Source organism: Flavobacterium gyeonganense (assembly GCF_029625295.1).
GTDB classification, from domain to species: Bacteria; Bacteroidota; Bacteroidia; order Flavobacteriales; family Flavobacteriaceae; genus Flavobacterium; species Flavobacterium gyeonganense.
In genome coordinates this window covers 807,400-1,038,085 of sequence record NZ_CP121112.1, presented here as the reverse complement: position 1 = coordinate 1,038,085, position 230,686 = coordinate 807,400, and the positions used below count along the sequence as shown (strand labels likewise).

The window sequence follows — 230,686 nt, the reverse complement described above, 5'->3', positions numbered from 1 at the left end:
GAAGCTCGATGTATGATATTTATTCGAATTTGAACGGAAAACCATCAGCTGCGATTGTATTGAAACAATCTTTTGGGAGTAATGCCAATCAGGTTATTGAAGAAGTAAAAGCCAAGCTGGAAAAAATCAAGCAAAGATTTCCAAAAGGAATGGATTATGAAATTTCATATGACGTTTCTAAATTCCTTGACGCTTCTATCGAAAAAGTAATTCACACGTTGGTTGAAGCGTTTATTCTGGTAGGATTAGTTGTTTTTCTTTTCTTAGGAGACTGGCGTTCAACGGTTATTCCGGCCATTGCGGTTCCGGTATCGCTGGTAGGTACCTTTGTGTTCATGACATTTTTCGATATTTCGCTGAACTTAATTACTTTATTTGCTTTGGTATTAGCAATCGGGGTCGTCGTCGATGATGCGATTGTGGTTATCGAAGCCGTTCACGCCAAGATGGAAGAAGAACATCTGTCGCCATTTAAGGCTACTAAAAAAGCAATGCACGAAATTGCGGGGGCAATCATTGCAATTACTTTTCTTATGGCGGCAGTATTTATTCCGGTAGCGTTTATGTCGGGGCCTGTTGGAGTATTCTACAGACAATTTTCAGTTACCATGGCCACAGCAATTATTCTTTCGGGTATTGTGGCATTGACCCTGACTCCGGCTTTGTGTGCGATGATGTTAAAAAACAATCATGGTAAACCTAAGAAAAAAACTCTTGCTGACCGGTTTATCGATGGTTTCAACAACAAGTTTAATCTGGCGCAGGGCAAGTACCAAAATTTATTAGGTAAAATTGTCAACAGAAGGGTGGTTACCATAGTGGCGCTTTTAGGATTTTGTGCCGGAACATGGTTAATAAGCAGTAACGTGCCTTCCGGATTTATTCCAAATGAGGACCAGGGAATGTTTTATGCGGTTATCCAGACACCACCAGGATCTTCATTAGAAAGAACCAACAATATTGCAGAGAGAGTTCAAAAAATTGCAGAACATATTGATGGAGTAAAATCGGTTTCTTCATTAGCAGGTTATGAAATCCTCTCAGAAGGTACAGGAGCAAACTCAGGTACTTGTTTGGTGAATCTAAAAGACTGGAGTGAAAGAAAAGAATCTGTTCTGGAGATTATGCATGAAATGGAGGAAGAATGCAAAGATATCGCAGGAGCTAATATCGAGTTTTTCCAACCGCCAGCTGTACCTGGTTATGGAGCTGCCGGAGGATTTGAGCTTCGTTTGTTAGATAAAACAGGCTCTGGGGATTATAAGAGAATGGAGCAGGTAAACAACGATTTTGTGGCTGAATTAAACAAACAGCCTGAATTATCCAATGTGTTTAGTTTTTACAGTGCCAGTTTCCCTCAATTTATGATGAAAGTAGACAATGACCTAGCACAGCAGAAAGGGGTTTCAATCGAAAACGCCATGAATTCCCTGTCGACTCTTGTGGGTAGTAATTATGAAATCAGTTTTATCAAATTTGGAATTAACTATAAAGTAATCGTTCAGGCTTCACCGGAATATCGTGCCCAGCCAGATGATATTTTGAAGTTGTATGTGAAAAACAATCGTGATGAGATGGTGCCGTATTCTGCTTTTATGAAACTGGAAAAAGTATATGGACTTTCAGAGATTACACGTCATAATATGTACACTTCTACACAGATCAGTGGTTCTCCGGCTGCAGGTTACAGTTCCGGTACTGCGATTAAGGTGATTCAGGAAGTAGCTGCGAAAAAATTACCAAGAGGATATGATATTGACTGGGCGGGAATCTCTGCCGATGAGGTAGCACAAGGTAATCAGGCAATCTGGGTATTCTTAATTTGTTTAGGATTCGTATACCTGGTTCTTGCAGCTCAGTACGAAAGTTTTATTCTGCCATTATCAGTAATTCTTTCTCTTCCTGCCGGTATTTTTGGTGCTTTCCTTTTACTGCAGATTGCAGGATTAGAAAACAACATTTATGCGCAGGTAGCGATGGTTATGCTTATTGGATTATTAGGTAAAAATGCCGTATTGATTGTAGAGTTTGCAATCCAGAGACATGCTGCAGGCAAAACGGTTTTAGAAGCTGCGATGGAAGGTGCAAAGGCAAGGTTCCGTCCTATTTTGATGACTTCATTCGCATTTATTGCCGGACTAATACCGCTTGTTTTTGCCACTGGTCCGGGAAAAATTGGTAACCGAACTATTGGTACTGCAGCAGCAGGAGGTATGTTAATCGGGACGATTTGCGGAGTATTCGTAATTCCGGGCTTGTATTACATCTTTGCTAAAATTGCCGAGAAGCATAAACTGGTAAAACATGAAGAAGAAAATCCATTAACTGAAGAAATTGACAACAATCATGTATAAATTCAAAGCATATCAATATAGTATTGCATTAGGTCTTTGTCTTGCTGTAGTGGGCTGTAAAGCCCCTGTAGCCGAGACTGCAACGGCAAGTTCTCCTGTTCCGGAATCTTTTGGAGCAGTCAAAAATCTGGATACAGTCAATACGGGGTCCATGAAGTGGAGAACATTTTTTAAGGATCAAAATCTGATTGACTTAATTGATACAGCCTTAAAAAACAATCAGGAACTAAACATTACTTTGCAGGAAATCGAAATTGCAAAAAATGATATTCGTGTTAAAAAAGGACTTTTACTGCCATCTGTAGGTGTACGCGCAGGAGCAGGAGTAGAAAAAGTAGGGCGCTACACCAGTCAGGGTGCGGGTGATGCCACTACAGAAATTAAACCAGGTGTAGAAATGCCAGATCCTTTAGGAGATTTTACCATTGCTGCTTATGCTAATTGGGAAGTAGATATCTGGAAAAAATTGCGCAATTCTAAAAAAGCGGCACTAAACCGCTATCTGGCAACTGTAGAAGGCAAAAACTTTGTGATCACCAATCTGATTGCTGAGGTAGCCGATTCGTATTACGAATTATTAGCTTTAGACAGTCAGCTTGATATTGTAAAACAGACTATCGAATTGCAGACAAATGCTTTAGAAATTGTAAAAATTCAAAAGCAGGCTGCCAGAGCTACAGAACTTGGCGTGCAGAAATTTCAGGCTGAGGTTTTGACTTCTAAAAGTTTAGAGTTTGATATTCTTCAGAAAATTAAAGAAAATGAGAATAAAATAAATTTCTTATTAGGAAGATATCCACAGGAAGTGAAGAGAACGAACACTAACTTTTTAACTTTATTGCCTGCAGAAGTAAAATCCGGAATTCCATCTCAGTTATTGATGAACCGTCCCGATGTGAAACAAGCCGAATTAGAATTGGTAGCGGCCAAATTAGATGTAAAAGTAGCCCGTGCCGAGTTTTATCCTTCATTGGATATTTCGGCAGCATTTGGTGTACAGGCTTTTAAACCGTCTTATTTGTTTACGTTTCCGGAATCTATCTTGTACTCGCTGGCAGGAGATCTTGCAGCACCGCTGATCAACAGAAATGCTATCAAAGCAGAGTTTTCAAGTGCCAATGCCAGACAGCTTCAGGCGTTGTACAACTACGACCGTACGATCTTGAATGCCTATCTGGAAGTTTCGAATCAGCTTTCTAAAATTGATAATTTACAAAAAAGCTACGACTTAAAATCACAGCAGGTTGATGCCTTAAATAAATCGATTGAGGTTTCGAATGATTTGTTTAAATCGGCAAGAGTAGATTATTTCGAAGTTTTGATGACACAGCGTGATGCTTTAGAATCAAAATTAGAATTGATAGACACCAAAAAAGAACAGCTCAACGCAGCAGTCTATGTCTACAAAGACTTAGGCGGTGGCTGGAAATAATATCATTTTTTTTATTAATAGTTGTAGGATTGAACCTCCCGGAAAAGTTATAATTTTCGGGAGGTTTTTTTTTGAAAGATTTTGGACAGAATTTGCGGCACGAATCTTGTAGTATAAATATTACTATAATATTTTAACAATAATAGTTGCCTTAGTAGCTATACTATTGTATTCTGAGATTTAGAAGACATTTTAGATCTGTTATAAGCAATTATAAATAACCAAAATTAAAATAAATCATGAGAAAACTTATATTTTTAATAACGCTATTAGGTTTATTGACATCTTGTTGTAATGAGCCAATGTATTCTGGTCCTGATGATAATTATGCAACAGCATTAGACACTTTAAAAAATTATAATGATTATATTCTGGGAAAATTTGATGGAAAATTTTTAGTAAGTACAAATGTATTTAGTAAAGGTTATTCTGCAAGTATAGTTTCAAATCCAAATGACTCGAGTTATATACAATATCAAATTGCCTATAAACTGAAAGAAAATAATGTTGAAAAGAGTGCATTCGTTTCTTTTAGATTGTTAGAGTCAAAAGCTAAATTAAATTCAGGAAATAATTATAGATATAAAAGTTTTGCTGATTTTGTTCATTTTTTTGATAGAAATACTTTTGTCTATTATCAAGAAAATAAGCCAATTGAAAAAGTGCATAATGTTTGGGTTAAATATCAAAATTTATATAATATTGACAACGATATTTACGAGTATGATTCATATAAATTTGAAAATAAAATTTCACCTAAAAATTTTAGTTTTATTATTGACAGTATAAATGTTATCGAAAATCCAATTAAAAAAGTTGAAGTTTATTACTCATTTAAATGCATTGGTGTTAATTCTCATAAAAATAAAATATCAATTGAGAGTGGGAAAGGTAAATCAACATTTCAATATAATGAGTATTGATTATTTAATATAAAATATCCAATTAGAGTTAAGGTTACAGAGTAATTAATCAAACACTAAAAAATATTTTTATGTTGTCAGATAAACAGTATATGAATGAGCACCCTTTAATCAACCCATTATATTTTAAAAATGATAGTTTATTCATTGCTAATCCAACAGATTAATGGAGTTTTTAAAAATAACAGATAACAATAAAATTCATTATAAATGGCACTTAACACAACAATAAGTATAAAACCTTTTCTTACTGTAAATAATGGTAAAAAAGCTCTTGATTTTTATGTTTCTGCTTTTGATGCAACGGTAAAAGCAAAGTTTGAATTGCCAAACGGAAAATTAAGTGCTGAATTAGTCCTTGAAAATGCTTCCTTTTTTATTGGAGATGAAGAGCCGGAGTTTGGAAACATAAGTCCTAATGTAGAGTTTAATAGTCCTGTCAGATTGATCCTTACAACCCAAAATGCAGATGAGTTGTTTGACCAGGCTTTAAAATTTGGTGCTACAGCAATATGCCCCATGACTACAGAAGAAGACTGGCGAATAGGGAAACTAAAAGATCCTTTTGGACACATTTGGGAAATTGGTTATGTCATATAAGTGGATACGAGAGCTCAAAAAAAACTATGAATCCAAAATTTGGAGCATGAATTAACAGAAAACTCTTCTCAATTAAAACCTTCTGAAAGTTATTTTAGAAGGTTTTTTGTTTAATTCGTAGTATAATTAGTTTTAATGTATTTTTTTATCACTAAAACATCAATTATGTAAATTATTTTGAAAATTATGAAACAGATTTGAATCGCATCGAATGTAAATTCGTAAAATAAAATCAAATTATAATTTTTAAAAACAAAAAACATGAAAACTAGAAATTTTTTATACGTATTAGCCTTAAGTTTTGGATTATTCGCAACAACATCTTGCAGCAATGATGACAATGACGGAGAAACAATTGTACCAATTCAGGGTAAGTATGAGTTAAGCCAGGTTGGTACAGCAGATTCTAATGGAAATGAAACGTTAGTTGATGCACCGCAAAATCAAAGTGGGTGTTCCAAAGATTATTTAGAATTAAAGTTGAGCAATGTTGCAGTTATAGGAGACTATAGCGGTTCAGAGTGTAACAAAACTGAAACAACTGGAACTTACGTAAGATCTCATAATGATTTAACTATTACTATGGGTGCTATTAGCACTGTTAGCGATATCATGAACCTTACTAATAAAGAGTTGAAATTAAAAGACAAAACGACTGGTATCATTACAGTTTATAAAAGATAATCTTTGATCAAAAACATTTATTTGAATTAGTATTAAAAACGGAAATAACATATATCAGTTATTTCCGTTTTTTTTTGTTTATAAAACGGAATTAAAATTAAGTAGTTTAGATAAGATTTTTGTTTTTAAATAAAGTAATATATAATTGATTTTGATTATATTAGTTTAGATTTTGACTAACTCAAAACAATAAATATGGAAGATCAAAAAAGTAATGCAGATAATTTAATACCAAAGGTTACAGGAATTGGCGGGATTTTTTTCTTTTCTGATGATCCGCAGAAAACCAAAGACTGGTATGCCAAAAATTTAGGTTTTGAAATCAGTGACTGGGGTACTTCCAGTTTTGAATCCAGGGATCTCAACAAACCAGAAGAAATAAACTCGCTTCAATGGAGTCCTTTCAAAAAAGGAGATGACTATTTTTCTCCGTCGAAAAAAGATTTTATGATTAATTATCGCGTTCAGAACATTGAAGGATTAATAGCTCAGCTTACAGAAAATGGGGTAACTATACTGGATGATATTGCAACTTACGATTACGGGAAATTTGTGCATATTATGGATGCTGAAGGAAATAAAATTGAACTTTGGGAACCAGCTTAGTATTCTATTAGCTATAAACCTCTCAGATATATTCTGGGAGGTTCTTGTTTTTAATCTTCCCAACCGCAAAGTGTGAGCCCATAACCCTGTGCCTGTTTCAGCGAGGTTTTTATAATTTCATGCCTGCAGGCAGTAAGTCCGCGGCAATTTTCAGAATAGTGATATTTTTTAGCACCTCTTGGCCCGCATATAAAAACACTGCTCTCGACAGGTTGAAAAGAAGAAAGTAAAACAACCATGAGAATTAATAATAAGTTATATTTCATGTGAAGTGTTTGTTTATTTGACCATTAAATAATATTCGTTTCTTTTTTTATCATAACCTTTTAGCTTTCCGTAAGAAATCCACTCTGTATTAATTTCGATATCTCTAATGCTGTCGTTTATTAAAATTCCAGCACCGTATTTTCCTTCGACATTAATATTCCCAAAAACCGAATCGCCTTTACTATTAACTCCTTTTACATCATAATTATACTCATAATGTCCTGAATATCCGGTTCTGTATTCGTATTGATACGTTTTGTCAACATGAAACGTTTTGGCTTCTTCGGGTGTTATTGTTTTGCGGTCATCTGCCGAGATTACTTTTTTGTAAAAAGAATTGATTTGCGGAGATGGAGGAGCATCAGCTTTTTTGCAGGAAAATATTAATAATACCAAGGACAGGATGGAGTAGTTTTTCAGCATGGGCGACGTGGTTTTACACTTCGTCAATGGAATAAATTTAAATATAATTTGGTATTTTAAAATGAGTATTTATACTTGATTTATTCCTTTTGTTTTCAATGAGTTAACCTTTCCGACATTTCTTCTTTTTCAACTATAATCTGAGAGGGAAGAATTATTTGGATTTTACCATTTACTGGATCTTTAAAAACCTGACAACCAGCTCTGCAATTTTGGAATCGGAATCGGAATGCTTTTAAACCGCTTATAAAACCTTCTTTTTGAGTGGTTTCAAAAACATAATTTGAGCAGGATTTTTTGAAAATGCATTTTTTTCTTTTAGAAGCAGGTATTACTTTCCAGTATATTTGAATTACGAACAGTATTAGATATTTCATTTTTTCTGAAAAACAACCATTTGATTATTTGTTGTGAAACCAGGCTGAGCTCCAATTCCAAAACACCCTGATTCTGGATGTACAAATGTTGATACACTTTCTAAACGTACATATTCCCAACCCTGATTGGTGAAATTTTTTATTAAACTTTCTAATTGTTCGGCTACATGATTTGTGGTTCCTCTTTTGGGATCAATTGAGGCGACAAACGGTACTACTTTATATTCCATTTTTGATTTATTAAATTAAAAATTTGATTTAAATTCACTTTTTAAATGATATTCACATCTGAGCCTGACCATCATAAATTTCCACAGTATCCAGTAATTCTTTTTCAAAATGGTAAATATCTTCGATGGCTAAAATGGCAGTTTTTGACTCTGTTTTGTTATCATTAAAAAGACTGATGTATTTTTTTCCTCCGTTAAGATGCAGTCTGCACAGTGGCTTACGGTTATTATCGTCTAAAAGGATTCCGAAATACGATTGAGTGTCCCGATGTACAATTCTCTTAATTGGAATTTTTTCTTCTCAAAATCGCCACAACAATTCTGTACGCTTCCAGTTCTTCTTCAGTGGTTACAATTTTGCCTTCTTCTTCAGGAATTACGATTTCTTCATCCTGCTGCTTGATTGTTTCTTTCGTAAGTGCAGCATTCAGTCGGTCATTAATCCGGTCGTTTATGTATTGACTCAATGATTTCTGAACCAAATCTTTAAACTCATCCACTACTTTTTCAGTTAATCTTCCGGTGTATACTTTATTAGCAAAAAGCTTAGTGAAATCATTGGATGGATTTTCAAGCTCTGCGTTGATCTGCTTTTTGATTTCCTTGATATATTTTAAAGAGCTCGCATTGCTGACAATATTATCGACATTAAAATTAGACTTGTGAAATTTGGTGATTTCATTAATCGTATTTTCTTTAAGACTCGTGATGTCAAATTCCAGAAATGGTTTTTCATCCATTTTATTCGGAGCATCCAGGTCGGTAAAGAACTGATAATTGATTCCATTTGTCAAAAGAGCGAATCTGGTTTTGGTAACATGGAAATAGCGGAATAGTTGTGAATTATGAATGGTCAGTTTTTCTTTCCAGCTTTTGCATTCTACAATTATAATGGGTTCGCCGTTCTGAAAAATAGCATAATCTACTTTTTCTCCTTTTTTTAAGCCAAGATCAGCAGTAAACTCAGGCACAACTTCAAGCGGATTAAAAGCATCGTATCCGAGAACGTGTATAAAGGGCAAAACAAAAGCGTGTTTGGTAGATTCTTCTGTGTCAATTTTGTTTTTTAGCTGATTGATTTTATCGGCTAATGATTTTAGTTGAATATTGATTTCCATTAGTTGGTTGTTTAAATTAATTATTCAAATGTAGAGGCAATTAAAATCAGTATTTTATGGAAATCCGTAAAGGCTGATTATAAAATTTTAATTAAAATAAAATTCAGGTTTTTTTTCTAAAATGAAATCTTTGATGATTTTTTCCGTGTTTGAAGGCAGATCAGCATTTTTGATTTCAAAATGTTTAATCTTCATTTCGGTAAACCATTTTGTCCAATAGGCTTTTATTACTTTTTCTTCGTACGGATTATTCTGATTCGGATTAATTCCTAAAACCAAGACTTCCAGATTAGATAAATCATCACTTGTCTTAATAAAACCAAAATCCTTATTCTTAAAATCCTTTTCCCAGTCTTTGGTATTTAAACCATTTTTTCTAATCCATTCGGGAGTAATGTAGGATGTCCGGTTTTCTTCTTTCATTATAGTATTGTCATAAAACATATAGCCATCTGTTAGTATAACCAGAATATTTCGGTCATCGCTTTCTATGCATTGGTCTTTTACTTTAGTATCAAAAAAACTCCAGATATCAGAGCCGATAAAGTTGTTATCTTTTATAGCAGATTCGTATATTTTTGAAGTCTGTGAAGCGTAATTTGCATTGATAGAATTCAGCAAATCCTTGGAAGCATTATTTTTATCAATAACAATTTTTAACTTCTGTGAAATTGAATTGATCTCTGGATCTTTGGGTTCGGGATTAAAAAATAACTGCATTTTATCATCAATCTGCCTGATCCTTTTCGATTTTAAATGTGCTGTAAAAGCTTCTGAGACCGATTTTATATAGCCTAAATCTCTTTGGTAGTATTCCATCGTTGGGTTAGAATTTTTCCGGATACTAATTCTGTCTGATAAATCGAGAAGTATACTAATATTATAATTTTCGGATTTAGTGTTTTTAGAGCTAACTTCTTCTTTGTCTTTTTCAGGTTCCTGTTTGCATGAAAATGTCAAAACGAATAACGATGTTATAGTTAATATTTTTAGAATATTGTTCATAGGATTAGTTTTTAGAATATACCAAATGCTGAAAGTCAGGATCGACAAGATTTAATTTGCTCAGATGTTCTTCAGAGTGAAGTTCACAGCTTTCCAGAAGTTCTGTTTTTTCTTTATGGGCCAAAGCAATTTCTGTATTTATGGCCTGAAACCATCCTTCTTTATATTGATGATGATAGTGCAGGTATTCTTTTACCGGAAATACAAATCCGTCAATTTTAGACTGAAGTTCCGAAATTCTTCCGTTTGCCGTTACAATCTGCTGTTTGAAATCATTTATCTTATTGGTATATTCTGTTTTCAGTTTTTCCAGATCTAACAGATTTTCTTTTTTGCCTCTAATAAACGCTCTGATTTTGTCAATGTTTTCAAACTCTTTCATTACAAAATCAAAAACGAGTCCCCAAATAATATAGACAACAAAACCGGCAAAAATAATCATCCAGAATTCGGCCTCGCCCAAAGCGATATTTAAGTTATAAGGAGCAGAATCTGTGGTTTTATTAAATTCATAAATTTTTTTTCGATTTGATAAGCTAATAAAGCATCAAATAAAAAGGTAGTGAGAAAAAGGGCAATCATTCTGAAAATATTTTTGATACCTTTTCCTTTTTGTACCATATGAATTACATAACCTAATCCCATGAATACAAACGGAATGGTTACGACTAAAACACCTTCTAGCCAGCTCGCTTTAAAGGAATTTGTCAAGGCATCGGCATCAAAAATGGCTGCCGTTAAACTATTATTTGAGAATTCTTTGAAAAAAGCAGAATAAGAAGCCGAGATGTAAAACACTAAAACATAAAGTGTAATAGGGAGCAGCAAAAACAAGCCAATATAAAACTGTGCCTTTAAACCTTTACCGTCTTCAATTCCGAATTTGTCAGGGTTGCGTTTTACTTCGATGATTTCATTTTTTATCAGATCAGCAGACTCGTTGATATCCTGCTCCTTCTTTTCGTAAATTCCAATTGCAGCTTCGCACTTTTTGAGCTCTGTGCGATTCTTTTCCTGTTCTTCGCGATAGGGCTGTTTTAATCTGTCCTGCTCTAATTTTTGTTTTCGGCACTGATCTTCAAAACTCATGTATAAGTTTTGTAGACAGGCTTTCAGGACAATTGGTTTGCCTGTTGCTTTTATTGAAGCAGCGAAACCGCTCTGATAATAGGTAATTCTGATTTGTTCTCTGTCTTCTTCATTTTCTTCGAAAAGGTTAGAAGAAGAATCTGTGGATTTTTTTAAGCTAAATAATTGTGAAAGTGTTTTCATAACTTAAGCGTTTAGTTGACTAATAATTTCTTCTTTACCAATGTTTTTCTGGACGCAATCGATCAGATATTCAGACAAATCATTGATGTTTTCTTCAACGAAATCGAATTTTCTGCAATATTTTCTAAGCATATTCAATTCGTCATCCGTTACTTTTCCATCAGCCCAGATAATTCTTGCCAGATCATACAGATATTCAATTTTTGTAGTTAGGGCTTCCGGAACTACAAAATCTGTATTGACAGGATTTAAAAAAAGTTTATCAAGTTCTTCTTTTGGAATGCCTCTTTCATCTGCAAAATGATATAGCATTTGAAGTTCCAAAACATCAAACTGATCATCTGATAATGCCATTTGATATAATCGTAAAAAATGGCTTTTAAGTTCTAGTGTTATCATAGTTTTGTAGTTATTATTTTAAAGATTCACAGGCTTTTCCGTTGCCATCCCCATCCAGGTTTTTGTAGCATTTCGGATTACTATTATAAGCTGCCTGGGCTTGTGCCTGTGTCGCAAAATCTTTACAGGTTTTAGTGGGACAATTTGAATTTGAATTTGAACCCGAACTTGAGTTGTTTCCAGATTCTGAATTTGTAATATTTCCTGATGATTCAGATGATTCAGAGCAGGCCATGACTGAACTAAGTGCAATAAATAGAAAAATCAGAATTGTACATCCATTTTTGTTTTTACCTGAAAAAGATTTGGATCTGTTATTTGCAAAATGTCCATGAACATAAGTTCCGTCTTTTCTGTAATATCCTTTTCGATATCCCATAATTATTAGAGTTAAAGTGTATAAATTAAAAATGTAAGAAGTCCAGTGAAGACAAGCAGAACAAAGCATCCGCTATTTTTGTATCGGACTCCGGGTATGCCTGTTTTTGCAGAATAGCCGTATTTGCTAAATGTGCCCATTTTAGTTCTTAAACTTGGAGAAATTCCGGATTTGCTAATATTTAATCCCAATCCGCCTCCAAGCTTAATTCTTTTTTGAAATCGAAAGCCCATGACAGATTAGCTGGTATGGCAAACAGGACAACAAGTTTTGCATCCGTTTGATTTTGAATAGGTTTTCTTAGCCTCGGCAACAGCAGGTTTACAATCTGAAAATTCACCTAAATATTTTCTGTTTGATGAGGTTGGCAAATAAATACAATCTTCGGTGTGAACTTCATGGTCACAATTTGGCTGAGCGTTTTGATTTACGTAATACTTTTTCATTATTTAAAAAGTTTTAATTAGTTATTGATTTTGATAATTCAAACTTAAACCTATTTTAAATCAGTGTTTTACGGAAAACCATAATCCATCATTTTAAATATTAGCAATAAAAAAAGCCCCCGAAGGAGCTTGAAAGTAAAATGATGAGAATTTAAATTATCCCCATATCTTTTGTAATCGAAACCAGATGGACGGTATTGTTCGCTTTAAAAAAGTCTTTGAGTTTTGAAAGTCTTTTTTCGACAGCACTTTTGCTGTTGGGCTTAATGTCTGAATTTTTAAAAATCTCTATGATTTCATCCTGCGAAGTACCCGCAGACAGGTATTTTAGAATCTGAATATCAACATCATCTATTTCGTAGTTGTTTTTTTCCTGAAGGGCAGATGCTACTTCTGGAGAGATGAACTTTTGGTCTGAAGTCGAAATAATGTTGATTGCTTTCTTAAGTTCTTCGATACTGTTTCGTCCTTTTAATACAAAGGCATCAATTTCAGCATTTTCAAAAAGTGATTTGATGCGAATTCCTTTGTCTTCTATTGAGTAGACGATGATTTTAATATTGGGCTGTATCTCACGAACTTTCTGAATTAGTTCATCTCCGCTAATTATTTTTACTTCACGGTGATCTTTTTTAAATGAAAGATCACTAATTAATAAATCGTAAGGTTCATTATCCTGAATAGCTTTTCTTATTTTTAGAAAAGCATCATCACAATATTTTGCATGTTGAAAATTGATAATGTTGAAATCAGTTAAAGTTTGTTTGACTGCTAAATTGAATTCTTCAAAATCTTCTGCTATTATTACTTTTTTAAACATAGGCTTTTATTTAGGTATTGTTATTTGTGCTTTGAAACCTTTATCGGGTTCTGTATCAAAAGTAATTGTTCCTTTTATGGCCAGAATACGGTTTTCCATATTTTGTAAACCATTTTTTATAATTTTTGATTTTTCACAGCCTTTTCCGTTGTCCGAATAATCTATAAATAAATTATGCGGGTTGCTTTCAAATTTTACAACGACAATAGAAGCATTACTGTGTTTTTTCATGTTGACCATTAATTCATGCAATACGCGTTGAATTGCAATCTTCTTTAAATCTTCAATCAAATCCCAGTTTACTTTTTCAATGTTTGTAATAATAACATTGGTACTGCTGCTATTATAGGTAGAAAACATTTCTTTTAAATTAGCAGAATAATTTGGTCCCGTATCAATATCATTATTCTCTCTGGAAATTCCGCGAACCCGTGAATAAATATGGTCGAGGTTCTGTAATAAGGTTTCTTTATTGTTCCGGGAAGTTAAAGACTGGGTTTGTGCGTAAGTAATAGCGTGAAAAACATCATTGGCCAGTTCGTCATGGATATCTTTGGCAATTCTGGTTTCAGTATCGTAAGCTGTTTTTATTTTTTCAATTCGATTTCGGTTTTCATAACGTTTTTTCAGATAAGCCAGTAGAAAGAATAGTGAAATAATGCCAATTATAAAAAAGATTCTTTGATATTTTGCTTTCTGAAGTGCAAGTGAGTTTTCAGCTTTTTCTAATCGAAGTTTCTGGTTTTCATCTTTTTCTTTTTTAGAATCGTATTTGATTTTGGCAAACTTGTTTTTATAATTGTTTCTAATCTTGATTATGCTGTCGTTTAGTGTAATGTATTTTCGGGCATATGTACTTCCCGAACCATTAGCTATTAAGATTGCTAAAGATTTTAAACGCTCATCAACACTGTTAGATTTAGTAGCAATTTGATACGCATTTTTAGCGTAATCATTTGATTTTTCAGAATCAGTTTTTGTATAATATTCTGCCAGATGCAAATTACTTTCAATAGCTCCGTAAGTGTCATCAATCTGATTTCTTAGTCTAAAACTTTCGGTCATCAAAACAAGACCTTTTTCCGGGATTCCCTTTTTAAAATAAGCATAGCCCAAATTGTCCAAAACCCTTGCTTTGTTGTTTGTAAGAGAATGCTTGTCCAGTGTTTCAGAATTGATAATAGTTTTTAATATGTGTATTGCCTTGTCGTATTTTTTTTGCTGAATGTATACGACTGCAATATTATTTAGCGGTCCCTGTTTTGAAACAGAATCTGTACATTCTTTTATTGCTTCTTTGTAATAATGAATAGCATCATCATAAATAGAAAGTTCCTTGTCTGCAATTCCAAAAAAATTATTGACAGAAGCACTGTAAACATCTTTTTTTCTAATGTAAGGTAACGCCTCAGTCAGGGTTTCTTTACTTCCATAATAGTCACCGTTAATTTGTTGTATGGAAGCCATCTGTATAAGATTGTAAACAATATTATTGCTGTCTTTTATTTTCTCAAAAATTATTTTCGATTTGTTGAAGTTGTAGAAAGCGGTATTAAAGTTTTTTTCTCCATGCTTGAAATTCCTTTATTTCTAAAATCAACAGCTTCTTTTTTAATAGCTTTCTGATTAAGGACAATAGTTGTTTTTTTCGTGCACGAAAGGAGTAAAAGAAAAATGATGAAACAAAAAAACGGGGATCGTAACATAGAATTTACTTTCCCCGAAATTAATAATTAAATATAAATTACAGATTTTTAATTGATTAATTATTTAGTTGGCGGTGGTGGTACAATGATAGGCTGATCACCAGGACCATCAGCATAAGTGGGTGTAACCTCTTTTTTAGCCTCAGTTTCATATTCATCTGCTGTGCAGGAAAATAATGTAGTTGTCAATAACGCAAACGCTCCCATTAAAAATAAAGTTTTCATGTTTTTTGATTTAAAAATTAGACATGGGTATTGCTGTCCGGATTCTGTCCAGATCTTGTTTGGCAATACCAAATTTTGGTTGGGAAGTGAAGTGCGCAGAACAGTAAAATTTTATTTATACTTCCCGGATAAAGTCCGTCTTACGGTTTTCCGCACTTTTAATTGAACTAGTTTTGTACATTTGTTTTAACCTGCAGATCAAAACGTTAACTTGATTCTGAGGCAAAGTAACAACCATAGCAAACCTGAATTGATACGGAATTCCGGGACGCCCTGAAAAGTCGATTTAAATCCTATAAAGGTTTGAGATGTCCGGAAAAATCCGATTATGTCCGGAAAAAAATAGTATAAAAAGTGATGCCTATGTATAACAATACTTTAAATGAAGATGATTATAAAGAAGCAGTTAGAAGTAAATTTGAAAAAGAAAAAGATGGGATTTATTCTAATTATTTGAATAATCCGTCTCAAGCTAACTTGAGGGATTTGTGTTGGAAGATTTTTAAATCAAATGAAAACACAGATGATTTAAATGCATACAGTGATTTTTTTAAATTTAAATTTGATTCAAATAATGAAGATACTTCAACTACTTATACCGATAAGTTTAAAAAAGTTGGAAGATTTTTTAAAGGAGAAACGAAACCAGCAAAAATTGATACTATAAATTTTGCTGCAGTTTTAGTTGATTTTGAATTTAGACCTTTTGCAAAGTTTAAAAAACATTATATCAATGGTCAGAAAAATACGGAAGAAGAAAAGAATTTGATAGATGAAACAGAAACAGTTCAAGAGTTTGAAATTGAAAGCGAAGTTAAAAATGAAGATTCGATTCAAAGAGAAAAATTAAATGAAGAGAGAAATTCATCGGAAGAAGAAAATTTAAACAAAACAGCATTGCTTAAGGAAGAAGAATGCGTAATCTTAGATCATGAAATTCCAAAAGAAGAAAATATTTTAAAAGAAGTTAAAACAACACAAGTTCTTGAGCCAGTAGAATTATTTTTGGGCATTGAAAGTGAGCCAGTCCAAGAAAAGAATGATTGGATAAAACGGAATAAATGGGTCGGAATAGGAATACTTTTTTTTCTAGGTCTTTTAGTTTATTATTACTTTGCACAAAAAAGCGAATGCATGCAATGGTCAGGTGATCATTATGAAGAGGTAAGCTGTGATTTAGAAATACAGGGAATAGGAACTTACAATGTTGTCGAACCTTTTGATGAAAGAATCATTAACCTTAGAAAAATTCAGGTGTGTGATACCACTACTTTTTTTAAAAACGGAGAAGCAATTATCTGGTATACGAAAGTAAACGATAGTGTAGAATTTTTTAATACACACGGAAGGCATCCAGAAAATAAAAAGCCATTAAGACCCGTCACCAAATATATTATAGATAAGTACGTGAAAGACAAGTCTTGTAAACTAACAGATAAAAAAATAAATGATTTATAAAGAATTTCAACCAGATGTAGCTTTAAGTGATTTTGTTAAGAACTATTGGTGGTTCGATAATTCATCAGATCAGAAACTTGATTTTACTATTCTGCCGGACGGCTGTTTTGATTTGATTGTATCATTTAATAACCATCAGCAGGAAGAAATTTCATTAACCGGATTGTGGACCAAACAAGTAGAAATATCCATTGATCCCAATGTTCAGCTTTTCGGAATTCGTTTTAAGTTATTGGCGGCTGACTATATTGTACAGCAAAGTGTTGCATCATTTTGTGATAGTGAAGAAATAAAAGAAAGCAATTTTTGGGAATTAGATACAACTTTATTTGAAGATTTGGAAAGTGTAACATATAAATTGGATAAAAGAATGCTTTCGATTTTAAATGGTCAGAAAAGAATTGATAGTAGAAAGCAAAAGCTTTTCTCTCTATTATATCAAACAAATGGTGAACAGACAGTTGAAGATTATTCAAAACAGGTTTTTTGGACGAGCCGGCAAATTAATCGCTATTTTAAAAGCAGATTTGGTGTTTCTCTAAAGTCCTATTGTAAAATTTTAAAATGTTATGCTTCTTACAAACATATCAAGAAGGGAAAGCTTTACCCTGAACGTAATTATTTTGATCAGTCACATTTTATAAAAGACCTGAAAAAAGTAACAGGGAATAACCCAACTGAATTGTTTGAGAATAAAAACGACCGATTTTTACAATTGACAACGATAAGTGAAAAGTAGTTTTGCATTTATAAATAAATAAAATAAGCAAAATGAAATTTAGCAATATTAGACTTTTAGTAAATGACTTTGACAATTGTTTTACTTTTTACAATGATATTCTTGGCTTAGAATGTACGTGGGGAAAACCAGGTGATAATTTTGCCAGTTTTAATATCGGTATCCCCTCAGGTCTTGCTTTGTTTAAGGCAGAACTAATGAGTCTTGCCATCAATGAAAAAGCGGAAAAAAATGAAACTTTGCAGGACAAAATGGCTGTCATTATAGAAGTGGATAGTGTTGACGCAACTTATATTTTATTACAAAGTAAAGGAGTGAAGTTTTTAACCGAACCTAAAGATATGCCAACTTGGGGAATTAGAGTAGTACATTTTAGAGATCCTGAACATAATTTAATCGAATTATATTCTGAACTGCCAAAAGAAAAATGGGACCATCATTAATAGAAGAGGAAAAGACTTTTCTTAAAAACAAATAATATAAAAATCAAAAGCCTCCTGAATTGTCGGGAGGCTTTTGATTTTTTAATAATTGGATTTAATTCTTTTCTGGCTATTTTGTAAATGAAAAATAATTTAATTATCCCCGTAATTTGGGCATCCGAAACATTTTCGTGACAAATCAAACTGATAGGTTAAGGAAAGCTCATAAACGCCTCCGGTTCTTCCTATTTTGGTAGTATTAAGGTCATATGAAAGTCCTAATCGTAAATGTTCGTATTGCAATCCTGTGAAAAAATTGACTGAGGTTAGTAATTCATTGTTCATTCCGTTTTTAGCAGGATTGGTAACGAATGTTGTTCCAAAAAACATTTTTTCGAATAAGATTGAAGCACCTAAATCAAATCGGTTATAGCGTCCTTGCTGCATGTAGTTTGAAGTAAAAAACATTTTAGTTTCATACGGAAAAAACAATACATCAATATAATCTGCTACCAGAAATTCATATCCGCTGCTTAGCGAGAAAAAAGTATTTAATGGTAGGTTTCCATTTGCACTCAGGGCAATATTTGGTCTGTTGAGGTGTTTCATCGAAAGACCAATCCAAAGATCATCTGTATTGAAAACCATTCCAGCAGATACATCAAAAAAAGTAATCCTGTCATTAGCTAGCAGTGGATCAATAGAAGTTGCATTGTTTGAACCGCCTATATTAATCTGATCTTCCAGTAATAAATTTCCAAAGGCAAATGATTTTAAACCAAAACCAGCTTCTATACCCGGTCTGAATGTCCAGGTATCATTTATTCTTACCCTGTAGGCATAATTGGCATTGATTTGTGTAAAATTATATTTGGAAGCGTTTTCTCTTTGATTTAAAACATTTAAGCCAATTCCACTGTTAAGTTTGTCACTCCAGGTATTTACAAATGCATAATCAGTATCAACGCTTAGGTCTAATTCAGGCCATTGCTCACGATGAATAATTCCTGCGTAGGTAGTTTCCATAAAACCTGTGAAACCAGCATTTAGGGTTTCGGGAACTAAAAAATATTGTGTAAAAATAGGATCCTGTGCTCTTGTTTTGGTGTAAAAGCAACATGTTATCAGTATAACAAATAATAATCTTAATCTCATTTTAATCTGTTGCTTTTATTTAATTAATGTTAATGATCCTTTTTCTGTTACGGTGTGGTTGTAGAACGTTTTGGCCGTTATCCTGTAATAGTAATTGCCGTTTTCAGCATCCAGATCTTTAATTTTTCCACGCCATCCATGAATGTTTACTCCGCTTTCTGTATAAATAATACCTCCCCAAGTATCATAAATATCCAGAGTAACGTTGTTCAGTCCCTGAAATACAGGTGCAAAAGAATCGTTGATTCCGTCATTGTTAGGCGTAAAGGCATTTGGCATAACGAGCTTGTATCCTTTTTCTACAAGAATACTGGTTTCATAAGAATACTGGCATCCAAAAGGATAGTTCACAACTTGTTTGATGGTGTAGGTCCCTTCTCTGGTATAAATGTGCTCCGGACTTGTTTCTGTTGAGAAATTACCGTCTCCAAAATCCCATGATGTACTTGTGAAATCTCCTGTGGCCTGATTTGTAAATTTAACCGGATCATAAATAGAATAAAGATCAAACATCTCTTTTCCGTAAGAGCTTGTAGAGAAATTTGCGACACCTAAAACAGGTTTAACCACATTATGATTTGCATTCATAGTACAGCCAAAACTATCGGTCACGGTAAAAATGATTAATCCTTTATTATCGGTTTTCATTATTTCGCCATTAACACCGGAAACAACTCCGTCTGACCATTTTAAAGTATAAGGCGGAATTCCACCTTTTACATGTCCTACGAATGTCTGATCTACAAATCGGGTATCACAATTAAAATCAGTTAAAACTTCAATTGTAGGGGTAAGCTGTTCAAATCGGATAATTTTAAAGGTGTCTGACTTTTTACAGCCTCTTGAGTCTGTTACTGTAACAGTGTAGTTGTCAGGAGTAAGCTGGCTTAAATCTTCAGTTGTTGCGCCATTAGACCAGGCATATGTATAAGGGGCTGTACCTCCTGTAACAATAAGGTCTATAACGCCGGTATTTGCTTTAACGCAGTCAAGCGGGTTTGAAACATCTCCTCTTATTTTTAATTCAAGCGGATCAACAACGATATATTCTGCCTCGATTACACATAATTTAGCATCGGTAATTTTTACTTTATAGCTTCCCGGACCAAGGTTGTTTCTTTCAATTCCGGCTGTAGAACCATCACTCCATTCTAGTTTAAGGGGTGCCTGCCCGCCAACAAGATTAAGTCGGATATGTGCATCATTTGCTCCGTGACACGAAATATTTTGAAAGTCCGGATTGATCATAAATACCGGTGCATTATTAACCGTTATAGGAAAATCTTTTGGACATCCCAAGGCATCAGTAATGGTAATTAAATAGTTTCCTGCAGACAAATTAGATTGCTCCATGCCGGTTCCTAAATTACTCCATTTTATAATATACGGATCGCCAGTCGCAAAAGGTACTCCTCCTGTGATAGAATTAATTTTTATAACTCCATCCCTAACGCTGTAACAAGTTAAATGAGTAACAGAGTAGTTTAATTTAATTTCAGGATTTTGAAGTATTTCTACTTTCAGAGGAACAGTACAACCTGAATTATCTGTAACCGTTAAATTATATGTACCGGCATACAGGTTCTTTAAATTTTGAAGATTACTTCTAAATCCGTTTGGTCCTGTCCAGCTGTAACGATGAGGAAGTCTTCCTCCTGATGAACTTACATTAATTTCACCAGTATTATATCCGTAGCATAAAACATCAACCTGGCTTTCCCATTTTACTTCCAGTAATGGTGGCTCGATAATGGTAAAACTTTGTCCTGTAAGCCCACCACAATTATTGGCTTCCGTTATTTTTACCTGATAAACTCCTTTTTCCAGATTATTCAGGTTTCCGGAATTACCGGGATAAGGACTTCCATCTTTTGTCCAGACAAAATTGTAAGGAGGTGTACCGCCGGTTACAGAAGTATTGATAGTTCCGTTTTTTAATCCAAAACAGGTGATGTCATTTTTACTTTCGCCTGTAATTCTAAATTCTCCCGGCTCTGAGACATAATATGAAGTAGTAAAAGGACAGCCTCCATTATCTCTGATTGATAAATAATAGGTACCCGCTTTTAAATTAGAGATATCCTGATCTGAACTCGTAAATCCGTTAGGACTTGTCCAGGATATTATGTAGGGGGTTCCTGTTGCATAAGGTGTTCCTCCACTTACAGCTATGCTGATACTCCCGTCATTTGACCCATAACATTTGCCATTTTTTATAGTCTGAACTACTTTTATTGTTGGTTCTACCGTAACGGTAACTGTAAAATCAGGCCCAGGGCATGAAGTCGATATTGGCGACACAGTATACGTTACTGTTGCCGGACTAGCTGTATTGTTTATTAATGTCTGACTAATACTTGTTCTAGGACTCGATTGCGCACTCGCACCACTTATTGCACCCGGAGGAGAAACTATTGGATTAGACCATACATAAGTAGTTCCTGAGGGGACATTATCGGTTGTGCCGTTGCTTACAGGTGTAACTTGAAAAGAATTACCACTGCATATTTTTGCTGTTTTAGGAGTTATAACAGGAGAAAGAACCATATCTACAGAGAATCTTGTACTCTTTGTTTCTGTACCACAACTATTTGTAACCTTAAAAATGGCTTCATAATTACCTGTTTTGGTATAATTGATAGGGCCAGGATTAAGTAACGTAGAACTTGAAGGTGTACCTCCAGGGAAACTCCATTCGTATGTTATTTCTGAAGCAGGAGAACAGGTTTCTTCTACTTTTCCTTCAGGGTAAATCGTTGCCGTTTTACAAAAATCTGAAATTGGTTTTATGGAAATAACAGGTTTCTTTTTTACCTCTATTATTTTTTCTTTGGTTTGGGGATAGATACTACATGAGTTCCAGGTTGATAGTCTTAAATAATAAGTACCTGGTGTCGCAAAAATGAAAACCGGATTTTTTGATGATGAGTTATAGCCGGGAGCATAATCCCATTGTCCTCTTTGCGATCCCGGGAATGTCTCTTTACCACAGAATCCAGGAACATAATTATAAACCTCCCAGGAATAATTTTCTGCGCCACAAATTAAACTTGTGTCAGTTGTATTGGTCACTTGAATAGTATTGTTAGCACAGGCATTACCAAAAGTAAAATCAGGCTGCAATACAGGTTCAACACATATTTCTTGAGGAGGAGGAGTGATACCTGCCCCACATGGTGTAGTTGCACTCAGGGTAACTTTATATTTTCCCGGTTTTGTATATACGTGATACGGATTAACCTCTCTGGATACTGGTGTTCCATCTCCAAAATCCCAAGTATAAACATTGACAGTACTACAGCCATTAGTATAACCTGCATAGGTCGAATTGCTGAAAGATACACCTTTGTTAACACAAGCGACCTTAGGTACCGTATAGCTTATTACCGGAACATCTAATATTTTTATAGTTCCGGCACTAAGTTCAGTTTGCCCACAACTTGTTCTTATAATCAGGGTTACAGTACTACCACCTCTGTCACAGTTAGCTTTTGTGAATTTGTGAGGAATAGGAAAATTTTGTGAAGCTATTGGATTTGCAGCATTATAGTAAACAGAAGCTTCCAATTGAGCCTGAGTATATGGCTCAGTTTGGCTACCATCACCATAATCAATATAATATTTAGTGTCAGAAGGATTAAGTGCCCATGATCCAATGGCAAAATTCATTGGTTCAACAGGTATACATAAGTTAGTTGTGTTTCCCGGAGCGATAAGTGCACCAATTGGGTTATTGGAATTTTTAACTACATACGTTACAGAGTTATTACAGCTATTATTTCCAACGCCTGTAATCACCATATTAAAAGAACCCAGTTTTTGGTATTCGTGGCTTTTTGGAAAAGTTACATTTGTCTCCGTACTTCCATCTCCCCAGTTAACATTGTAAGATGTCACACAGGAAGCAGAAGCTGAACTGTTTACAACAGTAATAGTGTATTTTGGATTTGAGTTATTATCCCCGCATCTTTCAAAAGGCTTATTAGACCCATTCAGGTCTGTAAATTTTAAATCAGGTTTTTCTTTTACAAAAACGTCTTTCGTTATCGAATTTACCTGACCAGTAGCATCTGTGACTGTTAGTTTTACAGTAAATTTTTGAGTTCCGCAGCCAACTGCTGTAAAGTTATGACTTGGATTCATTTCTGTTGAAGTGGTTCCGTCTCCAAAATCCCATTTGTAAGAAAAGGGTGCGCTTCCGGTTACTATTGGGGTAAATGTAACAGGAGTTCCCGAGCAGGCACCATCATTGGTAAAATTAAAATCGACGCCCGGTGCTATAAAATTGCTGCAATTCCTATTAGTAAAATTATTTCTATCGTTACAATTATAACTGTAGGCAGCAGTAGAAATGATTAAAATAAAAAGTAATGTTAAGAAGTAAAGTTTCCTCATGTAGTATAATTCGGTTATTTTCGGCGGTAAAAGTATGTGTTTTTTTTAATCAAAGAAAGATTACTAATAATGATTTTGTATAATTTGTAGGTTTTATAGCAAAATTGATAAAACCTAAAATTTTCTCTTATTGGGATAAATCACTAATCATTTAATGTAATATCGTTTTAATTCTTTCACAATAAGTCAAAAGAATCAAATAATAATCAGAACGTTGTAAATAATAATTGTTATTATAATACTAAGAAACATATTATACATTTGTCAGACAACAACCAAAAACAAGAAAAGTGAATCTAAAATTACATCTTATAATTTTCTTTTTCGTCTTTCATATCTGCGGAATATTCCATGCGCAAAATGCTCAGCTGGATAGTTTAAAAAGAATTGTTGAGCATACTAAAATGGATACTGTAAAAGCTGATAGGTACAATAAAATAGCCGATTTATATAAAGAAATCGACCCTGATTTGACTTTTTCCTACGCTCAAAAAGCAATTATTATCAGTTTAAAAAAAGAATACCATTTTGGACTTGCAACAGCTTATGTAAACAAAGGAAATGCTTCTATTATTCTGGGAAATTATGAGGGGGCACTGAAATTTTTTAAAAAGGCACAAGTAGAATTTGAAACCGCATTACAAAAAGAAACGAATAAAAAAGAGGATAAAAAGCGGTCTGGCACGTGCTTTTACAAGTTCAGGAGTGGTCTATTCAGAACAAGGCGATTATACCTCATCTTTAAAAAATTATGAAACAGGGCTAAAATTATATCAACAGATTGACGAAAAGGAAGGCATTTCTAAAACCCTGAATAATATTGGAATTCTTTACAAATCCCAGCAAAAATACCCTAAAGCATTGCAATATCTTAAAGAGGCATACAAGATACAAACTCTTTTAAGTGAAAAAAATGCTCCCATGACATTGACTAACATTGGTGTTATTTATTTTGAAACTGGGGAATATCAAAATGCAATTCAGTTTTACCGAAAAGCTCAAAAAGGATTTGAGAAAAATGAAAACAAACGCGGTTCTGCATTACTCAATAATTATTTAGGAGATTATTACAAAGCACAGAAGAATTTTATTCTGGCGAATGAATATTATCAGAAATCATTGGCTCTTTATGAGGAAATTCAGAATAAATTCGGAGCTTCCCTGGCTTTGTATAACATTGGATTGTTATTGCAGGAGCAGAAAAAATATAAAGAGGCTGTACATTTTGCTGCGAAATCATTAGCCTATGCTGAGGAAATTGGTGTTCTGGATCAAACGTATCACTCGGAAGAATTGTTAAGTGAATTGTATGAATCCTTAAAAGAACCTGAAGCAGCACTGGCTCATTATAAAAATTCAATTATTGCCCGTGACAGTATCAGTAATCAGGAAACCAGCAAAAAGTTTGCAATGGCTGAAATGAATTATGAGTATAAGAAAAAAGAGGCCTTACTTTCTGAAAAGCACAAAAGAGAATTTCAGTTGATTGTGTTCTCTGTTTTGGGAGGGATTTTACTCATTGTTTTAGGCTGGGTCATTTATAATCGAATGCAGGTAAAACGCCAGCTCACAATTAAAAAAGAATTAGCGGAATATGAACAAAAGGCTCTGCATCTGCAAATGAACCCTCATTTTGTATTCAACTGTCTGAGTTCAATATCAAGTTTTATTGTACAAAACGGAACCGATTCGGCGCTAAAATATTTGTCGAAATTTTCGAAACTGATGCGTCTGACACTTGAATATTCTAAAGGTTCTCTTATCCCGATTGATAAGGAAATTGAAAGTCTTCAAAATTATCTGGAATTGGAACAGCTTCGTTTTGAGAATAAGTTTGAATTCGAAATCAATTCAAGCGAAAATGTCGAATTTAATGTGGGACTACCTCCTTTGCTAATTCAGCCTTTTGTTGAAAATGCGATTCTTCATGGTCTTGTTCCAAAAGAAGGAAAGGGAAAAATAAATGTTGATTTTGATGTTCAAAACAATCAGTTGATCTGCACCATTACCGATGACGGTATTGGACTATCAGAGTCTAAAATTTTAAAAGAAAATTCGGTTACGGCACATCAGTCGATGGCGTTGGATATTACAAAAAAACGCCTTAAGATTATGGAATCTATTACATCCAAATCAGCAAAAATTGAAATTCTGGAATTAAATTCAAACAAACAAACAGGTACAAAAGCAATATTGTATTTGCCTGTTCAATACATATCATAATACAAAGCCCATGATAACAGCATTACTAATTGACGATGATAAACATTTACGAACCGGTTTAAAAGCACTTTTAGAACGTTACACCAATGATATTTTTATTGTGGGTGAAGCCGAAAGTGTCAAAACAGGGATAGCTGCTATTGAAAAATTGCGCCCTCAGGTTATTTTTCTTGATATTCATCTCACTGATGGGACCGGTTTTGATATTTTGGAAAACCTTTCAAAAGTAAACGGAAAAGTAAAAGCACATGTTGTTTTCATTACAGCACATGAGCAATATGCTTTGAAAGCTTTTAAGTTCAGTGCTTTAGATTTTATTCTGAAACCCGTAGATCCTGAAGAATTACAGGATACAATAGTAAAAATAAAAGAAGCAGCTGGTAAAAAGAACTCTTTTGAAAACATTGATTTGCTGCTCGAAAACATTCGGAAAAAAGTAGATAATTTCAAACGAATCGCTTTATCAACAAGTGACGGAATTCATTTGTTTGAAGTTGCAGATATTATTCGTTGCGAAGCGAAAGCCAATTATACCGAGTTTTTTATAAAGAACCATAAACCGGTTTTAATCTCGAAAACATTAAAAGAATATGAAGAAATGCTCACTGAACATGGTTTTGAGCGTATTCATCAATCGCATTTAATTAACCTTTCCTATTTGAAATCGTATATAAAATCAGATGGCGGTTATGTAATTATGGCGGATAACAGCAACATTCCAATAGCTCAAAGTAAAAAGGAAAAACTACAGGAACTGATCAAATCCTTATAAGAGATATCTCCAAACTATAAATTAATCCTAAATAATTATTATGCAAAGAAAAATACTTTTGTTTGTGCTATTACTGACCACGATAGTAAAGGCACAAAATGTTGCTATCCCCGATGCAAATTTCAAAGTCAAATTGCTGGAAGCTGATGTTACAAATTCCATAGCACTAAATGCTGCCGGAATCTCAATTAAAATCGACGCCAACAACAACGGCGAAATTGATGTAAATGAAGCTTTGGAAGTATTTCAGCTGAAAGTTTCGAATTCAGGAATTCTTAATTTAACCGGGATTGCCAGTTTTGCCAATCTTAAAAATTTAGATTGTTCCAGTAACATTCTTTTAAACCTTGATGTTACAGCTTTAACCAATCTGACGAACTTAAATTGTTCCGTCAATTATCTGACTACATTCAATGTTAGTACATTAACCAATCTTGTCAACCTTTTTCTGGACCAAAACCAACTAACAAGTCTGAATATTAGTGGTTTGAATAATCTTAAAATTTTATTCTGCAGTAACAATAAACTGAAAAACCTTAATGTTAATGGCTCAGCTAATCTTAAAACTTTATTTTGCAGCAACAATCAACTGACAAGCCTTGATCTTACCGGGTTAACCAATCTGGATATACTGCTCTGCGAAACTAATAAACTCACCAATCTTAATGTAAGCGGATTAACCAATCTTAAATCATTGATGTGTAGTTATAATAATTTGGCTAATCTGAACTTAAATGGTGTAACAAATCTTGATAAACTGGAGTGTAATTATAACATGCTTACCAGTCTGGATGTTAGTACTCTGACTAAACTTACTTATCTTTCTTGCTTTTACAATCAAATTACAAGTTTAGATTTAAGCAGTACAACTCTTTTAACAGATTTAAGCTGCGGCGAAAATCATATTACAATTCTAAATCTAAATGGATTAAGCAATCTTAAAACCTTGGCATGTTCCTATTTGCCTGATAATTTAGTTATTAATGGATCCGACTTAACAGCTTTAAAAACATTTCAATACACAGGTTCTAATTCAGTTTTAACCTTAAATGGTTTTCCGAATATTGAAAACCTCAATTTGAATTTAAGTCCGGCAAGTATCACATTAAATGTATCAGGCTTTAACAATCTTGCTAATATTTATATGTTTAATAATCAGACTACCAGTTTGACTGTAAACGGTTCGGGAACGACCAATATCAAATCTATCAACTGTTCTAATGGTTTATTGACAAGTTTAAATTTAAATGGCTTAAACAACCTTGCTTCGTTAAATTGTAATAATAACAAACTGACAAGTCTGAATTTAACTAATTTGACGAATCTGACTTCATTGAATTTTGGTATAAATAAAATAAGCAATATCGACTTAAGCAGCGTTCCTAATTTAAAGCATTTGGACTGTAATAATAACGTACTGGGAAGTTTAGATGTAAGCGGATTATCAAATCTGGAATATTTAGATTGTTCGAATCATATTTCGATAAACGCAATTGGCAACCAAATTACTTCTTTAGCTGTTGGGGGATTAACAAAACTAAAATATTTAGATTGTTCCAATTATGGTTATGATGGCGTATTAGGAGCATTAGGAAACGTAATTACTTCTTTGAATGTAAATAATTTAACGCTGCTGGAACAATTAAAATGTTCCAAAAACCGTCTTCCCTCGTTAATTGTAAACGGGTTGACAAATCTGACTACTTTAGATTGTTCTTATAATTTATTGATGAGTTTAGATTTGATAGGATTGACACAATTGTCAAATTTGAATTACGCTCATAATCAATTGTCAAATCTGAATATGGTTGGATTGGTAAATATTAAAGACTTAGACTGTTCCTATAATACTATAAGTACTTTGAATGTTTCCACTATGCCGAATATAACAACATTGAATTGTAGTTATAACACACTTACAACATTAGATTTAAGCGGACTAACCCAGCTTACTAAACTGCATTGTGGCAATAATTTACTAACCAATTTGGATGTAAATACGTTTACAAACCTGACTAGCTTAAGCTGCAACAACAACAAACTGACTACGCTGGATGTAAATAATTTAACCAACCTTGACTATTTGCAATGCGGTGCTAATAAACTTTCCGGACTGAATGTAAATAACCTGACCAAACTCACAAGCTTATATTGCAGCGGTAATGAGCTGACAAATCTTGATATCAGCAGTTTAACGTCATTATTATATTTAGGATGCAGTGTTAATCAGCTTACGTCTATTGATCTTACAGCTTTGACCAATCTTTTGGATATAGAATGCAGAAACAATCAATTAACGAATATTGATATCAGTACTTTATCAAATTTGAGGTCTATTGATTGCAGATTTAATCAAATTACAAATCTTGATGTAAGTAATTGCCCTGAACTTCATACTGTATCTTGTACTAACAATCAAATTACAACCCTTGATGTGAGTTCATTAAAAAATCTTTCAGGTTTACATTGTGCCAATAATTTGCTCACGAATTTATTCATGAAAAACGGGCGCAACGAAAGCAATCTCGATTTTTCCGGAAATCCGGGCTTAGCTTACATTTGTGCCGATGATGCTCAAATGGGGTATGTGCAATCACAATTAAACAGCATGGGAATGACAACAACAGTAGCTAATTCTTACTGCAGCTTCACTCCGGGAGGACAACACAATACAGTAGTAGGAACCACAATATTTGACGGAAATAATAACGGCTGTAATCTTAACGATCCATTGCATCCGAACATCAGAATTGATATAAACGATGGAACTACTATCGGATCAGCTTTTACAAATACTGACGGAACTTCTACATTCTATACCCAGGCAGGAACTTATAGTATCTTTCCAAACATAGAAAACGCAGCAGCATTCAATATCTCACCTGCATCAGCAACAATTAACTTTACAGATAATAATTACAATACGAATTACCAAAGTTTTTGTTTGTCAGCCAATGGTGTACATCCAGATGTAGAAATAGTAATCAGTCCAATCACGCCTGCAAGACCGGGCTTTGATTCAGCATACAGAATTGTTTATAAAAATAAAGGGAATCAGGTGCTTTCAGGTACTATTACATTAGCTTTTGATGATTCAAAAATGGATTTGCTGTCGGCTACACCAGTAGTTGATACCGAAACAACGAATAATTTAGAATGGGCTTATAATGGTCTGCTGCCTTTTGAAAGTCGTACAATTGATCTCGAATTCAATGTAAATAGTCCGGTAGAAACTCCAGCGGTGAATAATGGTGATATATTCCATTTTACAGTTGCCATAACGCCGGTTTCGGGAGATGAATCGCCTGCTGATAATAGTTTTACGTATCATCAAACCGTTGTAGGTTCATTTGATCCTAATGATATTACCTGTCTGGAAGGCGAGAGCGTTTCTCCAGGCACAATTGGCGAATATTTGCATTACATTGTCAATTTTGAAAATACCGGAACGTATGAAGCTGAGAATATAGTTGTGAAAATCGCTGTTGATGAAAGTAAATATGATATCAGTTCTTTACAGCTATTAAATTCATCACATTCTTCTAAGACGGTTATTCACGGAAATATTGTTGAATTTGTTTTTGAAAAAATCCATTTGGCTGCTTCTTCTACTTCTAAACAGAAAAACCCTGTAGGAGGGCACGGAAATATTTTATTCAAAATTAAAACAAACGATGATCTTCTTAATGGTGATTACGTAGACAAAACGGCTAATATCTTTTTTGATTACAATGCACCAATTGAAACCAATAAAGCTGAAACTGTTTTTGAATCATTAGGAAATAAGGATTTTGAAGTTGATAAAAGTATTTCATTATATCCAAATCCTACTAAAGGTAATGTAAATATCAGCAGTGATACTATTATAAAATACATTGAACTGTTTGATGTTCAGGGAAGACTGCTTCAAACTGCAATTGAAAATGATACTACATCTAAGTTTGATATTTCGAATAAACCAAACGGACTTTACTTTGTCAGAATCACTACTGAGAAAGGAATCAAAGTAGAAAAATTAATTAAGGAATAAATTTAGGTACATTATTTATTCCTGCTTAAAAGCCTTTCAAAGTCGTTGATTTTGAAAGGCTTTTTAAGTATTAGAAGTTTTGATGGGATCTAATCTTTTACAGGATTTGAAGATTTTAAGTGTCGTAATTATCTTTTTTCATTTTTCTTTAACATAAGTTTTTCATATGCTTCCTGTCCGTCAAAGCAATTTACCCCTCGTTTAGTTACAAATTTTTCTTCAAGCCAATTTTTCAGTTGAGTTGTTATTTTTTCAAACTGACTGGACTTATCTTCTACATTTCCTTTGTCAAGATACTGATTACAAAAATTTATGTAGTACAAAAGTCCATAGCCCATAATTACATAGGGAGCTGTTAGTTGTATTATTTCATCTCTTCGCCAAATACCTTCTTTTAAATATATTCCATTATCGTCAATGAACTTTATATATTTCGAGGTTTCTAATTCCTTTTCCGAAAAATAGAAGTTTAAGTATTTGTGATTGACTGTGATAATTTGTATTGCTTTTTCAAATGATACTTTTTCAAATCTCCTTTTATTTTCTGGATGTTGAGAAAACCAACAATAAACATTAAGATTTAAGCCGTAGAAAATGAACTGCAAAAGGTCTTTTAAATTGTCCCCTGACCAATAACTTGTCAATTCCTGAAACTTATATTTAATCTTTGGCTTCGGACAAAAGGTAATGGGATTTCCAATTAATTCTTTAGTTGGAGAATAATCAATGTCTATTGAAATTGGTTTAGAAATTTTATTACAAAGGACGCAAGTTGTTACAATTCGTACTTCCCTGAAATCATCCGTTCCAGCTCTTGGTATATAATTAAATGCAACATTAAACCATTCGCTTTTGCAACTGCATTTTTTCTTTTTTGGATACTCGTGTTGTATTAAGTCATACCAGAATTCTATACTGTCAAGAATAAGGTAGTTTTCTTCATTTTTAGTTGTCAAAAGTCCAACTCCATCATTTTTAAGCAAACGAACTTGAAATTCATTTGCTCCGTTTTCGGTAGATATATTTTTTATTACTTCTTGTTTCAAGATTTCTATATTTAATTTAATATGCAAATTAATATTTGATATATGATACCCAAGTTATTATCAATTATCTTATATAAATTTTCTGCTTTATCAAAGATTTAAACTAAGCAAGTTCTCAAAGGATTTAAATAATCCAATTCTTTTTTCTCGAATAATTCTTCTAATGCCTCACAGCCATATTCTATTTTGTAATCCCGTTCTTTTTCTGTAATTGGGATAAGCCAATAACAATGAATTACCTTTTCATCAAATTGAAAAATTTCCAGATTTTCTCCGTCAAGATAAGGTAATGAAATAAAGGCATGGTCGCAGACAGAATTTTCAAGCCAGGGTCTTCCGATATTTGAGGTATGATGAATATTAAAAGGGGTTAATCTGTGATGGGATGCATGAACAGTCAATAATTCGGCCAAAGAATTATCTTGTCTCGGAGAATAAATGACTAATTCAATTAAGTTATCATCTATTAAATCAGCTGACATTCCAACAGTACAATACGTCCACATATTGTGAATTTTATTTGGATCAAATTCTAAAATAAAGAACTCGGGATGAGTTTTCCATGTTGGGCCTATTTCCCATTTTATTTTTTTTTCCAGAAATTCCAAAATAGGAATTGTAATGATCTGTCAATTTCGTAGAATAATTCTTTTGCATTTTATTGTAAAAATAAATAGAGTCTCAATTTAATTGTCAAAACAATTTTGAAAGTTATTATTTGACAAAGTGAACTTAACAACTCTATTATTAATATGCAAATAAAAATAAGTCCGGAATTTTAGACCCCTTTGACGGAGATTGAACCCAATCTTTCCATAAACACTAATGCTGCTAAAAATCATAAATTTCGAATCATAAAAAAAAGCCCAAGAATCTACATTCTCAAGCTTTCAAAATTTATAGTGACCATGGGGGGATTTGAATTTACGAATACCATCCTCTGCTGCATTATACTGCCTAAATCAAATTTTTAGCAACAAAATCCCAGCTTGTTTTAACAGATTCCATTGGATTTGGAGAGTAATTCGTTTCCTGTTCCACAAAAAAGTGCTGCATTCCGGATAGTTTAGCCTGTGCGAATATGTCTTTAAAGTTGATGCTTCCTTCGCCAACTTCGGTATTCCATTCTGCTTTGGATTTATCCATGTCTTTTACGTGCCACATCGTAAATCGGCCCGGATTCGCTTTGAACATTTGCAAAGGATCATTTCCTGAACGGACTACCCAGTATAAATCCAGTTCAAAATCAACTAACTTTTTATCCGTTTCCTGTAGTAAAATATCATATCCTGTTTGATTTCCATACTTTTTAAATTCAAAATCATGGTTATGATACGCTAATTTTAATCCTGATTGTTTACATAAAACCGCTGCTTCATTTATTTTCTGCGCAATTCTTTTGTAACTGTCTAAGTCACCTCTTAATTGTTCATCCAGCCAGGGAACAGTTATATACTCACTTCCTAATTGATTGGCACCTTCAATACAAGCTTTTAGAAAATCAGCATTGTTATCTTTTATAAAAGAATTAAAATCATAATGTCCGCTTGGTGCTTTAAGTCCATTATCAACCAATATTTTTTTGAAATCTTTTGCAGAAGTGCCAAAAAAACCTTTGTCAGCTGAGAATCCATACGTTTCAACTTCTTTGTAGCCTGATTTGGCCACATGTTCTAAAACTCCTTTGACATTTTTAGAAAAATCTTCTCTCAAAGTATATAACTGAAGTCCAATATTTTTTGGCTTAGCCGAAAACGCAAGGGAAGGAGCGATTGCCAATGCACCTAAAGCCAGACCACTATTAATTATAAAATCTCTTCTCTTTATCATTGTTTTACTTTATTAAATTAGATATCACAAATTGCAATTGCCTTTTTCAAAGAGGCTATTTTATCTTTTTGTTTTGGAATAAATTCTTGTCCCACAAAACCTGTAAAACCAGTATTTGCAATAGCTTTCATTATTGCACTATAATTGAGTTCCTGCGTTTCATCGATTTCATTTCGACCCGGAACACCGCCCGTATGGTAGTGAACAATGTATTTGTGGTTTTCCTGAATGGTTCTGATAACATCGCCTTCGTCAATTTGCATATGGTAAATGTCATAGAGCAGTTTAAAATTTTCAGAGTTGATCCGTTTTGCTAATTCTACTCCCCAGGATGTTTTACTGCATTGATAATCTTTATGGTTGATCTTGCTGTTTAATAGTTCCATAACCAGGATTACGTTATGTTTCTCTGCTAATGGAATCAATTTCTGCAATCCAAGTACACAATTATTCCAGCCTTCTTCATCTGTTTTCCCTCTTGTGTTTCCACTAAAGCAAATCAGGTTTTTATAGCCGGCCTGAGCTACAAGCGGAATCATTTCGGTATAATTTTTAATCAGCTGTTCATGAAACTTTTGGTCGTTGAAACCATCGACAAGATTTAACTCTGCACCATTGCACATAGTAGAAACAAGATTGTGTTTCTTTAATATCGGCCAGTCTTTTGGGCCAACCAGATCAATACCGGTAATTCCAATTTTTTTAGCTTCTGAACAAAGTGTTTCAATATCAAAATCATTAAAGCACCAACGAGCTACGGAATGGTTAATTCTTCCTTTCAGCATCGAATCTAATTTAAGTTCTTCGTCAGGTTTAGCCAAAGCAAATAAATCTGTCGGAATGCCTAAAGTCACAGTTCCGGCAAGAATTCCTTTTATAGCAGTTCTTCTATCAAAAGTTACACTCATTTTTTTTGTTTTAAAAATACCTAAATTTCATTTGCTAATTTATTTTTATCCTGAAATAATAGAGCAAAAATTAAAAATACGGCAAAAGCGATTCCGGCAGGAATAATCCATACCATTAACCAGTTTATTGTTCCTTCAACAGTTTTATAATTATCGGTAATCCAGCCTGCAACAGCAAATCCAATCAACATTCCGATACCGTAAGTAGCCAATGTAATCAAGCCCTGAGCGGCACTTTTGTATTTTTCGCCTGCTTTTGAATTGGTATAAATTTGTCCCGATACAAAGAAAAAGTCGTAACAAATTCCATGTAAAGCAATTCCTGTGATCAGCATAAAACTCAAATCACCGCCATTCCCATAAGCAAATAAAACGTAGCGCACTGCCCAGGCTAACATTCCCACCAGAATTGTTTTCTTAAAACCAAAACGGGCAAAAAATACCGGAATAAATAACAAAAACAAGGCTTCAGATATTTGGCCTATAGCCATTTTTCCTGTTGGATTTTCAACTCCGGCAGACGTAAGGAAAGGGTGTGCATTTTGATAATAAAAAGCCAATGGAATGCAAATCAGAATCGATGAAATAAAAAAGATGAAGAAATTTTTATCCTTTAAAAGCCTTAAAGCATCCAGACCAATAATATCACCAATTTTAATTTTTCCTTCACTGATTTTTGGAGGGGTTTTAGGCAGAGTAAAACTCAATAAGCCCAAAACCAAAGCCGAAATTCCGGCCAAAAGAAATGTATTTTTAAGCAATCCGTTAGAAACAGCTTCTGCAGAATCCCAATGAAAGAAGAAGCTAATAGACAATCCAGCCAAAATCCATCCAATTGTACCCCAAACCCTGATATTTGCAAATTCCTTCTCCGCATCTTTCATCTGATTAAATGCAACCGAATTTACTAAAGCCAGTGTTGGCATATACAAAACCATATAACTCAATACATATATATAAAACATTCCAACATCTGTCGACTGATACATTTGATACATTAAAAAGGCACCTGCTAAATGTAAAAGACCTAAGATTTTCTCCGCATTAAAATAACGATCTGCAATCAAACCAATAATGAAAGGTGCAATGATAGCTCCCCAGGATTGGGTAGAAAAAACGGCTGCTGTCTCTGCACCGGAAGCTTTTAGGTTGCTTCCTAAAAAAGTGCCAAGAGTAACAAACCATGCTCCCCAGATAAAAAATTCCAGGAACATCATTACAGATAATTTAATGCGGATAGTTGTATTCATATATTGTGGTTATTTTGGTTAGATAGGTTTTGAAGTAATATTATTTACAGCCTGTTGTAGTTTCCATAGTATTCCATTCTTTAATGGAAATATTGCGGTACCATACGTTATCGCCGTGGTCCTGCAAAGCAATTTTTCCTTTTTTGAATGTTCCGAAAGCTGGCCATTCCTTGAATTTACTTCCTGCAACCAGAGCTTTAAAATTATCATCCCAAAGTACCGTTTCTACAATAATAACTCCATTTAAGACAAAAGTCAGTTTTCCGTTTTTACAAACCACTTCTGCCGTATTCCATTCTCCGACTGGCTTAACCGGTTCCGATTTGCTTTGGATTAAATCATATAAATCTCCGGCACGGTGTTTCGTTATTTTTCCGTCGGGATGGCCATTATTGTCTAAAACCTGCATTTCTAAACCGGTTTCATACGTGTTTTTATATTTTTGCGGGTTTTCATTCACATAAAAAATAATTCCGCTATTCGCTTTTGGAGCGACTTTCCATTCTAATTTTAAATGGAAATTTTCATATTCGGCATCCGTTACTAAATCTCCTCCCTGACCATTTTTGGCGGCTTCAGGGTCTAAATGCAATACGCCGTCTTCAACCTTCCATCCGGCGCTTGCTGTTGTTTTTCCGTAAGTGTGCCAGCCTGTAGTTGTTTTTCCGTCAAAGATAGGTTTGAATCCTTTTTGAGCGTGTAAGGTTTGAAATAAAGTGAATGCTAATATAGCTGTGATAATCTTTTTCATGATTTTTACTTTTTAATTCTCTAGTGTTTTTTAGAAGCTCAGGTTTTTCCAGCCTTCTCTGTAATCGCGTTTTACAAATTGATTTACATCATCTACATTGGTTACTTTCTTGGCATCATTATCCCAGAGTAATTTAACGGAACGTCCCGGATAAACATCTTCGCCAAGTACTTCTTTGTATAAATCATAACCTCTTACGGCAAGATTAGCCATTAATAAAGCTTCTGTTAAAGGGCCTGCGATTTCAAATGGTGAACTCAGTTCTTTTTTGCCATAACCTGCAATACATCCTTCAATCCATTGTTTTTGATGTCCACTGGCACCATCTTTTACCCTTGGGTATTTCTCTTTTATTTTTAGATTTTCATTCCGGCTTAAAGGCAACAATCGTGGGTTTTCACTATAAGTATCACATAGCATTTTTCCTTTTGTTCCAATGAATAAAGTACCGTTTCCACCATCACCAAAGATTTCATTAGCCCCTAATTCTTCCGGACGTTCAGGCTGAATACCACCATCCATCCAGTGCAGTTTGATATCGCCTTTTGTTTTATTGGTTTTTGGAAATGTCAATGTCACATGACTTGAAGGTGGACAGCTCTCCGGGAAATAGCCTCTTTTGAATTCATCAATATAAACCGAGCCAACGCTGCACTGCACATCTTTGGCATATTTTAGATTCAATACTGAGAATGGCGCTTCCATCAAATGGCATCCCATGTCACCTAATGCGCCAGTTCCATAATCCCACCAGCCACGCCAGTTGAACGGTACTAATTTGTCAACATAATTTTTGTAAGGAGCAGTGCCCAGCCACAAATCCCAATCTAATTCTTTTGGGATTTCGGTTTTTGCGGTTGACCACGGAATTCCCTGCGGCCATACGGGTCTGTCTGTCCAGGCGTAAACCGTATGTACATCACCAATTAAATCAGCATCGTACCATTCTTTTAAAATCCGGGTGCCATCATTTGATGATCCCTGATTTCCCATTTGGGTGACTACTTTGTAACGTTTAGCAGCCTCTGTCATCATATGGGCTTCGTAAATATCATGAGCCAGTGGTTTCTGCACATAGACATGTTTACCTAACTGCATGGCTGAAAAAGCCTGAATGGCATGATTATGATCAGGAGTAGAAACAGATACTGCGTCGAAATGTTTATGCTCTTTGTCTAACATTTCACGCCAGTCTTTGTAGAATTTTGCTTTAGGATAAGCTTTTACACTATCAGCGGCTCTTCTGGTATCAACATCACACAAGTAAGCGATATTTGCGATGCCACTACTTTCAAAAGATGCTATATCAGATTTTCCTTTTCCGCCAACACCAATACTGGCAATTGATAATTTGTCACTTGGAGCGACAAAGCCTCTGCCCATTACGTGTCTTGGAATGATCATAAATGCGGCAGTCGCCAACACTCCTTTTTTTAGAAAATCCCTGCGTATAGTCGATTCTGGTTCTTTACTTTTATTGAAGTCCTGATCCATAGGTTTATTTATTTGTTCAATGATAAAATGTATATTGCAATTTTCTTTGCATCTTCTTTTTTTAATGCTGTATGAGCCGACATAGGTATTGCGCCCCAGACTCCTGAACCTCCTTTTGTGATTTTCTCTGTCAGATACTTTACGTTTTTATCGTTCATTGGATATTTTTTGGCAATATCTAAATAGGAGGGACCTACAACTTTTTTGTCTATTTTGTGACAGGTAGCACAATCTTCTTTTTTTATTAAAGTTTCTCCTTCATATGGTTTAGTTTGCTTTATAACACTATATTCTGCAGGAATTGAATCATAATTCGAAAAAGAGCATAAAGTGCCCAAAACTATCATTGCAACTAAAATTTTAATTTTCATATTCTATTAATTAAACAAATTTATAATCCTAAATTTTTCCTGTTAAGCTCTGTGTTACTTTTTACCGCAGCAAAATCATCAAAAGCTTTATCAGTCACTTTGATAATGTGTTTTTTTATGAATTCGGCTCCTTCACGGGCACCGTCTTCCTGATTTTTTAAACAGCATTCCCATTCCATTACAGCCCAGCCTTTGTAATTGTATTGAGCCAGTTTGCTAAAAATCGTTTTAAAATCAATCTGGCCATCACCGGGTGAGCGATAACGGCCTGCACGATTCAGCCAGCTTTGATAACCTCCAAAAGTTCCTTGTTTTCCTGTTGGATTAAATTCGGCATCTTTAACATGGAAAGCTTTGATACGTTCATGATAAAAATCGATGTACTGAATATAATCTAACTGCTGTAGCACAAAATGTGAAGGGTCATAAAGAATGCAGGCACGCTCATGATTGTTTACTGCTTTGAGGAACATTTCGTAAGTTTCACCATCAAATAAGTCTTCGCCCGGATGAATTTCGTAGCAGACATCCACACCATTTTTATCGAATTCATTCAATATTGGCAGCCAGCGATTTGCCAGTTCTTTAAATCCATCTTCAATTAAACCGGGTGGGCGCTGTGGCCAGGGATGAAAATATTGCCACAATAAGGAACCGCTAAAAGTCGCATGCGCATCAAGGCCTAAATTTTGAGAAGCTTTTGCTGCGTAATGCAATTGCTGGACCGCCCATTCCTGTCTTGCTTTTGAATTACCACGTAATGCCTGCGGAGCAAATCCATCAAAGAAATCATCATAAGCCGGATGAACAGCAACCAGCTGACCTTGTAAATGAGTGGAAAGTTCAGATATTTTTAATCCGTACGAACCAACAATTCCTGTAAGTTCATCAGCATAGGTTTTGCTTTCAGCCGCTTTTTGCAAATCAATAAAACGCGAATCCAGAGTTGGTATTTGTATTCCTTTAAAATCCAGATTGGCTGCCCATTGGCATATGCCTTCCAAAGAATTAAAAGGAGCTTCATCAGATATAAATTGTGCTAAAAAAACCGCAGGTCCTTGCATTGTGGTCATTTTTTGTGATTTAAATTTTAAATTCAGTCCATTTTTGAGTTGATTTTCCTGAAGCGATTACATTTTCTATAAAAGCCATTCCACGTACACCATCTGCTACTGTTGGAAAATCAAGCATGTTTGCCGTTGGTTCTTTATCTTCTAATTTTGATTGTAAAGTCAGGGCAAAATTCTTGTATAAATTCCCAAAAGCTTCCAGATATCCTTCCGGGTGTCCGCTTGGAATTCGGGTGCTAAATGCGGCAATTGGTGATAAATATCCGTTTCCGGTGCGATACAATTGAGCAGGAGCGTCCAGCCATTTTACAATTAAAGTGTTCGGTTCCATTTGGTGCCATTCCAGGCCGCCTTTTTCTCCATAGACTTTAATTTTTAAGCTGTTTTCTTCACCGGCAGCAATCTGACTGGCTACCAAAATTCCATTGGCGCCATTGTCAAATTTGAGTAATACATTTCCGTCGTCATCCAGTCTTCTGTTGTTCACAACGGTATTAATATCGGCACAAATCTGAGTAATTTTCAATCCTGAAATATATTCTGCTAAGTGTGCCGCATGGGTTCCAATGTCTCCCATACAGCCGCTGATTCCGCTTTTAGACGGATCTGTTCTCCAGGCTGCCTGTTTGTTGCCGGCGTTTTCAAAGTCAGTACTCAGCCATCCCTGTGGATATTCCACCATTATTTTCCGAATCGTTCCAAAATCATTTTCAGCTACCATTTTACGGGCCTGTTTTACCATCGGATAACCGGCATACGTATGTGTTAAGCACAGATAAAGTCCTGTTTCTTTTACTTTTTGTTCTAATAATTTGGCTTCCGCTAAAGTCAGTGTCATCGGTTTATCCAAAACAACATGGAAACCATTTTCTAATGCGAGCATAGCAGGAGCAAAGTGAGCATGATTTGGAGTCACTATCGAAACAAAATCCATTCTTTCTTCAGGAGATAATTTTGCTTCGGTTTCAATCATTTGGGTGTAGGATTCATAACATTTATCCTGAGTCAAACCTAATTCTTTACCGGATTCAAGGGATAATTCCGGATTAGAACTAAAAGCACCACAATGTAATTCAATTAATCCGTCCATGTTAGCTGCAATTCGGTGTACTGCTCCAATAAAAGCATTTTTGCCACCGCCAATCATTCCCATTTTTAATTTTCTCATATTTGAATAATCGTAATCTAGATGTTTTTTTCTTTAATTCTTTTACAGCATAATCACAAGCTCTGGCAGTTAATGCCATATAGGTCAAGGAAGGATTTTGACAGGCACTTGAAGGCATGCAGGAACCATCAGTAACAAATACATTACTTACTTCGTGCATTTGGTTCCATTTATTTAACACGGATTCTTTTGGGTCGTTCCCCATTCGGGCTGTACCCATTTCGTGAATGGTCATTCCCGGATAGCAACCGTTATCATAAGCTTTTACTTTTTTTGCACCGGCAGCTTCAAGCATTTCAGCAGCATCATACATCATGTCTTCGCGCATTTTGGCTTCATTCTCTTTGTATTCACAGTCGATTGCTAATACAGGCTGTCCCCATTTGTCTTTTTTAGAATGGTCGATGTACACTTTATTTTCGTAATAAGGCAGCATTTCTCCGAAACCGCCTAATCCCATTGTCCATGATTCTGCTGGTCTTGATAATATTTCTTTGAAATCACCGCCAAAGTCTAATTCGGCCACTTCTTTTGTGCCAATGGCCTCTGCTTGCTGCACCCTGATATCCGAAACCACGTAAATAATCTCTTTTGTCATCCTTGAAATTTTGGTATCTTGGAATGTAAATACCGTTGGCTCTTCTTCCATAGGTATATTTATCCTCAAAACCTTCAACAGTTCCTTCTGCACCACATCTAAAATGGTGGTCCATTAAGTTATGTCCAAGCTGTCCGCTGCCATTACCCAAGCCATTCGGATGAGCTTCAGAAGTAGAATTCAGTAAAATAAAAGTGGAACCTAAAGTTGATCCATTAACGAAAACAATTTTGGCATAAAATTCCATACTTTCATTAGTCTGACTATCGATGACCATTACCCCTTTCGCTTTTTTGGTCTCTTTGTCATAAATAATATGACTGACAATCGAATAGGGGCGAACAGTTAGTTTTTTTGTTGCCATTGCTGCCGGTAAGGTAGAGGACTGCGTACTGAAATAAGCTCCAAAAGGACAACCTCTGCTGCATAAATTTCTATACTGGCAGCTGCCTCTGCCCAGATGGGGTACCGTTAAGTTTGCTGTACGGCCAATAGTTAAAATTCGGGATTTGTTATAATGTTTTTCAATACGTTCTTTTACGGATTTTTCAACACAGTTCATTTCCATAGGAGGTAAAAACTGACCATCAGGCAATAAAGGCCAACCTTCATTTTGACCACTTATACCGGCAAATTTTTCTACGTAATCGTACCATGGAGCAATATCTTTGTATCGGATTGGCCAGTCATTTCCGTGGCCATCTTTTTTATTGTCTTCGAAATTGATATCACTTAAACGATAACTTTGACGCCCCCACATTAGTGACTTTCCACCAACATGAAAACCTCTGTACCAATCAAAACGTTTGTCTTCTGTGTAGGGACATTCCAAATCATTCACCCACCAGCTTTCATTAGCTTGTTGGTATGGGTAGTCCCTGGTTTGTACCGGATGTGTTCTCTTTTGTTCTTCGGTTAATTGTCCGCAATAGGCTATTTCCCACGGCGCTTTCATTGCAGAATCATAGTCTTTAATGTGTTCTATGTTTTTACCGCGCTCTAACATCAGGACTTTTAAGCCTTTTTGTGTTAATTCTTTAGCAGCCCAGCCTCCACTTATTCCTGAACCTACAACAATGGCGTCATAAGTATTTTGTTTTTTTAAATCAGTATTGATGTTCACGATGTCTTTTTTAATAAATTAGTAAAATGAGTCGGAAGCGATTAGCTTTATATCGCCCAGGCTTTCTGTCCGGGGATGTAGTCTGCATTTCCATCGTATTTCCCAGGTATAGGCAAATATTCTCTTGCGATTGTACAGCCAATTTCTGAAGTGAAGTAACCTAAAAGCGTTAAATCTCTGGCTATTAAAAAGAATGACGGTTCTCTGTTGTTGTCGATAGTCTCTTGTTTTAGTTCATCCATGAGCTGGTTTTTCTCCCAGCTAGTGAGACTCAGGAATTCTTTATTGAATTTAGTTCTGCATTTTGCCAGCATATCATCAAAGCTTTTTTTAAAGATTTTTTGAAGATTTGGAGGATAACAATCTTTTATAATCAATGGAATTAAAGTTCCAACGCCAGCCGCTTTTGCTCCTGGAGAATTAGTAGTTGTTGGTAAAATAATTTCGGCAAATTCTGCAAAAATTTCTTCATCCGTGGCTAAAAATGAATAGGTAGTTCTTTGTTCAGGATTATAAACGGTAAAACTTTCAAATAAAACACTCATTGTTGTAGCAGAAATGGCTCCACCCATTAAACAAGCCATCTTTTTTAGCGCCTCTCTTCTTTCCATTGCTAAAATATTAAAAATAAAGTATAAATATTAAAAATAACTTAATTATCAATGTATTACAATAATATGAAAAAAACAGATGTATTTTTATTTTTATGCTGAATTAATTGAATAAATTTTGTATTTTACAAAATAATTACAAACTTTAGGGTTTGTTTTGTAAAATAAAACCTGTCAATTATTAAAAAGTGAGATAAATGTAAAATATTAAGAAAATGTAATAGAAGTGTAAATAGGGTTGTAAGAAAGAAATAGTATAATTGGATAATAAAAAAAGCGCAACCTTTGTTATTGGTAGATATGCGCTTTGAAATTGTGATCTGCTTAAATAGGATATTAAATAATTTTCTTTACTCCCGGAATCAATAAAACAAGTGAACCAAATATGAAACTGATTATTATTATTAAGGGAGTCATGACTAAAATTTTTGCTGCAGGTTCAATATCCCAATTTCTCACACATAATGTAAAAACTACTATAATTAACGGATGAAAAATGTAAACTGCAAAACTGCTGCGTGATGCTTTGGTTAGCAGTTTTGACGTTTTATTCCAGTTTCTTTTTCCCTTAATTAAAAGCGTTGTCAGAATCGAAATACCAATCATTTGTTCCCATACTGCATATAACAATGCCTGCCAATGAAAACCTCCCGAAAACCAGGAAGAAGGCGTATTGAGTTTAAATTTTATAATAAAAAATACCGGAAAAAATAATAGACAATACCATACTACTTTTTTGAGTTGCTTAGCTGTTTCTCCTGAAAGCTGATCAAACCAATTGTTTTTTGAAGCTAGTAAACCGACACTAAACAGTGCAATATATTGTGGGAAATGTCCTGGCTGAAATCCTATTGGTTTAAGAATCCATCCAACAGGAAATATAATTCTAACCAAAAAACTAATAATACCCAGAGCTATTGAGAATAATAGTATAGAACGGGAATTAGGTACAGCTATAAGTTTGTCGAAAGTAATTTTGAAGATCTTTTTTGCTGTTGCATAAAGTAACGTGAATAGCAATAAAGCAGCTATGAACCATGTCACACCTAAGTCAATCCAGTTGTTGTAGCCACTTAAATATTCGAAAAAAGTAATATGATGCTCCCTCCCAAAATAGTAAACCAAGTAACATATAAATGGGGTAAGAATGAAACAGTAGAATAATATTGGGGTTCCAAGTCGAATTAGCCTTTCTTTAATGAATTTAGAGATTCCTTTTTTAGAATAGGAAGAGCTGGTAAAATAGGCTGCCAATAGAAAGAAATAGCCCATAAAGAAAGATTGATTGATACTAATGCATGCTGTTGTAAAAATACGCATTCCTAAAAAACTAGTTTCTTCATTATAGTACCAGCCTTCAGAAGAACTATAAGCAATAAAAGTGTGATGAAGTACCACTAATATGGTAAGAAGAACCTTGATGTTGTCAATATAAAGAAGTTTTTTCGAAGACCCAGAATCATCATTCATGGATGCTGTTGCAGTTGTCATAATAATTTTTGTTTGTGTTATTGATGGCAAACATACAGTAAGAAAATATAGTAACGTGAGGCTTGTTACTGATAACTAGGTTTTGTGATGAATAACAAACTTAAGTAATGCATTGGCTTCGAAGCTCCTGATAGTATGTGTTGAAACTCTCAACCTGCTTTCTTGAAACTGGAATCTTAACATCGGTTTCATTGAATGAAAGAAGATATCCTTGTGAGTTTCCGGACACTTTTTTAATCTTAAACATATTTATCAAATAGGTTCTGTGGCATCTAAAAAAGTGTGGATAATCTGTTATTTGACTTTCAAATTGAGTTAAAGAAATTCTTTTTACTTCTGTGGTTGTTTGGCTGCCAATTGATTTTGTCAACTCAATATAGTTTCCATCAGCTTTTACAAAAAGCAACTGATCTATATTCAGGTTAAAATCATCTTGTTTTACCTGAGTGCTAATAAAAATATTTGATAGTAAAGCTACTTTTTTGGCTTCAACTTCAAGTGGAATAAATTGAAGTATGAATGGTGAACCTTTTTTGGACTCCAAATAATAATTAGATAATCTTAGAAAAAAATAAAAAAAAACACCAGCAACAAGACAATTTCTAATTTCTTCAAAAAGATAATCCCATGACCAATTGTTGGGATTGTTGTAAAGTAAATCCCGCATTAAAAAGCTGGATATTCCAATGAAAACTAATAAAATTCCAATATAAAGATATTCTTTGAGTAAATTCCATTGCATTTTATTTTTCACTTGCCTGAAATAATTCAGTGCTCCAAAATAAACAAAAAGAATAAGCGACGGAGCCAAAGCATGTAAAAAACAAATAAAGAAATAATGCATTCTTAGTTCTGGATTATAAACACCAAATGGTCTGAACGCTAAAAGAAATAGTAGAATGACAAGAAAAACAAAAACTGAACTTTTTACAAGATTTTGAGATTGATATCGTTTGGGATATTCAATTTTATTTCGCAAATGTTCTGTATTGATGTAAAAAGGCATTTTAAGATTTGTTTGGGAATAAAAATACAAAAAATAACAAGCTCATTGCTTTTGAATCATTTTGATTGTATATAAAAAAAGGTAAAATACTTTAAAAAGTATTTTACCTTTTTTGTGACCATGGAGGGATTTGAACCCTCACGCCCTTGCGAGCACCACCCCCTCAAGATGGCGAGTCTACCGTTTCTCCACATGGCCGGAAAAGAAAAAAGGTCAAGTAAATAAATACTCGACCTTTTGTGACCCGACTGGGGCTCGAACCCAGGACCCCATCATTAAAAGTGATGTGCTCTACCGACTGAGCTATCGAGTCATTGCTTCAAGAAACTTAATTTGTTAATCACAAAATTTGTGACCCGACTGGGGCTCGAACCCAGGACCCCATCATTAAAAGTGATGTGCTCTACCGACTGAGCTATCGAGTCATTATGTTTCTTGAACGCGGGTGCAAATATAAGGAGTTTATTTTATTATTTCCAAGCAAAATTATTATAAATTTGTCTTTTTTTAACCAAATCTCACAATGCCTTAGTTTATAAGGTTTTATTAAAATGAAAAAAATCATATTATTAGGTTATATGGGTTGCGGAAAGTCTACAATTGCCCAAAATTTATCAAAAACTACTAATATTCCGTTTCTGGATTTAGATAATTGCATCGAAAAAAAAGCAAATTTGTCTATAAAAGAGATTTTCGAGCAGTATGGAGAAATCTATTTTAGAAAATTAGAGCATGAAATGTTTGTGGAATTACTTCAATCTTCAGAAAATAGTATAATTGGTTTGGGTGGCGGAACACCATGTTACGCTAATAATCATGAGTTATTAAAGAGAGATGATGTTATTTCAGTTTATTTAAAAGCTTCAATAGATACTTTATATAATAGATTAGTATATAATAAAAGCAAGCGTCCGCTAATTGCGAATATGGATGAGGAGGAAATGAGAGAGTTTATCGCGAAACATTTATTCGACAGAAGCTTTTATTACAACCATGCAAAACATAAAGTTTCTGTCGATGATAAAACCGTTGAGGAAACAGTTCAGGATATTTTAGAGATATTAGCTTAAAGAAGCATAATTGCCTCCGTTTTCGTCAAAAACAACTTTTACGTGTTCTAATAAAGATGTAGAGAGCGAAATTCCTTTGAAATCGGCTTTTACAGGATATTTTTTGTGATTTCTGTCAACAAGTACTGCTGTTTTAAATTTTTTCAATGGAACGTCGAGAAAATGACGAACAGCGTAGATTAATGTGGTTCCTGAATTTAGAACATCATCAACCAATACAAGGCCTTTGTTTTTATATTCTGATATATCCAACGAAGTTTGAATGGGTAATTGTGGATTCTGTTTGTCAATGATAACTTCACACAAAGAAATTTTAAGGGTAGATATATTGCTTAAAGCTAAAGCAATTTTTTCTGCAAAAATACATCCGTTGGTCGCAATTCCGGCTATCACAACTTCATCTTCATCAACAAAAGTCTCATAAATCTGATAGGCGATACGTTTTATTTTATGTTCAATTTCCTGATTGGTTAAGATGATGTTTTGGCTCATGATTTATTTTTTTTGCTAATATAACTAATTTAAGATCCAATATAAAAAATCCAAATTCCAATTTTATAAAGGAAATTTTAAATCTTCAAATTCCAAATTCCAATGTAAGGAAGGGGATTTTATAGTTGTATTTTGTAATTTAATTTTCCTCTTCATCATCAAAAATTTCATTTCCATACTCATCAATATCCCTTCGGTCTTTTTTTGTTGGTCGTCCGGTACCGCTTTTACGATAATGTTCTTTGGATAGTTTTAATAATTCTAAATGGGCATAAGCTTCCGACGGTGTCTCGTTTTTACGATATATGTCAACGAGTTTTGCTCCGACACGACTTTCGGGGATATCCAGTACAGTTATAATTTGTGTGATCTGATCTTTTCTAAATGTGATTCTGTCTGTAGGAAAAACTTCTTTAGAGGGTTTTGCTACCTGACCATTTACGGTGATATGGTTCTTTTTACAGGCTTCAGTAACCATGTTTCGTGTCTTGTAATATCTCACGCACCAGAGGTATTTGTCTATTCTCATAATTTTTCTAAAATCGGAGTTAAATTCTTTACAAAAATAAATCAATATTGTATCTTGCGCACCTAAAAAATTAACAATAATGAATAAATTTAAATATTTTTTTATTTTACTGATAGCGCTCTCTGCTTTGGTTTCTTGTAATAAAAATGATGATGATGATCAAGTAGAAACTGTTCCTCTGAGAGATTATCAAGAGCAATACCTTAAAGATAATGATTCAATTGTAAAATATTTAAAAACCAATTATATTGAAGAAGTTACTGCGGATTTTGATATAAAAATTAGTAAGATTCCAGTAGGAGGGACTCAAACTTCTATTTGGGATCAGACTATTTATCCTTTGCAGTCTAGAGATGTTTATAATGATAATATTACTTATAAAGTGTATTATTTGGTTTTAAATGAGGGCGTTGGAGATGCGCCATGCAATTATGATGATATCACTGCATCATATGTGGGGAATTTGTTGGATGGAACTGTTTTTGATACATCTGAAAATTTAGCAAGGTTTTTTAGTTTGGATGGTACAGGGGCTAACGGTGTTTTTGTAGATGGCTGGAAGGAGATTTTTCCTAAATTTAAAGCAGGAAAAGCCAATCCTGCAAATGCGGATGGAACAATAACTTATAGTAATTTTGGAGCCGGAATGATGTTCTTGCCTTCCGGATTAGCGTATTATGCGAGTGGGTCAGGTGCAATTAAGGCTTATACTCCTATAGCTTTTAGTTTTAAATTGTTTGATGTACAAAGAGTTGATCATGATCGAGACGGTATTTTTGATATTGATGAAGATATTAATGGAGATGGATATGTTTATGATTTTCGTGATAAAACATTATATTCAAATCCACCTGCTGAATTAATTGATGATACAGATGGAGATGGTGTTGCAGATTTTATTGATATTGATGATGATGGAGATGGATACACGACTCTTTTAGAAATTACAAAGCCTACTGGCGAGGTTGGGGGGGCTTTTGGTCCAAGTAAATATTTTCCATTTGAGGCTTTTGCAGTAGAAGATGATCCGACAACACCTAATATAAATGAAGCATGGAATAGTGAGCCAAGAGGGATTCCTTCGTTTTTGAAAACTATAACAGAAAATGGTGTAACAAGGAACGAATATGATTATACTACGTCAGGCAGAAAAAAGATTCATCTTGATAAAGATCATAATACGACTAAAGTTACTACGATAACAGCAAAAAAATAAAAAGATTAACATATTCAAATAAAAAACCTCGAGATGTGCATTTCGAGGTTTTTTATTTGAATATATAAGTAAAAGTTTAATTTTTTTTATTTATATGCTTTAAAATATTAAGAAAAATATTATATATTTGTTTTGTTAATTACCATTTCATGTAGCAATGAAGATCAGGTTGAGTCCAATAGTTCTCCCGCTTCAAATTTGTCTTCTTCGGTATTAGATGGGAGAATGTTATCTTTCAAAGATGAAGAATCTTTTATTAAAGAATATTCTGGAGTATCAGAAATGAAATCATCAAAAGAAGTTCAAAATTGGATTTCAAAGAAGGGGCTTGAATCATTGTTGAATAATTCTGATGATTCGAATGAAATGGAAGAAGAAGTTTTGTCAGATACAAGAATCATATATTCAGATGCATTAAAGGCGATTTTAAATGATGAGTCAAAAGTTAAAATCGGAGGCAAAACAATATGGCTTAATGAACGTAATTTTTATGTCCTTTCAGAAAAAGAACAGAATAAGAATTCAAAAGAACTGGGTCTAATTAAAGATGAACTTGAAATTTATGGAAAGCTATTGAGTTACATGGGGTCTGAAAAAACATTGACTAGCAGAGATGTAATTCCTAATGAAAATAGAGCCAAAACTTTTATCAATGGCGAAGGTGAATTTAATGTCCCAGGGGTTAGATTACGCCATGTTTTAGATCTATTTAATGAGACAATAGTTGTTAATAATCAAATTCAGTCTAGCAAGATGTATTTGAGATTTACAATGCAATATAGATCTTGTTCTACTTGGAGATGTACATGGAAAACTGAGAATTCCACTTTGAGGGATTACTCTTCTGGATATGTAGTAGCGAATAACATAACATGGAATACTCAACATCCTTATGTATATGGAGGATTTACAGGTAGTCAGACGTATTTATTTTCTACTTGGATTGGATCTTATATTCTTGCTAATCCATATCAAAATTTTAGTGTTTCAGGAAAAATCCAATTTCAAATGGCAGATGGTTGGCATGAAATAGAAATTTCTTGGTATTAAAAGAAACTTTAAAAAAAACAAAAGCAAAAACCTCGAAATGTGAATTTCGAGGTTTTTTTATGAATATGAAAATCTAAAAATTATTTTCTTTTAATCACTCTTTCTACAGCTTCAACAATCGCCTGATTATTTAGTTTGTATTTCTCCATTAACTGCTCAGGAGTTCCAGATTCACCAAAACTGTCTTTAACAGCAACAAATTCCTGAGGGGTAGGGTTGTTTAAAGCTAATACGCCTGAAATGCTTTCTCCAAGACCACCAAGGTAGTTGTGTTCTTCAGCAGTCACAATACATTTGGTTTTAGCTACAGATTTTAAAATAGCTTCTTCGTCAAGAGGTTTGATAGTGTGGATGTTGATTACTTCAGCAGAAATTCCTTTTGCTTCTAAAGCTTCGGCAGCAATAAGAGCTTCCCAAACTAAGTGTCCTGTTGCTACGATTGTAACATCAGTTCCTTCGTTTAATAAAATTGCTTTTCCAATTACGAATGGTTCGTCAGCAGGAGTGAAGTTAGGTACAACCGGACGTCCGAAACGTAAATACGCCGGACCGTGGTGATCTGCTAATGCTAAAGTTGCAGCTTTTGTCTGGTTGTAGTCGCAAGTATTGATTACAGTCATTCCAGGCAGCATTTTCATTAAACCGATATCTTCTAATATTTGGTGGGTAGCACCGTCTTCTCCTAAAGTTAAACCAGCGTGAGAAGCACAGATTTTTACATTTTTATCAGAATAAGCAACAGACTGGCGAATTTGGTCGTAAACTCTTCCTGTAGAGAAGTTGGCAAAAGTTCCTGTAAACGGAATTTTTCCTCCAATTGTTAAACCTGCAGCTATTCCAATCATGTTAGCTTCTGCAATTCCGATTTGGAAAAAACGCTCCGGGTGATTTTTCTTGAATTCATCAAATTTCAATGATCCAATCAAGTCAGCACATAATGCTACGACTTTTTCGTTTTTCTGACCTAGTTCAGTCATTCCCGCTCCAAAGCCAGAACGGGTATCTTTGCTTCCTGTATTTGTGTATTTTTTCATTTTTGTTTTTTTGCTGTACGCATTAGGCATTAGGCGGTAAATCAAGTTTAGCGCTTAAAGCATAAAGCTTTGTTTTAATAATCTGAATTGCCTCCAGTGTTATAGTTTTGTTCTAAAGCAGTCACAAGCTGAGCATCATTTGGTGCTTTGCCGTGCCATGCATGACTGTACATCATGTAATCTACACCATTACCCATTTCAGTATGAAGTAATACGCAAACCGGTTTTCCTTTTCCTGTTCTTGCTTTTGCTTCATTCATTCCGCCAATGATAGCTTCGATGTCGTTTCCTTTAGTGATTTCAATAACCTCCCAGTCGAAAGCTTCAAATTTAGCACGCAGGCTTCCCATGGCTAAAACTTCGTCAGTTGTTCCGTCGATTTGTTTTCCGTTAAGGTCAACTGTTGCGATAAGGTTGTCTACTTTTTTTGCAGAAGCATACATGATAGCTTCCCAGTTTTGACCTTCCTGTAATTCACCATCTCCGTGTAAAGTATAAACCAAATGATTATCACCATTTAATTTTTTAGCCTGTGCAGCACCAAGAGCGACAGACAAACCTTGTCCTAATGATCCGGAAGCCATACGAACTCCAGGTAGCCCTTCGTGAGTTGTAGGGTGTCCTTGTAAACGAGAGTTTAATAATCTGAAAGTAGCAAGTTCTGAGATAGGGAAATAACCGCTTCTTGCTAAAACGCTATAAAATACAGGTGAAATATGGCCATTTGAAAGGAAGAAAAGGTCTTCTCCTATTCCATCCATATCAAAACCTTCTTTACGTTCCATAATGTTTTGGTATAATGCTACCAAAAATTCGGTGCAACCTAATGAACCACCTGGGTGACCTGAGTTGACAGCATGTACCATTCTAAGAATATCTCTTCTTACCTGGATCGTTAAATCGCTTAATTGTTGTGTGTTAGGCTTCATTTTATATGTAAAAGTTAAACTGGTGCAAAAGTAATTTTTATTTTGCGGGCTGACAAATGATTTTCTGCTTTAGTTTGCTGCAATTGTGAAATTCCGGTGCTTTTTTTATTAATCTTAAAAAAATTCCGGAAATGATTTGAATTTTCGAAAAGAGATGTTTCTGTTTTGATGTTTCTTGATGATAATTAAAACTAAAAAAAGCCCCAAATGGGACTTTAATTTTAAATTGAGTTTCAGGTTTTATTCGGTATCACCTTCGCTGTAAAAGTTGTTTTCTTCGTCTTCAGAGCCAATTTCTTCCTGTTGATCATCAAGCTCAGAACCGGGTATGTCTAAGTCGTTGCCGAGTTTGTCACTATTTTGTTTCCATTCGTGATCTTCCTGGTTTATGATGATTTTTTCGCCTGAGATTCCTTCCGGATCAATGTCTTCGAGGTTTTCCTGCTGATTGTAGATGTCTTCTGTTTCCGGATAATCTAAGTTTTCCAGATTTCTTTCAATGTTTTTTTCGATTTGAGCATCCTTTATTTGATCTAGTTTGTCTTCTGAATTTATCATGATTTCTAATTTTTGTTGCTAATTATTTCTTTATCTGATTTATAAAATTATAAAAACATGCTGTTGATATAGTTATACTTTGATGTTATGATTGTTGCAAGTTTTTCATTTGGTTTCATTGTTAGATAATAATATAATTTTGCGTTAAGGATAATAGTGGTATCTCCCGATTTAGAAAAACAGGGTTTTTTAGCCGTAGTTTTTGTTAATTTGGAATATAGTGGATAGCCCGCCTTTTAGGGAACGCCAAAAAAATCCAAATTCCAAATTTCAGGTTTGTTAATCATTATCTAATTTTCTAATTGTCAAATTATCTAATTCTCGAAATTAACCTATCTTTGCGCTCTGAAAAAAGAAACAGATGAAGTTTGATTTATTACAAAAAGATCCGCAATCAAAAGCGAGAGCAGGAAGTATAACTACCGATCATGGTGTAATTGAAACGCCTATTTTTATGCCTGTTGGAACGGTGGCTTCGGTAAAAGGGGTGCATCAGCGTGAATTGAAAGACGATATTAATCCGGATATTATCCTTGGAAATACCTATCATTTATACTTGCGTCCACAGACCGAGATTCTTGAAAAGGCAGGCGGATTGCATAAATTCATGAATTGGGATCGTAATATTTTGACAGATTCTGGAGGATATCAGGTATATTCTCTTTCTTCAAACAGAAAAATCAAGGAAGAAGGGGTGAAGTTCAAGTCACATATTGACGGTTCGTATCACTTTTTTACACCTGAAAATGTGATGGAAATTCAGCGTACGATTGGTGCCGATATTATTATGGCTTTTGATGAATGTACGCCTTATCCTTGCGATTACAGATATGCGCAGCGTTCGATGCATATGACACACAGATGGTTGGATCGTTGTATTAATCATCTGGAAAAAGTGCCTTATAAATATGGTTATGAGCAAACGTTTTTTCCAATTGTTCAGGGAAGTACTTACAAAGATTTGAGACGTCAGTCGGCTGAATATATTGCGAATTCAGGGCAGCAGGGAAATGCAATTGGAGGATTATCAGTAGGGGAGCCTGCTGAGGAAATGTATGCCATGACTGAAGTGGTCTGCGAAATTCTTCCTGAAGATAAGCCTCGTTACTTAATGGGAGTAGGAACTCCTATAAATATATTAGAGAATATTGCATTAGGAATTGATATGTTTGATTGTGTCATGCCAACGCGTAACGCCAGAAACGGAATGTTGTTTACGGCGAACGGTACTATTAATATAAAAAACAAAAAGTGGGAAGCTGATTTTTCGCCAATTGATGAAATGGGACATACTTTTGTAGATACAGAATATTCAAAAGCTTATTTGCGCCACCTGTTTGCTGCTAATGAATATTTAGGAAAGCAAATTGCTACGATCCATAATCTTGGCTTTTATATGTGGCTGGTTCGTGAAGCCAGAAAACATATCCTTGCAGGTGATTTCAGATCATGGAAAGAAATGATGGTTAAAAATATGAGTCAAAGACTATAAAAAAGTTTTTTTGTTTCAGGTTTCATATTCTCTACGGCAACTTGAAAAGTGAAAAACCTGAAACTTTAAAAAAAAACAAAAACATATGCTGACAATAATAGATAAGTATATTTTAAAAAGATATTTAGCCACTTTTTCGGTGATGATTCTTTTGTTTATTCCCATTGGAATTGTAATTGATGTTTCTGAAAAGGTGAATAAAATGCTGGAAAACAAAATTCCTTTTACGCAAATTGCCATTTACTATTATAACTTTACTGTTTATTTTGCGAATTCGCTGTTTCCTATATTTTTATTTTTATCGGTAATCTGGTTTACTTCAAAGCTTGCAAATAATACCGAGATTATTGCTATTTTAAGTTCAGGGATTTCATTTACGCGATTTTTGAGGCCTTACATTATTGGTGCTTCTATCGTTTCGGTTTTTGTACTTTTAATGGGGTTTTTTATAGTCCCTGCTGCCAGTGAAGGGTTTAATAATTTTAGGTATACTTACTTAAAAGGAAATGGCAAACAGTTGATGCGTGGTGAAAATACCAATGTCTACAGGCAGATTAATGATAACGATTTTATTTTTGTAAATAGTTTTAATGAAGAAACTAAAACAGCTTTTAATTTTTCATTGGAGCATTTTGAAAAAGATAAACTTACTTATAAAATTACTGCCAGCCGAATTACCTGGGATCCTAAAAAGAAGACTTATGTTTTGTATGATTATACCAAAAGAACGGTCGGAGAACTCAACGATGTAATCGAGAAAAACCCTGAAAAACCGGTAAAGTTCAAGTTTGAGCTGGCTGATTTAACACCGGTTGTCTATATAGCAGAAACGCTTTCTCTAGGCGATTTAATTGATTTTATTAATAAGGAACGCAAAAGAGGTTCAGCAAATATAAATACTTATTTGGTCGTATTATATAAGAAATACAGTGTGCCGGTTTCTGCTTTTATTTTAACTATTATTGCAGTGGCGGTTTCGTCTATGAAGCGTCGTGGCGGAATGGGAATTAATCTGGCCATAGGAATTGCAATTGCTTTTTCATTCGTATTTTTTGATAAAATATTTGGTACTCTTGCCGAAAAATCAACTTTCTCACCTTTTTTAGCTGTGTGGTTTCCGAATATTGTTTTCGGGGCTCTGGCAATTTACTTACTACGCAATGCGAAACGATAATTTAAAAAGCTATTTAAATCTTCATTTAATAGTTTTTATATGGGGATTTACGGCTATTCTTGGGGCTTTGATTACTATTGATGCCGATAATCTGGTTTGGTACAGAATGTTGTTGGCTTTAATTTTTTTAGGTGCTTTTATTATTTATAAAAAACAATCTTTTCACGTTCCGGTAAAGGAACTTTTTAAGTTGGTTTTTGTAGGCTTGTTAATTGCTCTGCATTGGATATTCTTTTTTAAAGCTATTCACGTTTCAAACGTTTCGATTACGCTTTCCATATTTTCATTAGGGGCTTTTTTTGCTTCATTGTTAGAGCCGCTTTTCTACGGAAGAAAAATATTGTGGTACGAAGTTTTTTTTGGACTAATCATTATAGCTGGATTAGCTTTGATACTACAGGTAGAAATAAAATATCTTACAGGAGTGTATTATGCATTGGCATCTATCATATTAGGAGTTGTATTTACTTTACTAAATGGTAAATTAATCTCAGATCATGAGCCTTCGCTTATAACATTTTATGAATTTGGTGCTGGCGTTTTCTTTATCTCTCTTTATTTTTTAATACAGGGAAAATTTAGCGTGGATTTTTTTACTATCTCATTAAATAATTGGGCTTTATTGCTCATTTTAGCTTCGGTTTGTACGGCATATGCGTTTACAGCTTCTGTAAAAGTAATGCAGCGCTTAACGCCTTATACCGTTATGTTAACTACTAATTTAGAGCCTGTTTATGGAATTGTACTGGCTTATTTTATACTTGGCGGAAAAGAAAAGATGAGTGCTGAATTTTATATAGGAGCGCTGATCATTGTAATTACGGTTATTTTAAATGGTGTTTTCAAACATTCTCAAAACAAGAAAAAAAGTAATCTTTTACTTATTTATAAATTACGTATTAATACTTTAGTGTGAATTATTTACACCAATGATATAATATTTTTATATTTGCGGTTCGATTTAAAAACAAAATTCAAAAATCCATGGAATATTTAGATTTTGAGCTTCCAATCAAAGAACTTGAAGAACAGCTGGAAAAGTGTGTTATAATTGGAAAAGAATCTGATGTTGATGTAACACCTACCTGTCAAGAAATCAACAAAAAATTAGAACAAACTAAAAAAGAAATATATAAAAATCTTACCGCCTGGCAGCGTGTACAATTGTCAAGGCATCCAAACAGACCTTATACTCTGGATTATATCAGAGCAATATGTGGAGATACGTTCTTAGAACTTCACGGAGATCGTGGATTTAAAGATGATAAAGCAATGGTTGGCGGATTAGGAAAAATAAACGGTCAGTCGTTTATGATTGTGGGCCAGCAAAAAGGTTTTAATACTAAAACACGCCAGTACCGTAATTTTGGTATGGCAAATCCCGAAGGATACCGCAAAGCTTTACGTTTGATGAAAATGGCAGAGAAATTTGGAATTCCGGTTTTAACTTTGGTTGACACCCCGGGTGCATATCCTGGACTTGAAGCAGAAGAAAGAGGACAGGGAGAAGCTATTGCCAGAAATATTTTTGAAATGGTTCGTTTGAAAGTGCCAATTATTACTATTATTGTTGGAGAAGGTGCGTCCGGAGGAGCTTTAGGAATAGGTGTAGGAGACAGGGTTTATATGTTAGAGAATACCTGGTATTCTGTTATTTCTCCTGAATCATGTTCTTCTATTTTATGGAAAAGCTGGGAGTATAAAGAGCGTGCGGCAGAAGCTTTAAAGTTAACTTCATCTGATATGAAAAAACAAAAATTAGTGGATGATGTTATTCCGGAACCACTTGGTGGGGCACATTACGACAGGGAAACTACTTTTAAAACTGTAGCAGAATATATTACCAAAGGATATAATGAACTGAAAGATTTATCAACAGCCGATTTAATTGCCCAGAGAATGGACAAATACAGTAATATGGGCGAGTATAAAGAATAAATTCATATAAATGATATTAAATCCGAAGCCTTACAGTTTCGGATTTTTTTTGGTTATGAACAAAAAAGACTTACTTATAAACAAATATTACTTATAACTAGATAGTAATGTTTTTTTTAATTTCGCTAATTTCGCTAAATGGAAAATTTCAAAAATATAAACCCTGTAAAGGTAGATAAAACCACCATAATTAATTTAGAAAAAGGGAAACTACCACCACAAGCACTTGATTTAGAGGAGGCTGTTCTTGGCGCGATGATGATTGATAAAAAAGGGGTAGATGATGTAATTGACATTTTGCAGCCTGATGCATTTTATAAAGACGCACATAAATATATTTTTGAAGCTATTATTCAGCTTTTCACAGAAACGCAGCCTATTGACTTGCTTACCGTTTCCAGCCAGTTAAAAAAGAATGGAAAATTAGAGTTAGCTGGAGGCGACTTTTATTTGATTCAGTTGACACAAAAAATTGCTTCTTCTGCACATATCGAATTTCACTCCCGTATCATTCTTCAGAAGTTTATTCAACGAAGTTTAATTAGAATTTCATCTGAAATTATCGAGGCATCGTATGATGAAACTACAGATGTTTTTGATTTATTAGACCAGGCCGAATCAAAACTATATGAAGTAACTCAGGGAAATATCAAACGTAGTTCTGAAACTGCACAGAGCTTAGTTTTACAAGCTAAAAAGAAAATTGAAGAGATTTCTAAAAAAGAGGGATTAAGTGGTGTTGAAACTGGTTTTACGAATTTAGATAAGCTAACTTCAGGATGGCAGCCTAGTGATTTAATTATCATTGCGGCCAGACCAGCAATGGGAAAAACAGCATTTGTACTTTCTATGGCCAGAAATATTGCTATTCAATTTGGACACGGAGTAGCTTTGTTTTCTCTGGAGATGGCTTCTGTTCAATTGATTACAAGGTTGATTTCGTCAGAAACAGGATTGTCATCAGAGAAATTACGTACGGGTAAACTGGAACCTCATGAATGGACCATGTTGAGTACCAAAGTAAAAGACTTAGAGAAAGCACCTTTGTTTATTGATGATACCCCATCACTTTCTATTTTCGATTTAAGAGCAAAATGCCGTCGTTTAGCTTCACAACACAATATTAAAATCATCATCATTGATTATTTACAGTTGATGACTGCTGGAGGAAATAATAAAGGGGGAGGAAATCGTGAGCAGGAAATTTCTACAATTTCCAGAAACTTAAAAGCTTTAGCAAAGGAACTTAATGTGCCTGTAATTGCACTTTCTCAGCTATCTCGTGCAGTAGAAACCCGCGGATCAAGTAAGCGACCTTTGTTATCGGATCTTCGTGAATCTGGAGCTATTGAGCAGGATGCCGATATCGTTTCGTTTTTATATCGTCCAGAATATTACAAAATTGACGAATGGGATGATGATGAAGCTTCGCCAACAGCTGGTCAGGCAGAAATTATGATCGCTAAACACCGTAATGGAGGTATTGAAAACATTCGATTAAAATTTTTAGGGCACCTCGGTAAATTTGATAACCTGGATGATTTTTCAGGAAGTTACGATGATCTGCCATCAAAAATGAATCATGATGATAATCAGTATATCACTAAAAATCTACCGTCTGCAAATGAAGCTTTCGGAAGTAATCTGAATGAAGATGATGATGATAGCGATGTGCCGTTTTAAAAGTTAAATTCAGATTTAATATAAAGAGAAAGGGAAAAGTCATATGATTTTTCCCTTTCTGATTTAAAAGAATTTATAAAACCTTTTGAATTATTTTTTCAGAATCAATTTGTGAGTAATTAATTTACTCCCTTTCTTTTCTGTTATGAAATAAACCCCGTCAGCCTGACTTTCAAGATTAATTGTGTTAACTATATCAGAGGTAACTCTTGCTGTTTTAATAGTTTGTCCCAATTGATTTATAATATTCAAATCAGCATCATGATCAGTTTGTATATTTACAATACCATTGTTTGGATTTGGATATATTACAAATTTAGATTTTTCTTCTACATCAGGATTAGCTAAAGATGTTACAGGTATGCATGATGATAAAGTACTACATGTCCCAATTGTTATAACAACCGCATATGAACCAATAGCTGTTGGAGTGTACGATTGCCCGTTTTCTCCAACTAATATAGTAGCAGGACATTGAATCCATTGGTATGAAGCGCCAGTTTGTGTTGCTGTAATGACACCTGATGTCAGAGTAGCTCCATTGTCTAATTCACATACATTATTAATAGTAATTGTAAACTGTTTTTCAAAACTTAAACCACCCTGATCTGTTGTTCTTATTCTAATAGAATAAGAAGATTTGGTTTCAAAATCCGGGCTTGCATTGATCTGCAGGTTTGCACCACTGATGGTGAAAGCGCTGTTGTCTGTACTTCCTGCACCCGCTACCAAAGTATAGGTAAAGGTATTTGCAGCATCCACATCAACAGAAGATAAAACGCCGACTGTTGTTCCGGCAGCTACATTTTCGTTGATTGCCGTAGCAGAAAGGGCCAGATCAGTTGGAACTTCGTTCAGGTTGTTTACATTGATAGTAAATGTTTTTTCAAAAGAAAGTCCACCCTGATCGGCAGTTCTTAGTCTGATGGAATAAGAAGATTTGGTTTCAAAATCCGGGCTTGCATTGATCTGCAGGTTTGCCCCGCTGATGGTGAAAGCGCTGTTGTCTGTACTTCCTGCACCCGCTACCAAAGTATAGGTAAAGGTATTTGCAGCATCCACATCAACAGAAGATAAAACGCCGACTGTTGTTCCGGCAGCTACATTTTCGTTGATTGCCGTAGCAGAAAGGGCCAGATCAGTTGGAACTTCGTTCAGGTTGTTTACATTGATAGTAAATGTTTTTTCAAAAGAAAGTCCACCCTGATCGGCAGTTCTTAGTCTGATGGAATAAGAAGATTTGGTTTCAAAATCCGGGCTTGCATTGATCTGCAGGTTTGCCCCGCTGATGGTGAAAGCGCTGTTGTCTGTACTTCCTGCACCCGCTACCAAAGTATAGGTAAAGGTATTTGCAGCATCCACATCAACAGAAGATAAAACGCCGACTGTTGTTCCGGCAGCTACATTTTCGTTGATTGCCGTAGCAGAAAGGGCCAGATCAGTTGGAACTTCGTTCAGGTTGTTTACATTGATAGTAAATGTTTTTTCAAAAGAAAGTCCACCCTGATCGGCAGTTCTTAGTCTGATGGAATAAGAAGATTTGGTTTCAAAATCCGGGCTTGCATTGATCTGCAGGTTTGCCCCGCTGATGGTGAAAGCGCTGTTGTCTGTACTTCCTGCACCCGCTACCAAAGTATAGGTAAAGGTATTTGCAGCATCCACATCAACAGAAGATAAAACGCCGACTGTTGTTCCGGCAGCTACATTTTCGTTGATTGCCGTAGCAGAAAGGGCCAGATCAGTTGGAACTTCGTTCAGGTTGTTTACATTGATAGTAAATGTTTTTTCAAAAGAAAGTCCACCCTGATCGGCAGTTCTTAGTCTGATGGAATAAGAAGATTTGGTTTCAAAATCCGGGCTTGCATTGATCTGCAGGTTTGCCCCGCTGATGGTGAAAGCGCTGTTGTCTGTACTTCCTGCACCCGCTACCAAAGTATAGGTAAAGGTATTTGCAGCATCCACATCAACAGAAGATAAAACGCCGACTGTTGTTCCGGCAGCTACATTTTCGTTGATTGCCGTAGCAGAAAGGGCCAGATCAGTTGGAACTTCGTTCAGGTTGTTTACATTGATAGTAAATGTTTTTTCAAAAGAAAGTCCACCCTGATCGGCAGTTCTTAGTCTGATGGAATAAGAAGATTTGGTTTCAAAATCCGGGCTTGCATTGATCTGCAGGTTTGCCCCGCTGATGGTGAAAGCGCTGTTGTCTGTACTTCCTGCACCCGCTACCAAAGTATAGGTAAAGGTATTTGCAGCATCTACATCAACAGAAGATAAAACGCCGACTGTTGTTCCGGCAGCTACATTTTCGTTGATTGCCGTAGCAGAAAGGGCCAGATCAGTTGGAACTTCGTTCAGGTTGTTTACATTGATAGTAAATGTTTTTTCAAAAGAAAGTCCACCCTGATCGGCAGTTCTTAGTCTGATGGAATAAGAAGATTTGGTTTCAAAATCCGGGCTTGCATTGATCTGCAGGTTGGCCCCGCTGATGGTGAAAGCGCTGTTGTCTGTACTTCCTGCACCCGCTACCAAAGTATAGGTAAAGGTATTTGCAGCATCCACATCAACAGAAGATAAAACGCCGACTGTTGTTCCGGCAGCTACATTTTCGTTGATTGCCGTAGCAGAAAGGGCCAGATCAGTTGGAACTTCGTTCAGGTTGTTTACATTGATAGTAAATGTTTTTTCAAAAGAAAGTCCACCCTGATCGGCAGTTCTTAGTCTGATGGAATAAGAAGATTTGGTTTCAAAATCCGGGCTTGCATTGATCTGCAGGTTGGCCCCGCTGATGGTGAAAGCGCTGTTGTCTGTACTTCCTGCACCCGCTACCAAAGTATAGGTAAAGGTATTTGCAGCATCTACATCAACAGAAGATAAAACGCCGACTGTTGTTCCGGCAGCTACATTTTCGTTGATTGCCGTAGCAGAAAGGGCCAGATCAGTTGGAACTTCGTTCAGGTTGTTTACATTGATAGTAAATGTTTTTTCAAAAGAAAGTCCACCCTGATCGGCAGTTCTTAGTCTGATGGAATAAGAAGATTTAGTTTCAAAATCCGGGCTTGCATTGATCTGCAGGTTGGCCCCGCTGATGGTGAAAGCGCTGTTGTCCGTACTTCCTGCACCTGCAACTAAAGAGTAAGTGAAAGTATTTCCTAAATCTACATCAACAGAAGATAAAACGCCGACTGTTGATCCAGCAGCTACATTTTCGTTGATTGCCGTAGCAGAAAGGGCCAGATCAGTTGGAACTTCGTTCAGGTTGTTTACATTGATAGTAAATGTTTTTTCAAAAGAAAGTCCACCCTGATCGGCAGTTCTTAGTCTGATGGAATAAGAAGATTTAGTTTCAAAATCCGGGCTTGCATTGATCTGCAGGTTGGCCCCGCTGATGGTGAAAGCGCTGTTGTCTGTACTTCCTGCACCCGCTACCAAAGTATAGGTAAAGGTATTTGCAGCATCTACATCAACAGAAGATAAAACGCCGACTGTTGATCCAGCAGCTACATTTTCGTTGATTGCCGTAGCAGAAAGGGCCAGATCAGTTGGAACTTCGTTCAGGTTGTTTACATTGATAGTAAATGTTTTTTCAAAAGAAAGTCCACCCTGATCGGAAGTTCTTAGTCTGATGGAATAAGAAGATTTGGTTTCAAAATCCGGGCTTGCATTGATCTGCAGGTTGGCCCCGCTGATGGTGAAAGCGCTGTTGTCTGTACTTCCTGCACCCGCTACCAAAGTATAGGTAAAGGTATTTGCAGCATCTACATCAACAGAAGATAAAACGCCGACTGTTGTTCCGGCAGCTACATTTTCGTTGATTGCCGTAGCAGAAAGGGCCAGATCAGTTGGAACTTCGTTCAGGTTGTTTACATTGATAGTAAATGTTTTTTCAAAAGAAAGTCCACCCTGATCGGAAGTTCTTAGTCTGATGGAATAAGAAGATTTAGTTTCAAAATCCGGGCTTGCATTGATCTGCAGGTTTGCCCCGCTGATGGTGAAAGCGCTGTTGTCTGTACTTCCTGCACCCGCTACCAAAGTATAGGTAAAGGTATTTGCAGCATCTACATCAACAGAAGATAAAACGCCGACTGTTGTTCCGGCAGCTACATTTTCGTTGATTGCCGTAGCAGAAAGGGCCAGATCAGTTGGAACTTCGTTCAGGTTGTTTACATTGATAGTAAATGTTTTTTCAAAAGAAAGTCCACCCTGATCGGAAGTTCTTAGTCTGATGGAATAAGAAGATTTAGTTTCAAAATCCGGGCTTGCATTGATCTGCAGGTTGGCCCCGCTGATGGTGAAAGCGCTGTTGTCCGTACTTCCTGCACCTGCAACTAAAGAGTAAGTGAAAGTATTTCCTAAATCTATATCAACAGAAGATAAAACGCCCACTGTTGATCCAGCAGCTACATTTTCGTTGATAGATGTTGCTGAAAGATCTAAGTCTGTTGGGTTGGCATTAGGAAGTATAAAAATCGGGTTTATACCAGGAAATGAACTTCCTATTGCACCAGGAGTTATGTTAAAAGTTACGGTTTCGCTTCTGGTCCACTTTGATACATTACCAATTTCGCTAAGTATTTGTGATTTAGTACCAATGAAAATTCCTGTATAAACATTATTATCTCCATGATATCCTCCATTAGATGGGTCTCTGTTAAGTGCAATAGCCGTTGATCCAAGAGTAAGAGATGGAGGTAAATATGAATTATTATTGTTAGGAGTTCCTGATCCAGATACATTAAATTGCCCTGCAGGTTGATTTATAGCATTAAAAGTTGCGCTAAAGGTATTTGTCCATGCAAAGATGAAATTATTTATAGATGTTGGAGAATTTCCTTGAAAAATAAACCAGTTATCTCCTCCTGCGGGTACCGGACAATTTGTGGCAGTTGCATTTGACCATCCCGTTACAGTAACAGTACCCGGTAAGCCAGTAACAACAGGAGTAGCTCCTCCAGAGATTGTTAATTTAGTCACTGTTCCAGCAGCCAATGCTGTAGTTGTCCAGGTAATTGAACCTTCTGAAGTGTTACTCACAGAAGTAGTACCGAAAGTACCTGTCGTTTCATCATATCCGTAATCTGTTATTCGAATAACAGTATTTGCTTGTATAGGAGCAAGATTTACGATAGTCATTTCGTAGGGTACCACATCGTAATTAGTTCCTATAATCGCAATATCGCCAGGACTTAATGTTTGCGCATTCAAAGATGTTATCATGCCTAGAAAACATGCGAGTACGAGTAATTTTTTATACATAACATTATTTTTTAAAATATTACAAAAAAGGACCGTTACAAAAACAGTCCTTGTAAATTAAAGATTTATGGTCTGGAAGGATATATACCCTGAACGCAAATAATATATTGCATTGCCACAAAAGGTGGTACAGTTGGTAATGGTTGAGGACCATTTCCCCATGGTGACAAAGTCAATCCTGTCGGGTCAAAATTTAAGTTATTAGTGACTGTTGAAGTACCTCCTGCTAAGGGTATAGTTGGTGTACCATTAGTATAAAGATTGGGTTGACCACTTCCTCCAACATCACCTGTAGTACCTAAAGCATTATTTGTTGCAGAAGGTGATGGAGATGCTCCGTCTGCTGTACTTGCTTGTAAAACAGTACTTACTGTTACAGCACCGGTCAGGTTTGTTCCTGCTCCTTTTACAATTGTGTGCGTATGAGGAGGCATATTATTGGATGTAATTGTGTAGGATTGATTTCCACCAACTTGTCCTAAAGCATATGTTCCTCCAGGGTGTACTCCTCCGATGTTTGAACATTGTGTCGGAAATGCTCCGCGTAAGTCAGGAAGTTTAAAAGTATTCATTCCGTCTCCACCATAAGTTGTGCCTAATATAGAAAATAAAGCTGTGTTTTGGCTTATTGATAAAGTTTGTCCTTCACAAGTTAAGAAGCCTACAGGAGCAAAATTTCCTGCAAAAAGTTTGATGGTTCCCATTATTTCGTCCATAATTGTTTCTTTTAAGATTAATTAATTATTTATTGTTAGTAAATTGTATTCTCAAAAATATTCAACTGTAAAAAAAAGGCTCAAAAAAATGACATGAGAGCATCAACTAATGTCATAAGATCAAAAAACACGTGTATAATTCTATATCATAATAATTTAAAATTTTAAAGAATGAAAAACCCTATTGTAATTGCTTTTTTGATTTGTCTTTTGTATAAGTGAATTTGTAAATGAAAAATCAGAATTGAGTTACTTAATAAGATTTAGTTATTCAGGATTTAAAATAACGGTAAGTTTTATTTTATAATAAAAAAATATGAATATTTAACTAACTCTTTTTTTATGAGGCTGTTAACAAAATTAAATCATAATAAAAATATAATTACACGTATTTATACCTGTTTTTAGTCAAGTATCTATATATCAGTATTTTTAAAAATGGTTTTAAATATTATTTTTTGTTTTAAATGTTAACTTTTTAAAATAATTCCTTAGTTTAGCTTATATTAAGCATAATTAATTTAACCAAAACTAGTAGATTATGGCAGAAGAAAAATTTGCAGGACCAATTCAGATTCCATTAGCAGTTGCAAAAGAATGGGAAAAGAGATACGAGAATGATACTACACTTGAAGATAGTAACAGCAAGATAAAATCTTATTTGATACCGAGGGAAAGTTTAGAAATTGTATTGCAGCTTAATACTGATGCTGTTCGTGCTTATATAGGTATTAATGATCAAAATGAAAAAACATTACTTTTTGTTGGGGCAAATTTGAACAAAGAAACCGGTAAATATATAGATGTTTATGGACCTCCTGAAAACCAGGGTAGTGCTAAATCAGTTGAAGAGGTTGTTTATGATGGAACACGCCCTTCGCCTCCTTTTTAAAAATACAGAATTCAATATTAATGATAGATTTTTTAATATATTCAGGTTATTTATTATTATTAATTAATCTGATTTTATATACTTACAGCTTTTTCCGTAAGGAAAAAGTTAATATTTTTTTTATGTGTTATTTGCTTTTTTCTTTTATAATGCAGTTTACAATGGAATTTATGTACCATTTTAGATTTGATAATTTGTTCGTAATCAATATATTTGTTGTCGGGCAGATGATTTTGTTAAGTTTATTTTATGCATCCATTGTAAAATTAGAATCTCAAAAACGAATAGTAAAGCGTAGTTTATATTGTGCTTTATTCATTTTGAGCATTCAGTTTTTTATTGATTACAGGCAATTCTTAAAATTTAACTTGTTTGCAATAACCATTGCTTCTTTGTTAATAGTAGCATTTGCGTTACTGCATTTTTATAATATGCTCACTGAAAATAAATCATACTATTACATTACTATAGCTGTAATTTTTTTTATGTTAGGCTCTACGATTTTGTATTTAGTAGGAAATCTGACTTTAAGTTTGAGTGATGATTTAAAATATCTGTCATGGAAATTAAATGCTTTTTTATTTTTGGTTTACCAATTATTTATTTTATATGAATGGAAAGTAAGCTTTTCCCAAAAAACTTTTATTCAGGTTGAATAGTGTTATTTAATTAAATAAGTTTTTAGTTATGAAAAAAATAAAAAAAATCGGCTTTTATGTATTGATTGTTTTTGTGTTTTCATGTCAAAAAGAAAATAATCAGGAAGATGTCGCTCCGGCATTAGTTGTACAAAATGAGAATTGGTTATCTGCTAAGCTGGATGCTAAATTTGCAAGTTCGCAAAAAGAGGTGGCTGCTTATTTATTTCCAATCAGTGAAATGAAGTTATTGATGGAAAGACCAAATATAACTCAGGTGCATTTCAAATTAGGATTTGTTGATAATATAATACAAATGCAAGTAGCTAGTGTTGATGAATCTGATCATGAGTTAGGAATAGTTAAATCATCAATATTAAAAGAATCCATTTTTAGAAGTGAATTAGCGAATCTTAAAGCATTATCTGTAAGCGCAACTAAAAAGAGAACAGAGTTATTAAATTCACATTTATTGTCACCACGTGACGCATCCCTCTGGATTAGTGAATGGCAAAAAAAACTCAGCAATATTTCTGAACTGGACGAAGTAACTTCATATGAGGGTAACCGTTTTCGTTATTTTAATTTAGAAGCAGAAGTTGTCAAAGTCATGCTATATAACGGCAATGTAAATTTAGGTGCTTTTTTTGGGATTAATCCTAAAGGAAAAGCCACTATTATTTTAATTGGGCTTGATAAAAATAATCAAGTAAAAAAGACGTCAGTCACATCTGAAGAAACAGAAGATATATACGATGGTACGCGCCCATGTCCACCTTGTATTGAAGAAGAAAATCCAATAAAATAGTATTTAAATATGAAAAAGTATAAAAAGTCTCTGTCAATTTTTTGACGGAGATTTTATTGTTTACAACTAAAGTATGACACTTCATTGATAAAATAAATCAATATATTTGAATACGATTATATTCGATAATAAAAAATACAACGATTTATATGAATGTAAATTCCATTCCTGAAAAAGAAGTTGTCGCAATTATTTTGTACATCTCACTTTTTTTTATGATTGTAGCAGTTGCTTTGATTGTCTTTTTTTATTTTTCCAGAAAAAAGATTATTCAAAAAGAATTAGAAAAAAAGATTTAGTATTAGCACATCAAAAAGAGCAGTTGCATGCTGTTATCATCACACAGGAGGAAGAAAGGAAAAGAATAGCTCAGGATTTGCACGATGACATTAGCTCAAAATTAAATGTAGTTTCATTGAATAGTTATTTACTAACTTCAGCAAATTTAACAGAAACTGAAACAAAAGAAATTACTGCAAATATTATTAATATAACAGCAAAGGCATTAGATAATTCAAGAAAAATTGCCCATAATTTATTGCCGCCTGTTTTTGATAAATTCGGACTCCATGCCGGAATTGAAGAACTATGTGAAGAATTTGAGAGTAGTAAATCTGTTAAAGTGTCATATCAAAACAAAATTGAGTTTGATGAAAGTGAAAAAAATAGACATTTACACGTTTTTAGGATTTTACAAGAGTTGATGAATAATTCTTTGCGACATGGAAAGGCTTCAGAAATCTCTATAAATTTAGATAAAGTTAATGGTAGCAATAGCTGTTTTTATAAAGACAACGGGATAGGTTTTGATTCTAAAAATTCTGAAAATCAGAAAGGATTAGGGATGAAGAATATAGATAGCAGGATATCTTTCTTAAATGGAAGCATTGATATAAAATCTGAAATCAATAAGGGGATTGAAGTTTTTTTTACATTTTAACTTGATTAGTTATTTTGCTTAAATTACTATTAATATTACTCATTGGTTTTTTATATGATATAATTTGTAATTTCGAATTCTAAGAAGATTTAAACTCAGGAAAATGAATAATTTTACTATCAAAATAGTTTTAGTTGATGATGAAATCTTATTTCGTAAAGGGATATCTTTTTTACTTCAAAGAGAAGAAAATATTGAAGTTCTTTTTGAAGCATCAAATGGAGAAGAATTGATTTCAAATTTGAATAATAGTGAGATTAAGCCAGACATTATTATTATGGATCTGAAAATGCCTGTTCTAAATGGTGTTGAGGCTACTAAAGTTATTAGAAAATTTTTTCCAGATATTAAAATTATTGCATTGACTAGTTATGATACTAGATCATTCGTGATAAATATGATTCAGGTAGGGGCAGTCGCTTATTTGGTAAAAAATACAACTCCAGCAGATTTAATAAATACAATAAATGAAGTTGCAAAAAAAGGATTTTTTTATAATGAAAAGATTTTAAAAACCATACAAGATACCATGCTGCCTTCAAAAAATTCTAGAATCAATTTAGAATCTGGTTTTTTATCACCAAGGGAAATCGAAGTACTTCAGCTTATTTGCAATCAAAAAACCACGGCTGAAATTGCCGAAGAACTCTTCTTGAGCCCCAGAACGGTAGAAGGACACAGAAATAATTTATTACTTAAAACTGAGTCTAGAAATATCGCTGGATTGGTTGTATATGCGATTCAAAATGAAATTGCAGTTTTAACTCCTTAAATTAACTGGTTAAAAATTGAATAGACAGAACATAATAGGATATAACAGTTATTGCTAATATACAAAGTGCTATTTTTTGTAGTATATTTAATTGTTTTGATTCCTTATCAGTTTCATTAATTTTCATTTATCTTAATTTTTATTATTTATTGAATGTTCAAATTTAACCAGAATATCTTTTTTGATTGTAAGTATTTATACCTGTTTTCACTTAATTGATCCAAAAAAAGTGATGATTAATATCAATAAATAACTATTCCAATATAGTTTTTAATACTTCCTTTATACCTTTACAGAAAATAGTTTACCGAAATGAAACAAAGCTTAAAATATATAGTAGTGTTCATAATGTCTATATCGGCAAAAGCATCTTTTATACTTCTCCCTATGGATGAAACTACACAACAAAATCACCTGAAGGCTTATGGGATAACCTATTGGTGTCTGAATAAGGATTATAAAGCCAGCTGGCTTTTAAATTATAGAGGTGGATCATTTTTATTGCCTGATGCTGATGAAATTCGTAAAGAATGTAAAATTCGTGGAGTAAGTTTTGAAATACTTTCTGATAGCGAACAAGTTTCAATTTTGGATGAAATTTCAAGTCCTTCACAAAACATGGAATCAGTCATTTTAGAAAAGGCTCCTAAAATTGCTGTTTATACACCAAAAGGAAAACAACCCTGGGATGATGCTGTAACTCTGGTTTTGACATATGCCGAAATTCCTTTTACACCAATTTATGATGAAGAGGTTTTAAGTGATCAGTTGTTGCTTTATGACTGGCTTCATTTACATCATGAGGATTTTACCGGACAATATGGTAAATTTTATGCAGCTTACAAAAATACACCCTGGTATATTGAACAAAAAAAAGATGCTGAAGCCTTAGCAGTAAAATTAGGTTATGCAAAAGTTTCACAGGAAAAAGGCGCTGTTGCAAAAAAGATAAGGGACTTTGTTATTGGAGGAGGTTTTATGTTTGCTATGTGTTCTGCAACGGATAGCTTTGATATTTCTTTGACAGCAGATGGAATTGATATCTGTGAAGCAATGTTTGATGGAGATGCGAGTGAACCAAATTATCAGTCAAAACTGAACTATGGAAATTCTTTTGCCTTTAAAGATTTTATTCTTGAAAGAAGACCTGAACAATACGAGTTCTCAGATATTGATATGACTACAAAACGTAGAATAACACCTGATAAAGATTATTTTACTTTAATGGAGTACTCTGCAAAATGGGACCCAATACCAAGTATGCTTTGTCAAAACCATACACAATTGGTAAAAGGATTTATGGGGCAGACTACTTCATTTGATTCAGCATTGATCAAATCTAATGTTTTAATTATGGGAGCATGTGAACTTAATGGAGAAGCACGCTATATTCATGGAGAAAAAGGAAAAGGAATGTTTACTTTTTTTGGAGGACACGATCCCGAAGATTATCAGCATCAGGTAGGTGATCCGCCAACAGTTTTGGATTTACATCCAAATTCTCCTGGCTATCGATTGATTTTAAATAACGTTTTGTTTCCGGCTGCAAAAAAGAAAAAATTAAAAACGTAATCATGCTCTGAATATGTAGTTAAGAAAATATAAAGGCTTTTTCATAAACTTGAAAAAGCCTTTTTTGTTGGTTTAATTAAGAATTAAACTGCTCTTAATCCCGTTGCAATTGCGAATCTGTTCCATGAGTTTATCGTGATAATGGTAAGGATAATTTCAGCCAGATATTTTTCATCAAATAGACGGGCAGCATTTTGATAAACTTCATCAGAAACATGATTGCTGATTAATGTCACTTGTTCAGTTAAAGCTAAAATAGCTTTTTCTTCTTCCGTAAATACATCAGCTTCTCGCCATGCGCTGGTAAGATAAATTCGCTGTTCAGTTTCGCCTAATTTTCGGGCATCCGCTGTATGCATATTGATGCAAAAAGCACATCCGTTTACTTGTGAAGCACGAATTTTAATTAGCTCTTTATGAGTTGAAGTTAGTGAAGTTGTAGAAATGTATTTTTCTAAATTCATTAAGGCTTGGTAGGCTTCTGGAGCAACTTGTGGAATAACTATTCTTGAATTCATTTTTATATGTTTTAAAGTTCATTACAAAGGTCAGTGATGTATACTTTAAAAAACTTGAACTGCTTCAAGAAATTCAGGTCAGATTTTGCCGGATCTTATTTTACTCATGAATTCTGCAGAAAAATCTAAATAGGAGGCAAGCATATATTGGGGAACCCGCTGTACAAAATCTGGTTGCTGGTTTTTGAAATGGTTATATCTTTCTTCTGCCGACATCGTAAATAAAAATTTAATGCGCATTTGAGCAGCTCCAAAAGATTTTTGTGAAACGATTCTAAAGTATCTTTCAAGTTTGGGAATTTGAATTATAAGGGATTCTAATATATTTTTTTCTAATGCTATAATTTCGCAGTTCTCAACAGTTTGTATATAAAAATGTGAAGGACTATTATTATGATAACTTAAATAATCAGTTATCCACCAGTTTTCAATTGCAAATTGCAGGGTTTGTTCAGTTCCTTTCGTATTAATTATATATTGTCTGGCACAGCCTTTTGTGACGAAATACATAGTACTACAGATTTGGCCTTCTTGTAATAAGTGTTCTTTCTTTTTTACTTTTGAAAGGATGAGGCTCGATTCCAGAATATCAATTTCCTCAGAATTTAATATTATGAATTTCTGTATGTGGTTTAAAAGAGCTGTAAACATATTTGTTGCTTCTGAGTAGTTGGTTTAAAGATAAATCAGATTTATTATAAAAGCAAAAACCCAATCATTTGATTGGGTTTTTTATGATAAGTAAGTAATCTTAAATTGAGTTGATAAACGTTTATTTTACTTTATTAAGAATAGCTTTGAAAGCTTCTGGGTGGTTCATAGCTAAATCTGCAAGAACTTTACGGTTCAATTCGATTCCGTTAGCTTTAACTTTCCCCATGAATTGAGAATAAGACATTCCTTCTAATCTAGCTCCAGCGTTAATACGTTGAATCCATAAAGCACGGAAATTTCTTTTGTTTTGTTTTCTATCGCGGTAAGCGTAGCACATTGCTTTCTCTACTGCATTCTTAGCAACCGTCCAAACGTTTTTACGTCTGCCAAAGAAACCTTTGGCTTGCTTCATTATTTTTTTCTTCTTGCTCTTTTAGCAACTGAATTTACCGATCTTGGCATAATTTTAATGTGTTTTTTGTAGCAGGCGTCCTGAATTAAATCAAAGGAACTTCAAAGCCATACTCCAAGGTTATATAAATAATTTTTTAACCTAAAGAAAATCTTTAGTCTAAATGTCTTAAAGTCAAATGTCTAAAGTCAGCAACTGACTTTTAAATTTATGACTTTCTAACTTTTGACTTATATTAGATAATTCTTAATTGTTGTTTGATGCTTTTCATATCTGTTGAATGAACTAGCGCTGAGTGTGTCAAAGCTAATTTACGTTTTTTAGATTTTTTAGTCAGGATGTGACTTTTAAAAGCATGCTTTCTTTTAATCTTTCCAGAACCAGTAACTTTAAAACGTTTCTTGGCGCTAGATTTTGTTTTCATTTTAGGCATTTTTCCTAGTGTTTTAATTTATTCTTACTTACTTATGCTTTTGTTTCAAGTTTTATATTTCATGTTCAAAGTTGAATACTGAAACTGTAAACCGAGACTATTTCTTTTTCTTAGGAGCAATGAACATAATCATTCTCTTTCCTTCTAAAACAGGCATAGCTTCCACTTTACCATGCTCTTCTAAGTCAGTTGCCAAACGTAATAATAAAATTTGACCTTGATCTTTATAGATGATGGAACGTCCTTTGAAGAATACAAAAGCTTTTAATTTTGCACCTTCTTTAAGGAACTTTTCAGCATTCTTTCTTTTAAATTCGTAATCATGCTCATCAGTCTGAGGACCAAATCTAATTTCTTTTACGACAACCTGAGACGACTTAGCTTTTAAAACTTTATCACGTTTCTTTTGCTCGTAAACAAATTTCTTGTAATCCATGATTTTACAAACCGGCGGTTCTGCGTTTGGCGAAATCTCAACTAAATCCAATTCAAATTGATCTGCTAAACGTAAAGCCTCTGCTAGTTTAAAAACACCAGGCTCGATGTTTTCACCCACTAGTCTCACTTCTTGCACCCCACGAATGTTGTTATTTATTCTGTGTGCATCTTTTTTTTCTACTCGAGGTTGAAAACCTCTGTTACTTCTTATTGCTATGACTTTATAATTTAAGTTAAACTGTAAAAACTTTTAATGTTTTATTTATTTCTTCGTTTACAATTCTGATAAATTCCTCGATTGTAACTGTAATATTTCCTTTTCCTTCTTGTCCATGACGACGAATAGAAATCGTTCCGTTTTTCTCTTCTTCTTCACCAACAATCAGCATAAATGGTATTTTCTGCATTTCTGCATCTCTAATTTTCTTACCAATAGTCTCGCTTCGGTTATCAATTAGGGCGCGAATTTCGTGATTTTCTAGCAAATCTAAAACTTTTTTAGCATAATTTTCGTATTTCTCGCTCAAAGACAAGATAATAGCTTGTTCTGGCATTAGCCAAAGTGGGAAATTTCCTGCTGTGTGCTCAAGTAAAATTGCTATAAAACGTTCCATAGATCCAAAAGGAGCTCTGTGAATCATAACAGGGCGATGTAATTCATTATCAGCACCTTTGTAAGTTAATTCAAAACGTTCTGGTAAGTTGTAATCTACCTGAATTGTTCCTAATTGCCATTGTCTTCCCAAAGCATCTTTTACCATGAAATCTAGTTTCGGACCATAGAATGCTGCTTCACCATATTCTACAACAGTATTCAAACCTTTGTCTTTTGCTGCGTTGATGATTGCGTTTTCTGCCTTCTCCCAGTTTTCATCAGTTCCAATGTATTTTTCTCTGTCTTCCTGATCTCTCAACGAGATTTGAGCCGTAAAATTTTCAAAACCTAACGAACCAAATACATATAATACAAGGTCAATTACTTTTTTGAACTCTTCGTCCAATTGCTCAGGAGTACAAAAAATATGCGCATCATCCTGAGTAAACCCTCTAACGCGAGTTAAACCATGTAATTCTCCAGATTGCTCATATCTATAAACAGTTCCAAATTCAGCATAACGCTTAGGTAAATCTTTATATGACCAAGGTCTTACATTGTAAATCTCACAGTGGTGAGGACAGTTCATTGGTTTCAATAAAAATTCTTCACCTTCTGCTGGTGTATGAATAGGCTGGAAACTATCTGCTCCATATTTTGCATAGTGCCCAGAAGTAACGTAAAGTTCTTTTTGGCCAATATGAGGGCTTACAACTTGCTCGTATCCTGCTTTCTTCTGAGCTTTCTTTAAAAACTGCTCTAAACGATCTCTAAGCGCAGCGCCTTTTGGCAGCCATAAAGGCAAACCCTGACCCACTTTTTGTGAGAAAGCAAACAATTCAAGTTCTTTTCCTAATTTACGGTGATCACGACGTTTTGCTTCTTCAAGAAGTTCAAGATGTTCAGTTAAATCTTTTTGTTTAGGGAAAGAAGTTCCATAAACACGAGTCAGCTGTTTGTTTTTCTCGTCACCTCTCCAATAAGCACCCGCAACGCTCATTATTTTTACAGCTTTGATAATTCCTGTATTCGGAATATGTCCACCACGGCATAAATCAGTAAAAGTAGCGTGATCGCAGAATGTGATAGTTCCATCTTCAAGATTCGAAATCAGCTCAGTTTTGTAAACGTTGTCTTTGTATATTTCTAAAGCTTCAGCTTTAGATACAGGACGCATTTTGAAATCGTATTTCCCTCTTGAGATTTCAAGAATACGATCTTCGATCTTTTTAAAATCAGCCTCAGAAATTTTCTGATCTTCAAAATCCACGTCATAATAGAATCCATTAGCAATTGCAGGTCCCAGAGTTAATTTGATTCCAGGATAAAGCTCTTCAAGTGCTTGAGCCATTACGTGCGAAGTCGAGTGCCAGAAAGCCTTTTTGCCTTCGGCATCATTCCAAGTATATAATATAAGATTACCGTCGGTCGTTAATGGAGTCTCGGTTTCAATAGTTGTACCATTAAAAGATGCAGAAATCACATTTCTTGCAAAACCTTCGCTAATGTTTTTAGCGACCTCCATTGGAGTTACGCCCGAAGCGAACTCTCTAATTGACCCATCGGGTAAAGTAATCTTGATCATTGTTTATAATTTTGTGAATGCAAATATACATGATTACAAAAATACATACAATATATATGTATAAGTTTACTTTATTATGTGTAAGTATAGTTTTTGCTGTAGTATATATAATTGTATTATGTGTTCTTAACTAAAAACTGTTGGGTTTTACTTTTGTATACCTATTATAATATATAAGTAGAGTTTGTTGGGCTGAGAGGATTCGAAACCTTTGAATCTCTAATATGATATTATGTAGCTATTTCCCGCTATGCGCTTCAATCTTTTGTTCCGAACGCCGTCGCAAAAGGATTTTCGCTTCTATCGGGGCTATTAAATTAGTTTTCAAAACATAATTATAGTTCAGAAAAGAGATTCAAAAGCTAAAAAATGTATAAGAATGACAATTGAAAACGTGTTTAAATTATCAAAACGGCACACGATAAGGGAAAATTCTTACATTTTGTAAAAAAGTTTAAATTGTAACCAAGCTGTTATGAGTTAGTTAAGAAAAAGTTTTAAAAAAGATGGAAAAAATATAAAAAAAAGGGTTGTAAATGTAAATAAAGGTGGTACTTTTGCACCCGCAACAACGAAGTCGTTCACTGAAATACTGACAGGTAATAAGAATTAAAAGAGAAGAAATTTTCAAAAAAAAAGATTCAAAAAAGCTTGTGAGATTTGAAAATGCTTTTTACATTTGCACCCCGCAAAACAGGAAAAGTTCATTGAGAGATTGGGAGAAAAAAATGGAAAACGGAGACGAAAAAAAAGTTTCAATTTTTTTTAAATTTTTCTTGCAGGAAACAAAAAGAAGTTTTAGTTTTGCACCCGCTTTGAGAGACAAGCGGAAAGACAAAGAAATTACGTTCGTAGACATATTGAATTGACAGCCGTTTTAACAGAGATGTTAGAACAAAAGAATAAGAGTAATGGAATCGAGAGATTCGAAAAAGAACCGATAGATATTCGTCGCAATATAATATTTACAATATACGATGAAGAGTTTGATCCTGGCTCAGGATGAACGCTAGCGGCAGGCTTAACACATGCAAGTCGAGGGGTATCCCGCTTTCGGGCGGGAGAGACCGGCGCACGGGTGCGTAACGCGTATGCAATCTACCTTTTACAGGGGGATAGCCCAGAGAAATTTGGATTAATACCCCATAGTATAGTGAGTTGGCATCAACACACTATTAAAGTCACAACGGTAAAAGATGAGCATGCGTCCCATTAGCTAGATGGTAAGGTAACGGCTTACCATGGCTACGATGGGTAGGGGTCCTGAGAGGGAGATCCCCCACACTGGTACTGAGACACGGACCAGACTCCTACGGGAGGCAGCAGTGAGGAATATTGGACAATGGGCGCAAGCCTGATCCAGCCATGCCGCGTGCAGGATGACGGTCCTATGGATTGTAAACTGCTTTTATACGAGAAGAAACACTGATTCGTGAATCAGCTTGACGGTATCGTAAGAATAAGGATCGGCTAACTCCGTGCCAGCAGCCGCGGTAATACGGAGGATCCAAGCGTTATCCGGAATCATTGGGTTTAAAGGGTCCGTAGGCGGTTTAGTAAGTCAGTGGTGAAAGCCCATCGCTCAACGGTGGAACGGCCATTGATACTGCTGAACTTGAATTATTAGGAAGTAACTAGAATATGTAGTGTAGCGGTGAAATGCTTAGAGATTACATGGAATACCAATTGCGAAGGCAGGTTACTACTAATGGATTGACGCTGATGGACGAAAGCGTGGGTAGCGAACAGGATTAGATACCCTGGTAGTCCACGCCGTAAACGATGGATACTAGCTGTTGGGGGCAACTTCAGTGGCTAAGCGAAAGTGATAAGTATCCCACCTGGGGAGTACGAACGCAAGTTTGAAACTCAAAGGAATTGACGGGGGCCCGCACAAGCGGTGGAGCATGTGGTTTAATTCGATGATACGCGAGGAACCTTACCAAGGCTTAAATGCAGACTGACCGATTTGGAAACAGATCTTTCGCAAGACAGTTTACAAGGTGCTGCATGGTTGTCGTCAGCTCGTGCCGTGAGGTGTCAGGTTAAGTCCTATAACGAGCGCAACCCCTGTTGTTAGTTGCCAGCGAGTAGTGTCGGGAACTCTAACAAGACTGCCAGTGCAAACTGTGAGGAAGGTGGGGATGACGTCAAATCATCACGGCCCTTACGCCTTGGGCTACACACGTGCTACAATGGCCGGTACAGAGAGCAGCCACTGGGCGACCAGGAGCGAATCTATAAAGCCGGTCACAGTTCGGATCGGAGTCTGCAACTCGACTCCGTGAAGCTGGAATCGCTAGTAATCGGATATCAGCCATGATCCGGTGAATACGTTCCCGGGCCTTGTACACACCGCCCGTCAAGCCATGGAAGCTGGGGGTGCCTGAAGTCGGTGACCGCAAGGAGCTGCCTAGGGTAAAACTGGTAACTAGGGCTAAGTCGTAACAAGGTAGCCGTACCGGAAGGTGCGGCTGGAACACCTCCTTTCTAGAGCCTCATATGTTAGTGGAGACACACGTTGGGGATAAAAGATGATTATTTTGAAAGTTCTGAATCGTAAGGTTCAATTACTCTTGCTGTTAATTTAAAAAATAATGAAAATTAAGTAAAAACAGAGTCTCGTAGCTCAGCTGGTTAGAGTACTACACTGATAATGTAGGGGTCGGCAGTTCGAGTCTGCCCGGGACTACTATTTTAACTTAAAAAAGGAAATTTTAGAGGTTGAGTAACCGTTTTAAGTACTGTTAACTAAAAACTGTTAACTGACAACTAAAAAATGGGGGATTAGCTCAGCTGGCTAGAGCGCCTGCCTTGCACGCAGGAGGTCAACGGTTCGACTCCGTTATTCTCCACGAAATAATTGACAATTATCAATTGATAATTATTAATTGTTAAAGTTCATTGACATATTGAGATAAGAAAAATTTAAAAAGTAGAAAGCGTTTTTTGTTTTCTGTAGTAATACAAAAAAACAAAAGACAAAAAAAACGGTCATTCTTAAGTGAATGATTGGTACAATAAGCAAAATAAGGGCGTATGGGGGATGCCTAGGCTCTCAGAGGCGATGAAGGGCGTGATAAGCTGCGAAAAGCTGCGGGTATGGGCACACACCATTTGATCCGCAGATACCCGAATGGGGCAACCCACTATGTTGAAGACATAGTACACCGATAGGTGGGCAAACCCGCTGAACTGAAACATCTAAGTAGGCGGAGGAGAAGAAAACAAAAGTGATTCCGTAAGTAGTGGCGAGCGAACGCGGATTAGCCCAAACCAATTTTGTTACGGCATGATTGGGGTTGTAGGACCACGATATTTTATGTACACGGAACCGGAAGTTACTGGAAAGTGACGCCATAGAGGGTGATAGCCCCGTATGGGTAACAAGTATAATAGATAGTGGTATCCTGAGTAGGGCGGGGCACGTGAAACCCTGTCTGAATTTGGCGGGACCATCCGCTAAGGCTAAATACTCCTGAGAGACCGATAGTGAACCAGTACCGTGAGGGAAAGGTGAAAAGAACCGTGAATAACGGAGTGAAATAGATCCTGAAACCATACGCTTACAAGCGGTCGGAGCCCTTTTGTGGGGTGACGGCGTGCCTTTTGCATAATGAGCCTACGAGTTAACGTTGCTGGCAAGGTTAAGTGGTTAAGCCACGGATCCGTAGCGAAAGCGAGTCTGAATAGGGCGCTTTAGTCAGTAGTGTTAGACGCGAAACCGTGTGATCTACCCATGGGCAGGTTGAAGCTGTGGTAACACACAGTGGAGGACCGAACCGGTTGACGTTGAAAAGTCTTCGGATGACCTGTGGGTAGGGGTGAAAGGCCAATCAAACTCGGAAATAGCTCGTACTCCCCGAAATGCATTTAGGTGCAGCGCTGATAATAGTTATATAGAGGTAGAGCTACTGATTGGATGCGGGGGCTTCACCGCCTACCAATTCCTGACAAACTCCGAATGCTATATAATGTTTTACAGCAGTGAGGGCTTGGGTGCTAAGGTCCAAGTCCGAGAGGGAAAGAACCCAGACCATCAGCTAAGGTCCCCAAATATATGCTAAGTTGAAAGAACGAGGTTTGTCTGCCCAGACAGCTAGGATGTTGGCTTGGAAGCAGCCATTCATTTAAAGAGTGCGTAACAGCTCACTAGTCGAGCGGACGAGCATGGATAATAATCGGGCATAAGCATATTACCGAAGCTATGGATTTGCAGTTTACTGCAAGTGGTAGGGGAGCATTCCAGCAGGGTTGAAGGTGTATCGTAAGGTATGCTGGACTGGCTGGAAAAGAAAATGTAGGCATAAGTAACGATAATGCGGGCGAGAAACCCGCACACCGAAAAACTAAGGTTTCCACAGCTATGCTAATCAGCTGTGGGTTAGTCTGGTCCTAAGGCGAACCCGAAAGGGACAGTCGATGGCCAACGGGTTAATATTCCCGTACTACTAATTACTGTGATGGGGTGACGGAGTGATGAAAGCGCCGCGAACTGACGGAATAGTTCGTTAAAGTACCTAGCTATATTTCCTATAGGCAAATCCGTAGGGAATGGTGAAATACAATAGTACTCGGAGTCTTCGGACAAAGAGATAGTGCGCCTAAGGGCTTCCAAGAAAAACCTCTAAACTTCAGGTAATTAGTACCAGTACCGTAAACCGACACAGGTAGTTGAGGAGAGAATCCTAAGGTGCTCGAGAGATTCATGGCTAAGGAATTAGGCAAAATAGACCCGTAACTTCGGGAGAAGGGTCGCCAGCAGCAATGCTGGCCGCAGTGAAGAGGTCCAGGCGACTGTTTATCAAAAACACAGGGCTCTGCAAAATCGTAAGATGAAGTATAGGGCCTGACACCTGCCCGGTGCTGGAAGGTTAAGAGGAGATGTTATCTTCGGAGAAGCATTGAATTGAAGCCCCAGTAAACGGCGGCCGTAACTATAACGGTCCTAAGGTAGCGAAATTCCTTGTCGGGTAAGTTCCGACCTGCACGAATGGTGTAACGATCTGGACACTGTCTCAGCCATGAGCTCGGTGAAATTGTAGTAACGGTGAAGATGCCGTTTACCCGCAGTGGGACGAAAAGACCCTGTGCACCTTTACTATAGCTTAGTATTGACCTTGGATAAATGATGTGTAGGATAGGTTGGAGACTATGAAGTGGCGTCGCCAGGCGTTGTGGAGTCATTGTTGAAATACAACCCTTTGTTTATCTGAGGCCTAACCCCGTATTGCGGGGGACAGTGCTTGGTGGGTAGTTTGACTGGGGTGGTCGCCTCCAAAAGAGTAACGGAGGCTTCTAAAGGTTCCCTCAGTACGCTTGGTAACCGTGCGTAGAGTGCAATGGCATAAGGGAGCTTGACTGAGAGACATACAGGTCGATCAGGTACGAAAGTAGAGCATAGTGATCCGGTGGTTCCGCATGGAAGGGCCATCGCTCAAAGGATAAAAGGTACGCCGGGGATAACAGGCTGATCTCCCCCAAGAGCTCATATCGACGGGGGGGTTTGGCACCTCGATGTCGGCTCGTCACATCCTGGGGCTGGAGAAGGTCCCAAGGGTTGGGCTGTTCGCCCATTAAAGTGGCACGCGAGCTGGGTTCAGAACGTCGTGAGACAGTTCGGTCTCTATCTACTGTGGGCGTTAGAAATTTGAGTGGATCTGATTCTAGTACGAGAGGACCGAATTGGACTAACCTCTAGTGTATCTGTTGTCCCGCCAGGGGCACCGCAGAGTAGCTACGTTGGGAAGGGATAAGCGCTGAAAGCATATAAGCGCGAAACCCACCACAAGATGAGATTTCTTTTAAGGATCGTGGAAGATGACCACGTTGATAGGCTATAGATGTAAAGGCAGTAATGTCATAGTCGAGTAGTACTAATAATCCGTAAGCTTATGTACACCCTTTTCCCGAGCCGCAAGGCTCGGGAGAAACTTTCTAATACAAAAATACTTTTCTTTATCTCAGTATGTTAAGATATTGTTTTTAATTATCAGTTGTTAATTATCAATTGTCAATTAAAAAAGTTGCCAAAGCAACAAACGACCTTAAGGTGGTTATTGCGGCGGGGCTCACCTCTTCCCATTCCGAACAGAGAAGTTAAGCCCGCCTGCGCAGATGGTACTGCAGTTTTGTGGGAGAGTATGTCGTCGCCTTTCTTTTGAAAACCCTATTCTGAATAAGAATAGGGTTTTTTGTTTAAAATGAGGTACCTTAGCTCAGATGGTAGAGCAATGGACTGAAAATCCATGTGTCCCTGGTTCGATCCCTGGAGGTACCACAAAATGCTCGGATGGTGAAATTGGTAGACACGCTGGACTTAAAATCCAGTGGACAGCAATGTCCGTGCGGGTTCAAGTCCCGCTCTGAGTACAAAACCAAAAAAGCGCAATTACTATAATTAAGTAATTGCGCTTTTTTATTGGAGGAGATAACTGTTTTAAATATCAAAGTCTCTTGGTTATCCAGATCACGCGTTAGGGATGAAAGCGGCATTCTTTTGCTTTTTCAATTTAAAAGCAAAAGGTAAAACGTGCAGCACGTAGGGAAAAGTCATAATTCTTTTTACACTTCTGTTAAATTAAGGTCTACTTTGATTTTAAATATGAGTTTGGTCACCCTTTTTACTCTCGAATCTGTATTTTTGTTTTTTAATTTATTAGTTATGAAAAAAAGTTTTGTATTGTTAATGCTGTTGGTTATTTCAAACCTGACATCTCAACAACGTCCCAAGCTAGTTGTAGGAATTGTGATTGATCAAATGAAAATGGAATACTTATATCGATTTTCAGAAGATTTTTCTCCAAACGGATTTAAAAGATTGATGAATAATGGATATGTTTTTCAAAATATGCATTATAATTATGTACCGACTTATACAGCTCCTGGACATGCATCAATTTATACAGGAACTACGCCTGCAACGCATGGAATTGTAGGAAATGAGTGGTTTAGCAGAAGCTTAGGAAAGCAAATGTATTGTACGGATGACATTTCGGTAAAAACAGTTGGTGACGGAACTGCGGATGAAGGAGAAATGTCTCCAAAAAACCTACAAAGTACTACCATTACAGATGAAGTTAGAATGGCGACAAATTTTGAAGGAAAAGTGATTGGAATTAGCCTTAAAGACCGTGGCGCAATTTTGCCAGCAGGGCATTTTGCTAATTGGGCTTTTTGGTATAGTAAAACAGGATCTTTTATTTCAAGCACTTTTTATGGAAATAAGCTACCGGATTGGGTTTCAGAATTTAATAATGAAAAAAACTACCTGAAATACATTAATAAAGGTTGGGATTTGTATAAGCCAGTTTCAACGTATAATGAAAGTCTTTCTGACGATAATCCTTATGAAGGAAAATTATATGGCAGTTCAGCACCCATTTTTCCATATGATTTAAAAACTATGTATGAAAAAAATGATGCAGGGATATTAAGATCTACTCCTTTTGGAAATGATTTTTTAGCTGATTTTGCTAAAAAAGCCATTGAAAAGGAAGAGTTAGGAAAAGATAATATTACTGATTTTTTAACGCTGAGTTTTTCATCTACTGATTATGTTGGGCATCTGTTAGGACCACGTTCCATGGAGCTTCAGGATACTTATTTGAGATTAGACCAGACAATAGCCGATTTTTTAACTTATCTGGATAAAACAGTAGGAAAAAATAATTATCTGCTCTTTTTGACAGCTGACCATGCTGGTGCAGAAAATGTTATTTATTTGAAAGACCGGAAGTATGATGTCGATAATTATCCATCAAAAGATTTCAGAAAGAATTTACAGGATTTCTCAGTAAAAACATTTGGAGTAGATTTGCTTTTGAACTATTCTAATTTTAATATCTTTTTTAATAAATCGATTATTAAAGACAAGGGATTAGATTTAGTAAAGGTAAAACAAGCTTTTAAAGACTTTTTAATTTCGCTGCCACAGGTTAAAAAAGTGTATACAGAAGAAGAGATTTTGGCTAATTCAGGGAATGATTATTACTTAAATTTTGTAGCAAAAGGATATGACGTAGCACAGAATGGTGATATCGTTTTGATTGGTAAACCTGGAGTTATTGAATACTTGCCAACTGGTACATCACACGGAACGGCTTATACTTACGATACACATGTGCCGGCAATTTTTTATGGATGGCATATCAAAAAAGGAGAGTCTTATGATAAAAAGGCGATTACTGAGATTGCTCCAACGATTGCTCAAAAAATAAAAGTTACTTTTCCTAACGGTACAGAAGCAAAAGTAATGCAGGAGATACTGAATGAGAAGTAAATTTCTGAATTATATTTTAAACATGGTCTTTTGAGGTAGGGATTTTATACAAAAAAATGCTTTTCATTTTTGAAAAGCATTTTTTTAGTTTATTAGTAAGCACTATATAATAATAGCTATGCATTTGCTAGCTCCAATTCTTCATTGTAAGGAAGATTCCATGCTTCAGCAACTCCTTTATAAAGAATTTTTCCGTTAGCAATGTTTAATCCTTTTTTTAATTCTTCGTTTTCATTACAAGCTTTTTGCCATCCTTTGTTGGCTAATTGTACTGCATAAGGCAAAGTAGCATTAGTTAATGCTAAAGTGGATGTGTAAGGAACTGCACCAGGCATATTTGCTACACAATAGTGAACTATATCATCAATAATAAAAGTTGGATTTTCGTGAGTAGTAGGTGTGCAGGTTTCAATACAGCCTCCCTGATCTACAGCAACGTCAACTACAACAGTTCCCGGACGCATTAATTTAAGCATGTCTCTTGTAATTAAGTGTGGTGCTTTTGCTCCCGGAATTAAAACTGCTCCAACAATTAAATCGGCATCTTTAATTGCTTTTGTAATATTGTAATGATTTGACATTTCTGTATATACATTCGCAGGCATGATGTCATCAAGTTGACGCAAACGTGGTAAGCTTAAATCCATAATAGTTACCTGGGCGCCTAAGCCTGCAGCCATTTTTGCAGCCTGAGTTCCAACGATTCCGCCTCCTAAAACTAATACTTTTGCAGGTGGCACACCCGGAACACCTCCTAAAAGAATTCCTCTTCCTTTTAGTGGTTTTTCAAGGTATTTGGCACCTTGCTGAATCGCCATACGACCCGCAACTTCTGACATTGGTACTAATAAAGGCAAACTTCTGTCTGCTTTTTCAACGGTTTCATAAGCTAAACATACAGCTCCTTTTTCGAGCATGGCGTGAGTTAATTCTTCTGAAGATGCAAAATGGAAATAAGTAAAAAGCAATTGATCTTTTTTAATTAAGGGATATTCAGAAGCAATTGGTTCTTTAACTTTTATAATCATTTCCGCAATAGCATAAACGCCTTCGATTGTTGGTAAAACAACTGCGCCCGCATTTACATATTCTTCATCGCTGAAACCACTTCCTAAACCTGCAGTGGACTGAACATAAACTGTGTGTCCGTGTTTTTTCATTTCAGAAACACCGGCAGGAGTTAAAGCTACACGGTTTTCATTATTTTTAATTTCTTTTGGAACACCTATTATCATTTTTGTTATATTTTATGTTTTCTATTGAGTTTATGTTACAAATTTATCAATAGAGAATATATTATTGGTAGTTAGGTTTTAAATAAGAAAATATTATTTTATTTCATATTTTTACAGTAAAATATTCTGTTTAAATTCTTTTTTGTTTCTTCAAAAAGAAAAAATGACTGATTTTAATTAAATAGACTAAACCTTTTTATTATGGCTCTGGATGAAATTGATAAGAAAATCTTACGTCTTTTACAGGAAAATGCTCATTATACGTTAAAAGACATTGCAAATAAAATAAATTTGTCATTAACACCTGTTCATGATAGAGTTAAACGTCTTGAAAAAGAAGGTGTTATAGAGAAATATGTTTCGATTTTAAATAAAAAAAAACTAGGTAATAATCTAACTGTTTATTGTCAGGTAACCTTAACAAAACAGACATATGATACCTCTGAAGGTTTTAACCAGTCAATTTTAAATATGCCTGAAGTTGTAGAATGCAATTATGTTTCAGGAAATTTTGATTATATGCTTAAGATTATCATTCCAGATATGGAAAGCTACCATCATTTTCATCAAAAGAAATTATCAGTTTTACCGGAGGTTTCCTTGATTAATACTGTATTTGTAATTTCAGAAGTAAAAAGCACAACGGTTTTGCCTATTTAGGTGCAAAAAAAGCCACCTTGAATTTAAGATGGCTTTAAAGTATTTAATTTTGAGTTTGAAAACTTTAAAATGAAATTTTTTAAATGATAATTCTAAAGATTTCTCCGTTTTTATTGATCATTTCAATTCGGACACTTTGACCTTCATCTTTTTTATTTAAAAGCTTAGAAACTGTTTCAACATTGGTTGCCTTAATATTATCAATACTTAAAATAATATTGCCTTGCAATTCGTTTTGATACTGCATCAAATTTTCATTTGTAATGTTTTTGATTTTTACACCATAATCAATTTTGAATTTCTTTTTGTCGACAGTGTCAATGTTTTCCAACTCTATACCTTTAAATTCTGTGCTGAAAAATTCATTTTTACTTAGTGTTACTGAGGCTGTTTTGGATTTTCCTTCTCTTATATAAGTTACCTGTACAACATCGTTAGGTCTTTTGGTATTAATGTATCCTGAAAGATCTGCAAATGTCGAAATATTCTGATTGTCTAATTTAACAATAATGTCACCTTTTGTAAGACCAGCCTTTTGAGCTCCTGATTTAGGGGTAACTTTATTGATGTAGAAACCCTGTGTTTCAGAAATACCTAATTCTTTTGAAGCATTACTGTTTAATTCGCCACCTTCAACTCCTAAAATTCCTCTTTGTACATTTCCGAATTCCATTATATCTTCTACAATTTTTCGTGCATTGTTTGATGGAACTGCAAAAGAATATCCAACGTAAGATCCTGTCATTGAAGTAATCATAGTATTAATTCCGATTAATTCTCCACGCGTATTTACCAATGCTCCACCACTGTTACCGGGGTTTACGGCGGCATCGGTCTGAATAAAGGACTGGATTCCGCTGTTGTCTAAATTTCTGGCTTTCGCCGAAACAATTCCGGCTGTAACAGTAGAAGTCAAGTTATAAGGATTACCAACGGCCAAAACCCACTCCCCAACTTTTACGCTATCAGAATTAGCAAAAGCAGTATATGGTAATTTTTCCCCGGCATCAATTTTCAATAAAGCAATATCCATCTTAGAATCTGTTCCAATTAATTTTGCTTTATATGACTTTTTATTGTTTAATGTAATTTCAATTTCGGTTGCATCCTTAATAACGTGATTATTGGTTACGATATAACCATCCTCAGAAATAATAACTCCTGAACCAGTTCCAACCTGTTCTTGTTGTTGCTGTCCTCCATAACCGTAGAAAAATTCCAGCATAGGATTACTAACAGTTCTTCGGGAAACATTTTTAACGTGAACAACCGTGTGAATTGTTTTGTCAGCAGCTTCAGTAAAATCTACTGTCTCAGCAGCAAGACCAACATTTCTGCCAAAAGAATTCGGGGCAAGAGTAACAATAGGATTTTCTCTTCCCAATAAAGAATTGCTGCCGTCAAATAATAATTTGTAAGCACCAAGAGTAGTGGCACCACTTAATAAAGACACTAAAAATAAGCTTGAAAATCTTTTCATAATTAGGATTTATGTTTAAGTTACTACTGTAAAATTAAAGCAAAAAAATATTTTGGAAAACGGTTTAACGCTCTTTAACATTGATTAACATTTCATTAATTAATAGTTCGTACTTTTGTACTTCTAACAACTAAAAAATGCAAATAGAATTTTATAAATATCAGGGTACAGGAAATGATTTTGTAATGATTGATAACCGTTCAGATTTTTTTCCGAAAGAGGATGTAAAACTTGTTGAACGCTTATGTGACAGACGTTTCGGAATTGGAGCTGACGGACTTATTTTACTCGAAAATGACGTTGAAACCGATTTCAAAATGGTGTATTATAATTCAGATGGAAACGAAAGTTCAATGTGTGGAAACGGAGGTCGTTGTCTTGTAGCATTTGCCAATCAATTAGGTGTTATTCAGGATAAAACTACTTTTATCGCTACAGATGGATTACACCATGCAACTGTTAATAAAGAATCAATTGTTTCCTTACAGATGATTGATGTTGATGAAGTTCAAAAGAAAGATTCGTATATTTTTTTAAACACAGGTTCGCCTCATCATGTACAAATTGTAGATGATTTAGAGCGTTATAATGTAAAAGAAAATGGTGCAGCAATTCGTTATGGAGAGTTGTACGGGCAAAAAGGAAGCAACATCAATTTTGTCAAAAAAATAAATGATTCTGAGTTTTCACTTCGTACTTATGAAAGAGGTGTGGAGGATGAAACTTTAGCCTGCGGAACAGGTGCAACAGCTGTTGCAATTGCCATGAATGCAACCGGACAAACTGATAAAACTTCAATTGATATAAATGTTGAAGGAGGAAAATTAGCCGTTTCCTTTGATAAATTAGGAGAACATTTTACGAATGTTTTTTTAATAGGTCCAGCAAAGTTTGTTTTTAAAGGAACAATTGAAATTTAATTTTCAAAAAATATAAAATCGTAATGATAACTCTCAAAGGGAAAAATATTTACCTGCGTGCTTTAGAACCTAATGATTTAGAATTCGTGTATGCCATGGAAAATGATCAGAGCATTTGGGAGGTTAGTAATACGCAAACTCCATATAGCCGTTTTCTTGTGCGTCAATATCTCGAAAATGCACACCAGGATATTTATGAAGCCAAACAATTGCGTCTTGCGATTTGCCAGGATGAAGATTTTCCGGCGATTGGTTTGATTGATTTATTTGAATTTGATCCTAAAAATAACAGGGCAGGAGTTGGTATTGTAATTCAAAATAAGGAAAATAGAAATCAAAACATTGGTTCTGAGGCTTTAGAGTTATTAATAAAATATTCTTTTTACAATTTAAATTTACATCAATTGTATGCAAATATTAGTGTAAGAAATGTAGCAAGTATAGCTCTTTTTACTAAATTTGGCTTTGAGCAAACAGGAATTAAAAAAGATTGGATCTTGCTAAATGGACAATATCAGGACGAGGCAATTTTTCAGTTAATTAACAAACAAATTTAAATTTTTTAGACTTTGAAATTAAAAAAGATTATCACGATAGTTGCCGTAGCCGTTATTTCGGTTTTGATGATTTACGGATTCATTTTAATTAGCAGAATTTTTAGTGCCAATACTAAATTTGAAGAAAAAGAACTTTACGTATATGTTCCTACGGATGCTACTTATGCAGATGTAAAAAAAATATTAGAACCTTATATTAAGAATTTCGATAATTTTGAAATGGTTGCCAATAAGCGCAGCTATCCTGAAAATGTAAAGTCAGGTCGTTTTTTACTTAAAAAAGACATGAACAATATTGATTTGGTTCGTGCAATGCGTTCCAATGTTCCGGTTAAACTGGCTTTTAATAATCAGGAACGTTTAGAGAATTTTGCAGGAAGAATAGGTTCTCAAATAGAAGCAGATAGTTTATCATTACTAAAAGCAATTAAAGATTCTACTTTCTTAAAAGAAAATGGTTTTAATGAAGAGAATGTTTTTGCTATGTTTATTCCAAATACTTATGAAGTGTACTGGAATACCTCTGCAGTGAAATTCCGTGATAAAATGATCAAGGAATATCACAATTTCTGGACTCCAGAAAGAATTGAAAAAGCTAAAAAACAAGGATTAACACCAGTTCAGGCTACTATTTTGGCTTCTATTGTACACAAAGAATCAGTAAAAAAAGATGAAAGACCTCGTATTGCGGGAGTTTATTTAAATCGTTTACGTCTAGAAATGCCTTTACAAGCAGATCCTACTGTGATTTATGCGCTAAAACTTCGTGATAATAATTTTGATCAGGTTATTAAAAGAGTTTTTTATAATGACTTGATTATGAGATCTCCTTATAATACTTATGTAAATATCGGATTGCCTCCGGGACCAATTGCGATGCCTGACATTACTGCTGTTGAAGCTGTTTTAAATCCTGAAAAACACGATTATATTTATTTTTGCGCCAGTACAGAACGTTTTGGTTATCATGAATTCGCTTCAAGCTATGAACAGCACACCATTAATGCAAAAAAATACTCAGACTGGATTGCTAGTCAGGGCGTAACAAGATAGTTTTGAATTTTAGAGTTTATTTATTTTTATCGATTTTATTCGTTTTGTGTATTCAGTATGCTGAAGCTCAGGATAAAATCGATAATTTTTTTAAGCCTTCTGATACTTTAAATGTAAAAAGGCAAAATAGAGTTATCATAACTGAAGCTGCTTTGGCTTCTGCAACATTAATTGGTTTGAATCAGATGTGGTATGCCGATTATCCCAAATCCGATTTTCATTTTATAAATGATAATGATGAATGGCTCCAAATGGATAAAGTTGGGCACTTTTATTCGGCTTATCATTTAGGAAGATTTGGTGCTGAAGCCCTGAATTGGAGTGGTACCAGTTCTAAAAATCAATTAATTTACGGCGCTGGTATTGGTTTCGCTTTTCTTACTGCTGTTGAAGTTTTAGACGGATATTCTGCCGAGTGGGGTGCATCTTCAGGTGATATAATCGCTAATGCAGCCGGAACGGCATTGTATGTTTCTCAGGAATTACTTTGGAAAGAACAGCGAATTACACCTAAATTCTCTTTTCATACTACCCAATATGCAAATCAAAATCCTGAAAAACTCGGTAGTTCACTTAATGAACAGATTTTAAAAGATTATAATGGACAAACTTATTGGCTTTCTGTAAATCTGCATTCTTTTGCTAAAGAATCAAAAATTCCGAAGTGGTTAAATGTTGCTTTTGGATATGGAGCCGATGGAATGTTATCCGGGAACAATAAAAATGAAAATTTCGTTTCAGCCAAAAATCCGCAAAAAATTCGTCAGATTTATCTTTCTTTTGACGTCGATTTAGCTAAAATTAACACAAAATCGCACTTTTTGAAAACTGTTTTTTCTGTTTTTAACACAATTAAAATTCCGGCCCCAACGCTTGAATATACCGCCAATAAAGGGCTTAAAGCACATCTGATTTATTTTTAAAAACCGTAAGTTATTGATTTACAGAGTTTTTTTTGTTTTGTTATCTTTGCGCCGTAGAAATTTCAAAAAGGTGACAGCGTTTTGAAGAAAAACAATTTATGATAAAGAAATGGTATTATTACACTAGTTTAATCGTTATTATTACATTTTTAACTTTGGGTTTCAAACCCTTTAGTCTGGAAACCAAACCTTGGTTTTATACAGAAAAAACAGATGGATCGGAATACTTATTTCCATCTCTTGACAAAGATGATTATCCATCACAAACAAAATTAAATGCACCATTCACCGGAAATCGGCTAATTGGTTTTAAAGAAGCAATTGCTTTTAAAGAATCACAGGGAAAATACCGAAAAGTAAATTCAATTGGCTATATGGGAAAATACCAATTTGGTTCTAAAACTCTAAGAACTGTAGGTGTTCACAGTGACAAAGATTTTTTAAAAAATCCAGCCTTACAGGAAAAAGCGTTTATTGCTTTGTTATCTAAAAACAAATGGATTTTACGCAGGGAGATTGAAAAGTATGAAGGAAAAATCATTAACGGAATTGAAATTACCGAGTCAGGAATTTTAGCAGCAGCCCATTTAGGAGGTGCTGGTTCTGTAAAGAACTTTTTCAAAAACAAAGGGAACAGGCATTTTAGAGATGCTTATGGAACCTCTTTGAGAAGTTACATGAAAGCCTTTGGCGGTTATGATCTCTCTTATATTGAAGCAGATAGTAACGCAACAATTAACGATTAAAAATTAAATGCATAAAAAGATCCCGATATATTCGGGATTTTTTTATGCATTTAATTTTCTTTTAATCAATTAGTATTTCTAAGATTTTGATTGCCGCTTCACTAATTTTTGTACCGGGTCCAAAAACGGCAATTGCTCCGGCATCAAATAAAAACTGATAATCTTGTGCTGGAATTACACCTCCAACAATAACCATAATGTCTTCACGACCATGTGTTTTTAGTTCTTCAATGACTTGTGGAACTAATGTTTTGTGACCCGCGGCTAATGAAGAAATACCTAAAATATGCACATCATTTTCAACAGCTTGTTTGGCGGCTTCAACCGGAGTTTGAAACAGTGGGCCGATATCAACATCAAAACCTACATCAGCATAACCTGTTGCTACTACTTTTGCACCACGGTCATGTCCGTCCTGACCCATTTTGGCAATCATGATTCTCGGACGTCTTCCTTCTTGTTTTGCAAAAGTGTCAGCAAGTTGCTTAGCTTTTTCAAAATTTTCGTCGTTTTTAATTGCTGCACTGTACACACCACTAATAGATTTTATTTGTGCTTTGAACCTGCCAAAAATACTTTCGAGAGCATCACTGATTTCGCCTAAAGTTGCTCTGTTTCTGGCAGCTTCAATAGCCATTTCCAGTAAATTTCCGTGTCCGGTTTTAGCACAATGAATTAATTTTTCAAGGGATTGGTTTACTTTTTCCGTATTTCGGGTTGATTTTATTTTTTCAAGCCTTTCAATTTGTTGTCTTCGTACAGTTTGATTGTCAATATCTAAAATATGTAAAGAATCTTCTTTTTCTAATCTGAATTTATTTACACCTACAATAATATCCTGTCCACTGTCTATTCTTGCTTGTTTTCTTGCAGCTGCCTCTTCAATTCTAAGTTTAGGAATTCCGGTTTCAATGGCTTTTGTCATACCGCCTAATTCTTCTACTTCTTCGATAAGCTTCCATGTTTTTTCAACTATTTCATTGGTCAGGCTTTCCACATAATAACTTCCTGCCCAGGGATCGACTGTTTTGGTAATTTTAGTCTCTTCCTGTAAAAAAATCTGAGTGTTTCGTGCAATTCTGGCAGAAAAGTCCGTTGGTAAAGCAATTGCTTCATCCAAAGCATTTGTATGTAATGATTGGGTTCCTCCAAAAGCAGCAGCCGAGGCTTCAATGCAAGTTCGGGTTACATTGTTAAAAGGATCCTGTTCCGTTAAACTCCATCCGCTTGTCTGGCAATGTGTTCTTAAAATTAATGATTTATCACTTTTGGGATTAAATTGTTTAACCAGTTTTGCCCAAATCATTCTTCCGGCTCTCATTTTGGCAATTTCCATAAAATGATTCATGCCAATAGCCCAGAAAAATGACAGTCTTGGAGCAAATTCATCAATGTTCATACCTGTAGATAGTCCGGTTCGGATGTATTCTAAACCATCTGCCAGCGTATAAGCCAGTTCGATATGAGCCGTTGCACCCGCTTCCTGCATGTGGTATCCCGAAATTGAAATAGAATTGAATCTTGGCATTTTTTTGCTTGTGAATTCAAAAATATCGGCAATGATTTTCATAGAAGGCATTGGTGGATAGATGTAGGTATTGCGAACCATAAACTCTTTTAAAATGTCATTTTGTATGGTGCCTGAAAGTTTTTCAGTCGTAACTCCCTGTTCTTCTGCAGCTACAATATAAAAAGCCATGATAGGTAAAACAGCACCATTCATAGTCATGGATACAGACATTTCATCTAATGGAATCTGGTCAAAAAGCACTTTCATGTCTTCAACAGAATCAATAGCAACACCTGCTTTTCCAACATCTCCCACAACTCTTTCATGATCAGAGTCGTAGCCCCGATGTGTTGGTAAATCAAATGCGATAGACAGACCTTTTTGACCGGCTGCTAAATTTCTTCTGTAAAAAGCATTGCTTTCTTCTGCAGTTGAAAATCCTGCATATTGTCTAATAGTCCATGGTTTTTGTACATACATGGTTGCATAAGGACCACGCAGATTTGGTGCAAAACCTGCCCCAAAATCTAAAAAGTCTAATTCCTCAATATCTTTTTCAGAATAACTTTTTTTGATTTCGATTTCTTCTGCTGTAGTAAAGTGATCAATTGTTAATTCTGAATCATGGGATTTTTCATCAGATTCTTCACTTTTGAATTGTAACTTTATATGTTTAAGATCTTTTCTTATCATTGAAATACTCTTTTTAGCAATTTATAATTACTTTGAAAAAGATTACTCTTGTTCTAAACGTTCCTGTTCCAGTTTTTCTGCTAATCTTTTTTCAATTATCGGTGTAATCAATGTTTTTCTGGGTTTTATTTTTACAAAAGGAAACAGTTCTAAATCATGTTTCATTTTGTCTTCAGGGTTTGGATATTTATTCGTGCCTAATAGAACTTCTTTTTGAGCATCGAATAATTCCTGCTCTTTATGGGCACTTTCCTGAATTTTCTTTTTAATGGTTCCATCGTTCAAGAGTTTCAAAAATCCTCCGCTGGTTTCAATATCCTTAAATAGAGCGAGACTTTTTTCGGCGAGGTGAATGGTTAAACTTTCGATATAATAACTGCCATCAGCAGGATTATCCACTTTATCAAAATAGCTTTCGTGTTTTAAAATCAATAATTGATTTCTTGCCAGTCGGTCGCCAAATTCATTGTCTTTATGGTACAAAGAATCGTAAGGCAAATTGGCAACAGCATCAGCACCTCCTAATATTGCCGACATGCATTCTGTCGTGGTGCGAAGCATGTTGACATTATAATCGTATATGGTTTTATTCCGTTTCGTTGGAGTAACCAATAAATGACAATCTAAATCAGGATTGTATTCGGCGGCAATTAAGTTGAAGAGCATTCGCAGGGCACGGAGTTTTGCTATTTCAAAGAAATAATTTGTTCCTACAGCTGTCTGAAAGACAATTGGTTTTGTCCAATCTGGAAAACGATTCAGATATTCGTTTGCATGTGCAAGACTATATGCGATTTGCTGTGTTATATTGGCACCTGCATTTTGATATAAACTTAAATCGATGCTAAATAAACAAAGATTTTTCGTTGCTTTCGAAATTTTTTCAAGAGTTTCAAAATTATTTTTGTCAGAAGTTACAAACCAATTTCCTTCCCTGGCTAAATACCCAATTGGATCTAAATTGCAATAAAAAAAGCTTTTTTTTGAATGGAAATAGTATCCAGTATTTTTACGAAATCGATTGAAATGAAATTTAAATTAAAGTAAACGATTCGGTTTTCTAAAGGAAGGTTTTCTAATAATTTTTGAATATCGATTTTTTCATTTTGAATGGTAAAACGTAAGCTTTCAGCCCCTCTGTCAAGAGAGTTTAAAGCTCTTTGAATAGATTTTTCAACATCGTAAACAAATATATTTTGGCAGATTTTAAAATTGGAAGCCTGCGTTTTTACTTCAGCAGTTTTATAATCTTCGTCGTAATGATAAAATGGTTTTACCTGAATGTCTTCCGGAGAATTCCAGATTACTGTTTTGTTGTAATCGGCACCGTCCAGTTCAAACTGAATTTTTTGTTTCCATTGTTTGGATGAAATCGGACTAAAATCGTCGAATAGGGTAGTAGCCATTGGGTGTTTTTCTAATTATTCTTTTTCCTGAATTGTATCGCCTTCAAATTTGATAATGTATATGTCTTCGCTGTCTTTTTTCATGAAGTACTTTTCGCGGGCGTATTTCTCTATCTGTTCAGGATTTTTGAGCTGTTTAATCTGTTCCTGGTCTTTTTTAATTTCTTCCTGATAATAGGTTTTATTGTCTTTAAGCTCATTAATCTGATCGTTTAAAAAGCGATGGTCGAAATAAGAGTAATTATCTAAAAACAGCATCCATACTATAAAAAACAGCAAGACCCAAACATATTTATTGCTTAGGAATCTGAACCAGGATTTATCTTTGTACGGATTTTTCATTTTCTTTTTATTTTTTAGCCCCGATGGAGCCGGTATCCTTTTTATGGCTTTTTCTGCCATAAAAAGATAAAGGCGAGAGCGGGAAACAGCTCCTTATTTTTATGGAATAAATTTACAATAAAAATTATGAAATTCGCTGATTAATTACGGCACGAACTACATCAATTGCGACAGTGTTGTATTTGTCATTTGGAATTATAATGTCGGCAAATGCTTTTGATGGCTCGATAAATTGCTCATGCATAGGTTTTAAGGTGTTTTGGTAACGGTTTAAAACTTCATCAATATCACGTCCTCGTTCTGAAATATCTCTTTTTAAACGACGAATTAATCTTTCATCAGAATCGGCATGAACGAAGATTTTAATATCGAACATATCCCGTAATTCAGGATTTGTCAAAATTAAAATTCCTTCAACAATCATTACTTTTCTGGGGTGAGTAGAAACTGTATCGTCAGTTCTGTTATGCTGAATGAAAGAATAGACAGGCTGATCTATGGTTTCGCCTGCTTTTAATGCTTTAAGGTGTTTTACCAGCAATTCAAAATCAATAGCGCGTGGATGATCAAAATTGATTAAGGCTCTTTCATCAAAAGACAAATTATGGGTTTCTTTATAGTATGAATCCTGAGAAATTACACCTACTTCAGTGTCTGGTAATTCATTCATGATTTGATGTACTACAGTTGTTTTTCCGCTTCCTGTTCCTCCTGCAATTCCAATAATGAGCATAAATTTTGATGTTATAATTTGTTTCGCAAAAATAATAATTTAACTGAATCGCTAAACATTTAAAATAATTTAACCATATAAGTAACATTAGTAAATTTAAGCTGTAAAATGTTTAAATAAAATGTTACTTAACCGAAATTATATTGCTTATATGATTAAAAATATAAAAAAATCCCGAAAGTAAAAACCTTCGGGATTTCGTGCAATCAGTATAGTTTTTATAAAATATTCTGAATTTAGTAAGCACTTGTAATTATTTATTCTTTTTTGCTTTTATCATCATTTCAAGCTGATCCCAAAGTTCTTCAGGAATTGCTTCTAATAAGTTGAATTGTCCTGCACCTTTTAGCCATTCGCCCCCATCAATTGTAATAACATCTCCGTTTATATAAGCTGAAAAATCAGATACCAGATAGGCTGCCAGATTTGCCAGTTCCTGATGTTCGCCAACACGTTTTAAAGGTACTTTTTTGGCCATATCAAATTTCTCTGCCAAATCTCCAGGTAATAATCTGTCCCATGCACCTTTAGTCGGGAAAGGTCCCGGAGCAATCGCATTAGAGCGGATTCCGTATTTTGCCCATTCTACGGCCAGACTTCTGGTCATGGCTAAAACTCCTGCTTTTGCCGTAGCACTTGGTACCACGTAAGCTGATCCTGTCCAGGCATAAGTTGTTACAATATTTAAAATCGTTGCTGATGTTTGTTTGCTGTCGATCCAGTGTTTTCCAAAAGCAAGTGTACAGTTTTTTGTACCCTTTAGTACGATATCGATAACAGTGTCAAATGCATTAGCAGACAAACGTTCTGTTGGGGAAATGAAATTTCCGGCTGCGTTATTTAAAAGAACATCTACTTTTCCAAAAGCTTTTAAAACTTCCTGAAGCATATTTTCGACTTCTTCATAATGTCGAACATCACATTGAAGCGGTAAACATTTTCCACCTGTTTCAGTTTCCAGTTCAGCTGCAGTTGTTTTAAGCTTTTCTAAATCTCTTGAAGTAATGGCTACCTGAGCTCCTAATTCTAAAAAATATTTGGTCATCGCTTTTCCTAAGCCGCTTCCGCCTCCTGTAACTACAATGACTTTACCTTTTAAAGCATCGTCTCTTAACATTTTATCTGTATAGCTCATACTTCTTATTTTTACAAAATTAATTAATTTAAATAGGATGCATGCATAATATTGTTATATTTTTTTAAAAAACTTTATATTAGGCATATTTTTTTTGCTGCTGATTCGAGGGTGAAGTTATCTTTAGCGAAACAAAAACGTATTAATTTATGGTCTTTATGATCTGAATAGAAAGTTGAAATTGGAATTGCGGCAACACCATGATCTGTGATGAGTTTTTTGCAAAATGTAACATCATCGTCGTTGGAAATTGAAGCATAGGAAGCAACCTGAAAATAAGTTCCTTCACAGGGTTTTAACTCAAATCGGCTGTTTTGAAGCAGTTGTTGAAAATAATCCCGTTTTTCCTGATAGAATTTTCCAAGTAAATTGACGTCCACTATATCTAAATATTCACTTATGGCAGCTTGTGAAATACTATTAACGCTAAAAACCAAAAACTGATGAACTTTTTTGATTTCTTTCATCAGATATTCAGGAGCAATGGTGTAACCAATTTTCCAACCTGTAATATGAAATGATTTTCCGAAAGAAGAAACCATTATGCATCGGTCTAAAAGGAAATTTTTAGTATGTGCTGAAATATGTTTCTCTTCGAAGGTGATGTATTCGTAAACTTCATCTGATAAAACAATAATATCGGGATATTTTTCAAGAAGATTTTTTAGCTGTACAAAATCTGGTTCGGTCAGGATTTTCCCCGTTGGATTATGTGGATTGTTGATAATCATCATGCTGCTTTTTGCAGAACAGGCTTTTTCTATCGTTTCCCAATTTGGCGTATAATCGTCATTTAGCGCTACGCGGACTGGCTTAGCTTTGCAAAGTAAAACAGGAGATTCATAAGAGTCGTAGCTTGGATCCAGAATAATGACTTCATCGTTTTCTTTTACTAAAGCCAGAATGGTTGTGAAAATTCCCTGGGTTGCTCCAGTGGTAACCAGAAGTTCTGTATCAGGATTTATGATTCTGTTATAAGAATTCAGAACTAACTTTGCAATCTTATTCATTAATGGAGGATAACCTGCCATTGGTGTGTATTGGTGAACGTTTTCTTTCGCTAATCTAGTAACAATATCAGTTAGTCTTTCATCAACAGGAAAATTTGGAAATCCCTGCGAAAGATTTATCGCATTATATTCAGTAGCCATTTTAGACATTAATGTGAAAATGCTTGTGGTTACGTTTGGGAGTTTGCTCATGATAAAGTTTGGTTAGGGAAAAGAGATGATTAAATTTAATCGACGGCTATAGGAATAGCCTTTAAAACTCTAACAACCTTGTTATTTTGTTTTCCTGGACTCCATTTGGGAGATAATTTTAATACTCTAATTGCTTCTGCACCTGTTCCATATCCAATATCTCTTAAGATTTTTATATCACTTAAAGATCCATCTTTTTCAATAATAAAAGTAGCATATACTCTTCCTTTTAGATCTTTTTGTGGATTTTTATAGTTATCTTTTAAAAAACGTTCTAGTGCTTCTTGGCCACCTGGAAATTCAGGCATCACTTCTAAGCCAGCAGTATTATATACTTGATTTTCTTCGTCTTCTCTAACTACTTCAGCTATTGGATTGTTATTATTACGGTTATAAAATTCTAAGGATTCAGCTGAGTCAATACCTTTTACGGTAATAGGAAATGAATAGTTCCATCTCACATATTTGTTATTTCTTTTTGCGGGAGTCCATCTAGGAGATAATTTTAATACTCTAATTGCTTCTTCACCTGTTCCATATCCAATGTCTCTTAAAATTTTTATATCACTTAAAGTTCCATTTGTTTCAACCATAAAGGATACATACACTTTTCCTTTTAAGTTTTTCACAATCGGCATTCTATAATTATTTTTTATAAAATCGTTATATAAAGCTTCCGGTCCACCAGGGAATTCAGGTTGTGAATCTACACGTGAATTATTTTTACTGCTGTTTACTACTGCATCAGGGTCTGATTTAATAGTTGGTTCTTTGTGTTGAGAAAAAGTATTTTGTACAAAACAAATCAAAATTAACGGAAGAAATTTTTTCATGATGATGGTTTAATTTAGTTTACATTTTATGAATAATAAAAATCGCAGGACGTTTATCTAAATCAACTTTTAACTTCTTCCAATCAGCAACTTTCAATGTTTTGATGAATTCTGTTGGCAAAGTGATATCTGCCGCGATACAAAGATGAGTTGCAGGACTTAAAATCTGTAAAAGATCTTCAATCAGTTTATTATTTCTATAAGGTGTTTCAATGAATAATTGTGATTGATTTTTATCATAAGATAATTTCTCAAAATGACGAATTGCCGATTTTTTTTCATCTTTGTCAATTGGCAGATAACCATTGAATGTAAAACTCTGACCATTCATTCCGGAAGCCATCATTGCCAATAGGATAGAAGAAGGACCAACCAAAGGAACTACCTGAATTCCTTTTTCATGTGCCAGTTTTACAATCACAGCGCCTGGATCAGCAACTCCGGGACAGCCGGCTTCGCTCATTAGGCCCATGTTTTTTCCTTCTAATAAAGGTTTTATGAAGTCTAAATGTTCGCTCGCTTCAGTTCGTTTGTTAAGTGTGAAAAGAACCAATTCTGATTGCTTTTTCTCTGGTAAAACTGCTTTTATGGATTTTCTGGCTGTTTTATCATTTTCAACAATATAATAATCTATCAATTCAATACTTCTTTTTACGGTTTGTGGTAAAACATCCATAGGGTCGCTTTCGCCCATGGTTGTTGGAATTAAATATAATTTTCCAGGAAGTTTCATATGTTGGTATAGAATATAAAATGAAATACTTTTTCAATTAATGTAGTGGTTATAATTGAAAAAGTAAATTAAGAGTGTTTTTTGATAAGTTTTTGGGCAATTATTTCAGCAACTTCATCTAGCATCTGATAGACATTGTCAAAACCATTAACGACTCCATAATAAGGATCTGGAACGTCGACATTTTCATCCGGAAATAATTCATTTAGAATCAGATTAACTTTGCTTTTGTGTTCCGGAGTTTTAGCAAGGTGCATGATATCTCTATAATTTGAATTATCCATTACGTAGATGTAATCAAATTCATCAAAATCAGCAGTTTTGAATTGTCTTCCTTTTTGCTGATCAATGCATAAACCATTTTTTTGGGCAACAGCAATAGATCTTTTATCAGGGGAATGCCCCACATGCCAGGAGCCGGTTCCTGCTGAATCAACTATAAAATTTTCTTTTGGTAATTTGGATGCTAAAATGCCTTCGGCTAAAGGCGATCTGCAGATATTTCCCAAACAAACCATTAAAATTTTTACTGGCATGATGCGCGTTTATAGCGTTAATTTTTTGTTGATGTCTTCGACAAATTTTTTGAATTGTTTGTCTGTAGAAACTAAATTATCGACTGTTTTACAAGCATGTAAGACGGTAGCATGATCGCGATCTCCAATTTGAGAGCCAATATTTGCTAAAGAAGCTTTTGTGAATTTCTTTTGCAAAAAACATCGCCAATTGTCTCGCTTGAACCACGTGTCTTTTTCTGGTTTTAGACTGAAGGGTTTCAATATCCAGCTGAAAATAATCAGACACGATTTTTTGAATATAATCAATAGAGATTTCTCTCTTTACATTTTTAACAAATTTCTCTACAACGCTCTTAGCTAACTCAATTGTTACTTCTTTTTTGTTGAAAGAAGACTGGGCGATTAACGAAATAATAGCTCCTTCAAGTTCTCTCACATTGGTTTTGATATTGCGGGCAACATATTCAAGGATGTCTTCCGGCATTTCAACACCGTCACGGTAAAGGATATTTTTTAAGATCGAAATACGGGTTTCATAATCTGGCTGATGCAATTCGGCAGATAATCCCCATTTAAAACGGGATAACAATCGCTGTTCAATATCCTGCATATCAACAGGTGCTTTGTCCGAAGTTAAAATTACCTGTTTTCCGTTCTGGTGCAGATAATTGAAAATGTGGAAAAATACATCCTGAGTTCCTGATTTTCCTGATAAAAACTGAACGTCATCAATAATTAAAACGTCAATTAACTGGTAAAAATGAATGAAATCATTACGATTGTTCTTTTTTACGGAATCAATATATTGTTGAGTAAAAATCTCTGCAGAAATATATAAAACGGTCTTTTCCGGATATTTATCTTTTACTTCAACACCAATAGCATGCGCTAAGTGTGTTTTGCCTAAACCAACCCCGCCGAAAATCAATAAAGGATTAAAAGATGTTCCTCCTGGTTTATTGGCAACAGCCATACCTGCAGAACGGGCCAGACGGTTTGAGTCTCCTTCAAGAAAATTGTCAAAACTGTAATTCGAGTTTAATTGCGATTCAATTTTTAAATTTCTAATTCCAGGAATTACAAACGGATTTTTAAGTTCCGGATTAAGGTTTTTAAACGGAGCATCCACTTCTTGTGGTTTCATTGGTACTCTGTTGGAACTTGGCAGCTGCTCGGTAAACGGCTGTTTGTTTCCATAAGTGTTTTCCATTTTAATTTTATAGAGTAACTTTGCGTTTTTTCCCAGTTCTTTGGTAAGCGCAACTTTCAATAATTTTACATAATGCTCTTCGAGCCATTCGTAGAAAAATTTACTTGGAACCTGAATATATAACGCGTTGTCGGTTAGCTCAACTGATTTGATTGGTTCAAACCAGGTTTTGTATGCCTGATCTTGAATATTGTCTTTTATAAAGGACAAACAGTTTTCCCATACTGATTGAGCAGTTTTAGTCATAAATTCAGATAAATTTTTTTTATTATTGATAAAGATTCTCCTAATAAAAGGGAGCAATTTAATTCCGTATTTCGGGATAACAAATATGTGAACAAATTTCTGTAAAAAAAAATATTTTGCTCTCTAATTTTATAAAATAATATTGTAAGAGGCTTGTAAAAATTAAATTTTTTTAATATATTAAATAATGAAAAATCATCAAACTCAGATACGTGTCCGCTACTCAGAAACCGATCAAATGGGAATCGTATATCATGGAAATTACGTTCCTTATTTTGAGATAGGACGCGTGGAATGGCTTAGAAACAAAGGGATTTCGTATAAAAGTATGGAAGAAAGCGGAATCGGACTGCCTATTGTTTCGATGCAGATAAATTACAAAAAATCGGCGCGTTATGATGAGCTTTTAACAATTCATACCACATTCAAAAGTCAGTCTTCAGTCAAGATTGAATTTGACTGTGCAATTTATAATGAAGCGAATGAGTTATTAACAACGGCAGTGTTTATTTTGGTATTTATTTCGTTAAAAACAGGTCGGCCAACTGCCCCTCCGGATTATATTTTAGAATTATTTAAAACACTTAAATAATTGCTAAAACGAGGTGCGTTTTTATATCGATTTACATAATTTTTATATCGATTTCAAACATTAAATCAAAAGTGCTGAATATAGATTCAGCATTTTTTTTTCGGGTCTTTGTTATTATTTTACCAATTGGCAGTCCTGAATTTTCATCAATTTCCATTTCCTGAGAAGTTATTTCGAGCTTTTTCTCCTTGATTACCCGCATTACCTTGTTCATGTTTTTATAATCAAAAGAGATTAAAAAATGGACATCAATTGTTTTTTCGACAATTTTACAAATCTCAAGTGTCATTTGTGCAGTAGTTTTGTAAGCAGCTATTAATCCGCCAACCCCCAATTTTATTCCGCCAAAAAATCGAACCACAACTACAAGCACATTGGTTAAACCAAAAGACTGGATTTGTCCATAAATTGGCGCTCCGGCTGTATTGCCTGGTTCTCCGTCATCATTTGCCCGATATGAAATTTTTGGTGCAGTACCAATTTGATAAGCATAACAATAATGTACAGCGTGGGGATGCTGCTTTTTTAACCTTTCAATAATAGGTTTTACTTCGTCCTCAGTTTCTATTGGAAAAGCATAGCCAAAGAATTTGCTACCTTTTTCTTTAAATAACACTTCTTCAGATTCAGAAGCAATAGTTTGATAGGTGTCGTTATATTCCAAAAGTACGGTTCTAAAGTATTTGTTTTTCAAATAAATCCACAACATCTTCCTTGCTAACTTGTAAATTCCAGACATGAAGTCCTAAAGCTGCAGCAGCATCAGTGTTTTCTTTTTTATCGTCAACAAACAAAGTTCGTTTTGGAGATAATTCGTGTTTGTTGATGATATATTGATAGGCTTCTGGATTTGGCTTTCGTATTCCAATTTCAAATGAAAAATACACTTTTTCAAAACATTGGTAAAAATCTCTGTAAAAAGAGACTCCGCTTTTATTTTCGAAAGTTGCAATATGGATAGAATCGGTATTACTTAATAAAAACAGACGGTATTTTTTAGAAAGCATCTGGAGAAATTCTAATCGGTATAACGGAAAATCTGCGAGTACAGCATTCCATGCTTCCAGAATTTCTTCGATTGAGGCATTAGGAAGCTGTGCCTGAAAACCTGCCAAAAAATCATCATGCGAAATATCGCCGGTCTCAAATAACAGATTCAATCGGTCAAATTCAGAATTCCATTCGGTCATGCCTAATTTCTTTAGTCCCGAAATAGTGGCTTCTTTATCTAAATTGATGAAAATGTCTCCAAAATCAAAAATTATTGTATCAATCATAATTTCTAATATGTGTTAATTCGTCGTTCTGAATATAAGTTTTGTTTGCGTTTTTCTTTTCAATAAGCGGAGCTTTTATTCCTTTATTAAAAGTAATTTTTCCTGTAAAAATGCGGGCTTCATCCCAAATATTCTGGTCAATGAAAGCCTGTAAAGTTTGTGAGCCGCCTTCGATAATAATGGACTGAATCTGATTTTGATGCAAAACAGCCAAAATTTGCGGTATTATATTTTGATTAAAATTAATTACTTCAAAAATTGTGTTTTCTTTTGAAAGGGCAGTTTCAGATTTGGTAAAAACAATCGTTTTAACACTGTTATCAAAAATAAAACTGTATTTTGGAATTCTGTTGCTTTGATCTAAAACGATTCTTACAGGATTGTTCCCCGACCAGTCCCTGATATTTAATTTCGGATTATCCTCAATTGCAGTTTGAGTGCCAACAAGGATTGCCTGTTCTTCGCTTCTCCATTTATGAACCAATTGCCTGGAATAAGGATTGGTTATCCAAACAGGCTGGCGCTTCTGGCCAGGTTGTTTTTCAGGTGCTAGAAAACCATCGTGACTTTCAGCCCATTTTAAGATAATATAAGGCCGCTTCTTGTTGTGAAAGGTAAAAAAGCGCTTGTTGAGTTCATAGCATTCATTTTCTAAAACACCAACAATTACATTAGAACCTGATTCTATTATTTTTTTTATTCCCTTTCCGGCAACTTTTTCGTTTGGATCAACAGTGCCCACAACCACATTTGGAATTTTATGTTCGATAATCAAATCGCAGCATGGTGGTGTTTTTCCAAAGTGGCTGCAGGGTTCTAAGCTTACATAAATAGTGGCTTTTTTGAGTAAGGATTTGTCTTTGACAGATCGAATCGCATTGACTTCGGCGTGTGGTTCACCGGCTTTTTTGTGCCAGCCTTCGCCGATAATTTTATCTTCGTAAACAATTACACTTCCTACAATTGGATTTGGATATGTTGTTCCAAAACCATTTTTGGCCAGTTCGATGCAGCGTTTTATGTATTTTTCATGTATGTTCACATTGCAAAAGTAGTCATTTTTGAGTTTTAGTTTAATGTTAACAACGGAGTTGTTAAACAATATTAAAAGTATGTTTATTTTTGTGGAAGGCAGAATAAATTTTAAAATGGAAAATTGGATTATCAGAGAAATTAAAAAAGAAGACAATCAGGCAGTTGCCCAATTAATAAGATGGGTTTTTGATGAAATGGAAATCCCGAAAACCGGAACAGCTTATGAAGATCCGTATTTGGATTTAATGTTTGAACAATACAGTAAGGCACAATCGGTTTATTTTGTGGTTGAGAACGAAGGTGAAATTGTAGGATGTTGCGGAATCGCCCCTTTGGAAAATGGCGACCCGAAGATTTGCGAATTACAAAAAATGTATTTTTTACCCAAAACCCGCGGATTAGGAATAGGGAGCAAAATGATCGAAAAATGTTTAGAGCATGCTAAAAACTTTGGTTTCGAAAAATGTTATTTAGAAACAATGCCTTTTATGCATGCTGCCCAAAAATTATATAAGAAGTCAGGGTTTGTATATTTAGAGGCTCCGTTAGGATCTACAGGTCACAATTCCTGCCCGGTCTGGATGTTGAAAGAATTGTAAAATAACACTGTAACAAAATGTATTTCTCAATACTTATAGAAAGCAATTTAATTTAGCTAAAAAGCTTAAAATCCCCAATGAAAATCAAACAATACAGAACACAATTTATTAAGGAACTCTCTTCGTTATATGATGCTTACGAAGCTGAGAGTTTTTTTTATCTGATATTAGAAAACAAATATAATCTTAGACAAATAGATTTGGCTTTGAATCATGAATTAGCTTTTTCAGATGCTGATTTAGAGGTTTTGAAATCTTTTTTAAATGAACTGAAAAAAGAAGTTCCGATTCAGTATTTACTGGGGAAAACAAATTTTTATGGATTGGATTTTGAAGTGAATGAAAATGTTTTGATTCCAAGACCCGAAACAGAAGAACTGGTTGACTGGATTATTAATGAAAACAAGATTATCGACAAAACTAAAAAACTTAAAATACTTGACATAGGAACGGGAAGTGGCTGTATTGCAATTTCACTGGCAAAGAATCTGCCAAATGCAGAAGTTTATGCTATGGATGTTTCGAAGAAGGCTATTGAAACGGCAAAAAAAAATGCAAGGAATAATAATACCAAGATAATATTTATACTCAAGAGTGTTTTAGAATTAGAAATCCTGAAATCTAATTTTGATATTATCGTTTCAAATCCGCCCTATGTCCGCCATTTAGAAAAGCAGGAAATTAAAAAGAATGTTTTGGATTACGAACCGCATCTGGCACTTTTTGTGGATGACAATGATGCGTTGGTTTTTTACAGGAAAATTGCTGAATTAGCTCAAAAAAACCTTTTAGAAAAAGGGCAATTGTATTTTGAAATCAATCAGTATTTAGGAAAGGAAATGACTGAATTACTGGAAAAAATGGATTTTAAAAATATTGAATTGCGAAAGGACATTTATGATAATGATCGTATGATTTCCTGCAAGGTTTCCAAGACCTTGTAGGGATGTATTCTAAATACATTATAAGCATAACAAGGTTTTACAAACCTTACAGAAGAAATGAAAAGTTCTTGAAAAAATGATGGGTATAATTTAGCCCCGATAGCAGTGAAAATCCTTTTATGCCGGGGTTCGGCATAAAAGATTGAAACGTATAGCGGGACAACTGGTATTTAAAACGAGTAAATTCTGCTTCAAATAAAAATTATTCGTAACGTAAAGCCTCAATAGGGTCTAATTGAGAAGCTTTGATTGCAGGGTACAATCCGGAAACAATGGCAACCATAAAACTTGTACCAAAAGCTGCAAAAATTGCCATCCACGGAATAACGAATGCAAAGCTCATTGCGGCTGCAAATGCGAAACCGATTAAGATTCCTAAAACAATTCCGACTAAACCGCCAATTTGTCCAATTAATAAAGTTTCGATAAAAAACTGAACGGAAATAGTAATTTTTGTTGCACCCAAAGCTTTACGAACACCAATTTCGCGGGTACGTTCTGTAACCGAAACGATCATAATGTTCATTAAGGCAATTGATGATCCAAGAATGGTAATGATACTGATAATCCAGGAAGCCCATCCTAGATATTTAGTGATTCCGAGAATTCTGTTGATTAAATCGTCACTGCGGCCAATTCCGAAATTATTATCACGAACCGGACTAAGTTTTCGAACTCTTCTCATCGTACTGGTTGCGTTATCAACAGCCTGGTCTAAAAGTTCTTTTTTAGAGACCATTACGCTTATGGTATAGTTGATGTTTGGAGCTGTGAATAACGAGCGTGCTACCTGAATCGGGATTAAAACTCTTAAGTCCTGACTGTTTCCGAAAGTAGAACCTTTTTCTTTTAAAACTCCAATAACTTTAAAACGCGCACCTCGGATTGAAATAATTTTATCGATTGGATTGACATCTTTTAATAAACCCTTCTCGAAATCGGAACCTACCACACAGGAATAGGTATTATTATCGATATCAAACTGATTGAATGGGCGTCCTGAATTGATTTCTAACCCGGAGTTGCCTATAAAATGTTCGTCGACACCAACAATTGTGATTTCCGGATCTGTTTTTTGATCTAGATATTTGACTTCGGCTTTTGAAGTTGCTGTAAATGAAAGAGAAGTTTCCGTAAACGGGTATTTGTATTTGTTTTTAAAAGCGACAGCTTCAGGGTATGAAATAATCGGGTTGATGATCTCGCGTTCATTTCCGCCACGGTTTTTAACGGTATTTTCGTATTGATTAATGTTGAAAGTGTTCGCTCCCATAGATGCAAAATTAGTCGAAACCGTATTTTCAAGTGCAGTTACAACAGTCAAAATCCCAACCAAAGCTGTAATTCCGATAGCGATAATCAATACCGTAAGAATAGTTCGCAGCAATTGCGTTTTGATAGAACCAAAAGCAATCCGGATATTTTCTTTAAATAATTTTAGCATCATGAACAATTTGTCACGAAAATACGGTTTTTGTTACAAGTTTGTTTTCGAAGTGTTATTATTTATTCTAAAAAGTAAGATATTTGCAGGCGATTTTAAATTAAGTTGAAAGTTGGAAAGTCCTAAAGTCTTAAAGGCGAAATGTCAAAATCAACAATCAAAAAAATCTAGAAATAAATTAATTTTAAAGGTTTTGTATTTTAGTTTCAAAGAAATCTAAAATCTAAAATCAGAAATCTAAAATAAAAAAAGATGGCTTCAAAACCAAGTATACCACAAGGGACAAGAGATTTTTCACCTGCAGAGGTGTCAAAGCGTCAATATATTATTCAAACGATAAAAACTAATTTTGAGAAATTTGGGTTTCAGCCAATTGAAACGCCTTCGTTTGAAAATTCAGATACCCTCATGGGAAAATATGGAGAAGAAGGTGATCGTTTGATTTTTAAGATATTGAATTCGGGAAATTTTTTCTTCAATAAAAATAAAATCGAATTGCCGCAATCTTTAGAAGTGCTTCAGACTAATTCGGCAGAAACAATTAATGTTGATCAAAGAATTGAGTTGAATAAGTTTACAAGCAGAATTTCAGAAAAAGCATTGCGTTATGATTTGACTGTTCCGTTTGCAAGATATGTTGTACAGCATCAAAACGAAATCGAATTTCCTTTTAAAAGATATCAAATTCAGCCGGTTTGGAGAGCAGATCGTCCGCAAAAAGGCCGTTTTAGAGAGTTTTTTCAATGTGATGCCGACGTTGTAGGTTCAAAGTCACTTTGGCAGGAAGTAGAATTAGTTCAGTTATATGATACGGTTTTTACATCTTTAGGTTTAGAAGGTGTAACGATTAAAATCAATAACAGAAAAATATTATCTGGAATCGCTGAAGTTATCGGTGCTTCAGATAAATTAATTGATTTTACAGTTGCTCTTGATAAATTAGATAAAATTGGAGAAGATGGCGTAAAGAAAGAAATGATCGAAAAAGGTATTTCTGAAACAGCGTTGGTAAAACTACAGCCGCTTTTTAGCTTTAGTGGAACTTTTGCAGATAAAATCAAGCAGCTTTCAGAGTTACTAGCTTCATCAGAAGAAGGAATGAAAGGTGTTGAAGAACTGAAGTTTATATGTGACAATGTTGCTGAATTAGGACTTTCAACTGCGATTTTAGATTTAGATGTAACTTTGGCCCGAGGTTTAAATTACTACACCGGTGCTATTTTTGAAGTAGCAGCTCCAAAAACAGTTTCGATAGGTTCAATAGGCGGGGGTGGAAGATACGACGATTTGACCGGTATTTTTGGTTTGAAAAATATGAGCGGTGTTGGAATTTCTTTTGGACTAGACCGAATTTATCTGGTTTTGGAAGAATTGCAATTATTCCCCGAAACGGTTGCTGCAACATCAAAAGCGTTGTTTGTCAATTATGGAGATAAAGAAGCGTTGTATGCTTCGCAGGCAATTCAGAAATTAAGACAGGAAAATATAAAAGTAGAATTGTATCCGGATAACGTAAAAGTTGGGAAGCAATTTCAATATGCAGACAAACGTTTGATTCCTTTTGCAGTAATTGCAGGCGATCAGGAAATTGCTTCAAATTCTTATTCGCTTAAAAATTTAGTAACAGGTGAGCAGGTTTCGGTTGATTTTGAAGGATTGAAAAATGCTTTACTTGCATAAGTTGATAGTAAAGTGTTCTGTCACAGATTAAAGCAGATCTGATTGACTTTTGATTGAAATAAATCGGCACTCATCAGCTTAAATATTTTTAAAATCTACGTCAATTAATTTGCGGAACAGGAAAAAAACAGTTTATTTTGCGGCCTCAAGTTACGGGCGTAGTTCAAGGGTAGAATAGCGGTCTCCAAAACCGTTGATGGGGGTTCGAATCCCTCCGCCCGTGCAAATACAAATAGTAAAGTAATTAAAATAAAAAAAAGCTTCGTCAATTTGGCGAAGCTTTTTTTAATATAAGGTAAACTTGAATTAATAATTTATATAAGCCGAGGCTAACCCTTAAATTCAAACTTTGATAGGTTTTAACAATGATTTGGTTTCGGTCTCAAATATATAACAAACGAAAACGTAATAGTCTTAAAATTATATTAAATTTTTCTTTAAGAAATAGTAGCTTATAGTGGAATCTAATTTTAAGAGTGACAATTTGACATTTTAGAAGATTTGGCAGTACTTTTGCAATCCAACAGAAAGAAATAAAATGAAGTTTAAAAATATTTTTAAAAATAAAAGTAATATGACTACGGAAAATACAGAATTCGATCAGGAATTAGATGAATCAACTATAGAGAATAACGCTAATGGAGAGCAATTAATTGTTGAAGAATTAAGTGTTGAGGAGCAGTTAGCCCAGGACTTAGCTAAAGAAAAAGATAAGTTTTTGAGATTATTTGCTGAATTTGAAAATTACAAAAAAAGAACTTCAAAAGAACGTATTGACTTGTTTAAAACTGCTAATCAGGAAGTTTTACTTGCAATGTTGCCTGTTTTGGATGATTTTGACAGAGCTGCTGTGGAAATCAACAAATCTGAAGATGAAAACTTAAAAAAAGGCGTAGAGCTGATTCATGAAAAACTAAAAAGCACTTTAATTGGAAAAGGCTTAGAACAGGTTGAAATTCAGGCTGGCGATGCTTTTAATGCAGATGTAGCTGAGGCAATTACACAAATTCCGGCTCCGTCTGATAAATTGAAAGGGAAAATTGTTGATGTTATTGAAAAAGGATACAAATTAGGAGACAAAATTATTCGTTTTCCTAAAGTTGTTGTTGGAAACTAAAAAATGCAAATAGGAATTTCAGCTCATTTTTGGAATTTGGAATTTTAAAATTTGGGCACAAGCGCTAGCGAACTGGCGAAGCAATTTAAACCTAATTATGAAAAAAGATTTTTACGAAATACTGGGCATTTCAAAAAATGCAGATGCTGCCGAAATTAAAAAAGCATATCGAAAAAGTGCTTTAAAGTATCATCCTGATAAAAATCCAGGTGACAAAGAGGCAGAAGAAAACTTTAAACTTGCGGCAGAGGCTTATGAAGTTTTGAGTGATCCGCAGAAAAAAGCAAAGTATGATCAGTACGGTCATCAGGCATTTGATGGTTCCGGCGGATTTGGAGGTCATGGTGGTATGAATATGGATGACATTTTCAGCCAGTTTGGTGATATCTTTGGAGGCGGATTTGGCGGTTTCGGAGGCGGAGGCGGAGGTCCTCGTCGTGCTAAAGGAAGTAATCTTCGAATTAAGGTAAAACTTACTTTAGAAGAAATAGCAAATGGAGTTGAGAAAAAAGTAAAAGTAAAACGTAAAGTTCAGGCTAAAGGCGTTACTTACAAAACCTGTTCGACTTGTAACGGGCAAGGTCAGGTAATGCGTGTCACAAACACGATTTTAGGAAGAATGCAGTCTGCATCTACTTGTCCTACATGTGGTGGTTCTGGACAAATTCTTGATAAAAGACCTTCTGAAGCGGATGCTCAGGGAATGGTTCAGGAGGACGAGACAGTGTCAATCAAAATTCCTGCAGGGGTTACTGATGGAATGCAGTTGAAAGTGTCTAATAAAGGAAATGATGCTCCCGGAAACAGCATCCCTGGAGATTTAATCGTTGCTATCGAAGAGGTTGAGCACGAATTCTTAAAACGTGAAGGTGAAAATGTTCATTACGACTTGTATATCAGTTTCCCTGAAGCAGTTTTAGGAGTTTCTAAAGATATAGAAGCAATAAATGGAAAAGTGCGTATTAAACTCGAAGAAGGAATCCAATCCGGAAAAATCTTAAGATTAAAAGGAAAAGGTATTCCAAGCTTAAACGGATACGGAAACGGGGATTTATTAGTTCACGTAAACGTATGGACGCCAAAAACGTTGAACAAAGAGCAAAAGCAATTTTTTGAAAATGCTTTAAATAATGAACATTTTGTTCCTAATCCTGAAAAATCAGAAAAATCATTTTTTGAAAAAGTAAAAGATATGTTTTCATAAACTATATTTTATAAACAATAAGTACTTATAAAACCCATTCTACTGTAAATTTAGAATGGGTTTTTTCTTTATTCTGACAAAGATTCAATACGAATTATTTACTTTTACAGGCGCAAAGCCACAATAGTCAAATTGACGCAGAAAATCTAAAAAATCGCATGAGCAACTTACTAGAAGTCCATAAAGTAGTAAAACGATATGGTGACTATGTCGCACTTAATGAAGTTTCATTAAATGTCCCAAAAGGCAGTATTTACGGATTATTAGGTCCAAATGGTGCCGGAAAAACGTCCCTCATCCGAATTATCAATCAAATTACCCTGCCGGATAGCGGTGAAGTTATTCTGGATGGAGAAAAACTACAGCCAAAACATGTGCAGACAATAGGATATCTTCCGGAAGAAAGAGGTTTATACAGTTCGATGAAAGTAGGCGAACAATGTTTGTATCTCGCACAAATGAAAGGGCTTTCTAAAACTGAAGCGAAACAACAGCTTGATTTTTGGTTTGACCGCTTGGGGATTCAGGGTTGGTGGAACAAGAAAATTCAGGAGCTTTCTAAAGGAATGGCACAAAAAATTCAGTTTGTGGTTTGTGTTTTGCATAAACCAAAATTGTTGATTTTTGATGAGCCTTTTTCGGGTTTTGATCCGGTAAACGCTAACGTTATTAAAGACGAGATTCTGGCATTGAAAGAACAGGGTTCTACCATTATTTTTTCGACACACCGAATGGAAAGTGTTGAGGAGCTTTGTGATCATATTGCCTTAATTCATAAATCGAATAAGTTAATAGAGGGAAAGGTTAGTGATGTAAAACGTGAATTTCGAACGAATAGTTTTGAAGTTGGAATACTGACCAATAATGTGGAAGGTTTGATGTATGATATTACTCAGAAGTTTACCGTTTCACCGGCTAATTTTAAATCTTTAAATGAAGATTTGAAATTAAATATTCAGATTGGGAACGCAGCGCCGAACGAATTATTAAATATATTGACTCAACGCGGACAAGTAACACATTTCGTTGAGAAAATCCCCGCTATAAACGATATTTTTATTCAAACTGTAACTGAAAATAAAAATTAAACTCCAAAATTAAATTCCAAATTCCAATTCTAAATGTATTCAATTAAAATCGGGGATTTAAAATTTGAAAATAAATATATATGAGTATAATTTCATTAATTATAAAAAGAGAATTTATTGCCAAAGTCCGTAATAAGTCTTTTGTTGTTATGACTTTTTTGAGTCCGGTATTATTTATAGCAATTGCCGGATTTATTGGTTATCTGAGTTCTATGAAAGCTGAAACCAAAAGAATTGCGATTCATGATGAAACCGGACTTTTTGCTGCTGATTTTTTAAAAGAAAATAAAAAAGGAGCAGAATTTAGATACCTCAATTTATCTGAAATGGATGTAAAAGCTTTAAAAGACAGTATTACAAAAGAAAATTTCAGTGGATTAATTGTTATTCCTAAAACAAAAAATAACAAAGATTTAGAAACTAAAATTGAGTTTATTTCGAATAACAGTCCAAGTATTTCTTTTATAGAAGGCACGCAGAAAATCATCGGAACAAAAATTACCAAACTAAATCTCGAAAGCGCCAAACTAGATACACTGGCAATTCAAAAAGCACAATCAGAAGTTAATATTCATTTAGTTAAAGCTTCGGGAGAAGAAAGTTTGAAAGGCCTGAATGAAATTAAAATCGGAATTGGAGGTGCTTTTGGATATCTGATTATGATGTTTATTATCATTTATGGTAATATGGTAATGCGAAGCGTAATCGAAGAAAAAACAAACCGAATTATCGAAATCATTATTTCATCTGTAAAACCATTTCAGTTAATGATTGGTAAAATTGTAGGGACTTCGCTTGCGGGCTTGTTACAATTTATAATATGGGCTATAATTGGCTTAGGATTGATGTTTGTCGCATCGGCATTTTTTGGAGTCAATGTTGGACCAACTGCAAGAGTTTCTCCTGAATTAATGCAAGCAGCCCAACATGAACTTTCAGGTTCTGCACAAATGTATATCGCTGAATTATGGAATTTACCTATTGCCAGCATTTTAACCGGCTTTATAGTTTATTTTATTGGAGGTTATTTTCTATATAGTTCATTTTACGCAGCCATTGGAGCAGCGGTAGACAATCAGACTGATTCGCAGCAATTTTTGTTGCCCATCATAATGCCATTAATCCTAAGTGTTTATATTGGATTTTTTACAGTTGTAAATGACCCGCAAGGAAGTGTTGCAGTAATTTTTTCAATGATTCCGCTTACGTCGCCAATTGTAATGTTAATGAGGCTTCCTTTTGGAGTGCCCTGGTGGCAAATCGTAATTTCGGTATCATTATTGTTCGCTACATTTTTCCTTGTTGTGTGGTTTGCTGCCAAAATTTACCGCATAGGTATTTTAATGTACGGCAAAAAGCCAACATGGAAAGAATTGTATAAATGGCTTAAGTATTAAAATTCCAAATTACGAAGTATGAGTAGGATACTAATTATAGAAGACGAAGCAGCAATCAGAAGAGTTTTGGTAAAAATTTTATCAGAAGAAAATGATTCGTATCAGGTTGATGAAGCTGAAGATGGTGTTGCGGGACTTGAAAAAATAAAAAACAACGACTACGATTTGGTTTTGTGTGATATCAAAATGCCAAAAATGGATGGTGTTGAGGTTTTGGAAGAAGTAAAAAAAGTAAAACCAGAAATTCCGATGGTCATGATTTCGGGGCATGGCGATATGGAAACTGCGATTCAAACGATGCGTTTAGGAGCTTTTGATTATATTTCAAAACCGCCGGATTTGAACCGCTTACTTAACACCGTTCGTAATGCTTTAGATAAAAAACAATTAGTAGTTGAAAATAAAATTCTGAAGAAAAAAGTCAGCAAAAACTACGAAATGATTGGGGACAGTGATTCTATTAATCATATTAAAGTAATGATTGATAAAGTGGCTCCAACAGAAGCAAGAGTTTTAATTACCGGACCAAACGGAACAGGTAAAGAATTAGTAGCGCATCAGTTACACGAAAAAAGCGAACGTTCTGCTTTTCCTTTAATTGAAGTAAACTGTGCTGCTATTCCGAGTGAATTGATCGAAAGTGAGTTGTTTGGACATGTAAAAGGAGCATTTACATCGGCAGTGAAAGATCGTGCGGGAAAATTTGAAGCGGCTGATAAAGGAACCATTTTTCTGGATGAAATTGGAGATATGAGTCTTTCTGCACAAGCTAAAGTTTTGCGTGCATTACAAGAAAGTATGATTACAAGGGTTGGTGCTGATAAAGACATCAAAGTGGATGTTCGTGTCGTTGCCGCAACCAATAAAGATTTGAAAACAGAAATTGCAGAAGGTCGTTTCCGTGAAGATTTATACCATCGTCTGGCAGTAATTTTAATTAAAGTTCCGCCATTGAATGAAAGACGTGATGATATTCCGGCTTTGATTTCGCATTTTGCAGAAAAAATTGCTTCGGAACAAGGAAACGCAGTGAAAGTATTTTCGGCCTCAGCTATAAAATTATTGCAGGAATACGACTGGACAGGTAATATTCGTGAACTTCGAAATGTGGTTGAAAGACTGATTATTCTGGGAGGAAGCGAAATTTCTGAAACTGACGTGAAAATGTTTGCGAGCAAATAGTGATTTAATTTTTCAATCTGAAATCTAAAATCATAAATCTAAAATTTAGAAATGAAACTAAAAAAAATAAACGAGAAATTACAAGATGCCTTAATTGAGAATGGTTTAACAGAAGCAAACATATTGCAAATGGAAACTTTTTCGACAATTAAAAGCGGTGCAGACTGTATGATAATTTCTCCTGCGGGAACTGGTAAATCGACAACCATTGTATTGAATGTAATTCAGCAGTTAGCAGGTAAAAATGAAGAGTCTCCGCGGGCTTTAATCGTTGTTGAAGACAAAGAAAAAGTTCTGGCAATGGAAGCACTTTTTGAGAAATATGGTAAATATACCAACCTTGAAGTTTATGGAGTTCATGACAAAGGTGATATGGATTATGATAAAAACTACATTTCGACCGGAATTGATGTTTTAATAGGGACCCCAACAAAGTTGAATGATATGTTTAGTACCGCCGGTTACAATGTTAATCGTCTTAAAATGTTTATTCTAGATGATGCTGATCCGATTTTGAAGCTACGTCATGAGCCAAAAATAATGCGGATTTCGAACAGTATCGCTAAAACACAGCGTCTTATTTTTGCAGAGACACTTACGGAACGCATTGAAATTTTAGCTGATAAAATGCTATTGGAACCTTATTTCTTTGATATGGATGAAGAGGGTGAAGAAGAGTTGGACGAAGAAGAGGATCAAATAGAAGAGTAGTAGAGCTTTTACGATATCCATGGAAATGATAAAAACACTTAAATTTTTAATGATTGTACTTTTAGCGTTCTTCGTTGTAATTTATTTGATTATTGTTTCTTATGTGTATTTCAATCAGATAGGAATGATTTTTCAAAATACTGCTCTTCCTAAAGAATATCAATTTGAATATCAGAGTAAATTTGAAGAGTTAAATATTAAGTCATTTGATGGTGTAAATCTTCATGGACTTTTATTTAAAGCAGAACATTCCAAAGGTTTGGTTTTTTATCTTCACGGAAACGCCGGGACACTTGAAACCTGGGGCAGTATTTCTAAAATTTATACTTCATTAGGATATGATATTTTTATTTTGGATTATCGAAGTTTTGGGAAGAGCGAAGGCAAAATAGAAAATGAAGATCAATTAAATAAGGATGTTGCAGCGGTTTATAAAGTAATGAAGCAAAGATATTCAGAAGATAAAATTATCATTACAGGTTATTCTATCGGTTCAGGTCTGGCTACAATTTTGGCTTCAGAAAACAAGCCAAAAGACTTAATTCTGCAATCTCCTTACTTTAGTTTTACAGAATTATCAAGCAGCAGAGTTCCATTTTTTCCTGACTTTATGAAAAAATTTCATTTAGAAACTTTTAGATATTTGCCAAAAGTAAAAGCGCCTGTTTATATTTTTCACGGAACTGACGATCAATTAATTCCTTTTGATAATTCTGTCCGGCTAAAGAACCTTTTAAAATCGAAAGCCAATTTTTATCCTTTGAAGAATCAGGGCCATGTGGGGGTAAATGAGAATGATGATTTTCAAAATCAGCTAAAAATAATTTTATAATAAAGAAAAAAATAATAATAAAATACAATGTCATGGGATTAATGAAAGCATTTTCAGGAAGCGAAGTATTAGCACTTGCTTTGCAGGAAAGATTAGAAGCAGCTGGTGTAGAGACTGTAAAAAAAGATAATATCCAATCAGCAAGATTAGCTGGTTTTGGGCAAACCGATTTAGCTGTTGAAATTTTTATTCAGGAAACCGATTTTGCAAAGGCAAATCCAGTTATTGAAGAATTTAGAATGAGTATCTAAAATTTTTTTTAAGTCTTAGTAATTTATTCAACTTTAAAACTAGGACTAAGGACTAACAACTAAAAAACAATGCAATATAAAATGTTAGTGCTCGACATGGATGATACCTTGTTGACAGATGATCATAAAATTTCAGATTTAAATAAAAAAGTACTTCTGGAAGCTCAGGCAAAAGGTGTTTATGTGGTTTTAGCTTCTGGCCGTCCAACATCTGCTATGACGGCTTTTGCTAAAGAATTAGAACTAGATTTAAACGACTCATATATTATTTCGTTTAACGGAGCTGTAATCAGTACGGTAAAAGATGATGTTATCTTATTTGAACAATGTCTGACGCCGGAACAAATTCATGATTTATACGATTACAGTGTAAAAATGAAAACGCATATTATCACGTATCTGGATGGTGAAATTATAAGTGAAACGGATTCTGAATATATCCAAATAGAAAAAGAAATTACTGGATTGCCGCATAATAAAGTTTCTAATTTTAAAGCAGCCGTTACAAAACCCGCGGTAAAATGCATTTTACTGGAAGAACCTTCTTATTTAAAAGAAGTTGAGAAAGACTTAAAAACAGCAATGCCACATTTGAGTGTTGCTATGTCAAAACCTTTTTTCCTTGAGGCAGCCCAATTCGGAATTGATAAAGCAGCAAGTATAAAAATATTGGCAGAGAAATTGAATATTCATCAAAGCGAAATTATTGCTGTTGGAAATGCAGGAAATGATCTAACCATGATAGAATATGCTGGTTTGGGGGTTTGGGTCGATAATGTAACACCTGAATTGCGAGACAGGGCAAATGTAATTGTAGCGTCAAATAATGATGATGGTGTTGCTGAGGTTGTACAGCGCTATATATTGGTATAAAATACAGTAATCTTAAGCAAAAAAAATCCGAAATTTAGTTTTAAATTTCGGATTTGTATTTTATAAATTCTTGGGAATTATTTTTTAGCTACAGAAACAAAATATTTATTTCCGTCACCCATAGTTAATTTTACACGTTCATCGCAAAGGTCGATTGCGAAACTGTCGCTTTCATAACAGCTGCAGGTGGTGTTTTTGTCTTTAGACATTTCGGTTTTACAGTTGTTATTTTTAAATGTTGCCAATTGCGGAGTATATAAACTTACTAAATCAGTAGAGGCAGTAACAAGCGAAATAATACTAGCAGAATTGGTATTTGTAATTCTGTAAACGATTCTGTCAGTATAATTAACTTCATTAACAACTACTTTTCTGATGTAGGTATAAGCAGTAGATCCTTCTCCAGGCTCTTTAACTTCAAATTTAAATCCTACAGCACGTATGGCTATGTCAAATTTTTGTTGAGAGTTAAAACTGGCCCATGTTGTAAGTGTGCTGATTGTTGGAAACGGATTTGAACTTGCAGCAGGGGCGTTTGTTTGTGCCTGTACACTAAAAAAAGTTAAGAACATTAAGCAGATTGTGGGCAAAAATGCTTTCATATGGTTTTATAAGTTTAAAAATTTGCCTACTCTAAAATGGTTTTCGGCTTTCCCATTGTTTTTTTGAAAATTTTAAAACGTCGTAAATCGAATAATCTTATGTTCAGATTTAATTTTTTTTATCAAATTTCGCTTTGTGAATTTAGGTTTAATATTTATCTCAGCAAAGGAAAATGTAAGAAAAAATTAAATTTATAACTAATTTTATGCATTTAGTCGGATTTATTTGCTTTTTGTCGATTTTTTCTTTCAAATTTGACTTTCCAGCTTTAAACTTTTCTTCCAAAAAATAACATCAATTTGAAGTCTTAAAAAAATAACCTATCCCTTATTTATACAAAATGAATCTCTGTTTCGTTCAATCCGTTGATTTATAATCTATTATTGATTTTATTATAAAGAAATTTGTGTGTAAATTTGCAAGCTCTTCGATTGAAGATGTAAATATAATAATCTTACTACTTAAAACGTAGTGTATTCCTATGGAAAATAGAAAAAAAGTTGCTTTTTATACGCTTGGGTGCAAACTGAATTTTTCAGAGACATCTACAATTGCCAGAAATTTTAATGATGAAGGTTTTGACAGGGTAGATTTTGAAGAAGTTGCGGACATATATGTTATTAATACGTGCTCTGTAACAGAAAATGCTGATAAACAATTTAAACAGGTCGTAAAAAAAGCAATGAAACTTAATGATAAGGCTTTTGTTGCCGCTGTAGGTTGCTATGCGCAATTGAAACCTGAAGAATTAGCAGCTGTAGATGGCGTTGATTTGGTTTTGGGAGCTACTGAAAAATTTAAAATTACCGATTATATTCACGATTTAAGTAAAAACGACATGGGTGAGGTTCATTCATGCGAGATTGCTGAAGCCGATTTTTACGTTGGAAGTTATTCTATTGGAGATCGTACCCGTGCTTTTTTGAAGGTTCAGGATGGCTGTGACTATAAATGTACTTATTGTACGATTCCATTAGCACGAGGAATTTCAAGAAGTGACGCTTTAGAAAATGTATTACAGAATGCAAAAGAAATTTCTGCTCAGGATATTAAAGAAATCGTCCTGACAGGAGTGAATATTGGCGATTACGGAAAAGGAGAATTTGGAAATAAAAAACACGAGCATACTTTCTTAGATTTAGTACAGGCTTTGGATAAAGTGGAAGGAATCGAGCGTTTGCGAATTTCATCAATCGAGCCTAATTTACTAAAAAACGAAACAATTGAGTTCGTATCTAAAAGCCGTACTTTTGTACCGCACTTTCATATTCCGCTGCAATCCGGTAGCAATGATATCTTGAAATTAATGAAGCGCCGCTATTTGCGCGAAGTCTATACAGAACGAGTTAATAAGATTCGTGAAGTAATGCCTCATGCGTGTATTGGCGTTGACGTAATTGTTGGTTTTCCGGGTGAAACAGATGAGCATTTCTTAGAAACATATCATTTTCTTAATGAAATGGATATATCCTATTTACACGTATTTACTTATTCTGAAAGAGATAATACTGAAGCAGCTGACATGCCGGGTGTTGTTCCTGCTAATGTAAGGGCAAAACGAAGTAAAATGCTCCGTGGATTGTCGGTTAAAAAACGCCGCGCTTTTTACGAAAGCCAATTAGGATCTAAAAGAACTGTTTTATTCGAAAGCGAAAACAAAGAAGGCTATATTCATGGCTTTACCGAAAATTATGTAAAAGTAAAAACACCGTGGAATCCTGAATTGGTTAATACTTTACAGGAAATTAATCTCACTAAAATTGATGACGACGGAAGCGTTCGTCTGGAGTTTTTAAACAAATTGGCAGAAGCCTAATTCATAAATGGGTATTTCTCTTTTCCGTTAGAAATGTAAACACAAAAAAGTCCTTGATTAAGGACTTTTTTGTGTTTATAAACTCTTATTTCTCGTTTTCTTCCGAAACCAATTTCAAAGAATTGATATAATCTGAATCAAATTCGATCACTCTTATTTTTTCAGGGTTAAAACTGAGTTCACCTCCAAAAGAGCCTCTGATATCAAGAAAATCAATAGTCAGTATTTCTTCGTTCACTTCAATAAGTTTACCTAAATAAACCGATTTTGGCGATTTTTTTACAATCTGAAAAATACCATATTTAGTACTAATATAATTTAAGATTGTACTCAAATCCTTAATCGGAATAATATCTTCGGCATTTGTTTTTAAACCTTTCAGGCGAATTACTTTTTCATTAAAAACCAGTTCTTCGTCTCTTTCGATTGCCTCGATATTTTTGTTTTTTAAAATCACAAAACCATCAAGTGTAAAATCGATCGGATTGTTTTTAAGTAAAATCCAGTCATCTGAATAATCAATCAGAAACCCGGTAAAGATTTCTTTTTTATCTGTAAATGCAATTGAAATCAATTGTCTTAAATATTGTTCCATCTTATTTTTTTAATTTTCAATTCTTTAAAATTCCAAATTCCAATTCAGAAACTTTATAAACTTAATCTAATTTTGAGTTTGGAATTTGGGGTTTAAAATTTGAAGTTTACGCTGTGCGTGTTAAGGATTAGTAGACCAGATACTGCTGTTTTTTATAAACACCCTGCGATTTAGTTTGAGTTGTGCAATAATTAATTCTGCAATATCCTCAGACTGCATTACTTTTTCAGGATTGCCATCTGTAAGGTTTAAATCTTTTGCCATATCAGTTGCAACAGTACTTGGCGTTAAGGCAGTAACACGAATGTTGTGTTTTCTGAGTTCCTGCATCAAAGAATCGGTTAAGCCCAGAACGGCAAATTTAGATGCACTGTAAGCACTTGTCAGTGCATTTCCGTTTAATCCCGCAGTTGATGAAATATTAATGATATCACCTGTTTGTCTTTCAATCATATTAGGCAAAACAGCACGTGTCGTATAATAAGTTCCCATTAGGTTTACCTGAATAATTTTTTCCCATTCGGCAGGTTCTAACTCCAGAAATTTTCCAAAAGAAGCGATTCCTGCATTGTTGATTAAAATGTCTATGGTTTTAAATTCAGCCAAAGCTTTTTTTACTGCTGTGTTTACAGAATTTATGTCAGCTACGTCTGCTGTTAATGCTAATGACTTAACCCCAAAATTTTCAATTTTTACGGCTAATTGTTCAACATCTAATTGGGTTCTGGAGACTAAAATTACGTTTACACCTTCTTTTGCAAGGGCAATTGCAATCGCTTTTCCAATTCCTTTACCGGCTCCTGTAATGAGCGCATTTTTATTTTTTAAGTTTGTCATGAGTTTTATTTTTTAGAAAATGCAGAAAGCATCTGTTCAGTACTACAAAAATACAGTTTTTGCGTAGCGAAAAGATGCTTTTTCTGTTTTCTTAATCTAAGTTTAACAGCTTTTGTTATTCTTTCAAAACCATGTCAATACACATTACAGCTGCCAGAATTAATTGTCTAAGTGGCGAATCAGCGGCTACTGTTTCTTCAATTTGCAATACATAATTATCGGCACTGGTAAAAAACTCTTTGCCTAATCCTGCCCATTTTTTACTTACCTGAGCCAGCTGTTTGTTTTCGTGTGAGAATTTAAAATCCCAGCCTGTCCATTTTCCCTGAAGGGTTGCAACAGGTTTTTCATTTTTGTCTAATATTTCGAATTTACCTCCAATAGAAAAGAATTTCTGTTTAAAAGTTCCAACTAATCTGTCTTTCTCATCAAATATTTCAACAGTAGAACGAAAAAATGCAATACCACGTTTTACTGAAATCAATTTTTCACCATCAGCGGTAGTAATTTCAACATTAAAAGGTGTCATTCTTTTGTAATCCGTGAAACGTAATATTTTAGTAAAAATGCCTAAACTGTTTTCTCTGCAATGCATGATGATCTGATTATTCGCAGGATCATAAATGTCATAATTGTTTGAGGCTTTAAACATTCCGATATGTTCTTTTACAAGAAATAAATTTTGATTTAAGATTGGGTTCATGAAATTTTGTTTGAAATATAGTTTATATGTTTATTTAATTATTCTAATAAAAATTTAGCCTGAACTGAACTTGAAATCTTTATTTTTTCAAATTCAATATTACTCTCATAATTTACAATCCTATTCCCATATATTTTTGAAGAGTAACCTCTTACTACGACTTCATTTAATTGTCCGGTAAATTGATTTGGCATATTTTCAAAGTTACTTATTTCAATGGCATTTCCAACTTTTTGATTTAAAGGTTTTGAAAAACTTTCAGCAGTCTGTTTTGCATTTAATATCGCCTTCCCGTTTATTAGGAGCTTAATCTTTTCTTCGTCTGTATTTTCTACCTTTTCAATTCGAACGTTTGAAATTCCGATTTCTTCCAGGCTTATAAAAACCTTTGCAGTTATATTAGCATCAGTAACTAAAATAGAATATGATTTTGATTTGAAAATATCAGTTTGTTTCAGAATATAATTATTAAAATTACTGGACATATAATTAAGACTAACGTTTTTTTCTGTATTGATGCCAATTGATTCTAATTTCAGAATCATTTCTTTTTCCATGTCTTCGACAGACTTTTTGCCTTTAAAATCTTTTTCCATTAAAAGCACGTTTATCCATATTTTATTTGGGATGACTAATGTGTCTGCTTTACCTGAAACTTCAATAAAAGGTTTCTCGATTGAAGTTTTGGTTTGAGAAAATGAATTGATTGAAAGAAGTATGGAAAGTGTTAGAAGTACTTTCATAAGACGATATTTAAATGATTAATATTTTGTTATAACTGATTTGAAGTTTATTACTAATCTTCTTTAGTGATAATAACAACAACCCCGTTAATAGCCTGATTTCCGTAAGTTGAAATCGCATCATTACCTTTTAGTACTTTTATTTCTTCAATGTCACTCGGGTTTAGTTTAGAAAATTGTTTGGCGTTTATAATGTCACCATCTAAAATATACAAAGGCTCTTTCAAAAGAGATCGGGAAGGAACGCAGATTCTAATTTGATTAGGCGAAACTGTTGGCTTAACAAAATTTGAAGAAACTTTTATGTCAGAAATAGTGTCTTTAGATTTAATGAAAGTTTTTGGTGCAATTTTCGTTTTTACAAAATTATTTTCATGTTTCCTGGTAACAGTTTTTCCCTGCGCTTTTAATACAAAAGATATAAGCATAGATAGGGCTAATGAAATAAGTTTTACGTTTTTCATGCAGGTAAATTTTAATTTTTAATTTTTTTTAGCTATTTATTCAGAGCAGGTTTCCCAGTTTTAGTTGTGATGATAACAACTCCTTTTCTTCCTTTTTCGCCATATTTTGAAGTAGCTTCAAGATCCTGAAGGATGGTAATGGATTTGATTTCCTGTTTGTTTAAAGGAGCGTAAGGGCTTGTGGGATTTTTTCCGAATAAATCATTTTCCGAATAATAAATCCCGTCAATAATATACAAAGGTTCATCGAGTACAACCAGCGATTCCATGTTTTCCGGACTTAAATTAGGAAGTTCGTCCTGCATCATTTTATCTCTTTTTGAATCATCACTGTGTGCCATAGCATTGCCGTTAAGTACAATCAATGGTGCTGCTTTTTTAGCTTTCTCCTCTTGTTTGTCGGCGAAGGCAGTTTTTGCAGATTCTCTTTGTATTGTTTTTGAATAACCCAAACTTTGATCAGCTTTGTCAGTTTCTGTAAAATCTTCTTCTTTTGAGTCTTCTGTTTCTGCAACTATGGGAGATGGTATAAAAACTGCATTGGGCGTAGTTACAATAACTTCGTTCAAACCTTTTGTTTCCTTATTTACGATATCCTGCTGTTTCTTAATCTGATTTTCTAAAATACGTTTGCCTTCTTCTCCTGAAATTATTTTTGGATCATTTTCAACAGCAAAATTGTCTTTTATTTGGTTGTGAATGGTCTCTTTTTCAGTTTTATTTACAACTGCTTTTGGTGTTTGAATTACAGCATTTTTATCTGCCTTAAAAAATTGAAATCCAAGTGAAAGTAATAGCAGAAAGGAAGCTGCGACTGCAATTTTCTTCCATAAAGCAATGGTTTTTTTGTCTTCTTTTTTATCCAGTTTATCTTCAACGCGTGACCAGATTTTTTCCATTCCCGGAAAATCTTTCTGTTCCGAGTTGTATGCGGCTTCTTTGAATTTATCGAATATTTTATCGTGATTGTCCATGACTATTTTGCTTTTTGATAATACAATTTATTTACTAATTCCCTCAGCTTTGTTTTGGCGGCATTTAATTGCGATTTTGAAGTGCCTTCCGAGATTTTCAGCATTTCGGCTATTTCCTTGTGTCCAAAACCTTCTATGACAAAAAGGTTGAAAACAGTTTTGCAGCCGTCCGGAATGTGGTTTAATAAATTGAGTAAATCTTCTTCTTCTAATGTGCTAATCTCATCTGTAAATGGCTGCGAAAGCACTTTTACATCATCAAGATACATATTGAAATTGGTGCTCTTTTTAATAGTTGCCAAACAGTGATTAACGGTAATTTTTCTGGCCCAGGCTTCAAAAGCTTTTTCTTCTTTGAGCTGGTCTAATTTTGTAAAGATGGTGTAGAAAGCATCGGCAAGAGCTTCTTCAATTTCCTCTTCTTTCTTTAAGTATCGTTTGCAAACGCGATATAATTTTGGAGCCATGTGCTCATAAACCTGACGCTGGGCATCACGGTTCATTTTTTTGCAGTTAGAAATTAGCGTTTCGTTTATCACAATTTTGGTCTTTAATTATAAAGAGAGCGAAAAAGGGAAAAAGGTTGGGACGAGGTAAAAAAAATAAATGGTTATTTGTAGAGATGCACAGCCGTGCGTCTAAAATGCAATTGTTTCTTGTGTTTTTTTGTGAAATTTTTCGTGAATCTTTGTGTTCTAATTTTACCGCAAAGATTCGCAAAGAAATTCGCAAAGGTGCGCAAAATAAATTTTGAAAGTTTTGTGTTTCTCTGTGAAATCTTTTGTGAATCTTTGCGGAAAAGCACTTTCGCAAAGATTCACAAAAGTTACATGAAGATTCGCAAAGTTTTACTTAACTGGTAATGTCAATTTAAAAATCTTCGTTTCTAATAAATCAGTATCATTATCCTCACAAAGCAGAAACTCGATTTTATTATTTTCTTTTTTGTAAAGTGTCAAGCCTTCAAATTTATGGGTTGAAGTGATTTTTTGAGTAAAATCGATTTTCATGGTTTTGAGATCGATTCGGCCAATGAAGCTTCCTAGAACTTCGCCGTCATCGTAAGTTGATTTGGTGTCCTCGGCGGTAGAAAGGAAATAGATTTTGCCTTCGACCAGAATGGCATCGGTAAAACTGGAACGAACACCTTTTATTTTTGGTAATTTGTAATTGACAGAAATCAGCGCAAATTCTTCCCCAAGATTTTTGGCGTGAATCGTAAAAATCGTGTTTTTATTTGAAACTCCGTTGCCACGATTGAATAAGTACCAGTTTTCGCCATCAAAAATAGCACCTTCCAGATTGAAGTCTTCCGGTTTTATATCACCGAAATTTTGCATGAGCGCGTATAAATCAACGAGATTGTTTTTTTGTAAAACGGTTTTCGATTTCAGATCGAATGCAATCATTTTATTTCGGTTTTCGGTAGAACCGGAACCAAAAATATAAAGTGTATCGTTATGATGCGCGATCGATTCAAAATCGGGTTTTATATTTTTCGGAATATTTTGTGTTGGATTGTCAATTAGGGCATGCTGACTTAATTGCTGATTCTGCATGTTGTATTCGTATAAAAATCCGCTGTTGTCGCCAATAACGTAAAGTGAATCATTATTGAAAAATAATCCTGATGCTGAGCCGATTCCGATAATTTGAAATAATATTTCTAATGTGAATTTTTCCATAAAATGATGTTTTGAAAACCAATGCCTAGCCCTGATAGCAATGAAAATACTTTGAAAAGAAAATGCATTTTTTCCTGACAGAACAAAGCGACCAGCGGAAGCTTTGTTATGGCTTTGGAAAAAAGCGGTTTATTGATAAGTATTGTAATGAATAGCAGGAATATGCTTCGTAAAAATAGTATATTTATGTATAAAAAAATTAAAAATGAAAGCAATAGATCCAAAAGATTTTAAAGTTACAGATAAAATAAAATTATCCAGGATTCCAACCTTGCTTGGCATTGAAGCCAGTGATGATGAAAAAGAAGAGAAACTGGATAAGGTACAGGCAAAACTGAGCGATTTGCAGGATGTGATGTATTCGCACAACAGATATGGTGTTTTGATCTGCCTGCAGGGAATGGATACGTCAGGAAAAGACAGTCTGATTCGGGAAGTATTCAAGGAATTTAATCCGCGTGGAGTGGTCGTGCATAGTTTTAAAACCCCTAATTCGAGTGAATTAGAACATGACTATCTGTGGAGACATTATATTGCTTTGCCGGAAAAAGGGAAGTTTGCCATTTTTAACCGTACACATTATGAGAACGTTTTAGTAACGCGTGTGCATCCTGAATATGTTCTGGCAGAGAACTTGCCGGGAATTAATTCGGTAGACGACATTACGCCTAAATTCTGGAAAAAAAGAATTAATCAAATCAATAATTTTGAAAAACACATTACGGAAAACGGAACTATTGTTATGAAGTTTTTTTTGCATTTAAGCAAAGAGGAGCAGAGAGAGCGTTTATTGCGCCGTTTGGAAGAAGAAAAACATCATTGGAAATTTTCACCGGGAGATTTAAAAGAAAGGGAACACTGGAAGGAATACCAAAAATATTATCAAGAGGCAATTAATAAAACTTCGACTGATTACGCGCCATGGTACATAATTCCTGCAGATGACAAGGATATGGCCCGTTATATTGTAGCGAAAATTATCTGGGAAGAAATGCAAAAATATACCGACATTAAAGAACCGGAACTTGATGATAAAGTTAAAGCTAATATTGAAATGTATAAAAAACAATTAGAAGAAAAATAATCAATATTATTACATTTCATTATGAGTAAAAAAACTAAACCCGACAGATTGAGAAAGTCTGTCGGGTTTCACCAAAAAAAAATAAAAATAACTTGAATTTAGTTTTTACAATTCAAAACCATAAGCTATGCGAAGCCCAATTTGATTGGTTTTGAATTTGTTGTAATCTTCATATCTTAAACTCACATCAATATGTTTTCCTGCATATCCAATACTTGGAGCCCATAAAATAGAAGTCTCATTATATCCGTTTGTTACAGCAAAACCAGCACCTATTTCTCCCATCGCATAGAACTGATCTTCCCAGAAGAAAGCTTTGAAACCAGCTTTTGCAGGAATAAATCCTAAATCCGGAGCATCATTACCAACAAATAAATTTGTAAAACCAGTTGTTAATGTTAATGAAGTTCTTTTAGATAAATCGTATTGAAGTCTCACATCACCTCCAAGAGCCCAGTCGTAATCATCACCATCTGTCGGAATTCCAGCGCTCACACCAAATCCTAATTTGAATTTTTGATCGTAGTTTTCAATTTCTGTTGATTGCGCAGATGCTGTTGTTACAGATAACATTGCAATGGCTGCAACAAATAAAATTCGGATGTTTTGTAAATTTTTCATGCTTGTATTTTTTTAATTACTATGATGTAAAATTACTTTTGAGATACTGCTGAGTAGTTATATAATTTTGAAAAATCGTTATATAATGTGGATATGTTAAAATTTTAATATGGCTTTTACTTATGTTAACCCTTTATTTTATTGGGATTTCAGGTTTTTGCATCAAAAATATTTCATAAAGTATATCCTTAGTTTTTGATTAAAATGTTAAAATTATGTAGGTATTTTTTTGCTTATCAAACGAAATTGATTAAAACTGAATATTTGAAGAGAATCAAAAGCATCTGTTTATCTTTGCAGGCTAAAAAATAATGTAAAGTGAATTTAAAGCAATACACAAAAGAGTTCTCATACAATTTAAGGCTTGCGTATCCAGTCATTTTAGGAATGGTAGGGCATAACTTAATTGGTATGGTCGATAATATAATGGTAGGTAAATTAGGAAGTACCGAGCTTGCAGCAGTTTCCTTAGGGAACAGTATGATTTTTATTGCAATGTCTTTAGGGATTGGATTTTCTACAGCTATTACACCTATCGTGGCTGAAGGAGATGCTGAGAAAAATGACACTAAAATTCGTTCTGCATTTCATCATGGCTTGTTTTTGTGTACCATTTTAGGATTAATGCTTTTTGGACTAATTGTTTTGGCAAAACCAATAATGGAAATGCTGCATCAGCCTCAGGAAGTAATTACGCTTGCCAAACCTTATCTGGACTGGGTTGCTTTCTCACTCATTCCGTTAATCATGTACCAGGGTTACAAACAGTTTGCAGACGGACTATCCTTAACTAAATATTCGATGTACGCCATGGTTATGGCAAATGTACTCCACGTAGGTATGAATTATGTTTTGATTTACGGAATCTGGATTTTTCCGAAGATGGGTATTATTGGAGCAGCTATAGGAACTGTAATTTCAAGAATATTTTTGGTGATGTTCATGCACATTATGCTGTCCAGAAGAAATGACCTTAAACATTTCTTTAAAGATTTTAGTTTTGAGGAAATTAAGAAAGAAACAATAAAAAAAATAATTAGTATTGGTTTTCCTTCGGCAATGCAGATGCTTTTTGAAGTAGTATTGTTTACCGCTTCGATCTGGCTGTGCGGAAATATTGGAAGGACCAGCCAGGCGGCTAATCAAATCGCGCTGAGTCTGGCTTCTATGACTTTCATGTTTGCAATGGGTTTAAGTGTTACTTCCATGATTCGCGTGAGTAATCAGAGAGGATTGCAGGATTATAAAAAATTAGTAATTGTGGCACGCTCAATTTTTTTACTGGCAATTATTATAGAAAGTGTTTTTGCCGTCTTGTTTGTGGCTTTCCATCAATTCCTGCCACATATTTTTCTGAATATGGAAAACACGATACAGCTTACTGATAATACTGAAGTTATTGCAATTGCTTCTAAACTATTATTAATTGCAGCAGTTTTTCAGATTTCTGATGGGATTCAAGTAGTCGTGTTGGGGGCATTACGCGGATTGCAGGATGTAAAAATCCCTATGTACATTACATTTGTGGCGTATTGGATCATTGGTTTTCCTGTTTCATATTATTTAGCAGAATATACTCCTATGAAAGCAGCAGGCGTATGGGTCGGACTTTTGGCAGGACTAACTTCAGCTGCACTTTTTCTCTACATTCGCTTTAATTACTTAACCAAAAAATTAATCAAAAATTAAGTTTCAAATAACTACATTTGGAGCTTTAAAAAATAAATTATTATGGAATTACCTAAATTTTTACTTGGAGACAATACTGATTTTCCAGACGATATTTTTATCATACACCTTGATTACCCAAGATTTATTATCAATCTTAAAGATGATGAGGTAGAATTCCTGGAAGAAGCAGAAGATCTTGATGAAGCTGAATTAAATGCAGAAATGGAAGGCTTAATTGAAAAAGCAAATGATTTTTACGACCGTGAAATAAATCGTTACGAAGAGTAGAGACGTACCGCGTTCCTACCATGACCATTTAAAATTTTCTAATGAAAAAAATACGTTTTTTAAAACCCGTTTTAAATTTTATTTTAATCGGATTGCTGATCACTACCTTAAGCAGAATATTTTTATTTTTTATATTTAAGGAAAGGGTTGTCGAAACACCTGATTTCTGGTATATTTTTCCAATCGGCCTGCGAATGGATTTAATTTTGCTTTGTTATTTGTCTTTTCTGCCTGCGGTTTTAATTACCTTTTTGCCTAACAAATGGCTGAAGTTTACCAATTCATTTTTGGTAATTTATAGTTTTATATTTCTGTTTCTGATTCTTTTTGTAGAATTGGCTTCACCGGATTTCGTAAAACAATATGATACACGTCCGAATAAGATTTTCCTTGATTATCTGATTTATCCAAAAGAAGTTGTGGGGATGCTTTTAAAAAGTTATCTGACTTCTATTGTTGTTACTTTCCTGATTTTAGGAGCCGTTATTTATCTGGCATTCAAAAAAGGAAAACAATTTTTCCATACAATCGCCACAGATTATAAGTTCAAATTAATGGTTTTTCCTTTGGTGGCATTTTTATTGTTTTTCGGGGCTCGTTCAAGTCTGACTTCAAAACGTCCTATTAATGCCAGTAATGCAGTTTTTTCAACTGATCAGCTTACCAATACGTTGGGCTTAAATTCTTTTTACACCGTTGCTTTTGCTGCTTATTCGATTAAAAACGAAGGAAATACCAAGATGTACGGTAAAATGGATGAAGCAGAAGCGATTGCCCGTGTAAAGAAATATATGATTGCGGGACCAAATGATTTTACTGATGCAGAGATTCCTTTTCTACATGTACAGCAGCCTGATTCTGTTTTGAAGAAACCATACAATCTGGTTATATTTCTTCAGGAAAGTTTAGGTGCGGAATATGTTGGAATCCTGGGTGGAAAACTATTAACGCCTGAATTTGATAAATTATCTAAAGAGGGTTTGCTGTTCACGAATTTATATTGCACAGGAACAAGAAGTGTTCGCGGAATAGAAGCGGTTGTGACCGGTTTTTTGCCTTCACCATCAGAAAGTGTAGTAAAATTAGGGAATTCCCAACAAGGTTTTTTTACTTTGGCAGATGCCTTAAAGCATAAAGGTTATAATACTAGCTTTATCTATGGCGGAATGGCGAATTTTGATAATATGGCCTCATTTTTTAATGGAAATGGTTTTGAGGATATTGTAGATCAGACAGATTTTGAGTCAGATGGAAATAAATATGCTTTCAAAGGAACATGGGGTTATTCTGATGAAGATTTAGTGACCAAGGCGAATAATTATTTTAAATCAAAAGGAGATAAACCTTTCTTTTCATTAATGTTTTCGACATCCAATCATGAGCCATTTGAATATCCGGCAGGAAGAATCAAACCGTATGACAAAAAGCCTGCAACAGTTAATAATGCAATGAAATATGCTGATTTTTCTATTGGGAAATTCTTCGAAATGGCTAAGAAAGAACCGTATTTTAAAAATACCATTTTCATTGTAATTGCCGATCATAATACCAGGACTTACGGGAAAAATTTAGTGCCTATTAATAAATTTCATATTCCGGCATTTATTATGGGACCGGGAGTTCCAAAAGGAGCTGTTTATGACAGACTGGCAAGTCAGATTGATATTCCGCCAACATTATTAGGATATTTAGGAATTCCGTTTGAAACGCCGATGGTTGGTCGTAATTTGAATAAATTAGATCCAAAAGTGCAAGGAAGATCGATTATGCAGTTTAATGATATCAACGCGTTTAGGGTTGAAAATCAGGTGGTAATTATGCAGCCAAATTTGAAACCCCTGCAATTCGAAATTAAAAATGATACAACATTAGTTCCTGTAAAATTAAACGAAGAATTAGCAAAAGATGCCTTGGCACATGTTATAACTGCCGGCAATTTGTATAAACAAAATAAGTACAAGCTTAGGGATACGAAAAAATAGATTTCAATTTATTTATAAAAAAACTGTTAGGTGTAATTTCATACTTAACAGCTTTTTTTTGTATTAAAATTCAAACGAAAAGGGTAACAAAAAATAATTTAATTGATATATACTAAATTAAAAGGCGTAACCCGAAAAGCCAACGATAGAGTAGGGCAATTAAATTATTTATTATGAAAACTTTACAACAAAAAAGAAAAGTTGAGGTATTAAAAGTGCTGTTAGTTTTTCTCTCTGCCACTTTTTTTATGAGCTGTAACAACGAATCTGTTGAAGATCAAAAACCTGAATTGTCAAACACAGAGCAGCAAAATCAGTCAAATACTAAAAGATATTTACCTCACTACGAAGGGTTTATTGTGGAAAATTGGGGAGCACATAATATTGACTGCAGCCAGCCAGACGGATTTTGTTATTCGGTGGAATACAGATGGATAACTTATGGCTTTGCGAAACCAGACCCTGACGGAACACCAGTAAGTGTTACAAATGAAAAAGGAAATTTTGTGATGGAAATTCAAAAAAGTGCTTTGACTGAAGAACATAAAAAAGTGCTATTACGAAATGGAAGAGTTTATCTAATACCTGAAGGGCAGATTATACAACCGGAATTAGTGAAATCCTTAAAATTTAATTCAGACATTTTAGTTCCTGGTAAATACCCTATTCAAGAAAGTGAAGAAGCTTATACCATTTCGATTAATGTGAAATAATGAATTAAAAAGCAATTTATAAGCTTTTTTTATATTTATTCAATAAAAGCTGAGCGGCTGCAAAAGGTGATATTTCATTATTTTGCACCGCTTTTTTATTTTGTTCCAATAATGAAATAATTTCAGGCTGATTGTAAAAATTTTGTTTCAACTGTTCGTTAATGGTTTCTATCATCCAGAATTGGTTTTGTTCATTTCTTTTTTGCTGAAAAAATCCGGTTTCTTTAGTCATTTCAAAATAATCCAGAATGCTGTTCCAGACATCCGAAATTCCTTCTTTTGTAATAGCACTGCAAGTGGTTGCTTTAGGCAGCCAGTTTGATTTTTTTGGAGGAAATAAATGTAGTGCACGATTAAATTCAGCTTTTGCCTGATTGGCTTTGTAGATGTTATCGCCGTCTGCTTTATTGATAACGATGGCATCTGCCATTTCCATTATGCCTCGTTTAATCCCTTGAAGTTCATCACCAGCACCTGAAATTTTCAATAATAAGAAAAAATCTACCATGCTGTGAACGGCAGTCTCACTTTGGCCAACTCCCACAGTTTCAATAATTATGGTGTCAAAACCTGCTGCTTCACATAAAATAATGGTTTCTCTTGTTTTGCGGGCAACACCACCTAAATTTTCTCCGGAAGCACTCGGACGGATAAAAGCATTTTCGTTTTTTACTAAATTTTCCATTCGGGTTTTATCTCCTAAAATACTGCCGTGAGAAATAGTACTGCTTGGATCAACGGCTAATACGGCAACTTTTTTTCCTAATTCAGTCAAAAAAGTTCCAAAAGCTTCAATGAAAGTGCTTTTTCCGACACCGGGAACACCAGTAATTCCTATTCTAATCGATTTATTAGCATTAGGTAAACATCCTTTAATAACTTCATTTGCTTTTTCAGTATGCTCAGGATTTGTACTTTCTATTAAAGTAATGGCACGACTTAAAACGGTGCGGTTACCGGAAAGGATTCCTGAAATGAGTTCTTCAGCAGATGGCTGCTGCCTGCGTTTGTTCCTGATTTGAATGATAGCCGATGCATTGGTGATTTCGTGAGATGAAATTCCAGCTTTTTCGTTTAAACTGCCGGCCTGCTTATTTGAACTTGACAAAATATTTTTTTTGTATTGTAAAAGTACTGAAAACAAAAACAGTTTCAAAAGCAGAAAATTGCATTAGAAACTGTTTTTTGTTAAAACACGAATTATTACCTCACTTTAATTCGTGCTAATTTTTGGAATCTGTATTTGATTAATATGCTGCAGTAAATCGAACCTGATGGTGTTTTGGAGTTTCGATCTCATCAGCAATTACAACCGCTAAATCTTCTACAGATAAAATACTTCTTTGTTCATCATTAAAAACAGGGTTTTCCAGACCTAAACGGTATTTTCCTGTTCTTCCTGTTTTAGTTCCTGCATGCATTTCAATTGCAGGGCTAAAAAAGGCCCAGTCTAATTCTTTTTCTTCTTTAATCGTTTCTAAATAATGTCTGGCAGCATTGGCACCATCATAAATTTCTTTAGGAAAATCAGGAGTATCAATAAGCTGTACCCCTGGAGCAACATATAAACTTCCAGCACCTCCAATTGTAATAAATCGTTTTACGCCAGATTTTTTAACCGCATCCTGAATTGCTTTTGAACCTTTAATTGAATCTTCATAAATATTCGGATTTGCCCAACCCGGATTAAATGCATTAATAACGGCGTCATGTCCTTTTAAAATTTCAGACAATGCATCTGCATCATAAACATCTGCAGCGATCCAGGTTGCATTTTTAGTGTCTTTTGGTGTTCTTGCGATAGCAGTAATTTCATGCTTTCTGTCTGCTAATTCATTTAAGATAGCTGTTCCAACGAAGCCAGTAGCTCCAATAAGTGCAATTTTCATAGATATATAAATTTATTTAGTAATAAAAAAAGTTACAGTTTTATTTAAAAAAATGTTTTAAAATTGAGCCGAAAATTCTTCCAATGAAATGTCTTCCAATTGTTCACAGACTTTTTGATTCATTTCAGTGTACAAAACATCAAGGTTTTGATTGATTTTTTTTCCAACAGGACAATCCGGATTGGGCTGGTTTTTGGCATAACCTAAACCAATATTCTCAAAAGTCATTTCAAATATTTCTTTTAAACTAATATTCGAAGCTGCTTTTGATAATTTAGTCCCTCCGTTTTTTCCTTCCTTGCTTTCTACAATATGATGCGCTTTTAGGTTTGCTATTTCTTTTCTGACTAAAACAGGATTCAAGTTCATACTTCCTGCAATAAACTCCGATGACAAATAATCATTCGGGAATTTAGTGAGCAAAGTTAAGATGTGAACTGATATAGCAAATTTGCCTGAAATCATACTGTAATAAATTATGTTACAAATTTAAGTCATTTTTTAGAACAAAAACTAATTTTAACTAAAAATTAATTTACAACAGTAAAAACTATAAAAGTGAAAGTAAAAGAAAATGTACCTCATTAAAATCAATGATGTGCATTCTCCTGGTTGACTATTTTGATTTTTGATTTTTTATAGTCGAAAAATATACCCAGGAAATAAAAAGAAGCTGCATAGGTATTCTAACCCATAAATAGGATGCGCCATCGCCAGTATAATCGGCAGTTCGTAAGTTAATGTTGTGAATTGCTGCATAAATATTAGCAGGGAATAGTAAAATGTAAAATAAAATAAGCAGTTTTCCAGTTAAGACTTTGGTGGTGGGAAGAAGTATTCCAATTGCTGCGATTAACTCTATAACGCCTGTAAAAATCACAATCACATTTGGCCAGGGTAAAAAAGGAATCATCATTGTCATTCCTTTGGTAAAAACAAAATGACTTATAGCGGTAAATACAAGCATAAGTGCCATAGCAACTCTGCCTGAAAATCTAAGTTCAAGACGTTTGCTTGTTATCCAAATAATAAGTAATGTAAGCGTAAAAGCTCCAAAGAGCACAATTAAGGTTTCCATATCTTTTTGATTTATTATACAAAGTTGCATACTAATGAAACCTAAAACAATGAACCTGGGTTAATAAATGCGTTTTCGTATTCGGCTTAAAGCTTGTGGAGTAATACCAATATAGGATGCAAGGTATTTTTGGGGTATTTTTTGAATTAACTGAGGCTGCTCTGTGAATAAATTGCGATATCGTTGTTCTGCTGACTCGTTCAGTAGCGACAGTTCCCTCTTTGATTTTTTTAGAAATAATCCCTCGCTTGCTAATCTGCCAATTGTATTACCAATTTTGGTCACGGCATAAATCTCCTGAAGATCAATGTAAGAGATGCGCCAAAGTATTGTGTCTGCAAGAGCTTCAACGGTGTAGTTTGCGGGTAATCTGGTAATGAATGAATCATAACCACTCACAAATTCACCATCAAATCCAAAAGTAAATGTGAGGTCTTTGCTTTCTGAGGGTACATAATATCTAACGATTCCTTTTTCTACAAAAGAAAGATAATTTTCAACATGACCGGTTTTAAGTATAGCGGTTTTCTTTGAAAATTCCTGACGAGTGAGTTTTGATGAAAAGGTATTCCAGTCTTCATCAGAGAGTTTTGCCATTCGCTCGAAATTGTCTCTTATTTGTTGCATTACTTTTAGAATTATGTATTAAAAGTAACAAAAAACGTAAAGAACTACTATAATTTGTTCAACTCAACAGTTAATAAATCCCTACTTTTGTGCTCAAGCTTTGATATGAACAACTTTATTTTAATATTCTTCTTTTTATTTTTAGGATTGCTTTTGCAAAGAGTAAAAGGATTTCCGTCTAATATTTACAAGGTTTTAAATAAAATTGTCATTTATTTATGTCTTCCTGCCATCACTTTATATCATATACCGAAAATTAAATGGAGCAATGAATTGTTGTTTCCCATAGGAGCGGGCTGGATTACTTTTATTCTTGCATTTGCATTTTTTCATTTTTTAGGAAAGAAATTAAAATGGTCTAATAAACTAATTGGCTGTCTGATCCTAACTGCGGGATTAAGCAATTCGTCATTTTTAGGTTTTCCTATAATTGAAGCTTTATTTGGCAAAAAAGGTTTAGAAACTGCTGTTCTGGTAGATCAGCCCGGAACATTTGTGGTTGTTTCAACATTCGGTGTTTTTGTAGCAGCATTTTATTCTAAAGGAAGCCCGGATACGTGGAGCATCATAAGGAAAATACTTTTATTCCCTCCGTTCATAATGTTTGTTCTTGCTTGCCTGATGAATGTTTATGACTACGATTTAGATTCGAATATTCAATCCATATTATTAAAAGTGGGAAGTTTTGTGACACCGCTTGCTTTATTATCTGTCGGATTACAACTCAATTTTGACCGAAAAAGCCAGCATTGGAAATTTTTACGGCTTGGACTTTTTTTAAGCTTATTCTGGTTCCGTTTGCCATTTTAGTACTATATGTTTTTATTTTCAATCAGCATTCAGAGCCTATCAAAATTACAATTATGGAAACCGCTATGGCACCCATGATTACAGGCGCAATTTTAGCTTCGACTTATGGCTTGAAGCCAAAATTAAGCAGTATGATGGTGGGTTTTGGGATTCCGATTTCGTTCTTAACTCTTGCTATTTGGTACTTTATATTGCTTTTCTTATGATTGCTATTTAATTATATAGAGTAAATAGAATTTTAACTAATTTTTTAAATTTTGAATGTTTTCCGAATGTATTTTTTAGTTAATTTTAAGGGAACTAAAAAAATATAATTATGTCAACATTACGATTAGGCGATATAGCACCCGATTTCCAGGCTGAAACAACACAAGGAACAATTAATTTTCATGAATGGTTAGGTGATTCATGGGGTGTTTTATTTTCTCACCCTGCTGATTTTACGCCGGTTTGTACCACTGAATTAGGAACTGTAGCCAATTACGTTCCTGAATTTACAAAAAGAAATACTAAAGTTATTGCTTTGAGTGTTGATGGTTTGGATTCCCATAAAGAATGGATTAAAGACATCAATGAAACGCAAAATACAGAAGTTAATTTTCCAATCATTGCAGACGAAGATAAAAAAGTAGCAAATTTGTATGATATGCTGCACCCAAATGCAAGCGATAAATTTACAGTGCGTTCTGTTTTTGTAATTGGGCCTGATAAAAAAATCAAACTGACTTTAACATATCCGGCTTCGACAGGAAGAAATTTTGACGAATTGCTTCGTGTTATAGACAGCTTACAGTTAACTGCAAACTATAGCGTAGCTACGCCTGCAAACTGGAAAGACGGGCAGGATGTGGTAATCGCACCAGCAATTCCGGATAGTGATATTCCGGCAAAATTTCCAAAAGGCTATACACCAATCAAACCGTATTTGCGTTTGACGCCACAGCCTAATAAATAAGCTTTTCTTAAGCTTCAATAATAAGGTGCTAAGTTTCTGAGATTTTTTATGATCCTGGAGAATTAGCATCTTACTATTTATCGGACATTTTAGGGAGAAAATCTTAGAAACTTATAATATCAGCTTCTAAGAGGCTTTTTCAACAACTCAGCCATTTTTTTCTTATCTCCAACTACCCATATAATATCGTTTTGCTGTAAAATCAAACCAGATTCAGGGTTAAGGATTCGGTTTCCGTTTCTTTCGATTCCAACCACCATTCCACCGGTTTTACCTCTAAACTGGCCAATGCTTTTTTCTGTAAAGTCTTCATTAGAAACTTCCAGCTGGCGCAGCACAACTTCAGATTCTTGTACATTTTTAGGAGCTTCAATTTCATTTTGGTTCAAATAATTAGTAAACTCGGTAATTTGAGCATCGGTACCAATTACTGAAATTTCATCGCCCGGAAATAAACGTTCGGTTTTAGTCGGAATCGGAATCGTGACTTCTCCACGTCTGATGTACGCAATATTAATTCCCATTGATTCTCTAATACGCAATTCTTCTAATGTTTTTCCGGCCAGGTTTGATTCTTTTCCAATTTCAAAAATAGACATGTGTCCGTCCCATGGCATTAAATTGGCATATCTTCTGTCTATTTTTTTATTTTCACGGTCATTCAGGTTCTTTAAAAAGTGATTTTCAATTTTATGATATTGCTCGTTTAATTTTTTAGGGAATATCTGGTAAGCAGCAATTGCAACAATCAAGGCAACAAAAGCAACTGTTGGCGAAAAGAATATATTTAATAAAAATCCAACAAAAAATAATCCAATACTCATTCTGATTAAGATTAGCATCAGGAGGGCCCCGCGATATTTACGTTCTTCCCATAATCTTTCAACTTCGTCCACTTTGACACGGCGCAGCGAAAGTGCCCATAAAAACGGAGCAATTATAACTAAAGTCAGTAAAGCTGCTAATGTATTTCCAAATCTGGTATCAGCTACGGAAGGTGCCACAAATTTAGATGACAATAAAATGATTGCGGTAATAATTATCGTGTGAAGGATAATTTGTGTTATCGAAGAGCGCAGTACAATTTGCCAGGTACTGACCGATTTAATTGCCTGAGCATTTACACTGTAACGATTGATGTTTTTGACCCATTTTTTCGGCATTTTTTGTTCTAAAGCATGAGCGAACGATTCTGAATACTTAATTAAAAAAGGCGTGGTAAAGGTTGTAATGGCAGAAACGGCTACAATTATGGGGTACAGGAAATCGCTTGTAACTTTTAGTGTCATTCCAAGTGTCGCAATGATAAAAGAAAATTCACCAATCTGTGCCAGACTCATTCCGGTTTGGACCGATTGTTTCAAAGGCTGACCGGATAATAAAGCCCCAAATGAAGAACTCAATGCTTTTCCAAAAATAGTCACTAGTGTGATAATCAATACCGGAAGTGCAAAGTCAACTAATGTTGCAGGATTAATTAACATTCCTACAGACACAAAGAAAACCGCTCCGAATAAGTCTTTAACAGGCTGAATCAAATGTTCAATTTTTTCTGCCTGAGTAGTTTCGGCAATAATAGACCCCATTATAAAAGCACCTAATGCAGGAGAAAAACCAACATTTGCAGCAAAAATCACCATCATTAAACACATGGCCAGTGAAATGATAAGCAGCATTTCATCTGTTAAAAGATGTTTAGCCTTTTTGAGAATGGTCGGAATAATGAAGATTCCGCCCAAAAACCAAATGATTAAAAAGAAAATCAATTTTAAAACAGATTGCAGCAAAGCACCTCCTGAAACTTCATTACTTACAGCGATGGTGGATAACAAAACAAGCATTAAAATCGCAACGATATCTTCAACAATAAGGGCTCCGAAAACAATTCCAACGAACTTTTTTCCTTTAACACCTAATTCATCAAATGCCCTGATGATAATTGTTGTAGATGAAATTGAAAGCGTAGCCCCAAGAAAAATACTGTCCATTTTTCCCCAACCCATCCATTGTCCGACACAATAACCAATGAGTGTCATAAACAATATCTGCGTTATGGCCGTAATAGAAGAAGTACCGCCCACTTTCATTAATTTCTTAAAACTAAATTCGAGACCTAAACTAAACAATAAAAAGATCACCCCGATTTCGGCCCAGACTTCAACACTTTTCATATCGGTTATCGAAGGGAAAAAATCAAAATGGTTTCCGGCTAAAAAACCTGCAATCAGGTATCCCAAAACAAGAGGCTGTTTCATTTTTTTAAAAATAAGTACAGCAATTCCGGCAGTCATCAGGATTAGTCCCAGATCACTTATTAAAGGTTGTAAGTGGTGTGTAGTTTCAGCAGCGGCGTTTAAGGCAAGCATATAAAGGAGGTGTTTTTTTCAGGAGCCAATCCAGCTTTCCATTTCAAGCTTTTGTTCAAAATGCCTATTTTTTGGTACCATTCCAGGAGCTTCCGCTGGTCGCTCTGTACCTGCAAAAAAATATGGCTTTTTTCACAAAAGGCTTTCCATTTCAATCTGGGCTAATACTCGGGTTTAAATAAAAAAAGCTATCCGGATAAAGATAGCTTTTTTTGAGAAAATATTTTAGGTTTTCTTTAAATTCCTGTGTAATTGCTAGGGGTAATTGCCATTAATTCTGCTCTTACCGAATCAGAAACTTCTAAAGTTGCAATGAAATTATGAATGGCATTTTTATCAATTGCTTCATTGGTTCTGGTTAAGCCCTTCAACGCTTCATAAGGATTTGGATAGGCTTCACGACGCAGGATAGTCTGGATCGCTTCTGCAACAACTGCCCAGTTCTTTTCTAAATCTTCGGCAAATTTACTTTCATTTAAAAGTAATTTGTTCAAACCTTTCAAAGTCGCTTCAAAAGCAATAATAGTATGTCCAACAGGAACTCCGATATTTCTTAAAACTGTACTGTCGGTCAAATCACGCTGTAATCTTGAGATTGGTAATTTAGCAGCCAAATGTTCGAAAATAGCATTTGCAATTCCTAAGTTTCCTTCTGAGTTTTCAAAATCAATCGGGTTTACTTTATGTGGCATTGCTGATGATCCAATTTCTCCTGCTTTGATTTTTTGCTTGAAATAATCCATCGAAACATATGTCCAGATATCACGATCTAAATCGATAATGATATTGTTGATTCTTTTTAAACCATCAAAAAATGCAGCAAAATGATCATAATGCTCGATTTGAGTGGTCGGAAATGAATGTTGCAAACCTAAACCGATTTCAACAAATTTAGTTCCGAATTGTTTCCAGTCAATTTGTGGGTAAGCTACGTGATGTGCATTAAAATTTCCTGTTGCTCCTCCAAATTTAGCTGCAAACGGAATATTGAACAACAAACGCATCTGCTCTTCTAAACGTTCTACAAAAACCAAAATTTCTTTTCCTAAACGGGTAGGAGAGGCTGGCTGTCCGTGAGTACGTGCTAACATCGGAATATCCTTCCATTCAACGCTCAATTCTTTCAATTTTGAAATTACAGCAATTAATGATGGCATATAAACCTGTTCAAAAGCTTCTTTTGTAGAAAGTGGAATAGCAGTGTTGTTAATGTCCTGAGAGGTTAATCCGAAGTGAATGAACTCTTTGTGTTGAGATAAACCTAATTTTTCGAAAGCATCTTTGATAAAGTATTCCACCGCCTTTACGTCATGGTTCGTTACTTTCTCAGTTTCTTTAATCCAAAGTGCGTCTTCAGTAGAGAAATTCTTGTAGATATTACGAAGGCTTTCAAATAAATCTGAATTTATGTCCTGTAATTGAGGCAACGGAATTTCGCATAAAGCAATAAAGTATTCAACTTCAACTAATACACGATATTTTATTAAAGCTTCTTCAGAAAAGAAAGGTGCTAAATTTTGGGTTTTACTTCTATATCTTCCGTCAATTGGCGATATAGCATTCAATTCGTTTAGAGTAGTCATTGTTATGTTGTTTTTCGAAAGGTGCAAATATAAGGTATTGTTAAAACTTCTGAAAATTACTGAAGCTATATTATGGCTTTAAATTATGGTTTTGAAAATTTTATCCCAAATAGTGAAATAGAAACCATAATTATGCGATTCGTTTTTATGATGATCATTGTGGAATTTTGTAGTTGAGATCCATTTTGTTAAGCGGTTTTTATACCAAAAATCAGGGAAAATGTCAGTCTTTAAATGGCCAAATATTCCGTACGATAAGTTTAAAATGAGGTAAATGATAATGCTTAAAAAGTTAAATTTTAGGATCGTAATTAAAAATAGCCAAATGATACCAAAGCCTAAAGTTTCAATAGGGTGAAGGACATAAAGGCTGTAAACACTGGTCTCAACATGTGTGTGATGAAGCCTGTGAATAGGGTTGAACCATTTTAATCGATGTGCCAGAAAATGAAAACAGAACATAAAAAAGTCCATCAGAATAATTAGAAACAAAGTATCAAACAAGAAAGAAACAATTGATTCTGAAAAATCTATTTCCAGGATTCTAAATCGATACAATTCAAAGCCTGATACTGTTATGAATGTATTGCAAATGAGAGTTGAAAATACCCATTTACGATCAGACTTTTTTAAAACAGTATTCTCCGGTTCAATTATTCGTCCGATCAAAACTGAAATATAGATTAAAACTAAGTTTTCAATCAGGAAGAAAACAGCCAGAGAAACCAGATTGAATTCTGTTAATTGCTGCAGCCAGCTTTCAAAAATCATTTGGTTTTTCTAAATTCAATAGTTTATCTCTCAGGTCAGCTACACCTTCTGAAGCAAATTTTGCAATGGTTTCAACCTTGTTTCTAATATTCGGAATTGAAATTGGCTTCGGATCAATGTAGAAAACTGGCGTAATACTATAGGTATAACTGATTAACCCTGCTGCAGGATATACCTGAAGAGATGTTCCGATTACGGCAAAATAATCAGCGGCCTCCGTTATGGCAATCGCTTCTTCAAGTGCCGGAACATCTTCGCCAAACCAGACAATATGCGGACGCAGCTGGTGTCCGTTTTTATCTAAATCTCCGGTTACCAAATCCTCAGTCCATTCTAAAATCAAATCCCGATTTTTGGTACTTCTGACTTTTAGTAATTCTCCATGCAAATGTAAAACTTTGGAACTTCCGGCTCTTTCATGTAAATCGTCAACATTTTGAGTAATAATATGAACATCAAAATCTTTTTCTAATTCGGCTAAAATTTTGTGTCCTAAATTCGGCTCGACTTCTTTAAGCTGTTGGCGTCTTTTGTTGTAAAAATTTAAAACCAGTTCCTGATTTTTATGCCAGCCTTCGGGAGTTGCTACTTCCATTACATCATGGCCTTCCCATAATCCGTCACTGTCACGAAAAGTTTTAATACCGCTTTCGGCACTTATTCCGGCTCCGGTAAGCACCACTAATTTCTTTTTCATTATTTTTGCAATTGTTTGGGTAATTGATTCACTTCTAGTATTCGTACCATTGTCGGTTCTGACTTTGCCAGACCTTCGCCGTCAACCTGATGTACATTTTGAAGAAAGATATGAAGTTTTTTTTGCTTTTCCCAAAGTGAAATATCATAATTGGGTTCCCATTCGCCTATTGATGCTGAGGTTAAATCTGTTACTTTCCAATTACTGTTTTCACATAAATTTGTGTAAGCCATTGAAACTTTGTTTTCTCTTTCGCTATCTCTAAAAAAGAAGATACAAATAACGATTTTTCTCTTCTTCTTTAATCAATAAATCAGGTCTGGAAATCGGGATTTTTTTGGTGCCGCCGCCTCCCAGAGAAAAAGAAGTCTGCCTGAAACCTGTATTCGATTTTTTCCAGATACCATTTTCTAAATACACAATCTGAAACTGCGGAATATTGTTTTCACTCCAATAATTAGCAATATAAGGATTTCCGTTTTCATCTGCCGTCATTGAAGTTTGGTTGATCAAACTCGATTTTTCCGGAATTTTCCAGGCAATTTCTGCAGATGCTACAGTTATGGGTAAATTATATTTTTTCTCCATTTGATTTTTCCCAGGTCAAGCCGCCATCAAAAGAGCGGGCATAACAGATGTCGTGATTCGTCGAAACATCCCAGCTTTCTCTCCAGACCCAAGACAGATGTATGGTGCCTTTTTTATCTACTTTGGCTTGCCAGTAAGCACTTCTTTTATCTTCGCCGTTTAATAAATTGCTTTGAATTTGTGACCATTTTTTGTCTTTCACAGAATAGGAATTAATAATCATATTTCCTCTTCCCGAAGAACCGGAGCGATATAAAAACAACAAATTTCCGTTAGGCAGGTTGTAAAATTCAGGATAGGTCACTTTTTGTTCGGCAATTCCGGTCATCGATTCTTCTCTGTCCAAATCTAAACTTAAGGGTGATTTGCTTTTTGCATATCGAAGTTTGGTGTCGTGATGATCCCAGCTTACATGAAGATATCCGTCTCCGTCTACAGCAATACTAATACTATTATGGGCATCTTTTGCATGACCAGTGTAAGGTGTTTTTACGATTTCCCAGTTAGCAGAATTAAGTTTTCTTTTGCCTAAAACTACTGAACCATCTGCATCATAATAAGCTGTGAACTGAAGATCTTTAAAAGTAGTTACCGCATTTTTTCTGAATTTAACTGTATTGACAGAATTATTGCTCCAGCCTAAACCAACAGGAATTTCTTTTGATGATTTTGTTGCACAGGCAAAAAGGGTGAGAGATAAAGCACACAGAATACTCTTGTAAAAAGACTTGTTCATTCAGGTTATTTTTATGAGGCGGTTAGTAATTAGTAAAAGTAACCGATTTTAAGAATACTATGAATTAAAACATACCAGTTTTAGGTTGAAAAAGCTTTTGAGAGCTTTTGGCCATTTTGTCCGATATGATAAAATATTATTATTTTTGCCGCAAACAAACCAAAATGATTGATTTAGATTACCTCGCTTTTCTTGAAAATATACTGACTGATAACCGCAAGGAACGATTTCTGCATGTTCTGGAAAACCGCACCAAACATTTTACAGTTGCAGTAGAAGATGTGTACCAAATGCATAATACGAGTGCTGTAATGCGCAGCTGTGAGGTTTTTGGAATTCAGGAACTAAATGTTATCGAACAGCGTTTCGGGAAAAGAATTGATAAAGAAATTGCTCTTGGTGCCCAGAAATGGGTAGACATCAACAGATTTGATTCGGTTGAAGGGTGTTTGTCTGATCTGAGGAATAAAGGATATCAGATTATTGCAACAACACCTCACGAACAGGACTGTATGCTGGAAGATTTTGACATATCAAAACCAAGCGCATTATTTTTTGGAACAGAAAAAGAAGGATTGTCTGCAGCAATTATGGACAATGCAGATGGTTTTTTGAAAATACCAATGGTTGGTTTTACCGAAAGCCTCAATATTTCGGTTTCTGCGGCTATTATAATTCAAAACCTAACCAACAGGCTTCGAAGATCAGATATAAAATGGCAGTTGTTTGATGAAGAGATTTTAGTAAAGCGTTTAGATTGGGCGAAAAACTCCATAAAAGATATTAAGCGTATTGAAGCGCGTTATTACGAGGAGAATCCCCGATAAATTTTCTAAATACGGATTCCTGCAAGGTTTTTAAAATCTTGTAGGTTTGTTATGTTGTTGGTTTAAATACCTACAAGGTCAAAAAAGACCTTGCAGGAAATAAAATGGTGCTATCTCTTTAAGAAAAGAATAAATCCAAGAATACTCACAACCAAAATGGTTAATGCAGCCAAAACCATTGACAAGTCGCGGATGTTTTTTCCAGCCCAGTCCATAAATAAAAATTTGTGCAGGATGGCAAAAGAATACCCTTCAACCCGGTCTGAGTTATTGATAACTGCGGCCAATCTTGATGTTGAAGTTTCAATAAAGTAAGTTGTTTTCTCAGGCGTATCATATGCCAATTTTACGACCGGTAATCTTTTATTGACAAAGCCGTATTCTCTGCTTTCAAAGTCATTCAAAACTTTTGATTCAAGCAATTTTATATTTTCAAAAGAAGGCTGAGAATCATCTTCTGGCGTATCAATCATTTCGCAACACGAAGCTTTTGGTGCCCCATCGGTAAAATAATAAGCTAAAAATTCGGCATATTCTAAATCCAGGTTTGGCGCAATTTTATTTGTAGTTGCGTTAATGTAAAGGACTTCAGATTTTGTATCCTCTTTTTTGTTCCATTTAGAATCTGATTTTGGTTTTTTGAATCTTTTTGTTTCTTTTTCAGCCAACTGACAACGATAATAAGCCGTGTCATTTAGTGTAATAATACTCATATTTTGAAAACGATTCCAGTCTAAATCAACCTTATTATTGGCTCCGGGAATTTCTTTGGTTTCAAAAGTAGGTTCATAAATCATTTGTGATAAGGTGTATGGCTCCCATTTTGTGGTAGCGTGATAAGCACCGCTAAAAGCAAATGTCAAAGTAAAAAGCGAAATCCAGATTCCGATTTGGCGATGGTATTTCCGAAGTCCTTTTTTAGGCTGTAGACTATCCGTTTTTTTGAATTGTTTCCAAAGTAAGCCGTAAATTAAGATTCCGCTCAGGGCAGAAAATCCAATAATCGACAGCAGTAAAATCATGGTAATAATTCGAATACTGTTGTTCGAAATGGCATCTATAAAGGCCCAGTTATGAAAAGTGTCGAAAAACCAGATAAACCATTGTCTGGAAACCGGATTAAAAGTAGCCAGTTTGCTTGATGAGGTTTCTACATAAACTTCCATCGCATCAGTGCGATCAAAACTCAATTTATAGACAGGTAAATAACGATTTACGTATTTGTATTGCGAATTAAATTCGGTTACAATCTCACTCTTTTTTATGTCGCTTTTCTGATCATCTAAAAAATATCTTGAGAGCCATTCAGCATATTTTTGATCTCCGTTTTCTAGTTTCTCAGCTGTTGAGGCATCAAAATACCATAATTCGCCAATTATCGTTTTAAGCTGATAATACGTTTTATTGTTGAAGGTAACAATTCTGAAATTTTTGAATTGTGTTAGTTCATTTTTCTGTAAAACTTCCTGAATCGAAAAATGCAGTTGATTTTGATTAATAATTTGCTGTTCCAGTTTTTCATGGGCAATTTGAGGTTTGAAAAAATGCGCCATAAACGGGTGCATCAAACCTGATAATGTCCAGAAGATTACAGGAATAATTGTAATTAAACCTATCGCACGATGCCATTTGTACATGTGCTGTTTGATCTTCTTTATTATTTTAGAATCTTTCTTTTTGGATTTTTTGGATGTTATTTCTTTACTCATTGTTCCGTTTTTTAGCCCCGATTACTTCACTTGACAATAATTTTAATCGGAGTTCAGTGAATTCATTTGAAGCGATATCCTTTTGTGGCGGGGTTCGCCACAAAAGATATAGCGGAGAGCGGGATTAGCTACTTATTTTTTTAATGATAAATTATATTGTATTCCGAAAACAAAAGTTCTGGGTGCTGCTGCAGTGTAGGTTGGCTGAGCGTTTGCGATATTCGTTCTCGAAACGTTATACGCGTATAATTTATCGGTTAGGTTCATGACATTTCCGTAAACTTCTATGCTTTTCCATTGGTAACCAACTCTGGCATTGAATAAATTATAACCACCATATTTTACAGTATTGATCTGGTCCTGATAGTAGCTGCCAACCAGCTGCCACTCAACAGAAGTTCTTAAATTTGGAAGCCAGTTAGGGTAATAACTGACCTCTGAATTTCCGGACCATCTTGGAGCAGCAGGCATTTCTTTTCCGTTTAAATTCTGAACCGGATCTGATGGCTTGTCTGAAAGTTTAAAATCGATGTAAGTGTGTTGTGCATAAGTTCCGCCAAAACGAATGTTCAATTGTTTTGAAGGGCGATAAGAGGCTCCAAACTCAATTCCTTTGTGGCATGTTTCTCCGGCAGAACGGTAATCGGTTGAATTATCAGAAAGTTTGATGCTTAACAGTTCATTTTTTCCTTCCATGTAATAAAAGGCATAATCAAAATTTAATTTATTTTGAAAGAAAGAAAGCCAACCGCCAATTTCATAATTATCGAAATCTGCGGGTTTTAAGTTGTAATAAAACTCGGCAGGAACACCTGTTGAACCGCCGGTCCCAGGTTTAGCTCTGAAAATTGAAGTGATTCCCGGAGGGGCAAAACCTTGTGAATAGTTACCGTAAAAGCCAGCAAAATCAAAAGGGTTGTAATTGGCTCCGGCTTTAAAAGTCATTTTGTCATAGACTTTATTTCCTGCAGAATTGTCCAGGGAATTTTCATAATCTATTTTCATGTTGTCATAGCGACCGCCCAAAGTAATAACTAATTTTTCTATTGGATTAAAACTCAATTGAGCATAACCAGCTGTGTTGAAAATATCAGCAGAATAATCGGCTAATTTGGAGTCAGGGTGTTCAGCAATAATTTCATAAGAATCTACCGTTTGTTTCCCTGTTTCACCGGGATTTAAATTAGCTTTCAAATCGATTACATAAGACCAGTAGGTTACAGGAGAGTAATCGTATAAAGCACCTGCAACAAGCTTAGCATTTAAGAAATTAAATTGTTGTGTGTGCTGACCAATCGCACCATAACTTTTAAAATTATTAGAATTAACTTCACCTTTTGCTGTTGTAGGATTTACTGTCGGGCTCCATTTTATTCCGTAAGAAGGATTTTGCCCCAGTTTATTATCACGTAAATATCCTGTGATATAACTACTTGAATTGCTGTTCCAGTCGTGCTCAAGAGTTAAACGTGTTCTTAAAGCGTCTGATTTTCTATACGTAAAATCGGTTGTACTTTTGTAGGTTCTGTTGTTAAAGGCTTCTTCGTTGACGCTTCCGCTCATGTCAGAATAATATTTTCCATACATGGTATTGCTGATCAATCGGGTAGAAGGTGAGATGTTGTAATCGATTCTCGCATTCAGATTGTCTTTATTGTAATCAGAATACGTCATCCAGCCATTTTCCTGTAAACTGGAAATCCCGGCAATATGAAAACCTACTTTTCCGATTGTTGCACCACCGGCAGCCTGAAATCTCCTGTAACCATAATTATCGGCCTGAATTCCAAATTTAAACTCAGGATCAATAGGTGGTTTTATCGAGATTAAATTAATAGTTCCACCTACAGCTTCCGGACCATATAAAGAAGAAACCGGACCTTTTACCACTTCAATACTTTGAAGATTAAACTGATTGATCTCTAATAAAGCATTATGATTGAAGATTCCCATAGGTCGAATTGGTAGGCCGTCTTCCAGATATAAATAGTAGGCATTCGTTGTCATAGGCTGACGAATAGACATCATATGCTGTTCGTTTCCTAAATTGACCATGAGAACTCCCGGTGTTTTATTGATAATTTCATAGACAGCAGTTGCCTTGGCTTCGTTAATAGTTTTAGCAATTAATTTGCTGATGGCGACAGGTGTTTCTTTTCGTAAAGTTGCTGTGCGATTTGCGGTTATAAAAACGTTTTCAAGTTCCTGTGATTTCGTTGTGTCCTGCTCCGTTTTATTTTGTGCAAAGACACATTGCCCTATAATTAATAGGGTAAAGTATATTTTTTTCATTTTAGATTATATAAATTTTAAAAGCAGCATGTGTTTTCCTGACATGACGACAAGAAAAATCTTTTCAGTTTTGAATTGAAAAGCGTACTAAAATTTATATAAAACAGGATGGAGGATGAAAAGTGCTATTGGAAACCGAAACTGGTTTTGAATCAAAATAAGCAAAAAGTTCTGCTGCTGATTCGATAGGTGTGATTAATTTGAAATTAGCTGTTGGTGTATTTTGAATGTAAACAACTTCAACTTTTTCTTTGAGGTTGTTTTGCATCTTTTTTTCATTGTCGGCATATTTCTTCAGACTTTTTTGAAGTTCGCAGCGACCGTTACAGCTATTAAACACCATTTTTCGCTGAACACAAATCGTTTTTGCAATTTCTTCCTGATTTAATTTGAATGAAGTGTAAACAAAGAAACTGCCAAAAGAAGGAACTAATAGCATGCAGGAAAGAAATATGATCAATAACTTTTTCAAAAGTTGTTTCTTTGTTTCATTTGCAAAAATACATTTTATTCGTTTTAGAAAGAACAAATATTATTTTTTTGCATAAAAAAATCCCCAATTACTTTTGTAATTGGGGATCTAAAATGTATTACTTTAGAAATTGTTATTTCACAAGAACCCATGTACCGTTGGCAATTAAGGTTTCTGCTTTTTTAAATTTCATCGTTTCCGTTTTACCTGTAGCAACTTCCTGAACTGTTACAGTGTCATTTCGGTTGATTTTTGGCATATCCCTAACTATAGTTTCCGTAACCTGACGCTGTTGAGTTTCTCCTGCTTCACGGTTCATGCTTTCGCTATTTGGAATTTCGTCTTTGCTTAACTGTAAGTTTTCTTTTTGACGAACTTCTCTGGCTTCGTGAATTTCAGGAACATTTTGAGCTGGCAGATCACCTTTGAATAAGAATGAAATTACCTCTTTGTTTACGTTATCCAGCATTCCTCTAAACAAATTGAAAGCTTCTAATTTATAAATAAGCAATGGATCTTTTTGTTCGTGAACTGCTAACTGAACAGACTGTTTCAATTCGTCCATTTTGCGTAAGTGTTTTTTCCAGGCTTCATCAACAATAGAAAGTGTGATGTTTTTCTCGAAATCAGCAATCAACTGAGCGCCTTCGCTTTCATAAGCTTTTTTCAGATCTGTAACAACGTTTAAAGTTTTGATTCCGTCTGTAAATGGAACTACAATTCTTTCAAAATGATTGTTTGGCTCTTCAAAAACGCCTTTGATAATAGGGAAAGCTTCTCTGGCACTTCTTTCGGTTTTTCTGTATAGAAAGCCAAAGCTTCTTTGTACACTTTTCCAGTGATTTCGATTTCAGATAATTTAGAGAAATCAGTTTCAGCAATCGGAGACGTAATTCCGAAGAAACGAATTAAATCAAATTCAAAATTTTTGAAATCGTTATTTACTTTGTTTTGGTCTACAATTGATTCGCAGGTATCATAAAGCATGTTTGCAATATCCAGTTTCAAACGCTCTCCAAACAATGCGTGACGACGACGTTTATAAACAACTTCACGCTGGGAATTCATTACGTCATCATATTCTAATAAACGTTTACGAACACCAAAGTTATTTTCTTCTACTTTTTTCTGAGCACGTTCAATAGACTTAGTCATCATAGAATGCTGAATTACTTCTCCTTCTTTCAGACCCATTCTGTCCATTACTTTTGCTACTCTTTCAGAACCAAATAAACGCATTAAGTTATCTTCTAGAGAAACGTAGAATTGAGAACTTCCCGGGTCTCCCTGACGACCGGAACGACCACGTAACTGCCTGTCTACACGACGGGAATCATGACGCTCTGTACCCACGATTGCTAAACCTCCTGCTGCTTTTACTTCCGCAGATAATTTAATATCGGTACCACGACCTGCCATATTTGTTGCGATAGTTACAACTCCGGCTTTACCGGCTTCTTCAACGATTTGTGCTTCCTGCTTGTGCATTTTAGCATTCAATACGTTATGCGTAATTCCTCTCATTTTAAGCATACGGCTTAATAATTCTGAAATCTCTACAGAAGTTGTTCCAATTAATACTGGTCTTCCTGCTTTTGATAATTCGGTAACGTCTTCGATTACAGCATTGAATTTTTCACGTGTTGTTTTATAGATGTAGTCTTCCTTGTCATGTCTTGCAATTGGACGGTTGGTTGGAATTTCAACAACATCTAATTTATAGATTTGCCATAACTCACCCGCTTCAGTAACAGCAGTACCTGTCATACCGGCCAATTTGCTGTACATTCTGAAATAATTCTGTAATGTTACAGTTGCAAAAGTTTGAGTGGCAGCTTCTATTTTTACGTTTTCTTTAGCTTCGATCGCCTGGTGAAGACCGTCTGAGTAACGACGTCCATCCATAATACGACCTGTCTGCTCATCGACAATCATAATTTTGTTGTCCATGATAACGTATTCTACATCTTTTTCAAATAAAGCATAGGCCTTTAAAAGCTGTGTCAGAGTGTGGATACGCTCGCTTTTTACACCAAAATCCTGAAACAATCTTTCTCTTGCTTCTGCTTCAGCATCTTTATCCAGTTTTTGTTTTTCGATAGCAGCAATTTCAGTTCCAATATCCGGTAAAACGAAGAAATCGGCATCAGTATCTCCTGATAAATATTTGATACCATTGTCAGTTAATTCTACCTGATTGTTTTTCTCTTCAATCACAAAATACAAAGCTTCATCCACTTTATGCATTTCACGATTGTTATCCTGCATATATTGATTTTCAGTTTTTTGAAGTAATTGTTTAATTCCTTCTTCACTTAAAAATTTAATTAATGCTTTATTTTTAGGTAAACTTCTGTAAGCTCTTAATAATAAGAAACCACCTTCTTTAGTGTTACCCTCTTTGATTAATTTTTTAGCTTCTGCCAAGAACCCATTTGCAAGCTGACGCTGTTGTGCAACTAAGTTTTCGATTTTTGGTTTCAATTCATTGAATTCGTGGCGATCTCCCTGAGGAACTGGTCCAGAAATGATAAGTGGGGTTCTGGCGTCATCAATTAATACAGAGTCAACCTCGTCGACAATAGCAAAATTGTGTTTTCTCTGCACTAAATCGCTTGGTGAGTGCGCCATGTTATCTCTTAAGTAATCGAAACCAAACTCGTTGTTGGTTCCGTAAGTGATATCAGCATCATACGCTTTTTTTCTGGCTTCAGTACTTGGCTGGTGGTTATCGATACAATCAACAGATAAACCGTGGAATTCGAATAAAGGCGCTTTCCATGTGCTGTCACGTTTTGCTAAGTAGTCGTTCACTGTTACTAAGTGTACTCCGTTTCCTGTCAAAGCGTTTAAGTAAAGTGGAAGAGTAGCTACCAAAGTTTTACCTTCTCCCGTCTGCATTTCGGCAACTTTACCTTCATGTAAGACCATACCGCCTATCAGCTGCACATCATAGTGAATCATATCCCAGGTGATGTCTTTTCCGGCAGCATTCCATTTGTTAGCCCAGATTGCTTTATCGCCTTCAATAGTGATGTATGGTTTTGCAGCAGAGAATTCGCGGTCTTTTGCAGTTGCAGTAACTTCAATGTGTGAATTCTCTTTGAAACGACGAGCCGTTTCTTTTACAACAGAAAATGCTTCAGGAAGTAATTCCAATAACGTTTTTTCTGAAATTTCATAAGCTTCTTTTTCAAGAGCATCTATTGCATCATATAGGTCTTCTCTTTTATCGATGTCTTCAATCTTTTCTACTTCCGCTTTAAGTGAAGCAATTTTAGTATCTTTTTCAGATCTCGCTTCTTTTATTTTATCTTTAAAGTAAACGGTCCTGCCTCTTAATTCGTCGTTTGACAGACTCATTAAAGGGGCTTCGAATGCTTTAATTTTATTTAAGTAAGGTTGTAAAGCTTTAACATCTTTCTGTGATTTATCACCTACAAAGACTTTAATAATACTGTTTATAAAACTCATGATTTATTGTATTTCTATTTTATGTAAAATAATGTGTATTTGAACCAAAAAAAAAGCCTCTGTGATGAGACTTTTTCATTTGGTTTATTTTTTAATATTCATCCTCATTCCAAAGATAATCTTCGTCTGTTGGATAATCAGGCCAAATTTCTTCCATTGATTCATATATCTCTCCCTCGTCTTCAATCGACTGTAGGTTTTCCACTACTTCCAAAGGAGCTCCTGCTCTAATAGCGTAGTCAATAAGTTCGTCTTTGTTAGCAGGCCACGGCGCATCACTTAAATAGGATGCTAATTCTAATGTCCAATACATCTGTTGTCGATTTAGTTTGTGCAAAAATAAATTTTTTACTGAAAAAGACAAGTAAAAAATGATTTATTTTAATAAAATTTAAGAACGTCTCTGGCAAATTCCAAAAATTAAATTCCAAAACCCAAAAAAAAAAGAGCTCTAATAGTTGGAATTTGGGATTTCAAAAATTGGAATTTAAAGAAAATTTATTTCCTCGGAATCCATTTCACTTCCTCCGCTTTAAGGTCAGACGACAACTTCCGTGCCAAGACAAAAAGGTAGTCAGAAAGTCGGTTTAAGTAGCTAATTGTAATTTCCGGCACATGTTCATTATGGCTTAAATGTACTGCTAAGCGTTCTGCACGGCGGCAAATACAACGCGCAATATGACAATGTGACACGGTAGGGTGACCGCCTGGTAAAATAAAATGAGTCATTGGTTTGAGGCTTTCCTCCATTTTATCTATTTCATTTTCCAGTAATTCAATATCAGAATCAATTATGCCAAGGTTTTCTAATCTGAGTTTGCCGTTTTTCAAAACTTCTTTTTCCTGAGGGGTTGCCAAAATGGCACCGATAGTAAAAAGCCTATCCTGAATTTCTATTAAAATTGACTTATGATCAGAATCAATTTCCTGGTCACGAATTAATCCTATATAGGAGTTGAGTTCATCAAGTGTTCCATAACTTTCAATTCTAATATGGTCTTTTGGGACACGGGTTCCTCCAAAGAGGGCAGTTGTACCTTTATCGCCTGTTTTGGTATATATTTTCATTTTTTAGAAGCTAAGATTCTGTGATACTAAATTTTGCTGAAGATAGTCTAAATCAGAAATCTATAATTATTTTGATGTATCGCTTTCGATCAGGCCATCCCGTAAACGAATAACACGGTGTGCATAAGCCGCAATATCTTCTTCGTGAGTAACCAGAATTACAGTGTTTCCCTGAGCATGGATATCACCAAAAAGTTTCATGATTTCTACAGAAGTTTTACTGTCTAAGTTTCCTGTTGGCTCATCTGCCAGAATGATAGAGGGTTTGTTGACTAATGCCCGGGCAATAGCAACACGCTGGCGCTGTCCTCCTGAAAGCTGATTGGGCTGATGGTCCATTCTGTCTGCAAGATTTACTTGTTTCAAAACTTCAGTCGCGCGAACAACTCGTTCTGATTTAGGATGTCCGGCATAAATCATCGGCAAAGCAACATTGTCTAGTGCAGTAGTTCTTGGGAGAAGGTTAAAGGTCTGAAAAACGAATCCGATTTCTTTGTTTCTAATTCCGGCCAATTCATCATCACGCATCTGGCTAACGTCTTTTCCATTCAAAACATAGCGTCCTGAAGTTGGCGTATCTAAGCACCCCAATAAGTTCATTAAAGTAGATTTTCCGGAACCGGAAGGTCCCATTAGAGCTACATATTCTCCTTTATTGATTTCTAAATTAACACCTTTTAAGACATAAACGATTTCGTTCCCAAGTACAAAATTTCTTTTAATGTCAGTTATTTTAATTAATGGATTTGCCATTTCGTTTTACAATTTTGGATTTAAAAGTACAAAACACTTTTTAATAAAAAGTATAAGTAGTTTAGAATCACATTTCGTTACAAAACATCTTTATTAATAAGCTAATTATTATGTTTAATGTTGTTACAGATTTTTGAATAAATTTTATATAATTATCATTATTTATGATATTTTATATTTTTAAAAGATATTTAATTTTAAAAACATGATAATAATGTAATTTATTTGGATTTGATGTAGCGTAAATTTGGATATCTAATAATTAAATAATCAAGATTATGAAAAACATACAACTTTTATCAGGTATTGTATTAATTGCATTAGCTTTTACATCATGCAAAGACGAAAAACAAGAACAGGCAAAAAAGAAAATTGATTCTTATGTAGCATATGTTGATTCAGTAAAAAATGTAGCAGAAGATGATTTGAAAGCTGACTGGAAAGATGTTGAAGCTGAATATGAAAGAAGAGCAGAAAATGCACAAGCAGCTCTTGCTGATCTTAAGGATAATACTGCTGAAACTGAAAAAATCAATGAAAGCAAAATTAAATACGAAGAGTTTAAAAATCAAATGGTCGCTAAGCTTGCACCAGAGGTAACTCCGAAACAAAAATTGCGTAATTCATTATTTGGAGAAGGAAAAATAGGAGATGATATGAGTTTTGCATGGGTAAATGCTAAAAACATTCTTAGTGTTTACGATCAATTTGTGAATACTGTACAAAATAATAAAGACAGCTACTCACGTGAAGACTGGGATGAAATCAAGTTAATGTATGAAGCGCTTGACAGCCGTAAAAATACAGTTGAAAAAGAAGGTTTAACAGCCGAAGATAATCGAAAAATTGCCGGCTTAAAAATAAAATTTGCACCAATGTATACTCTAAACAGAATGGGTGCAAAATCTGAAGAAAACGCAGCAGCAAAAAAATAGGTTAGTTAGGTTTATTTTAGTTTTGAAAATGACAATCAGAAATGGTTGTCATTTTTTTATGACCGAATTATAAAATGTTCTTTTTCCTGCTCGTGTCTGAAAAATACAAATCCCCATTGAAAAGTATCTATTGTCACTTTTACTTTTGGATGTTTTTTTATGATTTTCCAGGCTTTTTCCATATCTTCAGACCAATGAATGTCGTCTAAAATCCAAACAGAATCATTGTCTGTAGTTGGCAGTAAAAGTTCAAAATAAGCTAAAGTTGCTTTTTTAGAATGATTTCCGTCAAAATATATAAGGTTGTAATTTGTGGCTTGAATATTCTCAGAAATTAAAAAAGATTCAAACTCAGAAATTACACCTTCAACATTATTGCAATCAAATTCAGCCAATTGATTTTGGGCAACATTTGCCGTATTTGGACATCCTTCAATTGTAACCACTTTTGCTTTCGGATTACCTAAAGCTAGAGCAGAAGTTGCCAAACCTAAAGATGTTCCTATTTCTAAAATAGTTGCAGGCTGGAAGTAATTCGTAACACGAAACAACAATTCTGCTCGCCTTGGCGAAATTCCTGCGGTTTGTGCAATTTTAGAAATTTGTCTTCGGTTTGATTTAAAGACTTTAGAACCTGCTCCAAAATCGGTTACATCAATAAAGTTTTTGTTTTCTAAAAGTGATTTCCGATAGTTATTAAGAATCGAATATTCCGGTTTCGGTTTTTTGTCATAAAAACATTTCGTAACTAAACTAAAAACGAATGGAGAATGGACTCCATGCTCATTTTTTAGAATGCCAAAGAAACTTGAGATATGATTTTATTTGGAACAGCATTTTTATTTTTCAATATTGGCTCTATTCATAAATAGAGCCAATATTGATTTATAATTTAGTTATTTACGGAAATTAATTTAACATCAAAAATAAGCACAGATCCTCCCGGAATACCTCTGTAATCATAAGGTCCATATCCAAGATGTGATGGGATCAAAAGAATACCGCTGCCACCTGTTTTAAAATAAGGAATCCCTTCTGTCCAACCCTGGATTACTTGTTTTAAACCAAACGAAACCCCTTCAGGTTTTCCCGGATCGAAGACAGTTCCGTTAGTGTAATATCCTTTGTAAATTACTGTAACGTTGGAAGAAGCTGTTGGCTGCGTTCCTTCGCCAGGTTCATTGATAACATAATACAAGCCTGAACTGGTTTTTTGAGCTGTTAAATTATTTTTGGCAATATAATCGGTAATTTCTTTGTCATTTTCTGCCGTAAAGTCTTTAGGTGGTGTATTTGATTCATTTTCAGGACTTAGGCATGAAAAAAGTGTGAAAACCAATAGGGTAGATAAAAGTTTTTTCATTTTATATTTGTTTAGTTGATATTACAATGCTCTATTTTGATGGTTGCCTGAATTATCCTTCTATTTTAGCAGAAAGCTCAAACCAGCGTTCCTCTTTCTGTTCTATCTTATTAATGATATTTTGCAATTCGTTTGCCTTTTTCTCAATATCAGCATCAGCAATTTTTCCGTCAGAGAATAATTGTTCGATTTTGGTTTTCTCGATTTCTAAATCTTTTATTTCCCGTTCAATTTTTTGATACTCTTTTTGTTCATTAAAGCTTAAATTTCCAGTTGGATTATTTTGTTTCCAGTCTTTCTTTTCGACTTTGTTTTCTTCTTTCTGGGCAATATCTGCACTGTCTTCGTAAGCACGAAAATCAGAGTAGTTCCCTGGGAAGTTTTCTATTTCTCCTTGTCCTCTGAAAACAAATAAATGATCGACAATTTTGTCCATAAAATAGCGGTCGTGAGAAACTACAAGCAAACATCCCGGATAATCTAAAAGAAAACTTTCTAAAACATTCAGAGTTACAATGTCCAAATCATTTGTTGGCTCATCCAGAATTAAAAAGTTTGGATTCTGAATCAAAACAGTACATAAATAGAGACGTTTTAATTCGCCACCGCTTAATTTTTCGACATAATCATATTGTTTTTTTGCATCAAACAGAAAACGTTCCAATAATTGTGAAGCCGAAATCATCCTGCCTTTAGCAAGCGGAATGTATTCGCCATATTCTTTAATAATATCAATAACACGCTGACCTGGTTTTGGATTGATTCCGGATTGCGTATAATAGCCGACTTTTATAGTGTCACCCTTTACAACACGACCACTGTCGGGTGGAATTGTTCCTGTCAGCAGGTTTAAAAATGTTGATTTTCCTGTTCCGTTTTTACCAATAATCCCGATTCTTTCGCCACGCTGGAAATCAAAACTAAAATTATCCAGGATAACCTTGTCTTTAAATTTTTTAGAAAGTTTATGAAGCTCAATAATTTTGCTTCCCATTCTTTCCATATTAATTTCCAGTTCGACTTTGTTCTCCTTTCTTCGGCTTTGGGCTTTTTCTTTGATAATGTAGAAATCATCCTGGCGCGATTTAGATTTGGTTGTCCTGGCTTTTGGCTGGCGGCGCATCCATTCTAATTCTTTTACAAATAAGTTTTTAGCTTTGTCAACACTGGCATTTTCAGATGTAATTCGTTCTTCTTTTTTCTCTAAATAGTACGAGTAATTTCCTTTATATTGGTATAATTTTCCATTGTCTAATTCCAAAATCTCATTGCAGACGCGTTCTAAAAAGAAACGGTCATGTGTTACCATAAACAGCGTGATGTTTTCTTTGGCAAAATAACTTTCAAGCCACTCAATCATTTCGAGGTCTAAGTGGTTGGTTGGTTCATCCAAAATCAATAAATCTGGTCTGTTGATTAGAATTATAGCAAGTGAAAGACGTTTTTTTTGTCCTCCGGAAAGATTTTTTACTTTAAGTTTGAAATCTTCCAGTTTTAATTTAAATAAAATCTGCTTGTATTGCGTTTCAAAATCCCATGCGTTATGCTGGTCCATTCCGTCAAAAGCTTTTTGATAAGCTTCTTCGTCTTCCGGGTTTTCAAGCGCTTTTTCGTAAGCTTCGATTATTTTAAGCGTTTCATTATCAGAAGCAAAAATGCTTTCTTCGATAGTCAGTTCTTCCTGAAGATTATTATCCTGAGAAAGAAACGCCATTCGGATTCCTTTTCTTAAAACTACTTGTCCGGTATCTGGCTCATCCAAACCGTTAATGATGCTCATGATGGTTGTTTTTCCGGAACCATTTTTAGCTATAAAAGCAATTTTTTGATCTTTGTTAATTCCGAATGAGATGTTGTCAAAAAGTGTTCTTTCACCAAATGATTTTGATATATTTTCTACAGATAAGTAATTCATATTATTAGGTTGTTTAAAATCAAATAGTTGTAATGTTTTTAAACATACAGGTCTCTAATTTGTCTCTAATTTAAAAGACTGATTTTTTTCTATTTAAGCGGCAAATATACCCTTTTGAACGTAACAAAAAAAGATAGCACCAGGCTATCTTTTACTTTGAATCTTCAATTACTCAATTATCCAAATATTTTTTTCGATATTATAAAAAATAATAACTGTATAATTGGTGATTACTAATTGTTATTTTATTTTATCAAAGGCCTGTTGCAGATCTGCTTTGATGTCATCAATGTGTTCAATCCCCACAGATAATCTAAGCAGTCCAACGAATACGCCTGCCGCTTTCTGCTCCTCGACACTTAACTGCTGATGTGTTGTAGCTGCTGGGTGGATAATCAGGGATTTTGTATCGCCCACATTCGCTAAATGACTAATCAATTCTAAGCTGTCAATAAAGTCATCAGCTTTTGTTACATCACCTTTTATTTGAAAAGAAAGAACTGCACCGTATCCTTTTTTAAAATATTTCTGTGCATTGGAATAACTTGGTGAACTTTCCAGCCCGGGATAGTTTACTTTCTCCACCTGGGGATGTGCTTCCAGCCATTTTGCAATTTCCAATGCATTGTCAACATGACGCTGGACACGAAGAGATAAAGTTTCAAGTCCCTGAATCAACTGAAATGAATTGAATGGAGAGATAGCAGGGCCAAAATCGCGAAGTCCCTCTACGCGTGCACGGATCGCGAACTGAATATTGCCAAATGCGCTGTTTACACCAAATACATCAGAGAAAATCATTCCATGGTAACCCTCTGAAGGTTCTGAAAATTGTTTGAATTTTCCATTGCCCCAATTATAAGTACCACCGTCAACAATAATACCTCCAATACTTGTACCATGACCGCCTATCCATTTTGTCGCAGATTCAACCACTATCGAAGCTCCATGTTCTAAAGGCCTGAATAAATAGCCTCCAGCTCCAAATGTATTGTCAACAATTAAAGGAAGATCATATTTTTTAGCAACATCCGCAATTTTATCAAAGTCCGGGATATCATAACTTGGATTTCCGATTGTTTCCAGATATAATGCTTTTGTGTTTTCATTAATCAGTGATTCAAAAGCTTCGGCAGTTGTCTCATTTGTGAATTGAACTGTAACGCCAATTCTTTTGAAAGCTACTTTGAATTGATTGTAAGTACCACCGTAGATATTGCTGCTTGATATAAAATTATCTCCGGCTTCTAAAATGTTATTCAATGCTATAAATTGTGCCGCCTGGCCAGAAGCAGTTGCTAACGCTGCAACACCTCCCTCTAACGCAGCTACACGTTTTTCGAAAACATCAGTAGTTGGATTTTGAAGCCGGGTGTAAATATTTCCAAATTGCTTCAGTGCAAACAAGTTGGCGCCATGCTGGGCGTTTTCAAATACATAGGAGCTTGTTTGATATATTGGTACTGCCCTTGATCCTGTTGTAGGATCCGGAATCTGCCCTGCATGAATCTGAAGTGTTTCGAATTTTTTCGAATTTTGGTTTGATGACATTGTTTTATATTTAATAGTTAGAAAATTCTCAGTTAAATAAAATGTGTGGATATAGAAGACTGTCAACACTAATTTGTAGTGCAATTTACGACTTTTGACAAATTACTTTAGCATTCTGATCTAATTGTAATCTTTTTTGCGTTATTTGGTCAAATTTCACTTTTACAATAATCGTTGTTTACCTCAATATTCCATCTAAAACACATTTTTTTCAACTCAATAAAGGAAGTTTTATTATTTACAAAATGTAGCAAGATACCTTTACTCTAGCAAGGCAAATTAATTCGAAAATAATAATTTTACAAGTATTACCTGAAGTCAGGTAATTTTTTAACGTATATGCCTTATAGTTAGTTGTTTATGATTAAGTAAAATGGCCTTAACATTTAAAACACAATATTTTTCTTACTTTTGTGTTGCGTTTTAAATTTGATTAAGCATAATTGTCTGATTATAAAATAATTATAAATGAAAAGAAAACTACTTATCGGATTGCTCTGCCTTTTTAGCACTCTATCACTATTTGCCGAAACAAACAATTTAAATATTCCTGTACCAGATTCTGAATACCAGGCATTGGTAGATTTCTATAAAGCAACAGGTGAATCTAACTGGAGTAATAAGTGGAATACAAGAGAAAATAATCTCCATGAAGTTGCCTGGTATGGGATAACACTGGAAAATGGGCATATTACAGGTATTAATCTAAATAATACAAGTGGGATATCCGGTACAATTCCTGCTTCTTTTGGGAATTTAAAATACCTTAAAACACTTTCACTGTACGGAGGAAGTTATGGAAAAGATTTAAATACCACTGATTTAAGTGTTTTTTCAGGTTTAGAAGAACTGGAAACTCTTGATTTGCGATATTGTAAATTAAAAGGAAACATACCTGCTTCATGGAACAAGCTAAAAAAGCTTAAAACACTGTATTTGAGCGAAAATGCTATTACAGGTTTTTCACCAGAGTTTGGTGAACTTACGAGTTTGGTTACAGTTGATTTGTCCGGAAATCAAATTCAGATTCTTATAAAAGAAGTAGAAAATTTAGCAGCATTGACTTCTTTAAATCTTGCGAATAATAAGCTTACAACAATTGTCGGTTTATTAAAAAATCAGGTGAGTCTGGAATTAAATTCTCAACAAGTAAATATTGAGAATTTGATTTATAAAGGTGTTGATCTAAAGATTGATAATCTCCCAAACGTTATGCTTTATAACAAAACCAAAAGTGATTTTTCAGCAAGAAGGCAATATGTTGTTTATGTGCGAGGTAGCCAGATTGGAACCGTCATAACCGTTGCAGAAGATGGCAGTTTAACGATTCCTTCGTCCTATCTGGCAAGTATAAAAAGTGGTGACGAAGTCTATTTGTACCAGCAATATGACGGTATTGATGGCGGCGCATATTACAGCCGTTTTTATTTATCTAATATAAAGGTAAGCCAGCCGGCAGTATCTGCAATAGAATATCAGGTGTTGGTAGATTTTTATAATGCCATGAACGGCAACAACTGGAACATTAAATGGGATGTAAACGAAAATAATCTTAATCAGGGAGCATGGAATGGTTTAAGCATTGAAAACGGACATATTACAGGAATTAATCTTAGTAATACCAGTAATGTTTCCGGTGCAATTCCGGCATCTTTCGGGAATTTAAAATATCTTAAAAATCTTTCGCTTTATGGTGGAAATTATTCAAAAAACCTGGGTACGACAGATTTAAGCGTGCTTTCAGAATTGCAGTCTCTGGAAACAATCGATTTAAGATATTGTAAGGTTGCAAGTGCAGTGCCATCTTCATGGAGCAAGCTAAAAAAACTAAAAACGATGAATCTGGGTTACAATGCTATTACGGGACTGCCTGAAGAAATTGGCGAAATCGAAAGTCTGGTTACGCTTGATATGACTTCAAATAAAATACAGGCCATTCCTGTTTCAACAGGGAATCTGGAAAATTTAGTGACTCTAAATTTATCCTCCAACCAAATTGGAGTTTTGATTAAAGAACTGGAAAACATCAATACTTTAAAAACATTAGATCTTTCGGGCAATAAAATTTCGACTATTCTGGCATTGTTGAATGCTCAGGTTTATCTTGAACTCAATTCGCAAAGCATCAGTATGGAAAACTTTATTTATAAGGGAACTGATGTTAAGGTAGAAAATTTTCCGAATGTTGTTTTATACAACCGAAGGAAAAATGATTTTTCTTTAAGGACAACTTTTAATTTGTATTTGAGAGGAAGTCAGGTTGCTACTGGTCTGCAAATGCAGCAAGACGGAAGTCTTACTATTCCGGTAAACTATCTGGGTTCGCTAAAAACCGGTGACGAATTGTATTTATACCAAAATTACGACGGATCAGGAAGTTCCTATTATACCAAAATTTATTTCCCTGATTTAAAAGTAGATCAGCCTACAATTCCTGATGCAGAATACCAGGCTTTGGTTGAATTTTATAATGCAATGAATGGTGCTAACTGGGCCAATAAATGGAATGTTGCCCAAAATACTCTTCACGAAGGTGCATGGTTTGGCGTAAGTATAGAAAACGGGCACATCACAGGATTAAACCTGAATAATAATTATGGTGTTTCCGGTGCAGTTCCGGCTTCTATTGGTAATTTAAAGTACCTGAAAAACCTTTCCCTTTATGGAGGAAGTTACAGCAAAAATTTAAGCACAACAGATTTAAATGTGTTCTCAGAATTAGAGTCTCTGGAATCCCTGGATTTAAGATATTCTCAAATTAAAGGCGATATTCCTGCAACGTGGGCTAACTTGAAAAAGTTAAAAACAGTTTATTTGGGTTACAACAATCTTACAGCGCTACCGGAAGAAATAGGTTCGATGGAAAGTTTGGTTACACTGGATATTGCATCAAATAAAGTAAAAGCAATTCCAGTATCTATAGGAACTCTGACCAATTTGGTAACGCTGAATTTATCTTCAAATTTAATAGAAGTTTTGATAAAGGAGCTCGAAAACATCACCACTTTAAAAACACTAGATCTTTCAGGTAATAAAGTTTCGACTATTGTAGCTTTACTGAATTCTCAGGTATATCTTGAACTGAATTCGCAAAGTGTAAGCAAAGCCGGTTTTATTTATAAAGGAACAGATGTTAAGGTAGAAAATTTCCCAAATATTGTTTTATACAACAGAACCCAAAATGATTTTTCGTCAAGAAGAACTTTTAATTTGTATTTACGAGGAAATGTAGTTGTCAATAATTTGCAAATGGCAGAGGATGGAAGTATTCTCATACCAGCAACGTATCTGGCTTCTTTAAAAACGGGCGATGAATTGTATTTGTATCAAAATTACGACTGGAATTCAAGTTCGTATTATTCAAGAATTTATTTTACGGATTTAAAAGTAGATCAGCCCAAAATTCCGGATGCAGAATATCAGGCACTTGTTGATTTTTATACCGTAATGGGCGGTACAAACTGGACCAATAAATGGAATGTTTCTGTAAATAATTTACATGAAGGGGCATGGTATGGAGTGAGCATCGAAAACGGACATATTACAGGATTAGACCTGAATAATAATTATGGTGTTTCGGGTGCAATTCCGGCTTCTATTGGTGATTTAAAATACCTAAAGACACTTTCCTTGTACGGTGGTAGTTATGGTACTAATTTGAACACTACAGATTTAAATGTTTTGTCAGAGTTAGAATCACTGGAATATTTAGACTTAAGATACACCAAAATTAAAGGCGACATTCCATCATCGTGGAGCAAACTCAAAAACTTAAAAACTTTATATTTAGACCATAACGCACTTACAGCTTTACCTGCAGAATTTGGCGAAATGGAAAGTTTGGTTACGGTTAATTTATCAGGAAATCAGATAAAAGCAATTCCGGCTTCGGCAGGAGATTTGACAAAATTAGTAACGCTTAATTTATCTTCAAATCAAATTGAAGTTTTAATTAAAGAATTAGAAAAATTGACCGCTTTAAGAACTTTGGATTTGTCAGGCAATAAAGTGGCAACGATTTTAGGATTATTATCCAGTGAGGTTTATCTGGAGATGAATTCGCAAACTTTAAGTATTGCAAACTTTTTATACGAAGGAACGGATGTAAAAGTGAGTAATTTGCCAAATTCGGTTTTGTACAACAAAGCTTCGAATGATTTTTCTGCACAAAGACAATTTAGACTATATGTAAAAGGATCTCAGGTTGGAGGTAATTTAACCGTTGCGGGAGACGGAACAATTACAATTCCTGCAGACTATCTGGCGACTTTAAAAACCGGAGATGAACTGTATTTATATCAGCAATATGATGGTGCTCAGGGGGCAGCTTATTATTCGAATATTTATTTTAAGAATGTAAAAGTAGATCAGCCTAAAATTCCGGATACCGAATATCAGGCTTTGGTTGATTTTTACAATTCAATGGGGGGCAATAACTGGAACAATAAATGGGTAACAGCCGAAAATAATCTGCACGAAGGCGCGTGGTATGGAGTAAGCATTCAAAACGGGCATATTACCGGACTTAATTTAAACAATACCTCAAATGTTGCTGGAGCGATTCCGGCATCTTTTGGAAACCTGAAATACTTAAAAAACCTTTCTTTATACGGAGGAAGTTATTCGAAAAATTTAAGTGCTACAGATTTGGGAATTCTTTCCGGATTAGAAGCTTTGGAGTCTTTAGATGTAAGGTATTCGAAGTTAAAGGGCGTAATACCGTCTTCATGGAATAAGTTACAGGCTTTAAAAACTTTATATATCAGCAATAATACTATTGAAGAAGTAAATGAAGTTGTAGCAGCTTTACCACTTTTAAAAACAGCTGATTTCTCTTATCAAACCATTACGGTTCCTACGATAGAAGTTGGGGCAAACGAATTGGTAATCACGCTTCCGACATTAAGTACTTTTTTATTTTCTGCAAATGGGGGCGTTGTCAATAACAAAAATAATTTTACACTTTATATTAATGGTGTAAGTAAAACATCGAATTATTCAAACAGTGAAGGAAAACTGATTTTTAAGGATATTGCGTTGTACGGAATTAAAGTAACTGACAAGCTTAGGATTGTGCAGAACGACGGAACTGCTCAGGGAACTTCCATAAATTATACACAAGTTGTGTTTGGAAAACCATTGACAGACGAGGAATTTGAAATTCTAAAGAAAATTTATGCAAGCACAAACGGATCACAATGGACCCAGAAATGGGATATCTCCCAAAATAAACTGCACGAAGTAAGCTGGTACGGCGTTGGCACAAAAGATGGCCACGTTGTATCGTTGAGTTTAGCAGGAAATAATCTTTCGGGAACGCTTCCGGCAGAATTGTCTGATTTAGCATATCTGGAAACTTTGAATTTACAAACGAATGCGATAACAGGTTCGATTCCGGCAAACATAGGGAATCTTCAAAATTTGAAAACGGTAAATTTACAATCGAATAAATTTGAAGGAACTTTACCAAATTTATCAGGAATTTCAGGATTGAAAAAACTATCTGTTTCAGGAAATTTATTCAAAGGAACCATTCCGGGACATTTGAATGATTTTATCAACATCGAACAAATCGATCTTTCGAATAATAGTTTTGACGCTTTAGAAAAACCATTTACTTATAATCCCGATCAGGTTTATGTAAACCTTAGAGGGCAGATTATTACAAAAGATGAATATTTGTATTTGCGAGGCGATGAAATAGTAGTTGATCTTCCATCAATAACAACTTATAATGAAGAAAACCAAGATTTCAGTGGGAAATATTTGTTTGAACTACAAGCCAATAATTTCAAAATATCCGAAGCTATGGCGGTAGATAACACACTTACTTTTCCAAATATTGCCATTTCGAGTATTCCGGCCGGAGCCAAAATTACGATTTGGCAAAGAACAGGAACTTCACAGGGTACGTATTTACAATTTAAAGGTATTGCCGACGGTTCTGAAACACCTTTAATCGAACCAGAATACGACGCTTTGCTAGCATTTTTTCAAAGTGCCGGAGGAACAAGCTGGAAAGAACCCTGGGACATTTCTTCAAATAATCTTCACGAGAAAAAATGGAAAGGCGTTATCACAAACGATGGACATGTAATTTCGATAAGTCTGACAGATAATAATCTTACTGGAAATATCAGTCCAGAATTAAGCAAGTTTACAGAATTGCAAAATCTTTCTTTAAATCGTAATAAGCTGACAGGAACGATTCCGGAAAGCGTAACTAAAATTACAAAATTAAAAACAGTTGATCTTTCTGAAAATGAACTGACAGGAATTGAAGCAGCATTTGCGGTAAACGTAACTATTAAAATGGATCGCCAGAAAATTAATTTGGGAGAACTGCCTTTAACCTTAAACGCTACAATTACAGACAGAAAAATAAATCATTATGACCATACGAACTCGTTGTTTAATGCAACGCAATCGTATAATATGACGCTGAAAGATTATTTCCAGATGGTTACAATACCAGAGGACGGAATAAAACTGACCAGTATTTTGAGCGAATGGAATGTGCCAAATAATCAAACTTTAGAACTGAGGCAAATTGCAGGTTCTGCCAGAAATAGTGTCATAAGCTATGCAATTACCTATAGAGAAGGCGACACGAATCTGGATGGAATTGTAAATATTCTTGACATACAATCCACTTTGAATTATACGCTAAACCAAAAACCAAAATTCTTTAATTATGGCGCTGCAGATTTAAACAAAGATAAAAACTTAAATATTCTGGATATCATTTTACAGATCAACAAAATTCAGGCAGGAACTCAGGAGAAAAAAGCGAATACAAGCAAACTGGCTTCAATAGAAAATACGGTTTTAAGCATTGAAAATAATACTTTATTTATAGAAAGTGAAACAAACTCTGCTGCCGCCTTTGATATTCGCTTAAAAGGAATTTCGAAAACTAAGGTAACAGAAATGCTTTCAGCAATTGGGTATACCGCATCGATTGCTGAACAGAATGATGAAGTAAGTATTATTGGTTTTTCGATGGATAAAATCTTGTCCGGCAAACAGGCGATTGCAAAACTGACTGCGAATGCAACAATTGTTTCGGCTATGATATCAGATCATGAAGCAAACGAACTTAGTTATAAAATTACCGGTAAGACTTTGGGAGTTGATGATTTTGATTCTGAAAAAAATAATCTAGTTGTAAATTATCCGAATCCGTTCATGGAGCAGACTACAATACAATATCAACTGGCAGAAAATGCAGACAAAGTATCGCTGATAGTGTACGATACCAGAGGGCAGATTGTTCGTGTAGAGGAAAATTTAGGCACTTCTAAAGGAAAACAGGAACTGAAGTTTTTACGAAAAGAACTTTCTTCAGGAATCTATTTTTATACAATTAAAATACAAACTGGTGCAAATCTAAGACGATTAACCGGAAAAATGCTAATACAATAAAATAAACGAAATGATATATAACAAACCCGAACCGATGAAAATTAAACTTTTTCTTGTATTTATATCTTTATTTTTTGCAACACTTACTTTTGGGCAAAACAGCCTGAAATTGGTAAACGCAGCTGCCGGACCAGGAGATAAATCAAAAATCGTAATTGACCTCGCAAATTCAGCTGAAGTTGTTGGAGCCGAATTTACACTGACCGTTCCGCAAGGATTACTGGTTTCTGAAAAAGAAAGCAAAATCATCGAAAGCAGAAAAGGCGATCACGCCATTTATGTTAATATAGAGAAGAATAATCCGCGAAATTATCACTTTATCATTCTTTCGCTGACAGGCGAGTCTTTTAAAGGAAACAGTGGTGCCTTATTAGAAATACCTATTGAGATTCCATTAAATTATATAGAAGGGCAAACCCATAATCTGGGTCTTTCGAGTGTTGTTTTGAGTTCTAAAAATGCGGTTGATATTGGTTCAAATCATACCAACGGAATACTAACAATTGCAACAGCGCAATTTCCGGATTTAACGATTTCAAACATAACGTCAAACGATACAAAAATTACTCCCGAAGGAAAAATTACGGTTGCGTGGAGCGTTGATAATATTGGAGAAAAAATTGCCTCTGGCGGATGGATAGAACAAGTAAGCATAGTATCTGATGCTACAGGTTTAGAATATAATCTGGGAAAGGTTTCGTACAATGAGGATTTAGACAAAAAGAAATCCGTAAGCAGAAATGCAACTTTTACTCTGCCTAAAGTTTTAGGAATTGATGGAAATGTAAAAGTCAGAATCAATCTTATTGCCAATACTTCGGTAAAAGAACCAGAAAGTTTAAAAGCAAATAACAAGATTACGGCGGCTAATGCTATTGTATTGGAAAAAGTACTTTTTTTGACGTTGGACAAGAAAAGTATTGCAGAAAATTCTACAGAAGTTATCCGTGCAACCTTAACCCAGAGCGGCGACAGAAGCACGGATAAAAATTATGATATTGTAGCATCTCAATTGGGTCAATTGGGATTTGATGCAGCGGTAAAAATTGCAAAAGATCAATCATCAGTTGTCTTTTACATTAAACCAACAGACAATACGGTAACCGACGGAAACAGAACTATAAAATTAACGCTGTCAGGAAATGATTATACACCAGTTTCTGATGATATCGAAATTATTGATAATGAATTTTCGGTAATAACGTTAACGCCTTCTAAAGTTTCAGCAACAGATGGTGATGTTATTACGGTCACATTGGAAAGTGATTTTGCAAAAAGTACTGATGCAAAATTTACGATTTCGGCAGATCAGAATTCACGTTGGATTGTTCCGACGGAAATTGTACTTCCTGCGGGAAGCAAAACAGTTTCTTTCGATATAACTGTAAAAAATAATAAAATTCCTGAAGCCACGGTAACTGGAAAATTGACTTTGAGAGCTGAAGGTTTTCAGGCAGGAAATACAGAAGTTGTCTTAAAAAGTTCAAATATTCCGATTTTTGAATTGGAAATAAGTCCAACAACAATATCTAAAGCCGATGGCGTTTATGCGACTTATGCGACAATAAAACGTGTAGATAAATCGGATATTGCGACCAATATTCGTTTAAAACCAAGTATTGTAAACGCCTTGATTTTGCCTGAGGTTATTGATTTTCCTGCCAATGTAAATCAGAAAAAATTTAATATCGGTGCGATAAATAATGGAATTGTAGACGGCACAAAAACAGTAAACGTTACCGCTGAGGTGTATATTGCATCGTGTGATTGTACTGTTCCAGCTGGAAGCAACGGAAGTACAATCAGCAAAAATATCACTATTCTTGACAGTAATGGGCCAACTTTAATCCTGAAAGCAAATCCTTCAACGGTAAAAGCAGGGGCAGAGAATGTGGCCAAAATTACAGTTGCCAGAAATACTGTCGACACATCAAAAGCGATTTTGGTACAACTGTCGAGCGATTCACCAACGATTGTGACGATGCCTGCAACGGTAACAATTCCGGTTGGGAGTGAAAGTGTAGAAGTTTGGATAAGCACTAAAATAGATGTTACAAAAACAGGAGATCAAACAGTGCGTTTAGCAGCCGAAGCCGACAGTTTTGCATCTGGTTTTTCGTGGATATTAGTTACAGATCAAAATAAGCCTGACGCTATCATTAGTACCGTAAATACGGTAACTGAAACGGGCGGAGGTGAAAATATCGAAATCGATGTGACGGTAACCAATCAGGGATTTGCTTCTTTTACCAAAGGATCAAAGGTTGAATTCTTTCTTTCGAAAGACAAACAAGTTAAAAACGGAATTCTTTTATCCAGTATTGATGTTATCAATGATATTGAATCAGGAAAAAATATCGAATTAAAACAATTAGTTAAACTGCCGCAGCAGGCGGGTAATTATTTTATAATTGCAACGGTTAACCGCGATCAGAAACTAAACGAATTATCCCTTACCAACAACGAAACTTTTGCTTCGATTAAACTGCACGCCAGTTATTCTGCAACTGCAGTGGTAACAAAAACAGTGTATAAATCGGCAGAAACCGTTCACATTACCGGATCGGCAAAAATGCTGAACAATTCGGTTGCAGCAAATAAAGAAATAGAAATCACAATTGCAAACGGAACTTTTGTTCGCTCGTTCATCGTAAAAACAAATACATCAGGAAATTTTGCTTACGATTTTGAACCCTTAGAAGCAGAAAGCGGACATTATGCTTTGAGTGCAGGATATCCGGGGACTGTTAATCCAACTCAGGCAGAATTTGATATTATTGGTTTTGAATGGATGAATAAGCCAACAGATTTTTTAAAGTGGGATGTTGTTACACAAACGCCTTATAAAGGAGAATTCAGATTAAAGAATAATAGTAAAACGGCTTTAACCAATATAAAAATTGCACTTCCTGCAGATGCAGGATTTACAATTCAAACCGATCCTTTAACCTTATCTGCTGGACAGGAAAGTGTTTTGTCATATACTATTTTAACTGATAAAGCTTCGGCAGAACAAAAATATTACAACATCAATTTTACAATTTCATCAGATGAAGGAGCAAAACTAGCCGGACTGGCTTTTTATCATTGTAAGGCGCAATCGGCAAAATTAATTGCAAATCCGGTGAGCATTAATACCACGATGATTAAAGGAACTTCTCGTTATTATGAACTTTCTGTTTCAAATTCGGGAGGTGTAAATGCAGAAAATGTTAAGATTGAATTGCCAAAACTAGACTGGATGAAATTAAAAAGTCCATCGGTTATTGAAAAGATTGCACCAAATGAAGTTGTCAAAATAATACTTGAATTAGCTCCAACAGACAAACAGCAATTAAATGTCCCCTTATTCGGAAGTTTAGCACTAAATCCTTCAAACGGGGGCGGAATTAGTATTCCGTTTAAAATAGAACCTGTTTCTGAATCTACTGGTTCTTTATTGATTGATGTGGTTGATGAATATACGTATAATACCGAAAAGGCACCACATTTAAAGGGCGCAAAAGTAGTGGTTCGCCATCCTTTTTCGGGGGTTATTTTAGCAGAAGGAATTACAGATGATAACGGGATTTTCCAGACTCCGCAAATACCAGAAGGGTATTATACCGTAACGGTAACGGCAGATAAACACGACACCTACCAAAATAATTTACTGATAGATCCGGGAAAAGTTACAACACAAAAAGTATTTATTTCGTACCAGGCTGTAAGTTACGAATGGGTGGTTAAACCAACAGAAATTGAAGATCAGTACCAGTCAGATTTGGTGGTAAAATTTGAAACAAACGTACCAAAACCTGTTATTGTAATTGATATTGATAATCCGGTTTTAGATCTAAATGTCGGCGAAAGCAGAATGAGTTATGTTACAGTGACCAACCACGGATTAATCGCTTTATCAAATGTTAAGGTTAATATAGACAGTCAGGGAGATTTCAACTTTAAACTAATGATTGAAAAATTTGATGTTTTAAACCCTAAAACCTCAATTATTATTCCCGTGCTTATTACAAGACCAGTATCGAGTTCGAAAAGTGCCAGTGCCAATCAAACCTGTAGTTATAATTTAATTACAAAAGGAACTTATGTTTGCGAAACAGAGCAGGACATTGCGGCATTCAAACCGTATTATGTATTGACCTGTTCTACTCCAAGCGCACCTACAACCGGAGGCGGAAGTCCTAATTTTAATGGTGGCGGATTTGGGCCTTTAATTCCAATTGGGAATGCTTTTGGCAACATCATCACTGCACTTCCTACAGTGTGTGATAATCCTTGTATTACGTCAGTAATAGGAATGGTGTTTGGTTGTGTACCTGTTCCGGCTTTAAACGTTGCCGGATGTCTTTTAGGGCTTGCAACCGTAAACGGAGACGGAGTAAACCAGGCAATTGCGCTTGGCGGATGTATTCCGGGACCTCCGGGCTGTATTTTTGGTATGGTATCAGTACTTAAAACCTGTATCTATGATGTGGTTTCATCAGGTAAATCAGCTAATAACAGCTTTTTAGATACGATGTACAATGATTTTTATATCATGGACAATGCGCAAAATGCATTAACAAACAGATTAAAGGCATATCTGGGCAACGACAGAATATTACAAAGCACCTATTTTCATGCTTTTATGAAAGAAGTTTCGATTAGTCTTGATGCTCAAAAAGACTTTACAGTTGCAGATGTTGCCAGAATAAAAGCGAATCTCTCAGGCAGTGATATTACCAATCAGGAAATAGATAATTTCTGCAGCAGATGGAATAAAACAGTTGAAGCATGGAATAAAGGCATCAAAATTCCTAATGTGCAATATCCAGACATCATCAATAAAAACGATATTGAAGAATACGACAGGACAAGAAAAATTTTAATCGATCACTATCAAAAAAGAGGTTTTGTTTCTGCAGAAGAAATGTACAATAAAGATATGGCTGATATCAAAGAATATACAGATGAAGCCGCTTCTAAATCATCAGTCTGTGCAACAGTAACGGTTAAATTTTCTCAGAAAGTAACGATGACGCGAGAAGCTTTTGAAGGAACTTTAACGATGAATAACGGCAGCAGTGGCAACACAATCAAAGACATTAATTTAGACTTATTGATCAGAGACGAGGCCGGAAATGATATGACGCATTTGTTCCAAATCAATAAAGATGCTTTCCTGAGCGGAACCGGACTTGTTGGTCCTCAAAGCAGTAAGGCAGGAACGGTAATTTTTATTCCAACCAAAGAAGCAGCACCAACTGTGTCAAAATCGTATTCTTTTGGCGGAACATTATCCTATACAGATCCAGGTACTGGTGATAAAGTAACGGTTCAATTATTTCCTGTAACACTTGAAGTAAATCCGAGTCCGGACTTAGTAATGCATTATTTCATGCAGCGTGATATTTTGGGAGACGATCCTTTAACGGATAAGGTCGAGCCAATTGTTCCAGCAGAAATGGCTTTATTGATTAAAAACGAAGGTTACGGAATTGCTAAAAATGTTCAGGTAGAATCTGTTCAGCCGGAAATTATAGAAAATAAAAAAGGGCTTTTAATAGATTTTGAAATTGTTGGAAGTAACTTCAACAATGAACCAAAGCAATTAGGTTTATTGAATGTTGATTTTGGAAACATTGAGCCTCAGAAAAATGCTTTGGGACAATGGTGGTTTACAAGTTCACTGTTAGGCCATTTCGTTGAATACGATCTTCAAATCAAACATTTAAGCAGTTACGGAAATAAAAACCTAAGCCTGATTAAAGCGTCGTATGTTCACGAATTAATCAAGAGCGTAAAAGCGTATCAGGCAGGACATGACAACGTTGGTGATTTCTTAGTAAATGATATTGCCGATACAAAAGATACACCGGATGCTATTTATTATTCAAATGGTGACAGCGATGAAGTGTATAAAGTAAACACTGGAACGGTCTCTAACGTAATTTCACCAAGTCAGTTAACGACGACTTTAACTGTGAATTCGTCTAAAACAGGATGGAATTACGGTAATTTGGCAGATCCGGGATCTGATCGATACAAACTGGAAAGAGTAGTCAGAATAAGTGATAATCTTGAATTGCCGCTTCAGAATTTCTGGCAGACATTTATAACGTTAAAAGATGGATTAGAACCCAAATATGAGAATAATCTTCACTTTCTTGATAAAATATCAGGATTAGAGAAATACACACTATACTATACGCCGATAAATACAAATATTCCAAAAGTAATTTCGTTTGGAAATATTCCTTCGACCACAACAAAAGCACTGGAATCTGTTCAGGTAAACTTTAATAAAGCGATTGATCCGAATACGTTTACATCGCAAAATATCACTTTAATTCATCAGGGTAAAAAACTGGCTTTTGATGATAGTCTAATAGGAAAAGTAAACGACTCTACTTTTGTTTTAAATACCAAAACTATTGCAATTGCCTCAGGTTATTATGAATTAACCGTGCAATGCGCAGGTATAAAAGATCCTGAAGGAAATGAAGGAAATGAAGGGAAAAGTGTTTCGTGGATTCAGATAATTGGCGAACTGGGAATTGTCCAGTTTAAGAACGATCAAACACAATCACAGTCTTTAAATAGTGTTGAAATTCTGTTTAATAAACCAGTTAAACCAGCACAGTTTACAAAAGACAAATTGAAATTAAACGGAAATACACTCGATAATATTTCGATTGTAACGGATGATAATCTGAAATATACTATTGTTGGATTAAGCGAATATAACAAAGAAAACGGTGATTATGAATTGACAGTGGATTTGCCTTCGATAAAAGCAGAAGACAATACACAGGGATTAATCGTACAGTCTCATAATTGGAAAGTAGATATCCTGCTCCCGGAAGTGAAAAGTTTTGTACCACAATATCAGGGTGCTGTTAACAGTCAAAACGTTACAGAAATGTTGATTACTTTAAACAAACCATTAAATACTTTTGATAAAAACTGGGTGAGTTTATTTAAAGGAAGTGTCAATTTGAATGCCATTGTTAATGTAACAAAACAAGACGATTTGCATTATGCAATCTCTGGTTTGGGAGAATACACACAAACTGCAGGAGGTTATAAAATTGTAATTGATCAGTCTAATTTTGTGGATCTTTCCGGGAATTTTGGAAGCGGGGCTTCAAGCACAAACTGGACTGTAAAATTTGACAAACCGCTCGCTCCGATTAACCTTCGCATAACGCCAGATAGAGGAATTTCAACATCAGATAATATAACATCGGGCAACGATTTGCAAATTGCGCTTACCACAGTTGAAAACAAACAAAATGTAGAATTGTATGTCATAACTCCGCAAAGCAGAATTTTAGTAAGCAAACAATATCAGGAAACACCGAAAGAAATCTTTATTCCGATAAATGGATATAGTGGTAAAAATACTTTTGAAGCTATTACTTATGACGAATTTGGCAACTCAAGCGACGCAGTTCGGATAGAAGCATATCTGGATAATGTTGATCTTGGTGCTGCAATTTCTCCTTTAAGTTTAAATAATAGTTGTTCAGAAACCGATGGGTTAGCAATAACATTCGATAGTGAAATTACAGTTTCGGTATTTACAAAAGATGCTTTAGTAGTTAAGAAAGGAGGAATTTCTGTTTCAAATGAAAAACTGACTCTGACTAAAATTTCTGATAAGGAATTTGAAGTTAGTGGAATCGAAAAACTAAGCGGAGATCATACGTTCGGAATTGATTTGTCAAAACTGAACAAAAAATCGAGTGGTTTGCAAGGAAAAGGAATCGTTTACAAAAATGTAGAATCCTCTGCTATAATTTCTGCAGTGATAAACGGAGACCTTATTATTACCGAAGCAAATTCAATTACAACCTATACGGCAACACAAAATCTGTCAGGATATGAGTGGAATGTAACAGGCGGTGAAATTGTAGAGCAAAAAAGTAATACCGTAACCATTAAATGGAAAGACAAAGGAATCCAAAATCTGTCACTTTCATATTCAACATCAGCATCTTGCAGCAAAACGATTTCTATAGAAGTAAAAGTTGATGCAACGTTGTCAATTGATACTCCTGTTGATAGCAAAAACGGTTTGATTGTGTCCCCGGTTCCAAACAATGGAACCTTTACGCTGGCGTTGTCAGGTAACGAAGGGTTTTTTAAATTAACAATATATGATGTAAATGGGCGTGCTGTTTACCAGCAGGATAAAGTAGAACTTTCGGATAGCATAAAAAGTACTATTCATACAAATTTAAAGTCATCGGGAATGTATTATCTCATCATGTACAACAGTGAGAAAACGTACAAAGTTAAATTCCTCATTAAATAGAAATTATGTAGTAAACGGATGAGCATTATTGCTCATCTTTTTACTATTATGTTATAAGTAAAAGTTGGAAATCAACATTATTCAATCCCTTTCTATTAACAGTTCTTATTTGAGAAGTGATTCAGAGGCAGAGGATATAATTTTAGAAAAGTAATCTGTTATAATTCGATTATCGAATTATTTATTAATATATGAATTCAGGATTGAACTTAGATCAAAATAATGTATTTGTTGTCTGACATTTATGATAGGTTTTCTAATTAGAGCTTCGTTGGTTAAATAATAATGTAAACCATCTTCAGTTGTAATTCCTTCTACTTGATGAAAAGAAAGTTTAAGATTAATTCTTCGTTTGTTTCCTGATAGGAAATCATGATTCTTGAAATCGTATAAGAGATATATGAAAGGTTTACCTTTTGTTGAATAACCACAAAGAGCAATTAGGTTTTTTGATTCTAAGTAAGTTGCGCCTGTGACTAGCCCTTTTGAATCTAATGTTTCTTTTAATTGCGCTGTGTGATTTCCGGGTTTATTTGGCAAACTATAAATACTGGTTTTTGATGACTTCCATTTTTTTGTAAACAGATAAATGCTGTCTTTTATAACAATGAAAGCTTCGCAATCAAAATCAGTTGTGTTTGCTTTTTTTTTATCAAAGTCGGTTTGATTAGAGTAAGCAAAAGAAATTGTTTCAATGATTGGATCTTCTTCTAAAAATGTTTTTTTTCGATTTTCAGAATTTTCAGGTTACTTCTGTTTCCGGAATAATTATTTCCAAAATCCCCAATATAGATATAAGAACTATCTTGCGAAATCTCTTCCCAGTCATGATTTGACTCATTTTTCAGAATTATTCTTTTTTTAATTTTCCCTAATGAGTCTAATCCGTAAACATTTGTATCATGATCGTCATTATGAGTCCATAATAAATGGTCATAAGCAATAAGCCCTGATGTTTCTTTAATAGTATCATTCAAAAAAAATGAATATTGAGGTTTTATGTTGATTTTTTTGTACAAACAATTTCCATCGTTTAGAGTTGCATTAGGATTATAATTTTTTGAAAGCGGATCTGTACATCCTAAAATTTGGCTATGAGTTGTAAAACTGAAAAAGAGTAAAAAAAATAAACATTGTTTCATAATAACGATGCAATAAACTTAAATTTTAAAAGTTATCCTTTTGGTATTTGTTCACAATTTATAAAATAATTTACAAATTAGGTTCAAAATAAATTTAGGTTCAATTGTTTTATGTCGGAAATTTAACACTAAAAAAACGAATATGATTTTTTTTGAGTTGCTAAATTGAGTTAAATTTATTTTTTAATTTAAATCTTCAAAATGACTATAATTTGTGATGTTTTGTATATGATTGATAATGAGATTAATGTATTTTTGTGTAAGCATTATTCATTATACAGTGATGATTTTAAGTATATAATCTAAAAAATGTCAATACATTTGCACAAATTTTATTTTATTTCTAATTCTTAAATATGGGAGTTAGACTAGCGAAGCTATATCGCAAAGCTATATGTTTTTTAAAATTATAGAGAAAAATACTGTTATAAATTTTTGAAATTGTAATTTTGATTTTAACATTTAGAGATGAGATTTGTTTTTTTAGAAATTTAACATGTTAATGCAATTTAATACATTGTACAGCTAAATATGATATTGAATGTTTAAATATTGAGAAGAGTAACTTTAAAAAATAATTATAAATATAACAATCCCAAAATTACCTGACTTATGAAAAGAATATTTTTTGCCTTATTATTAATTACCACAATTTCACAAGCGCAATATAGATTTAGATACGACAAGCTTTTTATGGAAGGAGGAGTCGGAATGGCTGTTCCTTTAACCCAACTGTCACAATCTGGAAAAGAGAAACCATTATCATTGGTTCATGGTCAGGGAGGATTCCGTTATATGTTTACTGAGAATGTAGGGGTAATGGGGCTATTAAGTTTTGATCAGTTTAATAAGGGTATTAAAAAAAGTGATCAGTTAATAGGAAGTGTAGAACTTTGCTATAATTTAGGTAATCTGATTGAATTATCCAGTAATACAGGAGGACAATTTGGTTTACTTGTTCATGCAGGAGCAGGGGCAGGAGTAATGTCAAGTCAATATTTCAATCGTGATAAGATAGGCGCTTTAATGATAGGTGCAAGACCCTACATTTTTATAAATGAAAAAGTCTCTTTTTTTGCAGACCTGACTTACAAATCTATATTATCACAAAAAATTTATTATAATGGTAATTTAATTGGAAAAGATGTAACAGGAAGTAATCTGGGACTTACTTTTGGTTTTATGGTTGCTTTGGGGCAAAACCGTTTCCATGCAGATTCAGCATATTAAACGAAAGAAATATCAAATATATTTTCACATAAAATAATTATGAAAATAGGAATTACTTTTAGCGCCTTTGATTTGCTTCATGCAGGGCATATTACAATGCTTGAAGAGGCTAAGCGTCAATGTGATTATTTGATTTGTGCCTTACAAACAGATCCAACATTAGATCGTCCTGAAAAAAACAGACCTACACAAACAGTTGTAGAACGATACATTCAATTAAAAGGATGTAAGTTCGTAGATGAAATCGTTCCTTATGCAACAGAACAGGATTTAGAAGATATTTTGAGATCTTTTAAAATTGACGTACGAATTTTAGGAGATGAATACCGGGAAAAAAACTTTACCGGTCGTGAATATTGTGAATCTAAGGGAATTGAATTGTATTTTAATACCCGGGATCATCGTTTTTCAAGCAGTGGGTTACGAAAAGTAGTAGCAGAAAAAGAAGCATTAAAGGTAATTTAAGTAACATGAAAAGTAATACAAAAATTTATATTGCAGGCCATAAAGGAATGGTAGGAAGTGCAATTTGGAGAATTCTTGCTGATAAAGGATTTACAAATCTGATAGGGGTTTCGAGTAAAGACCTTGATCTTCGCAATCAACAAGCTGTTCGTGATTTTTTTGCTAAAGAAAAACCCGAAGTAATTATTGATGCAGCAGCAAGAGTTGGTGGAATACTAGCCAACAATGATTATCCTTACCAGTTCATTATGGAGAATATGCAAATCCAGAATAATCTGATCGATTCAGCTTTACAAAATAATGTTGAAAAATTTATTTTTTTAGGAAGTTCATGCATTTATCCAAAATTAGCACCACAGCCTTTAAAAGAAGATTATCTTTTGACGGATACTTTAGAGCCAACGAATGAATGGTATGCAATTGCTAAAATAACGGGTGTAAAAGCCTGTCAGGCAATTAGAAATCAATTTGGAAAAGATTATGTGAGTTTAATGCCAACCAATTTATATGGTACACACGATAATTTTGATTTAAATACCTCTCATGTTTTGCCGGCAATGATTCGTAAGTTTCATGAAGCTAAAGAAAATAATCATGCCCCTGTAACACTTTGGGGCAGCGGTACTCCAATGCGTGAGTTTTTATTCGTGGATGATATGGCTCAGGCAGTTGTTTTTGCTTTAGAAAACAAATTACCGGATTATTTATATAATGTTGGTACAGGTGAAGATTTAACCATTAAGCATTTGGCAGAAACCATTCAAAAGATTACAGGCCATACAGGAGAAATTAAATGGGATTCAACAAAACCAGATGGAACTCCTAGAAAACTAATGGATGTTTCAAAAATGCATCATTTAGGATGGAAGCATAAAATAAATTTAGAAGAAGGAATCCAAAAGACGTATAATTGGTTTTTGGGAAATAAAGACGCTTTTAAGCAAGTAAAAATGTAGTTTTAGATTAATAAAAGTTAGGAATTAAGAATGTAATATCTTAACTTGAAAAGAAATGTAACTAAAAAAACAATAAATGAGTACACAAAAAGTAGCCCTTATAACAGGAATCACAGGTCAGGACGGATCTTATTTAGCAGAATTATTATTAGGAAAAGGATATCAGGTACACGGAGTGAAAAGACGTGCATCTTCTTTTAATACACAGCGAATTGATCATATTTATCAGGATCAGCATGAATCACATGTAGATTTTAAGTTGCATTATGGTGACTTGACAGATTCAACCAATATTATTAGAATAATTCAGGAAGTGCAGCCTGATGAAATATATAATTTAGGGGCTATGTCTCATGTAAAAGTTTCTTTTGATTCTCCAGAATATGTTGCGAATGTGGACGGTATAGGTACCTTAAGAATATTAGAAGCAGTAAGAATCCTGGGATTATGTGAAAAAACCAGAATCTATCAGGCTTCTACTTCCGAGCTTTATGGCGGTATGGCAGAAAATAAAAATGACAAAGGCTTCTATGATGAAAATTCACCTTTTTATCCTCGTTCTCCATATGGAGCAGCTAAAATTTACGGTTTCTGGATAACAAAAAATTACCGTGAAGCTTATAATATGTTTGCCTGTAATGGTATTTTGTTCAATCACGAGTCTCCAAGACGTGGTGAAACTTTTGTAACCCGAAAAATTACGATGGCGACAGCAGCTATTGCAAAAGGAAAACAGGATTGTCTTTATCTAGGAAACCTAAATTCACAAAGGGACTGGGGACATGCAAAGGATTATGTTGAAGCAATGTGGAGAATTTTACAACAAGATACACCGGAAGATTATGTAATCGCAACAGGAGTTACAACCTATATTAGAGATTTTGTAATCATGGCTTTTGCAGAGATAGGAGTAACGTTAACTTTTGAGGGAGAAAACGAAAATGAAGTGGCTAAAGTAGCATCTTGTAATAATCCACTTTATCAGTTGGAAATAGGTAAGGTGGTAGTCCGTGTAGATCCGGAATATTACCGACCTACAGAAGTAGATTTGTTAATTGGGGATCCTACTAAATCTAAGACAAAACTAGGGTGGAAACCTCAATATGATTTGGCTGCTTTGGTGAAAGAAATGGTGGCAAGCGATTTGAAGTTGTTTTAAAGAAGTCTAATTTGAACTAAATATTTTAATAAATAGTTTTGAACAAGATACTTAAATTTTTTGAAATTAAATTTAGATTTCTATTTACTAAGTCTATAGTAAGAGGTCATAAAAAATCTAAAATATATATTGGTAAAAATGTTACAATTGAAAATTCGAAAATTGTTATATTCGAAAATTCGACATTACATATTGATGATAATACAGTTATTAAGAATGTCAATATGAAAATAAAAGGTAAAGTTGATATTGGGAAATATAATATTATTGATAATGGATATTTGTCTTCTAAGATTTTTATAACAATAAATGGTTCTTTCTCTATGGGAGATTTTAATCGTATTAGATGTGCGATTTGGAGTAGATTTGACAGTATATTAAGTATTGGTTGTCATAATAATATTAATGAAGAAACAGAAATCAGAGCGGATGAGCGTGTAGTTATTGGTGATTACAATCAGATTTCTTACAAATGTTTAATTTGGGATACAAATACTCATAACATCTATCCTGATTCAAAAAGAAGAGATTTAACAAATAATTTTTATCCAATATTTGGATATGAATTTGAGAAGCCTAGTACAAAGCCTGTTTCAATAGCGAATGATTGCTGGATTGGGAGGGAAGTTGCAATATTGAAAGGTGTTGAAATTAAAAATTCATGTGTTATTGGATACAGGACTACCCTCTCAAATTGTATAATTGATAAAAATAAGGTAGTAGTTTCAAAAAGCAACAACGTAATACACGATAGAACTAATAATGATTAATATTAAATAATCGATGTCGACTAAAAAAAATGATATGGGGAGTCTTTTATACTGCCATATCAAAATATTCATCAATTTTAATATCAATTGGTATTGGTGCAATACTATCAAGATTATTATCTCCAACTGAGTTTGGTATTGTAGCTATAGTCATAATTTTTATAACATTTTTCAATATGTTAAGTGATTTTGGATTTGGTCCAGCTATTATCCAGAATCAAAATTTGAATGATAAAGATATAAAATCACTTTTTTCGCTTTCATTAATTTTTGGATCTGTATTTGCTCTATTATTTTTCTTATTAGCTCCAATGATTGCTGATTTTTATTCTAACCAACAATTAATTAATATTTCAAGATTATTATCTATATGTGTTTTGTTTTATTCTTTTTCAATAGTCCCCAAGGCTTTATGTACTAAAAAATTACTTTTTAAAAAGATAGCAGTAATAAGTTTACTTATACAGTTATTTAGTGGTGGTATGGCAGTATTTTTTGCTTTGAATGGTTATAGCTACTATTCATTGATTTACAAAAGTATTTTAGATGCTTTCCTTTCTTTTTTGTCTTTTTTTATTTTAGTACCGATTAAAGTTACATTTAATATTAAACTATCTTCTCTTAAGAAAATTCTAAAATTCTCTGTTTATCAGTTTATGTTTAATTTTATCAATTATTTTTCTAGAAATGCCGATAATTTATTGATTGGTAGATATTTTGGAGCTTCGCCTCTTGGTTATTATAATAAATCATATCAGTTAATGTTGATGCCTGTTCAAAATTTAACACATGTAATTACACCTGTTCTTTTCCCGGTTTTATCAGAATTTCAAAATGACAAATCAAAGATATTTTCATCATATTGTAGAGTTGTTCAACTTTTAGCTATAATTGGTTTCCCTTTATCTGTTTTTCTTTTTTTTCAGCATCAGATTTGATCAATATTTTGTTTGGACTTCAATGGCAGCAAAGCATTCCTATATTTAAGGTTTTATCATTAACGGTCGGGATTCAAGTAGTATTGTCTAGTTCTGGATCTATTTTTCAAGCTGCTAATCGAACAGATCTACTATTTTTCACCGGTGTTTTGCATTCCATTTTTATGGTTTCTGGTATATGTTTTGGTATATTTTATATGAAAGATATGATATATGTATGTTATGGTTTATTAATGGCTTTTATTTTAGGCTTTTTAAATATATTTATTGTTCTGGTTAAAATTGCATTAAAAAGCTCTTTTGCTATTTTTATGAAGCTATTTATTAAACCAGTTTTTTTTGCTATTTTATTAGCTGTTATTCTTTGTTTTAACAGTAACTTAATAATTGAAAATATTTTTTATTCATTAATTGAAAAATTTGCAATTAGCTGTTTAGTTCTTAGTCTATGTTGGATAAGCTATCCAAGTAATAGAATTCTTTTGATAACCCGATTTAGAAAAATTGGATCTAAATAATTTATTAATTCTAATTAATAAACGCTGAGCATGAGGTATTTAACTTTGATATTTTAGCTGGTTTATGTGAAAAATGAATTTGAGTTTTCCAAAATGTGCAGATGTTGGCTATGTAAGATATATTGAAATCAAGTAAATTAGAATATATGGATATTATTTTTGCATCTAATGATTATTATTTAAACAGCTCAATTCTAAAATAGATATCTTATTAGTTGTGAGATATTTAAAAATTTTAATAAAATATAGATAAAAGAAGAGTTGTAGTTAAGAATTTAATGAATCAAACATATTGTCTTAAGATTATTACTAAAAAATGATTCGTTATTGATAATTAAAAAATTGTGAAATGACAAGACCCGCCGTAATAGTAGTAACATTTAACAGACCAAATTCCTTAAAACGAGTTTTATCTTCTCTTAGAAAAGCTGAATATCCAGAAAACGAGAATATAAATTTGATAATTAGTATCGATTATCAGGATTCTGATAACCATACAGAAGTTGTGAAAATAGCCGATGAATTTAGATGGCCATTTGGAGAAAAAAAGATTATCGAGCATAAAGAAAATTTAGGTTTAAGAAAACATGTAATTAGCTGCGGAAATTTGGTTAATGTTTATGATTCAATTATTATGTTGGAAGATGATATATATGTATCTCCTAAATATTATAGTTATTCGTTTAATTCTTTAGCATTTTATGGAGATAAGGATTATATAGGTGGAATATCACTTTATAAACATGAGAAAAACCCTAATAATAATAGGCCATTTCAACCTTTACATAATAATTTTGATGTTTTCTTTTTGCAATTTGCGCAATCTTGGGGGCAATGTTGGTCCAAATCTATGTGGTTAGACTTTATGAAGTGGTATGAAAATAGATTAGAGTGGAATAAGGATGAAAGAGTAGATTTGCCTGCATTTGTATTAGGTTGGCCAGAAAGCTCCTGGCTTAAGTATTATATAAAATATTTGTCTGAAACTAACAAATATTTTGTATACCCATATTTTTCTTTTTCAACTAATTTCCATGATGTAGGCACTCATAATAATGATGATGTAAATAATTCATGTCAAGTACATCTGGATATGTTTTCAAAAAATATGGATAGATTTCCAAAAATACATGAAGCTATTTGCTACGATGGTTTTTTTGAACTTCAGAACATTCAAAATTATATTTCTATTTCAGATCTAAAATGGGAAAATGATGTATGCGTTGATTTATATGCTACAAAAAAAAATTTAAAAAATAATAAATACTGGTTGACAACAGCATCTTTGCAATATAAAATTGTTGAATCCTATGGACTTAATCTTAGGCCTCATGATGCAAATGTAATAGCACAGAATCAAGGTAATCAGATCTTTTTATATGATATATCTATATCTCAGAATAATAAAATTAATTCAAATGTTGATTTAATTATAAATTACGATCATAATATTACTTCATTAAACAAACTTTTTGTATTAGTTAAAATGAAATTACTTAAAAGATTAAAATCAAAAATAAATGGTAGAAAAGGTTAAAAAAAACGTTACCATTTTATTACGTATACTTTCATCTTGTAATTCATTTTTGCTTAGCTGTCTGAAAAAAAACTTGCAAATTAATTCAACAAAAAGCATTTTCTATGCTAAAGTAATTAATAAGGGCAATTTAAAAATAACGATAAATTCAAGCAGGATTATAAAGTCAAATATCTTTTCTGATGGAAATAATAATACAATAGAATTTGCTGAAGGCGTACGAATACATAATTGTAAGTTTATTATAATAGGAAGTAATTGCACTATTAAAATTAAGGGAAATAGGATAATAAAAAATAGTAAGTTTGAATTATTAGATTCTAATACAAGTGTTGTTGTAGGAAATAATACTGGATTTAATAATAATAGGATTTTAGTTGCTGGTTTAGGAAATAAAATTGAGATAGGTAATGAATGCATTTTTGCAGAAAACGCAGAGTTATGGGCTTCTGATACACATTCAATACTAGATGTAGAAACCAATAAAAGACTTAATCCGGATAGGCCAATTATCATTGAGAACAATGTGTGGATTTGTAATAGAGTATTGGTTATGAAGGGAGTTACTATAGGGGAAAACTCTGTAATCGCCTCCGGTAGTATTGTAACAAAAGATATAGATAGAAACGCAATTGCTGCAGGAATTCCAGCTACAGTAATTAAAAGGAATATTAAGTGGGATATACAGAGGATGTAATAAAAGAAGGAGCAAGTTAATGCTATCTAACATAAAGAAGGATTAAAGGATAAAAAGAATGAAGCTTACAGTTGTTAATTTTGGGAATAGTGATTTTACTTTGCAACAAAGATGGAATTCATTTTCAGCGAGATATCTTGGAAAAGCAGATAACGTTATTTCTTACACTCCTGATGATATTAAAGATTACTTAGAAAAATATCCTGGTTTTAAAAAGTACACTAAAGGTTTTGGAAATTACTTCTGGAAACCATATATAATAAAAAAAGCACTTTTAGAAATTGAGGAAAATGATTTTTTATTTTATTCGGATAGTGGCGCTTTAATTCTAAAGGATTTGAAAATACTTGCTAAATTTTTAGATGATATACAGAAAGATATATTAGCTTTTAAGTTGCCGCTTATTGAAAAACAGTGGACTAAACGAGATGTATTTCTATTTTTAGATGCTGACTGTGAGGAAAAAAGCGATACAGCTCAAATATTGGCTACTTTTATTTTAATAAAAAAGACTTCTGAAGCAGTTAATTTTATTGATGAGTATACAACAGCATGTTTAGACGAAAGAATTGTAACTGATTTGGCTAATGTGTTAGGTAAGGAAAATTATCCAGAATTTATTGCACATCGCCATGATCAATCTATATTTAGTTTACTGGTAAAAAAATCCAATATTGTACAAGTTGAAGGAGATTTGTCAGACTACGGTTTTTTTCCAAGACAATACTTAAAAGGGAAAAATTGGGTATATGATGAAGCTTCTAAAAATTTAAATAATTATAAATTTAAAAATTATATTTTATCCAATAGGAAAGTACATCCGTTGAAGTACTTTTTAAAGTTTTCATTAAAGAGGTTTTTATTCTCCCTTAATTTGTATAAACGATGGTAAAATTAATTTACGATTCAGCAATAACAGGTCACCATTCTGAATATATTAGTCATTTAGTAAAACATTTATCTAAATTTCATTCTGAAGATGTTTATTATTTTGTTGTTTCAGAGGAGTTAAAAATTGCTTTTCCTGAAATTATTAGTGAATCAGAAGGATGCTCTTCAGTAGTATGGGAGTTTATTCCACAATCAGTAATAAAAAAGATACATGATTTATCATTACTAAAACGTTCTTTTGCTGAATTGGAATTAGTAGAACAATACGCAAGTAAGTTTTCTGTTAATGAAGTATTTTTATTGTATTTTAATATTTTTCAACTTGCTCTAATTTTTAAAAGACCATCCCCGAAATTAAAAGGTATTTTGTTTTTGCAGTTTTTAAGAATGGAAAAAGCAACATTAAAAGATAAATTAAAATATTACCGTAAATATTTAATAACTAAATTTTACAGTCGTAATCCAAAAATAACTAGTGTATTCATTTTAAATGATCAAAAAACGGTTGATTATTTAAATAATGAATTTAGAACAGATATATTTAAAATGCTTCCAGATCCAATTCCCGTTTATGATGAAGATAATGACTTTCAAATTTATGATTATTATAATATTCCTAAAAATAAAAAAGTATTATTGCATCCAGGTTCTATAGATCCTCGTAAGGGTACGTATGAAATTATTGATTCTGTTGATTTTTTAAATGATAAAGAAACTGAAGAATATGCAATTTTAATTGTAGGTAGAGCTAAACTTGATATTGAAAATGTCATTAGGGAAAAATTAAGCGCCTTACAAAATATAAATTTTACTATAGTTTTTGATAATACTTTTGTCTCAAACGAAAGACTAAAATCACTTTTTTTACAGTCTTACGCTGTTTTAATGCCATATAAAAATGCTGAGGCTTCAAGCGGTATTATGGGGCATGCAAGTATTGTAAATAAATGTGTTCTGGCACCAGATTCAGGATTGATAGGAGAACTAATTAAAAAGTATAAATTGGGTGTTCTTATAAATAAGCCAATTTCAATAGAAATTGCAAGAGGAATTGAAAGATTAGGCGAATATAGTAATGACGAGGCATTATCTGTAGAGTTTGCTTCTCAACATACTGTTGAAGTTTTTTCTACATCTTTATTGAATTAATCTTTAAATGACAAAAAAAGAAATTTTCACTTATTTAGGCATTTCATTATCCCTTATAGGAGTGCCGTTAGGCATGTATTTTAATTATTTATTTCCTTTTATAAAATGGTCACCAGTATTTATGTTTTTATCGGTAGCCTTAATATTATCATATAAGAATTTATTTGCAGGAAGGTTACCGTCTTTCAATAAATGGTTTACCATTATAATTGGATATCAATTATTAATGCTCCTTTATGGCTTATTTTCAGTTAGAATGAATTCTCAATATCTGAGCTTTCATATTTATATTATTCTACTAGTATTAGCTCTCGCTAGTAATAAAAATAATGCTACATATGATAAAATTATATTGTTTACTTTTTACATTTCAGCATTATGCACGTTTCTTGGGGCTTATTTTATTTGGAAAGGTCTTGTAACTGGAGAAGAAGCGTGGCAATTAAGACAAGACCAGCAGGATTATGCCCTTGAAGCTTTTACTATAGCAAATGGAGCAATAATTAATTATGCCTGTGTATTATGCTTACGTTTTAAAAATAAATTCATTAAAATTTTCTTATCAATTGTATTTGCATTAGATATATATGTTCTGTTTATGTCCACAAAAAGAACACCGGTATTTGTTGCTATAATTATAGCAATATCATACTTATATAAAACAGGGTCAGTAAATAAAACTTTAGTTCTTCAATATTTTAAAACTTTACTTTTAACACTCATTGCTTTTATTGCGGCTTATATTAACATTGAAGATTTGCAAAAAATTATTGATAAATTTACATATGAATTTTATAGTGGGGTGTTTAACATCTTTGGAAATACTGAAGTTAGGGATTCTTCTGGTTCTGCAATTGCCCGATATACTGCTCGGGAATGGGCTTATAACTATATAAATAATAATTTTGATTTTTTTAATTACATCCTAGGTGCAGGTTATATGACGAGATGGATTGATAATCCGCTTTTGCAATCCTTCCTTGATATGGGATTAATTGGGCTTTTTATGTATATCATGTTAATTTTAATTTTTCCCATTAAAAGTTATTTTAGCATAGCTAATATTCTTGCTCTTTTTGCATTTTTGTTATGTGTGTATAACATTATGGTATCTATAAGTTCTGGGAATCCATATATTTATATGAAGCATATTCCGATAGTTTTTTTAGCTTTTACTATGAACTTAAAAAAGAAAAAATATATAACGACTGGGACTATTAATAATTAGTAATAATCAAAAGAGCTTTTCAAATGTTCTAAATAAACACACTAATTTAAATTTTACCAAGTTTAATTTTTTTAATAGCGCTTATTTTAATAGAACAGAAAATAAATTAAAAAAAATAAATTTAAATGCATAAAACGGCAATTATTTATCATTATTTGGCATCTTATAGGCAACCCATATTTACTAAACTTATGGAGTCGAAGAAAGTTGAATTTTCGTTGTATTCAGGGACTGTAAGTGAAATTGATATAAAAAAGATAGATATTAATTTTTCCCAAACAGAAATTAAAGATGGCGGTTTACGTTGGTCTTTTTTGAATAATAAGTGGTTTTTAAAAAATAAATTCCTTTGGCAATCAGGGTTAATTAGCTTAATGAGTAATGGAGATTATGATTCAGTTATTTTCCTAGGATCACCATATCATATTTCTACATGGTTTGGTGCGATTATCGCTAAACTTAGACGAAAAAAAGTATTCTATTGGATGCATGGAGTAAATAAAGAAAAAATTACTTTTATTGATTATGTAAAATTATTTGTTTTCTATAAAATAGCAAATGGTTTCTTTTTATATGGAAAAAGAGCATATAATATTTTATGCAAGTACAAAATAAAGGCTAAAAAGGATATCCATATTATATATAATTCTTTAGATTATAAAAAAAGTGTAGAATATAGAAAAGTTATTTCAGAAATAGATATTTATAATTATAGAATCAAATATTTTAATAACAAAGATACACCTGTAGTAGTTTTTATAGGGAGATTAAACTTTATTAAGCGTTTAGATATGTTAATTGAAGCGCAAGGTTATCTTAAATTAAAACATAAAAAGAACTTTTTTAATATTCTTATAATTGGTGATGGTGAACAGAAACAAAATTTAGAAAATCTTGTTAAAAAAAATGATTTAGAAAAAAATGTTACTTTTTTGGGAGCTATTTATGATGAAGAAATTAATAGTAATGCATTAATGTATGCAGACCTTTGTGTAACACCAGGTGAAATCGGTTTAACTGCGATTCATAGTTTGGCATATGGTACTCCTGTTATTTCACATGATAATTTTAATATACAAATGCCAGAAGTAGAATCTATTCTTAAAGGAGTAAATGGTGATTTGTACAAGCATAATAATTTAGAGGACTTAGCTATTGTGATTGAAAGATGGCTATTAAAAAAACCTATCAAAAATCAACTTATAATGAATGAATGTTACTCTGTAATTGATGATTTTTATAATCCAGATTATCAATTAAAAATTTTTGAATCAGTATTGTGTAATTATAAAGATTAATAATTAATGGATATTATTTCTATATTGAAAAGGAGTGATTTTTTAGCGTACATATATAGGTTTTTTAAAAGACTTTTTATTAGGTATATATATGGTTTAAAAAATGTTGATAAGACATTTAATATAGGAGGAAAGTGTAGAATTAGTAAGGACTTTATAGCTCACGAATATTCTTACGTAGGAAATAATTGTTTAATTTACCCAGGTGTTTCGATAGGAAGATATACAATGTTAGCTCAAAATGTACAAATAATAGGAGCAGATCATAACTTTAATATTCCAGGAGTACCATCTACATTTTCCGGCAGGCCAAATTTAGAAAGAACGTTAATTGGACGAGATGTTTGGATTGGTGCTAATAGTATAATAATGACGGGTGTGCAAATTGGAGATGGAAGTATAATTGCGGCTGGATCCATTGTTACAAAAAATGTAGATTCATTTGTTATAGTTGGAGGAATTCCAGCAAAATTTTTTAGAAAACGTTTTGATTCTATTGATGATGAAAAAATCCATTTGGATATGCTCAACGGCAAAGTACTAAAAAATGTAAGGAATAAACCAGTTAAAATCGGTTAACTGAATTCATGAAATTTATTTTAGATGTCATTATTTGGCAATAATAATTACAAATATAAAATTTCAAAATCTGATGAGCTTGTAGATTAATTTAGTGTTTAAAATAATCCTTTCTATTTCAGTGTTTATCTTAATGTTTGAGAAAATTTCGGCGAAAAGATAAAATTTATAAAAAAGGAAATAAAGCTTTTTAAATCGATTAAAATAATTTTGATGTCGAGATATGTGTCAATTAATTCATTTAAACTTTAAAAAAAATATTAATGGAAATTCCTAAATACATTGATACTATACCTAAGTCAGACAAGGCTTATAGATTACTCTGGCGTATAACATCATTATTTTTATTCAGACCTTTTTCATTGCCTTTTTTCAATGGGTGGAGAATTTTTTTATTAAAACTTTTTGGAGCCAAAATTGGTAAATATTGCAATATCTATGCATCTGCTTATATTCCGTCTCCAAAGAATTTAATAATGGGCATCCATTCTACATTGGGTCCTCAGGTAAAATTACATTTAGGTCATACTATAATAGGGAACAAAGTGACAGTATCTCAAAGAACCTATTTGTGCAGTGCAACGCATGAAACCACTTCATTAAATGTTCCTTTGGTTACTGGAGAAATAAGGATTAATGATTTTGCATGGGTTGCTGCCGAAGCTTTTATAATGACAAATACTGTTATAGGTGAGGGAGCTATAGTAGGTGCACGAGCTGTGGTAGTGAAAGATGTGGAAGCCTGGACAATAGTAGCAGGAAATCCGGCTAAGTATATTAAAAACAGGATAATAAAAGATTAATTTTTAAAAAAATTAAAAAGGAATGATTTCAATATTAATACTCACTAAAAACGAAGAGCAAGATTTACCTGGTTGTTTAGCATCCGTAGCCTGGAGTGATGATATACATGTTTTTGATTCTTTTAGTGATGATCAGACTGTAACAATTGCTCAAAATGCCGGAGCAAAAATTACGCAGCGTATTTTTGATAATTGGTCGGCACATCAAAACTGGGGTTTAGCGAATATAAAATTTAAATATCCATGGGTACTTTACATTGATGCAGATGAAAGAGTTTCTGAATCTTTATTAAACGCCATAAAAGCACTAAAACCGGATAATAATTCTGAATTTGTTGCATATGAATTGAGAAGAAGAGATTTTGCATGGAACGGTAAGTGGCTTAAGCATGCACAGATGTCACCTTTTTATCTGAGACTGTTTCGTCCTGACAAAATGCGCTATGAAAGATTGGTAAATCCGGTTTCGATTCCTGATGGCCCAATTAGTAAAATTGAGGGATTCCTAGATCATTATCCATTTAGCAAAGGATTTCGGTTCTGGATTCAGCGTCATTTGAGTTATGCTGATATGGAAGCTCTGACAAGAGTAAAAGATTTAGATAAAGGAGTTACTTTTTCTATAAGAAAAGCTTTGTTTGGGAAAGATTTTACAGAAAAAAGATACCATCAAAAAGGGTTATTTTACAAATTACCGGGACGTCCCATAATTAAATGGTTTTATATGGTACTAGTAAGAAGAGCTTTTTTAGACGGAAGCGGGGGTTTAACTTATGCGACTTTACAATCAATTTATGAATATTTTATTGTCTTGAAGAGCAATGAATTAATTAGTCAAAAAAGAGATAAAAACAATTCTTAAATAATCATAATTTATGAAGGTTTCGGTTATTACAGTTTGCTACAATAGAAAAGCAACTATTGAACAATCAATAAAGAGTGTTTTAGATCAGGATTATCCAGACATTGAATATATAGTGATTGATGGTAATTCATCAGACGGAACTCAGGATATTATTAGTTCATATTCCGAAAAAATTACTAAATATATTTCAGAACCTGATAAAGGGATGTATGATGCTATAAATAAAGGATTGAACCTTGCTACTGGAGATGTAATAGGTTTAATGCATTCTGATGACGTTTTTTATGATACAGATGTAGTTTCTAAGATAGTACTTGGTTTTAAAAATAATCCTAATGTAGATGCTATATATGGAGATGGTATCTATGTTACAAATGATGATGAACAAAAAACAGTACGGAACAGAATTGGCGGTGAGTATAAATTTAATAAATTGAAAGCTGGTTGGCTGCCTTTACATCCTACTGTATACATAAAAAAAACAGTATTGGACAAATATGGTAATTATAATTTAGACTTTAAAATAGCTTCAGATACAGAATTTTTATTGCGCTATTTATATAAATATAAAATAAATATTGCCTATCTTAATTATTATATTGTGAAAATGCGAATGGGAGGTCTGAGTACGGATTACAAAAGAGCTTTTAAAATTTTAAAAGAAGATTATAAGATTTATAAATTTCATCAGATGGGTGGATTCAAGGTCGTTTTCCAAAAAAAGTATTAGCGCTATTGCAATATGTTAAAAAATAAGAATTATGAATAATAAAAAGTTTTTTTCAATTTTATGAAGATTTTAGATGCCTTATCACGTCATCGGTTTTCCCGTTATTTTAAACTTTTGTTTGTACTTTGGGATGTAATACTTCTGAATTTTTCTATTGTTTTGTCATCTTGGTTACGGTTTGGAAATTTGGATAAACTTTTTTTAAAAGAAGTACAAACAGTTTCTTTTTTATCCAATTTAATCTGGATTGCTTTATTGTTACGTAATGATTCCTATCGCATTGTTAGGATAGAGCCTCTTGAATCTATTTTAAAACGGACGACAAAAAAATTCATTTTTCATATTGCTGTAATTGCTTTTTTTGTACTTTTTTTAAAATACTCTCAGATTTCAAGACTCCGATTGATGTATTTTTATGCCTGCTTCTTTTGTTTGTTAATGTTGTCCCGATTTTTATCCATGGAGGTTTTAAAGTATATCAGGGCAAAAGGATATAATTTTAAAAACGTAATTATTGTAGGAGCAAATGATACAGGAGAAAGAATGCGAAAAATATTATCAAAAGATTTGACCTATGGTTATCGTTTTTTGGGATTTTTTGATGAAAAAGTGGATCCTTTTGCTTTTATTTCATCTCCTGTATTAGGAGGATTTCAGGATATTGAAAAATATTTAATTTCTCATCAGGTAGATGAAATGTATATAGCATTGCATATTGATAATGTGAATGTCATTCATAATCTGATAAAAATTTGTGAACACAATATGGTTCGAATTAAATTTATTCCTGATTTTCAGCTATATACAAGATCAAGCAAGGTTGAAATTTCGTTTTATGAAAACACACCTGTATTGATGTTTCGCAGAGAACCATTAGAATACACTGTAAACAGATTATTAAAAAAAGCATTTGACATTGTTTTTTCTCTAGGTGTAATATTGTTGATTTTCCCATGGCTATTTCCAATAATAATGATTCTGATTAAAATAGAATCACCTGGTCCTGTTTTCTTTAAACAAGAACGTTCTGGCCGTGACAATGAATCCTTTTTTTGCTGGAAGTTTAGAAGTATGAAGGTTAACAAAGAAGCTGATAAATTACAAGCCGGAAAAGGAGATCAGCGAATTACTAAATTTGGGGCTTTTATTAGAAAAACAAGTATTGACGAATTGCCACAGTTCTTTAATGTTTTTTTAGGCGACATGTCTGTAGTAGGACCACGTCCACATATGGTTAATCATACAAAACAATATACTGATCTGATCGGGAATTATTTAGTTCGCCAATATACAAAGCCAGGGATTACAGGCTGGGCTCAGGTTAATGGTTACCGTGGTGAAACCAGAGAATTGATTGATATGCAAAACAGAGTAGAGTATGATATCTGGTATATCGAAAATTGGAGTATTTTGTTAGATATTAAAATAGTCATTAAAACGGTAGTTAATATATTTAAAGGAGAGGAAAACGCTTATTAATTGTTTTTGCTTGTGATTTTATTTTAAAAGTAGTAATTTAACTTTGTAAACAATTAAATATGTTTCGTTTCCAATCATCAAATTAAATAATAAAATTAAAGTTATAGCTTTATATTTGCGAAATAAATCCACAATTCTAATGAATTTAAATTCTTCTAATTTTTTAAATAAAAGCATCCTTTTTATGCTTTTATCTTTGTTTTTTTCCTGTGCCTCTAAAAAAGATATTGTTTACTATCAAAATATTGACGGAATCAATGCTTCACAAAATATAGCTTCTTACGAAGTTAAAATACAACCAGATGATTTATTGATGATAATAGTTTCTGCTGAAGATCCGGAAATTGCCATGCCATTTAATTTAAGTTCTGCGGCAGTTCCAAATCCTTCTAATTTACAAGCTGCATCAGGTCAGCAAGTTATGCAGTTTTATTTGGTTGACAGAAATGGAAATATTGAGTTTCCGGTTTTGGGAAAATTACAAGTGGGAGGCATGACAAGAACAGAAGTATTACAGTCTTTGAAGGAGAAAATAACGATTTATATTAAAAATCCAATTATTAACATGAGGATTATGAATTTTAAGATTTCACTACAAGGAGAAGTTAATATGCCAGGGATATATTCAGTTGAATCTGAAAGAATTACTTTAATTGAAGCTTTAAGTAAGGCAAGAGATTTAACAATTTACGGTAGAAGGAATAATATATTAGTTATAAGAGAAATTAATGGTGTGAAATCATATAACAGAGTCGATATTACCAAAGCTGATTTTATAAATTCTCCCTTTTACTATTTAACACAAAATGATATTGTATATGTAGAACCGAATAATACCAGAGTAAATGCTTCAGCAGTGGGGCCTAATACTTCTGTAATCATATCAGCAATTTCTATTTTAATATCACTTTCTGTTCTGCTATTTAAATAAAAAATAAACAAAGACACAAGACAAAATGCAAGATTTTTATAATGAGCCTATAGAGGATGAGATTAATGAAGTGAATCTTCGAGAACAATTGGATAAATATTTAATTCATTGGAAATGGTTTGTTTTAAGTGTTATACTTTGCCTTATTTTAGCATTCTTATATTTACGATATACGACACCAAGTTATGAAGCGAGTACATCTATATTAGTGAAGGATGAAAAAAAAGGCGACATGCTTTCTGAATTATCTGCTTTTTCAGATTTAGGATTAGGTGGTGGTTCAGTAAATAATGTGGATAATGAGATTGAAATTTTAAAATCAAGGACATTAGTTGAATCAACAGTCAAAAAGCTGAATTTAAACATTACTCTTTTAGTTGAAGGAAATGTTGTAGATCGTGATATTTATGGTAACAGCCCAATTAGTATTTATTTTCTTAATAAAACCGAGCTATTTGATCAGGCGAATGTAACGTTCAAATTAGATTTATTGTCTAGAGATAGTTTTTCCTTAGAAAATGTAATTATGGATGAAACTATGGTAGAAAATGTTATTTTATCATCAAAAAAGCAGTTTAAATTTGGTGAAAAAATCCCTACAACTATAGGGGTGTTAATTATTGGCAAGACGGCATTTTATAAACAAAATTATATTGGAAAAGATAAACCAATTAGAATTATAATTAGTCCACTTGAGAATGTAACAGCAAGTTTTAGAAACAGATTAAATGTACAACCAATAAGTAAAACAAGTAGTGTAGTTAGTATCTCTATAACTGACCCTGTTCAAAAAAAGGCTGAAGATTTTCTTGATAATATGATTCAGATCTATAATCAGGATGCAGCTGAAGATAAAAATTTTATTTCTGAAAATACGTCTAAATTTATTTCAGAACGTTTGACATTAATCACACAGGAATTGGATGGAGTTGAACAGGATGTAGAAAGTTTTAAAAAATCAAACCAGTTAACAGATATAGAATCTGAAGCCAAACTTTTTATTGAAGGTTCAAATGAGTATGATAAAAAAGGTATTGAAACAGAGATTCAGTTAAATGTGGTTTCGTCTTTGCTTGATTTTATGAAAAAAAGTACGAATGCGGATTTATTGCCAACTAACATTATAGCAGAGAATGGAGACGCAGGCGGATTAATTACGTCTTATAATAAATTAGTTTTAGATCGTAACCGGATTTTAAAATCGGCTACAACTGAAAATCCTTCGGTAATAAAATTAGATCAGCAGATATCATCTTTAAAAGCTAATATAGCTGCAAGTTTAAAAAGAATGCAGTCTAATCTAAAGATTCAAAACCGTGATTTAAAAAGTCAGGAAAGGATTTTAAATAGTAAAATTGGTAAAATCCCAGTACAAGAACGTCAATTCAGGGTAATCGCAAGGCAGCAAAAAGTAAAAGAAGAACTGTACTTGTATTTATTACAAAAACGTGAAGAGACAGCTATTTCATTGGCAGCTACAGAACCCAACGCCAGAGTTATAGATGCAGCAATGGCGAATAAAACACCTGTTAGCCCAAAGAAAAAAGTTATCTATCTAGTAGGATTGTTAGTTGGCCTCTTGATCCCCTTTGGAATTATCTACGGACATGATTTATTAGATACAAAAATTAAAAGCAGACTGGATCTGGAGGGTAAAACGCAAATACCTTTTATTGGGGATATCCCTACTTCTGATGATGCAAATGAACTGATCAAAACTGAAAGCAGGACAAGTTCAGCAGAGGCGATACGTATTGTCAGGACAAACCTTGAATTTATGTTGACAAATGTTCAGGATGGTCTAGCAAAAACTATTTTTGTGACCTCTACTTTTCCTGCAGAAGGTAAAACATTAGTATCAGTAAATCTGGCTGCTACTTTCGCATTATCCGGAAGAAAAGTTTTACTGATAGGAATGGATATTAGAAATCCAAAATTTATGGATTATTTTGCAATGCCAAATTTTGGTTTAACTAATTATTTGTCATCAAATGATACAGATATAAACAAATACATTATTAAGCATAATGACTATCAAAATTTCTACATATTGCCATCTGGTGTAATCCCACCAAATCCTGCAGAGTTGTTGATGAGTAAAAATGTAGATACTCTATTTGAAACATTAAAAAAGGAATACGATTACATTATAGTAGATACAGCTCCTGTCAGTTTAGTAGCTGACACATTATTGGTGGCTAAAAATGCAGATACTTTTGTATATGTAATGCGTGCGAATGTTTTAGAGAAAAGAATGTTATCTATCGCAAATACATTTTACAGAGAAAAGAAATTGCCAAATATGTGTATTGTGCTTAATGATACTGATTCGACCAAAGGATATGGCTATGGTTATGGCTATGGTGTTAAAATAGAAAAAAATCATGGTTTAGAAAAATCAAAAAAGATATAAGTTAAATATAGTCTGTTTTATGAAAAAATTAAAAGGTTCAAATAATTTTGAACCTTTTTTAGTTATTGGTAAAACAAATGAATTTTAAAATTTAAAAAATTGATTGTTGGATATGATTTCCTTTATTCCTTCAATTGCATTTATTTTTACTCTTTTATCAAAGGCAGCGATGTGATTGCTGTGATGTACATCTGTACCAACAAAATCATACATTTTGTTTTTTAATAACTGTTCAGAGATTTTAGTAACTTCTTCACCGTAGTAGCCTACAACAGCCAATAAATTCAATTGAAACAAACACCCTGCTTTTTTTAGTCTTTCGTATTCAATGAAATTTTTATGATAAAATAAATAGCGTTCCGGATGCGCTAAAATGGGTTTGTATCCTGCGACCTGTAAATCAAATAAAATTTTATATAACTGTATGGGTGCATTTATATATGACATTTCTACCAGGACATAATTGTCTTTTAAAGGAAGAAGCTTTTCATTTTGAAAATGTTTTTCAAACCAGTCGTCCATAAAGTATTCTGCTGCAGCCAAAAAAGGTTTGGATGCATTAGTATTGCTTAATAGTACGCTCGTTTCTGCATGATTTTTCTGAATAGTCTGAGGAGAATTATTCCATATGTAATGACTAATATGGGGCGTTGTTATAAATTGCGAAACCCCAATCTTTTCGAATGATTTTATTAGGCTCTCTGTGTCAGATATTGTTTTGGCACCATCGTCTATGCCTGGCAATAAATGCGAGTGAATATCAATATAATCACCTGATAAAAGATCCTTTAAATGTGGTTTTTGTTTTAAGAATGATAGCATGAGACAAAAGTAGAAAAAATGCAACAACTATTTTTGTTTATTGCCGGAGTTTTACCATTGTGATGTGAAGAAATTTGAATTAACATTTATGTGAATATTTTGAGTTCTATTGCAAGAATCATTTCTAAAATTATATAAATAAAAATAGTAGTATATGGTGCCGTATCTTCTGAATAGCGAAAATGTCTTTTATCACGTTGGGTTTGTTTGAAAATTTTTAACTTTCCTAAATATTTCAACTTAAATTTTTTGATGCAGTTATCAGTTGTTATTCTTAGTTATAATGTACGCTATTTTCTGGAACAGTGTGTGTTGAGTGTGCAGGAAGCCCTTTCTGGTATTGATGGGGAAATTATTGTAGTCGATAATAATTCTGATGATGATAGCTGCATAATGATGAAAAGCAGGTTTCCTGAAGTACGACTAATTGAAAATAAAGAAAATTCAGGATTTCCAAGAGGAAATAATATTGGTGTAGCTGAGGCTAAAGGCAAATATATTTGTATTCTTAATCCCGATACAGTAGTTGCAGAAGATACGTTTATAAAAATTTTGGCTTTCGCCGAAGGAAAAAAGAATCTCGGTATTATCGGCTGTAAATTAATTGACGGGACAGGAAATTTTCTACCTGAAAGCAAACGCGGAATCCCAACGCCCTGGGTTGCTTTTACAAAAATTTTTGGTTTATATAAGTTTTTTCCCAATCAAAAGCTTTTTAATCAGTATTATGCGCAGCATTTATCAGAAAATAAAACAGGAAAGGTTGATATTTTAGTAGGTGCATTTATGGTGATGGAACGCGAATTGTACTTGCAAATCGGAGGTTTCGATGAAAATTGTTTTATGTATGCAGACGACATAGATTTATCCTATTCTGTTTTGCAAAATCAAAAAAACAATTACTATTTTCATGAAACATCAGTAATACATTATAAAGGAGAAAGTACTGTCAAGGACGAAAAATACATGAGACGATTTCAGGAAGCAATGGAATTTTTCTATCAGAAGCATTTTAGAAAATCCTTATTTTTTTCGGTTTTTATTAAAGTTGGAATTTTTCTTTTTTCGGTTGTGAAAATGTTTCAGGGAAAACCTAAGTTAAATCCATTACCGGAAAGTTATGTTTTCTTTTCTGAAAATGAAATTTTGAGCCCCCAATTGTCTTCAATTTTAAAAAATAAAGTCAGTTTTTTAGATTTCAAAAAGGAAAAAATGGTAAATTCGTGCCTCCTTTCAGGGGGTAAAAGAATTGAGGTTATTTTAGATAATCAATACGTTTCTTTTAAAAAATGTATCGAAATCTTAGAAAGTCTTAAACGTACTAATATTACTTTTAAAATTTTACCCAAAAAAACTAGTTTTATAATTGGAAGTAATTCTAAAAATGAACGTGGTGAAATAATAAAAATTGAGTAAAAATTAAATTTTATGTAATTTATATTTTGAATATTTAGTAATTTCGCAATCTGAAAATCAAAATCACCTTTTAGGTTAATAATATGGCAAGATTTGAATTGAGACTTCCGAAAATGGGAGAAAGTGTAGCTGAAGCAACCATTACAAACTGGTTGAAACAAGTTGGAGACAAAATTGAAGCTGACGAAGCGGTACTGGAAATTGCAACGGACAAGGTTGATAGTGAAGTACCAAGTGAAGTGTCGGGAATTTTAGTTGAACAATTATTTGGCAAAGATGATCTGGTTCAGGTTGGACAAGTTATAGCGATTATTGAAACAGAAGGAGATAGTGCTTCAAAAGTAAAATCGATTGAAAAAACAGTAATTCCTGCTGAGGCAATTGAAATTGAGAAAACAATTGATGCTGTAAGAGAAGCTGTTTTAACTCCTCAGAATTTCTCGGATTCGGATAAATTCTTTTCCCCATTGGTGAAAAATATAGCTAAGGAAGAAGGTATTTCTGTTTCTGAATTAGAAGGTATACCAGGTTCAGGAAAAGAAGGACGTGTTACGAAAGAAGATATTTTAAAATACATTGAAAACCGTAAATCTGATGATAAAAAAGTAGAAGTTGTACTTTCTCCAAAATCAGCAGAACCAATACCTCAAAAAACGCAACACACAGTTCCGGTTTCTGTTAATGGAGAGGATGAAATTGTTGAAATGGACAGAATGCGTAAATTAATTTCTGGCTATATGACAGCATCGCTTCAAACTTCTGCACATGTTCAGTCTTTCATTGAAGTGGATGTGACGAATATTGTCAAATGGAGAGAAAAGGTTAAAGCTACTTTTGAAAAAAGAGAAGGCGAAAAACTTACCTTTACACCTATTTTTATGGAAGCTGTTGCAAAAGCAATAAAAGATTTTCCGGGAATCAATATATCGGTTGAGGGAGATTATATTATCAGAAAAAAGAATATAAATTTAGGGATGGCTGCTGCTTTGCCAAATGGCAATCTGATTGTGCCTGTTATTAAAAATGCAGATCAGTTAAATCTTGTCGGAATGGCAAAAGCGGTAAATGATTTGGCAAATCGTGCTAAAACCGGAAAGCTAAAACCTGATGATACTCAGGGAGGCACATATACTGTGACAAATGTAGGTACTTTTGGAAGTGTTTTTGGAACTCCAATTATTAATCAGCCACAAGTTGGAATCCTGGCTTTAGGGGCAATTCGTAAAGTGCCTGCAGTTATAGAAACACCTGAGGGTGATTTTATCGGAATTCGTCAGAAGATGTTTTTATCGCACTCTTATGATCATAGAGTAGTAGATGGGGCCTTAGGCGGAAGCTTTGTGAAACGTGTGGCGGAGTATTTAGAAGCATTTGATGTTGATAGGGATTTTTAAAATAATATATTTTAGAATGTTAAATCCGGCAGAATTAAATTTTGCCGGATTTTTTATTTTCGTAATATCTGCCTTTATAAAATAATTTAACAGTTGTTTGCGGTAATTGTTAGTGATAATTCGGCTTTAAAAATTACTTTTGTAAATTCAAAAATAAAAAAATGGAACTCAAACTCAGTAGACCAATCTGCTTTTTCGATTTAGAAACGACCGGAATTGATATCGGAAAAGACAGGATTGTAGAAATTTCAATATTTAAAGTTTTTCCAAACGGAAATAAAGAAAGCAAAACCTGGTTAGTTAATCCAACAATTCCAATTCCGCCGCATACAACCGAAGTACATGGTATAACAGATGAAAAAGTGGCGAATGAACCAACATTTAATGAGTTGGCTCCACAGGTATACAATATGATTAAAGACAGCGATTTGGGAGGTTTTAATTCAGATCGTTTTGATATTCCTTTATTGGCTGAAGAATTGCTTCGTGCAGGAGTTGATTTTGATATGAAAAACAAGGTTTCTGTAGATGTTCAGACTATTTTTCATAAAATGGAAGAGCGTACATTAAGTGCTGCATTCAAATTTTATTGCGGAAAAAGTCTTGAAAACGCACACTCTGCAGAAGCAGACACAATGGCAACTTATGAAATATTGAAAGCGCAGTTAGATCGCTATCCTGAACTGGAAAATGATATTAAGTCATTGTCAGAATTTACAACCCGCAAAAAAATTGCTGATTTTGCCGGAATGATTGCTTTTGATAAAGACAATGAAGAAATTTTTACTTTCGGAAAGCATAAAGGTGCAAAAGTTGAAAAAGTTTTAGAATCAGAACCAGGCTATTTTAGCTGGATTCAAAATGCTGATTTTCCTCTGTATACGAAAAAAGTTTTGACGGCAATTAAATTAAGAAAGTTGAACACCAAGTAAGTTAATAGTTGTTTGTTGATGGTTTTTTAACTAACAACAGACAACTGGAAACCAACAACAATTGATATGAAAATAATCTGCATCGGGAGAAATTATACCAATCATATTGAAGAGTTAAAAAACGAAAGGCCTTCAGAACCTGTTATTTTTATGAAACCGGATTCGGCGGTTTTATTAAAGCAGCATCCATTTGTTATTCCGGAATTTTCAGAAGATATTCATCATGAAATTGAGATTATTGTGAAAATTAATAAGGTTGGTAAATATATCGAGCCTAAATTCGCACATAAATATTACGATGAGATAAGCGTAGGGATTGATTTTACAGCTCGTGATTTACAAACAAAGTTAAAAGAGAAGGGGCTGCCGTGGGAAAAAGCAAAAGCTTTTGATGGTTCTGCAGTAATTGGGGATTTTTTACCAAAGACACTTTTTAATTCTGTTGAAAATATTAATTTTGAACTTCTGAACAACAACAAAGCAGTTCAGAAGGGGAATACAAGTCTCATGTTGTGGAAGATAGACGAGCTTATTTCGTATGTATCACAGTATTTTACTCTAAAAATAGGTGATGTTATATTTACCGGAACGCCTGCGGGAGTTGCAGCAGTTAAGCCAAATGATGTTTTAGAAGGCTTTTTAGAGGACAAAAAATTATTTAGAATACAAGTAAAATAATGGCATTAAAATATAATTTATCAAAAGTATACGCGCTTTCAGACAATGATTCGGAATTTGTAAATGAAATTCTAAGATTATTCGTTACTGAAGTCCCGGAAGATTTGAAGCAAATAAAAGAGGGTATTAAGAAAAAAGATCATAAACATGCCTATTCTTATGCGCATAAAATAAAACCAACCCTGGATTTGATGGGTTTGAATGTAGCTTTTGAGGAAATTTTGCAGGTTGAGGCCTGGACCAAGGCTGAAGGTAAAAAGAAAGAAATTATAGAAACTTTTAAAAGCATCAAAAAACAAGTAAATGATGCTGTTAAAGAAATTAAAAAAGATTTCGATGTTTAATATACGCCTTATTTTAGCTTTATAAGACAGGAATAAAATTCAGGAAGGTGTGTTTTGTTATATCTTTTGTCTGGAAATTTTGTTCGGCAAACTCTTTTTAATGCCGTAAAAGGCAGTTGTTTCTACTCTTGCGCAACTCTGTTTATCCACAGTTTTCCTTCTGCAAAGAAATTAAAATTGAATTGAAAAAATCAAAAATGAAAGCAACAATCATTACTATTGGAGACGAAATTTTAATAGGTCAGATTATTGATACGAACTCTGGATTTATTGCTAAATCATTAGATCGAATTGGAGTTGAGGTGAGGGAGATGATTTCGATAAGCGATGATAAAAAGCACATTTTAGATACTTTTTCACAACTCCAGAATAAAGTCGATCTAGTGATTGTAACGGGAGGATTAGGTCCAACTAAGGATGATGTCACAAAAAAAACTTTTTGCGAATATTTTGATGATCAGCTAGTTGTAGATCCTGAAGTTTTGGCTCATGTTACCCAATTAATCGAAGGTTATTTTAAGCGTGCGATTACGCAGATGAATAAAGATCAGGCTCTGGTTCCTTCCACTTGTACTATACTTCATAATAAAGTTGGTACAGCGCCCGGAATGTGGATGAAAAAAGAAAATACTGTTTTTATTTCACTCCCTGGAGTGCCATATGAAATGAAATATCTGGTTGAAGAAGAAATAATTCCTAAAATTGTCCGCGAATACAAACGTCCTTATATTATTCATAAAACCATTTTGACTTACGGGCAGGGCGAGAGTTTAGTTGCAGAACGTATTGAGCATTGGGAAAATAATTTACCTGGATTTATAAAACTTGCCTATCTTCCAAATCCGGGTCGTGTACGTTTAAGGCTGACTGCTAAGGGAACAGATAAAGGAATTTTAGAGGCGGCAATAGAAGAAAATGTAAAGTCATTGGATGCTATAATTCACGATATTATAGTAGGTTTTGATGATGATGAAACTATCGAAGTTGTTGTAGGGAAATTGTTGGTTCAGCAAAATAAAACTATTTCAACTGCTGAGAGTTTTACTGGCGGAAAAATTGCTTCATTATTATCTGCTGTTCCGGGAGCGTCTCATTACTTTAAAGGCAGTGTTGTTTCGTATGCAACAGAAACGAAAGTGAATGTTCTTGGGGTTCCGCAGAATCTTGTAGATGAATTTTCGGTAGTAAGTGCAGAGGTAGCGTCAGCTATGGCTTTGAATGTAAAACAGTTGCTTAAAACTGACTATGCTATTGCTACGACTGGGAATGCAGGTCCTTCCAAAGGCGATTCTGACACTGAAATTGGTGCCGTTTTTATTGCTTTGGCTACTCCGAATGGTGTTGTAACAGAAGAATTTAATTTCGGACAACCTCGTGAAAAAGTGATAGATAGAGCTACCATTAAGAGTCTGGAAATATTGCAGAAAGAAATTTTGAAAATTGTGTAATATTTTTTTGTTAAATGGTTTATTTTTCTTTTCTTTGCACCCTGATTTTGAATAACGATAAAAGATAAGTATAATGTCAAGAGTTTGTGACCTTACAGGTAAAAGAGCGATGGTAGGAAATAACGTTTCTCACGCTATGAACAAAACTAAGAGAAAGTTTTCTGTAAACTTAGTTAAAAAGCGTTTTTATCTTCCAGAAGAAGATAGATGGATTACTCTTAGAGTAGCAGCATCTACGATAAAAACAATTAATAAAAATGGAATCACTGCTGTTTTGAAAAAAGCGCAGTCAGAAGGATTTATCAAATAATCTTTTCCTAAATAAATATATAGCAAGATGGCAAAGAAAGGTAATAGAATCCAGGTAATTTTAGAATGTACTGAACACAAAACTTCTGGTGTTGCAGGGACTTCAAGATACATCACAACAAAGAACAAAAAAAATACTCCAGACAGATTAGAGATTAAAAAATTTAATCCTATCTTGAAAAGAGTAACTGTTCACAAAGAAATTAAGTAATAATTAGAGGTTTAATAAAATTTCAAATCCAGTCATTTGTTTTTTTATTAATTTCAATAACATTTGAATCATGGCAAAGAAAACCGTAGCATCGTTACAAACAGCTTCTAAGAGATTGTCAAAAGCCATCAAAATGGTAAAATCTCCTAAAACTGGTGCATATACATTCGTAGAATCTATTATGGCTCCTGAAGAAGTTGATGAATTCTTGAAAAAGAAATAATTACAATTACATTATATAGAAAAGCTACTTTCATTCGGAAGTAGCTTTTTTATTTTTTATATTTGTTTAAAATTTAAAGAAGCATTGCAAATTGGCTTTTTTTGATAATGGATTCCCGCTTTTTGCTACAATCTTTTATTTTGAAGTCCGCAATAAAAATATTTTTCGCTGAAAACGTAGTTCACTGAAATCCGATTGAAATGGAAATTATGTGAAGTATAATCGGGGCTAAATTAGGCATTGGGCTTTCTTTAAAGATTTGGATTTCAGATTATCTAAAATCTTAACATCTTAAACCTACATAATAAATGAGTTTTTTAAAAAATTATTCTCTTCCGATAAAAAAGAGACTTTAGACAAAGGTCTTGAAAAAACAAAAACAACTTTTTTCTCAAAGTTAAGCAAGGCTGTAGCCGGAAAGTCCAAAGTTGATGATGATGTATTAGATAATCTGGAAGAGATTCTGGTAGCATCTGATGTAGGAGTAAATACTACTCTGAAAATTATCGAAAGAATTGAAAAACGTGTTGCTGAAGATAAATATTTAGGGACAGACGAATTAAACCAGATTCTTCGAGATGAAATCGGGGCTTTATTGTCTGAAACCAATACAGGTGAAGCAACAGAATTTGAAGTTCCAAAAGATAAAAAACCTTATGTTCTAATGGTTGTTGGGGTAAACGGAGTAGGTAAGACCACTACTATTGGTAAGTTGGCGTATCAATTTAAAAAAGCCGGACACAAAGTGGTGTTGGGAGCTGCAGATACTTTTCGTGCGGCTGCAATCGATCAACTGCAGGTTTGGGCAGACCGTGTTGATGTTACAATTGTGAGACAAAATATGGGAAGCGATCCTGCTTCTGTCGCTTTTGATACTTTGCAGTCAGCCGTAGCACAAAATGCTGATGTAGTAATTATTGATACAGCAGGCCGTTTGCATAATAAAATTAATCTGATGAACGAGCTTTCAAAAGTAAAACGTGTAATGCAAAAAGTTATAGCTGATGCTCCTCACGATGTACTTTTGGTTTTGGATGGTTCTACAGGTCAAAATGCCTTTGAGCAGGCAAAACAGTTTACAGCTGCAACTGAGGTAACTTCCCTGGCTGTTACAAAATTAGACGGAACAGCAAAAGGCGGCGTTGTAATTGGCATTTCAGATCAGTTTCAAATTCCGGTAAAATACATTGGTGTCGGCGAAGGAATTGAAGATTTGCAAGTCTTTAATAAATATGAATTCGTTGATAGTTTTTTCAAATAATTATTCCTTAAGCATACAATGAAAAATATACCTCCTGTTGCCTTTTATTTTGCAAGTGTTCTGTGTTTTGTTATTGCAAATGTTTCAAAAGATAAAAGCTTGTCTTTTTATTATGTTCTATTGGTATTTGGACTACTTTTCTTTTTTGCAGGAATGTTGAAAAGAATCCGTACAAAGCGCTAGTTTTTTTATAATTTCTTTGTTTGATTTTATGAAATATTATAGTTTTATTTTGCTGTGTGTTTTGCTTTCATGTACAAACAGCAAAAATGAAATACGCAAAGAAATTCAAACAGAACATCAAAAAGTAATTGTTGTTCAGCCTTTAGGAAATTTTAAAACCAAAGAGGCTGAAAAAGTTGTTGCTCAAATAAAAACCATTAATTCTAATGTGGTTTTAAGGCAGGATATTCCTTTTCCTGAAAATTCTTTTTACAAACTCAGAAATAGATACCGGGCTGATAGTATTATTAAGAACCTTAAAAATAATATTGGCTTAGATTCTGTAATTGTTGGATTTTCACATGCTGATATCAGCACAACCAAAAATGGAATTCAGGACTGGGGTGTGATGGGACTAGGTTATAGACCTGGAAAAGCCTGTGTCGTTTCTGATTTCAGATTGTCAGTAAAAAATAAAAACGAACAATTTTATAAATTGGTTTTGCATGAATTGGGTCATACAGCAGGTTTGCCTCATTGTAAAATTAAAACTTGTTTAATGCGGGATGCTGAAGGTGGCAATCCTCTTGATCAGGAAAAAAGCTTCTGCAGGGAATGCAAAAGCTTTTTGAAAAGTAAGGGATGGAAATTACTGTAATTCTTTTGTATTATTGGTATAATGCACTAATTTTCTGCCATAAGACCTTATCGAAATCAGATAAGGCCAGATTTACATTATCAGCAGCATCTCCCATTCTAATGACAACCATTTTTTTGCTTGGAATAACATAGATTTTTTGATCGTTTTTTCCCAGAGCCATAAACATATCGCTTGGAGCAGTTGGAATTACACTTCCCTGAAAAGTAAGTTGTGACTGAGGAAGATGATAATTCGCTTTTCCGTTTAGCCACCAAAGGTAACCGTATCCTAAATTAATGTTTTGAGATGTGTTAGTGGCTTCATTGAAATAAGTTTCATTCAAAATAGTATTGCTATCCCATTTTCCTTTATTCAGCATCAGTAAACCAAAACGCGCCATGCTTCTGGTAGTGCTTGTATAAACGCTGTTTACGCCTAATTGAACCCAAGTGCCGTCCATTCCAATTTTATCTCTCAATTTAGTGTTGAAATAGGCTGACCAGTTTTGTTTGCTTGCTGCTGCAACAACATCCTGAAGTTTTACGTAAACATTATGATATGCCCAGCGTGTACCTGCATCGGCTTTGTAGATTAGATTGGCTGGTTCAACATCATCAGTGCTGTCATCTAGACCTGATGTCATTGTTAATAGATGTTTGCAGGTAATTAAATTCTCTTTCGCAAGTGTTTCGCTTGTCCACCCAGTGCCTAGATATTGTGAGACTTTATTGTTAATGTTAATGAGGTCTTCCTGTTGGGCAATTCCTGTAACGGTAGCCGTTAATGTTTTTCCTGCACTTGCCCAATACCAGTTTTTGCTTGCTGAATGGTCTCCGAAGTAATTTTCTAAAACGATTCGGCCATTAACCAAGATGATAAATGATTTGGAATTTTTGAGTTCTAAATAGTCTAAAAGCGGCTGAACAGCATTTTGGTTCCACTTTAGGTATGAAATAGATTGGGTTTCCCAAGTATTTCCTGTCAGAGGAGGAAAATACATGTTTTGTGTTGCAGTGATTTCAGAGCTGTTGTCTTCTTTACTACAGCTGATGCATACTAAGAGAATCAGGATCTTGTAAATTGTTTTAGTCATGGTTTATGTTTTTGGTTTGTGGTATGACCAAAAATATATAAAATAGTTTAATGTGTTTAGCAGATTTTTATTTCTTTTAAAGTTTATAAAGTTAACTTTGTAGTTCTCTAAAAATCTTTTGAAAACCGGAGACCTAGCCCTGATGGAAGCGGCATCCTTTTTCCAGCTGCTGCCAGCAGGAAAAAGATATAGCGGACAGCAGGAAACAGCTTCTTATTAAAATATATAGTATGAAAAACACTTTTATGATTTTGGTTGTGTCGCTTTTGTTTGTGGGCTGCAAACAGGAAATTAAACCGGCAGATATTGCAAAACTGAATGGCTATTGGGAAATTGAAAAGGTGGTTTTTGATAAAGGTGAGGAGAAGTTATACGGAATGAATGAGAACTTTGATTATTTTCAGATTAAAGGGACTAAAGGGAGGCGGACAAAAGTGATGGTGCAGCTTGACGGAACTTTCTTGACAACAAATACTTTTGAAAATGTATCTGTTAGTTTTACAGATAAAGGAGTGTTTCTGGATTATAAAACGGATTATGCAAAGTGGAGCGAAGAGCTGATTTCAATTTCAGATGAGAGTTTTGTGGTAAAAAATAATCAGAATAAAGAATATCATTATAAAAAATCAGGACCAGTAAATTTATTAAAAGATGGCGAAAAGACTAAATAACGAAAGTACGATTGGAGCTGTTTTGCAGCAGATTATTCAGGTAAATAAATTGCAGCCCGGAATGGATCAGATTGATGTAAAAGAGGCGTGGGCAAATTTGATGGGGAATGGTGTAAAAACGTATACAAGAAATGTTATTCTTAAAGGTACTACACTTTATGTAGAACTTGCATCAGCTGTTTTACGTGAAGAATTAAGTCACGGAAAATCCAAAATCGTTAAAATGATAAATGAAGAACTGGGGCGTGAGGTTGTGAAGGATGTGATTTTGAGATAGTAATCAGTGTTCAGTTTCAGTATCCATAAAAAAATCCCGATTCTAAAATGGAATCGGGATTTTTTTATCAGTAAGTAGTGCCAACTTAAAGCTGAACACTGAATACTAAAATTGTTCTCTTCCTGCAAAGTGGAATGCACTTTCGATAGCTGCATTTTCATCACTGTCAGATCCGTGTACTGCATTTTCTCCGATAGACGTTGCATATGCTTTACGAATAGTTCCTTCTGCAGCTTCAGCAGGGTTTGTAGCTCCGATTAAAGTTCTGAAATCTTCTACAGCGTTGTCTTTTTCTAAAATAGCAGCAACAATTGGTCCGCGAGACATAAATTCTACCAATTCTCCGTAAAAAGGTCTTTCTGCGTGAACTGCATAAAAAGCTTTTGCATCAGCTACAGTTAATTGCGTTAATTTTAATGAAACGATTTTGAAACCTCCGTTTGTAATCATTGCCAGGATATTTCCGATGTGTCCGTTTGCAACTGCATCAGGTTTAATCATGGTAAAAGTTCTATTTGTAGCCATTTTTTGTGTTTTTTAAATTTGGTGCAAAAATAGAACTTTTTTGCGAATTGATTTTAATATATTCATAATTAAAACAGGTTTGAATGGTGTTTTGAATAATAAAAATAAAAATTATGAATCATGATACAAAAAAAGAGACGCACAACAGTGCGTCTCTATAAATAGGTCGAAATGTTTTTAAACTTTAAATATTAATTTATTTCTGTAGAATATCCACAAAATAAATGTCCAGATGCAAACATAAACTAATGCACCAGCTAATGAGGCTGTCATCGGGTTACTAAAGAACGGCGCAATCCAGAAGCGATATAAAAAGTCTAAAAGATTAATCCGCTGTTCGGGGTTTTTGGGATTTTGGTATTGAATCATTACCAAAGCCTGCGGTATAATTTGAGAACTAAAAAATACAATCATTGGATTTACACCCCAGATCAGGAAGGGTTTAAATCCTTTTTTGTAGTTGGCAATATCAATCAGGTAATATAATATGGTAAAAAATACGGTTGCTAATCCTGTTGTAAATAAAACATAACTGCTTGTCCAAAGCGATTTGTTGATTGGAAAAATCAAATCCCAAAGTAATCCTAAAATGATAAGAAAAGCGCCAATCCTGCCCATTTTTAGTGCTTTTTTAATTTTAGAACTATCACTTTGTAAAGACTGTCCAATTAACAAACCGATAATTCCGTTTACAATTGATGGAATAGTACTTAAAATTCCTTCCGGATCCCAGGTGACAGTACCGCTGTACATATGACCTTTTAGCAGAATACTATCAAGCCATGATGACAGATTGGTTCCTTTTTCAAGATTTGCTTCTCCAATTCCGGGAACGGGAATCAGTGTCATTATCGTCCAGTATCCTAATAATAAAACTGCTCCGGTTATAATTTGTGTTTTTAAAGTCGTTTTTAAATATAAAAGTGAGACTACGAAATATACAATGGCAATTCGTTGTAAAACCCCAGGAAGCCTTACATCATTATATGCTTCGATACCGCTGTAAGCCAAAACCAAATAAATAAGCAGAATTGAAAAGGCTAAAATATTTTTGACTTTAGAACTAAAACTTCCCATTAAAGCATAACCAACAGCAATTGTTATGGCTAATCGACCAATAAGAAGTGGAATTCCATTGAGCCCAAATAATTGGATTTTACCAAAGAAGTTGAAGAAAATCCCCAGACACAACATTCGCAACGAACGAATCAGGATTTTACTGAAAGTAGTATTGTCATAAAATTTGTCAGGCATTGCAAGCGGAACAGCAACTCCCATAATAAAAACAAAAAAAGGGAATACCAAATCGGTTGGCGTACAGCCGTGCCAATCGGCATGTAACAGAGGAGGATAAACATTGCCCCAGTCTCCGGGATTGTTGACAATAGTCATTAATAAAATAGTGAGTCCACGAAAGACATCTAGCGAAATTAAGCGTTCTTTTACCATTTGTTTTGGGTAAATTGATTAGTTAATTATTTTAAAAATCGCTATTTGGTTTGAAACAATAATCCGGAACAGAGTGGTTATTTTATTCCTGATTGTTGTAGTATTTTATCGGTATCTATATTGTAATAATTGAAAAATTAGTTTCTAAAGGTTTTAATTTTTGAGTTAATAATGGAATTAATTGTTCGCCTTTTTCTAAATAAAATTCAGAAAAATTGGCCTGACGTTCCTGTAAACTGTTATTTGGAAACAATTCACACTGCAAATCAGTAACTCTCTCTAATTGATCCTGCAGTTTTCTTTTTTGTGCTTTAAGTAAACGTTTTTCAAGATTTTCAAGACCTTTTGTCTGTTTAATTTCCTGAGCTTTTACCGCACCTGAAAAAGATTTATCGGTTTGATCCGCTAATTCGTAAAGATATTGAAACTGGTTTTTCAGAATTTCTTTTTGAGCCGATAAATCAATCGAAAAAGCTGATATTTTATGTGTTACAGTGTTTAATAAATCTTCTTGCTTTGTAAATAGGTCTTTCCAGTTTAAATGCAGCTGATCTGCTTTTTTAACCTGCTTTTCGGTTGCCAAAAGTACCGAATTACGCACTAAAAGTATTGGGAAAGTTATGTCTACTGCATCAAAAAATGATTTCAATTCCAGCCAGTAAGCAATTTCTCCGCCTCCGCCAATGTAGCATAAATTAGGTAAGATAATTTCCTGATACAACGGACGCATAATTACATTTGGACTGAATTTTTGAGGATTGCTTTCTAATAATTTTAGGATCTCGTCTTTAGAAAATGAAATTTTGGTATTGTTTACGTAATATTTGTCCTTCTCAAAAATAATTCTCTCACGCAAGTTGTCTTCAATATAAAACAAATTAATTTCGCGCGGATTTACCTGAACACTATAATCGGTCAGTTTTTCGATTGTTTCCTGTACCGCTTTGAAGGAAGTTTGTTCCACTAATTCTTCTTTTACATACGGTATAAAAGCTCGTTTTAGGTCGGCATCATCTGCATCAATGATAACCAAGCCCGGAGAAGCAAATAAACTGTTGGCTAAAAAACGTGTTGCATCAGCAAGATTATCATGTTTTAGATAAGCATCTTCAAACAGTTTTTTCAGCGCATTGGCATTTGTGCTTGATCCTAATTCCAAAGCATAAATTTCCAAAAATTCGGCTAAACCTTCAGTTGAAAGTCTTCCAACAGGACCGGTACTTTCCTTATTCCATCTGAATTTTTTTCCTTTAAAATTAAAATAATTAATCTCTTCAAAATCATGGTCTTCTGTTGCCATCCAATAGACCGGAACAAAATTATAAGTTGGATATTTTGATTTTAATTCTTTGGTCAGGTTAATTGTTGAAATGATTTTATATAAAAAATACAAAGGGCCGCTAAACAAATTTAGCTGATGTCCGGTTGTAATCGTAAAGGTGTTTTGCAGTGCTAAAAGCTCAATATTTTGCTTAGTCGCATCAGAAATTTCGATATTTTGATATTGCTTCTTCAGCGTATTTACTAGCGCAATTCGGTTTGCATTATCAAAATTTGATTGCTTTTCTATAATTTGTTTTTCAAAATTTTCAAGTGTTGGAAAGCGATTGTACAGCGGTTTTAATTCTGATTTCTGATCTAAATAATCTTGCATCAATTTAGAGAAATATCCTGAGTTTTGATAGCTGATACAGTCGCTTGGCATAATCTTGATTTTATTTTTGACAGCTGTAAATTTAATGAAAATATACAGTTAAAAATGGTTTTAACGATAGCTTATGATTTGATTTTTATTTTTGTATTTAAAAACTTTATAATCAGGTTTTTAGTTTTTAAAAAGTTGTGTAACATTGAAAATTTATAAAATTTGTTAAAAAGTATAGGTGTTGCAAAACTAATTCTTCTAAAACTGAATTATTCACAATGAAACTATACTTTTGTAATCAAAAAAAGTTATATCAGTTTTCACATGAAAAATAATCCCAATCAAAAGAACTCCTTAAAACATGTTCTCTTTGGAAGCCTTATTGGTACCACAATTGAATTTTTTGATTTTTATATTTATGCCAATGCAGCCGTATTGGTTTTTCCACAATTATTTTTCCCTGGTTCAGATGCCACCATGGCAACTTTGGAATCCTTAGCTACTTTTTCCATTGCATTTTTATCACGTCCGTTGGGGTCTGCTTTTTTGGACATTACGGAGATAAAATCGGACGTAAATTCACTTTAGTTGCAGCCTTATTGACTATGGGAATTTCGACAGTCACCATCGGATTTTTGCCTGGTTATGCTAGTATTGGTGTTGCCGCTCCTTTATTATTGATGCTTTGCAGATTTGGGCAAGGTGTTGGTTTAGGAGGAGAGTGGGGAGGAGCTGTTTTATTAGCGATTGAAAATGCACCGCCGCATAAACGTGCCTGGTACGGAATGTTTCCGCAATTAGGTGCGCCAATTGGATTACTGCTTTCAGGAGGGACTTTCTTGTTGCTGACGGATTCAATGAGTAATGAAGATTTCATGAATTATGGCTGGAGAATTCCTTTTATTGCCAGTTCACTTTTGGTTATAGTTGGTTTTTATATCAGGACTAAAATTACTGAAACTCCTTCATTCGAAAATTCTAAAAAAGCACACGAAGAAGTAAAAGTTCCGTTTTTAACTTTGGTAAAATCATATAAAAATCAACTGATTTTTGGAACGTTAGGAGCTGTAACAACCTTTTTGGTGTTTTATTTAATGACTGTATTTACGCTAAGTTGGATTACTTCAGATTTAGGTTATGTAAAAAGAGATGCCTTGTTGATTCAATTGTTTTCGGTATTGTTTTTCGCTCTTTTTATTCCGATTTCAGCTTTGGTTGCGGATAAAATTGGGCGTCGAAAAATATTAATTTTCACTACAATTGCTATTGCTGTTTTTGGATTTTTCTTTTCGTTATTCCTTAATTCCGGAAGCCCGTTTTTGGTAACCGCTTTTGTTTGTATCGGAATGTCTTTGATGGGCTTTACGTATGGGCCTCTGGGAACATTTTTGTCAGAGTTGTTTCCTACCACTGTCCGTTATTCAGGTGCATCTTTAACGTTTAATCTGGCTGGAATTCTAGGAGCAGCATTTGCACCCATGATTGCAATTTGGCTGGCAAGTACGTATGGTTTGAATTATGTTGGTTTTTATCTGACAATTGCAGCTATTATTTCTTTAGTTTCCTTTTTAGTGATTTCTAAAAAAGTACATCAGTTTTAATATTACTAAAAACTAATTTATATGGAGGTAACGAGTCATTCGTTACCTCTTTTTTTTGGAAAAAACTTAAAACGGTTGATTAATTTATGTTTTATGAAATTTTATTTACCCTTTAAGTCTTTGTATTTTAATGTTTTAAAAATATTTTTAAGAAAATTTTGTGATTTAATTTGTTTATTAAAAAAATAATTCACAAAATTTGCATCAGAAAATAAGTAATTAACTATTAATCAACGAAGACAATGTTTGTATTAAACCTTACCTCTCAAAACATCGCATCAGGATCAGATTCTGTTGGCATGTGTCTTCGTGGCTTTTCTCAATCATAGTAAATCAATTTAGAGATATGAACAAGCCCGAAGGAAAATAACTTTCGGGCTTTTTTATTCTAGACACTTCAAAATTCCCGGATACCAGAACTGAATTTATCTGTTTCAGATAAAATATTTATCAAAATCTATTTGCTCAGATTTTGCATCATGTTTTGCGCGTATTCTTATGCCTTAAATGTTTTAAGATAAAGTATTTCATTTTGTAAAAAAGAAACAGGCAATATTGATTTTGGAAGAATTTCAATAGTAAAAAACAAATGGGAAATAAATTATCCGGAAAAGACCTGATTAAAATAGGCTTTCCAAAAAATAATAGTATCAACATTGCCTTGGGGCAAATCAACCGATACAGAAAAAGAGAAAAAAAAGAAAGTATATTAACCGAAGCCAAAGAAGTTTTACTGTTTCCGGAAAAATTTACCGGACACGGAACCTGGGGAAAAGTTGCCGAAGGATTGGTAAATCCGGTACAAGTCAGAATGCATCAGCTTAACAACACGAGAGCGCCTTTTTCTATTTTCGGAGAAAACGAAATTGATGAACAGGCAAAATATCAATTGTATGATGCCTTGAAACTACCAATTTCAGTTGCCGGAGCTTTAATGCCGGACGCGCATTCCGGTTACGGATTACCAATTGGTGGAGTCCTGGCAACAGATAATGCCGTGATTCCGTATGGAGTTGGAGTAGATATCGGCTGTAGAATGAGTTTGTCAATTTTTGATATTCCGGCCTCTTTTTTTAAAGGAAAGGAACATCAGATGGAAGCTATTTTAAAAGACAATACCAAGTTTGGAATGTATGAAACCCACACCATTCGGGCAGATCACGAAGTGTTTAGTCGAAGCGAATTTCAGGATATTCCGCTTTTGAAAAACCTTTTAAATAAAGCGTATAAGCAATTGGGAACATCTGGAGGAGGAAATCACTTTGTTGAATTCGGAATTGCAAAAATTACTAATCCGCTCAACGAATGGAAGATTGGAGTTGGAGAATATTTTGCAGTGCTTTCGCATAGCGGTTCCCGGGGATTGGGTGCTAATATCGCAAAACATTACACCTATCTGGCAACCAAACAATATCCGCTGCCTAAAAATGTTCAGCATTTAGCATGGCTCGATCTGAATACTCATGATGGTCAGGAATACTGGCTGGCTATGAATTTAGCTGGAGATTATGCCAAAGCCTGTCATGATGATATTCACCGCCGAATTGCAAAAGCGATTGGTAAACGTGTTGTTGTGACAATTGAAAACCATCACAATTTTGCATGGAAAGAAATCGTAAATGGCAAAGAAGCTATTGTACATCGAAAAGGAGCAACTCCAGCAAATACTGGTGAACTGGGCATTATTCCAGGTTCAATGACTGCCCCCGGATTTATTGTTCAGGGAAAAGGAAATGCAGAGAGTTTAAACTCTGCGTCTCATGGTGCGGGGCGATTGTTTTCTCGTAAAAAATGCAAGGAATCATTTACCCAAAGCGAGATTAAAAAAGTCCTGAAGGCAAATGAGGTGACTTTAATTGGAGGTAATATTGACGAAGCACCCATGGCCTATAAAGAGATTAATAAAGTAATGGCTAACCAAACGGAATTGGTGGATGTATTAGGCACATTTACACCAAAAATCGTTAGAATGGACAGATAATTATGGAAAAAATAATTCAAATAACATCAGGGCGCGGCCCGGCTGAATGTAGCTGGGTTGTGGCTCAGGTGCTGAAAACTTTTCTGGAAGAAGCAAATGACAATAAAATAAAAACAACTTTGCTTCAGCGGGAAAAAGGAATCGAAAACGGAACGGTAGAAACAGCAACAATTTTACTCGAAAGTGATAATCTAAATGAATTTGTAAACTCATGGAAAGGAACCATTCAGTGGATTGGACAGAGTCAGTTTAGAAAATTTCATAAACGTAAAAACTGGTTTATCGGAATTTTTGAAGTTGATAAAACGTCAACTACCGAAATTTCGGAAAAAGACATTCAGTATCAGGCGATGCGTAGTTCCGGTGCCGGAGGACAACATGTAAACAAAGTAAGTTCAGCAGTACGGGCGACTCATGTTCCAACAGGAATTACCGTAGTGGCTATGGATTCTCGATCTCAGCACCAGAATAAAAAACTGGCAACCGAAAGATTGCTTCAGAAGTTTAAGGATGAAACTGTTAAACAATTCAAAGCCGAATTTCAGGCACAGTGGATGAACCAATTGCAGATTCAGCGTGGGAATCCGATTCGGATTTTTGAGGGTTCAGATTTTAAGAAACAAAAACAAGTTAAAAATTACAAACAGGAGCGGCAAAGATTAAAACGGGAAGATTATTTCGACCGAGAATAATAATAGAATTTTGCATTCCGAATAGAAAAATTATGAAAACAGTAGGTAAATATCTTTTTCAGGCATTAGACAATTATCCATATTGGTTGGAAGGAACCATCGAATCGTTGGATTATGCTTTGTCTTATGACGATAAAAATACTATGGCGTTATGCTTATACGGACAGGTTTTCTCAGATCAGTTATCCAAATATGAAGAAGCCAAAGAGTATTTTCAGAGAGCACTTTCAATTGATATCCATGCTTTAGAAGTATATCCTTTTTACATTCATACTTTAATTTTGAATGAAGATTACGAAGAAGCAATGAAGCTGATTGATTTTGCATTGACAGTTAAAGGAATCAATAAAACGGAGATTCTTTTGAAGAAAGTAATACTTTTTGAGCGTCAGCAGGAATTTAAGAAAGCATTGAAAGTGATTAAAAAAGTAAAACTTACCACAATCAATACTTGTTATGACTATACGATTGAAGAATCTGAAAAAAGGCTGAACAAAAAACTGAATGGTGATTCGAAAAAAGACAAGTCAGCCAAAAAGAAAAAGAAAAACAAGTAAAAAAGGAAAGGATGTCATATGGCATCCTTTCTTGGTTTTAATTTTTATCGTTTCAGACTAAAATGTCCTCTATATTCTGTTCCATTAAATCTTGTAACGGTAAACCAGTAATCAGAAGCTGGCATATCCTGCCCGATATAAGTTCCGTCCCATTCATCATTTGGTTTTAATTCTTTAAGGAATTTGCCATACCGGTCAAAAATCCGGATTCCGGTATTCGGTTTTAAATAAGCAAAATCAATTGTCCAGGTATCATTATGGGTATCATTATTTGGAGTAAAGAATTTAGGATAAGGAAGTTCTTCTACAAAATTGATGCAGTCAGCTGTCGTGGCTCCGAGAATATTTATTAAAACAGGAGTTCTGTCACCTTCGCAATTGTTTATGGTTTGAGAAGCGTAATAAGTAATTCCGTTTTCTAATAAAGTTGATTCAGATAAAGGAACAGTAGATGAAGTGCTTTCAAACCATTGAATGTCTTGCCCTGACATCTCAATATTGCTGATTTTTGCATTTTTTTGAATGCAGAATGTCTGTGGAGAATCCGCAATTGGAATTTGAGTATCCTGAATTTTTACATTAACGGCCAATCTTTCACTTTCGCAGTTGTTTAATGTCTGGGTAACATAATATATACCATTTTGGAGTAACGTCGTTTGTATTAAAGTATTTCCATTCGTTGCCGAATCGTACCATTGCAAAGCTGTTCCAGTAATATTTAGATTGGCAATAGCTGCATTTTGATCAATACAAAATTGTTGATTGCGATTTCCGGTTGGTAATGCTGTGTCGTAAACTTTAACCGAAATCGCTGTTCTGTCACTTTCGCATCCTACAGTTTGCGAAGCGTAATACGTTCTATTGTTTTCTAGTAAAGTTGTATTAGGTAAAGCGGCAGCTGCAAAATTTGTATCATACCATTTTATGTTCTGACCAGATATTTGAATGTTGCTTAGCGTTGCATTTACATTTTTACAAAAGAATTGATTTGCATTCCCTGTCGGAGCAGAAGGTGTATTTACAATCGAAACGGTAACTCCCATCCTTGTGCTTTCACAGTTATTTACAGTTTGTGAAGCATAATAGGTTTTGCCATTTTGGAGGTTTGTTGTTTCAGCTAATAAAGAACCATTATTTAGGGTATCATACCACTTTATTTGAGTCCCTGTAATTTGAATATTGGCAATGGTTGGGTTTTGCCCTGTACAAAACGGCTGATTTATATTTCCTGTAGGCGGAAGAGTATTTTGAATATTTATTGTAACCGGAATCCTTGCGCTTTCACATCCATTAATAGTTTGAGAAGCATAATAGACAATGTTGTTTTGTAGTAATGTTGTATTAAGCAAAAGTGATCCTGCTGTTTGGTGATCATACCATTTTATATTTTGTCCCGTAATTGCGATATCATCTAAAGTGGCATTTTCTTGTATACAGAAGGTCTGTGAAGTATTAGCAAGAGGAAGCGGTTGACTTGTTATAGTAACAGTTTGATTTTGAGAAGAATTATTTCCGTTTCCATCATTGTAATTCCAAACAATAGTATAGGTTCCCGGAAGTGCGTATGATAATGGATTCGTAGTTACTCCTGTAATTATTCCTGCGCAGGCGTCTGTGGCTGTGGGAATTGTGTTAATTGCAGTATTACAATCCCCTGTTATTGTAGGCAGGGTTGTAATGTCAGGAACTGGAGGTTGGACATCACCAATAACTACAGTAATTTTTTTAGTATCATCACAACCGCCTGTCCCTGTAATTAAACAGCTATATTCTCCGCTATTAGCTATTGTTGTATTTGGTATCGTTGGGTTTTTATCCGTTGATGTGAAACCATTTGGGCCTGTCCAGGAATAATTGGTTCCGCCCGAAGCTTTAAGATTTAAGGAATCACCAGTACATATCGGAGAGTTACTTGTTAGTGAAGTGCTTGATTCACAGTCTTTGAATTTTACTAGAAAAGTATCAAATGTTCCATTTAATTCTTTTTGAAAAGCATTTGATGTCGCAATACCATCATTACTGTAAGTCCATCCGGAAATATAAAAAATGCCGTTTTTATCATACGAAATATCTCCCGAGTACTCACCAATTTGTCCGCCATAGTAGGTTCCCCAGATTCTTTCTCCATTGGGTTTAAATTTAGCTATATATAAATTGGAATATCCTTCTAGATTTTCCTGATAAGAACCATCTGTAGAAATATTATTATTACTTGTTCCACTACTATAAAAATAAATAGAGTTGTTTTCGTCAATGGCAATTGAATTTTTCCCCCAGTGACCGTCAAGTCCTTCACCTCCATAAAATGTGCTCCAAATTAAATTTCCATTATTAGAAAATTTTGCTAAATAAGAATCATATTGGCCATTGTTGTTTGGCTGAAAAGAATTTGTTTTTCCAATGCCATCAATGCTTCTGGTATAACCAGAAATTATAAAATTATCTTCTTTGTCAATTAATATTTGAGAATTAACATCATAATCTAACCCACCGTAATAAGTTCCAAATAATCTTTCTCCATTTGTGTTAAATTTTACAATAAAAGTATCATTCCATAACATGGTATCGTAATTGAATGTTTCTCTGTAGGATCCAGAAGTTGCAATTCCCTGGAAACTACTGGTAGTTCCGGAACAAAAAATATTGTTGTTTGAATCAATATCAATTGAAGAAATCCAATCGTGTCCGTCATTACCACCATAATATGTCGCCCATATTCTTTGTCCATTTGAGGTAAATTTTGCTAAAAAGCCGTCTTCTCCTTGATTATTACCATTTAAGGCAGAAGGAACAACAGGTTTAAAACTATTTGCTGTAGTAATATTATTTTTGCTATGTGATCCTCCTGCAATAATTACATCTTGGTTATAATCAATCTTAATACTAGTGACTTCCTCTATACCTTCTCCTCCATAATAGGTACCCCATATTCTTTGTCCGTTTGAATCGAACTTAATTAACATTGCGTCATACCAATCATTATAAGCTGTTTGATGTGTGCCTGGAGTAGCAATATTATTTGTACTGCCAGTTATTCCTATTGCATAAATATTGTCATTTAAATCAAAATCTATAGCTCTGAATATATCTCTGTGTGATCCTCCATAATACGTACTCCACACTCTCTGACCATTAGGATCAAATTTAGTAATAAATGCATCGTCAGCGTAAATAAAACTTGGTTGATAACTCCCAGTAGTTGAAATATTGGTTACACTTGTAGTATATCCTCCGATGTAAACAAATTGATTGTTTGTTTTAACGATTCCATTAAAATTATTCTCTTCTCCTTCTCCTCCATAATAAGTTCCCCAAAGCCTTATTGGAACAGGGTCGATAATCACAGTTTTGTCAGAAACTAAATTTGTAGAAGTGAATCCATAAACATCTTTTTTAATCTTCCGATATTCAACAGCAACTTCTTTTTTAGAAGTACCATCTTCAACCCAGCTAGCAGGAAGTGTTTCTTCCATTTTTCCGAAATGAACATTCATCTGGATTTTATTATTAACTAAATCCGTTTCGGCACCATTAAATTTTAATTGAATATCTGAAATTTTTCCTTTTGGATGAATCACAAAATTGTATTCAACCGTTTTTTGAGGGTCGTCCGGAATTGTAAAAACAACATCAATATTTGGATAGATATTTTTGTAAGTTATCTGTTTGTATTGATGGACTCCAACAATTCCCTCCGGTTTGTCTGGAACATTATAGTAGTTGTCAAAATCTTTAGATTGTTGATCTGTAATCAACTCAACTTTAGAATTTGAATTAACAAAATCAATGTCAACTCTGTGAAATTTATATTCCAGATTATATTCTGGTTTTTTGTCTTTATCTTTTTCCGGAATCTGATATGGAAGTGTTTTTGATGTTTTTGAAGGAGAAACAGGAATCTTTTTTACTTCATAAATATCATAAGAAAATCCATTTTTCTTTAATTGCACGTTTAGTCCATTAGAATTCAATAAATATTTTACAGCAGTATTCGGTTTTCCTTTTTGATCCATAATCTGACCTTTGTTTTCCTTGAATCCAATAGAATGATTTTTATTTTGAGAAAATAATGTGAAAGTGCTTATAAAGAAAAATAAAAGTAGTGTATGTTTCATCCCGATAATTTGAATCGCCGCAAATGTAATTAAATATCTACAAAATTAAACGAAAACAACCTGTTGAATCTTTTCCTGAAAACAAAATAAATATCCCGTATTTTTGCAGAAAATATTTCCTTTTGAAAACAAAACTTTTTGTAATCACACCGCCCTTTACTCAGCTGAATACACCGTATCCGGCAACAGCGTATATAAAAGGTTTTCTGAATACGAAAAATATAGAATCTGTTCAGGCTGATTTGGGAATTGACGTGATTTTGGAATTGTTTTCGAAAAAAGGATTGGTTGATTTGTTTCAGGTTTCAAGTTTCAGGTTTGAAGTTTCTAATCAAGAAGTTTCAGATAATTCTAAACGCATTTTTGCATTACAGGACGAATACATTAAAACAATCGATTCGGTAATTCAGTTTTTACAGGGGAAAAATCCAACTTTGGCGCTGCAGATTTGTCAGGAAGATTTTCTTCCGGAAGCTTCCCGTTTTGCACAATTAGAAGAACTCGACTGGGCTTTCGGAACCATGGGAACTCAGGACAAGGCAAAACATTTGGCGACTTTATATCTGGAAGATATTTCGGATTTTATTGTCGAATGTATCGATGAAAATTTTGGCTTTAGCCGATATGCAGAGCGTTTGGGTCGAAGTGCGAATTCTTTTGATGCATTGTACGAAGCTTTACAAAAAGAACCGACTTATATTGATTCGATTTTAATTTCACTTTTGAAAGAAAGAATAGAAACTGTAAAACCAACATTGTTTTTAATTTCTGTTCCCTTTCCTGGGAATTTATACAGTGCATTCCGATGTGCACAATGGGTGAAACAAAACCATTCCGAAATTAAAATTTCGATGGGAGGCGGTTTCCCGAATACTGAATTGCGTTCACTCTCGGACAAACGCGTTTTTGAATTTTTCGATTTTATTACTTTGGATGATGGCGAAGTGCCAATTGAAGAATTAATTTTCAATTTAGAAAACCCGGATTACAATTCATACAAAAGAACTTTTTACTGGAAAAAGGAGAAGTTGTCTATAAAAATAATTCTCTAAAACACGATTATAAACAAGCATTTGTAGGAACTCCGGATTACTCAGATCTGCCTTTGGATAAATATATTTCGGTTATCGAAATTGTAAATCCGATGCACAGAATGTGGAGTGACGGACGTTGGAACAAACTCACTATGGCTCATGGCTGTTATTGGGGAAAATGTACATTTTGCGATATTTCTTTAGATTATATAAAAGTTTACGAACCTGTTGCGGCCAATTTACTTTGTGACCGAATAGAAGAATTAATTGAAAAAACGGGACAAAATGGCTTTCATTTTGTAGATGAAGCGGCTCCGCCAGCCTTGATGCGTGCTTTGGCGCTTGAAATTTTAAAAAGAAAATTAGCTGTAACCTGGTGGACAAATATTCGATTCGAAAAAAGCTTTTCAAAAGATTTGTGCTTATTGCTAAAAGCTTCGGGCTGTATAGCCGTTTCAGGAGGATTGGAAGTAGCTTCAGACCGATTGTTAAAATTGATCGATAAAGGCGTAACAGTAGAGCAGGTTGCCAAAGTAACACGAAATTTTACCGAAGCAGGAATCATGGTGCATGCCTATTTAATGTACGGGTATCCAACACAAACGATTCAGGAAACCGTTGACAGTCTCGAAATGGTGCGTCAATTGTTTGAAGCCGGAGTTTTGCAATCCGGATTTTGGCATCAGTTTGCATTAACAGCACATAGTCCGGTTGGATTGTATCCGGAACAATTTGGCGTGACCAAAAAAACAGAGACCATCGGAACTTTTGCGAATAATGATATTGATTATACCGATTCAACAGGAATAAATCATGATAAATTCAGCTTTGGATTAAAGAAATCACTTTTTAATTTCATGCACGGAATTTGTTTTGATTATGAATTACAGGATTGGTTCGATTTTAAAATTCCGAAAACAAAAATCCATCCCGATTTTATTTTTAATGCTTTAGAAGAACAAAACGATTTCAATACCAAGCCAAATGCAAAAGTAGTCTGGCTGGGCGGAAAACCTTCGGCAGAAAGTTTTACAAAATCAAAAAAAGGAAGAAGCTGGGAAATGATGTCGCTGACTTTTCACGATAAAAAAGAAAGTTTTACCATTCAGACAAACAAAGAAGAAGGAGAATGGCTGGTCGAAATCCTGAAAAAAATAACGGTTTCAAACAGTAAAAATTATACTTTTCAGGAAGTCAAAAATGATTTCGAAACCACATTAGAAGATTTTGAATTATTTTGGTATTCAAAACCAGTTAATACCTTACGGGAATTTGGATTGCTGGTTTTGTAGCTAATATTCCACACATTCCCCATCATTAGGAACAGCGGTTTTATATAAAAGATTATTTTCAGCCAAGGCTTTTTTAAGTTCTTCCCTTGTTGTCGGGCAATGATTTAGAGATTCTAAATGATTGGCAAAAACTTTCGAGGGTGCCAGTGCAGTAAATTTAAGGATATCATTCATTCTCATTAATAGTGGCTGTCCAAAATCTAATCTTGCAGTACCGCAGGCAACGGTTGCAATGTCAGGTTTCAGTTCGGTCAGAACTTTCTCTGTATCTTTTGTGAAAATAGTATCAGAACTGATGTAAATGGTTTTTTCGTTAAGAAGTTCTATAAAAAATCCCATCACATTTCCCATCAGTTTGGCTATGAAGCCATATCCGTGAACGGCCGGAATACCTGTTATTTTTCCGTCCAGAAAATTTTGGGGTTTCCAGTAATCCAAAGTTTGCATAACAGTTAAACCACGTTGCGTTATCTTTTTTTCGTCTTTTGTACTGCAAATCACAGGTATTGATTTTCTCTTTAGAAAAACTTCACCGGCTTTATCAAGATGATCCGGATGCAAATGCGTTATCAGACAATGTGTGACTTTACTCAAAATTTCCCTGCTGTTTTTTGGAAGCGCAGTCAGCGGGTTTCTCTTTGGTGGATAACGAAAAAGGGCAAAAGGAGCTATAGTTTTCCTTTTTCCTAACATAGGATCAATTAAGATGATATGTTTTTCTGTTTCAATGACTAAAGTGGCATTTCGCAAATGATGCAGTTTCATAATCTGACAAAATTAGAACTTAAAAATACAAATGATTTTTTAAATTATATTTACAGAATATTCTTTATTTGTAGTTGAATTGTTATTATTTACATCATGTGTTTTCAAGAAGGGTTCATACTTACTACATATATATTATTACAAATAAAGCCAAATCTGTTTTTTATACAGGTGTAACAAATAATATAAAAAAGCGATTGATTGAGCATGCAGAAAATATAACTACAAATAATAAAACTTTTGCTTCAAAATACAATGTTGGATTTTTGCTTTATTACGAGAAGTTTAATTGGATTCAAGAATCAATAGCGAGAGAAAAAGAAATAAAAGGATGGAGGAGAGAGAAAAAAATAGCATTAATTAAAACAATTAATCCTGATTTAGATTTTTTAAACTCCATGTTTGAATAAAAATTTAGTTTGTCATTCCGACGGAGGAGGAATCTTCGTAAGTAGCTCGCCAAAGATTTGTTTAAGTTCTTAACTATGCGGAATAGTATTGTGGAGATTCCTCCTTCGTCGGAATGACAAAAAACAACTATTCAATTACAAATCGGAATCCGATTCCATGCAGGTTTTCAATAGAAATACCTTTTTCATTTGCGAGAATTTTTCGAAGACGCGAAATAAAAACGTCCAGGCTTCGTCCCATAAAATAATCGTCAGTACCCCAAAGTGCGTTTAAAATCTGCTCCCTTTTTAATACAGAATTTTTATTATCGAGAAATAATTTCAACAATTCAGCTTCGCGTTGTGTAAGACCAATCTTTTCTTCGTTATTAAAAAGAATAAAGTTCTTAGTATCAAACTGATATTTTCCTATTTCATAAATCGATTTTTCGGATTTGTTGTTTTTTTGTGAACGTTTTAAAAAGACTTCAATTTTTAATATTAATTCTTCAATGCTGAAAGGTTTTACGAGGTAATCATCTGCGCCTAAACGCAGTCCTTTAATCCGGTCTTCTTTTAAAGTTTTAGCAGAGAGAAAAATAATTGGAATATCAGTATTGAGTTTCCTAATTTCTGATGCTAATTCGAAACCATCCATTTTTGGCATCATGATATCAAAAATGCAAATATCGAAATCCTCCATTTTAAAACTTTCTAAACCTGATTTTCCATCAGAACAATGTGTTACATCATAGCCGTTTTGTTCAAGGTTGTCTTTGGTTAAAAAGGCCAATGTTTCATCATCTTCGGTATAAAGGATTTTAAAGCTGCTCATTTTTATATGGGATTGACAAAGTTATGGTGATACCTTTTGTATGGTTTTTTATTGCGGAAATTTTCCAGTTTTGAAGGTCGCAAATCTTTTTTACATAATACAAACCTAATCCAAAACCGTTAACCTCATTACTTTTTTCATTCTGTATCCGGTAAAATTTATCAAATATAAATGAAATATTTTTAGAAGCGATTCCGATTCCGTTATCTTCAAAGGACAGTTTTAAGAACTTATTTTCTGTGAAAATTCCAACCGTAATTTCAGGCTTTTCATTGCAGTACTTTACAGCATTATCGAGTAAATTATAAACCAGATTGGTAAAATGAAATCTATCGGTTTCGAGTTCGTAATGGTTTGAATCTGTTTTAATTTTAATGGAGATTTCCGGGTATTTCAAACGAATATTTTCGATTACTTCCTCAATAACAGGGATGATTAATAAGGATTCTTTCTTTAATTCGAGTGGCGTATAATCAGATTTGGCTATGTTTAAAATCTGTTCAATATGACTGTTTAGTTTATTACTCTGGTTAATGATGATATCGGTATAAGTGTACAGCTTTTTGTCTTCCTTAATTTTTTCCTGCCCGATTAAATATTTAGAAGCAATTAAAATAGAAGATAAAGGTGTTTTAAATTCATGGGTCATATTATTGATGAAATCACGCTGGAGTTCTGAATATTTTTTTTGCTGCAGAAGAGTCAAAATCGAATAGACGTAAATCAGTAAAATAAAAATCAAAACAATAGACAATACAAACCAAAAACGCATGGAACTAAATAAATAAGTCGTTTCATGCGGAAAACGTACAGCAAAATAATAGACCAGATTTTTGTGTTTCGGAAAATATACTGATTGTTTAGCTCTTCCTTTATCCGATAAAGAAATGTAATTTCCATATATCATTTCGTCGCTTTGACAGTTGTACATGGCGTATTCAAAATCTGTCGTGATATTCATTTTTTTAAATTCAGTTTTCAGATAAAACTCCAGAATATCAGGTTCAAAATCATTATCAATGTTTACAATATAATAGTCATTGGCAATTTTCTGTACCGGATTTTGTGCCGGCAATTCGTGATTAGTGCCTTCGTATAATTTTTTTGCAACTTCCAGCAGGGCAATATGTGTTTTCTGGCTCAGCTTTTTTTGTTCTAATGTAAAAGCTTCTTTTGTCCACAGCAATTGAGCGATCAATATACCGATAATGGCTATTAATCCGAGGATAATGATGCTGTTGAGTCTGTTTATTTTCAAGGGAATCTCCTTTTTAGAAAGTGTAATATTAATCAAATTTTAAATTAAAAATAGCAGTTAACAGGTCATTAACAAATATTTGAAACCGGTTAACAGCGAATTGATTTTTGGAAAGGTACTTTTGAAATATAAAATTAAACCATTTACCAATTTAAATAAAAATACTATGAAAATTTTAAAAATTACAATGTTGGTATTAGCTTTAGGATTAATGTCCTTTTCGGCAATTACACCTATAAAAGTGATCGCTTCAAAAGTAGAAAGTAAGTTTGATGTTTCTACTATTGTATGGAAAGCAGAAACAATTGATGTTGGACAAATTCCACAAGGAACGCCAAAAGCAATTGTTTTCGAATTTAAAAATACCGGAAAGACGGCTGTTGTAATTACAAATGTTCAGGGATCATGCGGATGTACTGCTACAGATTATACTAAAGAACCAATCCTTCCCGGGAAATCTGCAAAAGTTACAGCAACTTACAATGCGGCAAATAAAGGAGCTTTTACCAAAACGGTTACAGTTACAACAAGTGGAGAAGCAACTCCTAAAGTCCTGACTCTGAAAGGCACAGTTATCTAAAATAAAGTTGATTATATAAAGGTGGAAAACTCCCGACATGTGATGTGTCGGGAGTTTTTTTATGCCAAAATATTATTTTGAAATGAATTTGTTTTTACGGAAACTTTTCTAATTTTATTCAAAAAATTATTATGAAAATTTGGTGCAGTTTTACAGTTATTATACTTGTTTCTATTGCTGTTTCCTGCAATTCAAAAGGGGATAAAAAAGAAGAAAATCTAAAGAAAACAGAGGTCGTCATTCCGGAATTAAAACTTACCATTGACAGTTTGGCAATCGCCGGATTTTATGAAGCGTATCCTAAATTGAAAAATTTTCAGGATGAGGTTGCTGCTTTATACACAAAAAAACAATCTACACAATTATGGCTCGATAACAAAGGTGTTGTGGAGTTTGGAAATACGCTGTATGACAAATATAAAGGTTTAGAAAATGAGGGTTTAAAAGCCAATTTTCCGTATAAAGAAATCAATTTAATTTTTGAGAACAATTCGGTAAACAAACTTTCAAAAGTCAATACAGATTTGATGATTACCAATTTGTATTTCTATTATGCAGAAAAAGTATACAGAGGTTTTGACGAGAAAACATCTATTTCACTAGAATGGCTGCTTCCTAGAAAGAAACTTAATTATCAGGTTTTAACCGATTCTCTTTTTGAAAAATCGACTATAAGCGATGACAGGAAAAGCAAGATGTTCAGCCAGTATTACAAGCTTCGTGATGCACTTCATCAATATAGGGATATCGAAAAAAGGGAGGCTGGAAAACAATTGAAGCTGGAGAAGATTATGAAGGTTTGAAATTAGGAGATTCTTCGGCAATAATTTCGCAAATCAGGGAAAGGCTTTTTGTAACCGGAGATATTAAGGAAGATAATAAAAGTGCTGTTTGTGATACGGTTTTGATGAAAGCAGTCAAAAATTATGAATTGAGGCATGGCTATGCGCCAAAGAATACTATTTTATCAGAACATATTAATGATTTTAATATCCCGGTATCAGACCGGATCAAAACGATCATTGCCAATATGGAACGCTGCCGATGGATTGATCCGGAACTTGAAAAAGGCAAAAAATACATCGAAGTCAATATTCCCGAATTTAGATTGTATATAGTCGAAGATGGTAAAATTGCTTTTATATCGCCAGTTGTGGTAGGCAGGACAATGACCAAAACAGTTATTTTCAGCGGAATGATGAATAATATTGTTTTTAGTCCGTATTGGAATGTTCCGCCAAGTATTATCAAAAGCGAAATAAAACCTGGAATGGCGAAAGACAAAAACTATCTGGCAAAGAAAAACTTAGAATGGAATAATGGGGCGGTTCGACAGCTTCCAGGGAAAAATAACTCACTTGGACTTGTGAAGTTTTTATTTCCGAATTCCAGTAACATTTATCTTCATGATACGCCTTCAAAAAGTTTGTTCGAAAGAGAAAGCAGGGCTTTTAGCCATGGCTGCGTGCGTGTAGCAAAACCACGTGAACTGGCTATTGAATTATTGAAAGATGACCCGAAATGGACTCCGGAAAGAATAGACAAAGCCATGCATGCCGGAAAAGAAAGCTGGTATACACTGAAGAAAAAAGTTCCGGTTTATATTGGTTATTTTACCGCCTGGGTAGATCGCGAAGGTCAGCTGAATTTCTATAAGGATATTTACCAAAAAGACGAAAGCCTGATTAAGTTATTGACGGAAGAGTAAATAAGGCAGCTACGTTAATTTTTCACGCAGATTACAGCAGATTTAATTAGTTTTTTGGCATGTCCATAAAAAATCTGTTTAAATCTGCGTGAAAAAAATATTTTGCTAATTCTTAGCTTATTTTCTAAAGTCACCTCGGGTTGTAACAAATTATTCAGACAAAACATCAACACATTTATAAAAACGTTTGGTGTAATGTTCTTCATCAAGTGCTGTGATAGTCACTTTTTGGGCTTTTCCGGATGAAGCGTGTATAAATTTCGATTGCATTCCGTTGGCTTCGCAAATGATGCCAACGTGACCTATTACACTTTTGTCCTTGTAACCATAAAATACTAATACATCCCCAACTTTAAATTCATCAGGTTTTAAGGTCTTGCCCACATTTTTATAACCACCAGAACTTCTGGGTAAGGTCAAACCAAA

At 34.1% G+C, this 230,686-nt stretch carries 203 protein-coding genes, 8 tRNA genes, 3 rRNA genes and 6 pseudogenes (2 of these 220 running past the window's edge); 110 read left to right on the top strand and 110 right to left on the bottom strand.

Going from position 1 to position 230,686, the window contains the following annotated elements:
* The 6 genes from P5P89_RS04395 to P5P89_RS04370 all read left to right on the top strand — a co-directional run.
* Nucleotides 1-2,354, top strand: partial view of an efflux RND transporter permease subunit gene (locus P5P89_RS04395; protein WP_223681991.1) — the 3' portion only. The gene continues 814 nt to the left of window position 1, outside the view; only the last 2,354 of its 3,168 coding nucleotides appear in the window; the start codon falls outside the window, past its left edge; its stop codon occupies nucleotides 2,352-2,354.
* Nucleotides 2,347-3,786: a TolC family protein gene (locus P5P89_RS04390; RefSeq protein WP_278010906.1), complete on the top strand. Its 1,440-nt coding sequence runs from the start codon at nucleotides 2,347-2,349 to the stop codon at nucleotides 3,784-3,786. Before P5P89_RS04395 ends, P5P89_RS04390 begins: the two co-directional genes overlap by 8 nt.
* A 239-nt stretch (nucleotides 3,787-4,025) precedes the next feature.
* Nucleotides 4,026-4,709 (top strand): hypothetical protein, encoded by a 684-nt coding sequence (locus P5P89_RS04385; protein WP_278010905.1) that lies wholly within the window; start codon nucleotides 4,026-4,028, stop codon nucleotides 4,707-4,709.
* Nucleotides 4,710-4,919: 210 nt separating this feature from the next.
* Nucleotides 4,920-5,309: a VOC family protein gene (locus P5P89_RS04380; protein ID WP_278010904.1), complete on the top strand. Its 390-nt coding sequence runs from the start codon at nucleotides 4,920-4,922 to the stop codon at nucleotides 5,307-5,309.
* A gap of 261 nt (nucleotides 5,310-5,570) precedes the next feature.
* A complete protein-coding gene (locus P5P89_RS04375; RefSeq protein ID WP_278010903.1) occupies nucleotides 5,571-5,993 on the top strand; it encodes a lipocalin family protein in 423 nt (140 codons plus the stop codon).
* A 195-nt stretch (nucleotides 5,994-6,188) separates the two neighbouring features.
* Nucleotides 6,189-6,599, top strand: a complete 411-nt coding sequence (locus tag P5P89_RS04370; protein WP_278010902.1) for a VOC family protein — start codon at nucleotides 6,189-6,191, stop codon at nucleotides 6,597-6,599.
* A gap of 50 nt (nucleotides 6,600-6,649) precedes the next feature.
* On the opposite strand, the gene P5P89_RS04365 is transcribed toward P5P89_RS04370, so the two are convergent.
* From P5P89_RS04365 to P5P89_RS04300, 15 genes are all read right to left on the bottom strand, one after another.
* Nucleotides 6,650-6,865: a hypothetical protein gene (locus P5P89_RS04365; RefSeq protein ID WP_223681999.1), complete on the bottom strand. Its 216-nt coding sequence runs from the start codon at nucleotides 6,863-6,865 to the stop codon at nucleotides 6,650-6,652.
* A 13-nt stretch (nucleotides 6,866-6,878) separates the two neighbouring features.
* A complete protein-coding gene (locus tag P5P89_RS04360) occupies nucleotides 6,879-7,289 on the bottom strand; it encodes a hypothetical protein (RefSeq protein WP_278010901.1) in 411 nt (136 codons plus the stop codon).
* A 95-nt stretch (nucleotides 7,290-7,384) separates the two neighbouring features.
* The gene (gene yidD, locus P5P89_RS04355; protein ID WP_223682001.1) at nucleotides 7,385-7,666 is read right to left on the bottom strand and encodes a membrane protein insertion efficiency factor YidD; all 282 of its coding nucleotides are present in this window, start codon (nucleotides 7,664-7,666) and stop codon (nucleotides 7,385-7,387) included.
* A complete protein-coding gene (locus P5P89_RS04350; protein ID WP_223682002.1) occupies nucleotides 7,663-7,896 on the bottom strand; it encodes a hypothetical protein in 234 nt (77 codons plus the stop codon). The genes yidD and P5P89_RS04350 overlap by 4 nt, the downstream gene beginning before the upstream one ends.
* Nucleotides 7,897-8,177: 281 nt before the next feature.
* Nucleotides 8,178-9,014, bottom strand: a complete 837-nt coding sequence (locus P5P89_RS04345) for a type I restriction endonuclease (protein WP_340696520.1) — start codon at nucleotides 9,012-9,014, stop codon at nucleotides 8,178-8,180.
* Nucleotides 9,015-9,101: 87 nt separating this feature from the next.
* The gene (locus P5P89_RS04340) at nucleotides 9,102-10,019 is read right to left on the bottom strand and encodes a hypothetical protein (RefSeq protein WP_278010900.1); all 918 of its coding nucleotides are present in this window, start codon (nucleotides 10,017-10,019) and stop codon (nucleotides 9,102-9,104) included.
* Between the two features lie 4 nt (nucleotides 10,020-10,023).
* Nucleotides 10,024-10,482: a hypothetical protein gene (locus tag P5P89_RS04335; RefSeq protein WP_278010899.1), complete on the bottom strand. Its 459-nt coding sequence runs from the start codon at nucleotides 10,480-10,482 to the stop codon at nucleotides 10,024-10,026.
* A gap of 8 nt (nucleotides 10,483-10,490) precedes the next feature.
* Nucleotides 10,491-11,291, bottom strand: a complete 801-nt coding sequence (locus tag P5P89_RS04330; RefSeq protein WP_278010898.1) for a hypothetical protein — start codon at nucleotides 11,289-11,291, stop codon at nucleotides 10,491-10,493.
* A gap of 3 nt (nucleotides 11,292-11,294) precedes the next feature.
* Nucleotides 11,295-11,690, bottom strand: a complete 396-nt coding sequence (locus tag P5P89_RS04325) for a tellurite resistance TerB family protein (protein WP_278010897.1) — start codon at nucleotides 11,688-11,690, stop codon at nucleotides 11,295-11,297.
* A gap of 13 nt (nucleotides 11,691-11,703) precedes the next feature.
* A complete protein-coding gene (locus P5P89_RS04320) occupies nucleotides 11,704-12,069 on the bottom strand; it encodes an excalibur calcium-binding domain-containing protein (protein WP_278010896.1) in 366 nt (121 codons plus the stop codon).
* A gap of 11 nt (nucleotides 12,070-12,080) precedes the next feature.
* Entirely contained in the window at nucleotides 12,081-12,302 is a 222-nt protein-coding gene (locus P5P89_RS21765) for a DUF4236 domain-containing protein (RefSeq protein ID WP_379679976.1), read from the bottom strand.
* 6 nt (nucleotides 12,303-12,308) lie between these two features.
* Nucleotides 12,309-12,515 (bottom strand): hypothetical protein, encoded by a 207-nt coding sequence (locus tag P5P89_RS04315; protein ID WP_278010895.1) that lies wholly within the window; start codon nucleotides 12,513-12,515, stop codon nucleotides 12,309-12,311.
* Nucleotides 12,516-12,666: 151 nt separating this feature from the next.
* On the bottom strand, nucleotides 12,667-13,335 hold the full coding sequence (locus tag P5P89_RS04310) for a response regulator (protein WP_278010894.1): 669 nt from the start codon (nucleotides 13,333-13,335) through the stop codon (nucleotides 12,667-12,669).
* Nucleotides 13,336-13,341: 6 nt separating this feature from the next.
* Complete coding sequence (locus tag P5P89_RS04305; RefSeq protein WP_278010893.1) at nucleotides 13,342-14,802, bottom strand: tetratricopeptide repeat-containing sensor histidine kinase; 1,461 nt, start codon at nucleotides 14,800-14,802, stop codon at nucleotides 13,342-13,344.
* Between the two features lie 299 nt (nucleotides 14,803-15,101).
* Nucleotides 15,102-15,266: a hypothetical protein gene (locus P5P89_RS04300; RefSeq protein WP_278010892.1), complete on the bottom strand. Its 165-nt coding sequence runs from the start codon at nucleotides 15,264-15,266 to the stop codon at nucleotides 15,102-15,104.
* Between the two features lie 363 nt (nucleotides 15,267-15,629).
* On the opposite strand from P5P89_RS04300, the gene P5P89_RS04295 reads away from it, so the two are divergent.
* From P5P89_RS04295 to P5P89_RS04285, 3 genes are read left to right on the top strand one after another with little or no spacing between them, the layout of a single operon-like run.
* Entirely contained in the window at nucleotides 15,630-16,724 is a 1,095-nt protein-coding gene (locus P5P89_RS04295) for a hypothetical protein (RefSeq protein ID WP_278010891.1), read from the top strand.
* Nucleotides 16,714-17,463, top strand: coding sequence for a DUF6597 domain-containing transcriptional factor (locus P5P89_RS04290; protein WP_278010890.1), 750 nt, complete (start codon nucleotides 16,714-16,716; stop codon nucleotides 17,461-17,463). Before P5P89_RS04295 ends, P5P89_RS04290 begins: the two co-directional genes overlap by 11 nt.
* A 32-nt stretch (nucleotides 17,464-17,495) precedes the next feature.
* On the top strand, nucleotides 17,496-17,906 hold the full coding sequence (locus P5P89_RS04285) for a VOC family protein (protein WP_278010889.1): 411 nt from the start codon (nucleotides 17,496-17,498) through the stop codon (nucleotides 17,904-17,906).
* Nucleotides 17,907-18,038: 132 nt separating this feature from the next.
* On the opposite strand, the gene P5P89_RS04280 is transcribed toward P5P89_RS04285, so the two are convergent.
* Together P5P89_RS04280 and P5P89_RS04275 are read right to left on the bottom strand one after the other, a co-directional pair.
* Nucleotides 18,039-19,040 (bottom strand): PorP/SprF family type IX secretion system membrane protein, encoded by a 1,002-nt coding sequence (locus P5P89_RS04280; protein ID WP_278010888.1) that lies wholly within the window; start codon nucleotides 19,038-19,040, stop codon nucleotides 18,039-18,041.
* A 15-nt stretch (nucleotides 19,041-19,055) separates the two neighbouring features.
* The gene (locus P5P89_RS04275; RefSeq protein ID WP_278010887.1) at nucleotides 19,056-23,435 is read right to left on the bottom strand and encodes a PKD domain-containing protein; all 4,380 of its coding nucleotides are present in this window, start codon (nucleotides 23,433-23,435) and stop codon (nucleotides 19,056-19,058) included.
* Nucleotides 23,436-23,725: 290 nt separating this feature from the next.
* Here P5P89_RS04275 and P5P89_RS04270 point away from each other — a divergent pair, with 290 nt between their 5' ends.
* From P5P89_RS04270 to P5P89_RS04255, 4 genes are read left to right on the top strand one after another with little or no spacing between them, the layout of a single operon-like run.
* Nucleotides 23,726-24,190 (top strand): tetratricopeptide repeat protein, encoded by a 465-nt coding sequence (locus tag P5P89_RS04270; RefSeq protein ID WP_278010886.1) that lies wholly within the window; start codon nucleotides 23,726-23,728, stop codon nucleotides 24,188-24,190.
* Nucleotides 24,141-25,658: a tetratricopeptide repeat-containing sensor histidine kinase gene (locus tag P5P89_RS04265; protein WP_278010885.1), complete on the top strand. Its 1,518-nt coding sequence runs from the start codon at nucleotides 24,141-24,143 to the stop codon at nucleotides 25,656-25,658. The genes P5P89_RS04270 and P5P89_RS04265 overlap by 50 nt, the downstream gene beginning before the upstream one ends.
* Before the next feature lie 10 nt (nucleotides 25,659-25,668).
* Nucleotides 25,669-26,430 carry a LytR/AlgR family response regulator transcription factor gene (locus tag P5P89_RS04260; protein WP_278010884.1) on the top strand — a complete coding sequence of 254 codons (762 nt, stop codon included), beginning with the start codon at nucleotides 25,669-25,671 and terminating at the stop codon, nucleotides 26,428-26,430.
* Nucleotides 26,431-26,470: 40 nt separating this feature from the next.
* A complete protein-coding gene (locus tag P5P89_RS04255) occupies nucleotides 26,471-30,460 on the top strand; it encodes a T9SS type A sorting domain-containing protein (protein ID WP_278010883.1) in 3,990 nt (1,329 codons plus the stop codon).
* A 128-nt stretch (nucleotides 30,461-30,588) separates the two neighbouring features.
* On the opposite strand, the gene P5P89_RS04250 is transcribed toward P5P89_RS04255, so the two are convergent.
* The 18 genes from P5P89_RS04250 to P5P89_RS04170 form a co-directional block, all read right to left on the bottom strand.
* On the bottom strand, nucleotides 30,589-31,506 hold the full coding sequence (locus P5P89_RS04250) for a hypothetical protein (RefSeq protein ID WP_278010882.1): 918 nt from the start codon (nucleotides 31,504-31,506) through the stop codon (nucleotides 30,589-30,591).
* A gap of 98 nt (nucleotides 31,507-31,604) precedes the next feature.
* Nucleotides 31,605-32,114: a suppressor of fused domain protein gene (locus tag P5P89_RS04245; protein ID WP_278010881.1), complete on the bottom strand. Its 510-nt coding sequence runs from the start codon at nucleotides 32,112-32,114 to the stop codon at nucleotides 31,605-31,607.
* Nucleotides 32,115-32,463: 349 nt separating this feature from the next.
* Nucleotides 32,464-33,336: a sugar phosphate isomerase/epimerase family protein gene (locus tag P5P89_RS04240; RefSeq protein ID WP_278010880.1), complete on the bottom strand. Its 873-nt coding sequence runs from the start codon at nucleotides 33,334-33,336 to the stop codon at nucleotides 32,464-32,466.
* A gap of 17 nt (nucleotides 33,337-33,353) precedes the next feature.
* Nucleotides 33,354-34,244 carry a hydroxypyruvate isomerase family protein gene (locus P5P89_RS04235; protein WP_278010879.1) on the bottom strand — a complete coding sequence of 297 codons (891 nt, stop codon included), beginning with the start codon at nucleotides 34,242-34,244 and terminating at the stop codon, nucleotides 33,354-33,356.
* Nucleotides 34,245-34,264: 20 nt separating this feature from the next.
* Nucleotides 34,265-35,494 carry a nucleoside permease gene (locus tag P5P89_RS04230; protein WP_278010878.1) on the bottom strand — a complete coding sequence of 410 codons (1,230 nt, stop codon included), beginning with the start codon at nucleotides 35,492-35,494 and terminating at the stop codon, nucleotides 34,265-34,267.
* Nucleotides 35,495-35,534: 40 nt separating this feature from the next.
* The gene (locus P5P89_RS04225; RefSeq protein ID WP_278010877.1) at nucleotides 35,535-36,245 is read right to left on the bottom strand and encodes a 3-keto-disaccharide hydrolase; all 711 of its coding nucleotides are present in this window, start codon (nucleotides 36,243-36,245) and stop codon (nucleotides 35,535-35,537) included.
* Nucleotides 36,246-36,275: 30 nt separating this feature from the next.
* Nucleotides 36,276-37,739 carry a Gfo/Idh/MocA family protein gene (locus P5P89_RS04220; RefSeq protein ID WP_278010876.1) on the bottom strand — a complete coding sequence of 488 codons (1,464 nt, stop codon included), beginning with the start codon at nucleotides 37,737-37,739 and terminating at the stop codon, nucleotides 36,276-36,278.
* A gap of 8 nt (nucleotides 37,740-37,747) precedes the next feature.
* Complete coding sequence (locus tag P5P89_RS04215) at nucleotides 37,748-38,110, bottom strand: c-type cytochrome (protein WP_278010875.1); 363 nt, start codon at nucleotides 38,108-38,110, stop codon at nucleotides 37,748-37,750.
* 20 nt (nucleotides 38,111-38,130) lie between these two features.
* Nucleotides 38,131-39,183 (bottom strand): sugar phosphate isomerase/epimerase family protein, encoded by a 1,053-nt coding sequence (locus P5P89_RS04210; RefSeq protein ID WP_278010874.1) that lies wholly within the window; start codon nucleotides 39,181-39,183, stop codon nucleotides 38,131-38,133.
* Between the two features lie 10 nt (nucleotides 39,184-39,193).
* Complete coding sequence (locus P5P89_RS04205; protein WP_278010873.1) at nucleotides 39,194-40,348, bottom strand: Gfo/Idh/MocA family protein; 1,155 nt, start codon at nucleotides 40,346-40,348, stop codon at nucleotides 39,194-39,196.
* Entirely contained in the window at nucleotides 40,272-40,946 is a 675-nt protein-coding gene (locus P5P89_RS21620; RefSeq protein WP_340696519.1) for a GMC family oxidoreductase, read from the bottom strand. Before P5P89_RS21620 ends, P5P89_RS04205 begins: the two co-directional genes overlap by 77 nt.
* Complete coding sequence (locus P5P89_RS04200; RefSeq protein ID WP_340696518.1) at nucleotides 40,849-42,069, bottom strand: GMC family oxidoreductase N-terminal domain-containing protein; 1,221 nt, start codon at nucleotides 42,067-42,069, stop codon at nucleotides 40,849-40,851. The genes P5P89_RS21620 and P5P89_RS04200 overlap by 98 nt, the downstream gene beginning before the upstream one ends.
* A gap of 47 nt (nucleotides 42,070-42,116) precedes the next feature.
* Nucleotides 42,117-42,680 carry a gluconate 2-dehydrogenase subunit 3 family protein gene (locus P5P89_RS04195; protein WP_278010872.1) on the bottom strand — a complete coding sequence of 188 codons (564 nt, stop codon included), beginning with the start codon at nucleotides 42,678-42,680 and terminating at the stop codon, nucleotides 42,117-42,119.
* Between the two features lie 336 nt (nucleotides 42,681-43,016).
* On the bottom strand, nucleotides 43,017-44,171 hold the full coding sequence (locus tag P5P89_RS04190; RefSeq protein ID WP_278010871.1) for an acyltransferase family protein: 1,155 nt from the start codon (nucleotides 44,169-44,171) through the stop codon (nucleotides 43,017-43,019).
* 100 nt (nucleotides 44,172-44,271) lie between these two features.
* The gene (locus P5P89_RS04185) at nucleotides 44,272-45,177 is read right to left on the bottom strand and encodes a LytR/AlgR family response regulator transcription factor (protein ID WP_278010870.1); all 906 of its coding nucleotides are present in this window, start codon (nucleotides 45,175-45,177) and stop codon (nucleotides 44,272-44,274) included.
* 115 nt (nucleotides 45,178-45,292) lie between these two features.
* Nucleotides 45,293-45,375, bottom strand: a tRNA-Leu gene (locus tag P5P89_RS04180).
* Nucleotides 45,376-45,417: 42 nt separating this feature from the next.
* Nucleotides 45,418-45,490 (bottom strand) — tRNA-Lys (locus tag P5P89_RS04175).
* Nucleotides 45,491-45,529: 39 nt separating this feature from the next.
* A tRNA-Lys gene (locus P5P89_RS04170) sits at nucleotides 45,530-45,602 on the bottom strand.
* Between the two features lie 126 nt (nucleotides 45,603-45,728).
* Between P5P89_RS04170 and P5P89_RS04165 the strand changes: the two genes are divergently transcribed.
* Nucleotides 45,729-46,247, top strand: coding sequence for a shikimate kinase (locus P5P89_RS04165; protein WP_278010869.1), 519 nt, complete (start codon nucleotides 45,729-45,731; stop codon nucleotides 46,245-46,247).
* Here the strand turns inward: P5P89_RS04165 and P5P89_RS04160 are convergent.
* Nucleotides 46,239-46,739, bottom strand: coding sequence for a phosphoribosyltransferase domain-containing protein (locus P5P89_RS04160; RefSeq protein ID WP_278010868.1), 501 nt, complete (start codon nucleotides 46,737-46,739; stop codon nucleotides 46,239-46,241). The two genes, P5P89_RS04165 and P5P89_RS04160, sit on opposite strands and share 9 nt — an antisense overlap.
* 139 nt (nucleotides 46,740-46,878) lie before the next feature.
* Nucleotides 46,879-47,268: an RNA-binding S4 domain-containing protein gene (locus tag P5P89_RS04155; RefSeq protein ID WP_278010867.1), complete on the bottom strand. Its 390-nt coding sequence runs from the start codon at nucleotides 47,266-47,268 to the stop codon at nucleotides 46,879-46,881.
* A 79-nt stretch (nucleotides 47,269-47,347) separates the two neighbouring features.
* Here P5P89_RS04155 and bamM point away from each other — a divergent pair, with 79 nt between their 5' ends.
* Both bamM and P5P89_RS04145 read left to right on the top strand, forming a co-directional pair.
* Entirely contained in the window at nucleotides 47,348-48,484 is a 1,137-nt protein-coding gene (gene bamM / locus P5P89_RS04150; RefSeq protein ID WP_278010866.1) for a BamM family beta-barrel-assembly machinery protein, read from the top strand.
* 198 nt (nucleotides 48,485-48,682) lie between these two features.
* On the top strand, nucleotides 48,683-49,534 hold the full coding sequence (locus tag P5P89_RS04145) for a hypothetical protein (RefSeq protein WP_278010865.1): 852 nt from the start codon (nucleotides 48,683-48,685) through the stop codon (nucleotides 49,532-49,534).
* 80 nt (nucleotides 49,535-49,614) lie between these two features.
* Here the strand turns inward: P5P89_RS04145 and P5P89_RS04140 are convergent, their stop codons facing one another.
* From P5P89_RS04140 to P5P89_RS04130, 3 genes are all read right to left on the bottom strand, one after another.
* Nucleotides 49,615-50,568: a transketolase family protein gene (locus P5P89_RS04140; RefSeq protein WP_278010864.1), complete on the bottom strand. Its 954-nt coding sequence runs from the start codon at nucleotides 50,566-50,568 to the stop codon at nucleotides 49,615-49,617.
* A 74-nt stretch (nucleotides 50,569-50,642) separates the two neighbouring features.
* Nucleotides 50,643-51,497 carry a transketolase gene (locus tag P5P89_RS04135; RefSeq protein ID WP_278010863.1) on the bottom strand — a complete coding sequence of 285 codons (855 nt, stop codon included), beginning with the start codon at nucleotides 51,495-51,497 and terminating at the stop codon, nucleotides 50,643-50,645.
* A gap of 240 nt (nucleotides 51,498-51,737) precedes the next feature.
* Entirely contained in the window at nucleotides 51,738-52,055 is a 318-nt protein-coding gene (locus tag P5P89_RS04130) for a hypothetical protein (protein WP_278010862.1), read from the bottom strand.
* Between the two features lie 361 nt (nucleotides 52,056-52,416).
* Between P5P89_RS04130 and tgt the strand changes: the two genes are divergently transcribed.
* From tgt to dnaB, 5 genes are all read left to right on the top strand, one after another.
* On the top strand, nucleotides 52,417-53,547 hold the full coding sequence (gene tgt / locus P5P89_RS04125) for a tRNA guanosine(34) transglycosylase Tgt (protein WP_278010861.1): 1,131 nt from the start codon (nucleotides 52,417-52,419) through the stop codon (nucleotides 53,545-53,547).
* A gap of 85 nt (nucleotides 53,548-53,632) precedes the next feature.
* Nucleotides 53,633-54,721, top strand: a complete 1,089-nt coding sequence (locus P5P89_RS04120; protein ID WP_278010860.1) for an LptF/LptG family permease — start codon at nucleotides 53,633-53,635, stop codon at nucleotides 54,719-54,721.
* Entirely contained in the window at nucleotides 54,708-55,637 is a 930-nt protein-coding gene (locus P5P89_RS04115) for a DMT family transporter (RefSeq protein ID WP_278010859.1), read from the top strand. Before P5P89_RS04120 ends, P5P89_RS04115 begins: the two co-directional genes overlap by 14 nt.
* Nucleotides 55,638-55,705: 68 nt before the next feature.
* Nucleotides 55,706-56,659, top strand: coding sequence for an acetyl-CoA carboxylase carboxyltransferase subunit alpha (locus P5P89_RS04110; RefSeq protein WP_278010858.1), 954 nt, complete (start codon nucleotides 55,706-55,708; stop codon nucleotides 56,657-56,659).
* 138 nt (nucleotides 56,660-56,797) lie between these two features.
* Nucleotides 56,798-58,342: a replicative DNA helicase gene (gene dnaB, locus P5P89_RS04105; protein WP_278010857.1), complete on the top strand. Its 1,545-nt coding sequence runs from the start codon at nucleotides 56,798-56,800 to the stop codon at nucleotides 58,340-58,342.
* A 90-nt stretch (nucleotides 58,343-58,432) separates the two neighbouring features.
* On the opposite strand, the gene P5P89_RS04100 is transcribed toward dnaB, so the two are convergent.
* Nucleotides 58,433-63,598: a T9SS type A sorting domain-containing protein gene (locus tag P5P89_RS04100; RefSeq protein ID WP_278010856.1), complete on the bottom strand. Its 5,166-nt coding sequence runs from the start codon at nucleotides 63,596-63,598 to the stop codon at nucleotides 58,433-58,435.
* A gap of 65 nt (nucleotides 63,599-63,663) precedes the next feature.
* Entirely contained in the window at nucleotides 63,664-64,314 is a 651-nt protein-coding gene (locus tag P5P89_RS04095; RefSeq protein ID WP_278010855.1) for a phage tail protein, read from the bottom strand.
* A 541-nt stretch (nucleotides 64,315-64,855) separates the two neighbouring features.
* Here P5P89_RS04095 and P5P89_RS04090 point away from each other — a divergent pair.
* The 6 genes from P5P89_RS04090 to P5P89_RS04065 all read left to right on the top strand — a co-directional run bounded on the left by P5P89_RS04090 (nucleotide 64,856) and on the right by P5P89_RS04065 (nucleotide 69,936).
* Nucleotides 64,856-65,206, top strand: a complete 351-nt coding sequence (locus P5P89_RS04090; protein ID WP_278010854.1) for a hypothetical protein — start codon at nucleotides 64,856-64,858, stop codon at nucleotides 65,204-65,206.
* Nucleotides 65,207-65,376: 170 nt separating this feature from the next.
* Nucleotides 65,377-65,865, top strand: coding sequence for a hypothetical protein (locus P5P89_RS04085; RefSeq protein WP_278010853.1), 489 nt, complete (start codon nucleotides 65,377-65,379; stop codon nucleotides 65,863-65,865).
* Between the two features lie 28 nt (nucleotides 65,866-65,893).
* Nucleotides 65,894-66,652: a hypothetical protein gene (locus P5P89_RS04080; RefSeq protein ID WP_278010852.1), complete on the top strand. Its 759-nt coding sequence runs from the start codon at nucleotides 65,894-65,896 to the stop codon at nucleotides 66,650-66,652.
* 322 nt (nucleotides 66,653-66,974) lie between these two features.
* Entirely contained in the window at nucleotides 66,975-67,592 is a 618-nt protein-coding gene (locus tag P5P89_RS04075) for a sensor histidine kinase (protein WP_340696517.1), read from the top strand.
* Between the two features lie 103 nt (nucleotides 67,593-67,695).
* A complete protein-coding gene (locus tag P5P89_RS04070) occupies nucleotides 67,696-68,364 on the top strand; it encodes a response regulator transcription factor (protein ID WP_278010851.1) in 669 nt (222 codons plus the stop codon).
* Nucleotides 68,365-68,676: 312 nt separating this feature from the next.
* Nucleotides 68,677-69,936, top strand: a complete 1,260-nt coding sequence (locus tag P5P89_RS04065) for an asparagine synthetase B (protein ID WP_278010850.1) — start codon at nucleotides 68,677-68,679, stop codon at nucleotides 69,934-69,936.
* Nucleotides 69,937-70,019: 83 nt separating this feature from the next.
* Here the strand turns inward: P5P89_RS04065 and P5P89_RS04060 are convergent, their stop codons facing one another.
* From P5P89_RS04060 to thrS, 6 genes and pseudogenes are all read right to left on the bottom strand, one after another.
* Complete coding sequence (locus P5P89_RS04060) at nucleotides 70,020-70,454, bottom strand: carboxymuconolactone decarboxylase family protein (protein WP_278010849.1); 435 nt, start codon at nucleotides 70,452-70,454, stop codon at nucleotides 70,020-70,022.
* A gap of 78 nt (nucleotides 70,455-70,532) precedes the next feature.
* A complete protein-coding gene (locus tag P5P89_RS04055; protein ID WP_278010848.1) occupies nucleotides 70,533-71,105 on the bottom strand; it encodes a Crp/Fnr family transcriptional regulator in 573 nt (190 codons plus the stop codon).
* Nucleotides 71,106-71,226: 121 nt separating this feature from the next.
* Nucleotides 71,227-71,570 (bottom strand): annotated as a pseudogene (rplT, locus tag P5P89_RS04050) (50S ribosomal protein L20).
* Nucleotides 71,571-71,755: 185 nt separating this feature from the next.
* Nucleotides 71,756-71,953: a 50S ribosomal protein L35 gene (gene rpmI, locus P5P89_RS04045; RefSeq protein ID WP_007810722.1), complete on the bottom strand. Its 198-nt coding sequence runs from the start codon at nucleotides 71,951-71,953 to the stop codon at nucleotides 71,756-71,758.
* Nucleotides 71,954-72,050: 97 nt separating this feature from the next.
* Nucleotides 72,051-72,548 (bottom strand): translation initiation factor IF-3, encoded by a 498-nt coding sequence (gene infC, locus P5P89_RS04040; RefSeq protein WP_219634108.1) that lies wholly within the window; start codon nucleotides 72,546-72,548, stop codon nucleotides 72,051-72,053.
* Between the two features lie 76 nt (nucleotides 72,549-72,624).
* Nucleotides 72,625-74,571: a threonine--tRNA ligase gene (gene thrS, locus P5P89_RS04035; RefSeq protein WP_278010847.1), complete on the bottom strand. Its 1,947-nt coding sequence runs from the start codon at nucleotides 74,569-74,571 to the stop codon at nucleotides 72,625-72,627.
* A 974-nt stretch (nucleotides 74,572-75,545) separates the two neighbouring features.
* Here thrS and P5P89_RS04030 point away from each other — a divergent pair.
* From P5P89_RS04030 to pafA, 8 genes are all read left to right on the top strand, one after another.
* Nucleotides 75,546-77,061 (top strand): 16S ribosomal RNA (locus tag P5P89_RS04030).
* Between the two features lie 128 nt (nucleotides 77,062-77,189).
* A tRNA-Ile gene (locus tag P5P89_RS04025) sits at nucleotides 77,190-77,263 on the top strand.
* 89 nt (nucleotides 77,264-77,352) lie between these two features.
* Nucleotides 77,353-77,426 (top strand) — tRNA-Ala (locus tag P5P89_RS04020).
* Nucleotides 77,427-77,589: 163 nt separating this feature from the next.
* Nucleotides 77,590-80,471 (top strand): 23S ribosomal RNA (locus P5P89_RS04015).
* Nucleotides 80,472-80,619: 148 nt separating this feature from the next.
* Nucleotides 80,620-80,729: ribosomal RNA gene (rrf, locus tag P5P89_RS04010) — 5S ribosomal RNA — on the top strand.
* Together the 16S, 23S and 5S rRNA genes with 4 tRNA genes alongside form the textbook arrangement of a ribosomal RNA operon.
* Before the next feature lie 49 nt (nucleotides 80,730-80,778).
* Nucleotides 80,779-80,851 (top strand) — tRNA-Phe (locus tag P5P89_RS04005).
* 6 nt (nucleotides 80,852-80,857) lie between these two features.
* A tRNA-Leu gene (locus P5P89_RS04000) sits at nucleotides 80,858-80,943 on the top strand.
* Nucleotides 80,944-81,235: 292 nt separating this feature from the next.
* A complete protein-coding gene (pafA, locus tag P5P89_RS03995; RefSeq protein WP_278010846.1) occupies nucleotides 81,236-82,852 on the top strand; it encodes an alkaline phosphatase PafA in 1,617 nt (538 codons plus the stop codon).
* A 116-nt stretch (nucleotides 82,853-82,968) separates the two neighbouring features.
* On the opposite strand, the gene ald is transcribed toward pafA, so the two are convergent.
* Nucleotides 82,969-84,087 (bottom strand): alanine dehydrogenase, encoded by a 1,119-nt coding sequence (gene ald, locus P5P89_RS03990; RefSeq protein WP_278010845.1) that lies wholly within the window; start codon nucleotides 84,085-84,087, stop codon nucleotides 82,969-82,971.
* A 201-nt stretch (nucleotides 84,088-84,288) separates the two neighbouring features.
* Between ald and P5P89_RS03985 the strand changes: the two genes are divergently transcribed.
* Nucleotides 84,289-84,747, top strand: a complete 459-nt coding sequence (locus tag P5P89_RS03985; RefSeq protein ID WP_163394545.1) for an Lrp/AsnC family transcriptional regulator — start codon at nucleotides 84,289-84,291, stop codon at nucleotides 84,745-84,747.
* A 79-nt stretch (nucleotides 84,748-84,826) separates the two neighbouring features.
* On the opposite strand, the gene P5P89_RS03980 is transcribed toward P5P89_RS03985, so the two are convergent.
* Nucleotides 84,827-86,227 carry a trypsin-like peptidase domain-containing protein gene (locus P5P89_RS03980; protein ID WP_278010844.1) on the bottom strand — a complete coding sequence of 467 codons (1,401 nt, stop codon included), beginning with the start codon at nucleotides 86,225-86,227 and terminating at the stop codon, nucleotides 84,827-84,829.
* 137 nt (nucleotides 86,228-86,364) lie between these two features.
* Here P5P89_RS03980 and dapF point away from each other — a divergent pair, with 137 nt between their 5' ends.
* From dapF to P5P89_RS03955, 5 genes are all read left to right on the top strand, one after another.
* Nucleotides 86,365-87,147, top strand: a complete 783-nt coding sequence (dapF, locus tag P5P89_RS03975) for a diaminopimelate epimerase (protein WP_278010843.1) — start codon at nucleotides 86,365-86,367, stop codon at nucleotides 87,145-87,147.
* A 23-nt stretch (nucleotides 87,148-87,170) separates the two neighbouring features.
* Nucleotides 87,171-87,704 carry a GNAT family N-acetyltransferase gene (locus tag P5P89_RS03970; protein ID WP_278010842.1) on the top strand — a complete coding sequence of 178 codons (534 nt, stop codon included), beginning with the start codon at nucleotides 87,171-87,173 and terminating at the stop codon, nucleotides 87,702-87,704.
* 12 nt (nucleotides 87,705-87,716) lie between these two features.
* Nucleotides 87,717-88,757 (top strand): endolytic transglycosylase MltG, encoded by a 1,041-nt coding sequence (gene mltG, locus P5P89_RS03965; RefSeq protein ID WP_278010841.1) that lies wholly within the window; start codon nucleotides 87,717-87,719, stop codon nucleotides 88,755-88,757.
* Nucleotides 88,758-88,759: 2 nt separating this feature from the next.
* Nucleotides 88,760-89,680: a DUF2279 domain-containing protein gene (locus P5P89_RS03960; protein ID WP_278010840.1), complete on the top strand. Its 921-nt coding sequence runs from the start codon at nucleotides 88,760-88,762 to the stop codon at nucleotides 89,678-89,680.
* Between the two features lie 98 nt (nucleotides 89,681-89,778).
* Nucleotides 89,779-90,426 (top strand): peptidoglycan-binding protein LysM, encoded by a 648-nt coding sequence (locus tag P5P89_RS03955; protein ID WP_278010839.1) that lies wholly within the window; start codon nucleotides 89,779-89,781, stop codon nucleotides 90,424-90,426.
* Between the two features lie 61 nt (nucleotides 90,427-90,487).
* Here P5P89_RS03955 and scpA read toward each other — a convergent pair whose 3' ends face one another.
* The 10 genes and pseudogenes from scpA to dnaA form a co-directional block, all read right to left on the bottom strand.
* The gene (scpA, locus tag P5P89_RS03950; protein WP_278010838.1) at nucleotides 90,488-92,629 is read right to left on the bottom strand and encodes a methylmalonyl-CoA mutase; all 2,142 of its coding nucleotides are present in this window, start codon (nucleotides 92,627-92,629) and stop codon (nucleotides 90,488-90,490) included.
* A 42-nt stretch (nucleotides 92,630-92,671) separates the two neighbouring features.
* Nucleotides 92,672-94,035: pseudogene (locus tag P5P89_RS03945) on the bottom strand (methylmalonyl-CoA mutase subunit beta).
* Between the two features lie 15 nt (nucleotides 94,036-94,050).
* Nucleotides 94,051-94,377: an FtsB family cell division protein gene (locus tag P5P89_RS03940; RefSeq protein WP_223681836.1), complete on the bottom strand. Its 327-nt coding sequence runs from the start codon at nucleotides 94,375-94,377 to the stop codon at nucleotides 94,051-94,053.
* Nucleotides 94,378-94,501: 124 nt separating this feature from the next.
* A complete protein-coding gene (gene udk, locus P5P89_RS03935; RefSeq protein WP_278010837.1) occupies nucleotides 94,502-95,110 on the bottom strand; it encodes a uridine kinase in 609 nt (202 codons plus the stop codon).
* Nucleotides 95,111-95,363: 253 nt separating this feature from the next.
* The gene (locus P5P89_RS03930) at nucleotides 95,364-96,245 is read right to left on the bottom strand and encodes an SDR family oxidoreductase (protein WP_278010836.1); all 882 of its coding nucleotides are present in this window, start codon (nucleotides 96,243-96,245) and stop codon (nucleotides 95,364-95,366) included.
* A 74-nt stretch (nucleotides 96,246-96,319) separates the two neighbouring features.
* Complete coding sequence (locus tag P5P89_RS03925) at nucleotides 96,320-97,447, bottom strand: methionine aminotransferase (RefSeq protein WP_278010835.1); 1,128 nt, start codon at nucleotides 97,445-97,447, stop codon at nucleotides 96,320-96,322.
* 35 nt (nucleotides 97,448-97,482) lie between these two features.
* On the bottom strand, nucleotides 97,483-98,280 hold the full coding sequence (locus P5P89_RS03920) for an energy transducer TonB (RefSeq protein ID WP_278010834.1): 798 nt from the start codon (nucleotides 98,278-98,280) through the stop codon (nucleotides 97,483-97,485).
* A gap of 19 nt (nucleotides 98,281-98,299) precedes the next feature.
* Nucleotides 98,300-99,013 carry an SAM-dependent methyltransferase gene (locus tag P5P89_RS03915; protein WP_278010833.1) on the bottom strand — a complete coding sequence of 238 codons (714 nt, stop codon included), beginning with the start codon at nucleotides 99,011-99,013 and terminating at the stop codon, nucleotides 98,300-98,302.
* A 68-nt stretch (nucleotides 99,014-99,081) separates the two neighbouring features.
* Nucleotides 99,082-99,549, bottom strand: coding sequence for a low molecular weight protein-tyrosine-phosphatase (locus P5P89_RS03910; protein ID WP_278010832.1), 468 nt, complete (start codon nucleotides 99,547-99,549; stop codon nucleotides 99,082-99,084).
* 9 nt (nucleotides 99,550-99,558) lie between these two features.
* A pseudogene (gene dnaA / locus P5P89_RS03905) lies at nucleotides 99,559-100,987 on the bottom strand (chromosomal replication initiator protein DnaA).
* A gap of 187 nt (nucleotides 100,988-101,174) precedes the next feature.
* Here dnaA and P5P89_RS03900 point away from each other — a divergent pair.
* On the top strand, nucleotides 101,175-101,579 hold the full coding sequence (locus P5P89_RS03900; protein ID WP_278010831.1) for an acyl-CoA thioesterase: 405 nt from the start codon (nucleotides 101,175-101,177) through the stop codon (nucleotides 101,577-101,579).
* Nucleotides 101,580-101,610: 31 nt separating this feature from the next.
* Here the strand turns inward: P5P89_RS03900 and P5P89_RS03895 are convergent, their stop codons facing one another.
* The 3 genes from P5P89_RS03895 to ribD are packed head-to-tail and all read right to left on the bottom strand — an operon-like array spanning nucleotide 101,611 to nucleotide 103,898.
* The gene (locus P5P89_RS03895) at nucleotides 101,611-102,243 is read right to left on the bottom strand and encodes an IMPACT family protein (protein ID WP_278010830.1); all 633 of its coding nucleotides are present in this window, start codon (nucleotides 102,241-102,243) and stop codon (nucleotides 101,611-101,613) included.
* A gap of 10 nt (nucleotides 102,244-102,253) precedes the next feature.
* The gene (locus P5P89_RS03890; RefSeq protein ID WP_278010829.1) at nucleotides 102,254-102,856 is read right to left on the bottom strand and encodes an HAD family hydrolase; all 603 of its coding nucleotides are present in this window, start codon (nucleotides 102,854-102,856) and stop codon (nucleotides 102,254-102,256) included.
* Complete coding sequence (gene ribD / locus P5P89_RS03885; RefSeq protein WP_278010828.1) at nucleotides 102,849-103,898, bottom strand: bifunctional diaminohydroxyphosphoribosylaminopyrimidine deaminase/5-amino-6-(5-phosphoribosylamino)uracil reductase RibD; 1,050 nt, start codon at nucleotides 103,896-103,898, stop codon at nucleotides 102,849-102,851. Before ribD ends, P5P89_RS03890 begins: the two co-directional genes overlap by 8 nt.
* A 106-nt stretch (nucleotides 103,899-104,004) precedes the next feature.
* Between ribD and P5P89_RS03880 the strand changes: the two genes are divergently transcribed.
* Nucleotides 104,005-104,490: a GNAT family N-acetyltransferase gene (locus P5P89_RS03880; RefSeq protein WP_278010827.1), complete on the top strand. Its 486-nt coding sequence runs from the start codon at nucleotides 104,005-104,007 to the stop codon at nucleotides 104,488-104,490.
* Nucleotides 104,491-104,567: 77 nt separating this feature from the next.
* A complete protein-coding gene (prmC, locus tag P5P89_RS03875) occupies nucleotides 104,568-105,434 on the top strand; it encodes a peptide chain release factor N(5)-glutamine methyltransferase (protein ID WP_278010826.1) in 867 nt (288 codons plus the stop codon).
* A gap of 202 nt (nucleotides 105,435-105,636) precedes the next feature.
* On the opposite strand, the gene P5P89_RS03870 is transcribed toward prmC, so the two are convergent.
* Nucleotides 105,637-106,881 carry an ABC transporter permease gene (locus P5P89_RS03870; RefSeq protein ID WP_278010825.1) on the bottom strand — a complete coding sequence of 415 codons (1,245 nt, stop codon included), beginning with the start codon at nucleotides 106,879-106,881 and terminating at the stop codon, nucleotides 105,637-105,639.
* 249 nt (nucleotides 106,882-107,130) lie between these two features.
* Here P5P89_RS03870 and hisS point away from each other — a divergent pair, with 249 nt between their 5' ends.
* The 11 genes from hisS to P5P89_RS03815 all read left to right on the top strand — a co-directional run bounded on the left by hisS (nucleotide 107,131) and on the right by P5P89_RS03815 (nucleotide 117,213).
* Nucleotides 107,131-108,558: a histidine--tRNA ligase gene (gene hisS, locus P5P89_RS03865; protein WP_278010824.1), complete on the top strand. Its 1,428-nt coding sequence runs from the start codon at nucleotides 107,131-107,133 to the stop codon at nucleotides 108,556-108,558.
* A 152-nt stretch (nucleotides 108,559-108,710) separates the two neighbouring features.
* Nucleotides 108,711-108,781, top strand: a tRNA-Trp gene (locus P5P89_RS03860).
* Nucleotides 108,782-109,096: 315 nt separating this feature from the next.
* Complete coding sequence (locus P5P89_RS03855; protein ID WP_278010823.1) at nucleotides 109,097-109,675, top strand: nucleotide exchange factor GrpE; 579 nt, start codon at nucleotides 109,097-109,099, stop codon at nucleotides 109,673-109,675.
* Between the two features lie 97 nt (nucleotides 109,676-109,772).
* Complete coding sequence (dnaJ, locus tag P5P89_RS03850; protein WP_278010822.1) at nucleotides 109,773-110,879, top strand: molecular chaperone DnaJ; 1,107 nt, start codon at nucleotides 109,773-109,775, stop codon at nucleotides 110,877-110,879.
* A 158-nt stretch (nucleotides 110,880-111,037) separates the two neighbouring features.
* Complete coding sequence (locus P5P89_RS03845) at nucleotides 111,038-111,967, top strand: ABC transporter ATP-binding protein (RefSeq protein ID WP_278010821.1); 930 nt, start codon at nucleotides 111,038-111,040, stop codon at nucleotides 111,965-111,967.
* 80 nt (nucleotides 111,968-112,047) lie between these two features.
* Nucleotides 112,048-113,364 (top strand): ABC transporter permease, encoded by a 1,317-nt coding sequence (locus P5P89_RS03840; protein WP_278010820.1) that lies wholly within the window; start codon nucleotides 112,048-112,050, stop codon nucleotides 113,362-113,364.
* A gap of 18 nt (nucleotides 113,365-113,382) precedes the next feature.
* Entirely contained in the window at nucleotides 113,383-114,546 is a 1,164-nt protein-coding gene (locus tag P5P89_RS03835) for a sigma-54-dependent transcriptional regulator (RefSeq protein WP_278010819.1), read from the top strand.
* Nucleotides 114,547-114,597: 51 nt separating this feature from the next.
* On the top strand, nucleotides 114,598-115,257 hold the full coding sequence (locus P5P89_RS03830) for a DEAD/DEAH box helicase (protein ID WP_278010818.1): 660 nt from the start codon (nucleotides 114,598-114,600) through the stop codon (nucleotides 115,255-115,257).
* Between the two features lie 49 nt (nucleotides 115,258-115,306).
* On the top strand, nucleotides 115,307-116,089 hold the full coding sequence (locus tag P5P89_RS03825) for an alpha/beta hydrolase (RefSeq protein ID WP_223681808.1): 783 nt from the start codon (nucleotides 115,307-115,309) through the stop codon (nucleotides 116,087-116,089).
* A gap of 32 nt (nucleotides 116,090-116,121) precedes the next feature.
* Nucleotides 116,122-116,340, top strand: coding sequence for a putative signal transducing protein (locus P5P89_RS03820; RefSeq protein WP_223681806.1), 219 nt, complete (start codon nucleotides 116,122-116,124; stop codon nucleotides 116,338-116,340).
* A 69-nt stretch (nucleotides 116,341-116,409) separates the two neighbouring features.
* Nucleotides 116,410-117,213, top strand: coding sequence for a Cof-type HAD-IIB family hydrolase (locus P5P89_RS03815; protein ID WP_278010817.1), 804 nt, complete (start codon nucleotides 116,410-116,412; stop codon nucleotides 117,211-117,213).
* 77 nt (nucleotides 117,214-117,290) lie between these two features.
* On the opposite strand, the gene P5P89_RS03810 is transcribed toward P5P89_RS03815, so the two are convergent.
* Complete coding sequence (locus P5P89_RS03810) at nucleotides 117,291-117,815, bottom strand: hypothetical protein (protein ID WP_278010816.1); 525 nt, start codon at nucleotides 117,813-117,815, stop codon at nucleotides 117,291-117,293.
* A gap of 482 nt (nucleotides 117,816-118,297) precedes the next feature.
* Here P5P89_RS03810 and mtaB point away from each other — a divergent pair, with 482 nt between their 5' ends.
* Entirely contained in the window at nucleotides 118,298-119,632 is a 1,335-nt protein-coding gene (mtaB, locus tag P5P89_RS03805) for a tRNA (N(6)-L-threonylcarbamoyladenosine(37)-C(2))-methylthiotransferase MtaB (RefSeq protein ID WP_278010815.1), read from the top strand.
* Between the two features lie 85 nt (nucleotides 119,633-119,717).
* On the opposite strand, the gene P5P89_RS03800 is transcribed toward mtaB, so the two are convergent.
* The 8 genes from P5P89_RS03800 to P5P89_RS03765 form a co-directional block, all read right to left on the bottom strand.
* Nucleotides 119,718-120,227, bottom strand: a complete 510-nt coding sequence (locus P5P89_RS03800) for a hypothetical protein (RefSeq protein ID WP_278010814.1) — start codon at nucleotides 120,225-120,227, stop codon at nucleotides 119,718-119,720.
* A 120-nt stretch (nucleotides 120,228-120,347) separates the two neighbouring features.
* Complete coding sequence (locus P5P89_RS03795) at nucleotides 120,348-121,064, bottom strand: 3-ketoacyl-ACP reductase (RefSeq protein ID WP_278010813.1); 717 nt, start codon at nucleotides 121,062-121,064, stop codon at nucleotides 120,348-120,350.
* Between the two features lie 115 nt (nucleotides 121,065-121,179).
* The gene (locus P5P89_RS03790) at nucleotides 121,180-121,767 is read right to left on the bottom strand and encodes an LURP-one-related/scramblase family protein (RefSeq protein WP_278010812.1); all 588 of its coding nucleotides are present in this window, start codon (nucleotides 121,765-121,767) and stop codon (nucleotides 121,180-121,182) included.
* Nucleotides 121,768-121,805: 38 nt separating this feature from the next.
* Nucleotides 121,806-122,510 carry an SIMPL domain-containing protein gene (locus P5P89_RS03785; RefSeq protein WP_278010811.1) on the bottom strand — a complete coding sequence of 235 codons (705 nt, stop codon included), beginning with the start codon at nucleotides 122,508-122,510 and terminating at the stop codon, nucleotides 121,806-121,808.
* Nucleotides 122,511-122,563: 53 nt separating this feature from the next.
* Nucleotides 122,564-122,974, bottom strand: a complete 411-nt coding sequence (locus P5P89_RS03780) for a TonB-dependent receptor (RefSeq protein WP_278010810.1) — start codon at nucleotides 122,972-122,974, stop codon at nucleotides 122,564-122,566.
* 32 nt (nucleotides 122,975-123,006) lie between these two features.
* On the bottom strand, nucleotides 123,007-123,948 hold the full coding sequence (locus tag P5P89_RS03775; RefSeq protein WP_278010809.1) for a hypothetical protein: 942 nt from the start codon (nucleotides 123,946-123,948) through the stop codon (nucleotides 123,007-123,009).
* 2 nt (nucleotides 123,949-123,950) lie between these two features.
* Entirely contained in the window at nucleotides 123,951-124,451 is a 501-nt protein-coding gene (locus P5P89_RS03770; RefSeq protein WP_278010808.1) for an RNA polymerase sigma factor, read from the bottom strand.
* 345 nt (nucleotides 124,452-124,796) lie between these two features.
* Nucleotides 124,797-125,633 (bottom strand): DUF6929 family protein, encoded by an 837-nt coding sequence (locus P5P89_RS03765; RefSeq protein ID WP_278010807.1) that lies wholly within the window; start codon nucleotides 125,631-125,633, stop codon nucleotides 124,797-124,799.
* A 205-nt stretch (nucleotides 125,634-125,838) separates the two neighbouring features.
* Here P5P89_RS03765 and P5P89_RS03760 point away from each other — a divergent pair, with 205 nt between their 5' ends.
* Nucleotides 125,839-126,717 (top strand): PPK2 family polyphosphate kinase, encoded by an 879-nt coding sequence (locus tag P5P89_RS03760; RefSeq protein WP_278010806.1) that lies wholly within the window; start codon nucleotides 125,839-125,841, stop codon nucleotides 126,715-126,717.
* 105 nt (nucleotides 126,718-126,822) lie between these two features.
* Here P5P89_RS03760 and P5P89_RS03755 read toward each other — a convergent pair whose 3' ends face one another.
* Complete coding sequence (locus tag P5P89_RS03755) at nucleotides 126,823-127,338, bottom strand: hypothetical protein (RefSeq protein WP_278010805.1); 516 nt, start codon at nucleotides 127,336-127,338, stop codon at nucleotides 126,823-126,825.
* 318 nt (nucleotides 127,339-127,656) lie between these two features.
* Between P5P89_RS03755 and P5P89_RS03750 the strand changes: the two genes are divergently transcribed.
* From P5P89_RS03750 to P5P89_RS03735, 4 genes are all read left to right on the top strand, one after another.
* Nucleotides 127,657-129,027 (top strand): MATE family efflux transporter, encoded by a 1,371-nt coding sequence (locus tag P5P89_RS03750; RefSeq protein WP_278010804.1) that lies wholly within the window; start codon nucleotides 127,657-127,659, stop codon nucleotides 129,025-129,027.
* A gap of 42 nt (nucleotides 129,028-129,069) precedes the next feature.
* Nucleotides 129,070-129,297, top strand: a complete 228-nt coding sequence (locus P5P89_RS03745; RefSeq protein WP_026984926.1) for a hypothetical protein — start codon at nucleotides 129,070-129,072, stop codon at nucleotides 129,295-129,297.
* 41 nt (nucleotides 129,298-129,338) lie between these two features.
* Nucleotides 129,339-131,279, top strand: a complete 1,941-nt coding sequence (locus P5P89_RS03740) for an LTA synthase family protein (RefSeq protein WP_278010803.1) — start codon at nucleotides 129,339-129,341, stop codon at nucleotides 131,277-131,279.
* A gap of 173 nt (nucleotides 131,280-131,452) precedes the next feature.
* The gene (locus P5P89_RS03735) at nucleotides 131,453-131,992 is read left to right on the top strand and encodes a hypothetical protein (protein ID WP_278010802.1); all 540 of its coding nucleotides are present in this window, start codon (nucleotides 131,453-131,455) and stop codon (nucleotides 131,990-131,992) included.
* A gap of 16 nt (nucleotides 131,993-132,008) precedes the next feature.
* On the opposite strand, the gene meaB is transcribed toward P5P89_RS03735, so the two are convergent.
* The 5 genes from meaB to P5P89_RS03710 form a co-directional block, all read right to left on the bottom strand.
* Entirely contained in the window at nucleotides 132,009-133,100 is a 1,092-nt protein-coding gene (gene meaB / locus P5P89_RS03730) for a methylmalonyl Co-A mutase-associated GTPase MeaB (RefSeq protein WP_278010801.1), read from the bottom strand.
* Nucleotides 133,101-133,239: 139 nt separating this feature from the next.
* Nucleotides 133,240-133,881, bottom strand: coding sequence for an NAD(P)-dependent oxidoreductase (locus P5P89_RS03725; protein ID WP_278010800.1), 642 nt, complete (start codon nucleotides 133,879-133,881; stop codon nucleotides 133,240-133,242).
* Nucleotides 133,882-133,938: 57 nt separating this feature from the next.
* Nucleotides 133,939-134,346, bottom strand: coding sequence for an RrF2 family transcriptional regulator (locus tag P5P89_RS03720; protein ID WP_278010799.1), 408 nt, complete (start codon nucleotides 134,344-134,346; stop codon nucleotides 133,939-133,941).
* A 151-nt stretch (nucleotides 134,347-134,497) separates the two neighbouring features.
* Entirely contained in the window at nucleotides 134,498-134,959 is a 462-nt protein-coding gene (locus tag P5P89_RS03715) for a DoxX family protein (protein WP_278010798.1), read from the bottom strand.
* Nucleotides 134,960-135,019: 60 nt separating this feature from the next.
* The gene (locus tag P5P89_RS03710) at nucleotides 135,020-135,586 is read right to left on the bottom strand and encodes a Crp/Fnr family transcriptional regulator (protein ID WP_278010797.1); all 567 of its coding nucleotides are present in this window, start codon (nucleotides 135,584-135,586) and stop codon (nucleotides 135,020-135,022) included.
* Nucleotides 135,587-135,691: 105 nt separating this feature from the next.
* On the opposite strand from P5P89_RS03710, the gene P5P89_RS03705 reads away from it, so the two are divergent.
* The 3 genes from P5P89_RS03705 to P5P89_RS03700 all read left to right on the top strand — a co-directional run bounded on the left by P5P89_RS03705 (nucleotide 135,692) and on the right by P5P89_RS03700 (nucleotide 137,351).
* Complete coding sequence (locus tag P5P89_RS03705) at nucleotides 135,692-136,396, top strand: AEC family transporter (RefSeq protein WP_340696516.1); 705 nt, start codon at nucleotides 135,692-135,694, stop codon at nucleotides 136,394-136,396.
* A complete protein-coding gene (locus P5P89_RS21615) occupies nucleotides 136,336-136,602 on the top strand; it encodes an AEC family transporter (RefSeq protein ID WP_340696515.1) in 267 nt (88 codons plus the stop codon). The genes P5P89_RS03705 and P5P89_RS21615 overlap by 61 nt, the downstream gene beginning before the upstream one ends.
* Before the next feature lie 110 nt (nucleotides 136,603-136,712).
* On the top strand, nucleotides 136,713-137,351 hold the full coding sequence (locus P5P89_RS03700; RefSeq protein WP_223681771.1) for a peroxiredoxin: 639 nt from the start codon (nucleotides 136,713-136,715) through the stop codon (nucleotides 137,349-137,351).
* Nucleotides 137,352-137,470: 119 nt separating this feature from the next.
* Here the strand turns inward: P5P89_RS03700 and P5P89_RS03695 are convergent, their stop codons facing one another.
* The 7 genes from P5P89_RS03695 to P5P89_RS03665 all read right to left on the bottom strand — a co-directional run bounded on the left by P5P89_RS03695 (nucleotide 137,471) and on the right by P5P89_RS03665 (nucleotide 144,092).
* Nucleotides 137,471-139,717: a cation:proton antiporter domain-containing protein gene (locus P5P89_RS03695; RefSeq protein ID WP_278010796.1), complete on the bottom strand. Its 2,247-nt coding sequence runs from the start codon at nucleotides 139,715-139,717 to the stop codon at nucleotides 137,471-137,473.
* 236 nt (nucleotides 139,718-139,953) lie between these two features.
* Nucleotides 139,954-141,300 carry an adenylosuccinate lyase gene (purB, locus tag P5P89_RS03690; protein WP_278010795.1) on the bottom strand — a complete coding sequence of 449 codons (1,347 nt, stop codon included), beginning with the start codon at nucleotides 141,298-141,300 and terminating at the stop codon, nucleotides 139,954-139,956.
* 78 nt (nucleotides 141,301-141,378) lie between these two features.
* Nucleotides 141,379-142,071, bottom strand: a complete 693-nt coding sequence (locus tag P5P89_RS03685) for a sterol desaturase family protein (protein ID WP_278010794.1) — start codon at nucleotides 142,069-142,071, stop codon at nucleotides 141,379-141,381.
* Complete coding sequence (locus P5P89_RS03680; RefSeq protein ID WP_278010793.1) at nucleotides 142,061-142,768, bottom strand: SIR2 family NAD-dependent protein deacylase; 708 nt, start codon at nucleotides 142,766-142,768, stop codon at nucleotides 142,061-142,063. The genes P5P89_RS03685 and P5P89_RS03680 overlap by 11 nt, the downstream gene beginning before the upstream one ends.
* A complete protein-coding gene (locus P5P89_RS03675; RefSeq protein WP_278010792.1) occupies nucleotides 142,768-143,001 on the bottom strand; it encodes a hypothetical protein in 234 nt (77 codons plus the stop codon). The genes P5P89_RS03680 and P5P89_RS03675 overlap by 1 nt, the downstream gene beginning before the upstream one ends.
* A 28-nt stretch (nucleotides 143,002-143,029) precedes the next feature.
* Nucleotides 143,030-143,356: a BNR-4 repeat-containing protein gene (locus P5P89_RS03670; protein WP_278010791.1), complete on the bottom strand. Its 327-nt coding sequence runs from the start codon at nucleotides 143,354-143,356 to the stop codon at nucleotides 143,030-143,032.
* Nucleotides 143,340-144,092 carry a BNR repeat-containing protein gene (locus tag P5P89_RS03665; protein WP_278010790.1) on the bottom strand — a complete coding sequence of 251 codons (753 nt, stop codon included), beginning with the start codon at nucleotides 144,090-144,092 and terminating at the stop codon, nucleotides 143,340-143,342. The genes P5P89_RS03670 and P5P89_RS03665 overlap by 17 nt, the downstream gene beginning before the upstream one ends.
* A 164-nt stretch (nucleotides 144,093-144,256) precedes the next feature.
* On the opposite strand from P5P89_RS03665, the gene P5P89_RS03660 reads away from it, so the two are divergent.
* Nucleotides 144,257-144,919, top strand: a complete 663-nt coding sequence (locus tag P5P89_RS03660; protein ID WP_278010789.1) for a TrmH family RNA methyltransferase — start codon at nucleotides 144,257-144,259, stop codon at nucleotides 144,917-144,919.
* A 110-nt stretch (nucleotides 144,920-145,029) separates the two neighbouring features.
* On the opposite strand, the gene P5P89_RS03655 is transcribed toward P5P89_RS03660, so the two are convergent.
* The 7 genes and pseudogenes from P5P89_RS03655 to P5P89_RS03625 form a co-directional block, all read right to left on the bottom strand.
* Nucleotides 145,030-146,628 carry a PepSY-associated TM helix domain-containing protein gene (locus P5P89_RS03655; RefSeq protein ID WP_278010788.1) on the bottom strand — a complete coding sequence of 533 codons (1,599 nt, stop codon included), beginning with the start codon at nucleotides 146,626-146,628 and terminating at the stop codon, nucleotides 145,030-145,032.
* Between the two features lie 132 nt (nucleotides 146,629-146,760).
* A complete protein-coding gene (locus tag P5P89_RS03650; RefSeq protein ID WP_278010787.1) occupies nucleotides 146,761-148,920 on the bottom strand; it encodes a TonB-dependent receptor in 2,160 nt (719 codons plus the stop codon).
* Between the two features lie 94 nt (nucleotides 148,921-149,014).
* On the bottom strand, nucleotides 149,015-149,392 hold the full coding sequence (locus tag P5P89_RS03645) for a hypothetical protein (protein WP_278010786.1): 378 nt from the start codon (nucleotides 149,390-149,392) through the stop codon (nucleotides 149,015-149,017).
* 133 nt (nucleotides 149,393-149,525) lie between these two features.
* Nucleotides 149,526-152,866 (bottom strand): annotated as a pseudogene (secA, locus tag P5P89_RS03640) (preprotein translocase subunit SecA).
* Between the two features lie 91 nt (nucleotides 152,867-152,957).
* Nucleotides 152,958-153,179: a DUF2795 domain-containing protein gene (locus P5P89_RS03635; protein WP_007138072.1), complete on the bottom strand. Its 222-nt coding sequence runs from the start codon at nucleotides 153,177-153,179 to the stop codon at nucleotides 152,958-152,960.
* 185 nt (nucleotides 153,180-153,364) lie between these two features.
* Nucleotides 153,365-153,934 (bottom strand): cob(I)yrinic acid a,c-diamide adenosyltransferase, encoded by a 570-nt coding sequence (locus P5P89_RS03630; RefSeq protein WP_278010785.1) that lies wholly within the window; start codon nucleotides 153,932-153,934, stop codon nucleotides 153,365-153,367.
* Between the two features lie 66 nt (nucleotides 153,935-154,000).
* Nucleotides 154,001-154,687 carry an ABC transporter ATP-binding protein gene (locus tag P5P89_RS03625; protein ID WP_278010784.1) on the bottom strand — a complete coding sequence of 229 codons (687 nt, stop codon included), beginning with the start codon at nucleotides 154,685-154,687 and terminating at the stop codon, nucleotides 154,001-154,003.
* A gap of 278 nt (nucleotides 154,688-154,965) precedes the next feature.
* Between P5P89_RS03625 and P5P89_RS03620 the strand changes: the two genes are divergently transcribed.
* Entirely contained in the window at nucleotides 154,966-155,622 is a 657-nt protein-coding gene (locus P5P89_RS03620; RefSeq protein WP_278010783.1) for a DUF6565 domain-containing protein, read from the top strand.
* A 56-nt stretch (nucleotides 155,623-155,678) separates the two neighbouring features.
* On the opposite strand, the pseudogene P5P89_RS03615 reads toward P5P89_RS03620, so the two are convergent.
* The 4 genes and pseudogenes from P5P89_RS03615 to P5P89_RS03600 all read right to left on the bottom strand — a co-directional run bounded on the left by P5P89_RS03615 (nucleotide 155,679) and on the right by P5P89_RS03600 (nucleotide 160,451).
* Nucleotides 155,679-156,459: pseudogene (locus P5P89_RS03615) on the bottom strand (O-methyltransferase).
* 55 nt (nucleotides 156,460-156,514) lie between these two features.
* Nucleotides 156,515-156,985, bottom strand: coding sequence for an FKBP-type peptidyl-prolyl cis-trans isomerase (locus P5P89_RS03610; RefSeq protein WP_278010782.1), 471 nt, complete (start codon nucleotides 156,983-156,985; stop codon nucleotides 156,515-156,517).
* Nucleotides 156,986-157,037: 52 nt separating this feature from the next.
* Nucleotides 157,038-158,900, bottom strand: a complete 1,863-nt coding sequence (locus tag P5P89_RS03605; protein ID WP_278010781.1) for an ABC-F family ATP-binding cassette domain-containing protein — start codon at nucleotides 158,898-158,900, stop codon at nucleotides 157,038-157,040.
* 240 nt (nucleotides 158,901-159,140) lie between these two features.
* Nucleotides 159,141-160,451: an O-acetylhomoserine aminocarboxypropyltransferase/cysteine synthase family protein gene (locus P5P89_RS03600; protein ID WP_278010780.1), complete on the bottom strand. Its 1,311-nt coding sequence runs from the start codon at nucleotides 160,449-160,451 to the stop codon at nucleotides 159,141-159,143.
* 468 nt (nucleotides 160,452-160,919) lie between these two features.
* Here P5P89_RS03600 and P5P89_RS03595 point away from each other — a divergent pair, with 468 nt between their 5' ends.
* Together P5P89_RS03595 and P5P89_RS03590 are read left to right on the top strand one after the other, a co-directional pair.
* Nucleotides 160,920-167,876: a leucine-rich repeat domain-containing protein gene (locus P5P89_RS03595; RefSeq protein ID WP_278010779.1), complete on the top strand. Its 6,957-nt coding sequence runs from the start codon at nucleotides 160,920-160,922 to the stop codon at nucleotides 167,874-167,876.
* 34 nt (nucleotides 167,877-167,910) lie between these two features.
* Complete coding sequence (locus P5P89_RS03590; RefSeq protein ID WP_278010778.1) at nucleotides 167,911-176,175, top strand: CARDB domain-containing protein; 8,265 nt, start codon at nucleotides 167,911-167,913, stop codon at nucleotides 176,173-176,175.
* Between the two features lie 177 nt (nucleotides 176,176-176,352).
* Here P5P89_RS03590 and P5P89_RS03585 read toward each other — a convergent pair whose 3' ends face one another.
* Entirely contained in the window at nucleotides 176,353-176,715 is a 363-nt protein-coding gene (locus P5P89_RS03585; RefSeq protein ID WP_278010777.1) for a hypothetical protein, read from the bottom strand.
* Between the two features lie 170 nt (nucleotides 176,716-176,885).
* Nucleotides 176,886-177,152 carry a hypothetical protein gene (locus P5P89_RS03580; RefSeq protein WP_278010776.1) on the bottom strand — a complete coding sequence of 89 codons (267 nt, stop codon included), beginning with the start codon at nucleotides 177,150-177,152 and terminating at the stop codon, nucleotides 176,886-176,888.
* A gap of 777 nt (nucleotides 177,153-177,929) precedes the next feature.
* Between P5P89_RS03580 and P5P89_RS03575 the strand changes: the two genes are divergently transcribed.
* The 20 genes from P5P89_RS03575 to P5P89_RS03480 all read left to right on the top strand — a co-directional run bounded on the left by P5P89_RS03575 (nucleotide 177,930) and on the right by P5P89_RS03480 (nucleotide 197,953).
* Nucleotides 177,930-178,547: a hypothetical protein gene (locus tag P5P89_RS03575; protein ID WP_278010775.1), complete on the top strand. Its 618-nt coding sequence runs from the start codon at nucleotides 177,930-177,932 to the stop codon at nucleotides 178,545-178,547.
* A gap of 39 nt (nucleotides 178,548-178,586) precedes the next feature.
* Entirely contained in the window at nucleotides 178,587-179,012 is a 426-nt protein-coding gene (locus tag P5P89_RS03570) for an adenylyltransferase/cytidyltransferase family protein (protein WP_163400491.1), read from the top strand.
* Between the two features lie 5 nt (nucleotides 179,013-179,017).
* On the top strand, nucleotides 179,018-179,968 hold the full coding sequence (locus P5P89_RS03565) for a GDP-L-fucose synthase family protein (RefSeq protein WP_278010774.1): 951 nt from the start codon (nucleotides 179,018-179,020) through the stop codon (nucleotides 179,966-179,968).
* A gap of 76 nt (nucleotides 179,969-180,044) precedes the next feature.
* Nucleotides 180,045-181,127, top strand: a complete 1,083-nt coding sequence (gene gmd, locus P5P89_RS03560; protein WP_278010773.1) for a GDP-mannose 4,6-dehydratase — start codon at nucleotides 180,045-180,047, stop codon at nucleotides 181,125-181,127.
* Between the two features lie 38 nt (nucleotides 181,128-181,165).
* The gene (locus tag P5P89_RS03555) at nucleotides 181,166-181,897 is read left to right on the top strand and encodes an LbetaH domain-containing protein (RefSeq protein ID WP_278010772.1); all 732 of its coding nucleotides are present in this window, start codon (nucleotides 181,166-181,168) and stop codon (nucleotides 181,895-181,897) included.
* Nucleotides 181,898-181,926: 29 nt separating this feature from the next.
* On the top strand, nucleotides 181,927-182,835 hold the full coding sequence (locus P5P89_RS03550) for a lipopolysaccharide biosynthesis protein (protein ID WP_278010771.1): 909 nt from the start codon (nucleotides 181,927-181,929) through the stop codon (nucleotides 182,833-182,835).
* An 8-nt stretch (nucleotides 182,836-182,843) separates the two neighbouring features.
* Nucleotides 182,844-183,353, top strand: coding sequence for an MATE family efflux transporter (locus tag P5P89_RS03545; protein ID WP_278010770.1), 510 nt, complete (start codon nucleotides 182,844-182,846; stop codon nucleotides 183,351-183,353).
* 349 nt (nucleotides 183,354-183,702) lie between these two features.
* Nucleotides 183,703-184,890, top strand: coding sequence for a glycosyltransferase (locus P5P89_RS03540; protein ID WP_278010769.1), 1,188 nt, complete (start codon nucleotides 183,703-183,705; stop codon nucleotides 184,888-184,890).
* Nucleotides 184,874-185,587 carry an acyltransferase gene (locus P5P89_RS03535; RefSeq protein ID WP_278010768.1) on the top strand — a complete coding sequence of 238 codons (714 nt, stop codon included), beginning with the start codon at nucleotides 184,874-184,876 and terminating at the stop codon, nucleotides 185,585-185,587. Before P5P89_RS03540 ends, P5P89_RS03535 begins: the two co-directional genes overlap by 17 nt.
* A 58-nt stretch (nucleotides 185,588-185,645) precedes the next feature.
* Nucleotides 185,646-186,479: a hypothetical protein gene (locus P5P89_RS03530; protein ID WP_278010767.1), complete on the top strand. Its 834-nt coding sequence runs from the start codon at nucleotides 185,646-185,648 to the stop codon at nucleotides 186,477-186,479.
* The gene (locus P5P89_RS03525; protein ID WP_278010766.1) at nucleotides 186,473-187,627 is read left to right on the top strand and encodes a glycosyltransferase; all 1,155 of its coding nucleotides are present in this window, start codon (nucleotides 186,473-186,475) and stop codon (nucleotides 187,625-187,627) included. Before P5P89_RS03530 ends, P5P89_RS03525 begins: the two co-directional genes overlap by 7 nt.
* A 7-nt stretch (nucleotides 187,628-187,634) precedes the next feature.
* A complete protein-coding gene (locus P5P89_RS03520) occupies nucleotides 187,635-188,855 on the top strand; it encodes a hypothetical protein (RefSeq protein WP_278010765.1) in 1,221 nt (406 codons plus the stop codon).
* Nucleotides 188,856-188,980: 125 nt separating this feature from the next.
* Nucleotides 188,981-190,153, top strand: a complete 1,173-nt coding sequence (locus tag P5P89_RS03515) for a glycosyltransferase (protein WP_278010764.1) — start codon at nucleotides 188,981-188,983, stop codon at nucleotides 190,151-190,153.
* A 6-nt stretch (nucleotides 190,154-190,159) separates the two neighbouring features.
* Nucleotides 190,160-190,732, top strand: coding sequence for an acyltransferase (locus P5P89_RS03510; RefSeq protein ID WP_278010763.1), 573 nt, complete (start codon nucleotides 190,160-190,162; stop codon nucleotides 190,730-190,732).
* Nucleotides 190,733-190,995: 263 nt separating this feature from the next.
* Nucleotides 190,996-191,535, top strand: a complete 540-nt coding sequence (locus P5P89_RS03505; protein ID WP_278010762.1) for an LbetaH domain-containing protein — start codon at nucleotides 190,996-190,998, stop codon at nucleotides 191,533-191,535.
* A 22-nt stretch (nucleotides 191,536-191,557) separates the two neighbouring features.
* Complete coding sequence (locus tag P5P89_RS03500) at nucleotides 191,558-192,397, top strand: glycosyltransferase family 2 protein (RefSeq protein WP_278010761.1); 840 nt, start codon at nucleotides 191,558-191,560, stop codon at nucleotides 192,395-192,397.
* Between the two features lie 13 nt (nucleotides 192,398-192,410).
* Nucleotides 192,411-193,130 carry a glycosyltransferase family 2 protein gene (locus P5P89_RS03495; protein WP_278010760.1) on the top strand — a complete coding sequence of 240 codons (720 nt, stop codon included), beginning with the start codon at nucleotides 192,411-192,413 and terminating at the stop codon, nucleotides 193,128-193,130.
* 60 nt (nucleotides 193,131-193,190) lie between these two features.
* The gene (locus P5P89_RS03490; protein WP_278010759.1) at nucleotides 193,191-194,609 is read left to right on the top strand and encodes an undecaprenyl-phosphate glucose phosphotransferase; all 1,419 of its coding nucleotides are present in this window, start codon (nucleotides 193,191-193,193) and stop codon (nucleotides 194,607-194,609) included.
* Nucleotides 194,610-194,748: 139 nt separating this feature from the next.
* The gene (locus tag P5P89_RS03485) at nucleotides 194,749-195,540 is read left to right on the top strand and encodes a polysaccharide biosynthesis/export family protein (RefSeq protein WP_278010758.1); all 792 of its coding nucleotides are present in this window, start codon (nucleotides 194,749-194,751) and stop codon (nucleotides 195,538-195,540) included.
* Between the two features lie 25 nt (nucleotides 195,541-195,565).
* Nucleotides 195,566-197,953 (top strand): GumC family protein, encoded by a 2,388-nt coding sequence (locus tag P5P89_RS03480; protein WP_278010757.1) that lies wholly within the window; start codon nucleotides 195,566-195,568, stop codon nucleotides 197,951-197,953.
* 84 nt (nucleotides 197,954-198,037) lie between these two features.
* Here P5P89_RS03480 and P5P89_RS03475 read toward each other — a convergent pair whose 3' ends face one another.
* Nucleotides 198,038-198,775, bottom strand: a complete 738-nt coding sequence (locus P5P89_RS03475) for a tyrosine-protein phosphatase (RefSeq protein WP_278010756.1) — start codon at nucleotides 198,773-198,775, stop codon at nucleotides 198,038-198,040.
* A gap of 252 nt (nucleotides 198,776-199,027) precedes the next feature.
* Here P5P89_RS03475 and P5P89_RS03470 point away from each other — a divergent pair, with 252 nt between their 5' ends.
* The 11 genes from P5P89_RS03470 to P5P89_RS03420 all read left to right on the top strand — a co-directional run bounded on the left by P5P89_RS03470 (nucleotide 199,028) and on the right by P5P89_RS03420 (nucleotide 207,811).
* A complete protein-coding gene (locus P5P89_RS03470) occupies nucleotides 199,028-200,191 on the top strand; it encodes a glycosyltransferase family 2 protein (RefSeq protein WP_278010755.1) in 1,164 nt (387 codons plus the stop codon).
* A gap of 83 nt (nucleotides 200,192-200,274) precedes the next feature.
* Nucleotides 200,275-201,585 carry a dihydrolipoamide acetyltransferase family protein gene (locus P5P89_RS03465; RefSeq protein WP_278010754.1) on the top strand — a complete coding sequence of 437 codons (1,311 nt, stop codon included), beginning with the start codon at nucleotides 200,275-200,277 and terminating at the stop codon, nucleotides 201,583-201,585.
* A 161-nt stretch (nucleotides 201,586-201,746) separates the two neighbouring features.
* Complete coding sequence (locus tag P5P89_RS03460; protein ID WP_278010753.1) at nucleotides 201,747-202,517, top strand: 3'-5' exonuclease; 771 nt, start codon at nucleotides 201,747-201,749, stop codon at nucleotides 202,515-202,517.
* Between the two features lie 66 nt (nucleotides 202,518-202,583).
* Nucleotides 202,584-203,195, top strand: a complete 612-nt coding sequence (locus P5P89_RS03455) for a fumarylacetoacetate hydrolase family protein (protein ID WP_278010752.1) — start codon at nucleotides 202,584-202,586, stop codon at nucleotides 203,193-203,195.
* The gene (locus P5P89_RS03450) at nucleotides 203,195-203,539 is read left to right on the top strand and encodes an Hpt domain-containing protein (protein WP_025572169.1); all 345 of its coding nucleotides are present in this window, start codon (nucleotides 203,195-203,197) and stop codon (nucleotides 203,537-203,539) included. Before P5P89_RS03455 ends, P5P89_RS03450 begins: the two co-directional genes overlap by 1 nt.
* Before the next feature lie 197 nt (nucleotides 203,540-203,736).
* Nucleotides 203,737-204,987: a CinA family nicotinamide mononucleotide deamidase-related protein gene (locus tag P5P89_RS03445; protein ID WP_278010751.1), complete on the top strand. Its 1,251-nt coding sequence runs from the start codon at nucleotides 203,737-203,739 to the stop codon at nucleotides 204,985-204,987.
* A gap of 73 nt (nucleotides 204,988-205,060) precedes the next feature.
* The gene (rpmB, locus tag P5P89_RS03440; RefSeq protein ID WP_008468080.1) at nucleotides 205,061-205,297 is read left to right on the top strand and encodes a 50S ribosomal protein L28; all 237 of its coding nucleotides are present in this window, start codon (nucleotides 205,061-205,063) and stop codon (nucleotides 205,295-205,297) included.
* A gap of 27 nt (nucleotides 205,298-205,324) precedes the next feature.
* Nucleotides 205,325-205,507, top strand: a complete 183-nt coding sequence (gene rpmG, locus P5P89_RS03435) for a 50S ribosomal protein L33 (protein ID WP_017495179.1) — start codon at nucleotides 205,325-205,327, stop codon at nucleotides 205,505-205,507.
* A 70-nt stretch (nucleotides 205,508-205,577) separates the two neighbouring features.
* Complete coding sequence (locus P5P89_RS03430; RefSeq protein ID WP_070261881.1) at nucleotides 205,578-205,730, top strand: DUF4295 domain-containing protein; 153 nt, start codon at nucleotides 205,578-205,580, stop codon at nucleotides 205,728-205,730.
* A 304-nt stretch (nucleotides 205,731-206,034) separates the two neighbouring features.
* Nucleotides 206,035-206,991, top strand: coding sequence for a signal recognition particle-docking protein FtsY (gene ftsY, locus P5P89_RS03425; RefSeq protein WP_278011982.1), 957 nt, complete (start codon nucleotides 206,035-206,037; stop codon nucleotides 206,989-206,991).
* 211 nt (nucleotides 206,992-207,202) lie between these two features.
* Nucleotides 207,203-207,811: a Zn-dependent protease gene (locus P5P89_RS03420; RefSeq protein WP_278010750.1), complete on the top strand. Its 609-nt coding sequence runs from the start codon at nucleotides 207,203-207,205 to the stop codon at nucleotides 207,809-207,811.
* A gap of 10 nt (nucleotides 207,812-207,821) precedes the next feature.
* Here the strand turns inward: P5P89_RS03420 and P5P89_RS03415 are convergent, their stop codons facing one another.
* Complete coding sequence (locus tag P5P89_RS03415; RefSeq protein ID WP_278010749.1) at nucleotides 207,822-208,886, bottom strand: serine hydrolase domain-containing protein; 1,065 nt, start codon at nucleotides 208,884-208,886, stop codon at nucleotides 207,822-207,824.
* Between the two features lie 230 nt (nucleotides 208,887-209,116).
* Between P5P89_RS03415 and P5P89_RS03410 the strand changes: the two genes are divergently transcribed.
* Entirely contained in the window at nucleotides 209,117-209,557 is a 441-nt protein-coding gene (locus tag P5P89_RS03410) for a hypothetical protein (protein ID WP_278010748.1), read from the top strand.
* Nucleotides 209,538-209,834: a DciA family protein gene (locus P5P89_RS03405; protein WP_278010747.1), complete on the top strand. Its 297-nt coding sequence runs from the start codon at nucleotides 209,538-209,540 to the stop codon at nucleotides 209,832-209,834. Before P5P89_RS03410 ends, P5P89_RS03405 begins: the two co-directional genes overlap by 20 nt.
* A 105-nt stretch (nucleotides 209,835-209,939) precedes the next feature.
* Here the strand turns inward: P5P89_RS03405 and P5P89_RS03400 are convergent, their stop codons facing one another.
* The 4 genes from P5P89_RS03400 to P5P89_RS21610 form a co-directional block, all read right to left on the bottom strand.
* Nucleotides 209,940-210,359 (bottom strand): nucleoside-diphosphate kinase, encoded by a 420-nt coding sequence (locus P5P89_RS03400; protein WP_012026941.1) that lies wholly within the window; start codon nucleotides 210,357-210,359, stop codon nucleotides 209,940-209,942.
* Nucleotides 210,360-210,536: 177 nt separating this feature from the next.
* Entirely contained in the window at nucleotides 210,537-211,808 is a 1,272-nt protein-coding gene (locus tag P5P89_RS03395; RefSeq protein ID WP_278010746.1) for an acyltransferase family protein, read from the bottom strand.
* Between the two features lie 115 nt (nucleotides 211,809-211,923).
* Nucleotides 211,924-213,513, bottom strand: coding sequence for a bacillithiol biosynthesis cysteine-adding enzyme BshC (gene bshC, locus P5P89_RS03390; protein ID WP_278010745.1), 1,590 nt, complete (start codon nucleotides 213,511-213,513; stop codon nucleotides 211,924-211,926).
* Nucleotides 213,514-213,869: 356 nt separating this feature from the next.
* The gene (locus P5P89_RS21610; protein WP_340696514.1) at nucleotides 213,870-214,007 is read right to left on the bottom strand and encodes a hypothetical protein; all 138 of its coding nucleotides are present in this window, start codon (nucleotides 214,005-214,007) and stop codon (nucleotides 213,870-213,872) included.
* Between P5P89_RS21610 and P5P89_RS03385 the strand changes: the two genes are divergently transcribed.
* The 4 genes from P5P89_RS03385 (at nucleotide 213,945) to P5P89_RS03370 (ending at nucleotide 218,284) form a co-directional block, all read left to right on the top strand.
* Nucleotides 213,945-215,054, top strand: a complete 1,110-nt coding sequence (locus tag P5P89_RS03385) for an MFS transporter (RefSeq protein ID WP_340696540.1) — start codon at nucleotides 213,945-213,947, stop codon at nucleotides 215,052-215,054. The two genes, P5P89_RS21610 and P5P89_RS03385, sit on opposite strands and share 63 nt — an antisense overlap.
* 589 nt (nucleotides 215,055-215,643) lie before the next feature.
* Entirely contained in the window at nucleotides 215,644-217,035 is a 1,392-nt protein-coding gene (locus P5P89_RS03380; RefSeq protein ID WP_278010744.1) for an RtcB family protein, read from the top strand.
* A gap of 2 nt (nucleotides 217,036-217,037) precedes the next feature.
* Nucleotides 217,038-217,727, top strand: coding sequence for a peptide chain release factor H (prfH, locus tag P5P89_RS03375; protein WP_278010743.1), 690 nt, complete (start codon nucleotides 217,038-217,040; stop codon nucleotides 217,725-217,727).
* 32 nt (nucleotides 217,728-217,759) lie between these two features.
* The gene (locus P5P89_RS03370; protein WP_278010742.1) at nucleotides 217,760-218,284 is read left to right on the top strand and encodes a tetratricopeptide repeat protein; all 525 of its coding nucleotides are present in this window, start codon (nucleotides 217,760-217,762) and stop codon (nucleotides 218,282-218,284) included.
* A 44-nt stretch (nucleotides 218,285-218,328) separates the two neighbouring features.
* Here P5P89_RS03370 and P5P89_RS03365 read toward each other — a convergent pair whose 3' ends face one another.
* On the bottom strand, nucleotides 218,329-222,399 hold the full coding sequence (locus P5P89_RS03365; protein ID WP_278010741.1) for a DUF7948 domain-containing protein: 4,071 nt from the start codon (nucleotides 222,397-222,399) through the stop codon (nucleotides 218,329-218,331).
* A 122-nt stretch (nucleotides 222,400-222,521) separates the two neighbouring features.
* Here P5P89_RS03365 and P5P89_RS03360 point away from each other — a divergent pair.
* Nucleotides 222,522-224,725: pseudogene (locus tag P5P89_RS03360) on the top strand (B12-binding domain-containing radical SAM protein).
* Here the strand turns inward: P5P89_RS03360 and P5P89_RS03355 are convergent.
* The gene (locus tag P5P89_RS03355) at nucleotides 224,726-225,490 is read right to left on the bottom strand and encodes an MBL fold metallo-hydrolase (protein WP_278010740.1); all 765 of its coding nucleotides are present in this window, start codon (nucleotides 225,488-225,490) and stop codon (nucleotides 224,726-224,728) included.
* Between the two features lie 98 nt (nucleotides 225,491-225,588).
* Here P5P89_RS03355 and P5P89_RS03350 point away from each other — a divergent pair, with 98 nt between their 5' ends.
* A complete protein-coding gene (locus P5P89_RS03350; protein ID WP_278010739.1) occupies nucleotides 225,589-225,900 on the top strand; it encodes a GIY-YIG nuclease family protein in 312 nt (103 codons plus the stop codon).
* A 127-nt stretch (nucleotides 225,901-226,027) separates the two neighbouring features.
* Here the strand turns inward: P5P89_RS03350 and P5P89_RS03345 are convergent, their stop codons facing one another.
* Nucleotides 226,028-226,714 carry a response regulator transcription factor gene (locus tag P5P89_RS03345; RefSeq protein ID WP_278010738.1) on the bottom strand — a complete coding sequence of 229 codons (687 nt, stop codon included), beginning with the start codon at nucleotides 226,712-226,714 and terminating at the stop codon, nucleotides 226,028-226,030.
* Nucleotides 226,701-227,972: a sensor histidine kinase gene (locus P5P89_RS03340; protein WP_278010737.1), complete on the bottom strand. Its 1,272-nt coding sequence runs from the start codon at nucleotides 227,970-227,972 to the stop codon at nucleotides 226,701-226,703. Before P5P89_RS03340 ends, P5P89_RS03345 begins: the two co-directional genes overlap by 14 nt.
* A gap of 166 nt (nucleotides 227,973-228,138) precedes the next feature.
* Between P5P89_RS03340 and P5P89_RS03335 the strand changes: the two genes are divergently transcribed.
* The 3 genes from P5P89_RS03335 (at nucleotide 228,139) to P5P89_RS03325 (ending at nucleotide 230,260) form a co-directional block, all read left to right on the top strand.
* Nucleotides 228,139-228,552, top strand: a complete 414-nt coding sequence (locus tag P5P89_RS03335; RefSeq protein ID WP_278010736.1) for a DUF1573 domain-containing protein — start codon at nucleotides 228,139-228,141, stop codon at nucleotides 228,550-228,552.
* A gap of 131 nt (nucleotides 228,553-228,683) precedes the next feature.
* Nucleotides 228,684-229,355 (top strand): L,D-transpeptidase scaffold domain-containing protein, encoded by a 672-nt coding sequence (locus P5P89_RS03330; RefSeq protein WP_278010735.1) that lies wholly within the window; start codon nucleotides 228,684-228,686, stop codon nucleotides 229,353-229,355.
* Entirely contained in the window at nucleotides 229,352-230,260 is a 909-nt protein-coding gene (locus P5P89_RS03325; protein WP_278010734.1) for a L,D-transpeptidase family protein, read from the top strand. Before P5P89_RS03330 ends, P5P89_RS03325 begins: the two co-directional genes overlap by 4 nt.
* A gap of 150 nt (nucleotides 230,261-230,410) precedes the next feature.
* Here the strand turns inward: P5P89_RS03325 and P5P89_RS03320 are convergent, their stop codons facing one another.
* Nucleotides 230,411-230,686, bottom strand: partial view of a C40 family peptidase gene (locus P5P89_RS03320; RefSeq protein WP_278010733.1) — the 3' portion only. Its footprint extends 69 nt past the window's final position; 276 of the gene's 345 nt are visible here — the last part of the coding sequence; its start codon lies off the right edge, out of view — the gene reads right to left on this strand; its stop codon occupies nucleotides 230,411-230,413.

Bases quoted from the DNA above. Each gene is read 5' to 3' on its own strand.
- P5P89_RS04390 (WP_278010906.1), top strand. From the start codon at position 2,347: ATGTATAAATTCAAAGCATATCAATATAGTATTGCATTAGGTCTTTGT.
- P5P89_RS04385 (WP_278010905.1), top strand. From the start codon at position 4,026: ATGAGAAAACTTATATTTTTAATAACGCTATTAGGTTTATTGACATCT.
- P5P89_RS04380 (WP_278010904.1), top strand. From the start codon at position 4,920: ATGGCACTTAACACAACAATAAGTATAAAACCTTTTCTTACTGTAAAT.
- P5P89_RS04375 (WP_278010903.1), top strand. From the start codon at position 5,571: ATGAAAACTAGAAATTTTTTATACGTATTAGCCTTAAGTTTTGGATTA.
- P5P89_RS04370 (WP_278010902.1), top strand. From the start codon at position 6,189: ATGGAAGATCAAAAAAGTAATGCAGATAATTTAATACCAAAGGTTACA.
- P5P89_RS04365 (WP_223681999.1), bottom strand. From the start codon at position 6,865: ATGAAATATAACTTATTATTAATTCTCATGGTTGTTTTACTTTCTTCT.
- P5P89_RS04360 (WP_278010901.1), bottom strand. From the start codon at position 7,289: ATGCTGAAAAACTACTCCATCCTGTCCTTGGTATTATTAATATTTTCC.
- yidD (WP_223682001.1), bottom strand. From the start codon at position 7,666: ATGAAATATCTAATACTGTTCGTAATTCAAATATACTGGAAAGTAATA.
- P5P89_RS04350 (WP_223682002.1), bottom strand. From the start codon at position 7,896: ATGGAATATAAAGTAGTACCGTTTGTCGCCTCAATTGATCCCAAAAGA.
- P5P89_RS04345 (WP_340696520.1), bottom strand. From the start codon at position 9,014: ATGGAAATCAATATTCAACTAAAATCATTAGCCGATAAAATCAATCAG.
- P5P89_RS04340 (WP_278010900.1), bottom strand. From the start codon at position 10,019: ATGAACAATATTCTAAAAATATTAACTATAACATCGTTATTCGTTTTG.
- P5P89_RS04330 (WP_278010898.1), bottom strand. From the start codon at position 11,291: ATGAAAACACTTTCACAATTATTTAGCTTAAAAAAATCCACAGATTCT.
- P5P89_RS04325 (WP_278010897.1), bottom strand. From the start codon at position 11,690: ATGATAACACTAGAACTTAAAAGCCATTTTTTACGATTATATCAAATG.
- P5P89_RS04320 (WP_278010896.1), bottom strand. From the start codon at position 12,069: ATGGGATATCGAAAAGGATATTACAGAAAAGACGGAACTTATGTTCAT.
- P5P89_RS21765 (WP_379679976.1), bottom strand. From the start codon at position 12,302: ATGGGCTTTCGATTTCAAAAAAGAATTAAGCTTGGAGGCGGATTGGGA.
- P5P89_RS04315 (WP_278010895.1), bottom strand. From the start codon at position 12,515: ATGAAAAAGTATTACGTAAATCAAAACGCTCAGCCAAATTGTGACCAT.
- P5P89_RS04310 (WP_278010894.1), bottom strand. From the start codon at position 13,335: ATGTTTAAAAAAGTAATAATAGCAGAAGATTTTGAAGAATTCAATTTA.
- P5P89_RS04305 (WP_278010893.1), bottom strand. From the start codon at position 14,802: ATGGCTTCCATACAACAAATTAACGGTGACTATTATGGAAGTAAAGAA.
- P5P89_RS04300 (WP_278010892.1), bottom strand. From the start codon at position 15,266: ATGAAAACTTTATTTTTAATGGGAGCGTTTGCGTTATTGACAACTACA.
- P5P89_RS04295 (WP_278010891.1), top strand. From the start codon at position 15,630: ATGTATAACAATACTTTAAATGAAGATGATTATAAAGAAGCAGTTAGA.
- P5P89_RS04290 (WP_278010890.1), top strand. From the start codon at position 16,714: ATGATTTATAAAGAATTTCAACCAGATGTAGCTTTAAGTGATTTTGTT.
- P5P89_RS04285 (WP_278010889.1), top strand. From the start codon at position 17,496: ATGAAATTTAGCAATATTAGACTTTTAGTAAATGACTTTGACAATTGT.
- P5P89_RS04280 (WP_278010888.1), bottom strand. From the start codon at position 19,040: ATGAGATTAAGATTATTATTTGTTATACTGATAACATGTTGCTTTTAC.
- P5P89_RS04275 (WP_278010887.1), bottom strand. From the start codon at position 23,435: ATGAGGAAACTTTACTTCTTAACATTACTTTTTATTTTAATCATTTCT.
- P5P89_RS04260 (WP_278010884.1), top strand. From the start codon at position 25,669: ATGATAACAGCATTACTAATTGACGATGATAAACATTTACGAACCGGT.
- P5P89_RS04255 (WP_278010883.1), top strand. From the start codon at position 26,471: ATGCAAAGAAAAATACTTTTGTTTGTGCTATTACTGACCACGATAGTA.
- P5P89_RS04240 (WP_278010880.1), bottom strand. From the start codon at position 33,336: ATGATAAAGAGAAGAGATTTTATAATTAATAGTGGTCTGGCTTTAGGT.
- P5P89_RS04235 (WP_278010879.1), bottom strand. From the start codon at position 34,244: ATGAGTGTAACTTTTGATAGAAGAACTGCTATAAAAGGAATTCTTGCC.
- P5P89_RS04230 (WP_278010878.1), bottom strand. From the start codon at position 35,494: ATGAATACAACTATCCGCATTAAATTATCTGTAATGATGTTCCTGGAA.
- P5P89_RS04225 (WP_278010877.1), bottom strand. From the start codon at position 36,245: ATGAAAAAGATTATCACAGCTATATTAGCATTCACTTTATTTCAAACC.
- P5P89_RS04220 (WP_278010876.1), bottom strand. From the start codon at position 37,739: ATGGATCAGGACTTCAATAAAAGTAAAGAACCAGAATCGACTATACGC.
- P5P89_RS04215 (WP_278010875.1), bottom strand. From the start codon at position 38,110: ATGAAAATTAAAATTTTAGTTGCAATGATAGTTTTGGGCACTTTATGC.
- P5P89_RS04210 (WP_278010874.1), bottom strand. From the start codon at position 39,183: ATGACCACAATGCAAGGACCTGCGGTTTTTTTAGCACAATTTATATCT.
- P5P89_RS04205 (WP_278010873.1), bottom strand. From the start codon at position 40,348: ATGAGAAAATTAAAAATGGGAATGATTGGCGGTGGCAAAAATGCTTTT.
- P5P89_RS21620 (WP_340696519.1), bottom strand. From the start codon at position 40,946: ATGACAAAAGAGATTATTTACGTGGTTTCGGATATCAGGGTGCAGCAA.
- P5P89_RS04195 (WP_278010872.1), bottom strand. From the start codon at position 42,680: ATGGAAAGAAGAGAGGCGCTAAAAAAGATGGCTTGTTTAATGGGTGGA.
- P5P89_RS04190 (WP_278010871.1), bottom strand. From the start codon at position 44,171: ATGACAACTGCAACAGCATCCATGAATGATGATTCTGGGTCTTCGAAA.
- P5P89_RS04185 (WP_278010870.1), bottom strand. From the start codon at position 45,177: ATGCCTTTTTACATCAATACAGAACATTTGCGAAATAAAATTGAATAT.
- P5P89_RS04165 (WP_278010869.1), top strand. From the start codon at position 45,729: ATGAAAAAAATCATATTATTAGGTTATATGGGTTGCGGAAAGTCTACA.
- P5P89_RS04160 (WP_278010868.1), bottom strand. From the start codon at position 46,739: ATGAGCCAAAACATCATCTTAACCAATCAGGAAATTGAACATAAAATA.
- P5P89_RS04155 (WP_278010867.1), bottom strand. From the start codon at position 47,268: ATGAGAATAGACAAATACCTCTGGTGCGTGAGATATTACAAGACACGA.
- bamM (WP_278010866.1), top strand. From the start codon at position 47,348: ATGAATAAATTTAAATATTTTTTTATTTTACTGATAGCGCTCTCTGCT.
- P5P89_RS04140 (WP_278010864.1), bottom strand. From the start codon at position 50,568: ATGAAAAAATACACAAATACAGGAAGCAAAGATACCCGTTCTGGCTTT.
- P5P89_RS04135 (WP_278010863.1), bottom strand. From the start codon at position 51,497: ATGAAGCCTAACACACAACAATTAAGCGATTTAACGATCCAGGTAAGA.
- P5P89_RS04130 (WP_278010862.1), bottom strand. From the start codon at position 52,055: ATGATAAATTCAGAAGACAAACTAGATCAAATAAAGGATGCTCAAATC.
- tgt (WP_278010861.1), top strand. From the start codon at position 52,417: ATGAAGTTTGATTTATTACAAAAAGATCCGCAATCAAAAGCGAGAGCA.
- P5P89_RS04120 (WP_278010860.1), top strand. From the start codon at position 53,633: ATGCTGACAATAATAGATAAGTATATTTTAAAAAGATATTTAGCCACT.
- P5P89_RS04115 (WP_278010859.1), top strand. From the start codon at position 54,708: ATGCGAAACGATAATTTAAAAAGCTATTTAAATCTTCATTTAATAGTT.
- P5P89_RS04110 (WP_278010858.1), top strand. From the start codon at position 55,706: ATGGAATATTTAGATTTTGAGCTTCCAATCAAAGAACTTGAAGAACAG.
- dnaB (WP_278010857.1), top strand. From the start codon at position 56,798: ATGGAAAATTTCAAAAATATAAACCCTGTAAAGGTAGATAAAACCACC.
- P5P89_RS04100 (WP_278010856.1), bottom strand. From the start codon at position 63,598: ATGTATAAAAAATTACTCGTACTCGCATGTTTTCTAGGCATGATAACA.
- P5P89_RS04095 (WP_278010855.1), bottom strand. From the start codon at position 64,314: ATGGACGAAATAATGGGAACCATCAAACTTTTTGCAGGAAATTTTGCT.
- P5P89_RS04090 (WP_278010854.1), top strand. From the start codon at position 64,856: ATGGCAGAAGAAAAATTTGCAGGACCAATTCAGATTCCATTAGCAGTT.
- P5P89_RS04085 (WP_278010853.1), top strand. From the start codon at position 65,377: ATGTACCATTTTAGATTTGATAATTTGTTCGTAATCAATATATTTGTT.
- P5P89_RS04080 (WP_278010852.1), top strand. From the start codon at position 65,894: ATGAAAAAAATAAAAAAAATCGGCTTTTATGTATTGATTGTTTTTGTG.
- P5P89_RS04070 (WP_278010851.1), top strand. From the start codon at position 67,696: ATGAATAATTTTACTATCAAAATAGTTTTAGTTGATGATGAAATCTTA.
- P5P89_RS04065 (WP_278010850.1), top strand. From the start codon at position 68,677: ATGAAACAAAGCTTAAAATATATAGTAGTGTTCATAATGTCTATATCG.
- P5P89_RS04060 (WP_278010849.1), bottom strand. From the start codon at position 70,454: ATGAATTCAAGAATAGTTATTCCACAAGTTGCTCCAGAAGCCTACCAA.
- P5P89_RS04055 (WP_278010848.1), bottom strand. From the start codon at position 71,105: ATGTTTACAGCTCTTTTAAACCACATACAGAAATTCATAATATTAAAT.
- rpmI (WP_007810722.1), bottom strand. From the start codon at position 71,953: ATGCCTAAAATGAAAACAAAATCTAGCGCCAAGAAACGTTTTAAAGTT.
- thrS (WP_278010847.1), bottom strand. From the start codon at position 74,571: ATGATCAAGATTACTTTACCCGATGGGTCAATTAGAGAGTTCGCTTCG.
- pafA (WP_278010846.1), top strand. From the start codon at position 81,236: ATGAAAAAAAGTTTTGTATTGTTAATGCTGTTGGTTATTTCAAACCTG.
- ald (WP_278010845.1), bottom strand. From the start codon at position 84,087: ATGATAATAGGTGTTCCAAAAGAAATTAAAAATAATGAAAACCGTGTA.
- P5P89_RS03985 (WP_163394545.1), top strand. From the start codon at position 84,289: ATGGCTCTGGATGAAATTGATAAGAAAATCTTACGTCTTTTACAGGAA.
- P5P89_RS03980 (WP_278010844.1), bottom strand. From the start codon at position 86,227: ATGAAAAGATTTTCAAGCTTATTTTTAGTGTCTTTATTAAGTGGTGCC.
- dapF (WP_278010843.1), top strand. From the start codon at position 86,365: ATGCAAATAGAATTTTATAAATATCAGGGTACAGGAAATGATTTTGTA.
- P5P89_RS03970 (WP_278010842.1), top strand. From the start codon at position 87,171: ATGATAACTCTCAAAGGGAAAAATATTTACCTGCGTGCTTTAGAACCT.
- P5P89_RS03955 (WP_278010839.1), top strand. From the start codon at position 89,779: ATGATAAAGAAATGGTATTATTACACTAGTTTAATCGTTATTATTACA.
- scpA (WP_278010838.1), bottom strand. From the start codon at position 92,629: ATGATAAGAAAAGATCTTAAACATATAAAGTTACAATTCAAAAGTGAA.
- P5P89_RS03940 (WP_223681836.1), bottom strand. From the start codon at position 94,377: ATGAAAAATCCGTACAAAGATAAATCCTGGTTCAGATTCCTAAGCAAT.
- udk (WP_278010837.1), bottom strand. From the start codon at position 95,110: ATGCTCATTATTGGAATTGCAGGAGGAACAGGAAGCGGAAAAACAACT.
- P5P89_RS03930 (WP_278010836.1), bottom strand. From the start codon at position 96,245: ATGAGCTATACAGATAAAATGTTAAGAGACGATGCTTTAAAAGGTAAA.
- P5P89_RS03925 (WP_278010835.1), bottom strand. From the start codon at position 97,447: ATGAGCAAACTCCCAAACGTAACCACAAGCATTTTCACATTAATGTCT.
- P5P89_RS03920 (WP_278010834.1), bottom strand. From the start codon at position 98,280: ATGAAAAAATTTCTTCCGTTAATTTTGATTTGTTTTGTACAAAATACT.
- P5P89_RS03915 (WP_278010833.1), bottom strand. From the start codon at position 99,013: ATGAAACTTCCTGGAAAATTATATTTAATTCCAACAACCATGGGCGAA.
- P5P89_RS03910 (WP_278010832.1), bottom strand. From the start codon at position 99,549: ATGCCAGTAAAAATTTTAATGGTTTGTTTGGGAAATATCTGCAGATCG.
- P5P89_RS03900 (WP_278010831.1), top strand. From the start codon at position 101,175: ATGAAAAATCATCAAACTCAGATACGTGTCCGCTACTCAGAAACCGAT.
- P5P89_RS03890 (WP_278010829.1), bottom strand. From the start codon at position 102,856: ATGATTGATACAATAATTTTTGATTTTGGAGACATTTTCATCAATTTA.
- P5P89_RS03880 (WP_278010827.1), top strand. From the start codon at position 104,005: ATGGAAAATTGGATTATCAGAGAAATTAAAAAAGAAGACAATCAGGCA.
- prmC (WP_278010826.1), top strand. From the start codon at position 104,568: ATGAAAATCAAACAATACAGAACACAATTTATTAAGGAACTCTCTTCG.
- P5P89_RS03870 (WP_278010825.1), bottom strand. From the start codon at position 106,881: ATGATGCTAAAATTATTTAAAGAAAATATCCGGATTGCTTTTGGTTCT.
- hisS (WP_278010824.1), top strand. From the start codon at position 107,131: ATGGCTTCAAAACCAAGTATACCACAAGGGACAAGAGATTTTTCACCT.
- P5P89_RS03855 (WP_278010823.1), top strand. From the start codon at position 109,097: ATGAAGTTTAAAAATATTTTTAAAAATAAAAGTAATATGACTACGGAA.
- dnaJ (WP_278010822.1), top strand. From the start codon at position 109,773: ATGAAAAAAGATTTTTACGAAATACTGGGCATTTCAAAAAATGCAGAT.
- P5P89_RS03845 (WP_278010821.1), top strand. From the start codon at position 111,038: ATGAGCAACTTACTAGAAGTCCATAAAGTAGTAAAACGATATGGTGAC.
- P5P89_RS03840 (WP_278010820.1), top strand. From the start codon at position 112,048: ATGAGTATAATTTCATTAATTATAAAAAGAGAATTTATTGCCAAAGTC.
- P5P89_RS03835 (WP_278010819.1), top strand. From the start codon at position 113,383: ATGAGTAGGATACTAATTATAGAAGACGAAGCAGCAATCAGAAGAGTT.
- P5P89_RS03830 (WP_278010818.1), top strand. From the start codon at position 114,598: ATGAAACTAAAAAAAATAAACGAGAAATTACAAGATGCCTTAATTGAG.
- P5P89_RS03825 (WP_223681808.1), top strand. From the start codon at position 115,307: ATGATTGTACTTTTAGCGTTCTTCGTTGTAATTTATTTGATTATTGTT.
- P5P89_RS03820 (WP_223681806.1), top strand. From the start codon at position 116,122: ATGGGATTAATGAAAGCATTTTCAGGAAGCGAAGTATTAGCACTTGCT.
- P5P89_RS03815 (WP_278010817.1), top strand. From the start codon at position 116,410: ATGCAATATAAAATGTTAGTGCTCGACATGGATGATACCTTGTTGACA.
- P5P89_RS03810 (WP_278010816.1), bottom strand. From the start codon at position 117,815: ATGAAAGCATTTTTGCCCACAATCTGCTTAATGTTCTTAACTTTTTTT.
- mtaB (WP_278010815.1), top strand. From the start codon at position 118,298: ATGGAAAATAGAAAAAAAGTTGCTTTTTATACGCTTGGGTGCAAACTG.
- P5P89_RS03800 (WP_278010814.1), bottom strand. From the start codon at position 120,227: ATGGAACAATATTTAAGACAATTGATTTCAATTGCATTTACAGATAAA.
- P5P89_RS03795 (WP_278010813.1), bottom strand. From the start codon at position 121,064: ATGACAAACTTAAAAAATAAAAATGCGCTCATTACAGGAGCCGGTAAA.
- P5P89_RS03790 (WP_278010812.1), bottom strand. From the start codon at position 121,767: ATGAACCCAATCTTAAATCAAAATTTATTTCTTGTAAAAGAACATATC.
- P5P89_RS03785 (WP_278010811.1), bottom strand. From the start codon at position 122,510: ATGAAAGTACTTCTAACACTTTCCATACTTCTTTCAATCAATTCATTT.
- P5P89_RS03780 (WP_278010810.1), bottom strand. From the start codon at position 122,974: ATGAAAAACGTAAAACTTATTTCATTAGCCCTATCTATGCTTATATCT.
- P5P89_RS03775 (WP_278010809.1), bottom strand. From the start codon at position 123,948: ATGGACAATCACGATAAAATATTCGATAAATTCAAAGAAGCCGCATAC.
- P5P89_RS03770 (WP_278010808.1), bottom strand. From the start codon at position 124,451: ATGAACCGTGATGCCCAGCGTCAGGTTTATGAGCACATGGCTCCAAAA.
- P5P89_RS03765 (WP_278010807.1), bottom strand. From the start codon at position 125,633: ATGGAAAAATTCACATTAGAAATATTATTTCAAATTATCGGAATCGGC.
- P5P89_RS03760 (WP_278010806.1), top strand. From the start codon at position 125,839: ATGAAAGCAATAGATCCAAAAGATTTTAAAGTTACAGATAAAATAAAA.
- P5P89_RS03755 (WP_278010805.1), bottom strand. From the start codon at position 127,338: ATGAAAAATTTACAAAACATCCGAATTTTATTTGTTGCAGCCATTGCA.
- P5P89_RS03745 (WP_026984926.1), top strand. From the start codon at position 129,070: ATGGAATTACCTAAATTTTTACTTGGAGACAATACTGATTTTCCAGAC.
- P5P89_RS03740 (WP_278010803.1), top strand. From the start codon at position 129,339: ATGAAAAAAATACGTTTTTTAAAACCCGTTTTAAATTTTATTTTAATC.
- P5P89_RS03735 (WP_278010802.1), top strand. From the start codon at position 131,453: ATGAAAACTTTACAACAAAAAAGAAAAGTTGAGGTATTAAAAGTGCTG.
- P5P89_RS03725 (WP_278010800.1), bottom strand. From the start codon at position 133,881: ATGAAAATTGCACTTATTGGAGCTACTGGCTTCGTTGGAACAGCTATC.
- P5P89_RS03720 (WP_278010799.1), bottom strand. From the start codon at position 134,346: ATGATTTCAGGCAAATTTGCTATATCAGTTCACATCTTAACTTTGCTC.
- P5P89_RS03715 (WP_278010798.1), bottom strand. From the start codon at position 134,959: ATGGAAACCTTAATTGTGCTCTTTGGAGCTTTTACGCTTACATTACTT.
- P5P89_RS03710 (WP_278010797.1), bottom strand. From the start codon at position 135,586: ATGCAACAAATAAGAGACAATTTCGAGCGAATGGCAAAACTCTCTGAT.
- P5P89_RS03705 (WP_340696516.1), top strand. From the start codon at position 135,692: ATGAACAACTTTATTTTAATATTCTTCTTTTTATTTTTAGGATTGCTT.
- P5P89_RS03700 (WP_223681771.1), top strand. From the start codon at position 136,713: ATGTCAACATTACGATTAGGCGATATAGCACCCGATTTCCAGGCTGAA.
- P5P89_RS03695 (WP_278010796.1), bottom strand. From the start codon at position 139,717: ATGCTTGCCTTAAACGCCGCTGCTGAAACTACACACCACTTACAACCT.
- purB (WP_278010795.1), bottom strand. From the start codon at position 141,300: ATGACTACTCTAAACGAATTGAATGCTATATCGCCAATTGACGGAAGA.
- P5P89_RS03685 (WP_278010794.1), bottom strand. From the start codon at position 142,071: ATGATTTTTGAAAGCTGGCTGCAGCAATTAACAGAATTCAATCTGGTT.
- P5P89_RS03680 (WP_278010793.1), bottom strand. From the start codon at position 142,768: ATGAAAAAGAAATTAGTGGTGCTTACCGGAGCCGGAATAAGTGCCGAA.
- P5P89_RS03675 (WP_278010792.1), bottom strand. From the start codon at position 143,001: ATGGCTTACACAAATTTATGTGAAAACAGTAATTGGAAAGTAACAGAT.
- P5P89_RS03670 (WP_278010791.1), bottom strand. From the start codon at position 143,356: ATGGAGAAAAAATATAATTTACCCATAACTGTAGCATCTGCAGAAATT.
- P5P89_RS03665 (WP_278010790.1), bottom strand. From the start codon at position 144,092: ATGAACAAGTCTTTTTACAAGAGTATTCTGTGTGCTTTATCTCTCACC.
- P5P89_RS03660 (WP_278010789.1), top strand. From the start codon at position 144,257: ATGATTGATTTAGATTACCTCGCTTTTCTTGAAAATATACTGACTGAT.
- P5P89_RS03655 (WP_278010788.1), bottom strand. From the start codon at position 146,628: ATGAGTAAAGAAATAACATCCAAAAAATCCAAAAAGAAAGATTCTAAA.
- P5P89_RS03650 (WP_278010787.1), bottom strand. From the start codon at position 148,920: ATGAAAAAAATATACTTTACCCTATTAATTATAGGGCAATGTGTCTTT.
- P5P89_RS03635 (WP_007138072.1), bottom strand. From the start codon at position 153,179: ATGTATTGGACATTAGAATTAGCATCCTATTTAAGTGATGCGCCGTGG.
- P5P89_RS03630 (WP_278010785.1), bottom strand. From the start codon at position 153,934: ATGAAAATATATACCAAAACAGGCGATAAAGGTACAACTGCCCTCTTT.
- P5P89_RS03625 (WP_278010784.1), bottom strand. From the start codon at position 154,687: ATGGCAAATCCATTAATTAAAATAACTGACATTAAAAGAAATTTTGTA.
- P5P89_RS03620 (WP_278010783.1), top strand. From the start codon at position 154,966: ATGAAAAACATACAACTTTTATCAGGTATTGTATTAATTGCATTAGCT.
- P5P89_RS03610 (WP_278010782.1), bottom strand. From the start codon at position 156,985: ATGAAAAAACTTTTATCTACCCTATTGGTTTTCACACTTTTTTCATGC.
- P5P89_RS03605 (WP_278010781.1), bottom strand. From the start codon at position 158,900: ATGAATTACTTATCTGTAGAAAATATATCAAAATCATTTGGTGAAAGA.
- P5P89_RS03600 (WP_278010780.1), bottom strand. From the start codon at position 160,451: ATGTCATCAAACCAAAATTCGAAAAAATTCGAAACACTTCAGATTCAT.
- P5P89_RS03595 (WP_278010779.1), top strand. From the start codon at position 160,920: ATGAAAAGAAAACTACTTATCGGATTGCTCTGCCTTTTTAGCACTCTA.
- P5P89_RS03590 (WP_278010778.1), top strand. From the start codon at position 167,911: ATGAAAATTAAACTTTTTCTTGTATTTATATCTTTATTTTTTGCAACA.
- P5P89_RS03575 (WP_278010775.1), top strand. From the start codon at position 177,930: ATGAAAAGAATATTTTTTGCCTTATTATTAATTACCACAATTTCACAA.
- P5P89_RS03570 (WP_163400491.1), top strand. From the start codon at position 178,587: ATGAAAATAGGAATTACTTTTAGCGCCTTTGATTTGCTTCATGCAGGG.
- P5P89_RS03565 (WP_278010774.1), top strand. From the start codon at position 179,018: ATGAAAAGTAATACAAAAATTTATATTGCAGGCCATAAAGGAATGGTA.
- gmd (WP_278010773.1), top strand. From the start codon at position 180,045: ATGAGTACACAAAAAGTAGCCCTTATAACAGGAATCACAGGTCAGGAC.
- P5P89_RS03550 (WP_278010771.1), top strand. From the start codon at position 181,927: ATGATATGGGGAGTCTTTTATACTGCCATATCAAAATATTCATCAATT.
- P5P89_RS03540 (WP_278010769.1), top strand. From the start codon at position 183,703: ATGACAAGACCCGCCGTAATAGTAGTAACATTTAACAGACCAAATTCC.
- P5P89_RS03535 (WP_278010768.1), top strand. From the start codon at position 184,874: ATGGTAGAAAAGGTTAAAAAAAACGTTACCATTTTATTACGTATACTT.
- P5P89_RS03530 (WP_278010767.1), top strand. From the start codon at position 185,646: ATGAAGCTTACAGTTGTTAATTTTGGGAATAGTGATTTTACTTTGCAA.
- P5P89_RS03525 (WP_278010766.1), top strand. From the start codon at position 186,473: ATGGTAAAATTAATTTACGATTCAGCAATAACAGGTCACCATTCTGAA.
- P5P89_RS03520 (WP_278010765.1), top strand. From the start codon at position 187,635: ATGACAAAAAAAGAAATTTTCACTTATTTAGGCATTTCATTATCCCTT.
- P5P89_RS03515 (WP_278010764.1), top strand. From the start codon at position 188,981: ATGCATAAAACGGCAATTATTTATCATTATTTGGCATCTTATAGGCAA.
- P5P89_RS03510 (WP_278010763.1), top strand. From the start codon at position 190,160: ATGGATATTATTTCTATATTGAAAAGGAGTGATTTTTTAGCGTACATA.
- P5P89_RS03505 (WP_278010762.1), top strand. From the start codon at position 190,996: ATGGAAATTCCTAAATACATTGATACTATACCTAAGTCAGACAAGGCT.
- P5P89_RS03500 (WP_278010761.1), top strand. From the start codon at position 191,558: ATGATTTCAATATTAATACTCACTAAAAACGAAGAGCAAGATTTACCT.
- P5P89_RS03495 (WP_278010760.1), top strand. From the start codon at position 192,411: ATGAAGGTTTCGGTTATTACAGTTTGCTACAATAGAAAAGCAACTATT.
- P5P89_RS03490 (WP_278010759.1), top strand. From the start codon at position 193,191: ATGAAGATTTTAGATGCCTTATCACGTCATCGGTTTTCCCGTTATTTT.
- P5P89_RS03485 (WP_278010758.1), top strand. From the start codon at position 194,749: ATGAATTTAAATTCTTCTAATTTTTTAAATAAAAGCATCCTTTTTATG.
- P5P89_RS03480 (WP_278010757.1), top strand. From the start codon at position 195,566: ATGCAAGATTTTTATAATGAGCCTATAGAGGATGAGATTAATGAAGTG.
- P5P89_RS03475 (WP_278010756.1), bottom strand. From the start codon at position 198,775: ATGCTATCATTCTTAAAACAAAAACCACATTTAAAGGATCTTTTATCA.
- P5P89_RS03470 (WP_278010755.1), top strand. From the start codon at position 199,028: ATGCAGTTATCAGTTGTTATTCTTAGTTATAATGTACGCTATTTTCTG.
- P5P89_RS03465 (WP_278010754.1), top strand. From the start codon at position 200,275: ATGGCAAGATTTGAATTGAGACTTCCGAAAATGGGAGAAAGTGTAGCT.
- P5P89_RS03460 (WP_278010753.1), top strand. From the start codon at position 201,747: ATGGAACTCAAACTCAGTAGACCAATCTGCTTTTTCGATTTAGAAACG.
- P5P89_RS03455 (WP_278010752.1), top strand. From the start codon at position 202,584: ATGAAAATAATCTGCATCGGGAGAAATTATACCAATCATATTGAAGAG.
- P5P89_RS03450 (WP_025572169.1), top strand. From the start codon at position 203,195: ATGGCATTAAAATATAATTTATCAAAAGTATACGCGCTTTCAGACAAT.
- P5P89_RS03445 (WP_278010751.1), top strand. From the start codon at position 203,737: ATGAAAGCAACAATCATTACTATTGGAGACGAAATTTTAATAGGTCAG.
- rpmB (WP_008468080.1), top strand. From the start codon at position 205,061: ATGTCAAGAGTTTGTGACCTTACAGGTAAAAGAGCGATGGTAGGAAAT.
- rpmG (WP_017495179.1), top strand. From the start codon at position 205,325: ATGGCAAAGAAAGGTAATAGAATCCAGGTAATTTTAGAATGTACTGAA.
- P5P89_RS03430 (WP_070261881.1), top strand. From the start codon at position 205,578: ATGGCAAAGAAAACCGTAGCATCGTTACAAACAGCTTCTAAGAGATTG.
- P5P89_RS03420 (WP_278010750.1), top strand. From the start codon at position 207,203: ATGAAATATTATAGTTTTATTTTGCTGTGTGTTTTGCTTTCATGTACA.
- P5P89_RS03415 (WP_278010749.1), bottom strand. From the start codon at position 208,886: ATGACTAAAACAATTTACAAGATCCTGATTCTCTTAGTATGCATCAGC.
- P5P89_RS03410 (WP_278010748.1), top strand. From the start codon at position 209,117: ATGAAAAACACTTTTATGATTTTGGTTGTGTCGCTTTTGTTTGTGGGC.
- P5P89_RS03405 (WP_278010747.1), top strand. From the start codon at position 209,538: ATGGCGAAAAGACTAAATAACGAAAGTACGATTGGAGCTGTTTTGCAG.
- P5P89_RS03400 (WP_012026941.1), bottom strand. From the start codon at position 210,359: ATGGCTACAAATAGAACTTTTACCATGATTAAACCTGATGCAGTTGCA.
- P5P89_RS03395 (WP_278010746.1), bottom strand. From the start codon at position 211,808: ATGGTAAAAGAACGCTTAATTTCGCTAGATGTCTTTCGTGGACTCACT.
- bshC (WP_278010745.1), bottom strand. From the start codon at position 213,513: ATGCCAAGCGACTGTATCAGCTATCAAAACTCAGGATATTTCTCTAAA.
- P5P89_RS21610 (WP_340696514.1), bottom strand. From the start codon at position 214,007: ATGTCCAAAAAAGCAGACCCCAACGGACGTGATAAAAATGCAATGGAA.
- P5P89_RS03380 (WP_278010744.1), top strand. From the start codon at position 215,644: ATGGGAAATAAATTATCCGGAAAAGACCTGATTAAAATAGGCTTTCCA.
- prfH (WP_278010743.1), top strand. From the start codon at position 217,038: ATGGAAAAAATAATTCAAATAACATCAGGGCGCGGCCCGGCTGAATGT.
- P5P89_RS03370 (WP_278010742.1), top strand. From the start codon at position 217,760: ATGAAAACAGTAGGTAAATATCTTTTTCAGGCATTAGACAATTATCCA.
- P5P89_RS03365 (WP_278010741.1), bottom strand. From the start codon at position 222,399: ATGAAACATACACTACTTTTATTTTTCTTTATAAGCACTTTCACATTA.
- P5P89_RS03355 (WP_278010740.1), bottom strand. From the start codon at position 225,490: ATGAAACTGCATCATTTGCGAAATGCCACTTTAGTCATTGAAACAGAA.
- P5P89_RS03345 (WP_278010738.1), bottom strand. From the start codon at position 226,714: ATGAGCAGCTTTAAAATCCTTTATACCGAAGATGATGAAACATTGGCC.
- P5P89_RS03335 (WP_278010736.1), top strand. From the start codon at position 228,139: ATGAAAATTTTAAAAATTACAATGTTGGTATTAGCTTTAGGATTAATG.
- P5P89_RS03330 (WP_278010735.1), top strand. From the start codon at position 228,684: ATGAAAATTTGGTGCAGTTTTACAGTTATTATACTTGTTTCTATTGCT.